Genomic DNA, 211371 nt, shown 5'->3' on the forward strand with positions numbered 1-211371 from the left:
CCCCAATCGGAGGACACCCGCAGTGCTTGCACCCCGCTAGCAAGTGGTGAAGACTGTCACCAGACAAATGTGGTGACAGCATTCACCACTTCGGCTCAATGAGGAGTTCGAATGACACAACCGCTTCCCGACCCGGTGATTTTCACCGAGTTTCCGCTGAATGTTGGCATCAAGCTTTTTGCGCCCGGTGACATCCGCCCGACACCGCAGCAACGCGCGGCGTACCTGCGTTTCACGAAGCGGGGAGATCCTCTCGCCGATGGGGTTGTCGCGATGTTCCGGCGCCTCCCCACGGGTGAAGGCCGCCGCATGTTCGAAGCCGCCGTGGAGCACGGCATCGACAGTGTGCCCGATGCGCCGCAAGAGCTAGTCGATTTCTTCGCTCAGGTCGACGCTGTGCCGTATTGGCTCGACCACCACAAACTCGACATCGCCGCTCGCGCCACGGGCCGCACCGGATTCTGGGGAATGAACCTCGCGCTGCCCGCGCTCGCCCTGATGGGCGGCTACCTGGCGTCACGCGCCGACAAGACCCTCGTCGGCACCGGCGATCTCGACTACATGGCACCCCGGCGATTGACCGAGACCGCGGGCTGGTGGGTGGACGTCACCACTCTGGGCGCGCTCGGCCGCTTCGAGCGCGGCTTTAAGGGCATACTGCGCGTCCGGCTGATGCATGCGCTTGTCCGTGCTGGCATGAAGCGCCGCGACGATTGGGATTATGACGAGTGGGATGAGCCCGTCAACCAGTCGCTCACAGCCGGGACGCTGATCCTTTTCTCGATGGCGAATGTGCTGGGCTGCCAAACACTGGGACTGCACTTCTCGGCGCGCGAGAAGGACGCCATCTATCACTTCTGGCGCTACGTCGGATACCTGATGGGCGTCGACGCCGAGCTTCTGCCTGCGACGGAGGAAGACACGTGGCGGCTCTTCTGGCTCCAGGCGGACTATGAGTTCCGCCCGGATGCCGATTCCCAGCGGCTCGCGCAGGCGCTCATTCGCGCGATCGGCCCCGTGTACTCGTTCGACGAGACAACCCGTGCGGGCCGGGCAACGGTGTGGGCGCTTACTCGTTACATCACGGCGTACAGCCGGATTCTGCTGGGCGACAGCAACGCTGACTTCCTGGGACTGCCGAAGAGCCGCGCCTTCCAGGCCGCCGTCCTCGCGACCGCAGCGGGCAACACGCTGCTCGAACTCCCCCGCCGCGCCATACCCGGCGCTACGCGGATACAGGAGGCACTCGGGCACCGAGTGCGCAAGACAATGAACAATCATTCGATGGCGCAGCTGCAGGGCGACCGCACGTTCCAGCGTCACGACCGGTTGGTGCGCTCAGCCTGACCCCGCCACGGAAACTCATACACGTACCGCCACATGGCTTCGAATGGCCCCTGCTGAAAGTAGCGCAGCCACAGCGTGCTCAGCCCGGCGAGGCCAGCGCACATCGCGGCGTAAATGCCGAACACCGGCCAGGGGCCATACGGCTGCAGCGTGGACGCAAGCCCGAAGCCCCAGCCATAGAACAAGATTGAGCCGAGGACGTTCTGCAAGATGTAGCAGGACAGCGCTGTGCGCCCGACGTTCGATACGCCAGCCAGCAACCGTGACCCCGCGCGCAGCCGGTCGACCACGATTGCGGTGAGTGCGATGTACAACAGGGCCACGAACGGCGGCAGGAGGTAGCGATCCACGAGAAGGAGTGCCGGCTCGCCCGAGAGCCCTATCACCATGTTGATGGGTAGCGCGATTCCGCCGGCTATCAGCATCCGGCGGCGGAGCTGCCGGCCACGGTCATCCGCCCCGAACGCCCCCGCGCGATACAGTGCTGCGCCGAGCAGAAACAGCATGACGCCGTACGGGAGGATGAACACCGCTTCGGCCCGAAGCGCGGCCGCGTTGTCGAGACGAAAGAGCACCTGGTCCCACCAGGTCCCCTCGGCGTAAAGCCGGGTACCTTCCGCGAGCGCGTCCGGGTTTGCGGCCCCGAGCGGTTCGGCGAAAAGTATCAGCGTCACGAGCGTGACAAGGACGACGTGCAGGGCGCCCATTGCGATAGTCCAGCGCCGCTGCGCCCGTTCACTGGTGAGGACGAGGTAGGCCACGATCATCGACGTGACGGCGTACCCCATCAGGATGTCGAACTCGACGACCAGGATGAAGTGCAGAATTCCGTCTGCCAGGAGAATGGCCGCCCGCCAGAGGTAACGGCCGGGCCAGCGCTGGCCGCGTTTTTCCGCCGAACGCCGCTGCAGCTCGATACCGACGCCAAAAAGAATCGTGAGGAGCGCGAGGAACTTACCATTCGCGAGTACCCGGAAAATTCCTTCCGCCCAGGTCGAGACGTCGTGCGGCGTGATCATCGGCTGTTCGAGGAAACCGATGATCCCTGCCGGGTTGGCGAAGATCCAGATGTTCGTGGCCAGCGTGCCCAGAATGGCAACACCGCGCACAACGTCAAGCAGTGGATTCCGCTGTGTGGCCGGCTGAAGTGTCGAAGCCCCCGCCGAACGGCCCGCGCGCGTCATAATTCCCCCATACGACTGTATTGGTCGACCCGATGCCTACCATACAGTCGTATGGGCTAGGCTGGCAATGGTGGACAGGCGCACACAGCTTGCGGATGTGGTCATGCAGATTGCCGCTGAACGGGGGCTCGACCACGTCAGTGTTCGTGAGGTCGCCGCGGCTGCCGGCGTCTCAATCGGGGCTGTCCAGCACTACTTCCGCAGCAAAGACGCCCTGCTCCTCGCTGCGTTCCAGCGGTACGCGGACACCCTCGGCGCACGTATCCGTGCGATGGATCAGTCGGGCACGCCTCGTGACATTATCCGCAGGCTTATCCTCGAGCTGCTCCCCCTCGACGGCCTGCGCAGCACCGAGACGCGCATGTTCATCGCGTTCGCCGCACGCGCGATCGTCACCCCCGAACTCGCACGCGTCTACCACTACGGGCTCGCGCAGTTGCGTTCGATCCTGACGCAGCTGATTGAACTCGCACAACAATCCGGCGACGCCATCACGCACGTCCCCGCGGACACACTTGCGCGCACCCTCCTCTCCGTCGCAGACGGCGCAACCCTCCAAACGGTCACCAGCCGGGAACCAGACGCGAGCACCCACGCCATCGCCGAACTCGATGCGGCACTCACCCTGGTGTTTCCGGGCAGTTAGCCGAAAAATCGGTGGCGCCGCGTAGTCGGCGCGTCCTACCGTGATACCGCATTACCGACGACGAGAATGAAAAGGCTTGTAACGATGGCGGATACGTCTCACGGGCTGAGTGACGCACAGATCGAACAGTTCATCACCGACGGTTACCTTCGCATCGACAACGCCTTCCCGAGGCGGCTGGCAACGCAAGCGCGGGCACGCATGTGGCGCGACATCGATGCTGACCCGCGCCACCCAGCCACCTGGACCGACCCAGTGGTGCGCCTGTGGGTGTACTGGCAGAAGCCTTTCCGTGAGGCCGCGAACACACCGATTTTGCACCGGGCGTATGACCAGCTTGTGGGGGCGGGCCGGTGGGCGCGCCGCGACGCGCTGGGCACCTTTGTGGTGCGGTTTCCGTCGGCTGAGGACCCCGGTGACACCGGATGGCATGTTGATGCCAGCTTCCCGGGGCCCAACTCTGGCCCCGAGGATTTCTCAGACTGGCGGGTGAACGTGACCTCCCGCGGCCGCGCGCTACTCATGCTGTTCCTGTTCTCTGATGTGAGCGAGGACGACGCTCCGACACGAATCCGGGCGGGTTCGCATCTGGATATCGCGCGTTTGCTCGCACCTGCAGGTGACGAGGGGCTCGGTTTCGGCCTCGATGTCAGCGTCAGCGACGGCCGGCCCGAGGTTGCGGCGACGGGTCCCGCAGGGACCGTGTATCTCTGCCACCCGTTCGTGGTGCACGCGGGGCAGCAGCATCGTGGTTCGACGCCGCGCTTCCTCGCTCAGCCTGGTCTCGAACCGACGGTGCCGTTTTCGCTTGACCGCCCGGACGGGGCGTACATCCCGGTGGAGATGGCGATTCGCAGGGCGCTGCGCGACTGAGGGTGATGCCCGTTTCATCCCCGCGGTGACGTACGCTGTTCGCGTGGCGGCGCCCGACAGCTTTGTGTGTGCGGTGCGGGCAATCGTGCTCGCGTCGGTCACCGTCGTGCTGTCACTGGTACTTCACAGCGCAGCTGGGGGACATTCGTCCAGTCTGCTCGCGGTCACACTCCTCGTCGTTCTTACCGCGGCCGGCGCGTACGGGCTGTCGCGTGCGCAGCTGACGTTTGGCCGCGCGGCGATGCTGTTCGGCACCGCACAAGCGGGTTTCCACGGCTTTTTCGAGTTGACCGCGGCGCCCGGTCACGAACTGGCACACGCCGCTACGGCGACTGTCTCGCCAGCCATGATCGCCGCCCACGCGCTCGCGACCGTGCTGTGCGCGGCCATCGTTGCGCATGGCGATCGGCTCGTGAGCGCCTTGTGGTCGTGGCTGACTCGGCTGTGGCTGTTCTGCCTCGTATTGCCCGCGCCGCATTCGGGACCGGCGGCGCCCGATGTTGTGTACCGCCCGCTGGACCTGCGCCAGCTCACTGAGCAAGTCAGTCGCGCGACCCGGCGGGGTCCACCACTCGTGTTCGCCTGACACGTCACGTCCGCTGCTTTTCGCAACGGGCGTCTCTGCGCGCTTCGTGAACATTCACGCAGCGCATCCTTGCATCCCGAAAGGCAACACCTGTGAAATCCTCTGCCCTTGCCCGCGTCGCTGCCGCTGGCACCGCTGCCGCAGCTCTCGCGTTCGCCGCACCGGCAACCGCTGCCGCGCACGTCACCGTTTCCGCGAACACCACCGAGGCTGGCCGGTACGCCGTCCTCACGGTTGGGGTTCCGCACGGCTGCGATGGCTCAGCGACGACGTCCGTTGCGATCCAGATCCCTGAGGTCTTCAGCAACGTGACGCCCACCGTCAATCCCAACTGGGACGTCGAGAAGGTCATGGAGCCTCTCGATCCGCCCGTCGATGACGGCCACGGCGGCCAGCGCACCGAACGTGTCGCTGAGGTCGTGTACACCGCGAACACGCCGCTCCCCGACGATCTGCGTGACACGTTCGAACTGTCCGTGCGGCTTCCTGACGCCCCCGGCGACACCCTGTATTTCCCATCGATCCAGACGTGCGAGGAAGGCGAGACTGCGTGGACGCAGATTGCCGCCGACGGCCAGGACGCCGACGATTTCGACTACCCCGCACCGCAGGTGACGCTGACCGCCGCTGCGGCTGATGACGACTCCGATGTCACCGCCGCGGCCGACGACGCGTCAGGTGTGTCCGGGGTCTCGATCGCGGCACTGGGGCTTTCTGTGGTCGCGGTCGTCCTCGGCGGCGCAGCACTCGCCCGCACCCGCCGCACCTAAGGTGGTGCCCGTGATGCAGTCCCGTTCGCGGGCCGTGTCCGGGGTTGTGAAGGCCGCCGCCGGGGTACTGCTGCTGACTGTCGCAGCACTGTTGTTCGCAGCGCCCCCGGCTGTGGCGCACGCAGTCTTACTTGGTACCGATCCTGGTGACGGCGACATACTCGACTCGACGCCGGAGATAGTGACACTCACGTTCAACGAGAACATCACCCTCCCCGCTGAGGGGGTGAATGTTCTGGATGCCGCTGGCGCACCCGTCCCCAGTGACGCCCGGTCGGTCGACGCGACGGTACAGGTCACGTTCGACGGCGACCTCGACGACGGCACGTACATCGTCAACTGGCGTGTCATCTCGGCGGATAGCCACCCCGTCAGCGGCGCGTTCACATTCAGCGTCGGCGCACCGAGCGACACCGTGGCTGACGTGGCGCCGCCAGCCGCGGCACCCGGCACCGAAGCGCTCACGGTGGGTACGCAAGCTGTGGTGTACCTCGGGGGTCTCACGACGGCTGGGCTCGTGTTCTTTCATTTTCTGGTGACCGCGCTGACGCGGGGCGGGGTGCGGATCATGCGCTGGTCGGCTGTCGCAGCGATGCTCGGCATGCTCGCCTATGTGCCTGCCGTGTACGTGTGGCAGAACGGGCTGGCGCTCTCTTCAGTCGTCACCTGGGACGCGGTGCGGGACAGCTTCTACGCAGGTGGCTCGTTCTCCGCGGCCGCGTTGGGGGCCATGCTGGGGATCGCCGGTCTCGCGGCAGCGGTCACGGCAACGAGCAAGGGCTCCGGCAGGGCGCCCGCGGCAGTGGCGTGCGGCGGCGCCGGTCTTGCGCTCGGTTCGCTGTTGCTCACCGGGCATACGCGGACATTCGGGCCGCCACTGGTGTTGCTGACGAGCGACGCGGTGCACGTCACGGCTGCCGCACTGTGGCTGGGCGGAGTTATCGGTCTTGTGTTCGTGCTGCGGACAGCTGAGGGCGGTGCTGCTGCGGCTGTGGTGCGCTTCTCCAGCATCGCGGCGCTTGTTCTGGCGGCTTCAGCCGTGACGGGAATTGTCATGGCATGGCTGATCCTGGATTCGCTGCAGGGGCTGACCGGCACGCGGTACGGCCTCACGTTACTGCTGAAGGTCGGCGCGGTCGCTGTCGTGGTCCTGCTTGCCGCGTGGAATCGCTGGAAACTCGTGCCGATAGTGGGTTCGGAGCCGGGCTCTCTGCGGCAGTTGCGCCGGATCGTGGGGGCTGAAGCGGTGGTGCTGCTTGTCGCCGCGTCGATCACCGCGTTTCTCGTCTCGCAAAGCCCCACGGCGGTGCCGCGTGACGAGACGGGGCAGTATTCGGTGGAAATCGGTGCGGCCACACTTGACGCCCACGTGTCGCCGCTGCGTGTGGGAACCAACGCGCTCGAGTTCACACTCCGCGACGTGGACGGGAACCCTATCGATGCGGTCAGCGAACCCGATCTGCGAGTGTTCATGCCTGATCCGGGTATCGGGCCGCTCTCCCCTGCCGTAACGCAGACGGGGCCGGGACGCTACGAGGCTGCGCTCGACCTGCCGCTGCCCGGTGAATGGGAGATTTCGGTGAGTGCCCGCCTATCCCGCTTCGACAATCCCGTTGCGACGCTCAGCGTGGAGGTGACGGAATGACGCGATCGATCCGGCGCGGCGCCACCGTGGCGGCCATCGTTGCGATCAGTGGCTCAGTCGCGGCAGCACCAGCGGCCGCACATGTGCTTGTTGACCGGGTGGAACCCGCAGGAGGCAGTGAGACGTCTGTGGTGTTGGCGTTCGAGCACGGGTGCGAGGGCGACCCGACGGTGGAGCTCGAACTGACGGTGCCGCCCGGCGTCGAAGCCCGTGCGACGGAAGAACCTGACGGTTGGCGCGCGCACATTCACGGCGATGTCATCAGCTGGACCGGCCCGCCCATCGCGGACGGTGACCGTGCCGAGTTTGTGCTCACCGCGCACATCACCGGCCAGCCTGGTGATGTTTTCCTGTTTCCCACGCATCAGCGGTGTGAGGGCGGTTCGAGCTACCACTGGGCTGAGGCGGACCCGTCCGCGCCCGAGCCGGCACCGTCGTTCATTGGGACGAGCGCTACGGTGACACCGCCGCCTGCGGCGGGCAACGCGGGCGCGAGTCGTAGCCAAGCCGTCACCGCGGCAATTGTTCTGGCCGTCGCGACGGCGGCGATCGGTGCTTGTGCACGGCCGGTACGGCGTTAGTTTGCGGGAAGCAGCGATATGACGAACGACACAACGTTTACTGATATGTGATTGACCTTACGTTCCTTTGTTTCAGGTTGTCGCATTAGGCTTCCCGTAGGCCCCGCCGTTCGAAGCAATGCGGCCTGGACGGCGGGGCCGCTTCACATCCCCAGTTGCCGGAACTTTCAGGTCGTGCGCTGAGTCAAACGCTCGTACCGCTGACGCGCCGCCTGTGCACTGCCCAGGCCGAGGCCGTACGCGATTCGCTGCCACGTCATATCGCGTTGCCGCCCCGCCAGAAGCAGCATTGCCTCCAGTTGATCGAGATCCGCGCGCACTTTCGGCATGAGCGTGAGCGCAGCCATGACGTCTTCTTCATCAACATCCGGCTCGTCGCCATCTGGCACTAGCGAACCTCCGGCAAGACCAGCCACGAGTCGCACCGCCTCATGTGGTTCAACCAGGTGCTGGTTGCTGCTCCGCGCGCGGCGGCTTTCCGAATCCGCATGCCGCTCAGCAATCCTGAACAAGCACGTGTACTCGCGTTCCGCGCGCGCCCGGCCAGCGTCAGGTGTGTTCAGGTCGTCGCGTTCCATAACTGCCATCGTCAATTAGGAACGACATGTTGTCAACGAAGTGTTTTCAACCAAACGTTCACTGGGGGTTGTTTTTTCTCAACAGGAACGTGCGTGCACCCAGGCGCGTCTAGCTCAGCGGGGCAAGACTGCCGAAGTCGAGGCAGAGGAATCCGGTGCAGCCCGGGTCAACCGGAGGCACCTCCGGTGCGCTGTAGACGATCGTGATGCTGGGTGTGTCACTAGCCGACGCGAGGCCCGTGATGTCTCCCAGCGACGAGCCGCCGACGCCGGAACTTGCCCCATTGAGCCCGCCCGCACCGTCCGAGCCGTTGCCAGCAACCAGGACATAAAGGGTGCCGGTGACCCACTGAGGGCGCTTTCCGACGATCTCGCCGAGGCTGGAGAACGCATTGATGGTTCTTCGGCCGCGCCCGCCGATCACGGTGCCCTCGAGGGTGTCGACCCGTCGGGGATCACGAACGCGTACTGTCCGGCGGTGCCGTACACGCATGTCACCTGGCCACCGGCTTGCGTGCACTCTGGAGGCAACTACACGGACGCTGCGGCAGGGAACGCGACCGCCGCAGCCCCGAGGACCCGCATGGCTCGGCGCAGCAGAGAGAAGAGTGATGAATGCCGTGCCGTACCTGGGTTCGCGGTGCTGATTTGACGGTTGTTCCACACTCAGAAAATCGAAGAATGCGATGAGGCTAGCAACGTTTTCCCTGCACGACCGGGCGAACGGCGAGAATAGTCGATTTAGGTTGCGCGCCTATAGTCATGGATGCCGGTCGCTTGCAGAATTGCGGTAAATCGTTACCATGTCGACGCGAAAACTTCCGAAAGCAGACATTTTCGGGCAATATTTGGGAAACCAAAGTATGCATTTCGCGAGGTCGCAGAGCGAATCATGCATCGTTTGCAATTGTCGCAATATTAGCACCGTCAGGTAACGACGTGATCAAAGTTATGAGGATGCCCTCACGCTTTAGCCGTGTGTTCGGTAATTCAATTACAGGGCGCGAACTGCGCGCGCCTACCAAACGCACCACAAGGAGTGGAACCATGCTTTTATCAATACTGGAAGCGCTCGTCGGCGACCTCGACGACTGGGAGGCTTTGGGCACCCTCTCTTCGAGTACGGGCGATCTTTTGTCTGGACTTGGGGACTATAACGTCGGCCAAGCGGCGTTGCTTGAGGTACTGCAGGGCACTTACGATCTCAACCAGGAATGGAACGACGAACTCGGGATGTGGGAGAACGTCGACCAGCAGTACTACCAGCCGATCTTCCCCTGGGATCCAGCGAAGCGCCCCGGCGGCCCCGGTAACGACCCACTGGCCGACCTCCTCGCTCAACTGATGCCGCCGGCCTGATTCGTCTACCGCACGAATCAGCCTTTGTTTGACGGGATGGATATTTCGTGGCCATCCCGTAACACAATCCATACCTACCATAATCGAATACAAATCCGGGGAACCGTTGTACGGCTCCCCGGATTTGCGCGTGTGTGTTCAGCTCTTGCGGTTGTATAGCCTCATCGACAACGGCCCGAAAATGACGATGAAGATCGCGCACCAAATTCCGACGGCCGCGAGGTCACCGAGCTCGAATGAGCCCGCCATCAAACCGCGAATCGCTGTCACGAGGTGACTGATCGGGTTGACATTCACGAATGCCTGCAGCCAGCCTGGCATTGTTTCTGGATCGACGAAAATGTTGCTCACGAATGTCAGCGGGAACAGGATGAACATGGAAACACCCATTACTGCCTGTTCGGTGCGCATCATCATGGCGAGCATTGTCCAGATCCAGGACAGGCTGAACGAGAACACAAGCAGCACCACAATGGAGAGCACGACTCCGATCAGTCCCCCGCTGGGCCTGAATCCGATGAGCAATCCGACGATCATCACGATGATTGACGCGAGGGTGTATCGCACGACGTCGCCGAGCAGCGCACCGACCAGCGGTGAGGGTCGCCAGATCGGCAGTGACCGGAACCGGTCGAACACCCCTTTCTCGATGTCTTTGTTCATCGTCAGCCCGGTGTACATGGTGATCATGACGACGGTTTGCACGAGGATGCCTGGCAGCAGGAACTGTACATATTCGCGCGGTGAGCCTGCGAGCGCACCACCGAACAGGTACGTGAACATCAGGATGAACATGATCGGGAACATCGTCACGTCGAACAACTGTTCCGGCACATGCTTGATTTTGAGCAGTGCCCGGTGCCCGAATGTCAGCGATGTGGTGACGGCTCCCGCGCGGGCGGGCCGCGGCCCCGGGGCGTGCAGTACGTCGGCAATCGCTTTGGGTGTTGCCGGTGCCGAATAGTCGGTGCTGGTGGTCATCGGAGTGCCTCCTCGGCAGTGCTGGTCTCGCTGCTGCCGTTCGTTTCCGGCTCGGCGTGTTTACCGGTGAGCGCGAGGAAAACTTCGTCCAGACTGGGCTGTCCGAGCGCGAACGTCGTCACGGATATTCCCGCGTCGTGCAGCGCTGGGAGTGCCGCGCCGACGGTGGCGGGGTCGTTCACGCGAGCTGTCAGCGCTGCGGGGTCAGATTCGAGCACGATCTCGACGCCGAGTACCCGGTCGAGCAGTTGCGCCGCGTCCGCGCGTTGTGCTGGCTCGGAGACCCGAACGTGCAGTGCGCCTGAGCCGACCGACGCCTTCAATTGCCCGGTGGTGCCTTCGGCGATCACTTTTCCGTGGTCGATCACTGCGATGCGGTCGGCGAGCTGGTCGGCTTCGTCGAGGTACTGGGTGGTGAGCAGCACTGTGGTGCCGCCGGCGACGAGCGCCCGCACGATCTCCCACACGTGGTTGCGGCTGCGCGGGTCAAGCCCGGTTGTCGGCTCGTCCAGGAAGATCAGTTCGGGGGTGACGATGATGCTCGCCGCGATGTCGAGCCTGCGCCGCATGCCACCCGAGAAGTGCTTGACCTGGCGTTTCGCGGCGTCTGTCAAGCCGAACGCGTCGAGTAGCTGCATGGCTCTGGCTCGCGCCGCCGACCGTGAGTAACCGTAGAGCCTGGCGAGCAGGTTCAGGTTTTCCATCCCGGTGAGGTCTTCGTCGAGGGACGCGAACTGCCCGGTCATCGCGACTTTTTGCCGCACCATTTCAGGTTCGGAGGCCACGTCATGCCCGAGCACTGACGCGCTGCCCCCGTCGATGGGAAGCAGGGTTGCCAGCATGCGGATCGTTGTTGTCTTTCCTGCCCCGTTTGGTCCTAGCACCCCGTAGACACCGCCGCGCGGAACCACGAGATCGACGCCGTTGACCGCGACCGTGTCCCCGAACCGTTTGATCAGCCCGCGGGTTTCGATCGCCGGCGCAGGTGGTGACAGTTCTGACCCTGTCATTGCGTTCCCCTATTCATGCCCGCCCGTGTGGCGCGCTCAGTTTTATATGACTGTGCTACCCGATAAAACTCATCGCGTGAAGCGAATATTTCACATGTCGCGGCACCTCGGCTTGTCCGAAAATGCTCAATGCGATTCGACGCGTGCCCGCCCCCGCAGCAGCCCCACACCGAGCGTCAATAGTCCCGCCGTCAGCAGCACGGCACCCACGTACGCAAGGTTGATCAGCGCGTTCGGCGTGGTGTCTCCGGGCCCGGGGACGGAGAGGAAGAATGCCACCGGCAGGAGAATCGCCGATGCGGGAATCGCATGGCGGGCAAATGCTTTCGCCTTCGGGGAGAGTGCGGCTTCGTCGACGTACCGGAGCGTGACGAGCGACAAGATCAGCAGTACACCCGCGTGCGCGTGACCCGCCCGCCACAGATCTTGACGCAGCGGGTTCGCCATGTAATCCGAATCCCCCACAAGCATGGTGAGGATACTTGCGCCGCCGAAGACAACTGTCGGCAGCAATATGAGAAGAATACCGGCGATGCGGCGAGATTCCGGACTCATCGCGCCTCCCCTCAATTGTCGAACTTACGGGCAACTTTACGATTCGCACGCCTTGCCGTCTAACGATTTTCTGCGGTCCCCGCAATGGCTGCATGCGCCCGCGCACTGGGCGTGCACCGCCCGACAATGGCCGGCGCTTCGTGGATGAGCGTGTCGTCGGCGAGGGCCGCAACCATGAACAGCGCGAAATCGACGCGTCGGGTCAGATTGCTGCCGAGTATGGGGTCACCGACGTGGCGGCTCCAGACGGGCAGCCCCTGCGATTCGCCTTCTTCGAGATCGCTGCCCCGCACAACGGTCCATTTGCGGTCGCTGGCGAATATCCGGCGGCATGCCTCGACCTGATCGTCAATCTCGACGGCACGCACGAGGCGGGCCAGAACAGTGACGACGCGGACAGCGGCCCGGAACTTCCAGGAGTACTGATCCTGCCCGTCGCGGCTGATGTGCCAGCCACACGAGAAGACTAGCCGCGCATCAGGTTCTGCGAAGTCGAGGACCGCTTGTGCGGTTCCGGATGAGTACTGCCGCACACCCCAGGGAACAAGGACGGCGAGGACACCGTCGCAGCCGTCGACTGCTTTCCGGATGACTTCTCTGTCATTGGTGGCACCGGGGATGATTGTGATGCGGTCAGCGAACTCAGCGAGCTTGGGGACGCTGCGTTCGCGGCATACCCCAACAACCTCGTAGCCGCGTTCTAGGGCATGCCGCACCATGTAGCGGCCTAGTTTGCCGGACGCACCGACTATGCAGACTTTCTTGATACTCATGACGCGCCTTTCCTCTTACTTACGTTGTAAGTCACGCTACACTTACAACGTAAGTACCGCAATGGACGTGAGGAGACGCGGTGATGCCGAAGCGTGACACCAGCGCTCAGCAGAGGGACCGGCAGCCGCTCAGCCGGGAACGGATAGTCACCACTGCCGTAGCGCTCGCCGACGAAAAAGGTGCGCCGGGTGTGACTATGCGTGCCGTCGCGAATCAGCTTGGTGTCGAGGCGATGTCGCTGTACAACCACGTGAAGAACCGGGACGACCTTCTCGATGGGATGGTCGACACGGTCTTCAGCGAAATCGAACTCCCAGCCCTCGGCGCGAACTGGGAAACGGCGATGCGCGCCCGAGCCGAATCAGCTCGCGCCGCGCTCTTACGTCACCCCTGGGCCGTGAGCCTCATGGACTCCCGCAGCCAGCCTGGCCCAGCCACACTGCGCCACCACGACGCAGTCCTCGGCGCTCTGCGCGGCGGCGGGTTCTCGGTCGCGATGGCCGTTCACGCGATGTCTGTGATGGATAGCTACCTCTACGGATTTGTGATTCAGGAACTCAGCCTGCCGTTCACGGATCGGTCCGAACTCGAAGACGTCGCCAGCGATATACTGGAGGGCCTGCCCGGCGGGACGTACCCGCACCTCGCCGAAGCCATCACCGAGCAAGCCCTGCAGCCGGGATACAACCCGTCGGACGAGTTCGAGTTCGGCCTGTCCCTGATCCTCGGCGCCCTGCCTGCCCCTGCTGCCCCTGGTTCCCCAGGTTCCCTGCCCTCGGATCCATCTACGGAAGTCAGTTAAAACGGCCCGAAATCGGACGTTATGACTGACCTCCGTAGTCGGATTTGGTGGTTGGGCGACGGCAGGTCAGCGTCTGGTGCCGAGTACGATCAGGTACCCCCGGGGCTGGTGGATCCCCTCGGGTGTGCGGTATCCCTCGAAGAAGCCGGCGAAATCGCTGTGCAGCTGCTCCCGCCGCTCGTCGTCGAGCGCGGCAGCGAGCGTCCGCGTCGGGCCGTATACGGTCGAAAAGAGTTCCCACACCTCTTCACCCGAGGTACCGGTCTGCGGAGCATCCCCCTCCTCGAATCGCAAGTCGAACGCGTCACCGAGCATCTTCTCGGCGTAGTTACGCGCACCCCACGCGAATGCAGATCCCGCACCCGCAGGTGGCGGCGGCATGTATTTCGCCATCACTTTGAACATGTCGACGACGCCACCGTCGGGGCTCCAGTTGCCCATGCCTAAACGTCCACCGCTGCGGGTGACACGCGCAAGCTCCCGGGCGACAGCCTCATGGTCCGGCGCGAAGATTGCCCCCACATTGGACACGACGACATCGAACGAGCCGTCCGGGTACGGGAGGTTCTCTGCATCGCCAACCTCATACTCGATGGTGAGGTCCTCTTCGTCCGCCAGGCGTTTCGCGGTGTCTATGAGCGCAGGCGCTAGATCGATACCGGTGACCTTCGCGCCCCGGCGTGCCAGCCGTGAGGCCAGTGCGCCGGTGCCGGTGGCGACGTCGAGCACTCGCTCACCGGGCTGCACGGAGATCGCGTCAGCGAGGTGATCAAGCAGTGGTTCGTAGTGCTGGGGCAGCCTTTCATATGGCCCAGTGCCCCACATGACGCTTTGTTTTTTCTTGAGTTCATCGAATGCCATGGGCACAAGAATGTGCCCGTCGTCACGTCAGTGCTACCCACCCTAGGGTTGTTTTCGCCTTCCCCGAATCCATCTACAGGCGTCAACGAGAACGGGCCAAATGGGCCAGTTTTGGCTGACGTCCGTAGATAAATTCGGCAGGTGGGGGCGCGGCAGGTTATCCACAGGTTGGAGTTATCAACAGGGCGCGCGAAGAAGAATTTCGCAAACAGGGCGCGGGTCACCAAGCTGTCTCCACATGGCACGCCCTCGAAGGACCCAGCTTCCACAGTCAATCCAAGCGGCAATCTCAGCGGGCAACGGTTTAGTCAGCGCTGACGGGCCGCATGCGCGTCAGCAGCTGCACGTTCTGCACCGGGAGGGCCTGCTCCTCAAGCTCGCGCACGGCCAGTACACCGCCCCTGGTTTCTGGGCAGAACTCGGCGAGTGGGATCAATACGCGCTAGCGTCGCACGCCTACCAATTATCTTGTGGCAGCGGCACTTACCTCGCGGGCTGGTCAGCAGCCACGCTCAACGGGCTGCCGTTACTCGGCCGGCCACCACAATTGCCTGAGGCAGTTCACCCGAAACCGAAGCCACGCGGCGCGCAGCGCGGGCGCTTCGGGCGCACGCGCCGCGAACGTGTCCCCGACCGGCATTTGCGTGACTACAACGGAATCCCCGCTACCGGGGCCGGATACACGACAAGCACAATCGCGCTCACCGCTTCATTGCCGATCGCGCTTGCCGTTGGGGATAACGCGCTGCGGCGGGGCGCGAACGTGCGCACTACGCTGCCAGATTTCAAGGGGCGCACCGGGGTTGCGCGCGCCCGCTTTGTTGGCGACTACGCGACGCCACTCGCGGAATCGCCACTCGAATCGCTCGGCCGTTTCGCTGCGTACGCGGGCGGCCTCCCGCTGCCAATCCCCAACGCCTGGGTCGGTGACGGCAGGCCGTTGTTCCGGGTCGATGGCCTCTGGCCGTGGCATTGGGCCGGGTTTGAGGCGGACGGTGCGGTCAAGTACAACAGTCGCGCCGATGCGGCGCTCATTGTGGCTAATCAGCAAGAGCGGGAATGGGTACTGCGGCGTCTCGGCCTCGACTTGTGCCGCTACGGCTGGGCCCGTGCGTTCAACAATATCGACGAGCTGACTAAGAGGTTCGCGCGGTTGCTTGCGGACAACCCGGTCCGGGATGAGCCGATTCGCTGGTGGAAGCATGATCCGGTGCTGGGGCCGGTGGAACCCGAGGCGGCGGATTGGCCAAGCGCAGACCCGTCGGGCATCATTCTGCCGCCACGCTGGTGGGTGGACCACCGCTACCACGAATCCACCTACGGAGGTCAACGGAAACCCGCGTAAAACGGGGGTTGTGGTTGACTCCTGTAGGTGGATTCTGGAGGTTTCCTAGTCGAGGAAAATGTCCGGCATCAGCGGCCCATCGCCAGGTGTCACACGGTACTTCTCAAGGTCGGTGATGCCGTTGTCGGCGAGCACCTCATCATCGATGTAGAAGTTACCGGATGCGCCCGTCGATGTGAGGACGTAATACGCCGAGTCCGAGACGATCTCAGGGGTTCGCGAGTTGTCCACCATCTCGGAACCACCGAGAATGTTCTTCACCGCGGCCGTCGCGATGGTGGTGCGCGGCCACAGCGAATTCACCGCGATACCATCGTTTTTCAGTTCTTCGGCAAGCCCGAGCGTCGTCAGCGACATCCCGTACTTCGCGATCGTGTAACCCAGGTGGGCACCCGCCCACTTGGGGTCGAGGTTCAGCGGCGGCGACAGTGTCAGGATGTGCGGGTTCCGACCCGCTTTCGCCGATTCCCGCAGGTGCGGCAGTGACATCTTCGACAGCAGAAATGATCCGCGGCAGTTGATGTCCTGCATCAGGTCGTACTTCTTCATCGCCAGGTCAGTCGTGTTGGACAAATCGATCGCACTGGCATTGTTGACCACGATGTCGATGCCGCCGAATGTGTCGACGGTCTTCTGCACCGCCTCAGCGACTGACTCATCAGAGCGCACATCCCCGAGAATCGGCAGTGCCTTGCCGCCAGCCGCCTCGATCTCCTCGGCAGCCGTGTGGATCGTGCCGGGGAGTCTGGGATGCGGCTGATCGGTCTTCGCGACGATCGCCACGTTCGCGCCGTCCCGCGCAGCACGGACAGCGATAGCTAGCCCGATGCCGCGCGAGCCGCCCGACATGATGATCGTCTTCGATTCGAGAGATGCCACGTTGCAACCTTTCTTGGTAATGCCGCGAGTTCACGCTCCGCCCATCCTTCACTGGATGCGGAGACCTGACAACCTCGTCACCGGTTCGCGGCGTGCAGGAGATCCGCTGCCTTCTCGCCGATCACGACGCACGGAGCGTGCGTGTGGCCGCGAATGATCGTCGGCATCACCGATGCGTCCGCCACGCGGAGTCCCTCGACGCCACGCACTTTCAGTTCGGGGGTGACGACGCTTTCCTTACCGGTGCCCATCCGGCACGTTGAGGTCGGGTGATACAGGGTGTGGCTGTACCAGGTGAGAGCTTCCTCGAGGGTTTCCTCGATCGTGTCTTTCTCACGCTTGGGCTGCAGGAACTTCCCAATTTTCCCGCCGAGCGGCTGCGCTGTCGCGATCCGGTGCGCTATGCGCAGGCCTTCCATGATCGCTGCCCGGTCGGCGCCATCAGCGTCGGAAAGGTATTTCGGGTCGACGACAGCTTTCGCGGTCGGATCAGCGGAACGCAACGTCACGGTGCCTGTACTCCGTGGCTTGAGCAGGATAGGTCCGAGGCCAATGCCGTGGCCCGCTGGGACACCGATGCCTTCATCGTAGAACGGGGCGGCTCCGAAGATGATCTCGATGTCCGGGAGTTCGAGATCGGGGTTGCTGCGGACGAACCCGTACGCTTCACCCACGTTGGATGTGAGCATGCCGCGGCGCCGCGCAAGGTAATTGATGAGCTGCAGCGGTTTCTCCGCGTCGAAAAGGGTGCCTGTGTCGACCGCGAAGCCGATCAGCGAAACAAGATGGTCGAGGAGATTCTGGCCCACACCGGGAAGGTGATGCACCACCGGAATGCCGTGCTCCCGCAGCTGTTGCTCGTCACCGATCCCCGACAGCATCAGCAACTGCGGGGTGTTGATCGCTCCGCCCGACAGGATGACTTCCTTGCTGGCGGTGATGACGTGGGTGGCGCCGTCTTTCTGGTATTCGACGCCGGTCGCGCGGGTGCCGTCAAAAACGACGCGAGTGGCGTGGGCGCCGGTGATCACGCTGAGGTTCGAACGCTTGCGCGCGGGCTTCAGATACGCGTCCGCGGTGCTGAAACGCGCGCCGCGCCACTGGTTGACCATCGTCTCAGTGAAGCCCTCAGGCTGCGGTGTGTTGGCCCGTTCGCGTTTGAAGCCAGCGTTCTCGGCGGACCGCAAGAAATCGGTCGTCCAGCGGCTTACGTTTCGCTGCCGCGACACGTGCAACGGACCGTCGCGGCCTTCGTCAGCCTCGCGCGCACCTTCCACGGATTCGATCCTGGCGAAGTACTTAGCGACGCTGGCGAACGACCATTCGGCACCGGCGGCCTGCGCCCAATCGTCGTAGTCGGCTGCGTATCCGCGCACCCACATCATCGCGTTCATCGACGACGAGCCACCGAGCATTTTGCCGCGCGGATAGAATACCTGACGGTCCCCAAGCTCGGGTTGCGGAGTGGTCAGATAGTTCCAGTCGAGCTCGGTCTGGAACAGTTTCGAGAACGCGGCGGGGATGTGTGCGTACTGGTTTTTGTCGACAGGGCCAGCTTCGAGCGCGATCACCGTGTTGCCGGACTTTTCGCTGAGCCGTGCCGCCAGTGCGGCGCCGGACGACCCCGTTCCGACAACCACGTAGTCGGCGTTGTGCTTGTGCATGTGTGTTTCTCCGAATCGTGGGTCAGCCGCGCAGGGCGGACGCGAAAATCTGGGGCAGACGGGTCCAGCGCGGATCCGCGGCAAAGCCAGTGAGCAGCTTCCCGGTTTCCGCTGCCGTTTTGTTGCCGACGAACCATGGCGGTTTCGGTGAGATCGCCCATTCGCGGTGGAGCACTGAGCGCGGTGACGGCCGGAATGGTCCGCGGACGACGGTCCGCTCGACGCGGTCGATGAGCCAGGCGTTGTGGACGACGCCGATTCCGCTTTGCACATCGTCAACGGTGTGGCCGGGGAACGCGCCCCAGCTTGCGGTGGGTGTCAGGAAACCGACACCGGTCCAGGCATTGACCGCCACCGTGCCGTAGCGCAGATCTTCGATGAGCTGGTCGAAGTCTTCACCGAGCTCCTTGATGGTCGACGGGTGGGCGACGATGTTCGCGCCGAGCGTCCCGGCGAGATGCTCGTTCGCGGTCTTGGCGGCGAGCTGAGCGAATTCTTTTCCAGTGCCGGGGATTTCAAGGACACCAAGCACCGGAGCGAAGTACTCAGTGGACAGCAGCGCCTCAGATTCTCCGGGCACGAGATTGCGGACGAGCAGCCGCCCCTGGCCTGGTCCGAGCCCCACTGCGTCGGGGTAGCTTTCCCGCGCCTTGGCGATTCGATCGTCGCTGCCCGGGTAGTACGGGGGGCGGGCCGGAGCGTTGCCCATCGCGTTCTGCAGCGCGGTGAGGAATTCGGCTTTCTGGTCCCAGTCAGCGGACACGATGATGGCCTGCGCGGCCACACAGTTGTAGCCACCGTTATGGAGACGCTGCGTGGCGATGTGCTCGGCCTGGAACTCCATGTCGGCGCGGTCCCATTGTCCGGGCATGACGATGGTGGGTGATACCCCACCGAGCTCACTGGTTATGGGCTTGTCGAGCTTCGGGTTCCCGTCACGCTTACGCTCGGCAGCTTCGTCACCCGTCCCCCACACGATCGCGTCGTGCGTCGCGGCGCTGCCCGTCATGTGCACGTGGGCGACGTCAGCGTGGTGAACAAGCTCAGTTCCCACATCCGCTCCGCCGGTGAGGATGCGCAAAGCGCCGACCTCAATCAGCGGGGCGAATATCTTCTTAAAGACCGGGAGCAGCGGATCTGTGACGGGGTTCAGTTTGAGCGCGACGACCCGGTTATGCGCGAACAGCTCATACAGCACGTCGAGCGGCGCAATGGACGTGATATTGCCCGCGCCGAGAACAACTCCGATGCCGTTGGTCTTCTCGGGCGTCAATTGGGTGAGCCCAGCGTTGGTGCGGGCAGCTGCGGGGCTGACACCGCGCTGCAGCCACACCTCCGCGCTGAAGCCGTTGAGTAGCAAAGCGTCAAAGAGGTTCGCTGGCAGCGCCCGGACGGTGACGTGTTCGCCAGCCGCTCCGAAAACCGCGTCGGCGAGGGGGCTCTTTCCTGCCGCGAGTTTCTCAAGCGTCTCCGCAAGCGCGCCCAGGCTGGCAGCGAGGACGTACGGACCGGAGATCCATTCCTCCCCGCGCAGCGCCGAATCGGGTTCGAGGCCTTTGTACCCCGCTGCCGCCTCTACCCACTCAGCCGCGTGCTTGGCGGTCAGTGATCGGACCTGGTTTAACAGGTCACGCCGGCGGGTGAGAGACAGGCCCGCCCATTTTTTCTCTCCGGCCGCGAGGTCTGACAGTGCGGCATCAACGGTTTGGGTCGCCACAGGTGCATCTCCGATATCCGTACGAAAGGGAACATGTCCATTGTGTCTGTGCCAGGGCACTATCTGAATGTGCCCAAGACGCCGATTTGTCCAGCGTTCCTTGTGCGCAAGCACAAGATGCGTGTGACTCAGATCATGGCTTGCGGTTACACTACCGGTATGGCGCGCATTATTTCGGGTTTATCGTCACGCCTCGCTGCCGAACTTCTCACTTCAGTGGATTCGATGGCTGGCGAGCTCGCATCCCGCATCGTCGCCGCCGACCGGTACTACTCAGACGCCCCCCTGCTGACTCCCGAACAGCTCCGTGAAGCGTGCGAGGGCAACCTCCGAGCGATCGTCGACGTGCTGGCTGGCGCACCCGCGAATCTCGATGCGGCGCGATCCGCGGGCCGCGTGAAGGCTGAGCAGGGCGTGCCGATCGCAGCGCTGCTCCACGCATACCGCCTTGGTGGCCGGCTGATTTGGGAGGAACTCACCGCCCGTGCGGCTGGGCCCGGCGACCCTGAGTTGCACGACCTCGCGGCACGGCTTTGGGAAGCCGTCGATGTCTACTCAGACGCCGCCGTCGAGGCGTATCAAGAAACCGAGATCTTGCTCGCGCACGCCGACGCGCAAACACAGAACCGTTGGGTGCGCTCACTTTTCGACGATCATCGGGAGAATCCTGCTCGGGTGCTCGAAGCGCTGCGGACTCTGGGGCTGCCGGAAGGCGGGCCGTTCGCCGTTACGGTAATCGAAACCAATGGCGACCCCATATTGCCAAGCACGCTGGCACACACGATCAAAGCTGCTGGAACCGAGTCGGTATGGGATGTTCAGACGGACTCGTGCATCGGGCTTCTGGCAGGTCCACCCGGCGCGATCGAACGCGCAGTGGATAAGCTTGCGCCGCTGGGCCGCACCGGTCTGAGCGCACCATTCACGAGCCCACACCGGATCTTCGCCGCGGTGTCGGATGCGCGCACTGCCTGCCGATCCGCCGCGCCGGGCTGCCCCGAGCCAGTCAGATTCGGAGATGCGCCGCTCGCCCATCTCGTCGTGACGCTGCCCGACGCAAGCCGGCGAGCCGCCGCACAGATCCTCGGACCGGTGCTCAGCCTTCCGCAACCTGAGCGCGATGACCTCATCGACGTGCTGCATGCCTGGTTCCGTTGTGGCGGATCCGCCGCCGCGGTTGCTGACGCTTTGCATTGTCACCGCAATACGGTGCGGTACCGGTTGCGCAAGATCCGTGATGTCACTGGCCGTGACACCACGGATCCCGCTCAGTCCGCTGAATTGTATTTAGCGCTCCAGGCTGTGCTTTTGCTATGAAGGCCTGTCACGCGTCGTAGTCGACGTCAACTTGGTGCGTGGTCGGCCGCGACTGGCACGTCAGCACGTAGCCCGCGTCGAGTTCGTCGTCGGTGAGGGCATAGTTCATGTCCATTTCGACATGGCCGGTGATCAGTTTGGCGCGACAGGTACCGCAAGCTCCGCCCATGCACGCGTATGGCGCGTTAGCGCCCGCCTGCAGCATCGTTTCCAGCACGGTCTCTTCACCCGATGACACGTTGGAGTAGGTCTTGCCGTCAACTTTTGCGGTAATCGAGGCGGCGACGCTATGCATCTCCCCCGCGGGCGCGGGCGCGTCAGCATGGAAGAGTTCGAGGTGAACCCGATCGGCTGGCACTCCGCTCGTCGTGAGCTGTGCACGAACGTCGTCGATGAGCGCCTGCGGCCCGCACAGGTACCACGCGGTCACGTCCGCGTTGCCCAGCTCGGCCACTGCATCCGCGGTGATGCGTCCGTCTTCGAAGCGCTCGTACGAACTGCCGTCAGCACTGGGGCTTTCCGCACTGCGGAAGTGAACGATGCGCAGGCGGCCTTCGAACTGCCGCGCCAGCATGGAAAGCTCATCGGAGAACATCGTGGTCTCCGCGCTCCGGTTGCCGTAGAGGAGCGTGAAGCGGGCGTCTTCGTCGAGGCTGAGCGTGGTGGCAAGCATCGAGATAACGGGCGTGATGCCGCTGCCTGCCGCAACGCCCACATAGTGAGTCCGTTTGCCGGTCTTGTGGTCAAGCGTGAATCGGCCCGACGGCGGCATGACGTCAAGCGTCATCCCTGCTCTCAATTCATCGTTGAGATAGTTCGAGACGACACCATCCGGGATCCGCTTCACCGCGATCCGCAGCAGATCCGACGTCGCTGACGTGCAGATCGAGTACGTGCGCCGATGGCGGGCGCCGTTGACCGTCAGTTCAAGGGTGAGATGCTGGCCGGGCCGGAAGCGGAACGCGTCGCGCAGATCGTCCGGAACATCGAACGAGATCGAAACCGCGTCGGGCGTCAAGCGCCGCACTTCGCTGACGGTGAGTTGATAGAACGTCGACGCGTTTGTCGCACCGTCGTCGGCCCGCAGCGAATCCGTGAGCCTGCGCCACGCGCGATACTCCGAGGTGGTGAGTTCACGCCCCCACGCGCTCGCGATCGGAACGTCCTGCTCGAGGTACGCCTGCTCGTTGTTCTTCCACGCCGAGATGTACCGGTAGAACGGGATCGCCGGGTGCAAGTGGTGCACGAGGTGATAGTTCTGATACAGCATGACGGGGGTGAGCAGCCACTCCATGCCGACGCGCACACGGGTCGCTTTGTAGCGGTTCTCCGCGGCGGTCTCGGGGAGGCCGTGGTGCGGCAGCCAGTCGAACCACCACGCAAGGACAGTGAGGCCTATGCGCTGCGGAATGAGGTAAATCACCAGCAGGTACCAGCCGAACCCCGCGGCAATGAGCCAGCCGAACACGGCGAGTGAACCGAACAGAAGGGCGAACGATTCGGCGACTTCGCGGTGCGGCCGCCGCACGATCTGCCCATCTCGCTGCCGGAAGCCAGTGCCGGCCCAGTGGCCCAGCGCCCGCCAGTCGATGGCTTTACGCAGGTAAAAGACCATGTACCAGAGGTCGATCGTGGCCCAGCGAAACGGCAGTTGCAGCGCGGGGCCGTGGCTCGTCCAGGCGTCCGGGTCGCGCGTGACCTCTTCGTTGGTGTTGCGGTGGTGCTCGATGTGGATGTAGCGGATCAGCGGAAAGGCCCCATACACAGCGACGAATGGCACGGACAGCCGCCCGAGGGCTTCGTTCACCCAGGTTTTGCGGCCCGCCGCGTGATGCGTCGTTTCGTGCAGCACAGTGAACATGGTGAACGTGACGATCGCATGCAACGGCACCGTCACCCACGCCGTGACGCCCGCGCCGAGCACGAGCCACGTCGCGAATATCCAGAGGGCCAGCGAACCCACCCACAACGCAAGCGTGGGCAGCGAGACATACGGCATTGTGATGCCGGGATCAGGGACACCCTTCCTGACTGCGCGAGCCTCGGGCTCGCTCAAGATTGGTGCCTGCTTCGTCGATGAAGTGTGCACGGTGTCGGTCACGTCGGCTCCGATCAAACTGTGTGGTGGTAATCATTCGGACCACGAATGATTGCGACACTATCAGAGAAACCGCATACTTTCTAGACACCAGTTGTACTTATGTAAAGGAGTTACTCGTGGCGCAGGTACTAGTTCCAGCAGAGATCGCCGATCACACGACGTGCCTGCTTTCCCGGCTCGGCCAAGCCATGTACCGCCTGACGGAAGACGTGTTCGCGCCGTTTGCGCTGCGCACCCGCCACTACACCGTCCTCACACTGCTTGCGGCCTCCGGTCCCACCGGTCAGCACGCGCTCAGCGCCGCGCTGCGTATCGACCCCGCGACAATGGTGTCCGTCATCGACGACCTTGAAGCGCTCTCCTGCGCCGAACGCCACCGCGACATCCTCGACCGGCGGCGCATACTCGTCGCGATCACTGACAAGGGTCAGGACACGCTGACGCAGATGGACGCGGCGCTCACCGAGATGAACGACCACCTCCTCGCCGATCTCGACAGCGCGCAGCGCGACACCTTGCATCAGCTGCTCCGCACTCTCAGCGACGGCCCGACCGTACCGGCCGCGCTAGACCGGGCACGGAGCTAGCTACCGAATTGCGGCTTCCGCTTCTCCAGGAACGCGGCGACGCCCTCCCTGCCATCCGTTGAGGCAGCGGCACGCTCGATCGCGTCAGTCTCCGCAGTCAGTTGAACGGCGAGTGAGTTGTGGGTGGACTCGTTGAGCAGCCGTTTGATAGCGCCCAGAGCGGTGCGGGAGTTTGCCGCCAGCCGCTGCGCGAGCGCACGAGCCTCGGGCACGACTTCCTCATCTGTGGCCGCACGCTGCGTGATCAGCCCGAGCGCGAACGCATCGTCGCTGGAGACCTTCCGGTTGGCGAGGAGGATGTCGGCGGCGCGTCTGCGGCCCACGATCCGGGGCAGCGTCCAGCTGAGGCCACCGTCGGTCGAGTAACCGATTGCGGGATACGCCGGAACGAATGTCGTCGACGGACCGCCTACCGCGATGTCCGCCGCACACGCCAGGCTCATGCCACCGCCAGCGGCATAGCCGCGCACCGCGGCGATCACGGGAACCTCCGTGTCGATAATGGCCTGGACGAACTCGTGGAACCCCTCCGCCAGACCGCGCACATACTGTCCCGGGTCATCGGCAGAACCGAACGCTTTGACGTCCCCACCGTTGCAGAAGTTCGGCGCATCTCCGCCGGTCAGCAATATCACGCGAATCGTCGAGTCAAAACGGATTACCGACGCGGCCTCCCGCAGCCCGGGGATGTCGAGACTCTGCCCACGCTGAGCATTCGCGACAATAACCGTCGCGACGCCGGATTCCACTGAAATGGCCACGCCTACCTCCTGATCGCGTCGAGCAATTCTCGCACAGCGGCCCGTCCAGCCCGATTGGCACCGATCGTCGACGCTGAGGGGCCGTACCCAATGAGATGGATCCGCGGATCCTTCGCTACCTGCGTCGCAAGTTGACCGGTCATCTGGATTCCGCCGCCCGGCCCGCGCAGACCCAGCGGCGCGAGGTGGTCAAGCGAGGAGCGAAAGCCCGTGCACCAGAAGATGATGTCCGCAGCTTCAAAGGTGCCGTCAGGGTAGCGAACCCCGTCTGGTTCGATCCGTTCGAACATCGGATGCCGGTTAAGTACGCCGCGCCGCTGCGCCGCGCGCACGTCGGGCGTCACGGGGATGCCCGTCACCGAAACAACCGAACCGGGCGGCAAACCCCGGCGAACCCGGTCTTCCACCAGCGCGACAGCCTTGCGGCCCACGTCCACAGTGAAAGGTTCATCGCGGAAAACCGGCTCAGAGCGGGTCACCCACGTTGTTGTCGTGACCCGGGATATCTCGTCGATCAACTGGACCGCGGAGATGCCGCCCCCGACGACGATGGTATGACGGCCCGCGAACTCCGCTGCCGTGTGGTAGTCACGTGTGTGCAACTGACGGCCCCGGAAGGTGTCCGCGCCCGGATAGAACGGGATGAACGGGCGTTCCCACGTTCCCGTCGCGTTGATGAGACCTTTTACCGACAGCGTCCCCTGTGACGTCTCGACGTTCAGCCGTCCGTCATCGGTGCGGTCACAGACCACCTGTACCTTCACGGGCCGCTGAACCTCGAGACCGAACCTGCGTTCGTACTCGGCGTAATAACGCGGCACCGCATCAGCGGCGCGCACCTCACGGACGTCGCCGTCAAGCGTCTCAGCGAAACGCATACCGGGCAGGTCACTGATCCCGTTGACCGTCATGAGCGTGAGGGACGGCCACCGGAACTGCCACGCGCCCCCAGGGTGTGGCGCGCTATCGAGCACCACGAAATCGTCGACCGGAACGAGACCCGACTTGCGCAGAAAGTAGGCACCGGAGAGACCAGCCTGGCCGGCGCCAATAACGGCAACTTCGGGATCGCGTTTCATTCAGTACCCTGCCGCCGTTACCCCGAGCAGCCCCACCCACACGAGCACTCCCGCAAGCAACAGGAGCGTGGTGAGCCACCCGATGATGATCCCAGCGAGGGCAATGCCGTCGCCCTGTTCCCCGGTCGCCCGGATCTGGCCGCGCGCGACATGTCCCAGAATGGCGCCGACGAACCCCAATGCGCCGCAGCACACAAACGCCGACACCAGCGACACAACGAGTGAACCGATGGCGAGACCGTTCGTGCCTGGCGGCGGCACGTGCGGGTACTGGTAGCCCGGCGGCGGATAGTTCGGCGCCCCGTATGAGGGGGGCAATTGCGGAGGCGGCATACTCGGATCCCAGCCAGCGCCACTGGGTGGTTCCGGCGGTGCACCATACGGGGTGCCCCACTCGAAACCGGGAGGATACGGCTGTCCGTACGGTGGCGGGCCACCCTGGCTAGATGACTCGTCGTTGCTGGATGGATCCCGCGGCGTGCTCACCGCACGAAGATATCGGAAGTTGGTGCGCCCTGCCGGATCACTCCCCCTTCTCGGGCAAACCGGCGTCGTGGACGATGATCGCAACCTGCACGCGATTGTCGCACTGCAGCTTGGCGAGCACCCGAGACATGTATGTCTTTACAGTCGGAATGCTCAGGTGCAGAGCAGTCCCGATTTCGGAGTTCGTTTTGCCCTCCGCCACTGCGAGCGCAACGTCACGCTCACGGTCGGTCAGCAGGTTGAGTGTCTGTCGCGCGTCAGCCTGCCGCTGTTCTTGGGCGGTCACCGGCTCCGATGCGGTGACATGCGCGACGAGCCTGCGCGTTACCGTCGGCGAGAGGACGGGCTGCCCCGCGGCAGCTTTGCGAATCGCGTCGAGGATGTCACGTGGCGGTGTGTCTTTGAGGAGAAATCCATCCGCTCCCAGCCGAAGCGCACGCAGCACGTGGTCATCGGTGTCGAACGTCGTCAGCACAACAACCGCGGGGGCAGGCCCAGCGCGGCGCAGCCGTTCGAGCGCGGTGAGGCCATCCATCACTGGCATTCGGATGTCCATCAGCACGACGTCCGGGTGTAACGCAGAAATCAGCCGAAGCGCATGCGAACCGTCGGGTGACTGTCCTACCACGTCAATCGCAGGGTCAGCACCGAGCAGCAGGGCAAGCCCCGATCGGACCAGTGCGTCATCATCCACGAGCAGCACTTTGATCTGTGGGTTCACTGGCGGCACGGGATCCACACTTCCAGATGGAATTCTGGCTGCCCGTCCGCGCCGCGCCGCACTCCGTGGCGCAGCGTGCCACCCGCGAGCTGCACACGCTCTTCCATGCCGATAAGGCCCTGACGTGCGCCGGGCGCCGCGATCGCGTGCCGCATCAACGTGTTGTAGAGGTGAATGTGTATTTCCTCGGCGCTTTGCTCCACCGACACCGTCACCGGTTCGGTGGGCGCATGTTTGCGCGCGTTAGTGAGCCCCTCCTGCGTCACCCGGTACAGGGTGCGGCCCAACGAATCCGGGATGGCTGCTGGATCGTCTATCGCCTCGGCGTACTGGATGTCCTGTCCGCCCGCCTGGGCGCCCGCGATGAGTTGTGGTAGGTCGGCGACTGACGGCTGGGGCCGCTGCTTATCTCCGGGTTCACTCTCCCCGCCGTCAACACTCCGGAGCACCCCGAGAATTTCGCGAAGATCATCCAGCGCTTCCCGAGCGCTCACACGGATCACGCCGGCCGTACGGGCCACTTCTTCGGGTGTAGCGTCCGGCCGCACTTCCAGCGCGCCGGCGTGCAACGTCACCATGGAGATACGGTGCGCCAGCACGTCATGCATCTCCCGGGCTATCCGCTCTCGTTCGAGACTGCGCAGCCGCTCAGCTTCGCTTTCCGCCAGTGCCGCAGTGCTGCGGGCCTGTTCACGCAGCTCGCTGAGATGCCGGCGCCGATTCTTCGCCCACCGCGCCCATAGCGCGACGATCACGATAACGACGATACTGAACGTGATGTAGGCGATTTGTTCAGCTGCGATGACGCTGGCGCGCAGGTAGTAGGTGACGACCACTGCGATGTGGCCGGCGCACACAAGAAGAGTTGTGCGCAGCGAGCGCCGCACTCCGACCGCGAAGATCGCGAACAATGCCGCCAGACCTGCGAAATCGGTGAACAAGGAAATCACCATCAGCCCCACCGCGATGTGCACCGGCCACTGCCTGCGCCACAGCAGCGCGAGGCACCCCAGCACCGAAACCACCAACGCGGCGACGAAATACACGCCGATCGGCAAACCATTGGTGTAGTGGGCATCGACCGCGGCGGCGACAACAATAAGAAGGGATGATCCGACGGCGAACACGTCGGCGGTGATGTCGCGCAACGAGCGTGCCCTCATGAGCTGACCAGCGGGCGCCAGTACTGCTTCACCCCTGATTCACGGACCGTGTACTCGAGTTTCTCGATCTCGGAACGCAACTCCGCCACGTCGTCGGCGGCCTTTTTTCGCAGCGCCTCCTCTCGGGCTTTCAGCAGCGCATTCACTCCTGGCGGCAGCTCGGGCATCGACGGAATCCATCGCCGGTAGAGGTCGTCATACGGGTCTTTCGCGAACCAGGGATATCCGTGCGTGCGGAAGGCGTCAGCTAGCTCGTCGTCGGTCGACTCGTGGTGGTCGCGGAAGATCTGTCGCGACTCGCGGTCGAGGATCACCAGGCTCCGCCCATCGGTGAAGACCGCGCTAATATCAGCTTTTGGGAGCTGCCGGGACGTGTCTTCCTTTTTGAGACGCACCTCCTCGTTCGTGACCGTGACGGTCAGGCAGCTGAAGACAGCGAACACTGCGAAGGCGAGCCCCAGGATGAATCCGCCGCCCAGAAATATTGCGGCGGACCAGCGCTGGTCAAGCTCCGATACCAATTCGAGGGGGCCACGCATCGGCACCCACGGCAAACCGAGCGCCCATCCAGCGACGCGCGGCAGGCTATAGCCGATCGCCACCCCGGCTAGCGGAGCGCCTGCCAGCCACAATGCTTTCAGCGGCGCGGACAATCCAAGGGTGGTCGCCGACTCACGCGCTGACGCCTTCTTGCTCATGCTCCCACGTTATTTAATGTGGCTCCTGGTGGGCATCGGCCGAAGGTCTTGTCATTCGCTTGCTGGCGATCGACTTTGGTATGACTTTCAGGGCGGTGGACGCCCGGCGAGACCGCCATGCGGCGGCATGGTGACGCGTGTGATGCCGCTGCGACTGCTCCAGAGCACAGCCCCGGCTTCGAGAAGCACGCATGTCCATTCCCGTGCGGTCTTCAGCTGGTGGTGCAGGGGGCACAGGGGCTGCAGGTTGGCCGCGATCGTCCACCCACCGAGCAGGGGGTGCTGGTGGTTGAACGCCACGCGGTGATCCAGCTGACACCGCCGCGATGGCACATTGCATCCTGGGAAGACGCATGTCGGGTAGACCGCGTGCACGACCGCGGTGGTCGCGGCGGACGGCCGGTATGTCAGCGCCCCCTCGGGGGGCGCGAGGTACCCTCCGTGCCCCTGCGGGTCGATGCCGTGCGCCAGCTCCGGGTTCATCGCGATCGCGTCGACGAAGTCGTCGAGCTGGGAACCGACACCCGCTACAGGCTTCGGTGTAACTCGGGCTTCACAGCCGAGGCTTAGTGTGCCCGGGCGGTACCGCTTGCGGCCAGCGGCGACATAATGCCTGCACGACAGCGCTCGCGACGGTGCTTCGGTATTTGGTACGAGGGAACGCATTTCGGTGAGCAGCCCGCGCCACGTCGCATCTTGCGCGAGAGCGCGCACCGCTGCGGGTGTGAGAGGTGTGCCGTCGGGCAGGTGGCCGGGATCATTGGATAAGCCCAGCAACGTTTCGATGCCGACAACGACATTCAGCAGATGCCCACGCCGAGCGGGCTGCTGTGCGGAACGGGCCGATGCGCACTCAGCCCGGCCACACCGGCACGCGAGGACTGTCTCACCGTGCAGCAGCGCCACCAGTGCATCGGCACGCCGGGATCCCCGGGTGCGCGGGTCAGCGGGACAGAGACTATCTGCAAGCTCGTTGATAAGCGTGCTGGCTTCGGCACCCTCGACATCGGTGAGACATGCGGTGAGCCAGGACAGCCCGTCGTCTCCGCCCCGGACATATGCCGTGCGCTCGGCGTCGCGGCGGTGCGCTTGCGCTGCAGCTGCCTCATCGGGTGCCGCGCGCATCCACAGGCGCCACACCTCTTTGCGCAACGGGCCCGGCGTCAAGTGCTGAGCTGCTGCGACAACGTCGGCTTCAATCGCAGAGACAACTTCCGCGCTGGCCTCACGCAGTATCGAGCAGACAGTGCGCACCTTCGCATAGTCGATCTCACCACGCGCGAACGCCTTGTCGACCTCCAGAAGCTGGAACACCAGTACTTGCGCGACTTCGATCATGGTTTGTGCGGTGCGCCGTGAGCACCCGAGAAGCACTGCCGCCTCGCAGGTCGCTGCATTGGAGGCAAGCAGAGGATCACCGTCGCTATCGAACGCTTCGTCTAACCGGCTCTCCCACAGGTCACGCGCGGCGTGGATTTTTCGGCGTGCGGCGACATTTTCCTGGTAGCTGTACGAAGCGACATTAGCCAGCTGTGCTGCCACGTCGTCAGCACAAGTGACTAGCGGCAGGACGTCCAGGGTGTCGAACACATGTTCGATTCTAGCCGGAAATGTCTCGTTCCACAAGAGCGTTTCGCGGCTGTAGCGAGCTACCGTGTCCGCAACCAGTCGGCCACCGCGTGCCCGGTGCCAAAACCCCAGGGTTTCAGCTGGGCGGGCGGTACCCGTTTGATCTCGTCGAGTTCCTCGTTGAGGGCGATGGCGCCTTCCGCTTCCACGTGGTACGCGATGATGATCTGGTTCATCTGCTCGAACGGGTAATGCCCGACCAGCGAGACAGCAAGCGGATCGAGTGAAAGTTCTTCTTTGACTTCGCGTTGCACACCGGTTTCCGGCGTCTCCCCCGATTCGAGAAACCCCGTGATGAGCCCGAACCACGTTGGTGGCCAGGTTTTGTTGTGAGCGAGAATGATGTCCCCTTGATGTTCGACGATCGCGGCGACGACGGGAACCGGGTTCGACCAGTGGATAAATCCGCACTGTGGGCAGCTGCGGCGCACGACCCCGTCGATCGCTGCATCCTGCAGTGGCGCAGCACAGCGCGGACAGTAGCGGAATTCGTTCATTTCGCCTCCTCAGCGGGATGTCAATGCCTCCCGAATCGCCGCGATTTCACCTCGTGATCGCTCGGTGCCATCGGGGGCGCCATCCAGAATCGCGGCCCACATCTCCGTCGCCTCCGGTCCGTACGTGTGACCGTGTCCGCTTGGCACATCCGTGGAGAACACCATATCGAGCGTCACCTGCCAGAACGTCACAAACGGGATCCAGCGGACGCCTGGCTCCAGACGCGGTGACAGGGGCTCCTCAAGCCAGTCCGGCCGGCTCAGCAACAAGTCGAAACTCCACCAGACGATGGGGTCAGAAGCGTGCTGCCAGTAGACGATGCGCGGTGCCGGCCAATCGTTTGTCAGGCCGGGACCATCCAGGTCTTCTGGGTCAGACGCAAACCGGATGTGCGCGCCGTTCGCGATCACGGGCAGCACTTCCGGAGATCCCCGGTCCCGGCTTGCGGTAAGCATGCTCCACTGTTCGGAGAAGTTGGGCGTCCCCACCCACAGCGCCCCATCGGTGCGGGCCATCATGTCGTAACCGCCCGAGAAGGCTGACTGACCACCGAAGGACCCCAGGCTTTCACCAAACACCAGCAACTTCGGCCGGTCATCCTCCGGCAGGTCGCGCCAGCGCTCGTACACAGCGTCGAACAACGCACGTCCTGCCTCCTGTGGGGTCAGGCGGTCCGCGACGAACGACAGCGCACTCGGTAGGAACGAGTACTGCATCGACGCGATCGCACTGTCGCCGTCACTGAGGTATTCCAGCGACGCGGCGACGTTTGCGTTCACCCATCCCCGCCCCGTGGTGGTGGCGATCGCGAGCACGGATCGATCGAAACCGCCGGTGCGTTCGAGCTCATCAACCACGAGCCGTGCGGTTTCTTCGACGTCGTCGGCGGCCAGTCGTCCTGCGTACACGCGGATCGGCGTGACGGCGGGGCGGCCCGTCACCGCGGATATGTCATCCGCGCGGGGCCCACCGGCGACGAAGGTCCGGCCTTCCCGGCCCAGCGTGTCCCAGTCTTGCAGTGAATCAGGCGATCCGGAGCGCTCCGGTTCGACCGGCTGCACCACATCGGGCGCGGTCGATTCGTCCGCGATCGCCGCGGATTGTTCCGCGATGCCGACCACGCCGCGCTGCACCGCTCCGTCGATGACGAAAACCGCGAGAACTATAACGACGACGAGCGAGGCGAGGCGGGCTGTTGGCAAAGGCACAAATCGGTCCAGAAAGTGGGCCAGGGAGCGCGTGCCGAGACGGATCAAGCGCCCAGCCAGGACGAGGAGCACCGCGACGCTCACCGCTATCAGGATGAGCGGGATATACATCGGACGGCCTTCGCTTGGCGCGCCGACGATCTCACGGATGTTCTCTTGCCACCACGACCCGAGCACAGCGAATATCGGAATGACGATGACGGCGGTCAGCCCCAGCACAGTCCAACCAACCTGACGCACCCGGGGATGGAACGTGAAACTGTAGCCACACTTTCGCACCGCCCAGGCCGCTAAGCAACCCAGTCCATAGCCGATGGCCATGCTGATCGCGGAAGCTACGCCCTGGAACACCCACCACCGCGGCAGCAGCGATGGACTCATCGACCAGGTGTAAAAAAGCACCGCGAACGCCAGCCCCAACGGATGAAATGACTCGCCGAACGCACGCAGTCTTCGCATAGCCACCGACTCTATGCCGACCACCGCCGTCCCACGACTTGGTGTAGGAAGTCGGTCGACGGTGCACAGGTGCATGGTTGCCAAGGAGGTAACTTGGTTTCGACAGGGTCCTTGCAGACAGGCGGAACATGCACATAACTCGCGCGACGCGCCTGAGGTTCGTTCCGTTCGCGGCGCTCGGGCTGACGGCGTCAACAGTGATCGCAGGGTGCGGCAACGACGAGATGGGGGCGGCGATGGACGAACTGACTGGCAGGACGTTTCTCTCCACCGAGATCGCCGGGGCGGCAATTCCGGGAGGCGGTCCGCTTCGCCTCGAATTCGGTGAGGATTCCCGCATTATCGCGAACGCAGGCTGCAATACCGCATCCGGAACGGCACGACTGGAGAGCGGCCGGATCATCACCGGCGAGCTCGCCATGACCCTGATCGGTTGTCCCCCTGAGACGGCCGGTGCGGACGAGTGGCTCGGGGCGCTATTCGCCGCTGAACCAGAATGGACGCTGGAGGATGCGACGCTCACGCTGCGCACGGACAACGGGCAGGTGACGCTCGTTGACCGCACTGTCATGGATCCTGACCGGGCGCTCATCGGAACGGAGTGGGTCGTGGATTCACTCATCGAGCGGGACGCAATCAGCACATCCACTGATCTTGAGGAAGCGCGACCGACGCTGACCATCGATGAATACGGGCGCGCAACGGGAAACACCGGGTGCAACAACTTTAATGCCACCGCTGAAATCGAAGAGGACCGAATTATCTTCGGCCCGCTCGCGACCACGCGGATGGCGTGCCTGCCCGGACGTGACGAGATCGAGCGCGCGGTCCTTCAGACGCTGTCGTCTACCACGGTGTCGGTGTCCATCGAGGCCGCGACGCTGACACTCATGACCGATGCTGGGCATGGTCTGCGGTTTTACGCCGCACAGTGAACTGGCCCTGCCATCGGGTGATGACAGGGCCAGTTGCGGGCTCAACTCAGCGGATTACAGCCCCCCGAGCAGCAGGTGAAGCAGATCGCCAACGATTGCGATTAGACCAGCTACCAGACCCATGTTTGGCAGTCCTTTCATTCTGTTGCCGGAACTACATGTCACCCTTGCAAGGCACCGACCACGCTATGGACCACCAGTTTCACGAATGTTGGTAACGAGTTTCAGGAAGATCACTAGTTCGCGTATCAGCGTGTGAGTTTCTAACACGATCGTTACGACGGTCGATTACTATCTGCCGCTCGTCCGGTCATTATCTGTATGCGCTATAACCTTACTCCGCCTGCCCACGAAATCGTACGGCTGCTCCGCTCGGTGCGTGACGCCGACTTGCGCTCCCCCAGTCCATGCGAGGAATACACAGTGGCTACCCTGCTTGCCCATATCGCAGGGCTGGCGCACGCGTTTCGTCTCGCCGCGCCAACCACTCCCCGTGACGCCACATCGGAAGCGCTACTGCACAATCCGCCAGCGCCCTCCGCGGACGACATGCCGGAAAACTGGCGCACAGTGATACCCCAGCGGCTCCGCGCCCTCGCGGACACGTGGCGGAACCCCGAAGCATGGAGTGGCGAGACCACCATCGGGGGTGTGACTATGCCGTCGGAAATGGCTGGCCTGGTCGCGCTGGACGAACTCGTCCTGCACGGCTGGGATCTCGCGCGCGCCACCGGCCAGGAGTTCCGATGTGACGACGAGAGCGCGGCCGCGTGCCTTACTTTCACACGTCTGTCCGCGGCCCCCGATGAGGAAGCGGCGCGCGAAGGCCTGTTTGGGCCGGTCGTGGCGGTTCCTGCGAATGCGAACGTGCTGGAACAGGCGCTCGGCCTTTCAGGGCGCGACCCGGCCTGGTCGCGGCGCGCCGATTAGGTGCCGTGCTGCCCGGCCAAGGCGTCTACCAGTTGCGGCGCGGCGAGCGCAGCAGGGAGCGGCGAACACGGCCCCCCGAGCGACTACGCTTACGATCATGGTGCAGCAGGGGACCTACCGTATGGGCACACCAGAGGGGCGCCTCACGGCGCGAACCAGCAGGAGTGGCCTTGGCGCCAGAGCAGGCCATGATCTGGTACTCGAAGCCGGAGAATGGGTTGCCGTGGTGAGCGTGGACCATGAAGGCTCGGCAACAATCGAGGTGACGGTTGACGCATCGTCCCTGACGATCCGCGAGGCACTTGGCGGACTCAAGCCGATGACCTCCGCGGACCGGAAAACCACCGAAAAAAATATGCGCAAAGTCTTACAGCCGGACAAGTACCCGCGCGTCATCTTCACCGCCGCCACACCTACCACCCAGGGCAGTGCCGTGACAGCCGAAGGCGAGCTCACCCTCCTTGACGTCACACAGCCCCTCACCGTCAGCGGCACAGTCAGCACCGACGGGCAGGTCCAGGCGGAGGCGACGGTAACCCAAAGCCGCTGGGGAATCACCCCGTTCTCCGCCTTTTTCGGCGCACTTCGGCTAGCCGACGACGTCGTCATCACGGTCGAGGCGCCGCTTCAGCCAGAAGGCTGACCACCCCCACCGGTGTGACGCTGAACACAGCCGGAATACCTCCTGCTAGTTGAAAGTTGTATCATATAGTTGCCTGAGCAACTAACACTCGATCAACTCAGCAAGGAGCTCACCATGACTGCAGCCGCCACCACGGTTCTTCCCGGGCTGACCGCCGGAACATGGGTAATCGACCCCGTCCATTCCGCCGTCACCTTCAGCGTCCGCCATCTCATGGTCAGCAAGGTTCGCGGTGAATTCACCGAGTTCTCCGGCCAGATCATCGTCGACAACGACGGGTCCGCCGCGGTGTCTGCCGACATCGCAGTCGGCTCGGTGACCACCAAAAACAAGCAGCGAGACGAGCACCTTCACAGCACCGATTTCTTCGACGCCGCGAACTTCCCGACCGCTACGTTCCGCTCGACAGGGCTGCGCGCCGAGGGCTCTCACCTCGTTGTCGATGGCGACTTCACACTCCGCGGCGTCAGCAAGCCGATCAGTCTCACCCTCGAATTCAATGGCGTAAACCCGGGCATGGGCCAGGGTGAGGTAGCCGGATTCGAGGCCACCACAGTCATCAACCGCAAGGAATTCGGCGTCAACTTCGACGCCCCGCTCGAAAACGGTGGCGCGGTAGTCGGCGACAAAGTCACCATCACGCTCGAAATCGAAGCGATTAAGCAATAGCCGTACATCGTCGGCGGGCGGGCAGTCGCGGGACCGGCCCGCCCCCAAAACTCCACCGGGTAGCATCGCGGAGAAGGGACTTCGCTACGCAAACTCGGGGGGTATTGTCGTGGCTCGATCTGAAGCCGCCATCATCAGCTGCGCCTTGCTGGCATTCGGAGCCGCGCTAGCCGCGGGATGCGCAAACAACGATGAGGACGCCACGCCAGCCACGCCCACGCCCACGCCCGCGCCCGCCACCGAGCCCGCGGATGCGCACGCACCGCCACCCATCCGCCTCCACGCCGGCGAGACCGAGCATGAACTTCATTCGTGGAGCTACTGCTGGATCGACCGTTGCGTTGACGGCACCGAGCCAGAGGATCCGATTGCGGTGGGCAACCCCGAGAGTGTGCGGGTCGAGTTCCCCCACCCGGTCAACGAGTTCGTCGCAAGTTTCCGGGAAGCCGATGCTGGCGAATGCGGACGCACCTATGAAGCCGAACTCACCCACAACGAGGACGGCACATTCACTCTGCAACCGATGGGCGCAGCCGGCTCTTACGACGTGTTGTTAATCGCCCGCGCCACTGAAGGCGACGCCGCTGTGATGTTCCAGTGGGAAACACCCACCGATGGGCCCGTGCCCGCACCACAAGCGGCTCTCGCGATTGCGTCCGACTACGTTCCGCTCTCCCAAACCGCGCCCGATCTCACAATTACTGATCTGCGCACTGACCCAGAGCGCGCCAGCGTTTCCGTCACCATCACCCCCGAGGGCGGCGAGGCACAGACGCTGGAGTCAGCGGTGACGCCAACCGGGTGCCCCGCCGGCTCGCTGCGGTTCTTCACCGACCATGATCAAGACCTGCAAGATGCCCCGCCACCCTATCGGTACGACGTCGTACTTCAGCTCGATGACGAGACGTATGAAGCAAGCGCGGTGTGGCCCGGGGACCAGCTCGGCGAGGGTCAGCCTTATGTCCGTCTCGAATTCACGCCGCCGCTCCCAGCGCTGCGCTAACGCTTTTTCCGAAGCCCCAAAAGGGACATGCATCACAATTCACACCACCCTTGAGTGGTGACTCACACCGCTATGGGCGCCCTATGCTGACGCCCATAGTATGTGTATCGTTTTGACACAGACATCGGATTCGTCTGGATGGCGCAACGTTGCGTCTAGTCACCAGCGTGTCCGCAGAACTGTGAGAGGGCATCCCGACAATGTTTGTCGCACAGCCACCAGACGTCGTCGCCCCCGTCGGCGGTGCAGACGTCCGCGATATCGTCATCGCACTGATAATCACTGGCGTGGTATCAGCGCCGGTCGCGTGGTTCATGCTCCGGGAACGGGCCGGAAAATCATCAGTTATCGGGCGGTTCGCCGATTGGCTCGCAGCAAAAGATGGCATGCCGCGCTGGTTCAGCCTCCCCGCGTATCTCACCATTGTCAGCATTCTCGCCGCCGGTTTCGGCGTGTGGTGGGACGTGGCGCTGCATATGCAGGACGGACGCGATGAGGGTGCGCTGTCGAACCCGTCGCACTGGCCCATATTCTTTGGCATTCTGGGCTTCTTCAGCGCCGGTGTTCTGAGCATCATCCTCGGCCATCGCAGCAAGCTGCCCGGCCGGAACATCAGGATCGCGCCCGGCTGGCGGAGCCCGCTCGGGGCATTCATCATGACCGGGGCCGGTCTTATCGCCCTGGTCGGCTTCCCGGCGGACGACATCTGGCACCGCATCTTCGGCCCAGACGTCACCGAGTGGGGCCCCACCCACATCATGATGATCGGCGGAGCAGTCACCTGCATCCTCGGTGTCGTCCTGCTTCATGCGGAGGCGAAGCAGATTGGCGCGCCTGGCGCGAACTCCGGCTTTGGACGGCTGCGCGAAGCAGTCCTCCTCAGCCTCTGCATCGTCCCATTCGCGTTCCTCATGGAATTCGACCTCGGCGTGCCGCAGTTCCCCGCCGCAACGCAATTCATCATCGCGGCGTTCTTAGTCGGCTGGGTCTTCACCGCGGTTCGTATGCGGTTCGGTCCTGGCGGTGCCGTGTTCGCGTGGGCGGTCTACATCGTGGCGCACCTCTTCCTCATGGGTACCGTTGCGTTACTGCCCGGTGTGCTGATCGCAGGCTTCCTCCTGTTCCTGCCCGCCGCCCTCATCATCGAAGCGGTCGCGCTCGTCGTCAGTCCGGCGAACAAGGTGCGCTTCGGCGTCATCGCAGGCCTGCTCGCGGGATCGCTGGGAATGTACGCAGAGTGGGGCTGGAGCCATCTCTTCATGCCGTTGCCGCAGCCGCTGCCCGCGTCAGCCCTGCCGCTCATGCTCACCGTCGGCACAATCGCTGGTGTCGGTGGCGGTCTGCTCGCCGCCTGGCACACGCAGAAACTCGACCTCGTCGAAGCGCGCAGCAGCTTCACCCGTGAAGACGCCGCACGGGTTATCGGGCTTTCTCCGCGCACCCCGGCCTTCTGGAAAGCGCACGTCGCGGGCCTCACCGGAATTCTCACCTTTATCGGGCTCATGGCGATTTACGCGCCGCCGTCCGACCGGGAAGGCATCGAGGCAACCGCAAGCTTCACCGACGTCACCTACTACAACGAACAGGGAGAACCCCTGCCCGTGAACCCGGGCGACACCGAGTGCGACGGCGAAAGGCGCTGTGAAGCGATCATGACGGTGCGCTTCAGCGACCCGACGGACGTCGACGATGCGATCTGGCTTTACGCGCTTGGCTGGCAGGGCCGGGCCGACCGCGACCAGCCCAACATTCCGCGTGACCCAGAATTCGGCGGCGCCGAGGGTGTGGTCCGGGTTGTCATGTCTCCGACGGGGACTCCCGGCGAGTTCGTTTCCGAACGTCCGCTGCCGCTGTACGGCTCATGGAAGACGCTGATCCGCGTGCATCTTCCACCGACCGTGCACGTCGCATTCCCGGTCTACGCACCAGACGACCCGGCAATCTTGAGCGACAAGGGACGTCAGGTGACCACCGCGGCCGGTGAAACCAAGGAACTCATCACCGAGCAAGAGTTCCTGCAGCGCGAAGTCCGGGACGATGCCCCCGCCTGGCTCTGGACTGTCGCCTACATCATCGTCCAGATCTTCTGGTACGGCCTGATCGCCTTTTACGGCTGGTGCTACGCGACGGCAGCGCACGGCAAGAACAAGCGCCCGAGCAGCACGACGGCCAAGCCCCAGGCGGCCACGACGTAGCGGGTCCCACACAGCCGGGTGTGGCTGCGGAATCCGCATGCCACACCCGGTTTCGTGCTCGCTTGGCGCGTCAGCCTGGGTAGCCCAGCGCGGTGACGGCAAGCACAGGTTCACTGATCGGATCAACACCGAGAATCTGCTCGATCACCGCGTCGCACAACGCAGTGGCGGTGACGGAGCCTAGCCCCATCGCCGTCGCAGTGAGCAGCACAGTCTGACTCACATGTCCTGCCTCGAGGAGGATGTCCCGGTAGGCACGCCGCGATTCGAATCGCCACCGGCTCCGCTCGAGTACCGCTGTGTAAATCAGCAGCACCGGCGCCTGCGCCAGCCAGGGCTGGTCCCCTACCGCGCGGCGCAGCGTTGCCGGCCGGGCCGGCGGGCGAATACGTTCCAGACCGCCACGCGCGGAAGCGTAGTGATACACCGCCGGCTGCAACCCGTGGACCCGATTGACATGCGCATACAGTTCCAGCGGACTGCGGGCGCCCGCAGACGGACTGGTTTTGCGCACGACCGATCCGGTCTCTTCGTTCTCGATCACGTCGATCGGCCCCGCGGCGATATCGACCAGCGTGCCCAGAATGTCCAGCGGCAGCGGAGCAGTGCTGTACCGCCGCACCGAACGACGCGCAAACAGCGCGTCAACAAGTCCGGGCCGGGACCAGTGCGAAAGATCCCGGATGTCGGGCACGGTAACGGTGATGGGACGCTGCGGAAATGTCTTGACTGGCACCGGCGGCGGCTCGATCTTGGCCTTATCCGCGAAGGCCACGTGATCGGACGCCGGGTCCAGGTACGTCACACTCTCGTCAGTACGGGAAGCGAAGTGGTGATAGCGCGTCCCCGCCCCCCATGCTCCCCACTCGTTGAGCAGCCGCGTTTCTTCGTAGTGTTCAGCGGAACCTTCACGAATGAGCACCTTTTCGTCCAGCAGGCGGTCAGCAATCGCCCGGTGCAACTGCCCTGGTTCGCCGATACTGGATAATTCTCGCCACAACGAAAACCACCGCAGAATGCTTTCGCTTTCTGCGGTGAGTGCAAACTGGCGGTGGTGAAGATAGTCGTCCCAGATGAGGTCGCCACCCTTCCAGAACATCGCGGCGTATTCAGCGACCTTGACCCGCTCCATCCCATGGCCTCCCAGCATCTACCACGCGTGCTTCTGTGATAGTACGGGTGCTGAGTTCCGGGAATCAGCTCAGCGGACGTGGCCGACTTTCGATGTAATCGCTCTTGTGGGCGCGAAAAGCAGCTGCCTCCACTGAGAAAGCGGTAAGCACAACGTCGTCCGCTGCAACAGTGTCGAACAGTCCGCGTGCCATTTCCTCAATGTTCATCTTCTGCTTAACCCTTCCCCTATTCCCGAACGTCTCCGGCTGCGCTGCCGACGCACACGCTCAAGCCATCTGTCATGTACATCGCTGCGGCGCCGTAGTTGTTACACCCCGTTGGGAAACTTCATCACCCCAGAAACCGCACGCGGCCTCGGCGAAATTTCCTGGCGGGGCCGGGATGTGAGAGAGAGCACGCTCATACCGGCGGTAGCGGCGTGCAAAGCCTCACTATTTCCGCGAAACGGATGTTGAGTGAGACCGTGCGTTCGATACAGTTTCGACGCTGGACTTCCCCGACGATCGTGGATCAAGGAGCCAAAGATGTCTTCCTCGGTACTGGCACCGCGTTGCCGCTCCGCATTCGCAGCCGCTGCGGCGGCGTCCGCGCTGTCACTTCTCCTTGCCGGATGTGGTGACGAGCCCGCCGCGCCTGGCCCCTACGGTGGAGCACGCGACGCGACAGCTACCGCCAGCCCTCTCGAGAACGAAGACGCCGCACCCGGTACTGACCACTTCTCCTTCGTCGCAGAAGACGGCCGCCGAGTGGACGGTGACGCACGCATCACCACACAGGCCGGTCGCACGGTAATTCTCGAAGTCACCTCCAACACTCCCGAAGAACTCCACGTGCACGGCTATGACTTGTACGCGGACATCGAGCCCGGCGGGACAGTCCAGCTCGAGTTTGTCGCCGACCTGCCGGGCATTTTCGAGGTTGAGTTGCATCACGCACACGTGGTCTTGACGCAACTCCGGGTTGACGGATGATCCTTGCGCACGGCCTCCACGGCCGTTCGGACCTGCCAGTCCCCTTGTGGCTCGCGCTGTATACCGGCGCAGCGGCTGTGTTGGTGTCGTTTGTCGTGCTGGCGTTTCTCTGGACGGAGCCACGCCTGCGCGGCGCACGGGCCGGGCGGCCGCTGCCCGAGGTTGTCCAGCGCACCGCTGACAGCACCTTGGTCTCCACCGTCGCCAGAACTGCCGGTCTGGCTGCGCTTTTGGTTTTGCTGATCACTGCTTGGGCCGGTACGGACAATTCCTTCACGAATCCCGCAAGTACCTGGTTCTACGTGTGGTTCTGGCTCGGCTTCGTCGCCTTGTCGCTGCTCCTGGGCCGCGTGTACCGATTAGTGAATCCCCTGCGCCTGCTCGCCCGCGGACTCCAGCCCGTGCTGTATCGGCCGGGACGCGACGCTGCCCTGGACAAACTCGCGTACTGGCCCGCAATAGTGAGTCTCGCCGCGTTCTTGTGGCTCGAATTGGTATACCCAGCCTCGGATTCGCCGCGCGCAATCGCGATGTTCGTCACCCTGTACACGGTTGTGATGACCTTCGCCGGAGCATATTTCGGGCCTCGCTGGTTCGAACGCGGCGATGGTTTCGAAGTCTATTTCACACTCATCGCGCGCCTCAGTCCGTTCGGTCGCCGCGACGATCACCGGCTTGTACTGCGAAGTCCGCTCGATGGCCTGCTGGCTGGCCCCTCCCGAGGACTGACGCCGGTGCTCTTGCTGATCCTTGGCTCCACAACCTTCGACGGTGTCACCCGCATCCCGGGCTGGTCCGAGTTCACGGACCGGCTATCGCCGGTGTGGACAGCTGTCGCAGGCACCGTTGCGCTGGCAGCGACGATCGGGGCGTTATCGCTGATGTATGTCGGCGCGATGTGGCTCACCCGGCCCTACCTGCGGCGCCCCCGGCCTGGCGATCAGCCAATTGACCTGTATGGCGCCTTCGCGCATTCCCTCATTCCCCTCGCACTGGGATACACGATCGCTCACTATTTTTCGTTCGCGGTGTTCCAGGGCCAAGCCGGCTATTTACTGGCTTCAGATCCGCTGGGCCGGGGCTGGGATCTCTTCAGCACCGCAGGTGCGGGCATTGATTACACGGTGCTCTCCACCGCGCTCATCGCCCTTGTTCAAGTCGCTGCGATCATCATCGGCCACATCATCGCAGTGGTGTCCGCGCACGATCGTGCCTTGCAGATTATCCGGCGCGACTACAAAAAGACTGGACAATATCCGGCACTTGCGCTCATGGTGGGTTATACCGTCATCGGGATCGTGCTGGTATCAAGTGTCTGACGTCGAGATCGTTCTCATGCACCAGGGCGGCTGGGACGAAGCGCTCATGCTGCTCGGTCCGCTTGCGATTATCGCTGCCCTCATTTACACGGCGCGCAAGAAACGTCCACCTGACGGTGAGGAGTGGGAGGACGACTGGGAAGAGGAAGACTGGGAGAAACAAGCCGACGATTAGCGGCTGACTTTATGCGCGACCACGCGCGCGAAAGCCCGGCCCACCATGTGGGCGGTCGCCACGATTTCGGGTTCCCGGTCCTGGTACGCCCGCAGGAAACCACTTGGACTCATCGACTCCTGCGTCGCGGCGTCGGTGGCCCACGCACGGAACGTGCCGAACGATGCCTCCGGATGGCACTGCACGCCCCAGGCGCTACTGCCCACGCGAAAGATCTGGTTCGGATACATCGCCGACGAGGCGAGAAGCGTCGAATACGGCGGCAGGGCGCCAATCGCATCGAAGTGCATACTGGGTGACCGCATTGGATTGCAGCAGTGAGCCAGGCGACCGAACAAAGCGTCCACGCTCGCTTCGGGCAGCCACGTGAGCTCGGTGACGCCTCCCTCCAGGCCCGCGTCCGCATCGATATCGACAGCCCCGCCGCAGGCGAGCGCGAGCATTTGCGCCCCCAGACAGATCCCCAGCGTGGGCACGGCCCCGTCGACGCAGTCACGCAGCAGGGAACGCGCCTTCGGCAGCCACGGACAGTCATCATCGGAAATCGCGCTTTGGTAACCGCCAAGTACGATGAGGCCGTCGCCGACGTCGTCAAGGGCAGGCAGCGCATCGCCTTCGTAAGGCCGGACAACGTCGAGGCCGACCTCGCTGAGCGGATACTCGAGAAGGTCCAGCGGGCAGCTTGGATGGTTCTCGATCACCGTCACTCGTCGCACCAGGAAACTGTAGGCACTCGGTAACGAAAATTGCATGTTGAGAGGCGTTCATGTGTGCTCAGTCACAGCACTCCCGTGTCGGAGCACGAAGTTGTCGGTGCTGGCTGGTAGAAGAAGGGCATGCGACAAGAGCAAGACAGGCCAGACGAAGGCCCGCGGTGCGGCGAATGCATGGCGCAGCTCGACCACTGCCACGGGACCCTCATCATCCATGCTGAAGGTTCGGCGGAGTGCACCAGCAGCGAGTGCACGATGCCGTTCGCAGACCGGCACCTGTGGGTCCTCGACTGCGCTGCGCTGCTTCCGGAGTGCGCGTGCGCCGCGGAGTACCAGGGTGCACTCACGGCGTGAGCCCCTCTTTCGGTCTGGCGCCGCGTGTAGTAACGATGGGGACATGACACCGGCGCGGGGACGCAGCGTTCCGCGGGATCGCGATGACGAGGGCCGGGCGCTAAACGCCCGTCCGCGTGACGCGCTTGGCCGGCCGCTCCCCTACGGCGCGAAGGGTGTTGCGCGGCTAGAGGAAGGTGCGGTCCGGGAGCCGCAGGAAACAATTACCATGGCCGCCGACTTGTTCGGGCAGAAGCTGCCGTTTCATGCGCATGAGGTTTTCGAGGACGCCTGGAAATCTGCACCGCGCGAGTGGCGTGATCTGTGGAAGGGGCTCGCGCAACTCGCAGTTGGTATCACACACGCAGCGCGGGGAAACCGGACTGGCGCGGCTCGGCTGCTTATTCGCGCAGCCGAGCACCTAGAGATGTTCGCTGGCACGCAGCCGTACACAATCGACGTCGACGCGGTGCGCGCGTGGGCGGTGCGCACCGCCGGCGAACTCAATGAGTCGCGCGATTCTGGTCCCCGCTGGCTCGAGCCACCGGCGTTGACGCGAAACCTACGCTAGGAGCAGGACCGCCCTGGCTGCCCGCTCTAGCTCGCGACCGTAGTGGGCTCCCTGACCGGCAGCATGGACCGCAAGCGGGTGCAACTGGTGCAGCGGCAGTCGCTGCAGCCAGTCATTTTCGAGCTCACACACCGACCGGTATCCGTGCACAATGTCATCGAGGTACGGGCAGCCAAAGAGTTCCAGCATCGCCAGATCTGTTTCACGGTGCCCACCGTGCGCGGCTGGGTCGATCGCAATTCCCCCCGCAGATGTCCACATCACATTTCCGGCCCACAGGTCACCGTGAATGCGTGCAGGCGGCGCATCGTCATCGAACGTTCCCGCAGCGATGAGCTCACAGGCCCGCTCCACGACGGCCACTGTCGCGGCCGTGACCATGCCCAGCTTCCGGGCTCTCGGAAGAAATGGGAGCACGCGTTCCAGGGCATAGAATTCTCCCCACGCGTCATGCACCGCATCCGGGCCGGATGGCATTGGCTGGGTGCCGATAAACAGCTGTCCCTTGTAGCCATCCGGTGCTGCGCCGAATCCGGCAGCGCCCGCGCCGTGCGCCTTCGCGAGCTGCTGTCCGAATCGGCGCGCCGCTTCGGCACTTGGCGCGACGCTGTCAAGCCGCTCGAGTTCGATGAAGTCTGTGCCGCAATCAATCACCTGGGCCACTGGCAGCCCGGCGTCACGCAGCCACTCCAGGCCCGCACGCTCGGCGAAATAGAAGTCAGGATGCTTCGGGTCGTGTTTCCGGAAAGTGCGCATCTCATCCGTCAGGTAAGGCGTGTGATCAGTTGCTCGGCATCAATTCGCCGGTTGCGCGGTTTGGCGTCGGACGGATCGATGCCACCGACATACAGCCAGCCTAATAGCTTCTCGTTCTCGGCGAGGCCGTGCACCTCAGCGACTTCCGGCATGGTGGTGAACGGCCCGGTGCGCCAGACCACGCCCCAGCCGCGCTCGAACAGGGCGAGGGAGAGCAGATGGCCGAGACCGGCGGCGCTCGCTAACTGCTCCCACTCTGGGACGGTGAAGTGTTGCACGCGACGCAGCACAATCGCGATGAGGAGCGGCGCTCGCAAGGGCTTGCCAGCAAGCTTGTGGGCGTCCTCGATGTCGTCGGCATCGTCGAGTTCGGCCGGATCGCCGTAGACGTGCTTGACGATCGCGGCGCCGAAGCGCTCGCGCGCCGCCGCGCGCAGCGTGATGACGCGCCACGGGCGCAGCGCTTTGTGGTCCGCCACGGAGGTGCACGCCTGAACGAGTTCCGTGATCTCAGCGTCACTCGGAGAATCGTCGGTCAGCGTCAGGTATGACCTGCGCGCGGCGATTGCCTCGACGGCACTGTGCGGCCGCCGGGGCTCGGCAGCGGTGTGCGAGGCAGAATGTTCAGCATCCATCGCGAATAACGGTAGCGCGTTACCGGGAGCTGCGGCCCGGCACCTCACCAGACCGCAGCTCGGTAGCCCGACGCGTGTCAGCTGCGAACGTCGATCCGCCGTACAGACTCGGGCGCGGGCGCCGCTTTCGGCAGCGTGACCGTCAGCACGCCGTCGGTGAGGGCGGCGTCGATCCGTTCAAGATCGACTTCACCGGGCAGACTTACCCGGTAGCTGAACCGTCCGGTGCGGCGGGTCTTGCGGTGAATCACGCCGGACCGTGCGGTCTCCTTTGATTCCCCCGCGATCTGCAGCACGCCATCGCGGTACTCGACGGTGATGTCGCCTTTCTTCACTCCCGGCAGTTCTGCTTCGACGGTGTAGGCCTGATCGGTTTCCTCAATGTCAGCCGAGGGAATCCAGGCACTGGTTCCGACTTCGTTCTCAGGCGCTTCGAACCATCGGCCCACCCGGTCGTACAGTTCTTCGACCTCGCGGAACGGGTCGCGGCCGAATAGCGAGTGACCAAACACAGGGGAAACAGGACGCCGGCGGACTGGCACTGCCATTTCTCTCTCCTTGCTCGTTGATGTGCCTTTTGGGCGGGCTCTCCGCCACACCCTTGCGATTGACATAACCAATCGATAATTGAGTCTATTCCGCTCAATCTACAGTCCAGGTGTGAAACTTGATTTGCTAATGTCAAGCTCTAATGCTTGCTTGAAGGTTCCCGTATTCTCAAAGCAGCGCCACATCGATCAAGGGAGATCAATGAGCATCGCGACGACCGTCTTTGTGAAGACCCTGCAGGCACACCAGGCGCTGTACCAACGTTCGGGCGGCCGATTGGGCCACAAACTTCTCGGTATCCCCACACTGCTGCTCACCACGACGGGGCGCAAAACCGGGAAGAAGCGTGTCAGCGCGCTCACGTATGCCACCGTGCCCACCGGTTACGCCGTCGTAGCGTCGAATGGCGGTGCACGCACGAACCCCGGCTGGCTTCACAACGTCACTGCCAATCCTGGCGTCACGGTACAGATCGGCCGTGAGACTTTCCCCGCAACCGCACACGTTTTGTATCCGGGCGACGAAGGATACGGCGACGCGTGGGCGGCGGCGAACGCTGTGAACAAGAACCGCTACCACGCGTATCAGAAGATGACGCCGCGACCTATTCCGGTTGTGGTGCTGTCACGCGTGTGACCGCGGCGGAAGCGGAAAAAAGAAGCTCACTCTCTGCTGATACTCAGCGTAGCCGGGACGGTCTTGCATGTACTTCTCCAGCAGCTTCCCGCCGGTCGCGAACGCAAGGAAGTACGTCATGAGGACAGGCGATAGCACCGTCAGCACGCCAGGCCACGCGTCAGCGGCAATGAGGAAGATGCCCCACCAGACGCACGCATCCCCAAAGTAGTTCGGATGACGCGTCCATGCCCACAACCCGCGATCCATGACCTTGCCGCGATGTGCCGGTGACTCCTTGAAGCGCCGCAACTGGTAGTCACCGACCGCCTCGAAGGCGATGCCAGTCATCCACAACACAATCCCTGCGAAGGCGATCCACCCCAGTACGCCGCTGGAGACCGCAGCAACCTGGATCGGCAGCGAGACAAACCATGCGGCGGCAGCCTGAGTCAGGTAGATCTTGCGGACCGCCGCCCACACCGGATTACCCCCAGTGCGCGCGAGCATTTCCGCGTAGCGCGGGTCCTCCCCATGCCCGCTCGTCCGCCGGAACATATGCCACGCGAGCCGGGCACCCCAGACGCTGACGAGCGCTAACAGAACCAGCCGCCGCGCGAACTCCCCGTCCCCGGCGAGAAAGGCGGATGCAGCTACCGCGACGAACGCAAGCCCCCACGAGACGTCGACCACGTTATGACGCCCCAATCGAAACCCCGCCACCGCCGTCACAGCCATCACGACACAGACAGCAACAAGCGACGCGAGGGTGACGGCGGTGAAACTACCCATCTGCGGCTCCGCTCTTCATGCGCACCGCGGGAAGGCCGGATCGGCCCACGCTTCCTGGCCGAACGAAGAGCATCTGATCAACTCCCATGCGGCCATCCCGAAACGCCCGCCCCCCGCCAGTCAGATACAGCCGCCACACCCGCGCCGTCTCCACACTGGTCACGTCAACCAATTTCGCCCAGTTGGATTCCAGGCGTTCATTCCATGCCGCCACAGTGCGTACGTAGTGCTCACGCAGCGCATGGACATCGCGCAATTCGAGCCCTGGGTATTCGAGCATGGCTATCGTCTCGCCAACAGGGCGCATATCCATATCGGGGGCGATGAACGACTCGATGAACGGGCCGCCGCCCGGGTGACGGCCCTGACGCGACATTTGCTGAACCAAAACGCCTCCGCCGGGTTTGACGTTGTCATAGAGCGCGCGCGCATACCGCGGGTAGTTGCCCCGGCCTACGTGCTCGCCCATCTCAATCGACACGACCGCGTCAAACGGACCATCGGAGATGCGGCGGTAGTCCTGAAGCCGGATGTCCACGCGGCCATCGAGACCTTCGGCCAAGATTCGCTTGTCCGCGAAGGCTTTCTGTTCCTTCGAAAGGGTGACACCCACGACGTCGACGTCGTAGTTCCGGGCTGCATGGACCGCGAAACCTCCCCACCCGCAACCCACATCCAGCACCCGCATTCCAGGCTGCAAGCCGAGCTTCCGGCACACGAGGTCAAATTTATCGCGCTGCGCATCCGCCAGCGTGTAAGTGGGCTCATCGGAGGTCCAGTAGGCGCAGGAGTACACCATCGCACCGTCGAGGATGAGCCCGTAGAACTCGTTCGACATATCGTAGTGGTGGCTGATTGCCTGGCGATCGCGGCGCAGACTGTGCAGACGTCCGCCGATGCGGGCTTGTGATAGCGGGGGCGGCGGCGGTCGCCGGATTGCGCCGAGTTGCCGGGCCGCACGCGCGGTCCGCAGCAGCAGGCGCACGGTGGGCAGGACCGGGCCGAGGCCGCGCTCGCGTACCGTAGCCCAAACATGATCGAGCGCGTCCCCCAGATCACCCTCAACCTCGAGCTCCCCGGTCACGTAGGCTTGCGCGGCACCGAGTTCCCCTGGCCGCCAGAGTAGTCGGCGCAGCACGTTCGTGCTATTGATACTGATAACCGGCGCACCCGCTGGGCCCGCGCAGCTGCCGTCCCAAGCCTGAAGACGCACGGGCAGCGGGGATCCCGTCACGGGCGCAAGGATGTCAGCGAGTAGCGCAGCGACAGAGGGTTCGTTTGGCGAGCGTCGCAGGGCCGTTCCGTTGCGCGTGTGGTCTGACACTATGCCGCCTCCGAATCGTTTCTGTGAAACACAAGTTGTTCGACATCGAGGTAGCCCGAGGCGAAACCCGCTTCCGAATAGGCAAGATAAAATTTCCACATCCGCCGGAACACGTCGTCGAACCCCAGTCGGCGTGCCTCGCCAAACCGGGCACTGAAGCGCTCCTCCCACAATCGAAGCGTCCGCGCGTAGTGGGCACCCATCTGGAAACGGTCGCGAAGGCGTAATGCCGTGTGGTGCTCCGCAGTTCGCGACAGCGCCGTCACCGACGGAATCAGCCCGCCAGGGAAGATGTACTTGTGAATCCAGGTATATGTGTTGCGCGTTGCGCGCATCCGCTGGTGCGGCATGGTGATGGCCTGGATTGCCACCGCACCGCCAGGTGCAAGAAGTTCGTCAAGTTTACGGAAGTACGCTGGCCAATACTGGTAACCGACCGCCTCGATCATTTCGACTGACACTATTGCGTCGAACTGGCCTTCCACGAGGCGATAGTCAAGCATCTGAACTTGAATTCGATTAGTTAAGTCTAGAGACTTGACGCGCGCCTCGGCGAGCTGCTTCTGCGCCGCCGATAGCGTCACCGTCGTGACGCTGGCGCCACGCTGCGCAGCCCGAATCGCCAACTCGCCCCAGCCCGTACCGATTTCGAGAAGCCGAGTGCCCGGACCGACCCCCGTCACATCAAGCAGACGATCTATCTTTCGCCGCTGCGCGGCCGCGAGATCAGCCCACTCCGCGGTGGCGGGATCATCGAACAGTGCGGACGAGTAGGTCATCGTCTCGTCCAGGAACAGCGCGAAGAACTCATTCGACAGGTCATAGTGGCGGGACACATTTGACCGGGTATTGCGGACGCTGTTGCGTTCCGCGCTGGGCTGACGGCGCACGGCTATCGGCCGCAACAGCTGCAACGGCGCTGGTACAAGATCCGCCACGCGGTCCGCAAACGCGGTGAGCACACCGTGGACGTCGCTGGTGTCCCACTCCCCCGCCATGTATGACTCACCGAAACCAATCAGCCCGCCAGTGCCGAGTCGCGCGAAGAACGCGTCCTCGTCATGAATCACCATGCACGGCGCGCCTGAACCATTCCCGGCGACGCCCGGACCTGCCACCGGGCCGCAGTCGGAGGCCTCAACTCGGATTGGCAAGCGCGACACCGCATGGCGAAACAGCGTGCGCGCAATCCGCGCACGCAGCCCAGCGGCCTGCGGAACATGCGCGATGTCCGGCCAGCGAACCGGGTCGACTCCGGATCTAGGAGCACGGCGAATATCTGCTGTCTGAACGGTCACTGATTAACCTTTCTGCGGGCACTGCGCTCTTGCCGGTCATCTGTCAGGGCAGTATCTGCGCGGTCTGTGCGCACAACAGGAAGGCCGCGCAGCCACAGGCCGACGCCCTGCCAGCGAATCTGGAAAAACACGCGCAATGGTGGGACGGGGAGTTCGCGCTGTGCTCGCAGCACCGAGCGCGTACAGATGTCTTGCCGGAAACCAGATACCGATGCGATGAAGGCCGCTTCACCTGCCCGGTGGAGTTCGACACTCGCGGTCAGAGTCTCCCGCGGAAATGGCAGCCTGATTCGGTACCGTCCGTCGATTCCGTTGAACGGCGACACGCGAAACACCTTGTCTGTCAGCGTCCCCCCTGGTTCCGCGGCCGCAGCGTCCAACAGGTAGCAATGCCGCTCACCGTAGGTGTTGTGCACCTCGGCGATCACGGCGCGCAGTCTGCCATCAGCCCCGAAACACCAGAACACTGAGAGCGGATTGAAGTTCACGCCCAGCACCCGCGCGTTCGCGAGCATCCACACCTCACCGCCGCCCAGATCGATGTCATTCTCGGCGAGGAACGAATCAGCGCCGGCACGAATAGTCGGCTGGCGGCCATCGAAGTGATCGCGGGCGGTGAACCGCGCGAACGGGCGCAGCCATAGAGGCAGCACCGGCAGCCGATCGACGTTCACCAGCCACCAGACGCTTCGGTAAGTGAACTCGTTGTGCAGCGGAGATTTCCGTACGTGCCGAATTTCGGTGCGGTACAGCGCACCTGGGTAGGAGCGGGTCACCAGGCACCGCCAAGATGCTGCGCTGCCCTCAGGCCCGCTGCCGCGCCGTCCTCGTGGAAACCCCATCCGTGATATGCACCGGCGAACGCAACCCGATCAGTGTTCAGTTCAGGCAGCCGCTGTTGCGCGGCAAGCGACGACGGCGTGTACTGCGGGTGCTCGTACTCCATACGGTCGATCACCGCGTCTGAGGCCACAACCCCGGCCCCGCCAAGCGTCACCAGGTAGCGGCGGCCCTCGCGCGAATCAAGACGCTGCAGCCGCGTCATGTCATAGCTGACGAGAACGCTTTCGGGGCGCGCATCGCACGCGGGAAGACGGTAGTTCCACGACGCGCGCGCACGCGGGAGCCTCGGCAGAACAGCCTCGTCCGTGTGCAACAGCGCATTGTTGGGTGTGTACGGCATCGCGCCGAGTACGTCACGGTGCGCATCTGTCGGTTCCTTGAGTAGCGCGAGCGCCTGTGCGGGGTGTGTTGCCACCACGACCGCGGCGTAATAGCGGACCTCCCCTTGCGTGTCGATTACCTCGACACCGTCCGCTCGCTCGAGAACCGAGGACACCGCGCAGTTCGAGCGGACTTCAGAGAGCGCGGCAGCGACCCGCCGCACGTATTCGCGAGATCCTCCAACCACTGTCCGCCAGGGCGGCGAACCCGTAACGCTGAGCATGCCATGATGCTCAAGAAAGGCGAACAAGTACCGTGCTGGGTACTGGAGCGCCGTATCGGGACTGCACGACCACACAGCCGATACAAGCGGTGTCATGAAGTGGCTGCTGAAGTAGTCGCTGAAGCCGCCGCGCTGCAGGAACTCACCGAGGGTCTCGCCCTCGTTCTCGTCTCCAGAGCTCTCCAGCAACGACTGCGCCGCCTCGTGAAAACGTTTGACCTCCAGCAACATCCGCCAGTAGCGCCCCCGCGCGGCCGTGCGCCACGAGGGAAACAATCCGCCAGCTTTCTTGCCGCCGGCATACTCCAGTCCGCAACCTTCGCAGCGGACTGACATGCTCATGTCCGTGCGTTGCGTGCGGACGCCGAGTTCAGCGAACAAGCGCTGCAACGTCGGATACGTGCGGTCGTTGTGGACAATGAAACCGGTGTCCACCGCCAGCGGGCCGCCGCTCGTGCTCACCTCATGCGTGTCAGCATGCCCACCCAGCCGGCCGTCCTTTTCATACAGCGTGACGAAAGCATTGCGCTGCAGAACCCAGGCCGCGGTGAGGCCCGCCACGCCGCTTCCAATGACCGCGACTCGTCGCGGCGCCGCAAGATCCGGCATCTGCTCACCGTCCTGAAAGAAGTACTGCGTCGAATAATGAAGAGTCACCTTGATGTGGGAGATTCGGAGTCCATCCGCTCACGGATTGCCCTCACTCCTGCTCAGCAATGCGCACGACTTGTTCGCAGGCCCACTGATGCCAGAACGCCGGCTTCCGCAGCATGAAGTGGCCGGCCCCCTCGACTGGAGTCCAGGAGGCATGCACTCCGCGCCGCGCGGCCGCGACTACTTCACGGCGCGACGCATCCGGGCTTGTCCACCGGTCCGCCGTGCCATGCAGGACGCAGAGCTGCTGTCCCGGGCGGAACTGATAGCCCTCACCACCTGGCCACCACGGCGCCAGCGCAACCACTCCCATGACATCGGCCTGACCAGCCAAGCAGGCTGCGACGCGGCCCCCCATCGAGTGGCCGAGCAGGATGAACGACCCCCCTGGCCGCCGCACTCGTTCGTTCTCGAGCACAGCGAGAGCGTCCGAGATTGCCCGTGCGCCACGACCGTTCCAGCCGCGCAGTCCGTACTGGATCTGGATCGCCGGCAGGCCTGCAGCCCTGATCGCTGTGGTGAATGGGCGCATGCGCAATGCGGACAGATGCCACGCGCGTGCGGGCCGAACGCTTTCAGGCTTGCCTCCCGGCAGCACGAGCACCGTCGTGTTCATATCCTGCGTTCGGCCCAGCGGCGCCGCCGGTTTGGTAGGCCAGAAACAATATGGCGCGTTTCACATCGGCTCTCGTGCCCCGATCCGCACCACATTGACCGGATATTTCACGGGGAATGAGGGAAATTTGAGGGTGAGGGAATCTGCGAGAGGCGGGGTCCGGTTGGCTTTAGGGGTCCGGTGCTCACTACTCTTGGAAGGTCCGAAGTGCGATTGAAGGAGCCAGCAATGGGTAACCAGCCCGATACTTCTCAGCGGCACCGCGTCGTCGTCATCGGTTCCGGCTTTGGCGGCTTGTTCGCGACCCAGACGCTGAAGCGGGCCGATGTCGAGGTGACGCTCATTGCCCGTACCACTCACCACCTGTTCCAGCCGCTGCTGTACCAAGTGGCCACTGGCATCCTTTCGGTCGGGGAAATCGCGGCGCCCACCCGGGTGGTGCTGCGTAAGCAGCGCAACGCGCAGGTCCTGATGGGTGAGGTGATTGACATCGATGTGAAGAACCGCACCGTGACTTCGGAGCAGTTCGGGCACATCACCGTTACCGGCTATGATTCCCTCATCGTCGCCGCCGGTGCGGAGCAGTCGTACTTCGGTAATGACCACTTCGCGAAGTTCGCGCCGGGCATGAAGACGGTCGACCACGCGCTCGAACTGCGCGGAAAGATCCTCAGCGCGTTCGAACTCGCCGAGCTGTCGACCGACCCCGCCGAGCAGCGGAAGCTTCTGACGTTCGTGGTGGTAGGCGCCGGACCGACAGGTGTCGAAATGGCCGGTCAGATCGCCGAACTCTCACGTGACACCCTCGTCGGCACGTTCCGTCACATCGATCCGGGGCAGGCCCGAATCATCCTGCTCGACGCAGCTCCCCAGGTGCTGCCGCCGTTCGGCGAAAAGCTCGGCGGCAAGGCGCACCGCCGCCTCGAGAAGCTGGGCGTCGAGATCATGCTGAACACCTTCGTCACCGACGTCGATGAAAACGGCCTCGTTGTGAAGGACGCCGACGGCAACGAACAGCGCATCACCTCGTACTGCAAAATGTGGGCCGCTGGTGTGGCCGCCAGCCCACTCGGCAAGATCCTCGCCGATCAGACCGGTACCGAGCTTGACCGTGCCGGCCGCGTGATGGTCAACCCCGATCTGACGATCAAGGGCAACCCCAACATCTTCGTCCTTGGTGACATGATGTCGCTCGACAAGCTGCCCGGTGTGGCGCAGGTGGCGATCCAGGGTGGCCGCTACGCCGGCCGGACCGTCAAACGTGAAGTGAAAGCGGCCGCCAAGGGCGAGCCGCTGCCCGAGCGCAAGCCGTTCAAGTACTTCAACAAGGGCAACATGGCCGCTGTCTCGAAGTACAGCGCTGTCGCTCAAATTGGAAAGATCAACATCAGTGGTTTTATCGGCTGGCTGATGTGGCTCGCCGTACACCTGGTGTACATCGTCGGTTTCAAGAGCCGGGTTGCCACCCTGTTCTCGTGGCTGGTGACCTTCCTGACCAACTCCCGCGCCCAGCTCACCGTGACCGAGCAGTGGATGACCGCGCGGCTGGCGATCGACCACCTCGAGGAGATCGAGTCGAAGCGCAACGCCAGCGAGAAGGACACCGCGGACAAGCGCGCAGCTAGCTGACAGAAGGGGCCAGTTCGATGCGAACTGGCCCCCTTAGTCTCGTTACTGAGAACCGGAGAATTTCAGCCGGAACCGAGCCGTCCCGGGTCGGTGATGTTTTGCAGGCGCACATGCCCGCGAGCCACAAGTTTGTGCTGGTCGTCCGTGATATTCACGAGCCAGAGCTGTTGCAGCCTGCCGCGGTGCATGGGGATGCCATGAGCGTGGAGCGTCCCCTCACGGACGGCCCGGAGAAAATCCGTGTTGTTGTTGACGCCAACCACATGGCCGCGATCACCAAGCCACACGCTTCCGGCGAGCGACGCAACAGTTTCGACCACCGCGCAGTACACGCCGCCATGCACGAGCCCTGCGGGCTGATGCATGTCCGCACGGATGTGCCAGTGCGCGCGCACCGAGTCCGGCGTGATCTCGGTGAAGCGGAGACCGAGGTACTCCCCCATCCCCCGATTCATCAACTCTTCGAGTTGCTCGTAGTAGTCCGGATCTGTCACGGCTGTGGTGGTGCTCTCGTCGCCAGAAGACGTCATCGAGTTTCCCTTTCTGGACGCGGCGCTTGCGGGTCTGCCCTCACCCTAAGACGCATCGTGTCACAAAGCTTCAACGAAAGGCCGACGATGACAGAACGATGGGCCCTGCACGTCTAGCGCGCAGGGCCCATCCTGGCATGGACCGGGTGTAACTGCAGCCCTCAGTACACCGCTCGGTCCCGTTATTGGCCTGTTTCGGCTCGGACACCGTCTCCATAGAGAATAGGTGAGCCTCACCTAAATCACAACGGGTTGACTCTACTCCTGGAAGTGATACCCATCACATTTAAGCCGAGGCGGGAATAATGGCAGGAGCTACGACCGGAGAGCGCCACTCTTGCCGCCACCGAAGCCGAATATGTGAGGCGCGGCCACGCACGGGCAGCCCGGCCTGAGCGAACGCATCGAGCAGTCCCCGCCCTCTGCGCAACGCCGCGGTGTCATCGCAACCCGCAAGCTGCGGCACGTAAGCGGCAGTACCGAGCACGGACTCACCGACCATGGCCCACATCCGCTCCGGCGAAACGCCAGTGAAGTCCGCGATTCGCTCAAAGACAGGTTCCAGTGTGCGCTGGCAACGGTGCGCCGTCCACACGATCAGAGCCTGCTCACATGGCAGCACGACCGTCCTTGGCGCCCTCGCCGCGGGGTCCCCGTGCAGCACGCGGAGAGCGGGATCGACCACGCCAGCCCAATCGATGCCGCCATCGGAGTCGTAATGCAGCCAGAGGTTGTCCATGCCGGGATCCCACGCGCGGCCCTCAAGCGCAATAAGTGCTGCTACCCGACCCACAACCGCGTGAACGACCATTATCACTACCTGCGCAGCTGCGAGATCTCCCGACCCCAACTCGCCAGTCATCCGGTGATGCATCTGTTCGAGCCGCTCCTCCGAAAGGACAGCCGCGAGTGGCCACCACCGGCGACGGGGCTCCCTGGCCATCCATGCGACCGCATAGATGCGCGGATAGTCAGGATCGAGCGCCCGCAATCGCTCACAACTAGACAGCAGTGGCACACGCAGCGCTTCAGGCGCCGCCCCGGGGGCCTCAAGACGTTCAGGGTCCCCGGCGTATCCCTCCGCGTGCACCACAATTCTCCCTCCAGTTGCGCCCCACAGTTTGAAGCAAGGTAAGCCTATACTTACTACGTCTTCCTGTGTAAGGATAGGGTGAATCACGTGTGATCTCACACACCTCCCACGAGGGCCAGAGGTCGGCCGGGTTTCCCAAACAACTTAGGCACGCGTAACCTTACTTCCCGTGACATCGACCCGTCCCCTGGCTCGCCTGCGCGAGGTACGACGCAGCCAGCGCGCTGGAAACGGCCTGGCTGGGCCCCCGAGACTCGCCGCGCCCGAACACCGCGGGCACAAGGAGATACCGGCCGGCCCGGCGCCGCTGCCACGACGTGTCGTCGCGGGCATCCTCGACCTGGCGGTGTGTGCGGCTCCGCTCGCCGTCGGCGGACTCATCGTGAGCGCGCTCGGTGATGATGCAGGCGGCGGACAGGCCGATCGTGCCGTGTTCGGTGCCTTCGCCCTCGTCATCACGGTCGTCGTCACAGTGTGGAATGTGGGCCACAAGGAAGGCCGCACCGGTCAGAGTGCCGGCAAAAAATGGACCGGCCTCGTCGTGCGAGATACAGACACCGGCCAGGCGATTGGGTCACGGCACGCACTTCGGCGGCGCAGCTACTCAGCGCTAGCGTTCGTCTCAATTGCTGGGCTGCTGCCGTCAGCTGCCCGCCCGGCCGGTACGACGTGGGCCGATGCTCGCACGAAAACGGAAGTCGTGCGCGAATCGACGGCCACCGCGGACGGTTTCATCGCCCGCGAGCGCGACATCAGCGTGCGGGCGCTCCGCCGCGCACGTCTAGTGGGGCTGCTCACGCTGGTGCTCATTCTGGTCGCCGTGGCCCTCGCGAGCGTCGCGATCGGCGCCCGGCCCCTCACACTGGCTGAGGTTCATCACGCGCTCGTCACACCCTCCGGGCTCGACACCGACATCGTGGTACGCACCCTGCGAGTGCCGCGCACGCTCCTCGCGATCGCAGTCGGAATCGCCATCGGCGTCGCTGGTGCGCTCATCCAGGGCCACACCCGAAACCCGCTGGCCGACCCCGGCCTTCTCGGCGTCAACGCCGGCGCCGCATTCGCGGTGGTGCTGTCGGTGTATCTGCTCGGGTTGTCGTCACCACTGCAATTCATCTGGTTCGCGTTTCTCGGCGCTCTCGTCGCGAGTGTCGCTGTCTTCTCTTTCGCGTCGATCGGCCGGGGCGGTGCCAGCCCGTTGACGCTGCCGCTTGCGGGTGTCGCAGTCGGCGCTTTCCTGATGGCCATGACCAACGCGATCGTGCTGCTTGACCGCGCCTCGCTCGACGCCTACCGGTTCTGGAATGTCGGTTCTGTCGCAGGCCGCGGTTTCGATGTGCTCATCCAGGTGCTCCCGTTCCTCGCACTCGGCGTCGTGCTCGCCCTCGCGAGCACGCCAGCGCTGAACCTGCTCAGCCTTGGGGAGGATGTCGCCCGCTCACTCGGCACGAACATCGCACTCAACCGCACCATCGGCATTCTCGCGATCACCCTCCTCACCGGTGCCGCCACAGCTGCGTGCGGCATGATCGCCTTTCTCGGCCTCGTCGTCCCGCACATAGCGCGGGCAATCACCGGACCCGATTACCGCTGGCTTGTTCCATTCTCTGGCCTGTGCGGCGCCATCATGCTCCTCACCGCCGACGTGGTGGGACGGGTGGTCGTGCGTCCGGGCGAACTCCAGATCGGAATCGTCCTCGCTCTCATTGGCGGCCCGTTCTTTATCGCGCTGGTGCGGCGGCGGAAGCTGGTGACCCTGTGACCACAACACCCACATTGATCAGCGATTACGCTCCGGACGCCCCGGCCACCGTGCCCTCACGCCCCGGACTGCGCCTGGGCCCGCTGTCGTTCGTCTGGCGGCCGCGCATGACAGCCATCACTGTGGCGCTCGCGGTCCTCGTCTTTCTGCTGATGTGTGTCAACATCGGCCGGGGCGACTATCCCATCGCGCTCGGTCAAGTGGTGGAGGTTCTCGGAGGCGGAGGTACGAGCGCCGAGCGCTTCATCATCGTCGACTTGCGGCTGCCGCGCTCACTAGTTGGGATCCTCGTCGGCATCGCGCTCGGTGTCGCGGGCGCGATTACGCAGTCCCTCACCCGCAATCCGCTCGCAAGTCCTGACATCCTCGGCATCAGCACCGGCGCGAGCGTGTTCGCGGTCGCGCTCATTGTTCTCACGGGCGGTTCCATTGCCGCGTTCCTCGGCATGTTCGGCCTGTCCGCCGCTGCCCTTATGGGGGCACTGATCACCGCTGTGCTGCTGTTCCTGTTGTCCTGGAAAGGCGGAGTCGACGGCTTCCGCCTCATTCTCATCGGTATCGCGGTCACCGCCGTCGGCCAGGCGCTGATCTATTGGATGCTGATCATTTCTGACATCCACGATGTGGCGCGCGCGCAGGCCTGGCTGGTCGGATCCCTCAATGGCCGAGACTGGCGCAACGTCTACCCCATGCTCACGGTAGTGCTCATTGTCGGGACGATTGCAGTCGTCGCGGCGTTCTATCTGGCAGTGCTGCGTCTTGGCGAGGATTCCGCGCAGGCGCTCGGTGTCCGGCTGCAGACCAGCCAGGCTGTGCTGCTGCTGTGTGCCGTGGGCCTCACCGCAGCGAGTGTCGCCGCCGCAGGCCCAATCGGCTTCGTCGGTCTCATGGCCCCTCAGATCGCGCTGCGACTGGTCCGCTCTGCCGGTCCGCCCATCATCGCGTCCGGGCTGACCGGCGCAGCCCTGGTTTTGCTTGCCGACATCGTCGCGCGCACGGTTCTTCCGGTCGAACTGCCCGCCGGGATCGTCACCGCCGCTCTCGGTGGCCCGTTCCTCCTTTACCTCCTGGTCCGCACGAATCGAAAGGTGTCAGCATGAGTGCCGCAGCACCGCAACCGCACGGGGACAGTGCGGCCACGAAAAGCCGGCTCCGCGCGGACAACGTCACGCTGAGCTACGGTGACAGGATCGTCATCGAAGACCTCAGCCTCGACATCCCGACTGGGGGCATCACCACCATCATCGGACCTAATGGCTGCGGCAAGTCCACCCTGCTGCGAGCGCTCGGGCGGCTTCTCAAACCACGGGCCGGCACCGTGACGCTCGACGGAAAACTCATCACGTCGATGCGCACCAAGGAAGTGGCACGTGTGCTCGGGATGCTCCCACAAGCACCCATCGCGCCAGAGGGGCTCACCGTGGCCGACCTTGTGTCGCGTGGCCGGCACCCGCACCAGTCCTGGGTGCGTCAGTGGTCCTCTGATGACGAAAAAGAGGTCTCGGCCGCACTCGAACTCACCGGCATCTCTGATCTCGCCGACCGCCCTATCAACGAACTTTCCGGGGGTCAGCGTCAGCGCGTGTGGATCTCCATGGCACTCGCGCAGGGCACCGACATTCTGCTGCTCGACGAGCCCACCACGTACCTCGACCTCTCCCATGCCATCGACGTTCTCGACCTCATCGACCAATTGCACGACGGGATGGGGCGCACAGTGGTGATGGTTTTGCACGACCTCAATCTGGCGGTGCGGTACAGCGATCACCTCGTTGTCATGAAGGACGGGCGCATCATCGCGCAGGGCAGGCCGCGTGATGTCATCACCGCGCAATTGCTTGCGACCGCGTTCGGTTTGCGTGCGACCGTCATCGACGATCCAGCGTCTGATGCCCCGCTGATCGTCCCGATTGGAACCCGGCACGTGCACAGCGAACTGGCCAGAGTGACTGAAATCACCCGATGAGTCCCTCGCTACGACTACCCGTAGTACGCATCTGCGTCGAAGACTCCGTAAAATAGTAAAAATGGCAGGTCTTGGAGAACTCGAGCGGGCGGTGATGGATCACTTGTGGTCCACCGCTGAGCCGCAGACCGTGCGCCAGGTGCACGAGGCCCTCGCAGAGCATCGCACGCTCGCGTACACGACGGTGATGACGGTTCTGCAGCGTCTCGCGAAAAAGAAGCTCGTCGCACAGGAGCGAGGTGAGCGCGCCTACCGCTACACCCCGGTTAGCGCACGCGAGGAACTCGTCGCCGAGCTCATGATGGATGCGCTCAAGCAAGCCGAAGAGTCCGGTGGGCGCGCCGCCGCACTCGTCCACTTCATCGAACGCGTCGATCCTACGGAAGTCGCCGCGCTGCGTGACGCGCTTGCGGCTCTCGACCTGCCGGAGACCTCCTCTGGTGACAGCCGCAAGCGCGAACGCTGACGGTGATTGGCGTAACGGGACTCGATTAATCGCGCCATCACCAGGCACACTAGAAGCGGACGAATAACCGCCGCCGGTGCCGGGCATCAGGGAGCAGTATGAGTGGAACGACCGCCGCAGCATTCGGCGCGCTTGCCGTGCTGCTCGCAGGACCCGTTCCAGCGCTGCTCAGCCGTGCAAAATGGCCGCTGCGCGCGCCCCGTGCCGCGCTCGTCCTGTGGCAGGCAATCGCACTGGCTGCCGTTCTCTCGGCCTTCAGCAGCGGCCTTGCCATCGCAAGCATGCTGCTCGTTCCGGGCCCGGATGGCCGCCCAACCACCTCCCCTACCGACGAGATCGCAGCGCTCGGCCTGCCGCTGTGGGTGCTCTCCGTCAGTGTGTTCGCCATCACCGTGCTTATCGGCGCGCGCCTGATGTACAGCACCGCACGCGTCGCGATCCGGACCCGGCGCCGCCGCTCGCATCACCGAATGCTGGTCGATCTGCTTGATCAGCGGGATCCGCGGCTCGCCGAGTACAGCACTGCGGATTTGCGCGTCCTTCAGCACGACGAACCCATGGCGTACTGCCTGCCTGGCCTGCGGCAGCGGGTGGTCGTGAGTGCAGGCACCCTCGACCAGCTCGCCCCCGCCGAACTCAGCGCGATCCTCGCGCACGAGCGTGCCCATCTGCGTGCCCGGCACGATCTCGTACTCGAGGCCTTCACCGCGGTTCATGAGGCGTTTCCCCGATTCGTTCGCAGTAAGTCCGCCCTCGGTTCCGTCCGCCTGCTCATCGAACTGCTCGCCGACGATGCCGCACTCCGCTCTACTGGCCCGCGCCCGCTCGCTCAGGCACTCGTCACCTGCGCAGCAAGCAAGACTCCTGAGGGAGCGATGGCGGCCGGCGGCCCCTCGACGCTAGTACGTATCCGGCGGCTCGCCGACGGCACCTACGACGCACGCGTCTCGGCCGCGGCTTACACCACAGCCATTCTGATCCTCGTCGGACCCACGATAGCGGTCGCGGTGCCGTGGCTGGTCGAGCTATCCCGACTTTTCGGGTTCACACACCGCTAGCGTTTCCGGCTGATCTTTAGCCGATACTCTGGACGTGTCATCGTGACATAAACAACACACGTTTACCGTCTAGGAACCCAAATGACCTCACCTGCTTCCTCCCGTCCGCTCGCGGATATCGGTGTGACCGGCCTCGCTGTGATGGGTGCCAATATCGCGCGGAATCTCGCCAGGCACGGGCACACTGTGGCGCTGCACAATCGCAGTGCCGGGCGCCTCGACGAGCTTCTCGACAAGCACGGCAGCGAAGGCACGTTTATCGGAGCGCGCAGCATCGAAGACTTCGTGGCTGCCCTCAAACGGCCCCGCCGTGCGCTCATCATGGTGCAAGCAGGTGCAGCGACCGATGCGGTCATCGATCAGCTCGCGGCGGCAATGGAGCCGGGTGACATCATCATCGACGGCGGCAATGCCCTCTACACCGATACGCAGCGCCGGGAAAAGACGCTCCGCGAACGCGGCATACACTTCGTGGGCGCCGGAATCTCGGGTGGTGAAGAGGGCGCGCTCAACGGCCCTTCCATCATGCCGGGCGGCTCGCGGGAGTCCTATGAATCTGTAGGTCCATTGCTCGAGTCGATCGCCGCTATTGTCGACGACACCCCCTGCTGCACCTACATCGGACCTGACGGTGCCGGGCACTACGTGAAGATGGTGCACAACGGCATCGAGTACGCCGACATGCAGCTTATCGGTGAGGCGTATCAGCTGATGTCCGGTGCCGCAGGTCTCTCCGCGAAGGACTCCGCCGCCGTGTTCGCCGAATGGAACAAGGGCGTGCTCGAAAGCTATCTCATCGAGATCACGGCGGACGTGCTCGCGCACACCGACGCGGCGACGGGCCAGCCACTCGTCGACGTTGTCGTTGACGCTGCCGGCCAGAAGGGCACCGGCCGCTGGACAGTGAAGTCCGCGCTCGATCTGGGTATTCCCGTCACGGGTATCGCCGAAGCCGTGTTCGCGCGCGCGGTCTCTGGCGCGCGTGAATTGCGGACCGCGGCGAAAGAGCTTGCGGGTTCCCCACTCGCCGCGACGGTCGCCGAGGTGTTCCCAGGCCTCACTATCGAAACGTTCGTCGATGATATCCATGCCGCGCTCTACGCATCCAAGGTCGTGGCGTATGCGCAGGGCTTCGATCAGCTTGCCGCGGGCAGCCGCGAGTATGGCTGGGACTTGACGCTCGGCGATCTCGCGACGATCTGGCGGGGCGGGTGCATCATCCGCGCCCAGTTCCTGGGCCGCATCCGCGACGCGTACGCGGCGAATCCTGAGCTGCCGAGCCTATTGCTCGACCCGTACTTCCGCGATGCCGTCGAGTCAGCGGCAGCTAGCTGGCGGCGAGTCGTCACCGTGGCCGCCCAACTCGGTGTGCCGGTTCCTGGTTTCAGCTCCGCGCTGGCCTACTACGACAGTGTGCGCGCGGACCGGTTGCCCGCAGCGCTCATCCAGGGTTTGCGCGACTACTTCGGTGCACATACGTACGAGCGGATCGACAAACCCGGCCACTTCCATACTTTGTGGAGCGGTGACCGCAGCGAAATCACCATCTGAGAGGACACCACGTGCGCTTCCTCGAATCGGCGGGCCCGCTGCAGGGCACCCAGTTCGACCTCACCTATGACGACGTCTTTCTCGTGCCGCGCCGCACATCAGTACCGTCACGGTTCGACGTTGACCTCGGTACATGCGATGGGTCGGGCGCGACGATCCCGATCGTCGTCGCGAATATGACAGCCGTTGCAGGACGCCGCATGGCGGAAACCGTCGCCCGGCGCGGTGGACTTGTCGTCCTGCCCCAGGATCTGCCGGAGGACGCCGCAGCGGAAACAATCGCGTTCGTCAAGAACCGGCACCTCATCGCCGACACGCCGGTCACACTGACACCCGATCGCGCCGTGTACGAGGGGCTGACGTTGATGAATCGGCGCGCTCACGAAGCAGCGGTCATCGTGGAGGCGCAGCGCCCCCTCGGCTTGCTCACCGCAGCGGCGTGCGATGGCATCGACCGGTACACCCGCGTGCACGACGTGATGGTGACCGATTTCGTGTGCGTCGGCGCGGATACTGATCCGCGCAAGGTATTCGACCTTCTCGAGGCGCATCACGAGAAGGTCGCCGTCCTCACCCATGACGACGGTACACTCGCGGGCGTTTTGACCAAACTCGGTGCGCTGCGCACCGGGCTTTACCAGCCGAATCTCGACTCGAACGGAGCGCTCCGTGTGGCGGCTGCCGTGGGCATCAACGGTGACGTCGGCGCGAAAGCCGCCGCGCTCGCCGATGCGGGGGCTGATCTGCTCGTCGTCGATACCGCCCACGGGCATCAAGAGCGGATGATCGAAGCCGTTGCCGCGGTCCGCAGCCGGGATCTCAGGGTGCCCATCGCGGCCGGCAACGTCGTCACCCCGGAGGGGACGCTGGACCTTATCGACGCTGGCGCCGACATCGTCAAGGTCGGAGTCGGTCCTGGCGCGATGTGCACCACCCGGATGATGACGGGTGTCGGGCGTCCCCAGTTGTCAGCGGTCGTGGAATGTGCGGCAGCAGCACGCTCTCGCGATGCGCACGTGTGGGCGGACGGCGGTGTTCGGCATCCGCGTGACGTCGCACTGGCGCTGGCGGCGGGCGCGTCTAATGTGATGATCGGGTCGTGGTTCGCTGGCACCTACGAGTCGCCTGGTGACCTTAGATTCGACGAATCTGGAACGGCATACAAGGAGAGCTTCGGTATGGCGTCCAAGCGTGCGGTCGCCGCGCGCACCTCGGGGGACGAACCGTACGACCGTGCCCGAAAGGCACTGTTCGAAGAAGGCATTTCTTCGTCCCGGATGCGCATTGATCCGGAGCGGCCGGGTGTGGAAGACCTCATTGACCAGATTTGCTCCGGGGTGCGCAGCGCGTGCACCTATGCCGGTGCGCGAACGCTTGAGGAGTTCACGGAACGCGCAGTGCTTGGTGTGCAATCTCCGGCCGGCTTTGCGGAAGGACGCCCGCGGCCCGGCGGATGGTGAAAATGCGGAAAAGGTCACACCGGCGGAATTGATCTCGAAAACTGTCCGATTACCCTAATTGACTGTTTAAGGTGTGGGTCATGAAGGGTTTGCTCGTGGGTGTCATCGCGGCGGTAGTCGCTGTCGTTATCGGTGCTGTTCTCTTCTTCTTTTTTATCGATCGGACGGCAACGACGGAACACCCACAGGAAAACCGGACCTACGCAATTGAGGGCCGCCAGCAGACATGTGCGGAGTTCTTCGGCGAAACCTGTGACTTTGAAACGCAAGACGGCTTCAACCGCTGGGGTGATCAACTCGATGAGTTCATCGTTGACGAGCGGCGTATGGGCTCGTTCGCGCGTGACATCGGATTCACCGAGACCGGAAAAATCGCACTGCGTGCCTGCGTGCTGACGCAGTCTTCCGGCAACACCGTCGACGACCTTGTCGAGTACACACGCCGGGACCACCCGGAGGCCACCACCGCGCAGGTCTTCCCGATCTGGAACGCCGCGCGCTGGCATCTGTGCCCGCTGCCGCGCTAATTCCCCGCACCGACTGTGCGTTGGCTCTCAGCGCCGTGCTGCGGATCCCCCATTCACGCCCATTCGGCGGTAGAGTAGTCGCTCTGCAACTCGATTTCCCATATCCACGCTCCGCATCGCGTGCGGGCGTGTCCGAAAGAAAGGAAGACGGTGCCCGAGGCACCCGCTCAGCCGCTCGTCAGCGCCGAAATTGGCGCCGCCAGCGAAGATGGCTCAGCAGACGATTCCGCTCCGGGATCCTCTAGCTGGCCGGGATCCAAACCCGGCCTTACCTCCCACTCTCGTGACGTACGCCTTGCAGGTGACGCCTGATGGACGTCGTCATTTCCCTCCTCAGCTTGCTGGGGTTCATCGCGCTGACCGCCGGAACCGCGATGTTCGTCGCCGCCGAGTTCTCCCTCACTGCCCTCGAACGAACCGTCGTCGACGCGCACGCTCGCGATGGAGATCTTCGGGCCCGTCAGGTGCAGCATGCGCACCGGACGCTGTCGTTCCAGCTCTCCGGCGCACAACTCGGCATCACACTCACCACCCTCATAACCGGATACCTCGCCGAGCCGGTGCTCGCCCGATTCCTGCTGCCTCTCTTCGATGCCATTGGAGTGCCCGATGCCAGCGCGGGTGGGCTCTCACTCGCCGTCGCGCTTATCCTCGCAACCTCGTTGTCCATGGTGTACGGCGAACTAGTCCCGAAGAACCTCGCTATCGCTCGCCCACTCCCCACCGCACGCGCTGCAGCAGGCTTCCAGGCAGGGTTCTCTTTTCTGTTCAAACCAGCTATCACCGGCCTCAATGGTGCTGCAAATAAAATGGTCCGGAGGCTGGGCATCGAACCTGCCGATGAATTGCGCTCCGCGCGGTCACCGGAGGAACTCATCGCTCTCGTGCGCAACTCCGCAGTGCACGGTTCGCTCGATGAAGCTACCGCGACTCTTGTCGACCGGTCCCTGAAGTTCGGTGAACTCACCGCGGAAGACCTCATGACACCCCGTGTGAAGATTGAGTCGCTCGCGGAAAGTGACACCGCTGCAAGCCTGCTGGCTGCGGCGCACCGCACCGGACATTCACGCTTCCCCGTCACTGGCGGTGATCTCGATGACACGCTCGGTGTGGTCCACGTGAAAGATGCCTTCATCATCGCGCCCGCCGACCGCACAACCACTCCTGTCACGCAGCTGCTGCAGCAGGTGCCCGTCGTGCCGTCGTCGCTTGACGGAGACGCGGTACTCGACCGAATCCGCTCGCACGGATTGCAGATCGCTCTCGTGGTCGACGAGTACGGAGGCACTGCAGGCGTGGTCACAATGGAAGATCTCATCGAAGAAATCTTCGGTGACGTGCGCGACGAACATGACGACACCGAAGCCGAAGTCGCGGAGACCAGCGCGGGCTGGGAGCTCTCCGGATTGCTTCGCGTCGATGAGGTTGACGCCGCCACCGGCTACGTCGCCCCCGAGGGCGAATACGAGACACTGGGCGGTCTCGTACTCAGCGCCCTCGGACGGCTGCCCGTCGAGGGGGAACGCGTAATCCTGCCCCCCTCGAATGCCCGGCGCACCGGCGACGGTTTCGAAGACACACCAGAGTTGTGGGAGGCCGCGGTTCTCCGCATGGACGGCCGCCGGATCGACCGTGTAACTATCGCACCGATCGCGGCGCACGAGACACAGAAGGCCGCGAGCGAGGAGGTGAGCCATGACGGGTGACCTGCTTGCCATCGGTCTTATGATCGTGCTCTTGCTAGGCAACGGCTTCTTCGTCGGTGCCGAGTTCGCACTGATCTCCGCGCGACGGGACCGCCTCGAAGCGCTCGAGGAGCAGGGACACAAACGCGCTCGCAGCGTGATTCACGCCGGTGAGCAACTGTCACGCATGCTCGCTGGAGCGCAGCTCGGTATCACGATCTGTTCGATCCTGCTCGGACGCGTCGCAGAGCCCGCGATCGCGCACCTCATCGAGGTACCGCTGGAAGCAATCGGAATTCCGTCGGCCCTGTTGCACCCGATCGCGTTCACGATCGCACTTGCGATCGTCGTGGTGCTGCACATCCTGGTTGGCGAAATGGTCCCGAAGAACATCGCGATTGCCGGTCCGGAGCGCACCGCGATGCTACTCGTCCCCGCGCACGTTTTCGTGACCCGTCTGATGAGCCCGCTGATTTCCCTGTATAACTTTCTCGCGAACCTCACGCTGCGTCTGTTCCGCGTCCAGCCGCGAGACGAACTCGACTCAGCGGTCTCAGTCCGTGAACTCGCGGACATGCTGCGAGAATCGCGCTCCGAGGGCCTGATCGATGAAGACGAGCACCGCCGTCTGGTCCGGACGCTGCGTACCGCCGGACGCACCGTCGCGGACGTCCTGATCCCCGTGACCCGGGTACGCAGTCTCCCTCTCGCGGCGGGCGGCCCGACGTTGTCGGCCATCGAGAACGCTGTCGCAGAGACAGGTTTCTCCCGTTACCCGGTCGCGGACGTCAGCGGCGAGTACGTCGGTTACCTGCATCTCAAAGACGCACTTGACGCGGTGATCGACGACGCCGCGGGCCCGGCCACCGTGCTCCCCGCGGACCTGATACGCCCGCTGCCGGCGATAGCTGGCAGCACCCCACTCGACGAGGCGCTCGCCGCGCTGCGGCTGGAGTCGAGCCATCTGGGCAAAGTGGTGTCGTCGACGGGCCGCACGGTAGGTATCGTGGCGCTCGAGGATCTTGTCGAGGAGTTCATCGGACGTGTCCGGGACAGCACGCACCGCAGGCGATAGGGATTTCGGGGTGAGGAGAGCGCTGCCGCACGTGCTGAGCGAGTCAGAATGGCAGGCGCGCGCAGCAGCCCATCACGCCCGCGCGGACGCTCATCTCAGCCCGCACCTGCGGCGGCAGGCACGAGGTGAACGCCATCCAGTGCTGGATTTCCTTTTTACCTACTACAGCCTGCGGCCCGCGCAACTGCGCCGCTGGCATCCCGGTTACGGCGTGCTTCTGCACAACGCCCCGGAATACGCGCGGCTGCGGGGCTACCGCGCCGAAGGCGACCTGAGCACCGCGTCGCAGAGCTACGCAGCGCGCCGTGCTGAATCGCTCACCTTCGTCGCCAGCCTGCTGGAAAACACCGAAGCGAAACCGCCACAGCTGGGCTGTTTCGGCCTGCATGAGTGGGCGATGGTCTACGGCAGCGACCCGGTGGATGTGCGTCACGCTGGGGTGCCGCTGCGCCTCGGGCATCGCGGCACGGATGAGGTGGTGGAATCATTGCAGCTGCGGTGCACGCATTACGACGCGTTCCGGTTCTTCACCACACCGGCTGCGCCGCGAAACACGCTGCAGTTAACGCGTGCCGACCAACTCGACCGGGAACAGCCAGGCTGTGTCCACGCGTCAATGGATCTCTACAAGTGGTGCTACAAGCTGCTGCCGCTCACGGACTCAGAGCTGCTCTTGGATTGCTTTGAGCTTGCAATTCGTGCCCGCGAACTGGACATGCGCGCGAGCCCCTACGACCTCAGCGAGTTCGGCTACCCGCCGGTGCGGATCGAAACACCCGCCGGCCGTGCGGAGTACGTCCGGGGCCAGCAAGAACTGCGCCTGGCGGCCGGGCCACTCCGTGCGCGTCTGCTGCAACGCTGCCGGGAGGTTCTCGCTGACCTGGCGTGATGCGTCAGCCGGTAGCCGGAGGAGGAAGTACGACCTGTCCGATCGGGCCCGGATTCCAGGCAATTTCCCAGCGAAAGCCGTCAGGGTCGGCGAAGTAGCCGGTGTACCCGCCCCACGCACGTTCCTGACCGTCGTGGACGGGATCCGCTCCGGCGCGCCGGGCCGTTGCGAGCACCGCATCGACTTCGGGCCGAGTGGCTACGTTGTGGGCAAGCGTGAACGGGGCCACTCCCTCGCCATGGACAATAGGCCCCACTTCCGCCTCGAATTGACGCTTATCCCACAGTGACAGCACGACATGCGCGCCGACCTGGAACATCAGAACCTCACCGGGCACCTCCATGGCGGGTTCCCAGCCCAGGCCGTCGACGTAAAACCGCCGGGACGCGGCTAGGTTCCGAACAGCGAGAGTGACAAAGCTGACGCGCATTTCCATGACTTCACACTCGCACGCACCGGCGGGCGCGCACAGCCGTCACGCACACCTTTATGATCAGAGACAAGTTCGGATACCCTCCCGTACCTTTTAAGACCCAGATAGCCGCGCGGAATATGTGCGGGGGCATTACTGCTGAGTAGAAAACAGCTCGACAATCCAGTCCAGAAGCTACCTGACACCGACAGCCCAGACATGCCCGAGAAGGCTCACAGGTTGGCCGGTGATGCCGCCGGGTACCCTTGGTGGAGCTTCGGGCAGCCTTGCACGCTCGTGATACCGCCGATGCGGGCGGGTGTGTGGAACGAAATTCATAGAAGTGAGGCGATGAATGACTGAGCGCGTGACCGTTGGCAGCCTGCAGGTTGCCAAGGTTCTGTACGACTTCGTGGTTAACGAGGCAATCCCTGGTACCGGTGTTGACGCCGACGCGTTCTGGGCCGGCGCCGAGTCCGTAATCACTGACCTCGCTCCCAAGAACAAAGAACTGCTGGCGAAGCGGGACGAACTCCAGAGCAAGATCGATGCGTGGCATGGCGAGAACCGCGGTTCTTTCAGCGCAGGCGAGTACAAGTCTTTCCTCACCGAGATCGGTTACCTGGAGCCTGAACCCGCTGACTTCTCCGTCACCACCGCAGGTGTGGATGCTGAGATCGCGGAAACCGCAGGGCCGCAGCTCGTCGTCCCGATCCTCAACGCCCGGTTCGCGATCAACGCGGCTAACGCTCGCTGGGGCTCGCTGTACGACGCGCTTTATGGCACCGACGTCATCCCAGAGGACGGCGGTGCCGAGAAGGGCAGCAGCTACAACAAGGTCCGTGGCGACAAGGTGATCGCCTACGCGCGCAAGGTCCTCGACGATGCCGCACCGCTCGCCCAGGGCTCCCACGCCGACAGCACCAAATACGCGATCACCAACGGGCATCTGCAGGTAACCCTCGCTGACGGGTCGACAACCAGCCTTGCCAGCGGCGCCACACTCGCTGGCTACACCGGTGACATCAATTCGCCGTCGGCGCTGCTCATCAAGCACAATGGCCTGCACGCGGAGATTCAGATCGACCCGGAAAGCCCGGTTGGCCAGACCGACCCGGCGGGTGTCAAAGATGTCGTGCTCGAGTCCGCGATCACCACGATCATGGACTTCGAAGACTCGGTTGCGGCCGTCGACGCCGACGACAAGGTGCTCGGCTACACGAACTGGCTCGGCCTCATGAAGGGCGACCTCTCTGAGGAAGTCAGTAAGGGCGGTAAGACCTTCACTCGCACGATGAACCCGGACCGGGAATACACCACACCGGACGGCCGCACTCTGGCCCTGCCCGGCCGGTCACTGCTGTTCGTCCGCAACGTTGGTCATCTGATGACGTCAGATGCGATCCTCGACGCCGACGGCAACGAGATTCCCGAAGGTATCCTCGACGGGCTGATCACGTCGCTGATCGGTCTGCACAGCCTGCGTGGCGACTACCCGTTGAAGAACAGCCGCACGGGTTCGCTTTACATCGTGAAGCCGAAGATGCATGGCCCCGAAGAAGTCGGCTTCACCGTCGAACTGTTCCGCCGTGTCGAGCAAATCCTCGATTTGCCCGAGAACACGCTGAAGGTCGGCATCATGGATGAAGAGCGCCGTACTTCGGTCAACCTCAAAGCGTGCATCGAGGTGGCGAAGGAACGCGTGGTCTTCATCAACACCGGGTTCCTCGACCGGACCGGCGACGAGATCCACACGTCAATGGAGGCCGGTCCGTTCGTGCCGAAGGCGGAGCAGAAGGCACAGCGCTGGTTCAACACCTACGAGGACGCCAACGTCGACGCCGGTCTGGCCACTGGGCTGCCCGGTCACGCGCAAATCGGTAAGGGCATGTGGGCGATGACCGACCTCATGGCCGCGATGGTGGAACAGAAGATCGGGCAGCCGAAATCAGGTGCGAGCACGGCCTGGGTGCCCTCGCCCACCGCTGCCACGCTGCACGCGATGCATTACCACCAGGTTGACGTGTTCTCCGTCCAGGAAGAACTGAAAAGCCGGACCCCAGCCAACATCGAGGATCTGCTCACCATCCCCCTCGCGGCCGATGCCGCCGAGTGGGACCCGCAGACCGTCCAGCGGGAGGTCGACAACAACTGCCAGTCGATCCTCGGCTACGTTGTGCGCTGGATCGACCATGGCGTTGGATGCTCGAAGGTGCCTGACATCAACGATGTCGCACTTATGGAGGACCGCGCCACACTCCGGATCTCCAGCCAAACCCTGGCGAACTGGCTGTGCCACGGCATCATCAACAAAGATCAGGTGATGGATAGCCTCAAGCGCATGGCGGAGGTCGTGGACCGGCAGAACGCCGGCGACCCCACGTACAAGCCGATGGCACCGAACTTCGACGGCAACATCGCCTTCGAAGCAGCTGCCGAACTGATCATCGAGGGTGGCAAGCAGCCCAGCGGCTACACCGAGCCGATCCTGCACCGCCGCCGCCGCGAGTTCAAAGCCGCGAACAAGTAAGCCGGAAACAATCGAGACGACAAGGGTGGGTGCGCATGCGCACCCACCCTTGTGTATTGCGGGAGTGTGGGTGCGAGCGTGCTGATCTTTCTCCTCGTGGTGGGCGCGTTCCTGGGCGCCGTGCACTATTGGCTGTACCGGCGGTTCGCGCGAGCGGCGGAACTACCGCGCGGCGGACGCATAGCCGTTGCCGCCGTGCTCAGTGCTGGCTGGCTCCTCGCGGTTATTGGGTTCGGCAGCGGAACGTATTTCGCGACGTCATGGGCGCGGCCACCGGGCTATGTCGGAATGGTGTGGCTCTCCGTTGTGTTCTATCTGTGGCTCGGTGCCGTCCTTATTGCGCTGCTCCTGCTGGCCGGGCGACTCCTGCGCTTTGCCGCGGCGCGCCCTGGCGACCGTAGGCGCCGAGTTTTCGTTCGCGCAACCAGTATCCTGACCGCGACCGTCGCGGTCGGAGCTTCCATTTACGGGGCTATCGTCGCACAGCACCCCCGTGCCACACACACCGTGGTGGAACTGCCCGGACTGCCTGCGGAATTCGACGGGACACGTGTGGCCGTGATTGCTGACCTGCACGTCGGGCCCGCGCTCGGCGCCAGCTTCACGCAGAAAGTCGTCGACCTCGTTACCGCCCAAGAGCCTGACATGATCGTGCTGCCCGGTGACCTGATCGACGGCACCGTCGCGAAAGTCGGTGCCGATATCGAGCCCCTCAGCGCGCTCGACGCCCCACTTGGTGTTTACGCAGTCAGCGGTAACCACGAGTACTACGCGGACGACGTGAACGCCTGGCTGGACTACTGGGAAACGCTGGGGCTCACTGTGCTGCGCAACGAGCACCAGACCGTGTTTCGTGACGGCGCAGCGCTCGATGTCGCCGGTGTGCATGATTACGATGCGCCCGAGCCGGACCCCGCCGATATGGCCGCTGCACTTGAAGGCCGGAACCCGGAGAACGCCGTCATGCTCGTTGCGCACCAGCCGCTACACAGCAGCGAAGCCGCCGCCAACGGCGTCGACCTGCAGATTTCGGGTCACACGCACGGTGGCCAGATGTGGCCGTTCCATTTCGCGGTGAAACTGGTGCATGACACGGCGCTGGTCGGCCTTGACCAGGTCGGACCCACCACGCTGTACACGACGAGTGGTGTCGGTGCGTGGGGGCCACCTGTGCGTGTCGGCGCGCCGCCGGAGGTGCCTATTCTCGAGCTGCGCTCACGCTAAGCAGCGAGCATAAGGGGCAGACTCAGCTGTACGCCTCAATCGGCGGGCACGAGCACACCAGGTTACGGTCGCCGAACGCGCCGTCAATGCGCCGCACCGCGGGCCACACCTTGGGCCGCGCACCGATGCCCGCGGGGTACGCCGCAATCTCCCGCGAGTAAGGATGATTCCACTCACCTACCAGGCACTCCGCGGTGTGCGGGGCGCCGCGCAGCGGATTGTCGTCCACCGGCCATTCACCCGAGCCGACACGATCGATCTCCTTGCGGATCGCGATCATCGCCTCACAGAACGCGTCGAGTTCCTCGAGGCTTTCACTTTCCGTCGGCTCGACCATGAGTGTTCCCGGCACCGGGAAGCTCATCGTGGGCGCATGGAATCCATAGTCAGCGAGCCGTTTCGCCACATCGTCGACGGTTACCCCGGTCGCTTTACTTATCGGGCGCAGGTCGAGGATGCACTCATGCGCCACCATGCCGTTGTCCCCGGTGTACAGGACGGGAAAATACTCATCGAGGCGGCGTGCCAGATAGTTGGCTGACGCGATCGCTGTGAGTGTCGCGCGGCGCAAACCAGCCGTACCCATCATTCGGATGTACGCCCAGGTGATCGGCAGGATCGACGCGGAACCATACGGGGCTGCGGAAATCACTGGCCCGGAACCTAGTTCGGGCGCTAGTGGGTGTCCCGGCAAGAACTCCGCGAGATGCTCACGCACCGCTACCGGTCCGACACCCGGACCGCCGCCTCCGTGCGGGATACAGAATGTCTTGTGCAGGTTGAGGTGGCTGACGTCACCGCCGAAACTGCCGGGCCGGGCAACTCCGACCAGCGCATTGAGGTTCGCCCCGTCGACGTACACCTGACCGCCGGCCGCATGAACAGCATCACACAGCTCGACAATGTCGTGTTCGTACACGCCGTGCGTCGAAGGATAGGTGATCATGATCGCGGCGAGCCGATCGGCGTGCACCGCGATTTTCGAACGCAGGTCATCAAGGTCGACGTCACCGTTGTCCCGGCACGCCACGACCACCACCCGCATGCCCGCCATGACCGCCGATGCGGCGTTGGTTCCGTGTGCACTCGACGGAATCAGACAGACGTCGCGCTGCGTTTCCCCGCGGCTGTGGTGATATCCACGAATCGCGAGCAGGCCCGCAAGTTCGCCCTGACTGCCCGCGTTCGGCTGCAGACTGACCCGGTCGTAGCCCGTCATTCCCGCAAGCCACGATTCAAGGTCGCTGATCAGCGCGCGTATACCGGCGGTGTCTTCAGCGGGCGCGAACGGGTGCAGACCGGCGAACTCTGGCCACGTAATGGGCTCCATTTCCGCGGTGGCGTTCAGCTTCATCGTGCAGGAGCCGAGCGGGATCATGCTCCGGTCGAGCGCAACGTCCTTGTCTGCGAGGGAGCGCAGGTACCGCAGCATCGCGGTTTCGGTGCGGTACCGGTGAAACGCCGGATGCGTCAGATATTCGCTGCTGCGGCGCAACTGCGCCGGTGCTCGCCACGGCGTGCCGAGATCGCCCGGTATACGAACGCCGAAGGCGTCGAAGAGTGCGGCAATATCCTCCCCAGTTGTCGCCTCGTCACACGACATACTGACATGGTCGCTGTCCACCACCCATATCGTGATGCCCCGTGTCCGCGCGCTCTCCCACACTTCCTGCGCGCGGCCCGGGACACGGGCACGGACAGTGTCGAAAATGTCGGTGTGAACGATGTCGATACCGCCGGCGGCGAGGCCTGCGGCGAGGTCCTTCGCATGCCCAGCAACTCGTGCCGCAATCGCTTTGAGGCCTTCCGCGCCGTGGTACGAGGCATACATCGCCGCCATGACGGCCAGAAGAACCTGGGCGGTACAAATATTTGACGTCGCCTTTTCGCGGCGGATGTGCTGTTCCCGGGTCTGCAATGCCAGGCGGTAGGCGAGGCGGCCGTCCGCGTCTTTCGATACGCCAACGAGCCGGCCCGGCAGTTGACGCGCGAACGAGGACCGCGCCGCGATGTAGCCCGCGTGTGGCCCCCCGAAGCCCATGGGGACACCGAAACGCTGCGTGGTGCCGAAAACGACGTCCGCACCCATTTCGCCGGGCGGGGTGATGACTGTGGTGGCCAGCAGGTCGGCACCAGCAGCAACGAGCGCGCCACGGTCGTGCGCGGCGCGGAATACGGCTGACCAGTCAGTGATGCGGCCACTCGCCGCCGGATGCTGGACGAGCAGGCCGTAGAACTCGCCATCCGGGAGGCCGTCTGTCAGGTCGTGGCGAAGCAGTTCGATCCCCAGGGGCTCCGCCCGAGTTTGCAGGATGGCGACCGTCTGTGGGAAGACGTCGGAGTCCACGATGAAACGCGGTGATGCCGACTTGGATGCGCGGCGCAGCATCGTCATGGCTTCACCTGCGGCAGTTGCCTCATCGAGCAGGGACGCGTTGGCGATATCCATGCCGGTGAGGTCAGCGACCATCGTCTGGAAGTTCAGCAGCGCTTCAAGGCGGCCCTGGCTGATTTCCGGCTGGTAGGGAGTGTAGGCGGTGTACCAGGCGGGGTTCTCGAGAATGTTGCGGACCAGCACCGGCGGAGTCAGGGTGTTGTAGTACCCGAGGCCTATCATCGACGTGGTCACCGTGTTTCGCTGCGCGAGTTCGCGCAGTTCCCGGTGTACGCCGTGTTCGCTAACGGGTGCCAGGCTCAGCGCGGCAGCCGCGATTGTGTCCCCCGCAGGCTGGTCAAGGATCGCGGCAGGAACCGCTCGGGTCGCGAGTTCGTCAAGTGACTCCACACCAATGACATGCAGCAAACGGGCTAACGCCGTCTCATCGATCCCGATGTGACGGTCAGCGAAGCCTTGTGCTGTCGAGTCGAGCATCCACATCCCTCAGGCCGGGCGGATAGTACGGCACACGGGCGCACTTCCGCTATCGGTCCTCCCCCTCTGTCGCTACCACAGTGGGCGCCTGAGAGATTCAGCAGCGAGGCCCCCTCACGTGCTTTTCCCCGTGGGCGGGTGGCGTGCCACCACTTTCCAGAGGCGCCGCAGCACGTGCGGTCCTTGTGCCTGAGAGATTGTCGGAGAGGTGTTGCTCCTTCGGCGCCTACCACAACCACTGGTAGGTCTCTCCCGCACGGCATCGGCGCATCCCGAGTCTAGCCCGGAGCGTGCGGCCACGCGAAGTTGTGTGACGCAACTAGCCGATCTTGCGTGCGCGGTTGCGCCGGCGGTTCGCCAGTTCGTCGTGAACGGGGATCTCCTCAGCTTCGTCAGCGCGTTCAGCAGGGAACTCGGCGATCTTGCCAGTGAGTTCCCGCATCGCACCGCTCACCGCGATGCCGAAGACGCCCTGGCCGCCCTGCAGTAAATCAACAACTTCCTCAGGCGAGGCGCATTCGTAAACCGTGGTTCCGTCGGAAAACAGCGTGATGTTGGCCAGATCTTCGACACCGCGCTTACGGAGATGATCAACCGCGACACGAATGTTTTGCAGCGAAATCCCGGTGTCGAGGAGACGCTTGACGATCTTCAGGACCAGTATGTCTTTGAATGAGTACAGACGCTGACTCCCAGAGCCGGCGGCATTCCGGATGGTCGGCCGAACCAGCCCAGTTCGCGCCCAGTAGTCGAGTTGCCGATACGTGATGCCGGCCACCTGACATGCGATCGGCACGCGGTAACCTTCGAGTTCGTCAGGAACAGAATCGTCTGGAAAAAGCCCAGGCTGAATGACGCCCGGCGACACGTCGACAGTGCCGGGACGACCTACTGAGGAAGCATCCTTGCTGCCCTGCCCCTGCTGTTCTTCGGCCACGGAAATCTCCCTTTCGCCCGTTCTGCGCGAACGACTCGCCGCTGTGTGACGGCGCCCGTCGTGCAGAAACCGTGAAACCCGTCTGGGTTCCATCAGGGTGGTCTTGTTAAGGATACCGCCCTGAGGCGCGACGCACGTCCACGCCTCGCCACAACGCACGCTATGAGTAGACACACAATTTCGTCACGCAACACTCCGATATTTATGAAGCTCTGCGTCAGGCTGAGATTGTTTCGTGACGAAACAGCGAGAAGGCGCCCACCAGGCGGACGTACTGGAATGGTCCAGCTAGCCTTCTGTGGACTTAAAGTCGTCGGGCGAAACCGAGTCCAGGAACTCTTTGAACTTCTCGACCTCGTCTTCGCGCTCGTCCGGAATGACAAGGCCCGCTTCTTCGAGAACGGACTCTTCCGCGTAAATCGGCACACCGATACGGATCGCAATAGCCACGGAATCAGAAGGGCGCGCGGACACCCGAATATCTCCGTCGAAGAGCATTTCCGCGTAGAAGGTGCCCTCCTGCAGGTCGACGATGCGCACTTCTTTGAGCGTGTGACCAAGTGCCGCAAGAACGTCGCGGAACAAATCATGCGTCAGCGGACGCGCCGGGACGACCCCCTGCTGCTCTAGCGCGATCGACGTGGCCTCAGCCTGCCCAATCCAGATTGGCAGGTAACGGTCCCCCTCAACCTCGCGGAGAAGTAGCACTGGCTGGTTCTGCGGTTGTTCCACGCGTATCCCGACCACGCGAACCTCACCCATGGTGACCGCCTCTCGACTGCAACCGCTCAAAGGTACCGAGTGTGCACTTCCAGTTTATGGGAAGCACCGCGAACACCGCTCGCCCCAACATTGTGCCCGCACCTACGTTCCAAGCTCTTCTCGTACCGATGCTTTAAGCAGCGCGCTGTGGGCGGTCACCATGAGAGAACCCAACTCCCGCACCATCTCCTCGGCCCGGTCACGAGCCCCGGCCTCACGGCCCTTGGCCACTGGCCCGGCGATCTGCGCCAGCAACGCTGCCTGCCGGTCCGCAGCCATCCGCAGTGAGCGAAGATGCCGCATGTCGAGTCCGAACTCGGCCAGCTCCCATGCGGTCCGCACCAGCAGGACAGCCTCCGCGTCGAAGTAACCCGCGTTGCCGGGGACAACAAACCCTGCCGCGACCAGGTCACTGAGAAACATCTCGTCGACGCCGCTGCGCTCACATAGCGTTTCCCGGCTGATCCGCCCACCGGTCTCAGACACGAACGCGTCGGTTGTCGACGTGAACGAACGAGGCAACTTGACGACGGGCCCCTCCGGCGTGGAGCCATGGTCAATCGCGTCGAGCTGCTCACGAATCACCTTGAGCGGCAGATAATGATCACGCTGAGCCGTTAACACGAAACGCAGCCGATCACAGTCCGCCGCGGTGAACCGCCGGTAACCCGACGGCGTCCGCTGCGGACTGACCAAGCCTTCAGCTTCGAGGAAACGGATCTTGGAAATAGTTACATCAGGGAAATCCGGGCGCAGCTGATCGAGAACTGTCCCAATCGACATGCCTGCACCCGACAGCGGCTGCCCTGCTGCTGTCACTGGCTACCTGCACCTGCCGCTTGCTCGTCCTGGCCCACTGCTTTAGGCCCGGAAAGAAACACCAAACGGAACTTGCCGATCTGCACCTCGTCACCATTCGCGAGGACAGCCGAATCAACCGGCTCGCGATTGACGTAAGTGCCGTTCAAACTGCCGACATCCACTACCTGGAATACGCCGTTCTCGCGGCGAAACTCAGCGTGACGACGGCTCACCGTCACGTCATCAAGGAAAATATCGCTATCTGGGTGACGGCCAGCTGACGTGGTCGCCTCATCCAGGAGGAAGCGCGAACCCGCGTTGGGCCCACGCTTGACGACGAGCAGCGCGGAACCCGCAGGCAGGCTTTCAATGCCCGAAACCTGAGGCTCGGGCGCCTGGCTCGCCGCATCGAGTTCGCGCAGAAAATCTGCGCGGAACACCGATGTGGTTTCCGCCGACGCCCCTTCGAACGCCGGATTGTTCTGGTTCTCGCTCACCGTATCTCCTCTTTCTTTCTGCGCCGCGACGCCGGTCGTGCTCGGCGGTCGCGGTCGCAATCTATCCCCGACCGTTGGCCTTATCAGCCCACCCGGAATTGATGTCCTTTTTGCGATCCACCAACGCTACATCCGACCGTACCCTCTCGGGTTACGCCGGCCGGCGTGGTTGGCGCATCTTGCGCAACTGGAGCAGCAACTCACCACCAACAATACTGGCGCGGCTGGCTAGTCCGTGATGATCTCGCGGTATCCGGCCGCGTCGAGCGTTTCGCTGAGCGCTGACTCCAGATGACTGGTGTCAGCGACCTCCAGTTCGACTAGCCAGCCGTCCTTGTACGGAGACGCATTCACCAACTCTGGACGGCTCCCCAGCTGGTCATTCACAGCGATGACACGGCCGCTGATCGGCGAGAAAATATCGGAAACACTCTTGGTTGACTCGACCTCACCAAAAGGCTCCCCCGCAGTCACCGCAGCACCCGAGTCAGGCAGCTGAACGAAGACGACGTCATCGAGTTGCTTCTGCGCATAGTCGGTGATACCGATCCGCACGCGCGTGTCCCCGGTCCGCTGTACCCACTCGTGTTCGCGGGTGTAGCGCAGGTCCTCAGGGATTGCCGCCTCAGTCACTGAGCTTTCCTTCCATCCACGGCCTTGATCTTGCACCACTTCCACCACATTGTGTCAGGCGTCTGGAGAGATCGTCTCGGTCTGAGCGATTCTTCCCCTGGGACCTACCCACCCGGCTGAGCGTATTGAGGATCGCGCAGTTCGCGCAAGGCATCGACTACGACCTGATCCTGCTTCTGCACCGACAGCCTTCCACCACTGCGGGCAACCGTATCAATCGCTCCCCCAGGAATGTTCAGCGCAGTCTCCAGGGTCGCCGGATCACCGATCGCGGTGATGACGTACGGACCCACGAGGGTTTCGCCGTCAACCACAATCCCGCCATCCTGGCTGCCGAACCAGGAATCTACACCGATCCGCACGGGACCGCCCGGCGACTCCCCGCTTCCGGCCATTTGTATCGCCTCCGCACCGGCCGCTCGCAGTTCCTGGATCTGGTCGAGCAGCACCTCCGGCCCGACCGCACGATTGGGGTCGCGAATCGTCAGCACCACACCTGGTCCTTGCGCCGCCACCGTTCCGGTCTGGACTGCCAGCACATCGAGCTGGGCCCGCGCCTCCGCGAGAACCGCCTCATTGTCAGTGCCCGACGCCACGATGCCGTCGAGTGTCTCTTCAAGCGCTTCGATCTCACCGCGCATTGCGGCCTCCCGCGCGTTGAGTTGTTCGAGCAGCGCGAGCAGTTCCGGCGCACGCAACCCATCCAGCACGTCACCCGATGTGGTGGTCCGGACCTGCGTCGAGATGGCCAGACCGAGCACTCCGCAGAGCACTGCAACGAGCACTGTGAACAGCACGCGCCGGGAACCGCGTTTCGGTCGTTCCCCAACCGCCGCGGACTCGCCGTTCACCCCGTCAGGCACCGAACACCCCCCGGCGGATCGCGGCCGCATTACCGAAGATGCGGATGCCTAGCACAACAAGCACAGCCGTAGAAAGCTGCGTCCCCACGCCGAGAAGATCACCGAGGAACACCAGCAGCGACGCGACGGTGACGTTGAAGACAAACGACACCACAAATACTTTTGAGTCGAAAATGCCCTCGAAGTACGCGCGAAGACCGCCGAAGAGCGCGTCGAGCGCGGCCACGACGGCGATAGGCAGGTAAGGCTGAACCGCCACCGGGACGTCCGGACTGAGATACACCCCCAGAACCACACCTGCGAGTAGCGCGATAAGCCCGATCACGGCTCCCCCTCTTCTGGTCCCGCAAAGCCGCTGGCACGGTGTGCTGCGACTCGAATTTCCCGCACCGGTGCCGCCGGTACGGTGATCGACGTTTCTTCACGTACGGTGAAACCTGCACCGTAAAGCTGACTAATGCCCGACATCCGGATGTATGCGCTGCTCGCGATGAAACTCGACTGCATTGCGCGGGGATCACCCACAGCTGCAATGACATAGCTCACCGCGCCGCCCGCACCACCGGCAGCCTCCGCCGCGACCCGATTGTCGACCAGAATCGCGCTCCCGGCCTGCCTGATCGCTACGTTCGGACCGATCCGGACGCCGCCCACGGAGATCGCCTCAGCTCCCGCGCTCCACAAGGCGTTGACGACAATCTGCAGATCCCGGTCGAGAATCGTGTTCCGCGTACCTGCGCCACGGTAGCCGCCGGAGAGGTCCCGCTGCCCTGGCGGCTCCGAGACCGTGATCAAAAGCCCTGGCCCGGTGGCGGGAACAGTTCCGGCTGCCAGTTCGGCGCGGCGCAACTCAGCGAGCGCCGCGCGTCCCGGTTCATCAAGCAGCAGGGCCCGGGCGCGCGCCGACGCCGCCTCTTCAGCGAGTACGTCCCGGCGTGCACCGAGTTCCGCGGCACGCTCCTGCGCCGACCGGATCTCAGATTGCAGGCTCGCCCGTAACTGATCGGCATCTGGGGCGCGCTCCTCCGCCCAGCCGCGGGTAAGTCCGAGTGCGAGCCCAGCGAGCAACGTTCCTATCACGAGCCACACTTTCGCGACCAGCATGGTACGCGGCGATGGCGGACCTGCGGCCCGCGCGCGTTTGCGGGCTGCCGCAGCGTAACCGGGATCGAGGTGGTCATGAAGCAACGAGCGCAGCAGCGAGGGGACCCGGTAGCCGCGCGGCGGCGTCACCGCAGTCTCCCGTTGTGCAACGCGCCCGCGTCACACCTTCGGCATATCCCGGACAACGAGTCCTACTTGCACGAGGTACAGCACCATAGTCCACAAATACAGGAACATCCCCCAGATCAGGAGCGCTACACCGATCGGCTCCAGTACCTGGGAGAGTGCCCAGTCGCCCCGAGCCGCGAGAATCACGGGAAACGCGTACATGAGCGCAAAGGTCGCCGCCTTGCCAAGGTATGTGACAGGCAGCGCCTCAACTCCCCGGGTGCGGACCAGCACGAGCGCCAGAGTCAGCACGAGATCACGTCCCACCAGCAAGAGCACGACCCACCAGGGGATGAACTCGCGCATCGCAAAAGCAACCGGGATGACCACCATGAAAAGCCGGTCAGCGATCGGGTCGAGCAGGGCTCCATACCGGGAGACCTGGTTGAGCAGCCGGGCGAGCTTCCCATCAAGCCAGTCACTGATTCCGCTGACAACGAGAACGATCAGTGCCCACCCGTCCATCTCGTAGACGAGCAGAAGGACGAGAAACAGCGGAACCGCGGCGAGGCGCAGCAGGCTAAGCATGTTCGGCACGGTGAGGAACCGATCCGTGTTCACAGGTGGTTCAGCCGCGAACTTGTCCATCTCACGTGCCCGTTCGAGGCTGCGGGTGCGCCACTCGGCGAACCGATCGCTGCCCTCGGGCGGTTCTGCGCTCTCACCGCCACCAGAAGCTGGCGGACGCGAACCAGATTCCGGCGTCCTCATGCACGCAACTCTGGCACACCTGGCCCCAGATATCATCCGTTGGCTGCCGCGGCAGCCATTTCGTGTCCGTGCTGCGCCGCAACCGCGCCGAGACTCTGCCCCCGCAGCCGCTGCGAGACCACAGCGGTAATGCCGTCACCGCGCATGCTCACGCCATACAACGCATCGGCCACTTCCATTGTGGGCTTCTGGTGCGTGATCACGATGAGTTGTGATGTTGCTCTCAGCTCTTCAAACAGTGTGATCAGCCGGCGCAGGTTCGTGTCGTCGAGTGCCGCTTCCACCTCGTCCATGACATAGAAGGGCGAGGGACGGGCGCGGAATATCGCAACCAGCATTGCCACCGCGGTCAATGATTTCTCACCGCCAGAAAGGAGTGACAGCCGCTTCACTTTCTTGCCGGGCGGGCGGGCTTCGACTTCGATCCCCGTCGCGAGCATGTCCTCCGGCTCAGTAAGGACCAGTCGTCCGTCGCCGCCGGGAAACAGCGTCGAGAACACCGTGCCGAATTCGCGCTCCACGTCGTAGTACGCGTCGGTGAACAGCTGCAGGATGCGCTTGTCCACATCGGCCACAACGCCAAGGAGATCTTTCCGGGCGGAACGCACATCTTCGAGCTGTGTGGACAGGAAGTTGTAGCGCTCTTCGAGAGCCGCGAACTCTTCTAGCGCGAGTGGATTGACCTTACCCAGTGTCGCGAGGTCTCGCTCCGCGGCCTTCAGACGGCGCTCTTGGGCCGCCCGGTCAAACGGCATGGGCTGCGGGGCACTGACGAGTTCGCCACGCTCGCGCGCCTGCTCATACTCGTGCAACTCCAGCGGTGATGGCGGCAACGGCACCTGCGGACCGTACTCGGCGATCAACTCCTCCGCGGCGACACCCAGCTGTTCTAGGGCGGTTTCTTCGAGCTGCCGCATCCGCAGGGCAGCTTCAGCGCGGGCGACCTCATCCCGATGCACCGCGTCCGTGAGCCGGGCCAAATCTGCAGAAAGTGACTGCGCGCGTGTTCGTACCGTCTGCAACGCCGCGACACTCTCATCGCGTCCGCGGGCCAGCTCATCCCGTTTGTTCGCTGCGGCGGCAACCGCCTGCGTGAGCCGCTGCGCAAGCTGGCTCCCCGAATCTGCGACGGCGTTCGCCACGCTCGCTGCGGCTGTCCGCGCACGCTGGGCGCGTTCCGCGCGAAGCCGGGCTTCCCGCTCAGCCCGCGCCGCACGGCGCAGACCGTCAGCTTTGCCGCGCACCGCACCGGCACGTTCCTCCGCGGTGCGGACCGCAAGTCGTGCCTCGACCTCTGCCGAACGGGCGGACGCAAGTGCACGCGCAGCCGATTCACGCCGCTCGCTGGTGCCGTCTTCGGGAGGCTGCTCATCACCGTCGTGCTGCGCGCGCCGCAGCCGCTCCTCGTGCTCAGTCAGTGACGCAAGCAGCGCGGCGTGCTCCGATTCGGTCCGGATGCGCTGCTGCATGAGATTCTCATGCTTCGCGGCCATGACGCGGAGCTCATGGCCATGGCGCGCGAGTTCCTCATGCACCTGCGCGATCTCAGTGTCTGACGTGGTGAGCGCAGAGAATGTTTCCGAGGCGGCACTGCGGCGAGCGTCGTGTTCGTCGATCGCGCCAGACAGCGCCGCGCTTAGTTCGTCCGCCCGCTGACGCGCCGCGCCTAGCTGCTCGGACAGGCTGTCGATCTCAGCCTGCACCTCGAGTGCTGACGGCTCACGCCCGGTGCCCCCCTCGATCCAGCCAGTCCCCGCGACGTCGCCCTCTAGGGTGACCACTCGCACCCCCGGGACGGCCTGCAGCACGATTCGCGCCGTGGCGAGATCACGCGCGATCGCGATTCCACTCAGCCGGTTCCGCACCGCGCCTGCAATCTCGCTATCCGACGTCACACAGTCCACGGCCCACACTGCCCCATCCGGCAGTTCGGGCGACTCCCCCGCGCAGTCCGGCGCCCCGGTCACCAGAACTACCGCCCGAGCCGCACCATCGGCTCGCAGCTGCGCAATCGCTCTGTGCGCGGCGCCATCAGAGCTGGCGACGACGCCGTCAGCGGCGCGCCCCAGCGCTGTCGCCACTGCGGCCTCGTAGCCCTGAGCTGGACGGATGAGACCGGCTGCGCGACGATCCACGCCCGGCTGTTCGAGCAGGACTTCTGGACCGTCTCCCCGGCGCAGGCCCGCTGCAAGCGTCTCGATTCGCGTCTGCAGGGAAACTACTTCGTGACCGGCGGCGCGTTCTGCCTCGCGAAGCTCAGTTACCCGCCGATTCGCTTTGTCGAGGGCGGCCGCGGCCCGCTCATACTGCTGATCGAGTTGTGCTTCAGTCTGCTCGAGGCCGGCGAGCCGCTGTTCCCCTGATTGGTGCGCGGTTTCGAGTTCCTGCTGCCGTTCCACCGCAGCTGCGATCCGGTCATCGAGACGAGTGATCTCGCTGTCGAAAGACTCCGCCCGGGTCCGGAGATTCTCGACCTTCCCGGCCAGTCGTGCGAGCCCCTCACGCCGGTCAGCCACAGCACGCACGGCAGCGATGTGTTCACGTTCGGCGTCCGCCGCCTCCGCCTCGCAACGGTCGAGTTCATCGCGAACAGTGTCGAGTGCCGCCATCGCCATCTCAACTGCCTCACGCAGTTGTGCTTCCTCGACAGCGACTCGCTCCGCTTGCGCCTCCAGCGCCTCTGGATCCTGTCCGCGCTGTTGCACCTGTGTGCTCTCGAGGTGGCGCGCTCGCTCGCGCGCAACCTGAATTGTCGCGCTCACCCGCTCAGCAATCGCGGATAGGCGAAACCACACTTGCGACGCCTCTTCCGCCTGTGGGGCCAGCGCGCCGGCGCGCACCGAGAGCGCACGTTCCTCTTCGCGAACCGTGTCGAGTTCGCAGCGTACACGCTCAGCTTCAGCCCGTGCGCGCTCTTCGTTGCGCTGCTGGTCGTTCAGCTCGGCGCGGCGGCGGACGAGGTCGTCCGCCGCGAGCCGCAGCTTCGCGTCGCGAAGTTCCGCTTGAATGACCTGCGCGCGACGCGCCACATCAGCTTGCCTCGCGAGCGGCTTCAACTGTCTGCGCAGTTCCGTCGTCAAGTCACTCAGCCGGGCCAGATTGGCCTGCATCGCGTCGAGCTTTCGCAGAGCCTTCTCTTTGCGCCGCCGGTGTTTCAGCACCCCGGCTGCCTCTTCGATATAAGCCCGAAGATCCTCTGGCCGCGACTCCAGGATTTGGGCGAGCTGCCCCTGCCCTACGATGACGTGCATCTCGCGGCCGATGCCCGAATCGCTCAGCAGCTCCTGGACGTCCATGAGCCGGCACTTCGAACCGTTGATTTCGTACTCGCTGGCACCGTCACGGAACACGCGCCGCGTGACCGAAACTTCGGTGTAGTCGATCGGCAGCGCACCATCGGAGTTGTCGATCGTCAGCGTGACTTCAGCCCGGCCGAGAGCGGGACGCCCGACGGTGCCCGCGAAGATGACGTCGTCCATCTTTCCGCCGCGCAGCGCCTTCGCGCCCTGTTCCCCCATGACCCACGCAAGCGCATCCACGACGTTCGATTTGCCCGAACCGTTCGGACCAACGACACAGTTGATGCCAGGTTCGAACTTCAGGGTGGTTGCAGACGCGAATGATTTGAAGCCCTTGAGGGTGAGCGACTTGAGGTGCACGCGCGTTACCGCTCCTCGAAACCGGTCAAGTCACCGCGCGCTTCGTCCCAGCTCTCGACTACCAGCGTCACTTTCCCCGGCGTATCACCGGAGTTCAGCATTGCCAGAAGCTTCTCGCATTGCGCGCGGGGGCCTTCGGCGGTGACGAGGACGCGACCGTCGCGCTGGTTAGCCGCGTGCCCGGAGAGCCCCAGTTCAAGCGCGCGCGCCCGGGTCCACCAACGAAAACCGACGCCCTGCACCCTGCCGTGCACCCATGCTGTCAGTCGAACCACGTCTTCAGTATCACGCTCCGTGCCGCTGATTTCAGCGTGATATCCGCGCGTGTTGCCCAGGTCCGTGCTCGCGATCCGCGCCACGCTGCGTTTTGGCCGGCCCGGCGGTCGGCATCCAGAACGCAAGGACCAGAACTACCGCGGCAAGCGTCACGGGGAGAAGCATGGCGCTCTGGATGCCTGCGGCACTGATCAGCGAACCGATTATCGCGGGGCCAATGAGGAACGCGGTGTATCCGAAACCGACCACTACCGCAAGCGTGCGCCCCCCGCCGAGGTGCCCAGCGACGGCATAAATCTGTGGATTGATGATGCCGACACCGAGCCCGACGACAACCCACGCCGCGAGCACCACCGGCAGGTCGTCACTCATCACCGTGACGACAAACCCACTGCCGGCAACGAGCGCGCCCGCGTGCACGATCGTCTGGCGCCCGAAGCGCGCGCATAACGGGTCACCGAGGAGACGGATCACGATCATCGCGGCGGACACACACACCACGCCGAGGGCCCCGACACCGGGTGACACTCCCGTCACATCGGTCACGTGAATCGAAGACCAGTCCATCGCGGTGCCCTCAGTCATCCCGAAACACAAGGCGATGATTCCGAGCAGCCATGCCGCGGCGGGGATACGCCCGCCCGTCCCCTCGCCGCCGGTCGCTGGACGGGTCTGAGGGAGCCGGGACGACACGGCGACTGTCGCTGAAACCCCAAGCAGGACGCCCACCAGGCAGGCTCCTGTGATCACCGCCCCGAGGCTCTCAGTCAACAGGGCGACCAATAGGACCACACCTGCCCCGAGGAGCGCGCCGATCGAGAAGAACGCGTGGAAGAGGCTCATGGTCGGCTTTTGCCGGTGCGCCTCAACATGAACCCCTACCGCGTTCATCGCGACGTCCATCATCCCGTTGCCCACACCGAACACGGCAGCCGCTGCGATGACCGCTGGGAACGACGGGGCAAACGCGACCACCCCGAGACCGACCGCCATGACGGGGACCGCCGCGAGCGTGATGCGTTTCGCGCCGCGCCGATCGGCCCAGCGTCCCGCCACCTGCATCGCGACGACCGCACAGATGCCCGCCACCATCAACAGGATGGCGATGCCGCGCGCATCCGTACCGAACGCATCGCGGATAGACGGCAGCAATCCCGCCCACACCCCGATGAAGAGCCCGTTCACAGCGAAAATCGTGCATACGGGCAGCCTCGCCAGTACGGACGGGTGAATCGCGCTAGCCATCTTTATCGAAGCGGATTCGGGGCAAGCGCAGCGGCGATACTCCGCCCGCACGGATGGTCACCCCAGGCAGGCGCAGCTTCCCCGGCAGGGTAATCGGCGGAATGTGAACCTCATCAAAACGTACCGTCCCCAGCCGGATCGGACCAATGCCGATCGCGGGGCCCACACGGACACCCGAAACGCGGAAGCCGGACGCGTCCGATGCCGAACGCTCAGCATCGTCCTCGGGCGGCTCGTGCGCGCTGAGCACGGGGGCCGCTGCTGGGACGGGCGCGTCCTGCCGGGGCAGCAGACGGCGGAACGGCTCCGCGAGCCGCGGTGGCGGCACAGCGGCCGGGCGGGGCACGCGCCGCACCCGGAATAGGCTGCCCCGATTACCGAGGTCACCTATTGGAGGGCGCAGTGATTGCGGCCGGAACGCATCGGCACGGCGCGAACGCGGTTTCCGGGTGCGCCCAACTGGTGCGTGCCAACGTTCCGGTTTCCCCGGACCTCTCACGATTCCCCCTCAATAACAAGTCTTACTTTGGTTCCCGCTTTGAGCGTACGGCCGACGGTGCACGTGCGGTCAATGGCGCGTTCAACGACCGCGAGAAGGCGCTGCTGAGCATCGCCATCGAGCTCACTCAAGTCCAGTTCGAGTACCTCATCGAGAAGTGGATACACTTCGTTCTCCCGATCCGGCGCGCCGGTGACGCGGATCGTTGCATCGTAATTCTCGCCGAGCCGCCGCGATAACGGGAAATCCGAAGCAAGGCCGCTGCATGCCGCGAGCGCGATCTTCAGCAGCTCCCCCGGGGTGAAAGCACCATCATCCGTGACCGAGCCGATCAGCACCTCGGCACCGCGTGAACTCCGCCCCGTGTACCGGCGCACACCCGTACGTTCAACCCACAGCCTCGTGTCGGCAGGGTTGGGGTTGGTCAGTTCAGTCTCGTGGCGGGTGTCATCTGTCTGCTCGAACGTCATAGCGGTAATAATCGCACCGGGGACGTGAACTATTCCGCTGCGGGTGCACCCAGCCGCTCACTGCTTGCGGGCGTGCTGAAGCTCGGGTGCGGTCGGATCCCAGCACTCCACGCCCTTCAAATCGGGCATGTCGTCACGAGTGAAGACCGGGTTGAAGCCTTCGCGCCGCTGGGCGAGGTAGTGCTTCAGCAAGCGCATCGCGATCGCAGAGAGCGGGATGACCGCGGCGAGGTTCAACAGCGCCATGACTCCCATCGTCATGTCGGCCAAGTCCCAGACCAGGCTGAGCGAGCCGATGGATCCCAGGAAGACGCACAGCACCACTGCAAGCCGGAAGCTCTGCAGCACCGTTTTCGACTGGGTGAGGAACTCGACGTTAGCTTCGCCGTAATAGTAGTTACCCAGCACGGAACTGAACGCGAGGATGAAGATCACCACCGCCAGGTACTGCACCGCCCACTCGCCGAACTGAAGCGAGAGAGCGTTTTGCGTGAGAGCGGCTCCTTCCCGCTCCCCGAACGCAGGATCGGCAAGCAGGATGATGAATGCGGTCATGCTGCAGATGATTAGCGTGTCGAAGTAGACGCCGAGCGCCTGGACAAGCCCCTGCTTGACCGGGTGCGATACGGCAGCTGTCGACGCCGCGTTCGGGACCGAACCCATGCCCGCTTCGTTGGAGAACAGGCCGCGGCGAATACCCCACATGATGGCGGCGCCGACCGTCCCGCCTGCGGCTTCACGAAGGCCGAACGCGCTTTCGAACACCAGCCGGAACATGGCCGGCACCTCAGAAATGTTCATCACGACCACGAGCAAGCCGAGCCCGATGTACGACAATGCCATGGCTGGCACAAGCACCTGGGTCACCGCGCCGATCCGGCGGATACCGCCGAAAATGACCAGTGCCGTCAGCACGGCTACGACGACCCCCACCGTGATAAAGACGGTGTCGGAGTCATTGTCGAGCGCCGTCGACACCGAATCGGCGATCGAGTTCGCTTGCACCGAGTTGAAAACCAGGCCGTAGGTCACCGTAATGATTACCGCAAAAAGGACACCCATCCATTTGGCGTTAAGTCCCTGGGTCATGTAGTAAGCGGGACCGCCGCGGTAACTGTCCTTGTCTTGCACTTTGTAGAGCTGCCCAAGGGTTGATTCCACGAAAGCCGTCGCGGAGCCCACAATCGCCATCAGCCACATCCAGAAAATGGCGCCCGGCCCGCCAAGCGTGATCGCGATAGCGACACCCGCGATATTTCCGGTTCCGACTCGCGAGGCCGCCGAGATCGTGAACGCCTTGAAGGACGAAATGCCCTTTTTGCCGTTCTCCATGATGAGCGGCTTTTCCGTGATCACCCGGAACATCTCGCCGATAAGCCGGAGCTGGACGAATTTGGACCAGCCCGTCAGCAGCAGACCGGCAAAAACGAGAACCCCGATTACGAGGTACCACAAATACTCGTTGATGAAATCGACGATCTCGTGCACCGCATCCATCGGGACCTCCGCGGTTCGATTGTCAGGCCACTCCCGTCGGCGCGGCGTATGAAAACGTATCGTAGTTCTCGATATCGAATTCGCTCAGCGCTTTCCGCATCAGAATCGGCGGGGCCCTCGTTATCTCATTTGATTCGCGGGGTGACAGGTGCAAGAACGCCGCGCCTGCCCGTAAACCGTGGGCGCGGTTGGCAGCGGGGACACGAATAGGACGACCGGTTCATGAATGCTTCGCGCTGGATCGGCGCCCCGCAGCGATGACACGGCTGGTTTTCGCGGCCGTACACGGCTAAGGAACGACTGAAGTACCCAGACTGACCATTCACGTTGACGTAGAGCGAATCGAATGACGTTCCGCCCTGCGCGAGCGCCGCTGTCATCACGTCGTGCGCGGCAGCAATAATCGACGCCAGCTTGGGCCGCGACAGCGCGCTCGCGAGCCGATTGCCATGCACCTGGGCGCGCCAGAGCGCCTCGTCGGCATAGATGTTTCCCACGCCCGAGATCACAGACTGATCGAGCAGGACCCGCTTGATTTCACTCGGCTTGCGTTTCATCTTTTCGACCACAGCGCGCGAATCGAAACGTGGATCGAGCGGATCCCGGGCAATGTGTACCACGGGATCCGGCAGGTACTCGCCTGCGGAGACCGCGCTCACAGGAGCGACCAGCCAGCCGCCGAAGGTGCGCTGGTCAACGAAGCGCAACTGCTCCCCACTCGACAGTGACACCACGATGCGGGCGTGAACTTCACGTGGGGCGCTTGCGGGCTGCACGAGCATCTGACCACTCATCCCGAGATGCACGAGCAACGATTCCGAAGCCTCGCAAGCGAGCGGGGTTGCCTGCCCGTCGTTAAGCAACAGCCAGAGATACTTGCCCCGGCGGAACGCGCCGCTGAACGTTTGCCCGTGCAGCCGCGCGGCAAGGTCGGCGGGGCCTGCGGCATGCCGGCGCACCGCACGGGGATGCAGCACTTCCACCGATTCGATAGCCCTGCCGACCACATGCGATTCCAGACCGCGGCGAACGACTTCGACCTCAGGAAGCTCAGGCATCTCGACCGGCCGTCAGGAAGGGCTACGCATCAGCGGACAGAAAACGCCACGCTGCACCGGCAGCTTTCTGCTCCGCTTCCTTCTTCGTTCGCCCGGTACCGGTGCCGAGTTGATCACCGGCGACAATAACCGTCGCGGTGAACTCTTTGTCATGGTCCGGCCCTTTCGCAGCAACCTCGTAGGCGGGTACGCCGAGACCGCGTTCCGCGGTGAGTTCCTGCAGACTCGTCTTCCAGTCGAGACCTGCACCCAGCCGTGGGCCCCGCTCGAGGAGGTCCTTGAACAGCGTCAGCACGACCGTGCGCGCGACATCGAGTCCATGCTCGAGGTACACAGCCCCGAGCAGCGACTCCATGCCGTCGGCCAGGATGCTCGCTTTATCACGCCCGCCGGTCATTTCCTCGCCCTTGCCGAGCAGGAAATGCACACCGAGTCCGCCTTCTCCGAGGCTGCGCGCCACCTCAGCAAGCGCATGCATATTCACCACGCTTGAGCGGATCTTCGCGAGTTCACCCTCAGGCTTGTCCGGGTGGGTGCGATACAAATGCTCAGTGATCGTCAGACCGAGAACCGAGTCACCGAGGAACTCGAGACGCTCGTTTGTCGGGAGCCCGCCGTTCTCGTAGGCATAGGAGCGGTGCGTTAACGCGAGAGTCAAAACGTCATCGCTGAGCTCCACACCGAGCGCGGCTAGCAGCGACTCGCGGCGCTCGCCCGCCAAAGCTGCGCCATCAGCCACGGTCAGACCGTTGCAGCCGTAACCTGACGTCCCCGGTACGTGCCACATGAAGGGCATGCGGTGTGCGGCAGGGTCTTCTGCCCGCAAGCGCGGTTAGGGCAGGTGATGAGTGCGGGCGCAGTGGTCTTCCACTGGCTGCGGCGCGACCTCGTGTTGGCACGCGACATCCGGCGCTTGGGAACGGCCACGACTTACTCTCCTTGGCAATCGATTGGTAGCTGCTTAGGCGCTGGCAGAAACAGGCAATCCCGCGTGGAACTATGCTTCCGGGCGCTCATTGGACGGTAACTTATCCGCGAGCGCAGCCCAGCGAGGATCCAGTATCTCATGACTGTGGCCAGATTCCGCAATCGCCAGGCGAACGCCGCATTCTGAGCACAAGCCTGGGCAATCGTCAGCACACATCGGCTGCAACGGGAGTGCGAGCCCAAAGGCGTCAGTGATGACCGGCTCCAGGTCGATCAGTTCATCCTCGATTCGGTGAACTTCATCCTCGTCGGTTGTCTCGGACGTCGCGCTGCCCGGATAAGCGAACAGTTCCGTCACAGAAATTTCCACCTCATCACGGAAATCTTCGAGACAGCGCACACATTCGCCCGTCGCTTCACTGTGCACGGACCCGGTGACTAAGACACCTTCGGACACGGCTTCCAGGCGCAAATCCATGTCGAGGACTTCGCCAGCGGGGATTCCGATCATGTCCAGTCCGATCCGGGCGGGAAGCGCGACGCTGCGGCGCTCCTCGCGCATCGTGCCAGGACTCCGGCCGAGCGACCGAACGTCCAGCACAAACGGCGAGTCCCGCAGCGGGCGCGCCGAACCATGCCGGGAAGTCTTCACGAGATCACACTCCGATTGAGGCGGTTAAGTCACCCCTGACGGGGCCAGTTCAACCTACTAGTGTACCGCCCGTGTGGCGTGCATCAGCGCCTGCGCGCAGCCCGCTCCTCCGCGGCAAATTGGGGCGCCGGCCCCGCGTCCCGGAGCCGCTGGCGGCCCCGGTGCACCGAACGCAGCGTACCGTTCAGGAATTCCTCGAACTCCGCGAGCTTCGCGTCAACGTATTGATCGCACTCGTTTCGCAGCCGCTCCGACTCGGCATGCGCACCATCAATGACGCGGTTTGCCTCCGCCTGCGCAGCATGCACAACTTCGGATTGCGAGACGAGCCGCTGCTGTTCCTCTACACCCTCGCTGACGGCGCGCTCGTATGCTGCGTTGCCCGACTCGATAAGCCGGTTCGCTTCGGTCCGCGCCCGCGCCGTCATGGCCTCGAACTCACGCTGGCCGTTTTGGACCGTGCGATCCGCTTCGGCTTGCGCATCACCGACAAGTTGTTCCGCGTGCGCCTTCGCCTCCGCGACCATTCGGTCAGCTTGGGCCTTAGCGTCGCGCAGCATGCGGTCAGCATCCTCGCGCGCGTTTGTGATGGTTGACTCTGCTTCAGCTGACGCAGCGCTCACCGTTTGTTCCGCGCTGTCACGCGCGTCATTCACTAGCTTGTCGCGATGGTCGAGCACGTCCTGCGCGTCATCAAGTTCGCTCGGGATTGCTTCCCGAACATCGTCGAGCAGATCCAGCACGTCGCCGCGCGGCACGATGCAACCCGCCGTCATCGGCACACCGCGCGCCTCTTCGACGATCGCTACTAGCTCATCAAGAGCGCCGAATACCCGGTACACCGCTAACCCCACATCCTCAAAGACTGTCTCGGAGCCAGTCTGCCTGGCTTCTCACCCATGACGTATCAACCCGCACGGTGTGTCGCCGCGCCACCCACGCGCGCGGGGTCAGGAAGCGTCCTTCTCACGTTTGCGTTCCGCGATGCGCTCAGTCAGCCTGCTGTAGACGACTGGCGGCAGCAGATGCGAGACGTCACCCCCGTACGTCGCTACTTCTTTTGCGAGCGAACTCGACAGGAAGCTGTAGAGCGGATTCGTCGCGGTGAAGAAAGTGTCGACGCCAGATAATTCCTTGTTCATCTGCGCCATCTGCAACTCGTACTCGAAGTCACTGACGGCACGCAACCCCTTGACGATCGCGGTCAGACCATTCTGCAGCGCATAGTCGACGAGCAGGCCCTGCCACGAATCGACCGTGACGTTGGGGAGGTGTGATGTGACTTCGCTAAGCATGTCGAGGCGTTCGCTGACGTCAAACATGCCCTTTTTGTTGGGGTTCACGAGTACCGCGACGACGACACGATCGAACTGTGCCGAAGCCCGCTCGATAACGTCGAGATGACCGTTGGTGACCGGGTCGAAGGAACCCGGGCAGATCGCTCCGCTCATGGTCTCAGACGTTAACAGGCCGCCCGCGCTCGTGCGCGGGCGGAACACCTCCGGGCTAATCGCCATCCCTGCTGGGTACGCGCGGCAGGTACTCAGCGATATCGATGCGAGTTTCGCCGTAGCGCCGCGAATCCACACCCGAGAAGGATGTCGGCCAGGTTGTCTCGGGTGAGCGCGCCGACCGTTCAACGACTACGAGAGCGTGGTCGGCGAGCCACCCATGCTGCACGAGGCGTTCCAGGACGGTGCGCACCGCGGGCTCTCCGACGGTGTAGGGCGGGTCTGCAAGCACAAGCGTGTACGTCTGACGCGCCGGCTTGCCCACGAAAGCGGCAACATCACTGCGAACGACATCCGCGCCATGCAAGCGTGCGGTGCGAACGTTGTCCTTCACAACAGCGAGTGCCCGGGCATCCGATTCCACGAATACCGCGGTGTCCGCTCCGCGTGACAGTGCCTCGAGGCCGAGCGCACCCGATCCCGCGTAGAGATCGAGTACGCGTTCGCCATCGAAGTCCAGCCGGGACGCGAGAAGACTGAACAGCGCTTCCCGCACCCGGTCTGTGGTTGGTCGCGTCCCTTTCGGGGGTACGCGTAACCGGATGCCTCCGGCCTTTCCAGCGATTATCCGTGTCACTCGGATTCGGTGGATTCGATAACAGCGATGAGGTCGCCGCCTTCGACTTGCTGCACTGGGCTGATCGCGATGCGTGCGATCGTGCCGGTCTTGTGGGCGGTGATCGCGGCCTCCATCTTCATTGCTTCGATCGTGGCGATGGTGTCTCCGGCCTTAATGCTGTCACCCGCGCTGGCCTGGATGGTGACCACGCCAGCGAATGGTGCTGGCAGGTGTGCGGGGTTGTTCTTATCGGCCTTCTCCGACGAGGGGACCTCGCTTGCGACGGAGCGGTCGCGCACCCGCACAGGCCGTAACTGGCCGTTGATGGTGCACATGACGTTGCGCAGGCCGCGCTCATCGGGTTCGGAGATCGCTTCCAGACCGAACAGCAAGGTCACCCCCGGTTCGAGGTTGACTTGGTGTTCCTCGCCGTGGCGCAGCCCATAGAAGAACTGCCCGCTGGATAGCAGCGACGTGTCACCATACTGATCGCGATGGTCGCGGAATTCGCGCGCGGGGCCGGGGAACAGGAGCCGGTTGAGCGTGTCCTGACGTTTCTTCGGGTCATCACCATCGAGAATTGCCTGATCTTCGATGCTCAGATCCGGCGCGGGCTTTGCTGGAGCTCGCCCCTCGAGCGCTTTGGTGCGGAACGGTTCTGGCCAGCCGCCCGCCGGGTCGCCCAGCTCGCCACGCAAGAATCCGATCACCGAATCCGGCACGTCGAACGAGCCGGGGTCATCTTTGAATTGCTCCACCGACACCCCCGCACCGACAAGGTGCAGCGCGAGATCGCCGACGACCTTGGACGACGGCGTGACCTTCACGAGCCGGCCAAGCAACCTGTCCGCCGCAGCGTAGGCCTCTTCGATTTCCTCGAATCGCTCACCAAGCCCGAGCGCGATGGCCTGCTGGCGCAGGTTCGACAGCTGCCCGCCCGGAATCTCGTGCTTATACACACGCCCGGTCGGCGAGGGCAGTCCCGATTCGAACGGCTTGTAAATCTTGCGGACGCCCTCCCAGTACGGTTCGAGGTCACATACCGCATCGAGGTCAAGCCCGGTATCACGGTCGGTGTTGCGCGCCGCCGCCACGATCGCGGAGAGCGCGGGCTGACTCGTCGTTCCCGCCAGCGACGCGGCAGCACCATCAACCGCATCGGCGCCAGCTTCCCACGCGGCGAGGTACGTCGCGAGCTGACCCCCGGGGGTGTCGTGGGTGTGCACATGCACCGGCAAGTCGAAGTTGCTGCGCAGCGCGGAAACCAGCCGCACCGCAGATGGGGCGCGAAGCAGCCCCGCCATGTCTTTGATCGCGAGGATATGCGCACCCGCCTCGACCGCCTGCTCAGCGAGACGCAGATAGTAGTCCAGCGTGTATAGCCGCTCATTCGGGTCGGCGAGGTCACCGGTATAGCTCAGCGCGACTTCGGCAACCGAAGTGCCGGTCTCACGGACCGCGTCGATCGCGGGACGCATCTGGTCGACGTTGTTCAGTGCATCGAAGATCCGGAAAATGTCGATACCTGAACGGGTTGCTTCTTCCACGAACGCGCGGGTCACCGTCTCCGGGTACGGCGTGTATCCAACGGTGTTCCGGCCGCGCAGCAGCATCTGCAAACAGATGTTCGGGATCGCTTCACGCAGCTTTTCCAGCCGCTCCCACGGGTCTTCATGCAAGAAACGCAGCGCCACATCGTATGTCGCCCCGCCCCACGCCTCGATGCTGAACAGCTGCGGCGTCAGCCGTGCTACATGTTCGGCGATTCCCAGCAGGTCCCGGGTGCGGAGCCGCGTCGCCAGCAGCGATTGATGCGCGTCGCGGAACGTCGTCTCTGTGACCGCGAGCGCTTTTTGCTCCCGCAGCGCGGCGGCGAATCCCTCTGGACCGAGTTGCAGCAGCTTCTGCCGGGTGCCATCCGGGATCGGTGCGTCACCATCAATCGCCGGCAGCTTCGTGCGCGGATCCAGGCGCACCGGCCGCTCGCCATGCGGCTTGTTCACCGTCACGTCAGCGAGATACCGCAACATGCGGGTACCACGGTCGGCGGAGGTGTGCAGCGTCAGCAGGTGCGGGCGCTCATCAATAAACGACGTCGTGACCCGGCCTTCCCGGAAGTCCGGGTCGTCGAGCAGCCCTTGGAGGAAGGGAATATTGGTCGCGACACCGCGGATCCGGAACTCCGCTAGGGCTCGGCGTGCGCGGCGTACCGCGGTACCGAAGTCGCGGCCCCGGCACGTCAGCTTCACCAGCATCGAGTCGAAGTACGCGCCCAGTTCCGCACCCAGCATGGTGCCGCCATCGAGACGCACCCCTGCACCACCCGGAGTGCGATAGGCAGTGATGCGGCCTGTGTCCGGGCGGAACCCGTTCGCCGGGTCTTCCGTGGTGATTCGGCACTGCATGGCCGCACCGCGCAGCGTTATCGACTCCTGCGCCAGCCCCAGGTCTGAGAGCGTCTCCCCGCTTGCGATCCGCAGCTGCGACTGGACGAGGTCGACATCGGTCACTTCCTCTGTGACTGTGTGTTCCACCTGAATACGCGGATTCATTTCGATGAACACATGCTGGCCCCGCTCATCAAGCAGGAATTCGACCGTCCCGGCGCACGAGTATCCAATTTCGCGCGCGAACGCCACCGCATCCGAACAAATACGGTCCCGCAACTCGGGGTCGAGGTTCGGCGCCGGGGCAAGCTCCACCACTTTTTGGTGACGGCGCTGCACCGAACAATCTCGCTCGAACAAATGAATCACATTGCCTTGCTGATCGGCGAGGATCTGCACCTCAATATGCCGTGGATTCACCACCGCCTGCTCAAGGAACACGGTCGCGTCTCCGAATGCAGATTCAGCCTCACGCTGCGCGGCCTCGATCGCGTCACGCAACGACTCACGTGAATCAACGCGCCGCATACCGCGACCGCCACCACCAGCTACGGCCTTCACGAACACCGGGAACTGCATGTCGTCTGCCGCGCTGAGCAGCGCGTTAACGTCCGTGCTCGGCTCCGAGGACGCGAGTACCGGCAGGCCAGCCGCCCGCGCAGCCGCAATCGCGCGGGCCTTATTACCGGCGAGCTCGAGCACCTCGACTGATGGGCCCACAAACGTAATACCAGCCTCCGCGCACGCCGAGGCGAGATCCGGGTTCTCCGACAGGAACCCATAACCGGGATACACAGCGTCAGCGCCGGCCTTTTTCGCCGCACTGATGATCTCGTCGACCGAGAGATACGCGCGCACCGGATGCCCGCGCTCACCAATCTCGTAACTCTCGTCCGCCTTCAGTCGATGCGTCGAATTACGATCCTCGAACGGAAAGACAGCAACCGTGCCCGCGCCCAGCTCGTAAGCAGCCCGGAAAGCCCGGATCGCGATTTCGCCGCGATTCGCGACCAGCACCTTCGAAAACATTATTTGCCTCTCTCCGTAACGGGGCCGCAGGGCTTGTGGCCCAGGCGGGCGTGATTGCCTATCGGCGCACCCACTGCACTATTTACGATTGTGGACCTTCCCGCACGATACTAAGGCGTTCGCGTCACACCGCGGGAGGCCACTCACGTCATATCTAGATAATCGATTCCGCTGCCCGCACCGAGACTGCCCACAAGCGCGGCAAGTTCGGGCGCATCGGAAAGATCCGGGTCCTCAGCGACCATTTTTTCCGCGACATTGCGAGCTTGCTCGATCACATCTCCGTGGTCGAGCAGGGAAAGCAGCTTGAGGCTGCTCCGTGCCCCAGACTGGGCGGCCCCGAGCACGTCGCCTTCACGGCGCTGTTGGAGATCAAGTTCAGCGAGACGGAAGCCGTCAGTGGTTTCCGCGACCGCTGCAAGCCGGGCAAGCGCCGGCGATGCTTCAGCGGCCTCGCTAAGCAGGATGCACAGCCCCGCGTGCGCCCCACGACCGACCCGGCCGCGCAGCTGGTGGAGCTGGCTCACCCCGAAGCGGTCCGCGTCCACAATAACCATCACTGTGGCGTTCGGCACATCCACCCCTACCTCGATTACGGTGGTGCATACGAGCACGTCGGTTTGACCGTCGGAGAAGCCACGCATTACCCGATCCTTCTCGTCTGCGGGTAAGCGCCCGTGCAACAGCTCCACACGCAGCTGCGCCAGCGGTCCCGTGGTCAGATACTCGTACATGTCGACCACCGCCGTCGCGGGGCGCGGCTCTTCGGAACCCTGCTTCTTGGCGGCTTTCGATTTGTTTTTGGCAGCGGGTGAGTTCTTGGCCCCTGCACCGTCCGGCTCCTCGTCCCCAATGCGCGCACACACGACGTACGCTTGGCGGCCCTGCGCGACGTCCTCCACAATTCGTTCCCACACGCGCGGCAGCCACTTCCGCGACGCCGACAGCGCGAGGACCTTGCTCGCAATCGGGCTGCGGCCGCGCGGCAGTTCACGCAACGTGACCACCTCCAGCGCACCGAAGACCGTCATCGCAATGGTCCGGGGAATCGGAGTCGCAGTCATCACAAGCATGTGTGGTGTGATGCCCTCACGCGCCTTGCCGCGCAGGTGATCGCGCTGTTCCACCCCGAAACGGTGCTGTTCGTCCACCACCACCAGGCCGAGGTTGAAGAAATCAACACCGTCTTGAATAAGGGCGTGCGTTCCGATCACGATCCCAGCGTCACCGGTGACGATGCTGAGCAGCGCCCGTTTGCGCTGGGCTGCGGTCATCGAACCGGTCAGGAGCACGACACCCGTGGCATGATCATCCGCCCCCAGCTCGCCACCCTGGCCCAGGGGCCCAAGCATCGTCTGGAGCGAACGGTAATGTTGTGTCGCTAGTACCTCGGTTGGAGCGAGCAGCGCGCACTGGAATCCGGCGTCGATCGCTTGCAGCATCGCCCGCAGGGCCACGATGGTTTTGCCGGACCCGACCTCGCCTTGCAGCAGGACGTTCATCGGGGCGGGCGCGCTGAGCCGATCCGCGATCGTCTCGCCCGCGGCACGCTGACCGTCGGTCAGCGTGAACGGCAGCCGCTCTTCGAATCGCGCGGCAATCCCGTCACGGGCGGGCGCCATCTTCGGTGCTGACCGCCGTGCCTCAGTAGCCCGCTGTTGAGCAAGGAACAGCTGCATCAGCAGCGCCTCGTCGAAACGCAGCCGATCTTGAGCATTTCGATAGTCCGCTTCGGTCTCGGGGAGATGAATCCCGCGAATCGCCTGATCATAGGAGCACAGCGCATTGCGTTCGATAACCTCCGCGGGGAGATTTTCGGCGAGGGCGGGGAGCTGATCGAGAACAATGCGGATGCAGCTCCAGATCTCCCAGCTCTGAATGTTCTTCGTCGACGGATAGATTGGAATCAACTCGCGTGAGAGGTCCGCTTCGAGCGCCGCGTCGGACTGCTGCGCGGCTCGTGCCAGCTCGGCGAGCTGGCCGCTGCCACGTACCGACCCGTCCTCTCCAGGCCCGCGCAACTCCAGGTAACTGGGGTGCGTGAGCTGCATAGTGCCACGGAAATAAGAGACCGTGCCCGAAAACATCATGCGCTTGCCGGTCTTCATGACGTGCCGCAGCCGCTTCGGGTTGAAGAACGTTGCTTCGAGGGGCTGCGTACCGGCACGCAGACTGAGCTTGATGAAGGTGCCCTTCTTCGGCGCACGCATCGGGATCTCGTCTGCGCGCGCAATCGTCGCGACAACCGTGATGTGATCCCCCGGTTCGGCCTGCTCGTCACCGAGTGGCATGCCGCTGTGAGCGTAGCGGCGGGGGTAATGCTGAAGCAGGTGCGCCACCGTGCTGATACCGAACTCGTCGCGGAGCCGCGCCGAAACAGCAGCGCCGAGTACGCCGTCCAGTGCATCAGTAAGCGAAAGCGCGCTCCGCGCGGTCTTGTGCACGATTACTCACTCCACGCCGATCTGCAAGATGTCGTCGCCCTGCCCGCCTGGGTACACCATGATGTCAATGCCGGGATGCGCATGCTGAAGATGCTGCTCCAGCGATTCAGCCAGGTAACGCCCCGCACCGTCCTGACCGGCGAGCACCGTCACAAGTTCTCCGCCCGCGGCCAGCATGAGGTCTGCGAGCTTGGCAGCGGCGCCCGTGAGGTCTTCATCAATCACTAGCACTTCACGGCCCACAAGCCCGAGACAGTCACCTGGTTCGCAGACGCCAGCCATGGTCAGCGCCCGGCTGCGTGCACGCTGCACCGAACCCCACCGGGTAGCAGCCGCAGCCGCAGCCATCGCGTAGGAATCATCAGAACCAGCGCGCGACGGGTCGTGGACAGCGAGGGCAGCGAGCCCCTGGACCATGCTGGAGGTCGGCAGCAGCACCGCGGGGTGGCCCAGATGACGGGCCTGACGGCTGACTGCGACCAGTTCCTCCGGTTTGATAAGTCCATTCGGCAGTACGAACACTTCATCCGCGCGCAGGGAGAGAACCGCGTCGAGAAGCTCCTGCGGCGATGCCATGCAACCCGTCTTCAGCACCGTCGCGCCCTCACTCTCGAACAGTTCAGCCGCTGCCGTGCCACACACGAGCGCTAACACCCGGCGCACCAGCGGCCGCGCTGGGGTCGCCGCGAATGACACTTGCTGATCCGGCGCGAAGGCCGTGATGCGGATGCTCCGCGGCACTCCAGCAGCGATACCTGCCTCAACTGCACCGCCAGGGTCGGTGCTGTGCACGTGCACCGACCACACTCCCGATCCGTCGCTCACGACGACTACTGAATCACCGAGGTCTGACAATTTTTCTCGAAGCGTATCTGCAGCATCGTCCGAGCAGCGGTCAAGCAGATACATGATTTCGTACTCGGCGTCGCCCGTCTCGTACTCGTGAATGTGTTCAAGCCGCGAGGCGGGCGCCGCAGGCTGCTGCGCCGGTGCCGCCGCCGAATCACCCACAGTGGCACGGACTGTGAAACGAGGCCGCTCCGGAAGCGCCCCGGTCGCCACTTCAACGAGGGCATCGAGGATGACGACCAGGCCAAGCCCGCCCGCGTCGACGACCCCGGCCTGGCTGAGCACGGCGAGCTGTTCTGGCGTCTGTTCGAGCGCGGCGACCGCACCCTCCGCGGCCGCGCGCGACGTCCGGCAGCGAGCACGTTGGGGCACTCCGGGCCGCTTTCGCTGCGCCGCGCAGAACCGTCACCACGGTCCCCTCAACCACCGTTGAGAGGGATTTGCTCACCAGGTCGAGGGCGGTTTCCAGGGCGTTCTGCATCACTCCGCCATCGATCGGCCGATCCGCAGCGGCGTCCGCAACCCCACGCAGCACCTGAGACAGGATTACTCCCGAGTTGCCCCGCGCCCCGGCGACTGCGCCGCGCGCCAGTGCGACCGCGACCGTGCGCGCAGGCGGCTCGCTCCCGACTTCGCACGCTTCCGCGGCCTGTAATGCCGCCGCCATCGTGAAATGCAGGTTCGTGCCGGTGTCAGAATCAGCGATCGGGAAGACGTTGAGGACATTGATCTCGTCACGGTGGCGTTCGAGTCCGCGCACACAGGCCCTCGCCCAGCGCAGCAGTGCTTGCGCATCGAGAGTGGTGAGATCCCCTGTCACTGCGTCCGCCCTCCTTCACAGTGATCTTCGCCGATTCCGCCGATCGCGCCGCCCAACAGCAGCGGCCTCAGGCGGTCTGCTCAGAGAGTAGCGCGCACCGCGGCCCTCAGCAGATAATGAGAAGCCGTGCCGGTTTGGTCAATGCGCGAGAAACCCGGTACGCTTGCACGGTTGCCTGCGCACGGTGCGGATACTTCGTGCGCACGGTACTTCGAGTACAAGACATGTATCACCACTATCGAGGAGTTCGACGACAATGGCTGCCGTTTGCGATGTCTGTGGAAAGGGACCTGGCTTCGGTAAGTCGGTCTCGCACTCGCACGTGCGTACCAGCCGTCGCTGGGACCCGAACATCCAGACTGTTCGTGCCGAGGTTGCCCCTGGCACCCGGAAGCGCATCAACGCCTGCACGTCCTGCATCAAAGCAGGCAAGGTGGTTCGCGCCTGACGCTGACAACACAAATCCCCGGGGATCGGCACACAGCCGGTCTTCCGGGGATTTGTTGTTATGGGAGCCGCCAGTCGACCGGCTCCCCGCCCAAGTCCAGCAACTCCTCATTGGCCCGGCTAAACGGCTTCGACCCGAAGAACCCACGCGACGCGGACAGCGGCGACGGGTGCGCCGACTCAATCGTTGGCACGTCCTCGAGCATCGGCTTCAAACTCATCGCGTCGCGGCCCCACAAGATCGCCACCATCGGATCGTCGCGCTCTACCAGGGCGCGGATCGCCTGTTCAGTAACAGCCTCCCAGCCCTTCCCGCGATGTGACGCAGGTTCACCCGGGCGCACCGTCAGCACGCGGTTGAGCAGCAGCACCCCGTTCTTGGACCACGGCGTGAGATCGCCTGACGTTGGCGGCGGAAAGCCAAGATCAGCGCAGTACTCCTTATATATGTTGATGAGACTCTTCGGCAGCGGGCGCACGTCCGGCGCTACCGAGAAGCTCAGCCCGATCGGGTGCCCTGGCGTCGGGTAAGGATCCTGACCCACAATCAATACCCGCACCTCAGCGAACGGCTGCTGGAACGCGCGCAGCACATTCTGGCCGCTTGGCAGATACCCGCGTCCAGCAGTGTTTTCCGCCCGCAAGAACTCCCCCATGTCCGCGATGTTCTGCGCGACGGGGGCCAATGCGCCCGCCCAACCCTCTTCTACTACTTCGTTTAACGGTCGCGGCGCCATTGGGCTGTGAGACTCCTCGTTCCGGCTGATGAGTGCGTCCCGATATTACGCTGACCGACACCACGTGTCGCTCAGGCTGACCTGTCTATATCAAGCACAACTTTGCCGAACTTCCCTCGCTCGGCGAGCCGTTGATACGCATGCGCGTATTTGCTGAGCGCGAAGACGGAGTCTATGGGGACACCGATCTCTCCTGCGGCGAGTCTGGGGACGAGGTGCCTATCGACAGACCGCGCGACAAGGGTCTTTTCTGCTATGCTTCGCGCGCGGATCGTCGTGCCGAGTATCCGCGCCCGCCGGGTCATCATATCGATAAGCCGGATCGGTACCGGTTCCCAGTCGCTCAGACCGATGACGAGAATCCGCCCATACGGGTGCACCCAATGCACCTTTGCTCCGAGGCCGCTTCCCGCCGCGAGTTCCACGATCACGTCGTAGGGCCCGTGCGCTTCCTCTGACTCCGGTGTGACAACTGTGAGACCCGGGACCAGGGCCCGTACCTTATCGTGCAGCGATCGATCACGAACGCTTGCTACCACGCACGCACCTTGCCCAACCGCGACCTGTATAAGGGCGGTTCCGACGCCGCCTGCTGCCCCAGTGATCAGTACTCGCTCACCTGCGCCGATCCTCGCCTGGTTGACAAGGCCATCCCACGCAGTGGAGAAGGCTTCGACGAAGCCCGCGGCCGTAAGATCATCGACATTTTCAGGGATTGGGATCAAATGTGTTGCTGGCACGGCCACGTACTCGGCATGAGCGCCTCCCCCAACGAGAGCCATCACGCGTTCACCCACGGCGCCGCTAACGCCGCTGCCTGCGCGCACCACCCTGCCGGCACACTCGAGACCTGGGATGTCGGCCGGCACGCCAGGCGGTGCTGGGTACGCGCCCTGCGCTTGCGCTAAGTCAGCTGCGTTGAGCCCGGCAGCCGCGACTCGTACGAGCACGTCCTGCGGCCCCACCGTGGGCAGTGGGCGTTGCTCAAGTGTAAAAGTGCCGCCGTCGATGACGACGGCACTCATCGTTTCGGGTAACCTCAGCATGATCAGCTGAGAGCCTTTACCACGGCCTCGGCGACCGGTATCGAACTTGCCGGATTCTGCCCGGTGATCAAGGTTCCATCAGTTACTGTAAATGGCTCGAATGGCTGAGCTGCAATCTGGTAGTTCGCGCCGCGTTTCTTCAGTTCGGTTTCGAGGTTGAATGGCACGGCGTCTGCTCGCTGAGCGAGATCCTCTTCGGGCCAGGAGAATCCTGTAATCGTCTTCCCTTCGATGAGGTGCTTCCCATCGCTGAGAACCACGTTGAGCAGACCGGCGGCACCGTGGCAAACCGACGCGACAACCTTTCCGGACTCGTAGAACTCCGCAATAAGAGTGGCAAGCTCCCAGCTTTCCGGGAAGTCGTACATCACTCCGTGGCCCCCGGTCAGGTAGATCGCGTCAAAATTCCGCGCGCTGACCTCCGCAACAGACTTGGTACCGTGCAGCAAATTCATGAATTGCCGGTCCCGGTACCGCGCACCCGTGCCATGGTCAGCGAGGAAATCGTGGGCGAGACTCTCCGGATCAATCGGAACGGCTCCGCCTGCGATACTCGCAATCTCTAGGTCGATGCCAGCGGACTCGGCGATGTCCCAAAAATGGGTGAGCTCACCGAGCCATAATCCAGTCCGAAACCCGAATTTTTGGTACTCCCCGACACTGGTGACGATGACGAGGACTTTTCTCGTGCTCATGTCAATGCTCCCGCGATGATCGATCTTTGGGGCTTCAGCGCCCAAATATGAAGTTACGGAAGTGGAGTTCACCCACGCTCGTCGGCAAGCGCCAAAGTTGTTGTGACACAGTGACAAGTCTAAGTTGTGCTTCGGTCACGATGTCACCGTGGACCGGACACGATAATGCTAGGGACACTTGCCGAACAAGCAGGATGGATGAGAGATTTCGAGCTACCGTAGTTCGCAGAATCGATGCTGAGGATCCACACTGTGACGGATGACGTCTCCTCGAATCACAAACAGCGCCTGGCCGATCTGATCCAGGAATCAGTCCAAGAGATCGCCAATAAATCGGCGGATCGGGTAATCAAGGAAGTGGCGAGCTACCGTGATAACCCAGCTCCCTCACTCCGTGCGGAAGTCTCCGCGCATTGCCGAGCAGTTTTCGAGATCTTTATTGAGAATCTGCGGAGCAGCGTCACACCCGACACAGCTGACTATTCAGTCACCTCGATGTACGCGATGAACCGGGTTGCCCAGTCGATCCCGCTTGCAGATTTTCTCCGGGCTTTCCGCATCTCGCAAATCACGCTATGGGAGTCGGTGCAAGCTATCGCCGACACGGAACCCGCCCTCAAGGACGCGTCGGCGAAAGCAGTCGTCGGCATGCTGCAGGTCCTTGAGACGGGCGCAACAACCGCTGCTACTGCTTACGCCGAGGCCGAGCGGTACATAATCGCGGATGCTACCCGCGCAACCCGCGACGTGGTTGAGGCGCTGCTCGGCGGCAACCCGCCCACGCGGGGACCGCACCTAGCTGCCCTGCACACAGCCGGGCTGTCATCGGGTTCGCCCTTCGTTGTGATGTCGGGTCTCGCCCTTGCAACTCCCTCTGCACCACGCGACCTCACACAAGCACTCGGCCGATTATCTTCGGCAAATCGGGGCTTGCTGACGATGAGGCAAGACGAAATCATCGGAATTCTGCCTGTCTCAGGTCCCAACATCGACAGCATGGAGGGAACAATGCAGCGAATGGTCACCGTGCTTCGCGAGCGCGGTATCGCTCTAACGGCTGGGCTGAGTATGGTTAACAGCAAATTGGAGGCAGCGCCAGAGGCATACCGAGAAGCACAGGTCGCACGAGTAGCGCGGCGCGGCAAACCAGGCGTGCAGTACCTCGACCGGCTTTCCCCGTTTGACTATCTGCTCGCAGCGCCTGATCCCACTGCACAGCGGCTCGTTTCACCACGCGTCCGTCGCTTTGTCGAGGAAGATGCCGCCTCCGGAGGCGTCTACATCGAAACACTCCTCGCCTATATCGCGGCTAACCTCAATGCAAAGGCGGCGGCCGAAGTCCTCTACGTGCACAGCAATACGGTCTATTACCGTATTGAGCGAATTGCTGAGCGCACAGGCGAAGACATCCGGAACTTCCTGTCGGTGCTCGACCTCCTCGTCGCGGTCAAGTTGCTCACGCCAAAAATGCTCGCTCAAACTCCGCTATGTGGACCGGCGGTATCCAGTAGCGTGTCGCCCCAGGAGGTTCGTAGGGATGAGTAGTGGCGACGCACCTGGTGAATCATTCGATTTCATCATCGTAGGGTCCGGCGCCGGCGGAGGTCCGCTAGCCGCGAATCTCGCTCTAGCCGGTCATCACGTATTACTGCTGGAAGCGGGCGACGACCACCAGTGCGTCTACTACGACGCCCCGATCTTCCATTCCCAGGCCAGCGAAGACGCTGACATGCGCTGGGATTATTTTGTGCGTCACTACAGCGATAGAGAGCAGCAGGCGCGCGACCCAAAGTTCACGGCTGAGCGAGACGGTGTCCTCTACCCACGCGGCGGCACTCTCGGGGGCAGCACCGCAATTTCCGCGATGATCACGGTATATCCGCATAACAGTGATTGGGATGAAATTGCAGAACTCACCGGTGACGAGTCCTGGCGGGCCGCGCGGATGCGGCCTCTCTTTGAAAGGCTCGAGAGCTGGCGGGACCCTCAGCGCGGCTATGCCGAGACGCCACCGGAAGTGCCCGATCCCGCACGGCATGGATACCACGGCTGGCTCGGCGTAACGCGCGCGAACCCGGCAGTGGGTGGGCGTGAGCAGATGTTCCTGGACATCATCGACACTATGGAACAGTCCTCGCGGAAAGCCGTTGACCACAGCGGGAGGGGACTGGAGCCACCTTATGACCCGAATGACTGGCGCTTCGTTCAAGCGACTGGAGATGGCATGGTGTTCATCCCAGTGGCTGTTCGCGAAGGCACACGAAATGGGGCCCGCGAACGTGTGCTGAGCGCCGCCGCTCAGTCCTCAGGCCGGTTAGTGGTTCGTCTCAATTCGCTTGTCAGCAAGGTGCTGATCGAGGATGGACGTGCGACGGGTGTCGAATACTTGACCGGGACAAGCCTGTACCGGGCGGACCCCCGCGCGCTGCAGGGCGATCTCCCACCGCTAAAGATCGCTAGGGCGCGACATGAAGTTGTGCTCAGTGCCGGAGCATTCAATACCCCACAGCTGCTTATGCTTTCGGGGATCGGGCCACGTGAGGAACTGGAGCGCCACGGTCTCGAGGTCCTCATCGATTCGCCTGGCGTCGGTAAGAATCTGCAGGACAGGTACGAAGTGACCGTTGTCAACCGCCTGTACCGCGAGTATCCGATATTCGCTGGATCGCAGCTCGATGCACCTCAGCCGGGCGAAGAGCCAGATGCGCTTTTTACCGAGTGGCGAGATCAGCGCGATGGGCCTTTCACCACCAATGGAACGCTCGCCGCATACATTAAGCGGTCCTCAGTCGCACAGTCTGATCCTGACCTCTTTGTTTTCTCTCTTCCCGTTTTCTTTCGCGGCTACTACCCAAATTACTCCGAGGACTTCCGTAGGGATCACAATGTGGTTAGCTGGGTGATCCTGAAAGCTCACACAGCAAACACAGCCGGCGAGGTTCGCTTGCGGTCAACCGATCCACGCGACACTCCACTCATCGACTTTCATTATTTCGACGAGGGTAACGACCCCACTGGCGAGGATCTCGATGCTGTGGTCGAAGGAATCCAGTTCGCCCGTTCGCTAGCGGAGCGACTTGGCGCCACAGTTCAAACAGAGATTCTTCCGGGTGACGACGTCACGTTCGTCGACGACCTCCGCCGCTACGTTCGGGACCAAGCGTGGGGTCATCACGCGTCATGCACCGCACGAATTGGCCCGGACGACGACCCAATGGCGGTTCTGGATTCCCGATTCCGCGTCCGTGGCGTAGCAAATCTGAGAGTTGTCGATGCGTGTGCATTCCCGCGCATACCCGGATTTTTCATCGCAACGAGCGTCTACATGATCGCTGAAAAGGCTTCGGATCAGCTACTCAGCGAGTACCCGCCAACGAAGGCCGTGGGTGGTTCGGCTAACTAGTTGTGATCGTCGCACGCCCACAGGGTCGTGTTTATGATCGCGCAACAGAAGCCGCGCTAGACCTTGTGGACCACCACATACCCAAGGCGTGTGCATTCCATCACACTGGGCCGATGTAAGCGCGATTCCATCACTGCGAGTTCCCGGTAGCACCACGTTCTCCAAACGGCTGATCCGCGTCCTCGGAAGCCCCTGAACCCATGAGTGGGAAATTCAACTGCTCTCACCGGAAACAGTGCTTCGCGCTCGCGTTATTCGTCATGCCAAAAAATCGTCGAGAGGCCCTCTATGCGAACGTCTTACCTTCTCAAGCGGAAGGAAGGCCAGGAACAGCCCTACTGGAGTCTGGGGTACTTCAAAATCCGGCTTCCCCTTGTCCATTATCCTCTTGAACTTGCGGAAGCTATTCAAGCGCTGGTCATGTTTGTCGTTGGTCTAGCGATGATCCCCTTGTTGCAGCAGTACCTGGGTCTTTCATTTGAGGTTGCGCTGACCATATGCATTCTCTTTATGGGTACGTTTCTGTTGCCGACCCTGCTCGGAGTTCCGCTCGCTGCAGGGTGGATCACGCCCGCCATCCCGCTCGTTCTGATCTATTTGAGCGCTTACGAGCCAGGTCCTGAGGCGATCAAGGCACTCGTTGCCTTGCACATCGTGGTGACGGTCATCTTCCTGTTTCTCGGTATCTCCCGACTCGCAGGCAAACTTGTGCGATGTATCCCAGCCTCCGTGAAAGGCGGCATCCTTCTAGGCGCAGGTATTGCCGCCATCGCGGGCGAGATCGAAGAGGGTGGACGCTTTATGGCGACACCGCTTTCGATCGGCGTGGGGGCCCTCGTCGTCACGATTACGATGTTCTCTCTCTTCTTCAGGAGGCTGTGTGCTCACAGCAGATTCGCCATGCTCATTGCAACTTATGGACTCGTACCCGGACTGCTCGCTGCGATAGGTGTCGGCTGGGTGGTTGGCGAGTACCCGCTGCCTTCGATCGAGTGGGGCATCACTCAGCCTGCCTTCTCTGAGCTTTGGCAGATTCTGCCATTCACAATTGGGTGGCCAACACTCGACATGTTCATCGCTGCGATCCCCATCGCAGTAATTTCGTACATCATCGCCTACGGCGACCTCATTGTGGGTGCAGCAGTTCTCGAACGTGCTGACAAGGCGCGCCCTGACGAGCACATCGAGATCGACGCAGACCGTGTCCATGTTGTCACCGGCATTCGCAACCTTCTGCACGCTGCCTTCATTCCGTTGCCTGGCCAGGCTGGTCCGATCTTCACCGCACTTGCCGCAAGTGTCGCCACCCGCTATGAGTTCGGACGCAAAGCGATGGAGTCTGTGTACGGCGGCGTCGGCACGTTCTACATAGTTGGTTTCGCAGCGATGTTCACTCTTCCGCTCGTGACACTCTTCCAGCCGGTGCTTCCGATTGCACTGTCGCTGACCCTGCTGATCACAGGATACTTGTGCCTGGTCGTCGGCATGCAGCAGATCAGCAATGCTGAGCAGTACGCGGTGGCAGGAATTACCGGTGTTGTCCTCGCCGCGCAAGGAGCGGCCTGGGGAATCGCTATCGGCCTTCTTCTCCACGTCGTGCTCGAGCGGACGAGCCTCGTACGCCGAGAGCCGCCTTCAGCGCGGACGCCAGCCGAAGCGACCGAACAGCACAGCTAGGTATGACACCTTGAAGCCGTGGTCCGGAGTGAACCGGGATGATGCAGTGGCCACACGAAGCGTGCCAGCCCCAACGAAGGAATGAAGGCGCAGATGGTGGTAAATAGCACCAGTGCATCAAGCAAGAATCCAACTGCAGACCCGGCTGAGGAGAACGCCTTCTTCCCGTCGTCATGGTCGTTGGGCCAGTACACGTCCGCCAAGACGGACTTCGACGGCACCACAATTGATGCGCCAACGTACGACGGTAGTCGCTGGAAGGTGCCGGTAATCGCGACCGAAGAACGCTAAATGCTCATGAAGAACGGGAAGATGTTTTCCACCGGAAACCGCTTGGCGGCCTACAAGGTCCCCTGCGAAATCCAGTTCCGCGACGATCTTCCGAGGACGGAGAGGGGCAAGATCCGCAGAACCGCATTGAGGGATCGGCGCGCTCGTCAACTCGAGTGGGAGGCACTCCCCCGGGCATCGTCTTCCGGACGCGTCGACGGTGGCATCCCCCGGCCGTCACTTGACCTAGATGGTCCGCTTCCGGCCACCTGATGGGCACGTTTGTCCACGTTATTGGGCACAAATGTTCATCATCTGCGACCGGCGTCACGTCTAGCGTCGTACGTACTCCGAGCGAGCACCTAGCTGGCTTCGCAACTCTGGCTTCGCCACAGCCGACCGGACACCCGAGACCACGGAGCGCCGCTGCGCCGCCGGTCTCGCCGCTCAATGCAAAGGACTCTTCATGGGTATCACACCGTCGCCCTCGACCGACCTCGACGCCGTCGTGGTCGGTGCGGGATTCTCCGGCCTTTACATGCTGAAGCAACTCACCGACCAAGGGTTCTCGGTGCGCGTCTTCGAGGCCGGCGACGGCGTCGGCGGCGCCTGGCACTGGAATCGATACCCAGGCGCGCGAACTGACTCCGACAGCATGATTTACGCCTTCTCGGAATGGTTCGACCCTGACCTGATCGGTCAGTGGCGCTGGCGCGAGCGGTACTCGACGCAAGCAGAGATCGAGCATTACTTCAACTGGGTCACTGAGAAGCTCGACCTTCGGCAGCACATCGACTTCAACACCCGTCTCGCATCGGCTGTCTTCGACGAAAGCGGCGGCCGCTGGGTTCTCACGACCGAGTCCGGAACCACCACGACTGCCCGCTTCTTCATCCCGGCTGTTGGCGCTCTGTCAGAGCCAAATATCCCCTCGCTGGATGGTTTGGACGAGTTCACGGGCATGTGGTGCCATTCCGCGAGATTTCCGCGCGAGGGAATCGATTTCAACGGGAAGAGGGTGGTTGTGGTCGGCAACGGAGCCACCGGAGTCCAGATCGTCCCGGAAGTTGCGAGACGAGCAGCTTCGGTGACGCATCTCATCCGAAGCCCCTATCACATCGTGCCCGGACGGAACCACGTTCTCACCAACACGGATATCGACGGCGGCAAGCGAGACATCGTCGACATCCTTCGGTACGCACGAGAAACGTTTGGATCCTTTCCTTACGACTTCAAGGGCACGGCGCTCGAAACCGACCCGGAAACCCGTCAGGCCGTGTTGGAGAAGGCGTGGGCGCGGGGCGGCTTTGGATTCCTGTTTGTCTTCGCCGACGTCCTAGCCAGCACCGACGCGAATGAGACCGTGATGCAGTTCCTGCGAGAGAAGATCAAGAGTCTCGTCAAGGACCCGGAGACCGCGGCGACAGTGACGCCGACTGACCCCTGGCTCACTAAGCGTCCGCCTCTGGACCACGGCTATTACGCCTCCCTCAACCGGGAGAACGTCAGCGTCATCAATATCAAGGATCATCCCATCGACCGCATCACCGAGACCTCAATCCATCTTGACGGCGGTCAGGAAATCGAGGTCGATGTCATCGTCTTCGCAACCGGATTCGAGTCCTACACCGGGGCCCTGAATGCAATCGACATCCGTGGCAGGGACGGCGTGGCACTCCGGGAGCGGTGGAGGGACCGTCCCAGGAACTACCTCGGGCTCATGAGCGCACGCTTCCCCAACATGTTCACGTTGTACTGCGGTGCCTATAACCCTGCGCCCTTCACCAACGGACCGTCGCTGATCGAGCAGCAAGCAGAGTGGATTCGCAAATGGATTGTCTTCTTGAGCGCGGAAGGTTACGAGACCATCGAGCCCAGCGAGGCCGCAGAGGAAGAGTTCTTCTCCACCCACGCGGCGATAGCGAACTCAACGCTCATCCCACGCACGGCGTCGTGGTGGACACGAGACACCCCCGGCCATCGCGGCGAAAGTCGCTTGGTCATGTCGTGGACTGGCGGGTTCCCCGCGTACCGGCGCCTATGCGACGAGTCGACTCCCGAGGTAAACGGCACCTCTTTGCTCCAGCTCTGCCGATGACTCGATCCAGAACATCATCCTGCCTACCAAAAGGAACACCCACATGAGCCTCGATCCGCGAGTTCACCAGTGGCTGCGCAGCCTCTCGGAGACTGGCTTGCCCGCCCTCAACGAACTCCCCGTCACTGCGGCCCGAGAAGCCTTCGCCGCGGCGGTCAGTGCCCACGGCCTCTCTCGTCGCCCGGCGGTGCAAGTGGAAGACCGGACCGTGCAGCTGGTTACGGGCGAAGTGCCGCTGCGCATCTATACCCCGAGCGGTTCCGGCCCATTTCCGGCACTTCTGTACTTCCACGGTGGCGGCTGGACGCTCGGCAGTCTGGACAGCAGTGACGGCACATGTTCCTATCTCGCCGAGAGCAGTCATGCCGTTGTTGTCTCCGTTGGCTACTCGTTGGCCCCCGAGGCGGGATACCCCGTAGCCGTCGACCAAGGTGTCGCCACTCGGCTCTGGGTCGACGCTAACGCAGCATCGTTGAACATCGATCCCGAACGATTGGCGATCGGAGGTGACAGCGCGGGAGGCAATCTCGCTGCCGTCGTTGCTCTCGCTTCACGTGAGCTTCCTGGCCCTCCACTCATTCACCAGTTGCTTATGTATCCGGTCGTCACCCAGCGAACCGATGCACAGTCCTACAGAGACTTCGCATCTGACTACTTCCTCACCGCCGACATGATGACGTGGTTCTTCGGTCATTACCTCGACGGCCACGACCATCGGGACAACTGGCGCGTTTCTCCCTTGGCAGCGCCCGACCTCAGCGGGCTGCCCCCTGCCCACGTCATCCTCGCGGAGTGTGACCCGACGAGAGACGACGCACTGGCGTACGCCGGCAAGCTTGCCGCTTTGGGGGTCCAGGTGACAATCAAAGTGTACGAAGGCCAGATCCACGCCTTCGTCGCGCTGGCCGAAGCCATGCCGGTAGGAAAAAAAGCCCTGGATGACGCTGCCGCAAATCTGCGAGCAGCCTTTCGATCCGGGTGGGAGCCTCGCGCCTGGCTGGGTCACTAGAGTCGCTTGACGCCGTTCAACTCGGTGGTCGCCGCTTCTCAACCATCTCCGAACGAAAGAAGGTTTTATTCCTGCGATGGCCTACGTTGAAGGCGCGGGAAAGCGCCGTGTTCTCGTACTGCACGGATGGGCGCTCGACAGTGCGGTCTGGTCAATGACGCGATCTGTGACCGACCTGACCGACTTCACCTACGCATACGTGGACTTCCCTGGATACGGGGCCAACTCCGCCATGCCCCCGGCACAATCCATCAACGAGATGGCGCAGTTCGGCGTTGCTGCCGCGGACGAGCTCGGGTGGGATGTGTTCTGTGTCCTCGGACACTCGATGGGCGGAGCGACCGCGCTCCGCATGGGCGCGATGATCCCGGACCGCGTCGAGAGCGTGGTGGCCCTCACACCGGTCGCTGCCGAAGGCACACCCCTGCCCGAGAAGACCTACGACGCGTTCGACGCCGGGTTCGCCGACCCCGAACCGCTTCTGGGGCCCCTTGCGCCGAACCTGTCCCGACGACAGCTCGCCAACATCGTTGCTCGGTGCCACCAGTCGGCGGGACAGCAAACCTGGTCTGCTTACCTGAGGAACTGGACGGCGGCGGATGTCGCCAGGGGACTTGAGGACTACGAGGGGCCGACGCACCTCTTCATCGGCGAGCACGACGGTCTCGTGACCGCTGAGTACCTCGGTGTCACAGACCGACATCTGGTGAACTCGTCGATCGGGGTCATCTCGGGCGCTGGGCACTACCCGATGCTCGAGCAGCCTGAGCAGTCGGTAAGCGCGTGGGAACATGCCTTCAACCGTTCATGACCACGTTCTGGCTTCCAGCCCCCGGCGCGTCCAGTACGGTGCCGGGTCGAGGAGAGGGGTATCGCGGCGTGATCGACGTGGATGACGTTCCCAACTGGGTGAGGGGCGCTCTCACCCTTCGCGAGCCGGCCGAGCAGTGGACGGGTCCTGCCTTGCGTGCGTACTCCTATCCCGCACACGTCGTCGACGTGCCAGCGATCAAGGATCATGTCGTCATCACTTATCGTCGCGGTTCGACGCTGATGCGTCGGCGCTCTACCGGAGCGTGGACCGAGGAAACCCTTCGCCCCGGAGCGGTCTCACTTCTGACGGCGGGTGAGTTCACGCAGTGGGAGTGGCCCAGCCACATCGATGTCGTGCACGCCTATGTCCAGGCGCCCGCTCTGGAACAGACGGCCCGGGACGCCTTTGATCGGGAGATCGCCGGCGTCGAACTCGCGGATTCGGTCGCTGCCAACGACCCCGTGTTGTTCAATCTAGTCGCTGCTCTCGAGCAGGAGGCTCGCGATCTGCGGACCGGGACCCGTCTGGTCGTTGACGCGCTCACCCTGCAGCTCCACGTCCAACTGCTTCGGTACCACGCAGGCATCACCTTCGCCCCCGCGCACAGTCATCGCGGACTCTCGCCTCACCAACTCGCGACTGTGCAGGACTACGTGGCCGCACACCTGGACCGGAACGTCGGCATTGACGAACTCGCGCGGACAGTGATGCTGAGCAGGTACCACTTCTCGAGACAGTTCAGGATCTCGACAGGAACCTCCGTGCACGAGTGGGTGCTTCGTCAGCGTGTCACCCGGGCGGCGCAGATGCTGCGTCGTACCGCACTGACAGTCACTGAGATCGCGCACCAGAGCGGCTTCGCCGATCAAAGCCATCTGACCCGCGTGTTCAAGAAGCGGCTGGGAGTTGCTCCCACTGAGTACCGCGCAAAGGAGCGCATCTCCTGACGCGTCTCCGACGAGCGGTAGAATGACCGAGCCCGCCGTCGACGTCCCGTGCACCGTCGACGAGGCGATCGAGGTCCACGACGAGAGCGACGGCCACTGCTCGCCATCGATCAGCCCCGCTCACCGTCGATCGACTGGCTCAGAGCGATGTGGGAGTTCGCTTGATCGATGACGTCCTCAACCTTGAACCTCAGCGCCTGGAGCGCGTCGGTCCCCAGGTACAGTCGTGAAGGAGGATCCGGCATCCGGGTGAGCTGCACGAACGCCTCAGCCACCAGTCTCGGATCTCCGCCTTGGTTGTGGTTGAGGCGGCCGTAACCAGCCATGGCCCTGCGGACCTGAGGATAGGCAGACCGCGTTGCCTCCTCGGCACCCTGTGAGGAACTGGGATCGAGGAAGTCGGTGCGCACTCCTCCTGGACACACCGCGGTGGCATGGACCCCGAAAACGGCAAGCTCAGCGGCCAACGCCTCAGTCAGCATCAACACCGCCGCCTTCGTCGCGGAGTAGATGCCGGTGGCGGGCCCCGTGACCGAGGCCGAGATCGATGCGAGATTGATGACGTGACCCTTGCGTTGTTCACGCATGACAGGAAGGACCGCGCGCTGGACGGCGAGCACGCCCATCACGTTGACGTCGAAGTTGCGGCGCACCGCTTCGTCGCTGAGTTCCTCGACCGATCCCAACAGCGAGTAGCCGGCGTTGTTCACGAGGACGTCGATCCGCCCGAACCGGTCCAGTGCCTGATCAACGGCATGCCGGATGGAGACGCTTTCAGGGATGGTCATCTCCACTGCCAGGAAGTCATCCGTCTTCTGGATCTTGCCCGCGAAGTCGCCAGGCCGTCGCGACGTGGCGACGACCCGGTCGCCGACTTCGAGCGCGGCGCGGACAGTCTCCAGGCCGATGCCTTTGGACGCTCCGGTGACGAACCAGACCCGCCGTTCCCCGCTCACCGCAATGACCCTGCCGCGGCCTCAGCGAGAACGTCGACAGCGAGCTTGCCGAGAGCGTTGGCTGCAAGAGGGCTGTCCCCCGTCACCACCAGTCGGTCCCGATGGACTCCGCCCGTCATGTCATCGTTCACCACGGTGATCCCGCGTTCGCGCAGGGTCTTCGAGAGCAACCAGGTCATGCGCGCGGGCAGATAGCCGATGTCCACATTAGCGCCCTCGTCGAGCGCATCGGGGAAGGCACAGACGCTGTACCCGGCAAACCGGTTGTTTCCATCGCGGTCGCGGGCTGCGAGGAACGCGGCGGGACCGTGACACAGCGAAATTACTACCCGGTCACTGTCGAGCGCCCATGTCAGCACTGCCCCGATGTCGGGGTCGTCAGCCATGTTGATCATGGCGCCGTGTCCACCCGGCACGAACACCGCTGCGTAGTCAGAGTCCGGGCCGAGTTCGTTCGCGATGACTGTGGAGAGCTTCTTGGGATTCTCGGTCTTGGGTCGCAGACGTTCGTAGATTCCCCGAACCGCTTCATCCTCGGCGGGAAAGGCCCAGAACTCATACTTCACCGGGTTGCCTGACGACGTGGCAACCTCGACGTCATAACCTGCGGCCTCCAGGTGCAGAACGGGGAGCAGGGTCTCGACCGGGTGGTTGCCGGTCGAGAACAGACGGCCGTCCTGAACGGGCAGGTACCGCTCGTCGGCGCCGATCAGCAGGACCTTGCGCCGGGCAGCGCTCGTCCGCTCGTGCTCGGCTCCGTCGTAGTCAGTGCGCGGCGGCACGTACTCGCCGAGCGAGTAAGCCGAGGGGAAGTAGGCGTTCTTCTCAGCGCGGTCCGGGGTCGGTTCCTTCGATGCCATCTCAACAGTCCTCCGTATGTCTCGGCAATGGGCGTCCCCTATTTCACTGGTCGTCGGCGATCTACCCAAGTGGTTCGCTCACAAACCGTTCGGCGGAGCTTTGTGGCCGAGTCACCCCACCATGGGGTGGGAGCGAAGACACCAGCTGACGGCTAGAACCGTTCACGCCGGCTACGGCGCGCACTTTCGGCGTTACAGTGCCCTGGCGAAGATCGGCCTCGAGGTCCGGCGTGACTGTCGAGGGCTCGAGGTATCGGGAGCCAAGGGCAGCAACGTGCCTTGCGGCACCAGTCGGCGCGTGGATCCTCATCGGCCCAGGCCGTGCGGAGACGAGGACCCTGCGTCTGGATCTGCCAGGGATCGCTGGAAAGAGAGACGCCCAAATCCGCGGCCCTCGGTGTTCCTCGGCGGGCTGAAGGTCGCCGTCCACTGCCCCAGAAGGGTCACCTCGTAAGTAAACGCCTCTCGTGCGAGCCAGCCTGTGTTCGATGACCCGAACATGTTGTCGGACAACGAAACAGCGCGTGACAGGATGGCGAGATCTCTCCAGCATGGCGAAGCCTACTGCGCCACAGGGAGAGCGGATGCTGGACGCTTTCCTGCGAGCCTATCCGGTGTAGGGCCGTTCGCGGCGCAGCTCCTCACGTGCGATTGACCGCCGGTGAACTGCGTCCGGCCCGTCGACGATCCGAAGAACACGCGCCCAGCTGTAGAAATACGCGAGCGGGAAGTCGTCGCTGACCCCTGCGCCACCGAACACCTCGATCGCCCTATCGATGACTTTCGTCGCCATGCTGGGCGCGGCCACCTTGATTGCCGCGATTTCGGTCGCCGCGCCCTTTGCCCCGTACTCGTCGATCAACCACGCCGTGTGCAGGACAAGCAGGCGTGCCTGGTTGATCTCGATGCGTGACTGAGCGATCAGGTCGCGGACAACACCTTGCTCGGCAAGCAGTCCGCCGAAAGCTTCGCGGTTCTGCGCACGATCGATCATCAGCGACAACGCGCGCTCTGCCATGCCGATAGCGCGCATGGCATGGTGAATGCGCCCCGGCCCTAGGCGGGCCTGGGCGATCATGAATCCGTCGCCCTCCGCTGCAAGGATATTCGCTGCGGGTACCCGAACGTTCTCGAGCACGATCTCCGAGTGACCATGCTGGTCCTGGTATCCGAAGATCGGCAGATGACGGACGATCTGCACCCCTGGGGTGTCACGCGGCACAAGGACCATGGACTGTTGCCGATGCGGCGCCGCGGCAGGGTCCGTCTTTCCCATCACGATGAAAACCTTGCAGCCGTCGTCAGCTACCCCAGTGATCCACCATTTACGGCCGTTAATAATGTATTCGTCCCCGTCACGGACGATTGATGTGGTGATATTACGTGCATCCGAACTCGCAACCGCCGGTTCTGTCATCGCAAACGCGGAGCGGATCTCCCCGGCGAGAAGAGGCTCGAGCCACTGAGCCTTCTGTTCGTCGGTGCCGAACATGTGCAGAGTCTCCATGTTCCCGGTATCCGGCGCGGCACAGTTGATGGCTTCCGGCGCGATGACCGGGGACCACCCAGAGATCTCAGCGATTGCGGCATATTCCGTGTTGGACAGGCCTGAGACGTCGGGAAGAAACAGGTTCCAGAGCCCGCGCCGCTGCGCTTCTTCCTTGAGGCGGTCAAGGACCGGCGGCCGTTCGTGCGCCCCATGTTCCGAGCGCCATTGCTGGTACTCAGCTTCTGCCGGAAATATGTGTTCACGCATGAACTCCCACATGCGCGCGGATAGTTCCTCGGTACGAGGCGACTTGGCAAAATCCATTACAAGTTCTCCGATCTACATGGTTTAGTGACCCGACACGCCGCCGTCGACAGCTAGTGTTGTGCCGGTCACGTACGAGGAGGCATCCGAGGCGAAGAACACGACCGCTGCGTCGAGTTCATGCTGCTGGCCAAGCCGCTTCAGTGTTGAGTGCTGATCGATGAAGGCGGCCAGCACATCGTTTGGTATCTCTGCTGTCATTTCGCTGGCGAAGTAGCCTGGGGCAATCGCGTTCACGCGAATTCCCCGGCGGCCGGACCATTGCTGGGACAGATCCCGTGTCAACCCGATAACGCCAGCTTTGCTGGCCGCGTACGCCGCCTGGGGCGCGTAGGACTTGATGAGGCCAAGGATGCTGGCGATGTTGACGATGCTTGCACCTGGCTGCATACGCTTCGCACACGCTTGCGCCATCCAGTAGGCGCCCAGGAGGTTAACATCGATTACCTTAAGGAACTCCCCGGGCTCCTCACGCAGTGCGGGCACTGCGGTACCGACACCCGCGTTGTTGACCAACACATCGAGACGCCCGAACTGCTCGATGGCAGCTGCCGCCAGGTCGTCACACTCGTTCGGATCAGTGACGTCGACCCGGCGGTATGCCACCTTGCCGCCAGCCTCGCCGATTTCACTTGCGAGCGAGGCCAGCGCGTCTTCGCGTCGCGCCCCGAGGACGACTGATGCGCCGGCACCGGCGAGCGCGCGGGCGAACCCCGCACCGAGTCCAGAACTCGCCCCGGTGATGACAGCAACTTTTCCATCGAGCCGGAACCGGTCAATGATCGACCTCATCGCAGTTCCTCCAGTTTGGTTAGGCCTTCTTTGGCGAGACGGACGACATCAGCGTCGAAGTTGCCGAAATGCTGGCCGCCCATCGTCCCGGCTTCCGAACGAGCTGTGACGCCCTGAATGATCACCGCAAATTTGAAGCGCGCGAAGGCTTCATAAAACGGCACGGCGCTGACGTCGGCGCCCGTCGCGGCCGCATAACGGTCGAGGAGATATGACCGTGGCGGGAACCCGTTCTGCGACGAGACGGTCGGTACGAGCGGGATTTGCGCTTCGCCGCGGTGCGGCCAGTAGAAGAGTAGGAGTCCAAGGTCCGCGAGCGGATCACCGAGGGTCGACAGCTCCCAATCGAGCACCGCAGCAACCCTCCCCGGATCATGCGGGTGCATCAGGCAGTTGTCGAGCCGGTAGTCACCATGAACAATCGCCGCAGTCGAACTCTCGGGGAGCCCAGCCGCAAGTGCCGCTGCGAGCGCGTCGAGTTCCGGCTGATCGATTCTCCGGGTCTTTTCGGACTGCGCAGTCCAGCGGCGCACCTGGCGGGCGAGGAAGCGATCCGCCCTGCCAAACTTCTCCAGCCCAACCCTCGATGGCTCGATGGTGTGAAGCTCAGCGAGAACGTCGACGAGCGCGTCGGCCATCTTGTGTCGGTCATCCGCTCCGTCCGCGTAGCCCGCAGGCACTGAATCACGGATGACATGTCCGTCAACCCTCTCCATCACATAGAAGGGGACGCCCAGCGTTTCGCCACCGAGGTCTGCAAAAAGAATGCGTGCGACCGGCACTTTCGTGCCCACGAGAGCCCGTTGTACACGCACTTCGCGTTCCATGTCGTGCGCGCTTGGAAGCAGATCGCCCTCGGGTGGTCTGCGCAGCACAAGATGACCGGCGTTTGAAGCGAGCGCGAATGTCAGATTCGACTTCCCTCCGGCAATCAATTCGGCGCTAAAGGACCGCCATTCGTCGTCTCCTGTCGCTTGGGATAAGACTCTGGCGAGCCGGTCGGGCTGGAGCAATCTAGTCATAGCGTGATCCACGAGTGTCCTCTCGAGTCCATGGCTGCGGCCCGCAGCGGCTAACGGTACGACCGATCGATCGATCGGTCTTTGGTCTCGAGGACGATGATTCGGCTAGCTGTATATCCAGGTCAATACAGTGAAGCAATCTCTGTGAGTCAACAACAATTCGTTTTGCTGAGCCGAACAAAGATTAGAGAACAGTACAACTGTCGACGGGGATCGGAAGATCAACCTGGAGAAGCCCTAGATTGTTTGATGTGCCTGAACACAATGCACGTATCACACCGATTGGAGCACAGATCGCGACGGTCCGGCGGCGTGCAGGAATCTCGCTGCGTCAACTCGCACGCCAAATCGGGATAAGTCCGGCTGCGCTCAGCGCCATCGAGAACGACAAATCCAGAGTCACTGTCGCGCGCCTGCACGACATAGCCGAGGCCTTAGCCACAACCGCGCCCGCCATTCTCCAAGAACAAGCAGGAAGAGAGGTCGATTCAGGAAGCTCGAGAGGCGTCATTCCACGCGCCAGATCACGTGCCTGGCGACAGTTCGCACCTCTTGAGTTCGATCCCGTCCTCGCAGGGGCGACCTCGGCGTTCGTTCGTTTGGGCTATCACGGCGCGACTGTTCGCAAAATCGCCGATGCCGCGGGCATGAGCGTACCTGGCGTCTACCACCACTACCCCAGCAAACAAGCCTTGCTCGTCACGATCCTCGACCTGACTATGGAGGACCTTCAATGGCGGGTTGACGCGGCACGTGCTGAGGCAGGGGTGAAGCCGTCGGACCGATTCGCGAGGATTGTTGAGGCCCTCGCGCTCTTTCACGCAGAACGGAGAGACCTCGCGTTCATCGGTGCGAGCGAGATGCGCAGCCTGCACCCGCCCGATCTCGGCCGCATCACGCAGATGCGTGCATACATCCAGCACCTTCTAGAGGAGGAAGCGCTGACCGCGATCGCCGCAGGAGAGTTCTGGTCCCGGAATCCGCAAAACGCCACCAGGGCGATCTCAACGATGTGCACCTCACTGGCACAGTGGTATCGCTCGGATGGGCCAATGCCAGCAGGCCAGATCGCAGCGCAGTACGCTGCATATGCGGTCGCGATAATGCGCACTCCATGAGAGTTCGCGATGCGGACGTCTCACATGGCGGCGCTTGTGCGCACCGCAGATCAGGCTTACCGAAACTGCTTCCGTAACGCACACCGGTGTTTCGTGGCCCCGGCGAACCCGGGGAGGCGGTAATTCAGTGCCGCTGCGCACCGCTCGAAAACCAGTACTTCGCTTGAGTACCCAAGGAATCAGCGAAAGCGCCAGGGACTCCGTGCGCGATCGTGGCCCAAACGGATCCTCGGCTGCGCGCTATGGATCGGTGTGCATCCACTGACCGGCCGCGCCTCACGTGGGCAAAGCTGTTTATCAGGTCTTGCGTCACCGCTGGCCCGCCCGTAGTACCGATGGTTCGCCCTGTATAAGTCTGCAACTGGCCGGTGAAACGATCTTCGTTAGGTCTCCGATCTTTCAGCACGTCAACTCGGTGCTACCCGAGATTAGGACATCGTCTGCTTCAGTGGTGGGGCTCCGCCAACCCCAACAATGGGGGCCGTTCACCCTGCATACGTCAGGACTGCGCAATCCGCAGCTTGATAGCAACGAGCAAATCAAGGACAGTGCGGAAGCCGCGCAGGTCTAGTCCAGTCCGTTCCGATATCCGGTCCAACCGGTGGTATGCGGTGTTGCTGTGCACGAAAAGCGCTTCCGCAGCAGCCTTCGCATTGAGATCCGCCGCAACGTATGCGTTGAGCGTGTCGATATACACTCGGTCACCCGCTAAGTCCTCGTCAATGAATCGGCGCACGCGCTCCGGAATCAGCCCCCACGCCACCTCGTCACCGCGCGAAATCAGGTAGTCGAAAGCGGTCAGATGCTCAAGCGCCTGCATTCCCGGCCTTCCACGCAAGTACCGCAGCGCCAGCTTCGCTTCCTCGTAGCCCTGAGGTGCTGCGCCAAGCCCAGACTGCGCAGTGCTGAGCCCCAAAGATAACTCCACGCAGTGTGAGCGCAATTCTTCGATCACGATAGACAGTTGAGAGAGAACATCCTTTGTCCCGCGGGACAACTGAAGAGGCAATACCCCGATAATCTCGTTGCGGCGCATAGTGAGTAGTCCACCCGGGTAGTTGGCCGCGGCGCGACCCATGACCCGCACCAACGTGTTCCGCTCGCCGGTGAAATTCACGACCCGACCAACCAGTATCGCGAACCCCCCGCTGGCGGAGAGTCCAGCCGTCTTTAGCGCGGCCCGGCGCGGCCCCGTCTTCGGCTGATTGCCGGCGAGCAGGTCTTCAACCAGATCGCGAGTGGCGCGCGCAGCATCCGCGATGAGAAACCGTTCAGCCTCCAAATACGCTTCCGCTGCCGCGGTCGTACCTATTTCGATGACGTCCATCATGTGCCCCATCGCATCGAATGCCGCGAGTCTGAGGCTCACGTCGTGCTCAAGCAGATCCCTGATCGATTCCCACAACGTAATTTGGGCGACTCGAAAGGCGCGCAAGAAGTCCGGCAGCGAAATTGCTTGGGTGACACGGCGCATCGCCTGATCCACTGTAAAGCCAAACTCATCTTGCTGCGGCTTTCGGTTCTCAGCGAGCGAACTGGTGAAGAGCCTGAACACATGCATGCAGTGCGCTGTGATATCACCACGCAGTTCGTCCTTCGCCGGGCTCGCGCCGTAACTCGGGACTTCCTCAAATACACGGTTCGCAGCGGCGCGCGCAATGTCCGGCGATGCTTCGTCGATAGTACGGGCAAGGCGCTCCCCTTCCCTCTCATCCGGCATGAGCAGTGTCCTCCCTGTACGTGGTGTTACCGAGTAACACCAACATTGTTTTTCCTCCTCTATGGCGTGTGTCGCATTTCGGCCAACATTGTGCGCTGTCAGATTCCGCAAGAATGGAGCCCGCGCACATGAGCAACCTCGCAACATCTTTCCTTGCTGCCGCAAACGCCACACCGGGGGCCACGGCTATCCGGCTTGACGACGAGACACTGACTTACTCGAAGCTCGAAGCCGCGGCCCGGCGCGTAGCGGGTCTGCTAGTTCAGCGTGGTATCAAGCCAGGCGACACCGTGGGGATCATGGTTCCCAACGTTGCGGCCTTCCCTGCGCTCTATTACGGAGTTCTCCTTGCTGGCGGGGTCGCCGTTCCGATGAACCCGCTGCTGAAGAACCGTGAAATCGCATATTATCTGGGTGATTCCGGTGCGAAGCTGGTGTTCGCATGGCACGCCGTTGCAGCGGAAGCCGAGGCTGGGGCTCTCGAGGCCCACGCCGGTGTTGTAAAGGTTGATGAGTCTTTCCTTTCGGATATTTCGGCCCCGCCGCTCGCCGGCGTTGCTGACCGCGCCGAGGACGACACGGCCGTCATCCTCTACACCTCCGGCACGACCGGGCATCCTAAAGGCGCGGAACTCACGCACTTCAACCTGCGCCGCAACGCTGATCGATTCGCGCGGGACTGGCTGAAACTTTCCGCGAACGACGTGGTTCTCGGATGCCTGCCGCTCTTCCACACGTTCGGTCAGACCGTATCGATGAACTGCACGCTGTTCAGCGGTGCGACACTCGTGCTGCTCCCCCGCTTCACTGGCGATCTCGCACTTCAGTCGATCCAGAAGGAGAAGGTGACGGTGTTCGCTGGCGTGCCGACGATGTACTCGGCGATGATCGAGGCGCCAGGCAGTGCGGATGCCGACGCGTCGACACTGCGTCTGTGCTGCTCTGGCGGTGCAGCCCTCCCTCTCGACACGCTCACGTCGTTCGAAGGCAAGTTCCGCGCGGTGATCATCGAAGGATACGGACTTTCCGAAACGTCACCGGTGTGCTGCTTCAACCCACCGGAGGGAGAGCGGAAGATCGGCTCCGTCGGACTCCCGCTCGACGGTGTGGAAATGCGCGTTATCAATGACGACGGTGCGACGCTCCCGCCCGGCGAACTCGGTGAGATCTGCGTACGAGGCGAAAACGTGATGAAAGGCTACCTCGGCCGCCCCACGGCGACCGCCGAGGCATTCATCGACGGCTGGTTCCGCACCGGCGACATCGGCAAGCAAGACGATGATGGGTACTTCTACATCGTCGACCGCAAGAAGTCGCTCATCATCCGCGGCGGCTACAACGTCTACCCGCGCGAGGTCGAAGAGGTGCTGTACGAGCACCCTGATGTCGTCGAGGCGGCTGTGATCGGAATTCCGCATGCAGCGCTCGGGGAAGAGGTCGGTGCCGCAATCGCCGTACGCCCAGGGGCAACAGTCGACACCGCGGAAATTAGCGAATTTGTGAAAGCCCGTCTCGCCGCGTACAAGTATCCGCGCCAGGTGTGGGTGCTCGACGAACTGCCCAAGGGGCCTACCGGGAAAATCTTGCGCCGCGAGGTGCAGCCGCCCGCCAGCGCACGCTGAAACATATCGGGACATTCAGAGACTTCCAAGGATCCACACATGGTCACCATCAGCACACAAAGAATTGACGAGACCCTCGCCGAGGCCTCAGCTCCCATTGACATGCTGCTCACGAGCGCGGCCCGTGGGCAATGGCGGCGCTTTATCCCCGGCGCTTCCACCGTGAAACTCGGTGCGGCGATCGTCGAGAAGCCCAGCGTCATCGCGGATGAAGCGGTAAGCCTCGTCCGGGAACTCGCCCGCGCCGGCACCGGGAGGTCCGGTATCACCCCCGACAAGCGCGACCGCCGATTCAGCGATCCGGCCTGGTCATCGAACCCCTGGCTCCGAGCCATCCTCCAGGGATACCTCGCGGTTGACAAATCCGCACGCAGCGTTGTCAGCGAACTCGAACTGGACTGGCGTGATCGCGAACGAATCGAGTTCGCTCTCGAGAACCTCCTCGATGCCGCCGCACCGAGCAACCTACCCGGCATCAACCCCCTGTCGCTCAAAGCGCTGATCGACACGGGCGGACTGAGCGCGCTTCGTGGCGTGCGGAACTTTCTGCGGGATTTCGCGAAAGCACCGCGCGTGCCAGCGATGGTAGATACGTCAGGCTTCACGGTCGGCGTCAACATCGCAGCCACCGACGGCAGTGTTGTTTTGACAACACCCAGCTTCGAGTTGATCCAGTACCGTCCAGTCACCGACGAGGTGGGCACACTGCCGCTGTTGATCGTGCCGCCACTTATCAACAAGTACTACGTCGTCGACCTTGCGCCGGGCCGCAGTCTCGTCGAATACCTTGTCTCGCAGGGACAGCAGGTCTTCATCCTGTCATGGTTTAATCCCACCGCGGAACAGCGCGACTGGGGCATCGACGAGTACGCCAAGGCTGTGCTCCAGGCGCTCGCCGCCGTCCATGAGATCACGGGCACGGAAAAGGCACACACATTGGGGCTCTGCTCTGGAGGCGCGCTCCTCTCGATGGTTGCCGCGCATTTGGCCGCGACCGGGCAAGGCGACCGCATCGCCAGCCTGAGCCTCGGGGTCAATGTGCTCGATCAGTCTCGAGCGGGCCTGCAGGCAGCATTAACCAGTAAAGCGTCCGCGAAGGCGGCCATCAAGTACTCCGAGTCCAAGGGCTACCTCGACGGCGGTGCGCTGGCGGAAATGTTCGCGTGGATGCGCCCGAATGACCTGGTCTGGAGCTACTGGGTCAACAACTACCTCCAGGGCAAGGATCCAGCGGCGTTTGACGTGCTGTTCTGGAACGCAGACACCACCCGGATGACCGCCGCACTGCACCGCGACTTCATTGAACTATTTCTCGACAACAGACTGACTAAGCCAGGTGCCGCATCGCTGCTGGGCACTGGCATCGACCTGTCCGCAGTGAAGGCGGACTCGTACGTTGTCGCAGGGGTCGCCGACCACATCAGCCCGTGGCAGGCGTCGTACCGCAGCGCACGACTGCTTGGTGGTGACACCCGCTTCATCCTGTCCACTAGTGGACATATCGCCTGTATGGTCAATCCGCCCAGCAACCCCAAGGCGTCCTTCCGCGTCAACTCCGAGATGCGTGCGACGGCAGAGGATTGGCTCGACGGCAGCGAAAAGGTACGCGGCTCATGGTGGCCGGACTACGCCACGTGGCTCGCCGACCGCAGCGAGGGGACCGTGCCCGCTCCACGCGTCCTCGGATCGGACCAGTACCCGGCAACGGTCCGTGCACCCGGCCAATACGTCTTCGAGTCATGAGCGTACGCGGCAACTGGGTAACCGTGTGCGGGCAGCAAATCCGAGTCGAGGTCCGTTCAGCTGACGATGCGCACCAAGACCCGCCGCTCGTGCTGTGCAACGGCATCGGTGCAAGCTTGGAGACCTTCGACCCACTGGTAGCAGGGCTCGATTCGCGGCGCACGGTAGTCAGTTTCGACGTGCCCGGGGCGGGGCTCTCGCCCGCCCCCCGCCTCCCGTACACGTTTCCCATCCTCGCGCTCACTATTGCGCGGATGCTCACCCGACTGGGGTATCCCCGTTTTGATGTCCTCGGATACTCATGGGGCGGCGCGCTCGCACAGCAGTTGGCGTTTCAGTTTCCGCACCGCTGTGCTCGGGTGATACTGATGTGCACGGCAACTGGCATGCTGATGGTTCCCGCGAGACCAAAAGTGCTGTGGCACATGTCAACTCCGCGCCGCTACCGCGACCCTGACTATGCGGCGCAGGTTGCGCCGGTGATTTACGGCGGAGCAGCCCGGCGGGACCTCGACGGGGTGCGCGAAGTGTTCGGCACGGTCGAAACCCGTGCGAGCCGCCGCGGCTACGCCTATCAGCTTCTCGCTGGTGCCGGCTGGACCAGCCTCCCGTTCTTGCCCTTGATTCGGCAGCCGGTCCTCGTCCTTGCCGGGGATGACGACCCCATCATTCCACTCGTCAACGCACGGACAATGCGGCGCTTGCTGCCGCACGCAGAACTCTCCGTGTTTCCCGGAGGACACATCGATCCCCTCCTGCGCAGCGACGACATCGGTTCGCGCATAGAGACCTTCCTTAATCACGAAAGGCACTGACCATGGCAGGCGACCTCAACTTTGACCTCTTCACGCTCCGCGAAGAACACGACGAGCTCCGCTCCGCGATCCGTTCACTCTGCGAGAAGGAAATTGCCCCGTATGCGGGAGATGTTGACGAGCACGAGCGGTACCCCGAAGAAGCGCTCAAGGCCTTGACGGCATCGGGCTTTAACGCGGTGCATGTGCCAGACGAGTATGACGGGCAAGGCGCCGATTCAGTCGCAGCATGCATCGTCGTCGAAGAGGTGGCGCGCGTGTGCGCATCATCATCGCTGATACCCGGCGTGAACAAGCTGGGCACCATGGGGCTGATCCTCAACGGAAGCGAAGAATTGAAGAAACAGGTGCTGCCATCAATCGCGTCCGGTGAAGCGATGGCGTCGTATGCGCTATCCGAGCGCGAAGCCGGCTCAGATCCAGCGTCCATGCGCACCCGCGCCAAGGCTGACGGTGATGACTGGATTCTGAATGGTTCGAAGTGCTGGATCACTAACGGCGGCAAATCCAGCTGGTACACCGTGATGGCGGTGACGGATGCGGACAAAGGTGCCAACGGAATCTCGGCGTTTATGGTGCACAAAGACGATGACGGGTTCATCGTCGGTCCGAAGGAAAAGAAGCTCGGCATCAAGGGCTCGCCGACCGCGGAACTGTACTTTGAGAACTGCCGCATCCCCGGCGACCGGATCATCGGCGAACCGGGTACCGGTTTCAAAACCGCGCTGGAAACCCTCGACCACACGCGCCCGACGATTGGTGCGCAGGCGGTGGGAATTGCTCAGGGCGCGCTGGACGCGGCGCTCGCATATGTGAAGGATCGTAAGCAGTTTGGGACGCCGATCAGCGGTTTCCAGGGTGTGCAGTTCATGCTCGCCGACATGGCGATGAAGCTCGAAGCCGCCCGTTTGATGGTGTACCACTCGGCTGCCCGTGCCGAACGGGGCGAGAAAGGGCTGGCTTTCATCGCGAGTGCGGCGAAATGCTTCGCATCCGACGTAGCGATGGACGTGACAACCGACGCGGTGCAATTGTTCGGCGGCGCTGGCTACACCCGGGACTTCCCCGTCGAACGGATGATGCGCGACGCCAAGATCACCCAAATCTACGAAGGCACCAACCAGATCCAGCGCGTCGTCATGGCACGCTCGCTCCTGCGCTAGGCGGCTTCGTCGCCCCCACCCGCGAATCCATCTACGGAGGTCAACGGAAACGGCCGATTTTTGGCAGTTGCAGATGACTTCCGCAGATGGATTTGGGGCGACGGGGGTATTGCTCCGGGACCGATCGCGACCTATCGTTAAAGTATCGCGATTGGTTGAGTATCTGGTCGAGGTGATGGCGATGCATGGTCGGCATTGTGGACCGCAAGGTTTCGGACCGTGGTTTATGTTCGGCGGTGGGCACCGCTCGTGGGGCGAGCCGGGCCGGGGCCACGGATCGTGGGGAGCCCCGCCATGGGCTCGCGGGCCAAAGGCACGGCGCGGCGATGTTCGGGCCGCGATTCTCGCTGTCCTGGCTGATCAGCCGTTGAACGGCTATCAAATCATTCAGGAGATTGCCGACCGTAGCGGCGGCATGTGGAAACCCAGTCCCGGCTCGGTGTACCCAACACTTCAGCAACTCGAGGACGAAGGGCTGGTCGTCGCCAAGGAGGACGGTGGCCGAAAAGTGTATCGACTGACTGCAGAAGGTGAGGAGTATGTCGAGACTAACTCCAGCGAGGTCGGTGCGCCGTTTGAGGCGATGTCATCGTCTGCTGCCGGAGGTGACGATCTCAAGTTGCAGCCGCTGATCGGCCAGACAGCCGCGGCGCTTTGGCAGGTGCTGGCTACGGGGACGCCGGACCAGCAGGCTCGTGCGCGCCAAGTGCTGGCCGACACGAGGCGGAAGCTTTACGGCATCCTCGCCGACGGAGATGATGCGACCGGGGAGGCGTGACGATGACCGAGGTTGCGCTGCGGGTCGGTGACGCTGAACGGGAATCCGCAGTTTCTGCGCTTGGGGTGCATCTTGCGGCCGGGCGCATTTCGCTCGAGGAATTCGACGAACGGGCAGGGCGCGCGTGGGCGGCACAATACAGCGCTGATCTTGCGGACCTCTTCAGCGATTTGCCCCCGCCGCAGGGGTTGGCCGCCGCTCCCCGCTCCCAGTCGCGAGGACGGCAACGGCCGAGACGCTCACTCTTCCCGGCCGTGCCGATTGCCATCGCACTCGTTGTCATTCTCGCGAACGCGGCGCCGTGGCTTCTGCTCGCGCTTCTTATGCTGTGGCTTCTCGGTTCGTTCCACACAGGGCACCCGCTGCGCAGGCAGCGGCGTGCCTCACCGACGCTTCGTGGCCTGCCGACAGGAGCGCACCACCTGGGCTTATGCAGATTCAGCCAATATGGGCGCGTTTAGTACCTCCTCCAGGCCAGGGAGCGCATCGGCGAGTGGGGCGGCAAACTCGCGGACTTGCTGAGTAGTGAGGCGCGCTCGTTCACACAGCACGGCCGTCAAGCAGCACAGCAGATCGTTGATTGGCTCCGCCATGACTGGTCCGGAAGCTGCGAGTGTAGCCAGGTACGAGTCTTCCACTAGCAGGTGCGGGGGCGGGCACGCGCGACGACCGGTCACGGCGAGGCCCCTGAGCAGTGCGACCGTCGCGGACTCACACTGACTGTCCCAGGCCTTCAGCAGAAGGTGCGCAGATTCGGCATCGATGCGCTCAACGAGATCCCTCACCACGCTGATCACATGTGCTGGGGCACGCCATCGGTCGTCTGTGATGAATAAGGGCCTCCCCGCCGCCGCATTCCACGGGCCAAACGCCGCGAGCGTCGTATCGTCGTCAAGCCGATCGGCCACGGTTGCTGCGACCAACATGGCTGAGATAGCTTGCGTCAGCTGCCTCGATGCCCCGTGCCATGTCGTTGGGTCATCGAACAGGCCGGCTCGCTTGAGAGTTCGCTGCCACAAACGCGGGCGTTCGTGGAGTGCGCCCACTAATTGATTCGCCAGGTGCTCGGCGTTCCACGCGGCGGGCATCCGGCTCACCAACCGCGCTTGTGTGTAGGACACCCCCAGCACCAGCTTCGGCCCAAAGCAGGTGTCCGCGTCGATGCTTGCGATGAGCAGTGCAGCCAGTTCTTCCGGCGAGGCCTTGGCTACGGCATAGGCGTAGGCGCGAACCAGGGGCGTCATTGGCCCGAATTCACCAGTGTGCGAGAACGAGTCGCGCTTTTCCGGCCTGCGAACGCTCATGATGCTGCGGCGGTTCGGGGGCACCGCCGACAGTACGCACGCCACTTCGCCGCGCCACCGTGGCAATTCGCTTCGTGGGAGATCCGCAAGCGGAGACGGAGCAGCGCTGACAAGGGTCGCCTCGAACGGGATGACCCAGCTTCCGGGATCGACGCCATACGCCTCGACCTCGTACGGGTCTACCGGCGCGCCGGGCGTGAACACCACTGTGGTTGCACCCGCGTCGAAACTCTCGCTGATGGGTTGGCCTACAACGAGTTTGCCCTCGATCAAGCTCCGCGCGAAGCGGTTGAGCTGTGCCGTACAGTCCCTCGCACTGAAATACCATGGCGCTTCGCATGGCTCCTGTTCTGGAGCCGCGCGCATAAACAGTTCAGGATGCCCAGACTGTGCCAGCCCGACCGTATACGCGAATGCCCCGTCATGGCGGTCGGGGTCATACACATACTGCACAGCCCAGCAAACTTCATTCTCAACGCCCCCACAACCCGAATCTTCGAACATGTGTTCCCCTCCTCGTTGTATGCCGAAGAGTAGCGGAACCGTACGACAATTGCCGAGGCCCGGACGAAACCGACTATGGGGGTCAACGAAAACCTGGTTTTCACCGGTGTTTCCGTTGACCCCCATAGATGGATTTGGGGAAGGAAGGTGGCCGCTTAGGCGCTTCGCACAGCCCTCCGGTGCGGCCGCCCCGGGCGCTTCGAAGAACCGGCTGTACGGCTCCGGGAGGCACTGGCGCGAGGTGCGCGAGCCCCGTTTCCACGGCTGTTAAGACCCGCGCGTTCCTGCTGGGGCGCAGGCGCGACGTGCGGGGCGACCTCACCGACGAGTTCGGCGACCGACGCGTCGCGCGCGGAGTTGAGCTTCTGCGGGACCGCTGAAATATCTGCTGCGCGAAGCACCTTCGTGAGATCCCGGCGCTGATCGGGCAGCACGATTGTGACTACGTCACCAGCGCGCCCGGCGCGCGCGGTGCGTCCCGAACGGTGCAGGTAGGCTTTGTGCTCCGTCGGAGGATCCACGTGCACCACGAGTTCAACGTGGTCGACGTGCACGCCGCGCGCGGCTACGTCCGTCGCTACGAGGACCCGAACGCTGCCTTCGCCGAAGGCAGCGAGGTTGCGGTCACGCTGCGCCTGAGAAAGGTTGCCGTGCAGATCAACCGCCGGGATACCCTCAACAGTGAGTTGCTTTGCGAGTCGCTTAGCGTGGTGCTTGGTGCGCATGAAAAGGATGCGGCGCCCGGTCCCCGACGCGAGCGTGCGCACGAGTTCCTTCTTATGGTCGGGCGTCGAGACTTCCAGGATGTGGTGCGACATCGCGGGAACCGGGGATGTCGCTTCGTCAATCGAGTGCCGCGTCGGGTTATTCAGGAAGCGAGTGACGAGCTTATCCACGCCATTGTCTAGGGTCGCAGAGAACAGTAACCGCTGACCGCCCCGGGGCGTCGCGGCGAGCAACCTGGTAACCGCGGGCAAGAAGCCGAGGTCGGCCATGTGGTCGGCTTCGTCGAGTACCGCGATTTCGATGTCATCGAGAGTAACGAAGCCTTGCTTGATGAGGTCTTCGAGGCGTCCGGGGCAGGCCACGACGATGTCCGCGCCAGCCTTCAGTGCGGCCACCTGGGAATTCTGCCGGACACCGCCGAAGATGGTCGTTGTCGTGAGACCACATGCCCGGGCAATCGGCGCGAGGACGGCAGCGATTTGGGTAGCGAGTTCACGCGTGGGGGCGAGCACAAGGCCACGCGGGCGGCCTGGACGGCGCGTACTGCGACCGCCTGTCGCGGCAAGTCGGGCGACAAGCGGGATCGAAAAAGCCAATGTCTTGCCGGAGCCGGTCTTACCACGGCCGAGCAAGTCACGTCCCGCAAGTGAATCGGGCAGCGTCTCCGCCTGGATCGGGAAGGCTGTGCTTTTGCCGTCGCGGGCGAGCGCGCCGACGATCGGTGCGGGCACGCCAAGGTCTGAAAATTTCGGTGGAACGGGTGTGGTGGTCACGTGGTGCCTTTCAATGGCATCGGTCGCCCCGCGCATGCCGATACTAGAGCTATGCAACGCTAGCGGGAGCGGTGAGTGGCGAACACGCCTGTCAGCGCATCCGTTCGCCGCATGAGAGTCGTCAACCGGGCCACACTGCGAAGGTCACCTGGACGAGAGGAAGCAATCTACGACGCATGCGGCACTCACACTGAGCACCGCTTTCGCACAGAACCCTACCTGATCACGGATCAGTTTGCCGTTCCGCACGTCACACCGCAGCTGCCGTTATCTCAACAGCACAGTTCAGCGCCGCTTTTTCGGTTTCAGCTCGGCCAGCGCGGTCCGCAGTCCGCGACGGCGGCCGGTCTCTGGGTCGACTGCAACCCAGCCAAGTGCCTTCGCAGCTTTGAACCGCAGCTCAGATGCCGTTTCGGGTGCGTCATCAGATGTTGCGCGCAGCATGCGGTCGGGCAGTGCGAGTTTCAGGATGGTGCGTTGAGTCAGCAGGAACTGCGTGAGAAGTGGAGCTGTTGTGTATGGCAGGTCATATTTGTCGCAGAGCTCTCGCACACGGACCGATATCTCCGCACACCTGTTGCTCGGAAGATCGGGGAACAAGTGATGCTCGATCTGATAGCACAGATTGCCGCTCAGGAACGCCATCGCGGGCCCAGCGTTGAAGTTTGCGGTACCGAGCATCTGACGCAGATACCAATGCCCGGGTGACTCGTTCTCTAAGTCGTCCAAGGCGAACTTCTCGGCACCATCCGGGAAGTGCCCACAAGAAATCACGAGATGCGCCCAAATGTTCCGCACCAGGTTGGCAGTGGCATTCGCCGCCAGGGTGCGGCGCCACCGGCGCCCGCTCAGAACCGGAAAGAGTACGTAGTCTTTGGCGAGTTGACGCAGCACCTTACGCCGGAAAACGGCGACCTCCGCGCGATCTGGGTGCTTCGCCGTCTTATCGAAGTACAAGTCATGTAGCGCGATACCCCACTCGAATCCAGCCGCGAGCAAGAGATTCTGAAGCGGCTGAATCAGATGGATGGGCTTCCACGGCTGGTCGCGCGTCACCCGCATCACGCCGAACCCCACGTCATCATCGAGGTCGACCACATTCGTGTACTTGTGGTGGGTGACGTTGTGCGCACGCTTCCAATGTGAAGCCGGGCCAGCGATATCCCATTCCCACGAAGCCGAGTGAATCTCGGGATCGTTCATCCAGTCCCACTGACCATGCAGGACGTTGTGACCGATCTCCATATTCTCGATGATCTTCGCGAGCGCCAGTGCCGCCGTCCCCGCCAGCCAGCCCCCGCGGCCGGAGCTAGCGATCAGCCAGGCCCGAGCGGACGCGTCGAGGATACGCTGCAATCGGATTGTGCGGATGATGTAGTTCGCATCCGCACCACCAAGAGAATCTTCGACATCGCGACGGATCGCATCGAGTTCGTGTCCGAGCGCTTCGATATCAGAATCGCTGAGATGCGCGTACTCAGCAATGTCCGAAATAGCCATGTGGGTCCTTCATCCTAACGGGGTCGCTGCTGTGGGCGAGCCGCAAGGCACCGATGCAATGCGCGAGTGTGCAGACAACGGGGCCGGGACCCCAATGCCGCCGGCCCAGGTTAAACCCTACGCCGCTGTCGGCCCGAGCGCGAGCCTGCGGCAGTGCTGGGTCACGGTGCTTTCCAGCTCGTCCAGCCGCCAGGGCGGCGCGGTTCGCCGTCGACGACCACGCCTGGCCCGGTGTCCGCCGCAGTGTCCACGTGGCCTATCAGGCGCCAGCCCACTGGCAGTTGCTCACCTGGCGGGAACGTGCCCGCGAAAGCGTGGTCCTCACCACCGTCGAGCACCCAATCAGCAGCGCTTGCGCCGCACAGCGCAGCTACTTCCTGCACGGGCTCCGGGCTGCCGAGGGCGCGAGAATCAATGCTGATCCGGACGCCTGAGGCGGCAGCGATGTGACCGAGGTCGGACACCAGCCCATCGGACGTGTCGATCATCGCGGTCGCGAGACTTGCCGCCGCAAGCCCGACGCTGTAAGGCGGGCGCGGCGCGCGATGGACCGACAGACATTCGGCCGCGGCGGCGGTCCGCGCCGTGACGCCGCGGCTCAGCAGCGTGTAGCCGGCCACCGAGTACCCGGTCGCACCGGCGAGGGCAACGACGTCACCGGGCCGTGCCCCGCTGCGCAGCACAGCGCGGCGACCATGCAGATCGCCCAGCGCTGTCACGGAAAGCGTGACGCCCGGCGCCTGGACGAGGTCGCCGCCGCTAATTCCGGCACCGACACAGGCTGCCTCCTCCCAGAGCCCCTCGTTCAGCGCGTCAGTGAAGGCGATTCCGGTATTGGGCGGGCAGCCCAGTGCGACGAGGAAGGTCACAGGACTCGCGCCCATCGCAACGAGATCCGCGGCATTCTGTGCGACCGCTTTTCGTCCGATGTCGTGCGGCGAAGACCAGTCAATACGGAAGTGACGCCCCTCAATGAGCATGTCGACCGATGCGACCACGACACCACCGCTGACGGCTACGAGCGCAGCGTCGTCTCCGGGGCCGAGCAGCGTCGAATCCGGCTGCCTCCGGCCCGCGGTGATCCGGCTGATGACGCCGAACTCCCCCGTATCCTGCACAGTGGCCGCGTGCGCAGCGTGCGGATGGTCTTCGCTTGAGGCTGTGCTCACCCGACTAGAGTACGGTGACGGCCGGTTCCACAACGACGAGCTACCGATAATGAGGTGTTGTGAGCGAAACACAGCCCGAACGCCGTTCCCCGGCGTTGATCGCCACTGCGATCGCCCTGCCCCTCGCACTGATCACAGGGCTGATCGTGGCTGCGGTCGTGATGCAGCGCAATCTCGATGCCGAACCTGTCATCCTCGCGGAGGTTCCTGCCCCCGCTGCCAATTCGGACGAATGCACAACGCTGCTTGCGGCGCTGCCTGAGGAACTTGGTGATCTCGAACGTGCGGACATCGTCGACCCTGCCCCCGCTGGTGCAGCGGCATGGCGGACGGCGGGAACGCTCGATGATCCCGTCGTGCTGCGGTGCGGCCTCGAACGCCCGCTCGATTTCGATCAGGCAGCCGCGCTGCAACTAGTAAATGACGTGCAGTGGTTCCAGGTCTCAGGTGAAGCGATGGGCCTCGATTCGAGCACCTGGTACGTGGTCGATCGCAGTGTGTACCTCGCGCTGACACTGCCGGACGGCACCGGTCCGACTCCGTTGCAGGTCATTTCTGACACGATCACCGAGAATCTTCCGCAGCAGGCGATCGATCCGGCACCGATCAACTGAGACGTCAGCGCAGGCCCGTGCCACGGGCAAGGGCGGTGTCGATCAGTGTGGAGATGAGCTGCTGATACTCGACACCCGTCGCTGCCCACACCCTGGGGTACAACGAGATCGACGTGAAGCCGGGCATCGTATTGACCTCGTTGATCACCGGCCCGTCGTCTGTGACGAAGAAGTCAACGCGAGCAAGCCCCTGACAGTCGAGTGCGGCGAACGCCGCGACGCTCAGGCGCTGAATCTCCTTGGTGACTGCTTCGTCGAGTTGCGCGGGGACATCGAATTCCGTGATGTCGTTGATGTATTTGGTTTCGAAGTCATAGAAACCGTTGCTGTCGCTGTCAGGCAGCCGGATTTCCGCGACAACGCTCGCTTCTACCCGGCCGTCGGGGAACTCGAGCACGCCGCACTCGACTTCCCGTCCTTTGACGCCGGCTTCGACGATGACCTTGGGATCGAACCGGCGGGCTTCGGCAATGGCCGCATCGAGCTCATCCCACGAGGTGATCCGCGAGATTCCAATGGACGAGCCGCCGCGGGCGGGCTTCACGAAGGCTGGCAAGTCAAGGTAGTCGCGCTGCGCCTCGGTGAGGGTCGCCATCCGCGGGCGCAATACGATTTGCCGTCCCACCGGCAGGCCTTCCGCGGCGAGCAGTTTCTTGGTGAATTCTTTGTCCATCCCGCCAGCGCTGGCGAGGACCCCGGCACCAACGTACGGTACGCCTGCGAGCTCGAGCAGACCCTGGATTGTGCCATCCTCACCGTACGGACCATGCAGGATTGGGAAGGCGACGTCTACCGAGGCGAGTTCACGCCCCGCCTCGTCACCTTCCATCGCGATGAGCGACCCGCGGCGGGCCGGTGACGCAGAGAAGGCGAGTTCGTCACCGTCCTGAGCTACCTCTGGCAGCGGCTCACCAGCCGTGATGACGAGCTTGGCTGGGTCGGTGACACCTTTCACCCAGGCCCCGTCCGGAGTGATCCCGATCGGAACAACGTCGAACCGTTCCTTGTCGATATGCCGGAGCACGCTTCCCGCAGAGACGCAGGAGACAGCATGCTCGCTGCTGCGGCCTCCGAACACGACAGCTACCCGAATTCGTTCACTCGTCACCCCAGAGACGCTACCTGTCCGCACGCTGGCTCCGTACTCGTGTGCCGGTTGTGTTACTCAGGTTTCATTCTGCGGCCCAGGAGCTGCTGCACCGCATCGAGCACTTCCTGACCTTCGTGGCACACCTGATGCACTGCATTGGTAAGCGGCATTTCAACGCCATAGCTGTTGGCGAGCGCCCGAACAGAGGTGCAGGACTTGACGCCTTCCGCAACTTGACCATGCGTGGCGGCCTGGGCCTCTGCGATGGATCCGCCGCGGCCGAGCGCCTCGCCAAAACTGCGGTTTCGCGACAGCGGTGAGGTGCATGTGGCGACGAGATCACCAACGCCCGCCAGTCCAGCCAGGGTCGCAGGGTTGGCGCCCAGCGCGACGCCCAGCCGGGTGATCTCAGCGAGACCGCGCGTGATGATCGACGCGATCGTGTTGATGCCAAGGCCAACCCCGGCTGCCATTCCGCACGCGAGCGCAATAACGTTCTTGCACGCTCCGCCGATTTCACAGCCAATCACGTCGGCGTTCGTGTAAGGCCGGAAATACATTGTGTGACAAGCTTTTTGCAAAGCGATCGCGCGTGCCGAATCCGGACACGCGATGACGGTTGCGGCGGGCTGACTTTCAGCGATCTCGCGCGCAAGATTGGGGCCGGACAGCACCGCTACCCGCGACGCATCGGCTTTCGTCACTTGTGTGACCACCTGGCTCATCCGGAGCAGCGAGTCGACCTCAATTCCTTTGGCGAGGCTCATCAGCGTCGCGTCGGACGGAAGCATGGTTTTCCAGGCTTCCAGGTTCGAGCGAAGCGATTGTGAGGGAACAGCCAGCACGACGATATCGGCGTCGCGCAGCGCTTCGGCTGGATCAGCGGTCGCGTGCAGCCGCTCCGGCAGGATGATGCCGCGCAGATAGTCCCGGTTCTCATTGCGCTGCTCAATGCATTCGGCGAGTTCCGCACGCCGTGCCCACATCATCACGTCTGTGCCCGCATCGGCCAGCACCTTGGCATACGCAGTACCCCACGACCCCGAACCCATCACTGCCGCTTTTGTCAAGGTGATCTACCTCCGATGTTCGTGGCCGGCCGGCTGACGTCACTCTGCTCCGCATTCTGCCAGTCCCCCGCGCCCGCGGCAGGGCAACGCGGTGCCGATACGTTCAGTCTCGGCTTATTGTGGTGCAGTGAGAGCCGCACGGATCCTGATACCGGTGAAGCCTTTCGCCACCGCGAAATCGCGGCTCAGTCCTGCGTTCAGTCCGGCGACACGAACCCAGCTTGCGATCTCCATGCTGCGGGACACGCTCACCGCGGTGAAAGCCTGCACGGACGTCGCGGCTGTGACGCTTGTCGGAGACCCTGCGGAATTGGGCGACATCGCCGCCGAACATGGGGCGGCGCTCGTTGATGAATCGGCGCTGTCCCTGCCGGACCTCGCGAGTCCGCGACCGGCATCCCACGGCGCTGCCGGGCCCGCCACGCTGGCGGATGCGCGGCTCAACGCGGTGCTGCGCGCCGCCGCAGCAGAACTTCACACGCACGAACCACACACCCCCGTTGGGGTTGTGCACGCGGATTTGCCGGCTCTGACGCCGTCCGCTCTCCACGATGCTCTCGCGATCATGTTCGACGCGCACGCTCTCACGTTTGTCGCCGACCGGCACGGCGATGGCACGACGGCGCTTTTCGCGCCAGACGTGACGACATTGCGCCCTCAGTTCGGTGCGGGGTCAGCGCGCAGGCACCGCGACGCGGGCGCATTCGCTGCCGAACATGACAACCTCGCCGGACTTCGCCTTGACGTCGACACCCCCGCCGACCTTGCCGATGTGCTTGAGTACGGCGCCGGGGCCTGGACACGGGCGGCCGCGGATGAGTTGTCGCACGCGGCAGCCTTTACCAGCAATACACGCAATGTTTAAAGCTCTGATGCCACACCGGCTTGCCGTCTCGCCACAATTTGGAATGATCGAAGTGTGAACGACCGCGAAAGTCTCAGCGAGCCCAGCGGCGGCTCCGTGACGGTAACGAACAATGAGCAGATCGTTGAAGGCAGTGATGCCGGACTCAACGGCAGTTCCGCCGACGGGCCCGTACACGTGATTCCGTCCGCGCCTCCCGCCGCGACCCAGGAGGTGCCCGCGGCTGAAGCACTTCCCGAAGATCGTTACCTCAACCGGGAACTGAGCTGGCTGGATTTCAATTCACGCGTGCTGAGTTTGGCTGAGGACAGTTCGATCCCTTTGCTTGAGCGTGCGAAGTTCCTCGCTATCTTCGCGTCGAACCTCGACGAGTTCTACATGGTTCGCGTCGCCGGACTCAAGCGGCGCGATGAGACTGGCCTTTCCGTTCGTTCCGCGGATGGGCTTTCGCCGCGCGAGCAGCTCTCGCTGGTCGCCAAACGGACGCAAGAACTCGCTGAGAAGCACGCTCGCGTCTTTCTTGATCAGGTGCGTCCCGGGCTCGCGGCGGAGGGCATTTCGATCATCTCGTGGTCCGAATTGGCGGAGGCCGACCGTACCGAACAATCACGGTACTTCCACGAGCAAGTCTTTCCCGTGCTCACGCCCCTGGCGGTCGATCCTGCACACCCGTTCCCCTACATCAGCGGACTGAGCCTCAATCTTGCTGTCACGGTTCGTGACCGCGCCGGCGGAACCCACTTCGCACGCGTCAAGGTTCCGGACAATGTCGCGCGGTTCGTGCGGGTTCCTCAGGGCGAAGGCAACGGCGTCGGCTTCCTCCCCATGGAGGAACTCATCGCCGCGCACCTCGACGTGCTGTTCCATGGCATGGATGTCGTCGAACATCACGCATTCCGGGTCACTCGCAACGCGGACTTCGAAGTGGAAGAAGACCGGGACGAGGACTTGCTACAGGCGCTTGAGCGTGAGCTTGCACGCCGCCGCTTCGGTTCACCGGTGCGGCTCGAAGTCTCTGACGACATGACCGAGCACATGCTCGACTTGCTGTTGCGTGAGCTTGATGTCAATCCCGCTGATGTCGTGCACGTTCCCGGTTTGCTCGATCTATCGAGCCTTTGGCAGGTGTACAGCGTTGACCGGGCCGGACTGAAGGACAAGCCGTTTGTGCCCGCGACACATCCGGCGTTCGGCGAGCGTGAGACGCCCAAGAGCGTGTTCTCAACCCTCCGTGATGGGGACGTTCTTGTGCACCACCCCTACGACTCGTTTTCAACGAGCGTGCAGCGCTTCGTCGAACAGGCCGCCGCCGACCCCAATGTGCTCGCGATCAAACAGACTCTGTACCGCACCTCTGGTGACTCCCCGATCATCAACGCACTGATCGATGCGGCGGAGGCCGGCAAACAAGTAGTCGCCCTGGTTGAAATCAAAGCCCGGTTCGATGAGCAGGCGAACATCAAATGGGCACGCAAGCTCGAGCAGGCAGGCGTGCATGTGGTGTACGGCCTCGTCGGCCTCAAAACACACTGCAAAACGTGTCTTGTGGTGCGGCGCGAAGGCTCCACGATTCGCCGCTATTGTCACATCGGCACTGGCAACTACAACCCGAAGACAGCGCGCCTGTACGAAGATGTCGGGTTGCTCACCGCTGCGCCAGATATCGGCGCGGATCTCACCGACCTGTTCAACTCGCTGACGGGCTACTCTCGAGTTGAGCAGTACCGGACGCTGCTCGTCGCGCCGACCGGAATCCGTTCGGGGATTCTGCAGCGCATCGACGACGAGATCGCCCACCATCGGGCGGGGCGCACCGCGCGCATCCGGCTCAAGGCCAACGCACTGGTGGACGAGCAGATCATCGACGGGCTCTACAAGGCCTCGCAAGCGGGCGTGCCCGTTGAGATTGTGGTGCGAGGTATCTGCGCACTGAAACCCGGCGTCCCGGGGCTCAGTGAAACGATTCACGTTCGTTCCATTCTCGGCAGGTTCCTGGAGCACTCCCGGATCTTCCATTTCGCGGGGTGCAACGAATTCTGGTTCGGCAGCGCTGACATGATGCACCGCAATCTTGATCGGCGCGTGGAAGTTCTGGTGCGCGTGCGTGACCCCAAGGTCACCAACCAGCTGAACGACCTTTTCGAATCGGCGCTCGACCCCACAACGCGGTGCTGGATTCTGCAGCCCGACGGAAACTGGATCGCTGCGCCCGCGGACGGTGAACAGGTCCGCGACCACCAGACCGAGCTGATCCGCCGTCATCAGGCGCAGTGAGGGCGTCGGACTGATGAGTTCGGTGTCGACAAAACAGAGCAACTCCAGCGTCCTCGCCGCGGGCGCGGTGCTCTGGCGCCACAACCCCGATGTTCGCGGCGGCCTCGAAGTTGCCGTCATTCACCGGCCACGCTACGACGACTGGTCGCTGCCGAAAGGAAAGCTCGACGCCGGTGAAACGCCAGTCGTTGCAGCGGCACGCGAGATAACCGAAGAGACAGGCTTCTCGTGCAGGCTGGGCCGCCACCTCATCCGTGTGTCGTATCCACTAACGGACGGGCGGCGCAAGGAGGTCGACTACTGGGCCGCTGAGGCTCTCACCGGTACATTCATTCCTAACCACGAAGTTGACGAATTGGTGTGGGCGCCGCTGCACAAAGCATCATCGAAGGTGACCTACGACCTCGACCGCCGGGTACTGAAGAAGTTCGCTGAATTCGCCGCCGCGGACGTGACGACGCTGCTCGTCGTCCGTCACGGCAAGGCCGGCCGCCGGGGAGACTACCCGGAGGATGACAACCTGCGCCCGTTGGACGCACAGGGGCGGGCACAGGCCGAAGCGCTGGTTCCGCATCTCCTCGCCTACGGCGTCACAGATTTGCACGCCACAGACCGCACTCGCTGTGTTGAAACCCTAGTTCCCACGGCCGATGAGGTCGGAACCGATGTTGTGCGCGAGCCAGCCTTCTCCGAGGAGGAGTACACACGTGATCCCAAGGCTGCGCACAAACGGCTGCTAGAGATATCCCGCCAGCCGGGCGTGCATGCAATCTGCAGCCAAGGCGGCGTCATTCCAGGGCTGCTTGATTGGCTCGCACGTCGCAGCGCTGTCGCACTGCCTCCGGCCAAGAACCGTAAGGGCAGCCTGTGGGCGCTCACCATGCTCGACGGCCGATTATTGACCGCCGACTATCTGGAATCCCCGCTGGCCTAGGCCGCACCGCAGATACAACATTGGTACCCCTGCGGGATCAGAGGTACCAATGAGGGACTATTTGGCCAGTCCGGCAGCAATCATGCCCGTGACGCAAGGCAGATCGCTAGCCCGATAGATTGTTCTGCGTCAGTGGCGTGCAGCTATGACTCGGACCCGCTGGACGCGTCTGAGCCTGAAGCACCGCGCCGCGTTCGCGTCGACTTGGCAGCGGTCGTCTTCTTCGCAGCGCTCGACTTCGCGGCCGTGGTCTTCTTCGCCGCCGTGGTCTTCTTCGCCGCCGTGGTCTTCTTCGCTGCGGTGGTCTTCGCGGCAGTTGACTTCGCGGCAGTCGATTTGGCGGCGGTGGACTTCTTGGCCGCCGTGGTCTTCTTCGCGGCCGTGCTCTTCGCCGGTGACGCGGCAGTCTTCTTCGCAGCAGTCGACTTCGCAGCCGTCGACTTCGCAGCCGTCGACTTCGCAGCCGTCGACTTCGCGGCAGTCGACTTCGCGGCAGTCGACTTCGCGGCGGTCGACTTCTTCGCGGCAGTGGTTCTTGCGGCCGGAGCCTTCTTTGCTGCCGTGGTCTTTGCCGCAGTCTTCTTCGCAGCCGTCGACTTCGCAGCCGTCGACTTGGCCGCAGTCGTCTTCTTCGCGGCTGACTTGGCTGGCGCTTTCGCTGCGCCGGTTCCGGATTCGGCCGCGGCGGCCACCGCCTTGGACGCCCGGCGCGGGGCCTTGGCGACAGTCGAGCGTGCCGCACGCGGAGGCGCCTTCTCCTCCGCGGCAGTCGCACCAGCACCGCGCTTGACCGCGGGTCCTTCCGCCGGCAGTTCCGACGCGCCCGCGATGAGGGCCTTGAACTGTGCACCGGGCCGGAAGGACGGCACCTTGGTGGGTTCCACCCGGACGGTGTCACCGGTGCGGGGGTTCCGCGCCACCCGCGCTGCGCGCGCTCGCTGCTCGAAAACCCCAAATCCGGTGATAGTCACGCTTTTTCCAGCGTGTACCGCACGCACAATCAGGTCGACGATCGTTTCAACCGCCTGTGAAGCACTCCGCCGATCCGTCCCCAGCTTCTGGGTGAGGGCATCGACGAGATCCGCTTTGTTCATGGATAGCCTCCGCACAATGTGGGCCCCAGTCGGACCGGCCAAAAGTCACACGGCAAACCCGTGATTACCAAGAGTGTATGTGCCACGGCAAATCTCGTGTGCCCACTTGGCAGAATTTAGTCCCTAATGTGGAAATTAATTCTGCGCTGGCACCGGAAGCGTTTTAGGTTTCCATGCCGGACGCCGCCGCTCGAAATCAGCGATCTCATCCGCGTGGCGCAGGGTTAGGCCAATATCATCGAGACCTTCGAGCAACCGCCAGCGCGTGTAGTCATCAATTGTGAAGGGCACCACAAGAGTTCCGGCACTGACCGTCTTCGTCTCGAGATCGACGGTCACGTCCAGGCCCGGTTGCTCCTCTAGCGCTTTCCACAGCAACTCGACATTAGACTGCTCAACCTCAGCTGCTAGCAGGCCTTGCTTGCCCGCATTGCCCCGGAAGATGTCAGCAAATCTCGATGAGATCACAGCCCGGAAGCCGTAATCAGACAGCGCCCAAACGGCATGTTCCCGGGAGGAGCCAGTCCCGAAATCTGGACCAGCCACGAGAACGGACCCGCGGTCATACGGCGGCACATTCAAAATGAAGTTCGCATCATTTCGCCACGCAGCAAACAGACCGTCCTCGAAGCCGGTCCTCGTTACCCGCTTGAGATAGACCGCGGGAATGATCTGATCGGTGTCGACATTAGATCGGCGCAGCGGTACGCCGATACCGGTGTGAGTAGAAAAGGCTTCCATGGTTTCGTCCTCAGGTCTCGGTGCGAAGGGTCAGTCGAGGTCGGCGGGCGCGGCAAATGTCCCTTTGACCGCGGTGGCAGCTGCGACGAGCGGTGACACAAGGTGGGTACGGCCACCTTTTCCCTGGCGCCCTTCGAAGTTGCGGTTCGATGTGGACGCACACCGCTCACCCGGAGCGAGCTGGTCTGGGTTCATGCCCAGGCACATTGAACAGCCTGCGCTTCGCCATTCCGCACCGGCTTCCTCGAAGATCGCCCCAAGCCCTTCGGCTTCAGCCTGCGCGCGTACCCGCATCGATCCGGGCACAACGAGCATCCTCACTCCCTGCGCTACCTTGCGGCCCTTCAGAACGCTTGCTGCGGCTCGCAAGTCCTCGATCCGCCCATTGGTGCATGAACCTATGAAAACTGCGTCCACGGCGATGTCACGGACGGGTGTGCCCGGCGTGAGGTCCATGTACTCGAGCGCCTTGTGCGCTGCTTGCTTGGCGGCTTCGTCACCGAACATTTCGGGGTCCGGGATCGAGTCGCCGAGCGGAATGCCCTGCCCCGGGTTCGTCCCCCATGTCACGAACGGCGTGAGAGCCGACGCGTCGATGTACACCTCGTGGTCGAAGACCGCGCCCTCATCAGTCTTGAGTCCCTCCCATGAGGCGAGCGCCGCCTCCCAGTCAGCACCCTGGGGTGCATGCGGGCGGCCCTTGATGAAGTCGTAGGTGGTCTGGTCGGGCGCGATCATGCCAGCGCGTGCGCCTGCTTCGATCGACATGTTGCAGATCGTCATCCGGGCTTCCATGGAGAGCGCACGGATGGCCTCGCCGCGGTATTCGAGCACGTACCCCTGACCGCCACCAGTACCGATCTTCGCGATCACGGCGAGGATGATGTCCTTGCTCGTCACGCCAGCCGGGAGCTTTCCGTCGACGTTGATCGCCATTGTTTTGAAGGGACGCAACGGCAACGTTTGCGTCGCGAGCACATGCTCGACTTCAGATGTGCCGATTCCCATCGCGATCGATCCGAACGCGCCGTGGGTGGAGGTATGACTGTCGCCACAGACCACAGTCATTCCAGGCTGCGTCAGTCCGAGTTGAGGGCCGACGACATGGACGATGCCCTGCTCGATGTCACCCATAGGGTGCAGGCGGACACCGAAGTCTTCGCAGTTGCGGCGCAGGGTCTCGACCTGAGTGCGCGACACAACGTCAGCAATGGGCTTGTCGATGCCCACCGTCGGCACATTGTGGTCTTCCGTCGCGATCGTGAGATCTGGGCGGCGCACCTTACGCCCGGCCAGTCGCAGACCATCAAAAGCCTGGGGGCTCGTCACCTCGTGCACGAGGTGGAGATCGATGTAAATCAGGTCGGGCTCACGTGCGGCACCCTCACCTGATCCGCGCACGACGACGTGCTGTTCCCACACCTTTTCAGCCAGGGTGCGGGGACGCTGCTCCGTTGCCGCACCACTTACCGGAGATTCGCTTGCCATTCTCATCCTCATTCCAGAGGATCCGCGGCCGGAATTTGATGGGCTGGCCGGTCCGCCGATCCACCGATCTCATTCTCGCTGGAGGCGGTTGTTTGTCGCCACCACTAGAATCTCAGCATTCGGAACGTTAATATCGTCTTGTGAGACAGTCTAGCGGTATTGGCGTCCTGGACAAAGCGGTGGCCGTTCTTCATGCGGTTGCAGCGGATCCTTGCACACTGAGCGCCCTATGTGAACGCACCGGCCTGCCCCGCGCTACCGCGCACCGGCTCGCCGTCGGCCTGGAAGTGCACCGGCTCCTCGCCCGCGATACCAAAGGCCAGTGGGTGCCGGGGCCCGCTCTCGGTGAACTCGCCGCCTCAGCGGGCGACACACTCATCGACGCAGCGTCGTTCGTGCTCCCGCGGCTGCGCGAAATCACCGGCGAAAGTGTGCAGATCTATCGCCGCGAGGGCATCGAGCGCGTGTGCGTGGCCGCTATGGAGCCGCCGACCGGCCTGCGCGATACCGTACTCGTCGGCGCACGACTGCCTATGACCGCAGGCTCCGGCGCCAAGGTCCTGCTCGCCTGGGCCGACATCGCTACACAGCGCGCTGTCCTGCCCGAAGCGTCGTTCAGTGAGCGAGTGCTGATCGAGGTGCGCCGGCGCGGCTGGGCGCAGAGCATCGCGGAACGCGAATCCGGTGTCGCAAGCGTGGCCGCCCCGATTCGCGACGCGACTGGAACGGTCATTGCCGCAATCTCCGTGTCCGGCCCAATCGACCGAATGGGGCGCAAACCCGGCGCCCGCTGGGCGGCCGACCTCCTCGCCGCCGCGGACGCGATCCAGAAACGCCTCTGAGAGGTGCCTATACGAACGGCCCCCACCTCAGCGAGGTGGGGGCCGTTCGTTGTAGCCCCGACGGGATTTGAACCCGCGCTACCGCCTTGAGAGGGCGGCGTCCTAGGCCGCTAGACGACGGGGCCAGGATTGGCTGAAGCCAGTGGCTTCCACCATGAGCCCGGAGGCTCAGCCAGCTTAGCTGGCCAGGGCGATCCTGCAAAATCGCGTACTCACCCTGCTGCTGGGGTACCAGGACTCGAACCTAGAATGGCTGAACCAGAATCAGCTGTGTTGCCAATTACACCATACCCCACTGCCCTGGCACCGATTCTCCGCGAACGGAGCACCAGCGCCTCAGGCCGGAGAACAGGTTAGCAAACCCACTCCCGATATTTCCAAACGTAGAGGTCAGGCGAGATTCTCACGAGCCGCGCGGAGGCGCGCAAGCGTTCGTTCCCGGCCAAGCAACTCCAGCGACTCGAACAGCGGCGGGCTGATATGAGAGCCCGTCACAGCCACCCGTACCGGGCCAAACGCCAGGCGCGGCTTCAAGCCCATCCCGTCGATAAGCGCCGCTTTAAGCGTCTCCTCGATGCCCCCTGCGGCCCACTCCGCCAGTTCGCCGAGCGCGCCGATAGCAGCGTCAAGCACGGCAGCGGATTCGGGTTTGAGATTCTTCGCGGCCGCGGCCGGGTCGACTGCGAATTCCGCGTCAGGCACGTACAGGAACTTCAGCAAACCCCACGCGTCTCCAAGCACCACGATCCGCGTTTGCACGAGTTCCGCAGCCACCGCGAAGTCAGCGTCGCGGATATCCCGCGGCAAGTCATGGTGCGACTCGAGATACGTCCGCAAGCGCGCCGCGAAGTCCGCGGGCTCGAGGAGCCGAATATGCTCCGCGTTGATCGCATCCGCTTTCTTCTGATCGAAGCGGGCGGGGTTCGCTGAGACATCGGAGATCTCAAACGCAGCAACCATCTCGCCGAGCGTGAAGATATCTCGGTCGCCGGAGATGCCCCAGCCGAGCAGCGCGAGATAGTTGAGCAGGCCTTCCGGTATGAATCCACGGTCGCGGTGCAGGAAGAGATTCGACTGAGGATCGCGCTTGGAAAGCTTCTTATTGCCGTCCCCCATCACGTACGGCAGGTGGCCGAATTGCGGCACCGTGTCGGCGACACCGATCCGGATCAGTGCCTCATACAGCGCGATCTGACGAGGCGTCGACGAAAGCAAATCCTCGCCGCGCAGCACGTGTGTGATTTTCATCGCCGCATCGTCAACCGGATTCACGAGTGTGTAGAGGGGATCACCGCTCCCCCGCGTGAGCGCGAAGTCGGGCACAGTGCCTGCCTTGAACGAGATCTCACCGCGAACGAGGTCGTGCCACGTGAGATCGTGATCGGGCATGCGCAGGCGAATAACAGGCCGGCGGCCATCCGCGCGAAAGGTGGCGCGCTGCTCTTCTGTGAGACTGCGATCGAAGTTGTCGTAACCGAGTTTGGGGTCACGCCCAGCGGCCCGATGGCGCGCCTCAACCTCGTCGGGAGTCGAGTAGGACTCGTACGCTTCCCCTGCCGCGAGCAGCTTCTCGACCACTTCGAGGTGGAAGTCACGACGTTGCGACTGCCGATAAGGGCCAAAAGGTCCCCCGACTTCGGGTCCTTCATCCCAATTCAGCCCAAGCCAGCCCAGCGCGTCGAGCAGTGCGTTGTAGGACTCTTCGCTGTCGCGCGCCGCATCAGTGTCCTCGATGCGAAAGACGAATGTGCCTCCGTGGTGCCGCGCGAAGACCCAGTTGAAAAGGGCCGTCCGGATCAGCCCGACATGTGGGGTGCCGGTCGGTGACGGACAGAAGCGGACGCGGACAGGGTTTTCTGCTGTGCTCATTACTCACTTCATGTTCTGCGACGAAAGTTCAGGATTCACGGTCGACTGCCGGATTGGACAGCGTACCGATGCCCTCGACAGTTACGGAAACAGTCTGACCGGCCTGCACCTGACCAACTCCCTCAGGGGTGCCAGTCAGGATGACGTCGCCGGGCAGCAGCGTCATGACGCGCGACACCCACTCGACAAGATCGGGGATCGAGTGAATCAGCATTGACGTGCGGCTATCCTGCACGACAGTGCCGTTGATTTCAGTGGTAAGCCGCACATCACTGGGATCGATCTGTGTATCGATCCATGGGCCAAGCGGGCAGAAGGTGTCGAAGCCCTTCGCTCGGGTCCACTGGCCGTCTGCACGCTGAAGGTCCCGTGCAGTGACGTCGTTCGCGATGGTATAGCCGAGAATCACATCCCGAGCGCGGGCGGCGGGAACGTCTTTGCAAGGCCGCCCGATCACGACCGCAAGTTCACCTTCGTAGTGGACTTCTTGCGAGGAGCGGGGCAGTTGTATGGGCACGCCGGGGCCGATTATCGAGGTCGATGGTTTCATGAAGATCACCGGCTGAGCGGGCGCTTCACCGCCCATTTCGGCCGCATGGGCCGCGTAATTCTTGCCGACGCAAACCACTTTGCTCGACAAGATCGGAGCGAGCAGCCGCACGTCAGAAAGTTTCCATGATCTTCCAGTGAAAGTTGGGGTGCCGAAGGGGTGCTCGGCTATCTCTCGCACGGTCGCATCTGGGGAGTCTGGCGTATCGCCATCTACCGCCACGAATGCAACTCCATCAGGGCTCGCAACTCGACCAAGACGCATGGTGACGAGCCTAGCGGGTGCAGTTACTTTCCCCACTCCCGCACTCGCACCGCCCCTGTCAGGCCGCCTGTCGGCTAGAGTAGTGACCACTATGCAAGACAGTTCTCTTATTATGTGAGATGCACTCGGGGAGGTGCTATGGCCCCACTGGCTCAACCGCAAACACAGCGCCATCGGCGCGCGCGGCCGTGGCTGATCCTGCTGATCAGCACCCTTGCCCAATCCGCATCCGCAGTCGCGATCGCGAGCGGCGCATTCCTCATCCCGGCGCTCAGCGATCCAGCGGGCGAATACCGTCTGTCCCTCGCAGCCGCAGGCACCATCGCCGCGATGACAACAGCCGGGCTCATGCTCACACTCGTACTCTGGGGCACCCTGGTTGACCGTGCCGGCGAGCGCATCACTCTGCTGCTTGGGCTCGGCACCGGTTGCGTCACGATGTTCCTGCCCCTGACATATCGAGCGATAACCGGTGACGGGATAGAACACGCGGGGCCCACAGTGCTTGCGGCCATCCTGCTGGCAGGTGGTATGGCAGCCGGAAGCTCGAACGCCGCCAGCGGTCGCCTGGTCATCGGCTGGTTCCCGGCGAACCGGCGCGGGACCGCAATGGGGTTCCGGCAGATGGCACAACCACTCGGCGTCGCCGCCGCTGCTGTGTCCATACCTGTGATCGCCCAGCACCAAGGAGTCGCTGCGGCGCTGGCTGTCCCAGCGACTTTCGCCCTGCTCGCCGTCATCGCCACCGCGCTGTTTGTCATCGACCCACCACGACCGGCGGTCACCGCACCTGAGTTCACCACGCTGCGTCAGCACCCGTACTCACGCAGCACCGGCCTGCTGCGAGTGCACCTCGTCGCTGTTTTGCTCGTTATCCCCCAGTTCACGATATGGAGCTTCTCTTTGGTGTGGCTGATGTCAGAGCGCCACTGGACAGCGTTCGCCGCCGGGATGTTCGTCGGGTGCATCCAGGTACTGGGCGCCGCCGGCCGTCTCGCCGCCGGAGCATTGTCGGACCGCATCGGCAGCCGCACAAAACCGATCCGGATCATCGCCGTCCTCGCCGCTATCACCATGGGAGGCCTTGCTCTCGCTGACCTTCACGACCTCACCCTCGCTATCGTGCTGCTCGCAGCGGCTGGGGTCATCACAGTGGCGGATAACGGAGTCGCTTTCACCGCGGCCGCCGAGATCGCGGGACCGTTCTGGGGCGGCCGGGTCCTGAGCATCCACAACACAGCACAAAACGCGGTGGCTGCGGCGGTGCCGCCCGTTTTCGGAGCCGCGATCACCGGACTCGGTTTTCCTGCCACCTTCGCGATCGCCGCAGCTTTCGCTGTCCTCGCGGCTCCCGTTGTGCCGCCGTCGATTGGAACGCGGTCCTGACCACTGAAGACGCGCACCCAGCCGCACGAGAAACGGGACAGGCTCACGGTTAATTGTCGTGAACCTGTCCCGTTTCTCGTGCTTGTGGCGCTAGCTCAGAGCCCCCGCGATCCGGTCGCCGATTTCGCTCGTCTTGACCGTGGCACCCGGCTCGCGTGCCGCCAGATCGGCGGCGACAGCCGCATCAATCCGCTCAGCCGCCGCCGCGTCACCGGCGTGCGCCATAAGCAGCCCCACCGAAAGAATGGCTGCAGTGGGGTCTGCTTTCTGCTGTCCCGCAATGTCTGGTGCACTGCCATGTACAGGCTCGAACATGCTCGGATTAGCCCGGCTCGCATCGATATTGCCGCTCGCTGCCAGCCCGATGCCGCCCGTGACCGCCGCGGCGAGATCGGTGATGATATCGCCGAACAGGTTGTCCGTGACGATCACATCGAACCGCTCGGGGTCGGTGACCAGGTGGATCGTTGTCGCGTCCACGTGCTGGTAAGCGACCTCGACCTCCGGGTACTCCGCGGCTACCGCGTCGACTGTGCGCGACCACAGTGCGCCCGCGAACGACAGCACGTTGGTCTTGTGCACCAGAGTCAAATGCTTGCGGCGCGTCATCGCCAGGTCGAATGCGTAGCGCACCACCCGTTCGATGCCGAAGCGGGTGTTCACGCTCACCTCTGTCGCGACTTCCTGAGCTGAGCCTTGGCGCAGCACACCGCCGTTTCCGATGTAAGGCCCCTCCGTGCCCTCGCGAACAACGACGACGTCGATCGGCTTGCCCCCAGCGAGCGGCCCCGCGACTCCCGTGTACAGCTTCGAGGGGCGCAAGTTGACGTGGTGGTCAAGTGCGAAACGCAGTTTCAGCAGCAGCCCCCGCTCAAGCAGGCCCGGCTGCACGGACGGATCACCGATCGCCCCGAGGAGAATCGCATCGTGCGCGCGCACTTCTTCGAGTACTGATTCCGGCAGAATTTCACCGGTCGCGTTGTAGCGCCGCGCACCCAGATCGAACTCAGTGGCTTCAGCGCCCGGCGCAACCACACGGAGCACCTTCAATGCTTCCGCGATAACTTCCTGGCCGATTCCGTCGCCAGGGATGACTGCGAGTTTCATTACGTCCTTTCCGGACGTGCCGCCCACACGAGAGCGGCACGCGTCGCTGAAGTGTCGTCAGTCGAGGATGACAACGTCGATGCTCGACGCAGCCACACCCGTCGCGATCGAGTCGAGCACTTCTTGCGGGACAGCGCGATCGATACGAAGGATGATCGTCGCGCGGTCGCCTTCGGTGTCCTGGCTCAACTGGGCCGCGAGGATGTTGATCCCGGCCTCGCCAAGACGCATACCGATCTTGCCGAGCGCGCCCGGCTGATCCTGGTAGTGGATCAGCAGGTTGATGCCTTCGGCACGCATATCGAAGTTGCGGCCGTTGATGTTCACGATCTTCTCGACCTGCGCAGGACCGGTCAGCGTGCCAGCCACGTTCACGACCTCACCGCTCGCGAGCACCACGCGGACGTCGACCATGCTCCGGTGGTTAGGGCTTTCCGCGCTTGTCGACACCTCGGCCTGGACGCCACGCTCTTCAGCAATCGCGGGTGCGTTGACGAAAGTGACTGAATCGTCGATCACAGCGGAGAACAGGCCGCGCATCGCAGCGAGTTCAAGAACGCCCACTTCCTCGCTGGCAAGCTCACCGCGGACATCGACGACTATGCTCGCCGGCCGCTCCGGCGACAGGATTCCAGCGAGCACACCGAGCTTGCGCACGATCTCGAGCCACGGCGCGACCTCTTCACCGACAGCACCGCCCGCGACGTTCACCGCGTCAGGTACGAACTCCCCGGCGAGGGCGAGCCGCACACTCTTGGCGACATCGGTGCCAGCACGGTCCTGAGCTTCCGACGTCGACGCGCCCAAGTGCGGCGTGACCACGACCTGAGGGAGATCGAAAAGCGGGCTATCGGTGCATGGCTCAGTCGCGAAGACGTCGAGGCCTGCCGCGCCGACCTGACCGCTCCGCACCGCGTCAGCGAGCGCGTTCTCATCAATGAGACCGCCGCGGGCGGCGTTGACAATGATCACGCCCTTTTTGGTGCGGGCGAGTTCTGCAGCGCCGATGAGGCCCTTTGTTTCCGGCGTTTTCGGCAGGTGAATCGAGATGATTTCGGCGCGCTCAAGCAGCTCGTCGAGGGTTACGAGCTCGATCCCGAGCTGTCCCGCGCGGGCCGGCGAAACGTAGGGGTCGTACGCAATGACGTTCGTCTCGAAGGCAGCGATTCGCTGCGCGAACAGCTGGCCGATGCGACCGAGGCCGACGACGCCGACAGTCTTGTCGAAAATCTCGGTCCCGTTGAAGCTGCTGCGTTTCCACTCACGGCCGCGGAGCGTGAGATCCGCTGCCGGAACCTGCCGCGCAGTCGCCATGAGCAGCGCAAGCGCATGCTCGGCAGCGCTGTGGATGTTGGAGGTCGGTGCGTTGACGACCATGACACCACGCGCGGTAGCTGCCGGAACGTTGACGTTGTCCAGCCCCACACCGGCGCGGGCAACAATCTTGAGTTTCGGCGCTGCTGCGAGTACTTCCTCATCAACCGTCGTCGCCGAGCGCACGAGCAGCGCATCCGCGTCAGCGACAGCTTCGAGTAGTGCCGGCTTGTTCGGGCCATCTACCCAGCGGACCTCGACGTCGCCGCCAAGCGCATCGACGGTGGACGGCGCGAGCTTGTCCGCGATAAGAACTACCGGACGGCCTGATGGTGTCACGTGCGAACTCTCCTCATTCCGATGCTCTAAAAGTCTCGATATTCTGGCGCGTGCTGACCGCGTGGGCGGTCGCGGAGTGCGCGCTGACCGCAGATAGCCTAGTCTGCGCCCCTAACACATTCCACACCGCGGCCTCCGATCTCACATTCCGGAAGCCGCGAAAACTACTTAGCCAACCAATCACAACTGCATATCGATCCGGTCACGTACGCTCAGCCTGTGACAGTTGACACGCCGCTCGCAAACGGACGCACAGTCCCGGCGGCCAGGCAGGAAATGAGGGGTGGCTGGATGAAACGGTTTCTCATTGTGAGTATCGCCGTAATAGCCGCGCTGTTCGCAGGTCTTCCGGCCGCACAAGCTCAGCAGGTTCGTGCCGATCTCGGGGGCGGGTCCGGAATCGTCGTCGGCGGCGACTTTTTGTGCACGCTGACGACCATTGGCTATGACAACGCCGGCCGCCTGGTCGGGTTTACCGCGGCGCACTGCGGCGGCCCTGGCTCCACTGTCACCGCAGAAGCGAACCCAGCAGCAGGTGTCGTGGGGACAATCGCCCGTACCAATGGTGCCCTCGACTACGCGGTGATCCAGTTCGATCCGGCGCGCGTGAACCCGGTCCGCAGTGTTGGGCCGACCACCATCACCGGCACTGGAGCTCCCGCGCAGTTCTCCGAGTGGGTATGCAAGCAAGGACGTTCCACCGGCCACACTTGTGGATTTTCGGTCTACGTCGACCCGGTATTCAACGAGACGTGGGGGCTGGTCTGTGTGTCGGAAGGCGATTCCGGCGGACCGGTGACGCGTGGCACCACACTTGTCGGCATGGTGAGCGCGTACTTCCTCGTGCCGTGTATCGGACCGAAGATCTCCATCAACATGGAAGCTGTCGTTGCCGACGCATCTGCCGCGGGCGGCCCCGGCGCCGGGTTCCGTCCGGTCTGATCGCAGTCTCACCGCAAACGGGGCGCCTCTCCGCTGAGAGGCGCCCCGTTTCAGGTCTGATCAGGCAGTTTCGGTGATCGGGCGATCAACCCAGCTCATCAGTCCGCGCAGCTTCGCGCCCACAACTTCGATCGGGTGCTCGGCGTTCTCCTTGCGCAGTCCCTCGAGTTCCTTGTTGCCGTTTTCGACGTTGGCGACGAGGCGTTCGACGAACTTGCCGGACGTGATGTCAGCAAGGATCTCCTGCATGCGCACCTTGGTGTCAGCGTCAATCACGCGCGGCCCCGACAAGTAGCCACCGAACTCCGCGGTGTCCGAGACCGAGTAGTTCATCCGGCCGATTCCGCCCTCGTACATGAGGTCGACGATCAGCTTGAGTTCATGCAAGCACTCGAAGTACGCGATCTCCGGGGCGTAGCCTGCTTCGATCAGCACTTCGAAGCCGGTTTGCACGAGTTTCTCGGTGCCGCCGCACAGCACGGCCTGCTCACCGAAAAGGTCCGTTTCGGTTTCTTCCGCAAACGTGGTCTTGATGACGCCGGCGCGGGTGCCGCCGATCGCCTTCGCGTAGGAGAGACCGAGCGCGAGGCCCTCACCCTTCGGGTCCTGCTCCACGGCAACGAGGCACGGCACGCCCTTGCCGTCTTCGAACTGCCGGCGGACGAGGTGACCTGGGCCCTTCGGCGCCACCATGGCAACGGTCACGCTGGCCGGCGGCTTGATCAGGCCGAAGCGGATGTTGAGCCCATGCCCGAAGAAGAGCGCGTCACCGTCTTTGAGGTTCGGCTCGACGTCGTTCTTGTAGATCGATGCCTGTGCCGTGTCGGGCGCCAGGATCATAATCACGTCAGCCCAGGCGGCTGCCTCGGCGGGTGTCAGAACCTCAAGGCCCTGTTCCTCAGCCTTCGCCCGAGACTTCGACCCTTCTTTGAGGCCGACACGCACGTCGACACCCGAGTCCCGCAGGCTCAGCGAATGTGCGTGTCCCTGGCTGCCGTATCCGATAACGGCCACCTTGCGGCCCTGGATGATCGACAAGTCGGCATCGTCGTCATAAAAAATCTCGACGGCCACGTGTGGTTTCCCTTCTGCACTAGTGAGGTACGGGGCGATCGCGCCGCACACGGTGTAACGATCTGCACCCCGAGTGTGGCGGGCTTTCGCCGCAACCACACCGGGGTTGAGGCTAGCGGGTCGCGGTGATCGACTTGGGACCGCGCCCCAAAGCGACGACTCCGGACTGGACGAGTTCACGGATCCCGAACGGTTCGAGCACCTTCAGCAGCGCCTCCAATTTGGACGGAGTGCCCGTTGCTTCGATCGTCAGCGCCTCAGGTGAGACGTCGACGATCTTCGCGCGGAAAAGGTTTGCAGCCTCGATGACCTGGGCTCGTGACGACGCGTCCGCGCGCACCTTGATAAGCACCAATTCCCTGGCGACGGAATTTTCCGGATCCTGCTCAACGATCTTCAGCACGTTGATCAGCTTGTTAAGCTGCTTCGTCACCTGCTCAAGCGGTTGCTCATCGACGATCACCACAATCGTCATGCGAGACATGCCTTTGACTTCGGTCGGCCCGACGGCGAGAGACTCAATGTTGAACCCGCGCCGCGAAAACAGGGACGCTACGCGTGCCAGCACGCCGGGCTTGTCCTCGACGAGAACACTGAGCGTGTGCGTTGTCCTCACTTGCTGTCGTCCCCTTCTGAACTCTGCTGCGCCCGGTGTGCGACAGCCTGATCTTCGGTCTGCATGACGCTCTGGATCCTCGCGGGCGAGTCATCTGCGGACTCGTCCTCATCGAAGAGCGGCCGAATGCCGCGGGCTGCCATGATCTCCGTGTTACTGGTGCCGGCCGCGACCATTGGCCACACCTGAGCATCGGCCCCAACGATGAAGTCGATGACGACTGGGCGGTCGTTGATCTCCTGCGCCTTCTTGATGGCCGGGATCACATCTTCTTCCTTGTCGACGCGAATACCGACGCATCCGAGGGCCTCGGACAGCTTCACGAAGTCCGGGATGCGCAGCGAGTGCGTGGAGAGGTCCGTGTTCGAGTAGCGCTCCTCGTAGAACAGGTTCTGCCATTGCCGGACCATGCCGAGGTTGCCGTTGTTGATGAGGGCCACCTTGATCGGGACGCCTTCGATCGCGCAAGTAGCAAGTTCTTGGTTGGTCATCTGGAAGCAGCCGTCACCGTCGATCGCCCAGACCTCGGTGTCGGGGACACCCATCTTCGCGCCCATCGCGGCGGGAACCGAATACCCCATCGTTCCAAGTCCACCGGAGTTCAGCCAGGTCCGCGGCTTTTCGTACTTGATGAACTGGGCAGCCCACATCTGGTGCTGACCCACGCCTGCCACATAGACCGCGTCGGGCCCAGCGAGCCGGCCAAGCTGCTCGATAACGTACTCAGGCGAGAGCGACCCATCGCTTTGCGGCCCGTAGCTCAGCGGATACGTGTTGCGGACACCGTTGAGGTAGCTCCACCACTCGGCGATGTCCGGAATACGCCCGGTCTCACGGTCCGTGCCGATCGCCTCAGTCAGTTCGATGATCACTTCACGGCAGTCACCGACGATCGGCACATCCGCGTGCCGGTTCTTGCCGATCTCCGCCGGGTCGATGTCGGCGTGGATGATCTTGGCTTCCGGCGCGAACGTGTCGAGCTTGCCAGTCACCCGGTCATCGAATCGGGCGCCAAGGGTGATGAGGAGGTCACTGCGCTGCAGCGCCGCAACCGCGGCAACTGTCCCGTGCATACCGGGCATGCCGAGGTTGAGTTCGTGACTATCAGGGAACGCGCCACGTGCCATCAGTGTGGTGACCACCGGGATTCCGGTGAGCTCGGCAAGCCGCAGCAACTGCTCGGACGCCTCTGCTTTGAGCACGCCGCCGCCGACGTACAGGACGGGGCGCCGCGACGCAGCGATCAGCCGGGCCGCCTCACGGACCTGCTTGCCGTGCGGTTTCGTAACGGGACGGTAGCCCGGCAAACGCATTTCCGGGGGCCACACGAAGTGCATCTCGCCCTGGAGGACATCTTTGGGAATGTCGACGAGGACCGGGCCGGGACGCCCGGTAGAGGCGAGATAGAACGCTTCCGCAATGGCTCGCGGGATGTCGTCACCCTCGGTGACGAGGAAGTTGTGCTTGGTGATCGGCATGGTGATGCCAGAAATATCGGCTTCCTGGAAGCCGTCGGTGCCGATCAGCGGTCGTCCAACCTGACCGGTAATCGCCACCATGGGCACTGAGTCCATATACGCATCCGCCAGAGGCGTCACGAGGTTCGTCGCACCAGGCCCGGAGGTGGCGATACACACACCGACCTTTCCGGTGGCTTGCGCGTAACCGGTGGCTGCGTGACCCGCACCTTGCTCATGGCGGACGAGGACGTGACGGACCTTCCGCGAATCGAGCATCGGGTCGTAAACGGGCAGGATCGCGCCGCCAGGAATGCCGAATACGACATCAGCGTGGAGTTCCTCAAGCGACCGTACGACCGCCTGCGCGCCGGTCATGCGTTCTGGGGCGCCCGGGCGGGTCGTCGGCAAACTAGCCGGCGTCGCTCCTGCTCCGGTCTCGGTGCGCTGCCCACTCTGCTGGGCACCGCTAGCCTCGTGATGCCGTGCGGACCCATGTCCGGCGGCGTGTCCTGGCTGCGGGCCTGGCGTTGGCCGTGCTGTCGGTGCACTCACTGCAAGTTCCTCTTGTCGATTCCGGCGATCCTCGGTTCGTGCCGTGGTCTGGATCACTCCATATGCTACTGCGGGCACGAAAAAACCCCCGCTCGCAGGTTTCTGCGGAACGAGGGTGCGCGTCGTGCTGGCGGATACGTTGAAACCGGCTCAGGCGACGACGCGCTGACCGATTACGAGTACCGCGGTTATGTTCACGCGACCGACGCTAATGAAAACCTGCTCCTGGCGTCAATCTGATACATCCGCGGATCCCACATTTCGGGATACCTGGACGGGGGTGTTTGAGCCGGGATGCAAGTATGGAGAGGTGTCCGAAGCAAACTCAGTACAGCCAGCGCAACCCGACGGCCAACTCCCACGGCAGAAACCGGATGAGGTGACCATTCGCATCTCACGGCTGACGTTGCTCGGTGTTCTCCTTCTTGCCGTCTGTGTCGCTGTCCCGGCCGTTGCCCAGCCCATCCTGTTCGGATGGCTCGGCGCAGTCCCGATTGCGCTCGCAGTATGGATCTTGCGAGTCCGTACCAGGGTATCCGAGTCCGGCCTCGAAGTGCGAAACATGCGCGGTTCACGCCACATTTCGTGGAATGACATCAAGGGACTAACTTTCCCCAAACACCGGTCAGCGCGCGCCGAACTCCGCGACGGCGGTGCAGTCACCCTGCCTGCCGTCGCGATCACAGATATCCATAAAATCAGCCCGCTGAGCGGTGGGCGCATTCCCGACCTGAGTGCCGCCGCGCACGAATAGTCGCGGGAACCGCCCAGCCACCACCCATTCCCATTGTTTCTGAACGAGGTATCCGCAGCCCATGCCGCCCTTGAGATCCCGCACCACCACCGTCGGCCGGAATGCCGCCGGTGCACGCGCCCTGTGGCGCGCCACCGGTATGACCGACTCCGACTTCGGAAAGCCGATCGTGGCGATCGCCAACTCCTACACCCAGTTCGTCCCCGGACATGTGCATCTGAAGAACCTCGGCGAAATCGTCGCTGAGGCTGTCCGAGAGGCCGGGGGCGTGCCGCGCGAATTCCACACCATCGCTGTCGATGACGGCATCGCGATGGGCCACGGCGGAATGCTCTACTCGCTTCCAAGCCGTGAAATCATCGCCGACTCGGTCGAATACATGGCCAACGCGCACACTGCGGATGCGCTCGTCTGCATCTCCAACTGCGACAAGATCACGCCCGGGATGCTGAACGCCGCGATGCGGCTGAACATCCCGGCCGTTTTCGTTTCGGGCGGCCCGATGGAGGCAGGCAAGGCGGTCGTCGTCGACGGCGTCGCACATGCCCCGACCGATCTGGTGACCGCCATCTCCGCGAGCGCCAACTTCGCGGTGGATGACAGCGGTCTCGACGAGGTCGAACGTTCCGCGTGCCCGACCTGTGGCTCTTGTTCTGGCATGTTCACCGCAAACTCCATGAACTGCCTGACTGAGGCACTCGGTCTTGCCCTCCCCGGCAACGGCTCGACGCTCGCGACCCACGCGTTCCGCCGCGACCTCTTCAGCCGCGCCGGGAAAATCATCGTGGAAGCCGCGACCCGCTACTACCGCGACGATGACGACTCGGTGCTTCCGCGCAACATCGCCACCAAGACAGCATTCGAAAACGCGATGGCGCTCGACGTCGCAATGGGCGGCTCGACGAACACCGTGCTGCACATTCTCGCGGCCGCGCAGGAAGGCGAGATCGAGTTCACCCTCGACGACATCGACGCCATCAGCAGGCGCGTGCCCTGCCTGGCCAAGGTCTCCCCCAACTCGGACTATCACATGGAAGATGTGCACCGGGCCGGCGGGATTCCTGCGATCCTCGGTGAACTGCGCCGCGGCGGACTCCTCGATGACACGGTCACCACCGTCCACACCCCGACGATGGCGCAGTGCCTGGACAGCTGGGACATTCGTTCGCCCGAGGCCACCGCGGAAGCGAAGCACCTCTTCCTCGCGGCACCAGGTGGTGTCCGCACGACCCAACCGTTCTCCACGTCAAATGTCTGGGCGTCCGCCGACCTCGACGCAGCAAACGGTTGCATCCGCGACGTGAGCCACGCCTACACGAAAGATGGCGGTCTTGCCGTGCTGCGCGGCAATCTCGCGCCAGATGGCGCTGTGATCAAAACCGCCGGTATCGACGAGTCCCTCTGGCACTTTCAGGGCCCGGCGCGCGTAGTCGAGAGCCAGGAAGAAGCTGTGAGCGTGATCCTGCAGCGCCAGATCCAGCCGGGGGACGTCCTCGTTGTCCGCTACGAAGGCCCCGCTGGCGGACCAGGCATGCAGGAGATGCTGCACCCCACCGCCTTCCTTAAAGGTGCGGGTCTTGGGGCGAAGTGTGCGCTCATCACCGATGGGCGATTCTCCGGCGGCACATCGGGACTCTCCGTCGGCCACATGTCCCCGGAAGCCGCGGCAGGCGGCGCCATCGGGCTCGTGGAAGACGGCGATCAGATTCTCATCGACGTGCCGAACCGCGCGCTGACCGTGCTCGTCGACGACGAGGTGCTTGCCGAGCGGCGCGCGAAAATGGACGCGTCCGAACGCCCATGGCAGCCGCGTGAGCGGCAGCGCTCAGTGACAACGGCGCTTCGCGCGTACGCTGCGCTCGCAACGTCGGCCGACCGTGGCGCGGTTCGAGAAGTCAGGTAGCCGCGCCCAGAATCACGAGAAAAGGGACAAACGCACGAGTAAAACCCGTGCGTTTGTCCCTTTTCGTGTGAACGTCAGATCAGATTTGGCCTGACAGGAAAACCCATGCGCACACACCGCCGGCGATACCCAGCACAAGTAGCACGCTTGAACCCCAGCGCGGGCGCGTCGACCAGCCAGCGCTGCGCTCGAAACTGATGCGCCCCGGGCCCGTGAGCGCAAGCACCGCGGCGGCTACCGCGAGGACGAACGCCACTTCAAGCTCCGGCGTGCCCAGCCCCTGCAGCCCCGGATCGGCAGACTGCTGTGCCAGCCAGACGTTGATAAGGGCGGCAACAGCGACTGCGGCACCGACTGGTGTTGCCAGGCCGAGGAGCAGGAGCAGCCCGCCGCCAATCTGCGCGCTGATCACCGCGATCGCGACGATGCCTGGCGACTGATAACCAGCATCAGCAAATAGTGTTTCCAGTCCCTGTATGCCGAGCCCATCCGCGAGCCCCAGAAGGTGACGGAGGCCATCAGCAATCAGGGCGCCACCCACAAGCAGCCGCAGAACGAGAAGCCCGAACTCGAGCGTGCCGCGCCCCTCCCGCACCGGTTGCGCCGGCGCAACCGCCATGGGCTCACGCTGCATATCGTCTTGTGCAGCGTAGGCCGGTGCGGCGGGAGCACCCCACTGATCACTCTCACCGAACGCCTGCTGGGCGGAGTATGAGCCCGTGCCCGAACTGTACGAACCGAAGCTCATCTCCTCTGGCCTTTCGAGTATTTCGGTTTGGCTGCTGTATGCCTGGGGCGCGGCTGTGCTCTGAGTGTCCTGCACGGGGATCTGCTCGGTTGCCTCAGACTCGCGCAGCCGCAGATCGTCATCATCGACGAGCGGGGTGTACCCCTCCGTTGCCGATGGCCGGGGCGGGCGGCCGCGTGTGACTTGAGAGCTGTACTGCGCTTGCCACGGGACCGGCTGCGTGGATGCATCCACATCAGAGCTGCCCCCCGTGCCGCTGACTGACCAGGCCAGCCCAGGCGATGTCGTGTCATCACGCTCGCCCCCGGCATCAGAGATAGTGGGCATCGCTTCGGTAGCGGGGCCCGAATCAGCGCCCGGGTCTGAACTGGCACCGCTGGCAGGAATCTCCTCGGTGTTTTGGTCAAAGGGACTAGGCGCGCTCGCCGCCCCCTCATGCGGCTGCGCGCCGCTGACGTCATCACGCTTGTCGGTCATGGTCACAAGGGTAGGTCCGCAAGGGGTCCAGATGCCGGTAAGCAAGACGCGCGCCACGGAAGGCCGGCGTGTTTTCGGTTACGTTGGGTGTCATGTCAGTTGCACGGCCGGGCTCAGCACGCTCGGCGGCTCCGCCCGCCTCCCGCAGAACTGGGGTACGTCTTGCACGTCTCACCGCGGCAGGACTGCTGAGCACCGTCATCCTCACCGGATGCGCGCGCTTCGATGATTCTCTCGCCTCTCCGTTCGAACCAGAACCCACGGCCGGGAACTTCGCGGAACTGAATCCGCCCGAAGGACGCGAAACCCCAACCCGCCAAGAGGACGAGCCACCGCCAGAGGGACCCTGTGTGGACCCTGACCCCGCCGTAGTCGCAACCTGCCTCGAACCCACGTCAGGTCTGGCCGTGCTGCCCGCCGGGGGTGCGGCCCTCGTGGCAGAACGTCCCACGGGCCGGATTTTCACGGTCGCACCGGAAACGGAGCCCCAAGAGTTCGCGCAGATCGACGTCGACGGCAGTGGCGATGGCGGTCTGCTGGACATCGCCTTATCCCCCACCTATTTCGAAGACCGGCTGATCTTCGCCTACATCTCGACGCCCACTGACAACCGCATCGTGCGGCTCGCACCGGGCGACACGCCGCGCCCCGTCCTGACCGGGATCCCCAAAGGCGCAAGCGGAAACGGCGCTTCGATTACATTCGACGCCGCAGGTGCGCTACTCATACGCACCGGGGACGCGGGTGACCCGGCTGCCGCGACAGATCCCGCTTCCCTCGCAGGCAAGATTCTCCGCCTCGCCAACCCCTCACCTGCCGCCCTCGGACAGCCAGAAGTCGCCGCTTCGGGACTCACCGGCGGCGGTGGTGTTTGCATCGACCCGGTCACGGGCACCCTTTACACGACGGATCGCACTCCCGGGGGCGACCGCCTGGTACGGGTTGCTGAAGATGGAACTCTCGAGCCACTGTGGGTCTGGAGTGATTCACCTGGCACCGCGCACTGCGCAGCGCTCGACAATGAAGTCGCGGTTGCTCTGGTAGGTGGCGAAGCCATCAGCTTTGTCGAAATCAGCGGGGAGACCCGAGCGGTTACGGGGGACCCCGTGTTCGCCGTCGAAGGCCGCTATGGGCAGGTTTACGGTGCCGCCCGCGGCCCGGAAGGCGAAGTGTGGGCCGGGACCGTCAACAGGGCGACTGGCGAACCGGTAGACAGCGACGACCGCGTATTTATCATTCCGCCGGATGGTGGCGGCGGCATCAGTCCCGACTAAGGAGGTCGGACATGAAACTCCCTGAACTCACTCAGGTACCTGGTATTCCCGAGTCAGCCATTACCGATCAGCTCATCACCACCCTGCCGGCCTTGGCGGCTGGTGCACCCTGGACGTGCCGGGCGCGCGCCGTCCTGTGGCTGGGGCGGGGCGGCAAAGCCGCCACCGCCGCGTTGGCCCCGGCAGTCGCCAAGCAGGCAACCGCACTGAGCGTCGTCGGCGGCATGGTGCACTATGAGCACACGCCGGTGGGGCCGTATGACGAGGTTTTCGGCGCCGTAGCGTTCCGCCAGGGCCGTCGACTCTCTGCCAGCGTGCCCTTTATCGCAGTCAATTCCGCAGTGAGCCTGGTCGGTGGCCGAAGCAACTGGTCACTGCCCAAGACGCTCGCGCAGTTCGAGGGGGAACCCGCGCCCGGGCGCACTATGACCGCTTCGCGTGACGACTGGAGTGTGCGCGCAGCAACCCGTGCGACAGGCCCGGCCGTGCCGATCACCATCAGCCGTCCGATCACCCAAGAGTGGCCCGGTGGCGCGGTGCGAATGGCCACTCTGCGGGCACGAGGACGCGGCCGTCCCGCACTGGTGACCGTCGACGTGGATGCGGAACCAACCCTGTCAAGCTGGCTCCGCTCTGGCCGTCATCTCGGCATCGCGTTTGACACAATTAGATTCACGCTTGCCGCTCCCCTGTAGGAACTATTGTCCGCACGCTTCGAGGACAAGCTCTTTCACACGCGCAGGATCGGCCTGGCCCTTGGTGGCCTTCATCACTGCGCCGACAAGAGCCCCAGCGGCCTGGACTTTGCCACCCTTGATTTTCTCCACGACACCCGGGTTCGCGGCGATCGCGTCGGCGACTGCCTGCTGCAGCACGGAGTCGTCCCTGACGATTTCCAGTCCGCGAGCGGTCATCACGGTTTCCGGATCGCCCTCGCCAGCGAGCACCCCATCGATGACCTCACGTGCCAGCTTGTTCGTGAGTTTGCCGCTGCTCACAAGGTCCGCAACCTTCGCGACGTGCTCGGGTGTGATAGCGAGCTGAGCAAGAGTCACACCCTCCGCGTTGGCCTTCTGCGTCAGATACGACACCCACCATGATCGTGCAGCGTCAGACGGCGCACCTGCCTCGATCGTCGCTGTGATCAATTCGAGCGCGCCCGCGTTGATAATGTCGCGCATCACCTCGTCAGAGACGCCCCACTCAGCCTGGATACGTGCACGGCGCAGCCACGGGAGTTCTGGCAGCGTCGCACGCAACTCCTCAATCCATTGCGCATCCGGCTCCACTGGTTGCAAGTCTGGGTCTGGGAAGTACCGGTAGTCCTCCGCGGTTTCCTTGCGCCGTCCGGGGCTCGTGGTGCCGTCGGTTTCCTGGAAGTGCCGCGTCTCCTGGACAATTTCAGCACCAGCGAGGAGCACCGCGGCTTGTCGCCGCATCTCGTAACGCACCGCAGTCTCGACACTCTTCAGCGAGTTCACGTTTTTGGTTTCGGTTCGGGTACCGAATTCACTCGCCCCAATCGGCATGAGCGAAACGTTCGCGTCGCAGCGCAGCGAACCCTGATCCATACGCACGTCAGACACGTCGAGCGCCTTGAGCAGATCCCGCAGCGCGCCGACGTAGGCACGTGCTACTTCCGGCGCCTGCGAACCTGCACCTTCGATCGGTTTGCTCACGATCTCAATGAGCGGCACACCAGCCCGGTTGTAGTCCAGCAATGAATGCGTTGCACCCTCGATACGGCCGGTGCTACTGCCGACGTGGAGTAGCTTCCCCGTGTCTTCCTCCATGTGAGCACGTTCGATTCCCACGCGGAACGTCTCACCGTCGTCGAGGACGACGTCGAGGTAACCATCGAACGCGATCGGCTCTTCGTACTGCGAGATCTGGTAGTTCTTCGGCTGGTCGGGATAGAAATAGTTCTTCCGCGCGAATTGACTCCACGGCGCGATTGAGCAGTTTAGCGCGAGCCCAATCCGTATCGCGGATTCGACGGCTGCCTTGTTAACCACTGGCAGCGCACCGGGAAGGCCCAGGCACACCGGGCAGACTTGTGTGTTGGGTTCCGCGCCGAACGTTGTGGGGCACGGGCAAAACATCTTCGTCGCGGTGTGCAATTCAACGTGGACCTCCATACCGAGCACTGGCTCGAAGTGCTCGAGGACCTCGTCGTAGTCAAGCGGTTCCACAGTCTGTCCGTTTCGGGAAGCGTCGATCCGGGGGCTGGCAGTCATGGTTGGAAAGTCTATGCGAGTTTCAGCCGAAGAACGCCGCTGCCTCCTCGTACCGGTTTTGCGGGACGACCTTGAGATGATCGACAGCGTCCGCGAGTGATACGAGCTCGATCTCGCTGCCGCGCAGCGCCACCATTTTCCCGTGCGCCCCCGCGTGCGCCGCGACACTCGCGTTGATACCGAAACGGGTGGCGAGCACCCGGTCGTACGCGGTTGGCGTGCCGCCGCGCTGGACGTGACCAAGTACCGTGGTGCGCACCTCTTTGCCGATCCGCTGTTCGATCTCGACGGCAAGTTGTTGCGCGACACCGGTGAACCGTTTGTGACCGAACTCGTCCACACCACCTTCGCGCAGTGTCATCGAATCGGGCTTCGGTTCAGCACCTTCCGCGACGACACAGATGAAATGGCTGTCCCCGCGCTGAAAGCGGCGCTTCATCATCGCGCACACTTCCTCGACGTCGAACGGCTGCTCGGGAATCAGGGTGAGGTGCGCGCCAGCAGCCAGCCCGGCATGCAGCGCGATCCAGCCCGCGTGGCGCCCCATGACTTCGACGAGCATGACACGCTGATGCGACTCGGCTGTGGTGTGCAACCGGTCAATCGCCTCGGTCGCGATCGCGAGTGCCGTGTTGAACCCGAAGGTGTAGTCGGTGCACGCGATGTCGTTGTCGATGGTTTTAGGAACCCCCACGATGGGGACCTCGGATTCGGACAGCCAATGGGCCGCGGTCAGCGTCCCTTCGCCCCCGATTGGTATCAACACATCGATGCCGTTGTTGTCGAGCGTCCGCTTGATTTGATCAAGGCCAGCGCGCAGGACCTCCGGGTTCACCCGCGCAGTACCGAGTATCGTTCCGCCGCGAGCAAGTATGGAGTCGACACGGTCGTCGTACCGCAACTGCTCCTTGCGGTCTTCCAGCAAGCCACGCCAGCCGTCACGAAACCCCACCACTGTGCTGCCATACCGAATTTCACTGGTGCGCACGACCGCACGAATCACCGCGTTAAGGCCGGGGCAGTCACCGCCGCCCGTCAAAACTCCTATCCGCATGCCACCCTCCGGCTACCGCTACTAGCAAGAAATCAGCCACAACAGCTACTGACCTTACGGGAATTCCGGGCGCGCCGAGCGCTGCGGTGCCGACAAGATGCACCAAACCTCTCTCACATTTGTGATCGCGACCATTAAGACCACAACAGCGACAGCGCCCCGTGATGGCTGACACATTCAAAACACTACGTAAGCGACGTCACGTTTCGGAGGTGTCGATAATGACCGCAACGCTGAAGCAGGCCGAGGCGAAAGCCACGGCTTCGGCGGGACAACGACCAGGGGCTGATGAGTCCCTCTTACCCCAGGGGCGGCTGTGGTTTGGCCGCATCTTGGGCCCCGCGCTAGGCCTCGCCGCGTTCCTGCTGATTCCGGCTGACGATGCGCTGTCGAGCAGCGCCCGCATCACTGCCGCGGTCGCAATCACTGTAGCGGTCTGGTGGATGACCGAAGCGCTGCCACTCCCAGTTACTTCCCTGGTACCGATCGTCGCTTTCCCCACCCTCGGTGTGCTCCAGCTATCGGAAGCCACCGCTCCGTACGCGTCGCCCACGGTGTTCCTTTTCATGGGCGGTTTCATCATCGCGCTGGCGATGCAGAAATGGAACTTGCACAAACGCATCGCGCTGATCGTGATGCGCATGGTGGGCACAAAGCCCCGTCAGCTCATCCTTGGCGTGATGATCGCGACCGCATTCTTGTCAATGTGGGTGAGCAACACCGCGACCACGTTGATGATGCTTCCGATCGGTATCAGTGTGCTCGCGCTCGTCGCTGCAAAGAAGGGCGCTGGCGCGGACGACTCTGCCGACGGGCCCGTGTCGAACATGTTCGCAGACAAAGACACCAAGAACTTCGCCACCTGCCTCATGCTTTCCATCGCATTCGCGGCGACGATCGGCGGTCTGGCCACACTCATCGGCAGCCCGCCGAACCTGATTCTCGCCGGCTTCATCGAAGAGACCTATGAAGGCATCTCCATCAGCTTCGCGGACTGGATGAAGGTGGGCGTACCGCTCGCGGTCGTTTTCCTTTTTATCGCATGGGTTCTGCTCACCCGCGTCATCTACCCCACGAGACTGTCGAACATTGTGGGCGGTGACGACATCCTCCAGCGCGAACTCGACAAACTCGGCCCGATTTCGCGTGCCGAACTGATCGTTCTCGCTGTGTTCGCCTCCGCAGCCACTCTGTGGGTCTTCCGCACTCCGCTGACCGAATGGGAGGCGCTGACAAGCCGGGCACCGTTCGTCGAGAATCTCGACGACGCCACCATCGCTATCGCCGCAGCGATCGCTTTGTTCGTCATCCCCGCTTCCGTCAAGGACGGCCGCGCCATGATGACGATGGACTGGAAGACCGCCCAGACCGGCATCCCGTGGGGTGTGCTTCTCCTGTTCGGTGGCGGCCTGAGCCTCGCGAAGGCTGTGCAGGACACCGGGCTGAGCACCTACATCGGCACCCAGGTCAGCGGCTTCGGGGTGCTCCCCACCGTGCTGATGATCGCCGCGGTGTGCTTGCTGATCCTCGCCCTCACTGAACTCACCAGCAACACGGCCACTGCCGCTACGTTCCTGCCCGTCCTCGGCGGTGTGGCGCTCGGTATCGGTATCGACCCGATGCTCCTGCTGGTGCCCGCAGCGTTCGCCGCGACATGCAGCTTCATGCTCCCCGTCGGTACCCCGCCGAACGCGATCGTCTTCGGATCGGGCTACGTGACAATGGGGCAGATGGTGCGGGCCGGGGTGTGGCTCAACCTCATCGGTGTCGTCCTGATCACCGGCGCGGTACTGCTGCTCGGCGGCTGGGGCATGGGTATCACCCTCTAAGCACCGCTCACGGCCAACGTGATCTGGAAGACTTGCAGAATGCGACGACCGCTCAGCCTGGCACAGCAATTATTTGCTCTGCAGCTGGCGGTCGTCGTACTGCTGATTGCCGGGGCAGGCGTCCTGGCCTACTTCGACGCTCGGCGGATCAGCGAGGCCGCCGCCGAGCGGCGCGTCCTCACGCTCGCATCGGCACTCGCTGAACTTCCCGACGTCCACAATGCTCTGCAGGCAGCTGACCCCGCGGCGGAGTTGCAGCCGCTAGCGCAGTCGGTCGCGAACGCCACCGCGAGCGACTTCATTGTTTTCATGGCAACCGACAGGACCCGGTATTCACATCCAAATGCGAGCCTCATCGGTCAGCCGTATATCGGGACCATTGACGGCGCTCTCGAGGGGGGTGTCGTGACGGAAACCTACGAGGGCACGCTGGGGCCGTCCGTGCGTGCTGTTGTTCCGATCCGGGACGCGGACGACAACGTCACCGCGCTCGTGTCGATCGGGGTACTGCAGTACCACGTGGGTCGTGAGGTTCGTGAACGACTCACTCTTCTCGCGGTGGCAGCGGCCGGTGCGCTCCTCATCTCCGCCGGAGGTACCCTCCTCATCAGTCGTCGTTTGAGCCGCCAAACGCTGGGACTCGGGCCGGCTGAAATCACCCGCATGTACGAGCAGCACGACGCGGTGCTGCGCGCAGTGCGTGAAGGTCTGCTGATCGTCGATACGCAGGGGTGCCTCGTTCTCGCCAACGACGAAGCGCGCAGATTGCTGGAACTTCCTGCGGCTGCGGTAGACCAGAATGTCCGCGGTCTCAACGTCGAAGAGCCACTGCGCTCCTGGCTCGCTACCGGAGAAACACTTGTGGACCGCCTTGTCGTGTACCGCGATCGGGTGTTGGTGGTCAACAGCGAACCCGCAGTAAAGGACGCTCGCGTGCTCGGCACCGTCACCACGCTGCGTGACCACACCGAGCTCGAGACACTCACCGGTGAACTCGACTCTGCTCGCGGCTTCGCCGAAGCGCTGCGCGCTCAGGCACATGAAGCAGCGAACCGTTTGCACACCGTCGTCACCATGATCGAACTGGGTCAGCCTGACAAAGCAGTGGAGTTTGCCACCGTCGAACTGCAGGCGGCACAGCAACTCACGGATCGCGTCGTCGGCGCCGTCGAGGAACCCGCCCTTGCCGCCCTGCTGCTCAGCAAAGCCGCACAGGCACATGAAAAGGGTGTCGAGCTGGTTATCACCGAGGAAACCGAGGTAACCGCACTGTCTGACATCGGCACTGGCATGTCGCCGCGTGAGATCGTCACGGTGGTAGGCAATCTCGTCGACAATGCCATCGACGCGGCGGTCGCCGCCCCACCTCCCCGGCAAGTCGTCTTAGCCGCTTACACGGACCACACTGGTTTCTGGCTTTCCGTGACGGACACCGGCAGTGGACTGCCGCCTGGCGACAGCGAGAATATCTTTGTGCGCGGCTGGTCAACAAAAACCACGGATGCTCCCCATGGACGCGGGCTCGGTCTCGCCCTCGTCAAACAGATAGTGACACGGCATCATGGCACGATCGACGCCTACCCAGGCGACAGCGCTGTGAGTTCCGACGGCCCCAGCCCTGGGGCAACGTTCCAGATACATATTCCGCTGCGGAGTGAGGCATGATCAGGACTCTCATCGTCGAAGACGATGCGCTCATCGCAGAAGCCCACGCACAGTACCTCGCCAGAGTTCCCGGCTTTGTAGTCGCGGGAGTCGTGGAGAGCGGCGCAAAGGCATGGGAATTCCTCAAGAACAACGAGACGGACCTCGTGCTGCTGGACTTTTATCTGCCGGACATGACTGGTGTCGACGTCTGCCGCGGCATCCGCGCCCGCGGACACCTCGTCGACATCATCGCGATCACCTCCGCCCGCGACGCTCACATTGTCCGGTCAGTCGTCGCCTACGGGGTCATCCACTACCTGCTGAAACCATTCACTTTCGCGAGCTTCAAAGCGAAACTCGAAAGCTACCGCGAGTTCCGGGACCACCTCCCCCACGCTGGAAGGGATGCCGCCCAGCAGGACGTCGACCGCGCGCTCGGCGCACTGCGCGGCGGGCTTACCATCCCGCCTCCGAAGGGCCTGAGCGAATCCACGCTGACCACCGTGGTCGACGCGCTTCGCACCCATTCCGGGGCCGGTATCTCGGCGAGCGAACTTGCCGACGAACTCGGCATGGCGCGAGTCACCACGCGCCGCTACCTCGAGCATTTAGTGGAACAGAACGTCGCGGAGCGCACTCCACGCTATGGAACGCAGGGGCGCCCCGAGATGATCTACAGTTGGCGCCCCCGCAAATAGCCTAAAGCGCGGTCGGCAGGTCGCCGCGTGCCGCCTCGTACGCCGCGCCGACCCGATAAAGCCGCTCGTCCGCGAGAGCTGGCGCCATGATTTGAAGTCCTACCGGCAGCTCGTCATCGGGTGACAGCCCCGCTGGCACGGACATGGCGCAGTGACCCGCGAGATTTGTTGGCAGCGTGCACAAGTCGGAGAGATACATCGCAAGCGGATCGTCAACCTTCTCGCCCAGCTTCCACGCGGTAAATGGACTGGTCGGTGCGACGAGCACGTCCACCTTCTCGTATGCCGCCTCGAAATCACGCGCGATCAGTGTGCGGACTTTCAGTGCCTGACCGTAGTAGGCGTCGTAGTATCCGGCCGACAGAGCGTAGGTGCCGATCATGATGCGGCGCTTCACTTCCTTGCCGAAGCCTGCGGCACGCGTTTCGGCCATCACCTGTTCGGCGCTGCGCGTGCCGTCATGACCGGTGCGCAGTCCATAGCGCATCGCGTCGAACCGCGCGAGGTTCGATGACACCTCGCTGGGCAAGATCAGGTAGTAAGCGGCGAGGGCATAGCTGAAATGCGGGCACGACACTTCGACGATCTCGGCACCGAGACCACGCAGGGTTTCCACAGCCTTGTCGAACGTGCTCAGTACACCAGACTGGTACGAATCGGAGTGCAATTCCTTGACCACGCCAATGCGTACGCCGGCAAGTCCACCTTCTGCACCCTCCTTCGCAGCTTGCACGACGGGGCGCACAGCCGCGTCTATCGAGGTCGAATCGCGCGGATCGTGCCCAGCAATCACCTCGTGCAGCAGCGCCGTGTCGAGGACGGTACGTGCACAGGGGCCGCCCTGGTCCAGTGAGGACGCGCACGCCACGAGGCCATACCTCGAGACGGTGCCATAGGTGGGTTTCACGCCTACGGTGGACGTCATCGCGGCGGGCTGCCTGATCGAGCCACCAGTATCGGTACCGATGGCCAGCGGAGCTTCGAATGCGGCGAGCGCAGCTGCCGAGCCACCGCCGGAGCCGCCGGGGATGCGCTGTTCACCCCAAGGGTTCAATGTTGGCCCGTACGCGGAGTTCTCCGTCGACGAGCCCATCGCGAACTCATCCATGTTCGTTTTTCCCAGGATGGGAATGCCCGCAGCCCGCAATCGGCCAGTCAAGGTTGCGTCGTAGGGCGGCACCCAGCCTTCGAGAATTTTCGATGCGCACGTCGTCGGCATGTCCGACGTGGTGAAAACGTCCTTCAGCGCGATCGGGACGCCAGCCAGCGGAGATGCTGGCGCGTCACCGCGAGCGACCGCGGCGTCGACCTCCCGTGCCGCCGTCAGCGCGGCCTCGTCAGCAACATGCAGGAACGCGTTGTACTTCTCGTCAACGTCACGAATCCGGTCGAGGTGAGCTTGCGTGATTTCTGTCGCAGACACTTCGCGTGTCCGGATCTTGCCGGCGAGCGTGGCAGCCGACAGCCTGATCAGTTCTTCGCTCACTGCTCTTCTCCCAGGATCTGCGGCACCGCGAAACGGTTATCGTCGACCTCTGGCGCGCCCGACAGCGCCTGTTCCTGCGTCAGGCCCGGTTCTATAACGTCGTCGCGCCACGTGTTCGCGGTGGCCGCGGGATGCGCTGTCGCCGGGACATCGTTCGCCGCCACCTCAGCAACAGCTTTGACGTGGTTGAGGATCGAGTCGAGCTGGCCGGCGAACTCGTCGAGTTCCGCGTCGGTCAGCGCGAGCCGAGACAACCGGGCGAGGTGTGCAACCTCATCGCGGGAGATGGCAGGCACTGCTACAGGCCCCTTTCGAAGGGAATTCGCGAAGTTGACCCGCTAAGCCTAGCCCGAGCGCCGTCACGCTCTCATCCCCCGCCTATTCCTCAGGAGCCATCATCGACTGCCACAGTTGCACTGCCACGTTCACCAGGGCATCAGGCTCCGCATCCAAGTCGTCCCCAAGCCAGTCGGTGATCAGCTGGTGGAGACCACCCACGAAGGCTGTCGCTGCCATACGGGTTTCCGCCCTGCTGCGCTCACTCAACGCAACGACTGCCTGCGATTCCCGCTCAGCGAGTAACACGAACTGCTGCATGAGCTGACTGCGGCGCTCACGTGTGGCTGGGAAAGAGTACGCCTCGATCATCGCGACCACGCCCTTGCGCGGATCGTCGACCAGCAGCTGCACATACGCCGTCAAAGCAGCGTGGATCCGTTCGCGCGCTGTCCCCTCAGACACTTCGAGGGCCGTGGTGGACGCCGCCGCGATCTCGAATGCGATCGAGTCAACGAGAGCAGTCAAGGCGTCATCAAGGCAGGTGAAATGCTCGTAGAAGTACCGCTCAGAAAGCCCCGCGCGAGTGCAGATCTTGGTCATGGTCACCGCAGGGTCCTCTGACCACACCTCGAGAGCGGCGGCGAGCAGCCGCGCACGCCGTTCTGCCCGCCGTTCCGCAGCGCTTTGACCGCGGTAGGTGCCGTTCTTCACCGCCATGCGTTGATTCTGACAGAAGAGCCTTTCAAAGCATATTGACAGAGCATCCTTCTTGAATGACGATGACAGCTGTGACCCGAATTACGTCGCCGTCCGTCGCTAACGCCGGCACTCCGGCGCCCTACCAGACCGGACTGCCCTGGATCGGCCAGACGCTTCGATACGCGCACGACCCACTGAGGTTCATGCAGCGCACGCTCGATCGGCATGGACCGGTCAGCGAAATGACCTTCCTGGGCAAACGCTGGACAACGCTGATCGGTCCCGACGCCTGCGAGGCAGCATTCCGCAACGCGGACAAAGCACTCGCCAGCGGGCCTGGCTGGGGTGAACTCGTCGGCCCGTTCTTCAACCGGGGACTCATGCTGCTCGACTTCGCGGAGCACCACCAGCACCGCCGCATCATGCAAGGCGCCTTCACCCGCGATCGCCTGGGCGGATACACCCGCGCGCTGCAAGCACCAATACGAAGCGCAGTTGATTCCTGGCCGGTCCACCGACAGTTCGAGGCTTATCCCGCTATCAAGACCGCAACCCTGGACATCGCGACACAGGTGTTCATGGGCGCCGCAACACACGCAAACCAGCCAGGAGAACTCGATCGGTTGAACCGGGCGTTCATCGACTGTGTTCAGGCCGCCACCGCACTCGTGCGGCGGGACCTGCCCCGCACACGGTGGCGCCGCGCCGTTCGGGGCCGTCGAGAACTTGAGATCTTTCTGAGCCGCGCCGTCGATGGGAGGCGGCAGGCCGAAGGCGACGACCTGCTCTCAGTGCTTTGTCAGCTCCGCGACGACGACGGACGGAGCTTCAGTGACGACGCCATCGTCAACCATATGATCTTCCTGCTCATGGCGGCGCATGACACCTCGACGAGTACCGCGACCACGATGATCCAGTTACTTGGGCAGCATCCCGAGTGGCAGGAACGTTGCCGAGCCGAAGCGATGCGCTTGCCCGAGCACATCACACTCGACGACCTGGATACCACCGTCGACCTCGACCTCGCCATGCGCGAGGCGCTGCGGATCGTTCCGCCCGTGCCGGTCGTCGCGAGGTACACCGTCAAGGAAACCAGCATTCTTGGCGTACGAATCCCCGCTGACCGCCTTGTTGTTGTGATGCTGCACCTCAACCATCACCTTCCCGATCTCTGGACCGAGCCGCACCGTTTCGACCCAGAACGGTTCGGGAAGGACCGCCGCGAGGATGCGCGTCACCGTCACGCGTGGGACCCATTCGGCGGCGGTGTCCATAAATGCCTCGGAATGTTCTTCGCCAAAGCTGAGGTGCTGTCACTGATGGTTCAGTTGCTGCGCGCCCGGCGCTGGTCCATCGACCCGGCCTACAAGGCGCCCCTGTCCTACGTCTCGCTGCCCTTCCCAAAGGACGGAATGCCGATAGTTCTCGAGCCTGTGCGCCGGTAACGGCGACATCGTGTGAACGGCATGTGACAACTTGCGAGCGCGCGCGACGGGCAGGTTTCGTCACGGTGCACGCAGCCGGACAGACGCACCCAAAGGTGCGAGGATAGCTGCAGGGTATGTGTGGTTGAAAGGGGCGTCGTTAAATGTCGTATCTGCTGCGGGTCCAGCTTCCGGATCGCCCGGGAAGTCTGGGTGCCCTGGCACTCGCGCTTGGTTCCGTGGGGGCGGACATCATTTCGCTCGACGTAGTGGAACGCACGCCCGACCATGCCGTCGACGACCTGGTAGTCGAGATGGCACCGGGTTCGCTGCCGGACACGCTGATCACAGCTGCGGAGAAACTCGAGGGTGTGCGTGTCGACTCGATCCGGCCGTACGCGGACATCCTGGACACACATCGTGAACTCGAACTCATCGACCAGGTCGCCATGGCGAGCAGCGACCGGATCCAGGTTCTCGTTGACGGCGCACCGAGCGTGCTTCGGGTGGGCTGGGCGAGTGTCGTCGCGGCAGGCCCACACGGGCCGTACCTCGTCGCGGCGAGTTCGGGCGCACCTGAAACGCGGCCGGGACAGCTGCCGTGGATGCCGCTGAAGAAACCCTTGCTGCTCGACACAGAGGCGGATTGGGTACCAGAGCCGTGGCGGGACATGGCGATTTCCCTAGCCGCAGCGCCGCTGGGCCAGAAGGACATGGCTCTCGTACTCGGGCGACCGGGCGGCCCGGAGTTCCGGCCCTCAGAAGTCGCGCGCCTCGGCTACCTGGCCGGAATCATCGGCACCATCCTGTTGTGATTTCAGTGGGAGTGTGAGGACACTGATGACCCGGTGCCACCGCCGCGCCGGGTCTTCCGAGAAACCGAGCCGCTCGTACATGCGTCTGGCCTCGACCATCACATCCATTGTCGAAAGAACCACTCGCTGCAGGCCGCGCTTGCGTGCCTCCGCGATTCCGTAGTTGACGAGGGCGGTGCCTACGCCCAGCCGTCGCGCATTGGCACTGACGGCGATCATGCGAAACTCCAATTCCCCCGGTCGCGCAATATCTGCGTAGGGTGTGCCATGTTCGACCATCGTGAGGGAGCCGAGCACCTTCCCGTCGCGTTCGGCAAGCACGATAGTCGCGGCGCTCGCGCGGTGTTCGGTATCCGCGAGAATCGCGAAATAGTCATCGTCCGGACGGATGTACGGCCGGTACGACTCGACAGTGATCAGCGACACTGCTGCGTAATCGGCCGGTGTGATCTCTCGGATGACAACTGGACCGGCCACCTACTCACTCCCGCCCCGCGCGGCATCCGGGCCGTGCTCCAGTAGAACCCTGAAGCCATCCTCGTCGAGCACCGGGACACCGAGGTCGATTGCTTTATCGTACTTAGATCCAGGAGAGTCTCCGACCACCACGAATGCCGTCTTTTTAGACACGGATCCTGCGGCCTTCCCGCCGCGCATGAGAATTGCTTCCTTCGCTTCGTCCCGCGAGAATTCCTGCAGTGACCCTGTGACCACGATCGATAGCCCTTCGAGATTCCGCTCGATCGATGCATCGCGCTCATCGGCCATGCGCACGCCTGCTTCAGCCCACTTTCGCACGATTTCCCGGTGCCAGTCGACGGTGAACCATTCCGTCACTGCCTGCGCGATCGTCGGTCCGACACCATCGACAGCCGCGAGTTTCTCCTGCGAAGCAGTCGCGATGGTGTCGAGACTCCCGAATTCCGTTGCGAGTGCTCGCGCGGCGGTGGGACCGACATGCCGGATCGACAGGCTAACCAGTACGCGCCAAAGCGGCTGGCTCTTGGCCTGCGCAAGGTTGGCGAGCAGTCGCTTGCCGTTAGCTGAGAGAGCACCGGCCTTCGTGCGGAACAGGCTAGTCTTCAGCAGGTCGTCCGCGGTGAGTGTGAACAAGTCGCCTTCATCGGTGATCACTGTGTGCGTGAGCAGGGCTGTCGCCGCCTCATAGCCCAGGCCTTCAATGTCCAGGGCGCCGCGGCCCGCGATGTAAAAGACCCGTTCACGCAGCTGAGCAGGGCACGTGCGCTGATTAGGGCACCGAATATCCACGTCACCCTCTTTGGAGGGTGCGAGCGCCGACCCGCATTCCGGACAGACAGACGGCATCACGAATTCGCGTTCAGTGCCGTCGCGCAGATCGACGACCGGGCCCAGTACCTCGGGGATAACTTCTCCCGCTTTTCGGATGACGACCGTGTCGCCGATGAGGACACCCTTCCGTTTCACCTCGTCGGCGTTGTGCAAGGTGGCAAGTGAGACTGTGGAGCCAGCGACCGTGACGGGCTCCATGTAGGCGAACGGTGTGACTCGTCCCGTCCGGCCGACGTTCACCCGAATATCAAGCAACTTCGTGGTGGCCTCTTCCGGCGGGTATTTGTAAGCAGTGGCCCAGCGCGGTGCCCGGGACGTCGAGCCTAATCGTCGCTGCAGCGCAACTTCGTCGACCTTGACGACAAGACCATCGACTTCATGCTCAATCTCATGCCGGCGCTCATCCCACAACCGCACCTGCTCGGCTACCGCGTCGATGCCCTTGACGCGCAATGTGTGTTCAGAAACTGGCAACCCCCACGCCTTCAGCGCTTTGTACGCCTCGTACTGGGAGTCCGGAGTGAAGCCTTCGCGCTTTCCCATCCCGTGGCAGATCATGCGCAATCTCCGGCGGGCCGTCACCGCCGGATTCTTCTGCCGCAACGATCCAGCCGCAGAGTTGCGCGGATTCGCGAACGGCGCCTTGCCCTCGGCAGTCAGCGCGGCATTAAGCGCGGCGAAATCCTCAAGCCGGAAGAAAGCCTCGCCGCGGACTTCGATCAAGTCCGGGACCGGGAACTCGTCCGATTGCACAAGACGCTCCGGGACATCGTCAATCGTGCGCGCGTTGAGCGTCACTTCCTCGCCCGTACGGCCATCACCGCGCGTAGCAGCACGAACGAGACGACCGCGCTCATATACGAGGCTCAGCGCCACCCCGTCGATCTTCAGTTCACACAAATAGTGAAGACTCGTGCCCACTTCGGCCTCGACGCGGCGTGACCACTCCCGCAGCTCCTCTTCGTTAAACACGTTGTCGAGGCTGAGCATGCGCTCAAGGTGATCGATCGCCGCGAATTCAGTCGCAAAGCCGCCGCCCACAAGTTGCGTCGGGGAATCAGGTGACCGGAGATCGGTGTACTCCTCTTCCAGGGCTTGGAGGCGCTGAAAAAGCTCATCGAACTCCCCGTCGCTAATAATCGGCGCGTCTTTGACGTAGTAGCGGAATTGGTGCCCCCGCACCTCCTCCGCGAGACGCTGCCATTCTTCCCGTGCCGCGCCCGGCGCTACGCCCTCACTCGCTGTCAAATCAGCCACCACGGCAGATTAGCGCAGCACACCGACAGAAAACACGAGAGACAGCGGCTAAAGGACCGACACGACCGCGACCACGAGAGTGACAAGCAACGGAAGCCCGAAAAGGAGCGCAAAAACGACCAGTAGACGCCGGTTGCGCGCCGTGCCCGTCGGCATGGGATACAGCTTCCCAACTGGCCCGAGATCCGGATACCGCTCGCCCAGCACCCCCTCGTTAGCGTTCAGCGGTTCACCCGCGGCACGACCGGGGAGAACATCAGGGAATCGCGGGTCGGACTCGCTGTGAGCAGACATGAGCGCCCCTCAGCGTGCTTCCTGCAGTTGCTCCGCTACCTCACGCGTGAGACGCGTCACGTGCTGAGCAGCACGCACAGATACACCGGCCAGCCCGCATTCCGGCGAGATTCCCGCACGCTGAACCAGCCCTGCCGGAGCAAATCCTGCCGCCGAACCGAGCGCGAGCACTCGCTCGGCTAACTGCGCCGCCGAAGTCCCAGCGCGTTCCCCGCCGACCGGGACAACACCGAACACCACCGTGCGCCCGCTGTCCAGAAATTCCGCACATCCCTCGATGAACTCTCGGTCAACTGCCCGGCCCGCATCGGCCAAGGGAACGTTCACGGCGCTTACTGGCAGCGCTGAAAGCAGGCTCCAGGGAATGGAGTGTGAACATACATGCACCATTGCCGACGCGCATGCCCCTGCGACGACACTGAGGAGGCCCTCAGCCTCCGCGGCTGGGGGCGTGCGCGCCGGCTGCAGCACACTAACCCCCCGGATTTCACCGTGCAGCGCGGCAGAAAGCCGAGGCTCATCTATCTGGACCACGATCGGAACGCCGAGCCGCCGGGTCAGTTCGGCGACAGCGCGCGTCACGCCTTCGGCAAGCGACTCCGCGACGTCGCGCGTTGCACCCTTGTCATCGAGCGCAGGGTGCCCGTTGACGAGTTCCAGGCTAGCCGCCAGCGTCACTGGTCCCGTGATCTGGATTTTCACGGCCCGCACATGTGCCCGGTGGTTCCCGCGTTCCCAATGTTCCTCGAACGCGTCGATGTCGCGCTGCATGAGCTCTCTCGCACGCCGCCACAACGCTCCGGGCCTAGTACTCAACCGGTAGCCTGATGGCGAAACGTCCACCGGTAGGTCGACCAGCATTGCCGCGGTGCGCCCGATCATGTCCGCGCCGGCGCCGCGTGCTGGGAGTTCCGGCAGATACGGCAGCCCGCCTGCGCCGCCTAGCTCGCCGAGCACCACCGCAGCCGGAACGAGCGGATCAACGCCTGGCCAGGAGCCGACTCCCGTGGCAGTCAGGGCAAACACGCTCACCGCGCGTCCGCGCTCGCCGGCTCGTCTTGCAGTGCAGCACCCGGCGCCGCGCTGGTGTCAGCGATGGCACCACTGCCCAACACGATGTCTCCGCAGGGGTCTTCTCGGTAGAGCACGGCGGCCTGTCCCCTTGCTACACCGGTCAGCGGCCGCAACAGCCTGATCCACATGCCATCGCCATGGGGTTCGGCAACCGCAGGGGCGAGACCCCCGTGCGCGCGGACCTGAACAACGCACTCGACCGGGCCGTCCGGAACCTTGCCCGATGTCCACACCGCATTACTGGTGAAGATTCCCCACACTTCGAGGTCCGCCGCAGAACCTACGGTGACTGTGGACGTTTCGGGGTCAATGCTTGTGACGTAACGCGGTTTCCCATCCGCGGCCGGCCCGGGCAGCCCGAGCCCCTTGCGCTGGCCAATCGTGAAGCCGTGAACGCCATCGTGCTGCGCGAGTTCCGCGCCCGTCGCGGCGTCGACAACCTTCCCGGGCAGCACGCCGATACGAGCGCCAAGAAACGCCTGCGTATTACCCGACGGGATGAAGCAAATGTCATGGCTGTCCGGCTTAGCTGCCACAGCAAGGCCGAGCCGCGCCGCCTCCTCACGTATCTTGGGCTTCGGTGTGTCACCGACCGGAAACATCGCCCGAGATAACTGTTCGGCGGTCAGCACCGCGAGCACATATGACTGGTCCTTGTCGGCATCCACAGCCCGCCGCAGCACACCGTCGTCTAATTGCGCGTAGTGCCCCGTCACCACCGCATCAAACCCCAGTGCATAAGCTCGCTCAGCGAGCGCGGAGAACTTGATCTTCTCGTTGCACCGGAGGCACGGGTTCGGGGTTTCGCCCGCAGCGTAAGACGCGACGAAATCGTCGATGACGTCCTCTTTGAACTTGTCCGCGAAATCCCACACGTAGAACGGGATGCCGAGCACATCAGCAGCACGGCGCGCATCTCCTGCGTCCTCACGCGAACAGCACCCGCGCGACCCTGTCCGCAAGGCGCCAGGCGCAGTCGACAGCGCAAGGTGCACCCCCACCACGTCGTGACCCGCGGCGACAGCGCGCGCCGCGGCAACCGCTGAATCCACTCCGCCACTCATCGCGGCCAGAACACGCACTTTTACCCCCTCTCCGAGACCCCAGCGCTGGCTAATCCCGCCGCGCGAGCCCGGTCAATAACACTCGGCAACGCCTCTAGTACACGATCAACGTCCGCGTCCGATGAGGTATGCCCGAAAGAAAACCGTAGTGAGCCCCGCGCGATGGCTGGATCCATGCCCATAGCGACCAGCACGTGGCTCGCCCGCGCCACGCCTGCTGTGCATGCCGATCCGGTGGAACACTCGATGCCCTGCGCATCGAGAAGCATCAGCAGCGAATCACCCTCGCAACCGGGGAAAGTCACATTGAGCAAACCGGGCAGCCGGGCCCCGGCCACCGGCCCATTGACCTGCGCATCCGGCGCCAGGCCAAGGATGCCAGCAACGAGCCGGTCTCTCAGACGCTCGAGGTGCGCGACCATCTCCCCCCGCTCCCGCCCCACCGCACGCAACGCCGCCGCTAAGCCTGCGGCGGCGGGCGCGTCCGGGGTACCCGAGCGCACGTCTCGCTCATGGCCGCCGCCGTGCAGCAGCGGCGAGCACGCAACGTCGCGACCAAGGAGCAGCGCGCCGATTCCGTGCGGTCCCCCGAGCTTGTGCGCAGCGATACTCAGCGCGGACAGCCCACTCGTACCGAAATCCACCGCGAGCGGTCCCGCTGCTTGCACCCCGTCGCTGTGCATGGGCACCCCCGCCGCGCGGCAGATTTGCGCCAGCTCGGCAATGGGGTTTACCGCACCGACCTCGTTATTCGCCCACATCACAGTTACCAGGGCGACGTCGAGTGGGCTTTCCGCCAGAGCTTCGCGCAGGTCGCCGGGATCGACAGCACCGTCCCGTGTGACAGGAAGCCACGTGATCTGAGCGCCCTGTTCCCTGGCGAGCCACTCAACGGCATCCAATACTGCATGATGCTCAACGCTGCTCACGATCACCCGCGTCCGCCGCGGATCGGCCGCTCGCCGAGCCCAAAAGATGCCTTTGACGGCCAGGTTGTCGCTCTCTGTGCCCCCAGAAGTGAAGATGACCTCTGACGGCCGGGCGCCCAGTGACTCGGCTATCGATTCTCGCGATTCTTCTACGAGCCGGCGCGCGGCACGGCCGGAACCATGCAGCGAGGCAGCGTTTCCCGTGTGGCCGTACGCAGCAGTCATCGCCTCGAGCGCGGTCGGCAGCAGCGGTGTCGCAGCGGCGTGATCGAGGTATACCGGGTGTGGTCGCGAAGTCATGGCGTTAGCCAGGATAGTCGCGCACCCCACCCAATACCGAATGCCGGAAGTCAGCTCGCGGCCCACTGCCGCCCAAGCGGTCGAAGTCTCACGCGACGACGGGATCGGGAGAGAAGAAGCCGCTCCAGTTCAGTGCCGTGGAATCAGCATGTCGCAGCCGGGCTTCACACCTGGCCGCGAGCGTTTTGCGATCGCCAAGCGGTGGCTCGTATGGGAGCAATGTCACCTCGACGCTCGCGTCGCGCATCCGCAGTATCCGCATAAGCGAGTCCCCAAGCCCGTCCTCTCCGACGAAGCACGGTGCGGTACTGATCTCACCGTCGGCGTCGCGGTACCGGATGTGCACAGGTGAGACCACGGCGCCGGAATCGAACGCGGCCTGAAAGAAGGCCGGCCGCATCTTTCCCCATGAGCGGCCGCACCAGGTCGTCCCCTCAGGGAACACCGCGATGCGCTTGCCCAGGGACAGCAGCTCAGCAACCTGCTCGACCGCCGCAGGGAGGCTGCGCAGTTGCTCACGCGCAACCGGAACCGTGCGTCCCCACTTCGCGAGCCAGCCCACCCCGGGCCAGGTCAGCAGATCGGCCCGGGCCACAAACGAACTCGGCGCTACCGCAGATATCGCGAACGGGTCGAGCCAGGAGATGTGGTTCGCCACCACCAGCACGCCGCGATTGTCGTGCGGAACCTCACCGCGATTGTCCTTCACGACGACCCGGATTCCGAGACTCGACAACAGCATTCGCGCGAACGCACGCTGAAGCAGCTCGCGCCGCGCGGGGGGCAGTGTCTGCTGCAGGGAGAACAGCACCGGCGCGGCGGCGAGCACGCCGGCCGCGCGGGTCATTCGCGAGGCGCGCCTGACGCGACTCAGTCCGGTGCTGGACGCGGGTATACACCCGCTTCCGCACGGACTGACCGGCATCCACGCGTGGTGAGGAGAGACCAGGAAGTGATAGTGATCTTGGTTTACCACGGTGTCACCCTGCGAGCACTGGTACGTGCAGCGTGGCGGCGCGCAGTCTTTCCAGATAGCGCGCGTTCGCCTGCCGTACCCCTAGTACAGCGACAAAATCCGCCACACCGAAGTCCGGATCGTAGGCCGGTTCGCCGCACACCCGAGCGCCGAGCCTCAGGTAACCGCGCAGCAGGGGTGGAATGTCTGCGCGCTGCGGCGGCTCGATCTCATCGAGCGACTTTCCGTCGAGAATTACCGGGCGCAGCGGTCGCGCGTCCATCGGCGCTGGGCAACGGTAGCGAGCATGCAGAGCGTCTCGCACGCCGCGCGCGTTGGCGCCGGGAGTCTCATCAGGATGTGTCCGGATCGGGACTGACACGCAACCGAGCACCCATTCGTTGCCTGTGAGTGTCAGATAGTGCAGGATGCCGGACCACATCAGGCTCAGCACAGCCCCGTTCCGATGGTCGGGGTGCACACACGCCCGGCCCATTTCCACTGTCGAGGAGAGAATGGTGCCGAACCCCGACAGGGCGAACTCCGTGGCCGTGTAATAGCCGCCGGCGGCGGCTGCAGCTGTGGGTGGAAGCATGCGGTAACAGCCGATGATGGCCCCGCTCGCGTCCTCACGGACGAGAAGGTGGTCGCAGTAGTCGTCGAAGCGATCGGCATCTCGGCCGTCCTCGCCGATCGAGTCGCTGAACCCGGGTTCGGAACGGAAGACGTCGTACCGGAGTTCCTGCACTGCCCGAACGTCCGAGCGATCGGTGGACAGCAGCAGCGAGTAGCGCGGCGCAGCCAGGGAAGCATCCGCCTTGTCGACTGGTACGGCCGGAGCCGGTATCAGCACCGAAGAAGTCGTCATGTCTGGGTGTCTACCGAGCCTGATCGGCGATCTGGCGTCTCGGAAGTGACGGTGCTGTGCCAGATCGGTGAACGTTTAGTCCCCGATGACACAGCGCCGATCAGCACCCAAAAACAGCCCTACAAGAACATGAACACCGGGCGAACTGGCTGCCGATACACCAACGGGGCCCCGGCAGATAGCCGGAGCCCCGTCTGACTGAGTGAGCCGGGCCGAATGCAGCGCATTCAGCCGTGCTTTCAGCCCTTGTGCTTTTTGATCGCTTCCGTGAGCTGCGGAGCGACATTGAAGAGGTCGCCGACGATGCCGTAATCCGCGATTTCGAAGATCGGAGCCTCTTCGTCCTTGTTCACGGCGATGATCGTCTTCGACGTCTGCATGCCGGCCCGGTGCTGGATAGCGCCAGAAATGCCGAGCGCAACGTACAGATTCGGAGAGACCGTCTTACCCGTCTGACCGACCTGGAACTGCCCCGGGTAGTAGCCCGAGTCCACCGCGGCGCGGGAAGCACCGACAGCTGCTCCGAGCGAGTCGGCGAGTTCTTCGACGACCGAGAACTTCTCGGCGCTGCCGACACCACGTCCGCCGGAGACCACGATGGTGGCTTCCGTCAGTTCCGGACGGTCACCCGCGACGACCGGGTCGCGCTTGGTGATGCGGGCGACAGCTTCTTCCTGAGCGGGAACCTCAACGGTGACCTGCTCGCCCGCGCCGGCCTGCGCCTCGGCTTCGACCGCACCGGGCCGCACGCTGATGACGGGCAACCGCCCTTCCGCAGCCTTGGCGTCGACATTCCACGCACCACCGAAGACTGAATGCAAGGCGGTGCCATCTGCCTGGACGTCCGTGACGTCGGCGAGCAGCGCGCCGTCAAGCTGAGCAGCGAGCCGGCCGGATACTTCCTTGCCTTCAATCGTCGCGGCGGTGATGACGGCAGCCGGCGACGCCTGCTCGACGAGGGCAGCGAGAACGTCGACCTTCGGGGTGATGAGGACGCTTTCGATGTCATCGGATTCCGCGACGTAGATCTTTTCGGCACCAGCGGCCTTGAGATCGTCGATAAGCGCGGCCGCACCGCCAGGCGCAGCGGTGACGACGGCGGACGGCTCGCCGAGACGGCGAGCAGCGGTGAGGAGCTCGCTGGTGACCTTCTTCAGTGCACCCTCAGCGTGCTCTACCAGCACAAGTACTTCTGCCATTGGTTACAACTCCTTATTGGTGCTGTCTGGTGATTGAGGGTCAGAGATCAGACGATCTTCTGCGCGATGAGGTACTTGGCGATCGCATTGCCGCCGTCGCCTTCGTCGGCAACCTTCTCACCAGCGGTACGCGGCGGTTTCGGTGTCGCACCTGTCACCGTGGTCGCTGCGTTCGAGACACCCGCGACGTCGGCCTCAACACCCAGATCCGCCAGGGTGAGGGTTTCGATCGGCTTCTTCTTCGCGGCCATGATGCCCTTGAAGGACGGGAAGCGTGGCTCGTTGATCTTCTCGTTGACGCTCACGATGGCCGGGAGCGGCGCCTCGAGGGTGAACACACCTTCGTCGGTCTCACGCTCAGCGGTGGCCTTATCGCCCTCGATTTCGAGCTTGCGCACATGCGTCAGCTGCGGAATTCCGAGGTAGTAGGAGATCATCGCGGGGACTGCGCCCACGCGGCCGTCTGTGGCCTCATTGCCGGTGATCACGAGCTCGGTGCCCTCAACGGTGCCGAGCGCCGCAGCGAGGATGTACGCAGTCTGTACTGCGTCGGAGCCATGCAGCGCGGGATCGTTGATGTGAATGGCCTTGTCCGCACCCATAGAGAGAGCCTTGCGGATCGCGTCGGTTGCCCGATCCGGACCTGCACAGACCACGGTGACCTCACCGCCGTGCTTCTCCTTGATGAGCAGCGCCTCTTCAACCGCGCGCTCGTTGATCTCGTCGAGTACGGGATCTGCGGAATCGCGGTCGAGGGTGAAATCATCTTCCCTCAATTTGCGCTCTGACCAGGTGTCAGGGACCTGCTTGATCAAGACGACTACATTTGTCATGGGTCTTACTTGACCTCCTGCGAGTGGTGGATATTCCGGTTCCGGTAACTCTTCGGCCTTCGCGTCAAACGAGGACCACTACCCACACCTATGTTACCGGCGAGTAACTTATGTGCAAGTATCAAGGTGAACATACTCTATTGCTTACGAACATGGCAGTACCGGCTTCGCGAAGATGCCCCAGAATTCTGGAGTTCGCCCACTATGGTCGTAGGCTGCCTTGGTGACTGAATTCACCGGCACAGCAACTGGCACGCATGTAAGCGGCTTTGAAACCAGTTCTACTGACGGGCATCTGCCACTCACTGGCGAGCGGACGGTCCCCGGAATCGCGGAGGAGAACTACTGGTTCCGCCGTCACGAAATCGTCTATCTCGATATGCTCGCACGCTGCACCGGCAAGGTAGTCGTCGACGCGGGTTTCGGGGAAGGTTACGGCGCCGCACTTCTCGCGAGCACCGCGAGCGCTGTGATCGGTCTCGACTACGACCAGCAAGCAGCCGAACATGCCAGTCGCCGATACCCGGAGATCACTACCGTGCGGTCGAACCTCGCCGCACTCCCACTCGCTGACGCATCCGTTGATGTCGTCGTGAATTTCCAGGTGATCGAACATCTTTGGGACCAGTTGCAGTTCATCAAGGAGTGCCACCGAGTGCTTCGCCCTGGCGGCCAACTACTGATCTCGACACCAAATCGGATCACGTTCTCGCCTGGTCGTGACACTCCGCTGAACCCCTTCCATACCCGCGAACTCAACGCCGCCGAACTCACCGAACTTCTCACCGATGGGGCCCTCCGCGTCGACGTGATGACAGGGGTCCACCACGGACACCGGCTCAAGGAACTCGACGCCCGGTACGGTGGCTCACTCATCGACGAGCAACTCAAACATGCGCTCGCCGGTGACCCGTGGCCGCCAGAGCTGAGCGCCGACGTCGCAGGCGTCACGGCGCACGATTTCATCATCGACGAAGCCGGCATTGATGCGAGTCTTGATCTCGTTGCCATTGCCGTCAAAGCGTGAATCAGCGAGGCATTGTGAATTCGCTCACGGTGACCGCACGACATACTGACTCGGCACCTGGAATGTTCTGTCTCGTCCTCCACAGCCACCTGCCGTGGCTTGCCCACCATGGCCGCTGGCCGGTCGGTGAAGAGTGGCTGTATCAGTCGTGGGCCGCGACTTACCAGCCGGTCTTGCGTGTGCTGCGCCGCCTCGCGGAGGAAGGGCGCGAAAACCTCCTAACACTCGGCGTAACCCCCGTACTCGCCGCGCAACTCGATGATCCCTACACGGTGGCAGGGATGCACGACTGGCTCGGTAATTGGCAGTTGCGCAGCCATGAAGCAGCGCTCACACCGCGCCGAGGCCAGTCCGGCAGCGCTGCGACCGCACCCGCAGCGCTGCGCGAGCTGGGCGCCCGTGAACACCGTGCCTCTGCGGCGGCGCTGGCGGACTTCGAACAACATTGGCGGCACGGGGGCGCGGGCCTCATCAGAGCGCTCAGCGATTCCGGCGCGGTCGAACTGCTCGGCGGCCCGCTCACGCACCCCTTTCAACCGCTCCTCGATCCCAACCTGCGGGCATTCGCGCTGCAACAGGGACTCGCCGACGCGAAGCAGCGGTTTGGCCAGCGTCCCACCGGAATCTGGGCACCGGAGTGCGCGTACACACCCGGGCTGGAAACGCTCTACCAGCAAAGCGGCGTCACGCATTTTCTCGTCGACGGCCCCAGCCTCCGCGGCGATACGAGCCTCGGACGCCCCGTTGGCGCGTCCAATGTGGTCGCATTCGGGCGTGACCTCAGTGTCAGCTATCGCGTGTGGTCACCCAAGTCGGGCTACCCCGGGCACCGTGACTATCGCGACTTTCACAGTTACCACCACGCAACTGGACTCAAGCCTGCGCGCGTCACCAGCAAGCACACCCCGCCTGAACGCAAGTCCCCCTACGACCCAGATCGAGCCGCTGCCGCGCTCTCCGAACACGCTGACGACTTCATCGCAACCGTGCGCGCCCGGCTTACCGAGGAGGCCGCCCGGATCGGCCGTCCGGCAGTCGTCGTTGCCGCATTTGACACCGAACTATTCGGACACTGGTGGCATGAGGGTCCGGACTGGCTTGAACTCGTGCTGCGCCGGATGCCTGAAGCTGGCATCACCGTAGGTACCCTTCGGGATGCGAAAAACCAGGGATATGTTGGCAGTGCGACGCCGATACCCGACTCCTCGTGGGGATCGGGCAAGGACTGGCGCGTGTGGGCTGGTCATGGTGTGCAGGATCTCGTTCAGCTGAACGCTGAAGTCGCCGACCTGGCCATTACCGCCGTGTGCAAGCGGCGGGAGCAGATCCCCCACTTCGTACGCGACGCGGTGTCCGACCAGATTCTGCGCGAGGCGCTGCTGTGCCTCGCGAGCGATTGGGCGTTCATGGTGACCAAGGATTCGGCAGTCGGCTATGCCCGCGACCGGGCACACAAACATGCCCATGCGGCACGTGAGATCGCGGCCGCCGCGCTGAGCGGAGATGAACGACGCGCACGTGCGCTCGCTCACGGCTGGAACCAGGCGGACAGCGTGTTCCCCGCACTCGACAGCCGGCTGCTCGGAGTGGGAAGCGAGGCTGTTCGGTGAAAGTGCTTATCGTTTCGTGGGAATATCCGCCCGTCATCGTTGGCGGGCTCGGAAGGCACGTCCACAACCTCGCCGTGCACCTCGCCCAAGCGGGCCATGATGTCGTCGTCCTCGCCCGTCAGCCATCAGGCACCGACGCTGCCTCCCACCCCACCACCGACTCCTCGGCCGACGGTGTGCGCGTTGTCGCAGCCGCCGAAGACCCTCCGCACTTGATCTTCGGCGAAGACATGATCGCCTGGACGCTCGCGATGGGGCACGCGATGGTACGAGCCGGGCTGCAACTCAGCGAGGAATGGCGGCCGGATGTCGTGCACGCCCATGACTGGCTCGTCGCGCACCCGGCAATCACCCTCGCCGAACACCTCGGCGTGCCGCTCGTGGCAACCATCCACGCCACCGAGGCTGGGCGCCACAGTGGCTGGGTTTCCGGCCGAATCAACAAACAAGTGCACTCGGTCGAATGGTGGTTAGCTAACGCCGCGGACGCCCTCATCACCTGCTCGCGGTCGATGCGCGACGAGGTGTGCGCCCTATTCGGGCCCGCGCTCTCACCTGTGACGGTAATTCACAATGGCATCGACACCGCAACCTGGGCGTTTCGCCGCAGAGCGCCACGCACTGGGCCGCCGCGCCTGTTCTACGCCGGCCGCCTTGAGTATGAGAAAGGCATCCAGGATGCGGTCAAAGCCCTGCGTGAGGTGCGTAAGACGCATCCCGGGACGACTCTGACCGTCGCGGGTTCAGGGACTCAACTCGAATGGCTGAAGCAGTGTGCCCGCGAGGCGCGCGTGAGCAGGTCAGTCAGATTCATCGGGTCACTTGGCCACGATGACCTGCTGGCGTGGCTATATCAGGCCGACGCGATTCTGCTGCCCAGCCGGTACGAACCGTTCGGCATCGTGGCTCTGGAGGCTGCTGCGGCCGGCGCACCACTTATTGCTTCGACCGCGGGCGGACTCGGAGAGGCCGTTATCGACGGCGTGACAGGCCGCACATTTGCTCCTGGCGATGTGGCCGGTCTGGTCAGCTGTATCCGCAACGCGCTCGATGAACCCGAACTCACTCAGCAGCTCGCGGATGCCGCACGCAAGCGCCTCACCCAGGAGTTCGATTGGGCGACGGTTGCATTTGCGACAGCCGAGGTATACAAAACGACGAGCAAACGTCCACATCGGACATTAGGGCGCCCCACCATAGTCGAGCGCCCCCTGCCAGGACGCTGAGCAACTCCGAACCACCCTCCCGGAGTCACCAACACACTTACTGAGACAAGGGATAGGCTGACCGGTATGGGTTTTTCAGTCAAGGGCAAGACAGTGCTCATCACGGGTGCTGCCATGGGCATGGGACGGCTGTTCGCGGAGAAGGCCGTCAAAGAAGGCGCCAGCTTCGTCATCGTCTGGGACATCAACGGCCCCGAACTAGAGAAGACCGCGGCCGCGCTTGAAGAAGCCGGCGGCAAAGTGCATGCGCAGGTCGTCGACGTTGCTGATCTCGATCAGATCGTCAAAGCTGCCCAGGAAGTCAAGGATCAGTACGGCGCGCCGCACGTACTCATCAACAACGCTGGTGTAGTCCGGGGCAAGAACTTCTGGGAGCACGACAACATTCGGGACACCAAGTTCACGATCGACATCAACGTTCTCGCACCGATGTACATCACGCGCGAGTTCATCAACGAGATGCTCGAGCGTGACGACGATTCCCGGATCATCACTCTTGCGAGCGCGGCCGGTACCGTCGCGAACCCACGCATGTCGGTGTATGCCGGCTCGAAGTGGGCGGCACTCGGGTGGAGCGATTCGGTCCGGCTTGAACTCGAGCAGGCGAACCACAAGCATGTCAAGGTCACGACGGTGTGCCCCAGCTACATCGACACTGGCATGTTCGCAGGCGCGAAGGGCCCGCTGCTGGCCCCAATCCTGAAGCCTCAGGAGGTCGTGGACAAGAGCTGGCAGGCAATGAAGGACGGCACCCCGCTAATCTTCTTGCCGAAGACGGTACTGCTGTCCAAGGGCCTCAAAGGTGTGCTTCCTACCCGGGCGTGGGACTTCCTCGCTGGCCGGGTTCTCGGTGTGTACCACAGCATGGACGAATTCAAGGGTCGCGAGACAAAGTCCTAAGACTCACGAACGTCATCGCGTGTCCTGACTAGGAAAGCCGCACCAGCAGCGTCGGTGAAATTCCGGCGCGGGGGTGCGGCTTTCGCTATACCGGGACCAGCGTCAGCCAGCGTCCCGCACCTTTCCAAGTTTCTTGCGCTCGATGTCGGCGAGGGCAGCTTCGTGCCTGCGCCGCTCGTCTGCAGTCCGCTCCCACGCGTCTTTCCGGTTCTTGACGACCTTGGCGGGCGCTCCGACCGCAATGCTGTAATCCGGGATCATGCCCTTGACCACCGCGTGCGCGCCGAGCACACAACCGCGGCCCACCGCGGTGTTTCGCAGCACCGTGACCTTCGTCGCGATCCAGGTGTCAGCACCGATCCGGGTGGGGCCTTTGACTATGCCCTGGTCTTTGATCGGCACGTTGATGTCGTCGATGACATGGTCAAAATCGCAAATGTAGCACCAGTCGGCGATCAGCGCGGCGTCACCAAACTCGATATCGAGATAGGCGTTCACGACGTTCTGACGGCCGAATACGACTTTGTCGCCGATTCGCAACGAGCCTTCGTGACAGCGGATAGCGTTGCCATCACCGATATGCACCCAGCGGCCGATCTCGAGCCGCCCGAGGCCCGGCGTGGCATGAATCTCGACGTTCTTACCGAGAAACACCATGCCCCGCAGAATGACATGCGGGTTGGCGAGCCTGAATTTCAGCAAACGGTAGTAACGCACCAAATACCACGGCGTGTACGCCTTATTCCGAATCACCCAGCGCAACGACGCCAAAGAGAGAAATCGCACCTGTCCCGAGTCGTCACCGCCCCGGCTCCGCGCAACCCACCGCGATCGGTACGGCGAACCCCACATACTCGTCATGACGGTCTAGCCTACGAGATGACGTCCGCGATCGGTGTATAGGGAAGGCCGTGTGTGCGCGCCACAGGTTCCTCGGTAACCGCACCCGCCGCCACGTTGACGCCGAGAGCCAGCGCACCGTCAGCTTTGATCCCCGCCTCCCAGCCGCTTCGCGCAATCCTGTGGATGTACGGGAGCGTCGCGTGCACGAGCGCTGACGTGGACGTACGCGGCACCGCCGCAGGCATGTTGGTTACTGCGTAGAAGACTGAGCTGTACACCGGATACGTCGGCTTGTCATGGGTAGTGGGCCGTGAATCTTCGAAACAGCCGCCCTGGTCGATCGCGATATCCACGAGCACACTGCCCCGCTTCATCCGGCTCACCTGCTCATTGGTGACCAAGCGGGGGGCCCGGGCACCAGGGACTAGCACTGCGCCAATCACCAGATCAGCCGCGATCACTGCGGCCTCAAGCACCGTCGTCGTAGCCATCAAGGTCCGCACGCGGTTTCCGTATCGCTCGAGCAGATGCCGCAGGCGCGCCGGGTTCTTGTCGAATGCTGTCACTTCAGCGCCCATACCGACCGCGACATCGATGGCGTGCGTTCCTGCATTGCCAGCCCCGATCACAACGACCCGTGCTGGCTCGACACCGGCGATTCCGCCGAACAGCACACCGCGGCCGCCGCTTGCCGCCTGCAGCGCCCACGCACCGACCTGGCTCGCAAGGCGACCTGCGATCTCACTCATGGGTGTGAGCAGCGGCAGCGATCCGTCCGGCAGTTCGACTGTCTCGTATCCGATGGCTGTGACACCGCTCTTCACGAGAGCTTGGGTGCATTCCGGCGACGCGGCGAGATGCAGATAGGTGAACAAGGTCAGATCCTCGCGCAGGAATGCGTACTCCGCTGGCTGCGGTTCTTTGACCTTCACAACGAGTTCACAATCGTTCCACGCCGCTGCTGCATCCACAATGCGTGCACCGACAGCCCGGAAATCTGAATCAGCGAACGACGACCCTGCACCTGCGCCGGCCTCGACGAAAACATCATGCCCGGCGGCTCGAAGGTCATGCACAGCCGACGGTGTCAGCGCGATGCGGTTCTCGCCGCTCTTGATTTCTCGGGGAACCCCAATTCGCATCCGGACCTCCCATCAGCTTCATATCGAGAGTGGCATGCCTTGCCGGCTAGCGCAGAGAGTTCCGGATTTCGTGATCTTCCCGCGCGCTCAGCGCGCGCCTGCGCTTGGCGCATGCGGTAGACAAATGAACGCTGCGGCGCGCTCGCCGATCCGCGTGACAACCATGCTCAATGCGCGGGGGCCGCGAAGCTTCAGCCGCTTCCGGAACGCGTCGGGATCAAGGTTCACACCACGAACCAGAATTTCCAGACTTCCGCATTCCCGGGCCGCAAGCTCCCGCCGGATCTGCTTCTCCCGCAGTGGAGCTGTCGCGAGGATTTCGTGGCCCCGGGTCCCGGGCGGAAGCACATCCCCCGTGAGATAGGCGATGTGCGGGTCGAGCTGCCACAGCCCGTGACGCGCGGCGTAGTGGCGCACCAGTCCGGCGCGCACAACGGCGCCATCGGGGTCGATGATGAACCTGCCTGGCGCCCGCTGCGCAGCGACACAGGGGTCCATGCTGGAGATGCTCCAGGAAGAACCGTCACTGTTGAGCACTGTGGCGCGCGTCTGACTGTGGAGTTCCGTGACCCCGGGCGACCACAATGTGCATTCACGCACTCCCCCGTCAAGGGACACGATTTCCGTCTCGCCCTCCCAGTTGAGCTCACGGTAATCCAGCCCGGGTGCGCATTTGATCACGAAATCGCGGCCCTTGTAAGCGCTGAGCAGGCTGGGCAGCGGCGGCTGCAGCGCCGATGGATCGCTCGTGCGCCGCGCACCGGTGCGCCGCGCCGGGTCCGCGACGAGCACTGCATCCCGTGTGCACGGCCGCAACGCGTCGGCACGGGCCACCGCGGCACCCGGAACATTCGCAGCGGCCATGGCCAGCCTGACTGGGTCGAGGTCGCTGCCCACCGCGACCGACGCAGTCTTCGCGAGCTCATACAGGTCCGCACCGATCGAGCACGTCACGTCATGTATAGCGCGTCCCCTGAGCCGCTGTGCGCGGTGCTTGCCCACCAGGGTTGGTGTGGCCTGCTGCGCAGCGTCGTCAGTGAACAACCAGTCGTGCGCACCGGGCAGCTTTGCCGCCGCTTTGCGGCGCAACCGCACTGTTTCCGCGACCGCAGCCGCGAACTGTGGCCAGCGCCGACGCAGTCCATCGATTTCGCTGATCAGGCTTCGTTCGGTCAACAACAGATCCGAAGCGGCGTCCAGCGCGTCGGCGCCCTCCCCGGATTTCAGAAAAGCGATGTCACCGAGGCTAAATTCGTATGCCACCGCCAGCGTATAAAGCTAGCGGGCCGGCTTCACGCCGGTGATCATCGCGTTGTAGAAGAACTTTTTGGGAACGACCCGGCGCAGCACAGTCTCGTCGAGCCAGCTGAGTTTCTTCCATGCCTGGAACGCGAACAGACGCCACGCCACGGTCAGCTTCTCTTCGGGCACCGCAGCCTCGAACGTGCGAATGGGCCAGCCGAGCAGCGCTGCCGCGAACTCCTCAGTCCGCACGCGGACATCAACTGCGCCGGCGTCGGCCGCCAGCTCCTCCAGCGCGGCAGGATCAAAGGTGTGCAGATCGACGACGGCCTCAAGTGCAGCTGCGCGAGACGACTCGTCCAGTTCCTGTTGCGGGCGGCGCCAGCTCCGCAGGATAGACAGCCGCGTGACGTTCGTCGTCGCAAACCACGTCAGCTGCCCGAGCTTGCGCGCATACAGGTTGCCGATCGTGGTGGGCTCGCCCGCGAAGATGAACCGTCCGCCTGGCTTCAAGACGCGCAGCACCTCCGCCAGCGCCTTCCCCACGTCGGGGATGTGGTGGAGGACTGCGTGGCCCACCACGAGGTCGAAAGTATCGTCCTCGTACGGGATCCCTTCCGCATCAGCAACCCGCCCGTCAACCGTGAGGCCCAGGTTCTCGGCGTTGCGCAGCGCAACCTGCACCATGCCGGGTGACAGGTCGGTCACCGAACCGGTCTTCGCAATTCCCGCCTGCATGAGATTCAGCAGGAAGAAGCCGGTGCCACAACCAAGCTCAAGCGCTCGCTCGTAGGGCAGCGACACATCATCCGCGTCCCCCGCGATGGCATCGAAGCGGCCTCGGGCATAGTCGATGCAGCGCTCGTCGTACGAAATTGACCATTTGTCGTCGTAGGTCTCCGCTTCCCAATCGTGGTATAGGACCTGCGCGAGCTTCGTGTCCTCGAACGCCGCGGCGACCTCCTCGGCCGTTGCGCGCGGCCGGGGTGCCGGATCCCCGGCGGGCCCATTGTTCTGCGGTTCGTTCGCAGGGCTGGTCTGATCTGCGTCGCTTGACATCATCGTCATGAGTTTCTGCTGGTCCTGTCAGTCCGTCGGTCGGGAATACGCTGGCTCACTGGCCGGTGAACTCGGCTTTGCCGGGCCCGTTATCGATGAATGATTTCATACCGATTGTGCGGTCGTCGGTCGCGAAGAGCCCCGCAAACAAGTGGCGCTCTATAGCCAGGCCGGTGTCGAGATCAGTATCGAGCCCCTGATCGATCGCGGCTTTCGCTGCAGCGAGCGCACGCGATGCTCCGCGAGCAAACTGCGACGCCCACGCCAGCGCCGCGTTGTACACCTCATCCGGCGCGACGACCTCGTCGACAAGCCCGATGGACAGGGCTTCCTCTGCGCCGACGAAACGGCCCGTAAACACCATATCCTTCGCGCGCGACGGGCCCACGAGCCGCGCAAGCCGCTGCGTGCCGCCGCCACCGGGGATGACGCCGAGCAAGATTTCTGGCACGCCCAGCTTCGCATTGTCACCAGCGATTCGGCGGTCAGCACCGAGTGCGACCTCTAGGCCACCGCCTAGTGCGTAACCTGTGATCGCCGCGACCGTCGGCTTTGGGATCATAGCGACCGCGCTGAGGCCAGCCTGCAATCCCGCGATCGCCTCAGACATCTCCTGGTACGACATGGCGGCCATTTCCTTGACGTCCGCACCGGCGGCGAAGACCTTCTCACCGCCGAAAACGATCACTGCCTTGACATCAGAACGCCGGGACGCCTCCTGCGCGACCTCGATCAACTCGCTCTGCACTTGCCGGTTCAGCGCATTCATGGGCGGCCGGTTCAGCCGGATTGTTCCGATGCCATCAGCAACGTCAAGCGTGACAAATTCAGCCATGCAGGCAGGCTACCCCGTCGCAGAACCGAAAACGAAGATGACCGCCCAGGTACACACTCAGCCTCGATCGCGGCGCGCGAAGTATCGCCCATCCTCTGCCGCAAGCGCGATCGGCTGTCCAAACGTCGCTGAGAGATTTTCCGCCGTCATAACCTCACCGAGTGGTCCCTGCGCAACCGCCTCGCCCTCGCGCAACATGAGCACATGCGTGAAGCCTTGCGGCACCTCTTCGACGTGGTGGGTGATGAGCACAATGCCGGGCGACATGTCGTCGGCGGCTAATTCTGCTAACCGGGCGACAAGATCCTCGCGGCCGCCGAGATCGAGCCCTGCCGCCGGTTCGTCCAGCAGCAGGAGTTCCGGATCAGTCATGAGGGAACGCGCGATGAGCACTCGTTTCCTCTCCCCTTCGGAAAGGGTTCCGTACTGGCGGTCCACAAGATGGTCAGCACCCACCGCCTTGAGCATTTCACGCGCACGATCATGATCGATCTCGTCGTAGTCTTCGCGCCAGCGGCCAAGCACTGCGTATCCCGCCGATACGACCAGGTCAGCGACCCGCTCACCCGAGGGCACTCGCTGGGCTATCGCTGCGGAAGACAATCCGATGCGCGGGCGCAGCTCGCTCACATCGGTGCGGCCGAGCATCTCACCGAGAATATTCGCGCGTCCAGAGGTGGGATGGAGTTCCGCCGCAGCGATTCGCAGCAGGGAAGTCTTCCCGGCACCGTTCGGCCCGAGGATCACCCACCGCTCGCCAGGCCCCACGCGCCAATTCAGCGGGCCAACCAGGGTGTTGCGGCCGCGCCGGAGAAAAACGTCGTCAAATTCGATTAGCAGATCCGGATTAGGTTCATGCACGCCATCCATCTTTGCGCACTGCACGCCGTCCGTCGCGGCGAGGGTCACGCGTGTCGGACTCGTTCGCTCCCGGGCCGGCGTCGTTGCCGTGTTGCTGGCAAGATTTCCCTATGTGCCACAGCGAGGTGTCCGGTCCCGGAAACTCCGCTGCGCTGCCTGCCTTCGAGCTCGAAAAGCTGCTCACCGGCCGCCACAGCGATCCCCACACGCTCCTCGGTTCGCATCAGACAGCGGAGGGGGTAACGCTCCGTGTGTTGCGCCCCTACGCGTCAGCTGTATCGCTTGAGGGTCCCGGATTCCCCATTGATGGTCTGGCTCTGACGCCAATTGCGGACGGCCTCTTCGGCACTGTGCTCCCCGGAGCGCAGCACGGCGGTCCGGAACTGCGCACCTACACCGTTGTGGCACGTTACGCCGATGGGGAACACCGCTCTCCCGATGGATACCGCACGCCGCCCACCCTGGGTCACGCCGATCTTGCACTTTTCGCCGAAGGCGTTCATCCACGCTTGTGGGAAATCCTCGGCGCACACCCCATGCAACACGGCGAGATGACCGGAGTACGTTTCGCCGTATGGGCGCCACACGCCGAAGGCGTGACTGTGACCGGCGATTTCGATCGCTGGTCTGGCCGCGCATTCCCCATGCGCCTCCTCGACGCTGGTGTGTGGGAGGTGTTCGTCCCTGGCGCCACCCCGGGGCAGCTGTACAAATTCCGCGTCCACAGTGCCAGCGGTCGCGTCACCGACAAAGCTGATCCCATGGCCCGTGCCGCCGAACTGCCGCCAGCTACCGCGTCACGCATCGAACCAGCCGACACAGGAGGAGCCCGCTACACGTGGGCGGACTCGATCTGGATGCAGTCGCGGCGACGGGGCGGAGAACGCGATTCAGCCGCAGGTATTACCGGCGCCGCCGCGCGTCAGCAGCCGCTGAGTATCTATGAGGTGCACGCCGGATCGTGGCGGAAATCCCCCGGCGGCCGCGCCATGGGTTATCGGGATCTCGCTCGGGAACTGATTCCGTATGTGCTCGACGCGGGATTTACCCATATCGAGTTCCTGCCGCTCACTGAGCACCCGTTCGGCGGATCCTGGGGTTACCAAGTGACGTCGTACTACGCGCCCACCGCCCGGTACGGGTCACCCGACGACCTGAAATATCTGATCGACCAGTGCCATCGTGCGGGCATAGGCGTCATTCTTGACTGGGTGCCAGCGCACTTCCCGCGCGACGAGTGGTCGCTTGGCCGCTTTGACGGAAGCTGCCTGTATGAGCATCCCGATCCCCAGCGCGGCGAGCAGCCCGAATGGGGCACCTACATTTTCGACTGGGGCAAGCCCGAAGTCAGAAACTTCCTCGCTGCAAGCGCACTGTACTGGCTCAATGAGTTTCATATTGATGGGCTGCGTGTCGACGCGGTCGCCTCCATGCTGTACCTCGACTATGCGCGGCCGCCTGGCGAGTGGCACCCCAACGAACTCGGCGGTCGGGAGAACCTTGAAGCAGCCGCTTTTCTGCAGCAGTTGACGGCGATGATCGACCAGCATTGCCCGGGCGCGATTACAATCGCCGAGGACTCCACGACGTGGCCGGGAGTGACCAGGGCTGTCGCCCTGGGTGGTCTGGGGTTCACCTTCAAATGGAATCTCCGGTGGATGAATGATGTGTTGCGCTACGCGTCAAGAGATTTTGACGAGCGAAGGCTGCACCATAGCGAACTGACCTACTCCTTGCTCTACGCCTGGAATGAGCACTATGTGCTGCCCATCAGCCATGACGAGGTCGTCCACGGCAAGGGAACGCTGTGGACGCGGATGCCCGGAAACACCGAGCAGCGATGCGCCGGTGTACGCGCGCTGCTGAGCTACATGTGGGCCCATCCCGGCAAGAAGTTACTCTTCATGGGGCAAGAGTTTGGCCAAAGTAGGGAGTGGAGCGAAACCCGTGGTCTCGACTGGTTCGAGACACGCTCGAACACCGCAGCCGGGCACGCCCACGCAGGGATAGCCACCCTAGTTCGGGAACTCAACCGCCTTTGCCGCACCCGCCCCGAACTCTCGGAACTCGACGGCGCACCGGAAGGCTTCTCCTGGGTTTCGTCTAGCGATGCCGCCAACAGCGTCGTCTCGTTTCACCGGATAAGCGGTGCTCACATGCTGGTTTGTGTAGTGAACTTCGCCACGGAGCGGCACACCGCCTATCGGTTGGGACTGCCCCAGCCAGGCCCGTGGCGCGTCCTGCTCAACTCGGACGCTCCGGAATTCGGGGGCCCCGCGCACGTTGGGGAGAGCCTCGTTAGCGTCAGCCGTACTCCCTGGCATGGCCGCCACACGTCAGCCGTCCTTGACCTGCCGCCGCTCACCGCACTGTGGCTCGAGCCCGCATGACGGCCCGGTTGCAGCAGCTGGGTGTGCTGTTTGCCGCCGGAAGCGTGCTACTCACGGGTTGCGCGCCGACTGGCGGTGAGGCGAGCGAGACAATCGCGGGGCTTGAGGTCCGTGACGGCCCCAGCGGCGTGCGGGAAGATGCGCCGCCACCAACGGCCCGCGCATACGGTGGCGCGACGTCCCAGCCGGATACCGTCGCTCTGCACGCGATTAGTGACCTTAATGAGTTCTGGCGGGAGAACATCCGCCTTGTGGCCGATCGGCCGTTCAGTGAGGTCAGTCGTTTACTTTCGTGGGACGCGACCGCAGATGTCCGCGATGCCGGAGTGTTTTGCCACGCGACAACCGCCGGACTTGAGAACGCCGCGTACTGTCCTGAAGACAACTCAATCGGCTGGGACCGCGACATCCTCCTGCCCTACGTCGCTGAGCATTTCGGTGACATCGGGATTGCCACCGTTATGGCGCATGAATTCGGGCACGCGGTCTCTTTCCATACACACGCCTCGCACGACCCGGCCGGCCTCACCGGTGACGCATTGCTGCTGTGGGAACAGCAAGCCGACTGCTATGCGGGCGTATATCTGCGGCACGTTGCTGAGGGCGCGTCGCCCCGCTTCACGCTCAGTACAACGGACGGCATCAGGTCCGTGCTGGCCGCAATGGTGGCCATCCGAGACCACGATGTCACCGCGTTCGCCTCGGGGCACGGTTCCGGACTCGACAGAGTGACAGCGCTACAACTGGGCTTCACCGAAGGCGCGCCGCGCTGCGCAGCCCTTGACGGCACCGAACTGCACGCGCGATCGCCAGTTGTCCAGGATTTCGCCGGACCACACGACACTGGTGAACTCCCCGTGAACCAGGGCACCGTCAGCCTCGTCGCCGAGTCATTCGCTGCAGCATTCGGCACGCAGGCGACGCCCGTGGTGTTAAGTGAGTCCGGAGGGGCCTTTTGCGGCGCGGAGGAGCGCTCTGCTGGCCCGGCTATCCCCGCGAAGTACTGCCGCGACACACGGTCGCTCGCTATTAGCCTGCATGAACTAGCCAGCCGCGGGCGTGTCGAGCGCTCGCCGGGCCCCTTCCCGGCAGCCGTTCGGGGTGATTTCAGCGCGTTCGGCATCGTCGCGTCGCGGCTCGCCCTCGCGTTGCGGGACGACGCAGGACTTCCGCTCGACGGAGCAGAAGCCGCATGGGCTGCCGCGTGCTACACCGGCGCGTGGGCACGGTCCACCGCCCAGACTGACTCGGGCCGTATCTTCCTGTCCCCCGGGGATCTCGACGAAGCACTCAGCGAACTCGTGACAGGGGATCTGATCGCAAGCGACGGTAGCGCTGAGCCGCTACGCAGCGCCTTCGCCCGTGTCGACGCGTACCGCAGCGGGCTCACCGGCGGCCCGGACGCCTGCTGAATGCACTAGTACAGCGCGGCAGCCAAGTTGCGTCGCGCGGACAGGACGAGCGGGTCGGCCGGATCGAACAATTCCAGAAGCGAGAGCAGGCGCTCTCGGGCACGAGCCCGGTCATCACCGGCTGTCGTCTTCACGACGTCGATGAGGCGGGCGAAAGCACGGTCCTGCTGGCGGCTCACCACCTCAAAGTCCGCGGCAGCGAGCTGAGCGTCCACATCGCTGGGATTCGCATCGGCAGTCGCCACCACATCGGGAGTGAGCGACTGAACGCGCGACAGGAATCGGGCGTGATTCACGCCTGCCTTCGCTTCAGCGTTCTTCGGCTCATCATTCAGGATCCGCGCATACGCTTCCTCGGCGGCCGCGAAATCGCCATCCTGCAGTGCATCCTCGGCGGCTACGATGCGCGGGTCACGCGGGGGTTCGACAGGCTCCTGGCCGTCGTCCACTGGCTCACCCGGAAGTTTCCCCTCGACAGCGCCCAGCAACTCATCGAGCCATTGGCGAATCTGCGCCTCCGACTGCACCCCAGCGAACGCGTGCAGGGGCTGGCCCGCCGCGATCGCCACGACGGTAGGAATGGACTGGACTCCGAATGCCTGCGCGATACGCGGATTCTGGTCGACGTCGACTTTTGCCAGCACCCACTTGCCACCGGCCTCACTCGCCAGCTTCTCGAGCACCGGCGAGAGCTGTTTGCAGGGCTCACACCACGTGGCCCACAGATCGACGACAACGAGCACCCTGTTAGAGCGTTCAAGGACGTCGGTTTCGAAGCTCTGTTCGGTCACGTCGACGACAGCCGAACGGCCCGTCTGCGGGGCGGGGCCGCCGGGTCCGCCCTGCGGCGGTGGGGCTGCTTGCGCAGGCGGCTGCGTGGCACGCTCCTTCAGGGCGGAGAGATCGACGGCACCTGCAAGTGAACTTGGGAACGATCCAGCGCGGCCCGCGGGCGACGCTGATTGTGGTCCTGGTCGAGTCACGCCACTAGTTTGGCATGGATTCGCGACGTGTCACGCCCGGCCCGGCTGTACGGCTCAGGCTAGGTCGGCTGCCAGGGCTGCTCGGACTGGTCCGTCAGCAGGGAATCGACACGCTGCACCTTGGCGTGCAGCTGGTTGGTGAAGCCTGGCCGGATGTCGGCCTTGAGAACCAGGCTAGTGCGGGGTGAGCTGCGCGCGACTGCCTCGCAGGCCCGCTTCACCACCGCCATCACCTCATCCCATTCGCCTTCGATCGTGGTGAACATGGATGTCGTCTCATGCGGAAGCCCCGATTCGCGGACGACTCGGATCGCCGCAGCTACCGCTTCGCCCACGCCGCCGGTTTCGTCCCCGGCCATCGGGCTGACGCTGAAAGCAACAAGCATGATGTCCTCCTTCGCCGCTTGGACCGGGAAGTCTGCCGACTACGCCAGCTTATCGGGTAACCGGTACGGCTTCCGGGGTGTCTGGCCGCAGGTAACGCGCTGAAAGCTCCGCGAGGTGTCCCTTGCGAACCGCCCACCACTCGAAAACCACGGTTCCGATCGGCGGAATGCTGGAAAGCAGCGCTAGGGCCGTCACTCCCCATGTCCACTTGAGTTCCCGGGCAGTCGCAAGCGCGACAACGATGAACACCACGAAGGCGATGCCGTGGAGGGGCCCGAAGATCTTGACACCGATCTCGGAGGTTTGAGGGACGTACTTGAAGAACATTCCGATAAGCAAGCCCACCCAGGTGAAGGCTTCAAATACCGCGACGAAGCGGAAACGCTTGGCGGAGGTACTGAGGTCGAGGAAGTCACGCATGGGTGCCATTCTGCCTCATCACCCCCGCCAGTACTACACTCCGTCGTACTAGCGCGTGGGGACGCGGACGATCAGCGCATCACCCTGACCGCCACCACCACACAGACCAGCAGCTCCGGTACCGCCGCCGCGCCGCCGCAGCTCCAGTGCGAGATGCAGCACAATGCGCGCCCCCGACATTCCCAGCGGGTGCCCCAGCGCGATCGCGCCGCCATTCACATTGACCCGGTCCGCACCGATACCGAGTTCGCGTGCCGACACGATGCCGACGGCCGCGAAGGCCTCGTTGATTTCGACAAGGTCGAGTTCAGACGGACTCAGCCCCACCTTTTGACACGCGTTGCGGATGGACATCGAAGGCTGAGACTGCAGCGTCGAATCCGGGCCGGCAGACATCCCATGCGGGCCAATTTCCGCCAGCCAGTCAACGCCGAGCGCCTCCGCCTTTGCGCGGCTCATGACCACAAGCGCCGCCGCACCGTCGGAGATCTGTGAGGCGTTACCGGCCGTCACGGTGCCGCCCTTGCGGAAGGCCGGGCGCAACCGTCCGAGGGATTCCGCCGTCGTATCACCGCGCACACCCTCATCCGCACGGAACTCGACCGGATCGCCCTTCCGCTGCGGGACAGCAACAGGGACCACTTCGTCGTCGTACAGACCGTCTTTCCACGCCCGCGCTGCACGCTGGTGTGACGCTGCGGCAAACTCATCTTGTTCTTCACGGCTGACGGCATCGGTGTCGTTGCGCTTCTCCGTGAGCGCCCCCATAGCCTCCTGTGTGAACACGTCACGGAGACCGTCAAAAGCCATGTGATCCACGAGCGTCGTGTCGCCGTACTTCGTACCCTCGCGGCTATTCAGCAACAGGTGCGGGGCCTGACTCATTGACTCCATACCGCCCGCGATGACGACGTCAGCTTCGCCGGCACGGATCATCTGATCCGCGACCGCGATGGAATTGAGCCCGGACAAGCACACCTTGTTGATGTTCGTCGACGGAACAGTCATCGGAATCCCTGCAGCAGCAGCCGCCTGGCGCGCGGGGATCTGGCCTGCGCCTGCCTGCAGTACATGCCCGAGGATCACATATTGCACTGCCTCCGGCGCGATGCCTGCCTTCTCGATTGCACCTTTGATCGCAATGCCACCAAGATCCGCAGCGGACAGACCTTTCAGCGACCCGAGCAGACGGCCAATTGGCGTGCGGGCTCCCGACACGATGACCGACGACGTCATGTGAACCTCCGTTTGTGCGCCGATCCCAGCACAGCGGACTGGGACTAACAGGACCAGGTTACCTGCACGTCGCACTGCTACATCCGGGCTGACGCACTGTCCTGCCGACTGTCGCTACACGCACGGACGCTACCTTTACTGCTATGACGTCTACCGACATCTCCACATTGATCACGCAGATTGACCACGTCGGCGTGGCGGTCGCGGACCTCGATGCCGCGATCGCCTGGTACAGCACCGCATTCGGGCTGGTGGTCGCGCATCGCGAAACCAACGCGGAACAAGGCGTCGAAGAAGCGATGCTGGTTCCCGCAGGGCAATCAGGCCAGGCGGAGAGCGCGACCACCGCCATCCAGCTGCTCGCCCCCCTGACAGCCGAGTCCACCATTCAGCGTTTCCTCGATCGCAACGGCCCGGGGATGCAGCAACTCGCCTATCGGGTAACTGATCTCGACGCGGCCGCAGCGCACTTCCGCAGCCAGGGTATCCGTCTCCTGTACGACGAGCCGCGCCGCGGCACCGCCGACTCACGAATCAATTTCCTGCACCCTAAGGACGCGGGCGGAATTCTCGTGGAACTTGTAGAGCCTGCTTCCGGCGTGCCGAACCATTAATCTCCCGTTTGGCGTGCACACTGTTGCCATCAGGACAGAGTGGTCAGCCGACCACCACAGCTCACTCGCACGATAAGGCTGATTCAGATGGCGCGATTGACCGACGGGACACCCCAAAGCACGATGTTCAGCATCGCGATGCGCGGTTACGACCGCACGGAAGTGCACGAACAGCTCAGCAGGCTCGACGCGGAAATTCGTGTCACTGCGGCGGATCGTGATGCTATCGCTGCGCAGGCGAACGACCTGGCTGACCAGTTGGATGAGGCACGCTCCGAGATCCAGTCCATGCGTGAGGAGATCGAGCAGCTCTCGTCGACTCCGACGACCGCTGCGGACGTCAGTGACCGTATCGCGCGGATGCTCCGGCTCGCCGCGGATGAGGCGGCCGAAACGCGCGCAGAAGCGCAGGCAGAGGCCGCCGAAATCGTCTCGGTAGCGGAGCAGAACGCACACGAACTCGAAACCCGCCAGAATCGCGAGTACGAAGAGTGGACGCAGCGCCGCGCCCGCCTTGAGGCGGAGCAGAAGGAAACTCTCGCACGAGCACGCAGCGAAGCCGAGCGCATCGTCGAGGGCGCGGAAGCGAAGCGCCGCCAGATCGAGGCGGAGACCAAAGCACAGCAGCGCCAGGAACAAGACGACTTCAACACCGCGATGGCGGAGAAGCGCACTACGGCGCTGCGCGAGATCGAAGAACTTCGCGATCGCGCCCGCAAGGACGCCGAGCGCATCGTGCGTGAAGCCCAAGAAGATGCGGACAACCGGGTGCGGACCGCGAGCCAGAAGGCTAACGACCGTATTTCGTACTCCGCCAAGCTCGCCGAAGATCTGGGCAGCGCGCGCGATCACTTGCTGGACCAGATTCTGAAGGTACGCGCGCAGTTCGACACGTTCCCCAGCCTGCTGAACCAGACCGATGACGAACGCAACCTGCTCGACGACGCCGCGCGCACAATGTCAGCCAACAAGCGTGAGGTCGCGTCACTGCAGAACGGGCGCAATGGCGATGCCCGCAACTACCGCAGCAACGGGAACGAGCACGATTCCGCAACCGATTCCTCGGTGCACGCCACGCCGGATTCGCACTCCTGAACAACACCAAGAAGTAGGTCCAGGCTCAGAAGGACCCGGACTGTGGGGGCCGCTACCAGCGGCGCGTCACAGTACGGGTCCTTCGCGCTTTCCAGCATCCTGAGTGCCAGTGGCGCCGCTCAGACGCACCTCCGGTGCTGATCGGCCACGCAACCACATGCGGAGTGCCGACCGCGATTGTCTGGTCGCACCCAGGACACCGGTACGTCTTTGTGGCCGCGGCCCCCGTTACTGTGCGGACAGCGTAGTCGTCATCAGCCTTTGCGCCGGGGCCGGTCTGCACCGACGTCCCGAACACGCTTGAGTTCGATACGGGACGGTACGCGGCGGACGCATTGCGTCCGCCGCTCTTCCGTGTGTTCCGCCGAGGCACATCATCGATCGTAACGATGTGCCTGGCCGTTAGCCGGCAAGGTGGGTGCGGATCACATCAGTGAGGTTCTCGGGCGTGAAACCGAAGCGCGTTTGCAGTTCCTTGAGCGGCGCGGAGGCGCCGAAGGTGTGCATCCCGATGATGGATCCACCGAAACCGGTGTACCGGTCCCACCCCAGCGTCGACGCCTTCTCAATGGCGACGCGCTCGGTGATGTGCGGCGGCAGCACCGCACGCCGGTACTCCTCGGGCTGCCGGTCGAATAGCTCCTGACACGGCATGCTTACCACCCGGATTCGCGCACCCTCCGCGGTCAGCTGCTCGTACGTTTGCACCGCGATGTGAACTTCGCTGCCCGTCGCAATCACGATCACTTCAGGCTCCGCACCCCCCGGCGGGTCTGCGAGCACATACGCGCCACTGGCGACACCCGCAGCTGAACCGTACTTGTCGCGGTCCAGCGTCGGCAGATTCTGCCGAGTCAGGACGATCGCCGCAGGTTCATGCCGAAGCGGCAGCACAGTACGCCATGTTTCCACGACCTCGTTCGCGTCACACGGACGGAACACGTCTAGCCCAGGAATCGCGCGGAGGGAAGCGAGCTGCTCAACTGGCTGATGTGTTGGGCCGTCTTCCCCCACGCCGATCGAATCGTGCGTGAAAACGTGAATCACAGGGAGTTCCATCAGCGCGGACAGCCGGATAGCACCGCGCGCGAAATCCGAGAAGATCAGAAAGGTCGACCAATATGCCCGGATCTTGGAGAGCGCCAGCCCGTTGGCGACCGCGGCAGACAGGAATTCACGGACGCCGAAGTGGATGTTTCGCCCGGCGTGGTTGTCTGCGCCAAAATCCCCGGCACCCTCGAAGGTCAGACGGGTTTTGGTCGACGGCGCGAGGTCGGCGGAGCCGCCCATCAGCCACGGTACGTTTTTTGCGATCGCATTCAAAACCTCACCGGAAGAGCTACGCGTCGCGACTCCCTTCGCATCCGGGGGATACGCCTGAACCCCGGAGTCCCACCCGGACGGGAGTTGCCTGCGCACCATAGCGTCCAGCTGCGCGGCTAGTTCCGGAAACTCTCCCCGATAGCGTTCGAAAAGCGTTTCCCATTCCGCGCGCAGACGGCGTCCGCGATGACCAACACCATTGGCGAAGTGCTCGTAAACACCATCGGGAACCAGGAAATGCTCGTCTTCGGGCCAGCCGTAGAACCGCTTGGCGGCGGCTGCCTCCGCTTCCCCGAGTGGCTCACCGTGCGCCGACGCGGTGCCCTGCTTGTTCGGTGCACCGTAGCCGATGTGGCTGTCGACAATGATCAGTGTCGGGCGAACAGTCTCTTGCTGAAACTCGCTTAATGCACGGGCGAAAGCAAGCGTGTCATTGGCGTCCTGCACCCGAACTACTTGCCAGCCATGGCCCGCAAAACGTGTCGCGACATCCTCGGTGAACGCGAGCTCAGTACTGCCCTCAATGCTGATTTGGTTGCTGTCGTAAATCCAGCAGAGGTTGGCGAGCTTGAGGTGCCCGGCGAGGGATGCTGCTTCAGCCGCAACGCCTTCCATCAGATCGCCATCGCCGCACAGTACGTATGTGTTGTAGGTGAAAAGCTCAAAGCCTGGGCGATTGAAGTATGCGGCCAGCCACCGCGCGGCCATCGCCATGCCGACTGATGTCGCTGCTCCCGTGCCCAGCGGCCCTGTCGTTGCTTCGACGCCCGCAGTCCAGCGGTATTCAGGATGGCCTGGGCATTTCGAATCGAGCTGACGGAAGTGCCGCAGATCATCAAGGCTGACGGCGGGGTCGCCGAGCACCTCGTAGTCCGGGTTGACTGATCGCACCCCGGTCAGATGCAGTGCTGAGTACAGCAACGTAGACGCATGCCCAACGGAGAGTACGAACCTGTCCCGGTCCGGCCAGATCGGAGCCGTCGGGTCGTACCGCAAGATCTCCTGCCACAGGGTGTACACGACAGGCGCCATCGACATGGGCGTGCCCGGATGCCCTGAATTGGCGGCCTGCACCGCGTCAATGCACAGCGTCCGGATTGTGTTAATGGCGAGTTTGTCTAGCTCTGTATCGGTGTTCGTGGCGACCACAGTCACTCCCAGGTCTTGAGTTGTCAGTTGTTTCTGAATTGCCGCGCACTGTTCGTGACGCGGCCGAGTAGTTCAGACCGTGACGCCTCGACGCAGCACACACTCGCTCCCTCTAGCGTAGGGACACCATCAGTTAAAATTGACACTAAATTCGAACGCGCGGTGATCAGAAAAGCCGCAAGTGTGCCGATTCCGCTCCGCGCAGCGCGTCATAGTCAAGGACAACGCAGCGGATGCCCCGATCCTCTGCAAGAGTGCGGGCCTGCGGTTTGATTTGTTGCGCGGCGAACACACCCTGAACCGGCGCAAGCAGCGGATCGCGGTTGAGTAGTTCGATGTAGCGGGTGAGTTGCTCGACACCGTCGATCTCACCGCGGCGTTTGATTTCAACAGCCACGGACACGCCATGCGCGTCACGACACATAAGGTCTACGGGGCCGATCGCGGTGGGAAACTCCCGGCGGACAAGCGTCCAGCCTTCGCCGAGCGTGGTCACATGCTCGGCCAGGAGTTTTTGCAGATGGGCCTCCACGCCGTCCTTCACGAGCCCTGGATCGATTCCAAGATCGTGCGCGGAGTCATGGAAAGTGTCCTCGATCGTGATGATCAACTCTTCACCGGCTTTGTTTTTAACCACCCACTTACCCGGTTCCTCGGTGAGCCAGCATGGCGGGGACATCCAGTTCAGGGGTTTGTAAGAGCCCCCGTCTGAATGGACAAGGACAGAGCCATCCGCTTTCACCAACAGCAGCCGTTTAGCCATGGGCAGATGCGCAGTCAGTCGTCCCACATAGTCGACCTGGCATTGAGCGATCACTAAACGCACCCGTCCACCATACGGGTGTGGGCACTAATGCCATAACGACCGCGCCGGACCGTCGTGATCGAAGCAGGCGCGAGCCGCCGGATTGCGGCCAACAGCACCAGATGCTCGCCTAGTCTCTGTGTATGCGCCTACTACCGTCGCTTGAATCCCCACTGGGGTCGTGGCTTCTCGGCAGCGAACGCGAGGGGCGTTTTAAGCGGCGCGTGCGGATTCAGTTGTTGCTTACTGTGTTTCTGGTCAGTGCAAACGTGATTGGTGTCGCGATCCTGCTGGTACTCATCGCGTTCGTTGTTCCCGGACCGGACGTCATCCGAGAGCCCCAGTTTCGCTTAGCAAACTTCATCGCAGTGCCGATCTATGTGGCGCTCGCACTCGTGATCGGTATTCTCTGGGGAACAAAACGGGCTCTTAAGGACTTGCGCTGGTCCCGCGAAGGCCAGGTACCGACGCGAAAACAGCAGCGACGAGCACTCGCGACGCCGTGGCGGCTCACCGTGATCCAGTTCTTTCTGTGGGCGGTCGCCGTCGTCTTCTTCACCACGCTGTACGGGATTATCGAACCCGATATCATCGCCAAAGTCGCGTTCACCGTCGGCGCGTCCGGCATCGTCGTCTGCGCGATCTCGTACTTACTCAGCGAGTTCGCTCTCAGACCAATCGCTGCCGAGGCTCTTGCCGCTGGCGGACCGCAGCGACGGCGGGTCGGCACGGTTGGGCGTTCGATAGTCAGCTGGTGCCTTGGCACGGGGGTGCCCGTCGCCGGTTTGATGATCATTGCCATTGCCGCAATCATCCGCGATGATGTCTCAGTCGGTCAGTTGATCACCGCGATCCTCGCGCTCGGAGCGATTGTCTTGTGCTTCGGCCTGCTGATGGAAATCCTCACCGCGATACGTACCGTCACTCCTATCCGGCTCGTGCGCCGCGCAATGCAGCGCGTCGAAGACGGCGATCTCAGCGCCAAGGTCGTTGTTTTCGACGGCACGGAACTCGGTGACTTGCAGGTCGGTTTCAATCGCATGGCTGACGGCCTGCGCGAGCGCGAACGCATGCGGGACCTGTTCGGCCGCCATGTGGGCCGGGCCGTTGCCGAACGTGCTCTCGAAGACAATCCTGAACTCGGCGGCGAGGAACGCAATGTCGCGGTTTTCTTTATTGACGTGATCGGTTCGACCACTCTCGCAGTCAATAACCCACCGAAAGAGGTAGTGGCACTTTTGAACCGCTTCTTCGCTGTCGTGGTCGAAGAGGTCGATGATCACGGTGGCTTCATCAATAAGTTCGAGGGTGACGCGGCGCTGGCAATTTTCGGTGCCCCAACCGAACTGGACGACCCCGCGGGCGCCGCGCTCGCCTCCGCGCGCCGGATCATGACGCGGCTCAAACGCGAGGTCCCTGAGTGCGAGGCCGGAATCGGCGTCGCCTACGGCCGCGCGGTCGCCGGAAATGTCGGGGCACACGAACGATTCGAATTCACCGTGATCGGCGATCCAGTCAATGAAGCCGCACGGCTTTCTGATGTATCCAAGAAGGTGCCGGGCCGCATCGCGGCGTCTCGGCCAACGACAGACGCCGCACGAAAATCTGAATCGAAGAGATGGTGCTCGCACGACCGCGTCACTTTGCGCGGGCGCAACCAGGAAACAGAGATTCTCATCGCCAAGGACTTCTCCGATGAGCGTGAAACCTCCCCTGCCGAGGCAGCGAAATCATCTCAGTACTAATAGCAGTGGATTAGCCAGACTGGGCAGTAGCGCGGATGTGGGCGCGTTCACCTTGTCGGCCCACAAGGCTCAGGTATTCGACTGGGCCACTGCTGGTAGCGCCGAACCAGTGAGGGGTACGGGTGTCGAACTCGGCTGCTTCACCAGCGCGCAAGAGGAAATCCTGGTCCCCAAGTACCAGCCGCAGAGTCCCGTTGAGGACGTATGCCCAATCGAACCCTTCGTGCGAGCGGAGATCAGGGACGGCGTCGTCGCTGCCGGGGGGTAGCACAAACTTGTAAGCCTGGATTCCTCCCGGCCGCCGGGTGAGCGGGATGATTATCGATCCGTCGCTGCATTCAATCGGACGCAGGTCGACACGAGGGTTTGCGGTTCGCGGCGCGCCGACCAGTGAGTCAATGGTGACGCCGTAATACCGAGCGAGTGGCAGGAGTTGTTCCAAAGTCGGCCGTCGCAGCCCGGCTTCAAGACGCGACAGAGTGCTAGTGGAGATTCCGGTCTCATTGGCTAACTCCATGAGGGTTACCTCGCGACGCAACCGCAACTGTTTGAGCCGTGGCCCCACAGTGTCGAGCGTCTTATCTGTCGTATTGCCCATACCGCCATTTTGCCATTCAGCAAGAAACTTTGCGTCCCCGCACGGATGTGCGTCAGCCTGGTCGCACAACAACGAGATGGAGGCAGCGCAATGAATGCAGCGCACAGGTTTGATAGGACCTACTGGGAAAACCACTGGGCTCCCACGGCCAGTAACGACACTCGGCACCTGCCAGTCAATCCCTACCTCTCCGCCGAGATCGGCCACTTGCCGCCGGGAACCGCACTGGACGCCGGATGCGGAGCCGGTACCGAGGCTCTCTGGCTGGCTACACGAGGCTGGCAAGTCACCGGCGCCGACATCTCCGCATCCGCGCTAGCTACAGCGACCGCACGCGCGAGCGCCGCAGGCCTCTCCAGCAGTACCGAGTGGGTTGAGGTGGACCTCACCTGTTGGGAACCGGATCGCAGATGGGATCTCGTTATTACGAACTATGCCCACCCAGAAAGTGGGCAGCTAGCGTTCTACGCGCAGATCGCATCGTGGGTTGCTCCGGCCGGCACGATCCTCATCGTGGGACACGTTCACGATTCCGATCACGGTCACGCCCACCCCGATGGTGCCACCGCTACCCAGGGCGGTATTACGGAACTGTTCACCAGACCAGATTGGCGTGTCGAGTCCCGCTACGAGAATGCTCGCAATGTGCACGGGGGCGGGCGGCAAATGCAGCTGCGCGACGTGATCGTGCGCGCTCGACGAATTTCGTGAAATCGCGTTTCATTCGCGCAGAACTGCCTGTGGTTTTTGTGTGGTGTGACGTAAAAAAGGGGGACCGTGGTGGTCCCCCTTTTTTTTGTGGTTGGTGTCCGGCGGTGTCCTACTCT

The 211371-nt window shown here is 63.4% G+C and carries 194 protein-coding genes, 2 tRNA genes, 2 pseudogenes and 1 riboswitch; of the genes and pseudogenes, 80 read left to right on the forward strand and 118 right to left on the reverse strand.

What is annotated here, in order from left to right; genetic code table 11:
• The first annotated feature begins 111 nt into the window (after window positions 1–111).
• The gene (locus tag ONR57_RS14020; RefSeq protein WP_265124136.1) at window positions 112–1347 is read left to right on the forward strand and encodes an oxygenase MpaB family protein; all 1236 of its coding nucleotides are present in this window, start codon (window positions 112–114) and stop codon (window positions 1345–1347) included.
• Here the strand turns inward: ONR57_RS14020 and ONR57_RS14025 are convergent.
• On the reverse strand, window positions 1320–2531 hold the full coding sequence (locus tag ONR57_RS14025; protein ID WP_265124137.1) for a DUF418 domain-containing protein: 1212 nt from the start codon (window positions 2529–2531) through the stop codon (window positions 1320–1322). The two genes, ONR57_RS14020 and ONR57_RS14025, sit on opposite strands and share 28 nt — an antisense overlap.
• 70 nt (window positions 2532–2601) lie before the next feature.
• Between ONR57_RS14025 and ONR57_RS14030 the strand changes: the two genes are divergently transcribed.
• The 6 genes from ONR57_RS14030 (at window position 2602) to ONR57_RS14055 (ending at window position 7632) form a co-directional block, all read left to right on the forward strand.
• The gene (locus ONR57_RS14030; protein ID WP_265124138.1) at window positions 2602–3177 is read left to right on the forward strand and encodes a TetR/AcrR family transcriptional regulator; all 576 of its coding nucleotides are present in this window, start codon (window positions 2602–2604) and stop codon (window positions 3175–3177) included.
• An 84-nt stretch (window positions 3178–3261) separates the two neighbouring features.
• Window positions 3262–4050 carry a phytanoyl-CoA dioxygenase family protein gene (locus ONR57_RS14035; protein ID WP_265124139.1) on the forward strand — a complete coding sequence of 263 codons (789 nt, stop codon included), beginning with the start codon at window positions 3262–3264 and terminating at the stop codon, window positions 4048–4050.
• Window positions 4051–4093: 43 nt separating this feature from the next.
• The gene (locus ONR57_RS14040; RefSeq protein ID WP_265124140.1) at window positions 4094–4636 is read left to right on the forward strand and encodes a hypothetical protein; all 543 of its coding nucleotides are present in this window, start codon (window positions 4094–4096) and stop codon (window positions 4634–4636) included.
• Window positions 4637–4728: 92 nt separating this feature from the next.
• On the forward strand, window positions 4729–5406 hold the full coding sequence (locus tag ONR57_RS14045) for a YcnI family protein (RefSeq protein ID WP_265124141.1): 678 nt from the start codon (window positions 4729–4731) through the stop codon (window positions 5404–5406).
• A gap of 13 nt (window positions 5407–5419) precedes the next feature.
• Window positions 5420–7051 (forward strand): copper resistance CopC/CopD family protein, encoded by a 1632-nt coding sequence (locus ONR57_RS14050; protein ID WP_265124313.1) that lies wholly within the window; start codon window positions 5420–5422, stop codon window positions 7049–7051.
• Entirely contained in the window at window positions 7048–7632 is a 585-nt protein-coding gene (locus tag ONR57_RS14055; protein ID WP_265124142.1) for a DUF1775 domain-containing protein, read from the forward strand. The genes ONR57_RS14050 and ONR57_RS14055 overlap by 4 nt, the downstream gene beginning before the upstream one ends.
• Window positions 7633–7799: 167 nt before the next feature.
• On the opposite strand, the gene ONR57_RS14060 is transcribed toward ONR57_RS14055, so the two are convergent.
• Window positions 7800–8210 carry a DNA-binding protein gene (locus tag ONR57_RS14060; RefSeq protein WP_265124143.1) on the reverse strand — a complete coding sequence of 137 codons (411 nt, stop codon included), beginning with the start codon at window positions 8208–8210 and terminating at the stop codon, window positions 7800–7802.
• A 109-nt stretch (window positions 8211–8319) separates the two neighbouring features.
• Window positions 8320–8703 (reverse strand): hypothetical protein, encoded by a 384-nt coding sequence (locus ONR57_RS14065; protein ID WP_265124144.1) that lies wholly within the window; start codon window positions 8701–8703, stop codon window positions 8320–8322.
• A 554-nt stretch (window positions 8704–9257) separates the two neighbouring features.
• Between ONR57_RS14065 and ONR57_RS14070 the strand changes: the two genes are divergently transcribed.
• Window positions 9258–9569 (forward strand): hypothetical protein, encoded by a 312-nt coding sequence (locus tag ONR57_RS14070; RefSeq protein WP_265124145.1) that lies wholly within the window; start codon window positions 9258–9260, stop codon window positions 9567–9569.
• 138 nt (window positions 9570–9707) lie between these two features.
• Here the strand turns inward: ONR57_RS14070 and ONR57_RS14075 are convergent, their stop codons facing one another.
• The 4 genes from ONR57_RS14075 to ONR57_RS14090 form a co-directional block, all read right to left on the reverse strand.
• The gene (locus tag ONR57_RS14075) at window positions 9708–10550 is read right to left on the reverse strand and encodes an ABC transporter permease (RefSeq protein WP_265124146.1); all 843 of its coding nucleotides are present in this window, start codon (window positions 10548–10550) and stop codon (window positions 9708–9710) included.
• On the reverse strand, window positions 10547–11560 hold the full coding sequence (locus tag ONR57_RS14080; protein ID WP_265124147.1) for an ATP-binding cassette domain-containing protein: 1014 nt from the start codon (window positions 11558–11560) through the stop codon (window positions 10547–10549). The genes ONR57_RS14075 and ONR57_RS14080 overlap by 4 nt, the downstream gene beginning before the upstream one ends.
• A 126-nt stretch (window positions 11561–11686) precedes the next feature.
• Entirely contained in the window at window positions 11687–12115 is a 429-nt protein-coding gene (locus ONR57_RS14085; protein WP_265124148.1) for a hypothetical protein, read from the reverse strand.
• 59 nt (window positions 12116–12174) lie between these two features.
• Window positions 12175–12888 carry an NAD(P)-dependent oxidoreductase gene (locus tag ONR57_RS14090; RefSeq protein ID WP_265124149.1) on the reverse strand — a complete coding sequence of 238 codons (714 nt, stop codon included), beginning with the start codon at window positions 12886–12888 and terminating at the stop codon, window positions 12175–12177.
• Window positions 12889–12971: 83 nt separating this feature from the next.
• On the opposite strand from ONR57_RS14090, the gene ONR57_RS14095 reads away from it, so the two are divergent.
• Window positions 12972–13691 carry a TetR/AcrR family transcriptional regulator gene (locus ONR57_RS14095; protein ID WP_265124150.1) on the forward strand — a complete coding sequence of 240 codons (720 nt, stop codon included), beginning with the start codon at window positions 12972–12974 and terminating at the stop codon, window positions 13689–13691.
• Between the two features lie 66 nt (window positions 13692–13757).
• Here the strand turns inward: ONR57_RS14095 and ONR57_RS14100 are convergent, their stop codons facing one another.
• Window positions 13758–14552 (reverse strand): class I SAM-dependent methyltransferase, encoded by a 795-nt coding sequence (locus tag ONR57_RS14100; RefSeq protein WP_265124151.1) that lies wholly within the window; start codon window positions 14550–14552, stop codon window positions 13758–13760.
• 238 nt (window positions 14553–14790) lie between these two features.
• On the opposite strand from ONR57_RS14100, the gene ONR57_RS14105 reads away from it, so the two are divergent.
• On the forward strand, window positions 14791–15897 hold the full coding sequence (locus ONR57_RS14105) for a hypothetical protein (RefSeq protein WP_265124152.1): 1107 nt from the start codon (window positions 14791–14793) through the stop codon (window positions 15895–15897).
• A 45-nt stretch (window positions 15898–15942) separates the two neighbouring features.
• Here ONR57_RS14105 and ONR57_RS14110 read toward each other — a convergent pair whose 3' ends face one another.
• The 3 genes from ONR57_RS14110 to ONR57_RS14120 form a co-directional block, all read right to left on the reverse strand.
• On the reverse strand, window positions 15943–16776 hold the full coding sequence (locus tag ONR57_RS14110) for an NAD(P)-dependent oxidoreductase (protein ID WP_265124153.1): 834 nt from the start codon (window positions 16774–16776) through the stop codon (window positions 15943–15945).
• 77 nt (window positions 16777–16853) lie between these two features.
• Window positions 16854–18440 carry a GMC family oxidoreductase gene (locus tag ONR57_RS14115; protein WP_265124154.1) on the reverse strand — a complete coding sequence of 529 codons (1587 nt, stop codon included), beginning with the start codon at window positions 18438–18440 and terminating at the stop codon, window positions 16854–16856.
• Window positions 18441–18462: 22 nt separating this feature from the next.
• On the reverse strand, window positions 18463–20157 hold the full coding sequence (locus tag ONR57_RS14120; protein ID WP_265124155.1) for an aldehyde dehydrogenase family protein: 1695 nt from the start codon (window positions 20155–20157) through the stop codon (window positions 18463–18465).
• Between the two features lie 159 nt (window positions 20158–20316).
• Here ONR57_RS14120 and ONR57_RS14125 point away from each other — a divergent pair, with 159 nt between their 5' ends.
• Window positions 20317–21474: a CdaR family transcriptional regulator gene (locus ONR57_RS14125; protein ID WP_265124156.1), complete on the forward strand. Its 1158-nt coding sequence runs from the start codon at window positions 20317–20319 to the stop codon at window positions 21472–21474.
• Between the two features lie 7 nt (window positions 21475–21481).
• Here the strand turns inward: ONR57_RS14125 and ONR57_RS14130 are convergent, their stop codons facing one another.
• Complete coding sequence (locus tag ONR57_RS14130; RefSeq protein WP_265124157.1) at window positions 21482–23575, reverse strand: fatty acid desaturase; 2094 nt, start codon at window positions 23573–23575, stop codon at window positions 21482–21484.
• A 116-nt stretch (window positions 23576–23691) separates the two neighbouring features.
• Here ONR57_RS14130 and ONR57_RS14135 point away from each other — a divergent pair, with 116 nt between their 5' ends.
• Window positions 23692–24162, forward strand: coding sequence for a MarR family winged helix-turn-helix transcriptional regulator (locus tag ONR57_RS14135; protein WP_265124158.1), 471 nt, complete (start codon window positions 23692–23694; stop codon window positions 24160–24162).
• Here ONR57_RS14135 and ONR57_RS14140 read toward each other — a convergent pair.
• The 9 genes from ONR57_RS14140 to ONR57_RS14180 form a co-directional block, all read right to left on the reverse strand.
• Window positions 24159–24923 carry an enoyl-CoA hydratase/isomerase family protein gene (locus tag ONR57_RS14140; protein ID WP_265124159.1) on the reverse strand — a complete coding sequence of 255 codons (765 nt, stop codon included), beginning with the start codon at window positions 24921–24923 and terminating at the stop codon, window positions 24159–24161. The two genes, ONR57_RS14135 and ONR57_RS14140, sit on opposite strands and share 4 nt — an antisense overlap.
• A 2-nt stretch (window positions 24924–24925) precedes the next feature.
• Window positions 24926–26002, reverse strand: coding sequence for an NAD(P)/FAD-dependent oxidoreductase (locus ONR57_RS14145; RefSeq protein WP_265124160.1), 1077 nt, complete (start codon window positions 26000–26002; stop codon window positions 24926–24928).
• On the reverse strand, window positions 26003–26488 hold the full coding sequence (locus ONR57_RS14150) for a DUF4190 domain-containing protein (RefSeq protein WP_265124161.1): 486 nt from the start codon (window positions 26486–26488) through the stop codon (window positions 26003–26005).
• Between the two features lie 37 nt (window positions 26489–26525).
• The gene (locus tag ONR57_RS14155) at window positions 26526–27209 is read right to left on the reverse strand and encodes a response regulator transcription factor (protein ID WP_265124162.1); all 684 of its coding nucleotides are present in this window, start codon (window positions 27207–27209) and stop codon (window positions 26526–26528) included.
• The gene (locus ONR57_RS14160; RefSeq protein ID WP_265124163.1) at window positions 27206–28372 is read right to left on the reverse strand and encodes a histidine kinase; all 1167 of its coding nucleotides are present in this window, start codon (window positions 28370–28372) and stop codon (window positions 27206–27208) included. The genes ONR57_RS14155 and ONR57_RS14160 overlap by 4 nt, the downstream gene beginning before the upstream one ends.
• Window positions 28369–29070, reverse strand: a complete 702-nt coding sequence (locus tag ONR57_RS14165) for a hypothetical protein (RefSeq protein WP_265124164.1) — start codon at window positions 29068–29070, stop codon at window positions 28369–28371. The genes ONR57_RS14160 and ONR57_RS14165 overlap by 4 nt, the downstream gene beginning before the upstream one ends.
• An 87-nt stretch (window positions 29071–29157) precedes the next feature.
• On the reverse strand, window positions 29158–30660 hold the full coding sequence (locus tag ONR57_RS14170; protein ID WP_265124165.1) for an HNH endonuclease signature motif containing protein: 1503 nt from the start codon (window positions 30658–30660) through the stop codon (window positions 29158–29160).
• A gap of 59 nt (window positions 30661–30719) precedes the next feature.
• Window positions 30720–31196 carry an NUDIX domain-containing protein gene (locus ONR57_RS14175; protein ID WP_265124166.1) on the reverse strand — a complete coding sequence of 159 codons (477 nt, stop codon included), beginning with the start codon at window positions 31194–31196 and terminating at the stop codon, window positions 30720–30722.
• 9 nt (window positions 31197–31205) lie between these two features.
• Window positions 31206–32864, reverse strand: a complete 1659-nt coding sequence (locus ONR57_RS14180) for an alpha/beta-hydrolase family protein (protein ID WP_265124167.1) — start codon at window positions 32862–32864, stop codon at window positions 31206–31208.
• 128 nt (window positions 32865–32992) lie between these two features.
• Here ONR57_RS14180 and ONR57_RS14185 point away from each other — a divergent pair, with 128 nt between their 5' ends.
• The 6 genes from ONR57_RS14185 to ONR57_RS14210 all read left to right on the forward strand — a co-directional run bounded on the left by ONR57_RS14185 (window position 32993) and on the right by ONR57_RS14210 (window position 39239).
• Entirely contained in the window at window positions 32993–33799 is an 807-nt protein-coding gene (locus tag ONR57_RS14185) for an META domain-containing protein (protein ID WP_265124168.1), read from the forward strand.
• 321 nt (window positions 33800–34120) lie between these two features.
• Window positions 34121–34729 (forward strand): TIGR03086 family metal-binding protein, encoded by a 609-nt coding sequence (locus tag ONR57_RS14190; protein ID WP_265124169.1) that lies wholly within the window; start codon window positions 34121–34123, stop codon window positions 34727–34729.
• A gap of 97 nt (window positions 34730–34826) precedes the next feature.
• Entirely contained in the window at window positions 34827–35372 is a 546-nt protein-coding gene (locus tag ONR57_RS14195) for a YceI family protein (RefSeq protein ID WP_265124170.1), read from the forward strand.
• Window positions 35373–35486: 114 nt separating this feature from the next.
• Window positions 35487–36041: a YceI family protein gene (locus ONR57_RS14200; RefSeq protein ID WP_265124171.1), complete on the forward strand. Its 555-nt coding sequence runs from the start codon at window positions 35487–35489 to the stop codon at window positions 36039–36041.
• Window positions 36042–36150: 109 nt separating this feature from the next.
• Window positions 36151–37044 (forward strand): hypothetical protein, encoded by an 894-nt coding sequence (locus tag ONR57_RS14205; protein WP_265124172.1) that lies wholly within the window; start codon window positions 36151–36153, stop codon window positions 37042–37044.
• Between the two features lie 200 nt (window positions 37045–37244).
• Window positions 37245–39239 carry an ABC transporter permease gene (locus ONR57_RS14210; RefSeq protein WP_265124173.1) on the forward strand — a complete coding sequence of 665 codons (1995 nt, stop codon included), beginning with the start codon at window positions 37245–37247 and terminating at the stop codon, window positions 39237–39239.
• Between the two features lie 70 nt (window positions 39240–39309).
• Here the strand turns inward: ONR57_RS14210 and ONR57_RS14215 are convergent, their stop codons facing one another.
• Together ONR57_RS14215 and ONR57_RS14220 are read right to left on the reverse strand one after the other, a co-directional pair.
• Complete coding sequence (locus ONR57_RS14215) at window positions 39310–40371, reverse strand: SagB/ThcOx family dehydrogenase (RefSeq protein WP_265124174.1); 1062 nt, start codon at window positions 40369–40371, stop codon at window positions 39310–39312.
• Window positions 40372–40435: 64 nt separating this feature from the next.
• Window positions 40436–40579, reverse strand: a complete 144-nt coding sequence (locus tag ONR57_RS14220; protein WP_265124175.1) for a hypothetical protein — start codon at window positions 40577–40579, stop codon at window positions 40436–40438.
• Between the two features lie 318 nt (window positions 40580–40897).
• On the opposite strand from ONR57_RS14220, the gene ONR57_RS14225 reads away from it, so the two are divergent.
• From ONR57_RS14225 to ONR57_RS14235, 3 genes are read left to right on the forward strand one after another with little or no spacing between them, the layout of a single operon-like run.
• Window positions 40898–41344 carry a hypothetical protein gene (locus ONR57_RS14225; RefSeq protein ID WP_265124176.1) on the forward strand — a complete coding sequence of 149 codons (447 nt, stop codon included), beginning with the start codon at window positions 40898–40900 and terminating at the stop codon, window positions 41342–41344.
• Window positions 41341–42663, forward strand: a complete 1323-nt coding sequence (locus ONR57_RS14230; RefSeq protein ID WP_265124177.1) for a hypothetical protein — start codon at window positions 41341–41343, stop codon at window positions 42661–42663. The genes ONR57_RS14225 and ONR57_RS14230 overlap by 4 nt, the downstream gene beginning before the upstream one ends.
• Complete coding sequence (locus ONR57_RS14235) at window positions 42656–42838, forward strand: hypothetical protein (protein ID WP_265124178.1); 183 nt, start codon at window positions 42656–42658, stop codon at window positions 42836–42838. Before ONR57_RS14230 ends, ONR57_RS14235 begins: the two co-directional genes overlap by 8 nt.
• Here ONR57_RS14235 and ONR57_RS14240 read toward each other — a convergent pair.
• Window positions 42835–43554 (reverse strand): type 1 glutamine amidotransferase, encoded by a 720-nt coding sequence (locus tag ONR57_RS14240; protein ID WP_265124179.1) that lies wholly within the window; start codon window positions 43552–43554, stop codon window positions 42835–42837. The genes ONR57_RS14235 and ONR57_RS14240 overlap by 4 nt on opposite strands.
• Window positions 43555–43674: 120 nt before the next feature.
• Here ONR57_RS14240 and ONR57_RS14245 point away from each other — a divergent pair, with 120 nt between their 5' ends.
• Both ONR57_RS14245 and ONR57_RS14250 read left to right on the forward strand, forming a co-directional pair.
• Window positions 43675–43905 (forward strand): hypothetical protein, encoded by a 231-nt coding sequence (locus ONR57_RS14245; protein WP_265124180.1) that lies wholly within the window; start codon window positions 43675–43677, stop codon window positions 43903–43905.
• 43 nt (window positions 43906–43948) lie between these two features.
• On the forward strand, window positions 43949–44455 hold the full coding sequence (locus ONR57_RS14250) for a DUF309 domain-containing protein (protein ID WP_265124181.1): 507 nt from the start codon (window positions 43949–43951) through the stop codon (window positions 44453–44455).
• Here the strand turns inward: ONR57_RS14250 and ONR57_RS14255 are convergent.
• The 3 genes from ONR57_RS14255 to ONR57_RS14265 form a co-directional block, all read right to left on the reverse strand.
• Window positions 44447–45211, reverse strand: a complete 765-nt coding sequence (locus tag ONR57_RS14255) for a fructosamine kinase family protein (RefSeq protein WP_265124182.1) — start codon at window positions 45209–45211, stop codon at window positions 44447–44449. The two genes, ONR57_RS14250 and ONR57_RS14255, sit on opposite strands and share 9 nt — an antisense overlap.
• A gap of 8 nt (window positions 45212–45219) precedes the next feature.
• Complete coding sequence (locus ONR57_RS14260; protein WP_265124183.1) at window positions 45220–45846, reverse strand: nitroreductase; 627 nt, start codon at window positions 45844–45846, stop codon at window positions 45220–45222.
• Window positions 45847–45923: 77 nt separating this feature from the next.
• Window positions 45924–46394 (reverse strand): Hsp20/alpha crystallin family protein, encoded by a 471-nt coding sequence (locus ONR57_RS14265; protein WP_265124184.1) that lies wholly within the window; start codon window positions 46392–46394, stop codon window positions 45924–45926.
• Between the two features lie 202 nt (window positions 46395–46596).
• On the opposite strand from ONR57_RS14265, the gene ONR57_RS14270 reads away from it, so the two are divergent.
• Window positions 46597–47031: a nitroreductase family deazaflavin-dependent oxidoreductase gene (locus ONR57_RS14270; protein WP_265124185.1), complete on the forward strand. Its 435-nt coding sequence runs from the start codon at window positions 46597–46599 to the stop codon at window positions 47029–47031.
• On the opposite strand, the gene ONR57_RS14275 is transcribed toward ONR57_RS14270, so the two are convergent.
• The 6 genes from ONR57_RS14275 to ONR57_RS14300 form a co-directional block, all read right to left on the reverse strand.
• Entirely contained in the window at window positions 47020–47802 is a 783-nt protein-coding gene (locus ONR57_RS14275; protein ID WP_265124186.1) for a DUF1295 domain-containing protein, read from the reverse strand. The genes ONR57_RS14270 and ONR57_RS14275 overlap by 12 nt on opposite strands.
• Window positions 47795–49126, reverse strand: coding sequence for a class I SAM-dependent methyltransferase (locus ONR57_RS14280; protein WP_374116446.1), 1332 nt, complete (start codon window positions 49124–49126; stop codon window positions 47795–47797). Before ONR57_RS14280 ends, ONR57_RS14275 begins: the two co-directional genes overlap by 8 nt.
• The gene (locus tag ONR57_RS14285) at window positions 49126–50424 is read right to left on the reverse strand and encodes a cyclopropane-fatty-acyl-phospholipid synthase family protein (protein ID WP_265124187.1); all 1299 of its coding nucleotides are present in this window, start codon (window positions 50422–50424) and stop codon (window positions 49126–49128) included. Before ONR57_RS14285 ends, ONR57_RS14280 begins: the two co-directional genes overlap by 1 nt.
• Window positions 50421–51200 carry a DUF1365 domain-containing protein gene (locus ONR57_RS14290; RefSeq protein ID WP_265124188.1) on the reverse strand — a complete coding sequence of 260 codons (780 nt, stop codon included), beginning with the start codon at window positions 51198–51200 and terminating at the stop codon, window positions 50421–50423. Before ONR57_RS14290 ends, ONR57_RS14285 begins: the two co-directional genes overlap by 4 nt.
• Window positions 51197–52480: an NAD(P)/FAD-dependent oxidoreductase gene (locus ONR57_RS14295; RefSeq protein WP_265124315.1), complete on the reverse strand. Its 1284-nt coding sequence runs from the start codon at window positions 52478–52480 to the stop codon at window positions 51197–51199. Before ONR57_RS14295 ends, ONR57_RS14290 begins: the two co-directional genes overlap by 4 nt.
• A gap of 91 nt (window positions 52481–52571) precedes the next feature.
• Window positions 52572–53141, reverse strand: coding sequence for an alpha/beta hydrolase (locus tag ONR57_RS14300; protein ID WP_265124189.1), 570 nt, complete (start codon window positions 53139–53141; stop codon window positions 52572–52574).
• A 228-nt stretch (window positions 53142–53369) separates the two neighbouring features.
• Here ONR57_RS14300 and ONR57_RS14305 point away from each other — a divergent pair, with 228 nt between their 5' ends.
• Window positions 53370–54770 (forward strand): NAD(P)/FAD-dependent oxidoreductase, encoded by a 1401-nt coding sequence (locus tag ONR57_RS14305; RefSeq protein ID WP_265124190.1) that lies wholly within the window; start codon window positions 53370–53372, stop codon window positions 54768–54770.
• A gap of 62 nt (window positions 54771–54832) precedes the next feature.
• Here the strand turns inward: ONR57_RS14305 and ONR57_RS14310 are convergent, their stop codons facing one another.
• Together ONR57_RS14310 and ONR57_RS14315 are read right to left on the reverse strand one after the other, a co-directional pair.
• Window positions 54833–55225, reverse strand: coding sequence for a PaaI family thioesterase (locus tag ONR57_RS14310; RefSeq protein WP_265124316.1), 393 nt, complete (start codon window positions 55223–55225; stop codon window positions 54833–54835).
• Between the two features lie 361 nt (window positions 55226–55586).
• On the reverse strand, window positions 55587–56393 hold the full coding sequence (locus tag ONR57_RS14315; RefSeq protein ID WP_265124191.1) for a hypothetical protein: 807 nt from the start codon (window positions 56391–56393) through the stop codon (window positions 55587–55589).
• Between the two features lie 235 nt (window positions 56394–56628).
• Here ONR57_RS14315 and ONR57_RS14320 point away from each other — a divergent pair, with 235 nt between their 5' ends.
• The 11 genes from ONR57_RS14320 to ONR57_RS14370 all read left to right on the forward strand — a co-directional run bounded on the left by ONR57_RS14320 (window position 56629) and on the right by ONR57_RS14370 (window position 68832).
• A complete protein-coding gene (locus ONR57_RS14320; protein WP_265124317.1) occupies window positions 56629–58155 on the forward strand; it encodes an iron chelate uptake ABC transporter family permease subunit in 1527 nt (508 codons plus the stop codon).
• 107 nt (window positions 58156–58262) lie between these two features.
• A complete protein-coding gene (locus ONR57_RS14325) occupies window positions 58263–59255 on the forward strand; it encodes an iron chelate uptake ABC transporter family permease subunit (RefSeq protein WP_265124318.1) in 993 nt (330 codons plus the stop codon).
• Window positions 59252–60121 (forward strand): ABC transporter ATP-binding protein, encoded by an 870-nt coding sequence (locus ONR57_RS14330; RefSeq protein WP_265124192.1) that lies wholly within the window; start codon window positions 59252–59254, stop codon window positions 60119–60121. The genes ONR57_RS14325 and ONR57_RS14330 overlap by 4 nt, the downstream gene beginning before the upstream one ends.
• Window positions 60122–60182: 61 nt before the next feature.
• A complete protein-coding gene (locus tag ONR57_RS14335; RefSeq protein ID WP_279347818.1) occupies window positions 60183–60587 on the forward strand; it encodes a BlaI/MecI/CopY family transcriptional regulator in 405 nt (134 codons plus the stop codon).
• A gap of 98 nt (window positions 60588–60685) precedes the next feature.
• Window positions 60686–61645, forward strand: a complete 960-nt coding sequence (locus ONR57_RS14340) for a M56 family metallopeptidase (protein ID WP_265124193.1) — start codon at window positions 60686–60688, stop codon at window positions 61643–61645.
• Between the two features lie 81 nt (window positions 61646–61726).
• Entirely contained in the window at window positions 61727–63196 is a 1470-nt protein-coding gene (gndA, locus tag ONR57_RS14345; RefSeq protein ID WP_265124194.1) for an NADP-dependent phosphogluconate dehydrogenase, read from the forward strand.
• An 11-nt stretch (window positions 63197–63207) separates the two neighbouring features.
• Entirely contained in the window at window positions 63208–64656 is a 1449-nt protein-coding gene (locus ONR57_RS14350; protein WP_265124195.1) for a GuaB1 family IMP dehydrogenase-related protein, read from the forward strand.
• 80 nt (window positions 64657–64736) lie between these two features.
• The gene (locus ONR57_RS14355) at window positions 64737–65183 is read left to right on the forward strand and encodes a hypothetical protein (protein ID WP_265124196.1); all 447 of its coding nucleotides are present in this window, start codon (window positions 64737–64739) and stop codon (window positions 65181–65183) included.
• A gap of 311 nt (window positions 65184–65494) precedes the next feature.
• Entirely contained in the window at window positions 65495–66889 is a 1395-nt protein-coding gene (locus ONR57_RS14360) for a hemolysin family protein (RefSeq protein ID WP_265124197.1), read from the forward strand.
• Window positions 66879–67943, forward strand: coding sequence for a hemolysin family protein (locus ONR57_RS14365; protein WP_265124198.1), 1065 nt, complete (start codon window positions 66879–66881; stop codon window positions 67941–67943). Before ONR57_RS14360 ends, ONR57_RS14365 begins: the two co-directional genes overlap by 11 nt.
• 22 nt (window positions 67944–67965) lie before the next feature.
• The gene (locus ONR57_RS14370; protein ID WP_374116450.1) at window positions 67966–68832 is read left to right on the forward strand and encodes a 3-methyladenine DNA glycosylase; all 867 of its coding nucleotides are present in this window, start codon (window positions 67966–67968) and stop codon (window positions 68830–68832) included.
• A 4-nt stretch (window positions 68833–68836) separates the two neighbouring features.
• On the opposite strand, the gene ONR57_RS14375 is transcribed toward ONR57_RS14370, so the two are convergent.
• A complete protein-coding gene (locus ONR57_RS14375) occupies window positions 68837–69268 on the reverse strand; it encodes a VOC family protein (protein ID WP_265124199.1) in 432 nt (143 codons plus the stop codon).
• Window positions 69269–69599: 331 nt separating this feature from the next.
• Between ONR57_RS14375 and ONR57_RS14380 the strand changes: the two genes are divergently transcribed.
• Window positions 69600–71774: a malate synthase G gene (locus ONR57_RS14380; RefSeq protein WP_265124200.1), complete on the forward strand. Its 2175-nt coding sequence runs from the start codon at window positions 69600–69602 to the stop codon at window positions 71772–71774.
• A gap of 81 nt (window positions 71775–71855) precedes the next feature.
• Entirely contained in the window at window positions 71856–72998 is a 1143-nt protein-coding gene (locus ONR57_RS14385; protein WP_265124321.1) for a metallophosphoesterase, read from the forward strand.
• A gap of 22 nt (window positions 72999–73020) precedes the next feature.
• Here the strand turns inward: ONR57_RS14385 and gcvP are convergent, their stop codons facing one another.
• The 26 genes and pseudogenes from gcvP to ONR57_RS14515 form a co-directional block, all read right to left on the reverse strand.
• Window positions 73021–75870, reverse strand: a complete 2850-nt coding sequence (gcvP, locus tag ONR57_RS14390; protein ID WP_265124201.1) for an aminomethyl-transferring glycine dehydrogenase — start codon at window positions 75868–75870, stop codon at window positions 73021–73023.
• A gap of 167 nt (window positions 75871–76037) precedes the next feature.
• Window positions 76038–76135: riboswitch (glycine riboswitch) on the reverse strand.
• Window positions 76136–76189: 54 nt separating this feature from the next.
• Entirely contained in the window at window positions 76190–76738 is a 549-nt protein-coding gene (locus tag ONR57_RS14395) for a MerR family transcriptional regulator (RefSeq protein ID WP_265124322.1), read from the reverse strand.
• Between the two features lie 357 nt (window positions 76739–77095).
• Complete coding sequence (locus ONR57_RS14400; protein WP_265124202.1) at window positions 77096–77569, reverse strand: bifunctional nuclease family protein; 474 nt, start codon at window positions 77567–77569, stop codon at window positions 77096–77098.
• 102 nt (window positions 77570–77671) lie between these two features.
• Window positions 77672–78388 (reverse strand): MerR family transcriptional regulator, encoded by a 717-nt coding sequence (locus ONR57_RS14405; protein WP_265124203.1) that lies wholly within the window; start codon window positions 78386–78388, stop codon window positions 77672–77674.
• Window positions 78385–78867: an FHA domain-containing protein gene (locus ONR57_RS14410; protein ID WP_265124204.1), complete on the reverse strand. Its 483-nt coding sequence runs from the start codon at window positions 78865–78867 to the stop codon at window positions 78385–78387. The genes ONR57_RS14405 and ONR57_RS14410 overlap by 4 nt, the downstream gene beginning before the upstream one ends.
• Window positions 78868–79095: 228 nt before the next feature.
• Window positions 79096–79500: a glycine cleavage system protein GcvH gene (gcvH, locus tag ONR57_RS14415; RefSeq protein WP_265124205.1), complete on the reverse strand. Its 405-nt coding sequence runs from the start codon at window positions 79498–79500 to the stop codon at window positions 79096–79098.
• A 104-nt stretch (window positions 79501–79604) separates the two neighbouring features.
• Window positions 79605–80393 (reverse strand): DUF881 domain-containing protein, encoded by a 789-nt coding sequence (locus tag ONR57_RS14420; protein WP_374116447.1) that lies wholly within the window; start codon window positions 80391–80393, stop codon window positions 79605–79607.
• Window positions 80356–80688, reverse strand: coding sequence for a small basic family protein (locus tag ONR57_RS14425; protein ID WP_265124207.1), 333 nt, complete (start codon window positions 80686–80688; stop codon window positions 80356–80358). Before ONR57_RS14425 ends, ONR57_RS14420 begins: the two co-directional genes overlap by 38 nt.
• A complete protein-coding gene (locus tag ONR57_RS14430) occupies window positions 80685–81596 on the reverse strand; it encodes a DUF881 domain-containing protein (RefSeq protein ID WP_265124208.1) in 912 nt (303 codons plus the stop codon). The genes ONR57_RS14425 and ONR57_RS14430 overlap by 4 nt, the downstream gene beginning before the upstream one ends.
• Window positions 81597–81626: 30 nt before the next feature.
• Window positions 81627–82223 carry a CDP-alcohol phosphatidyltransferase family protein gene (locus tag ONR57_RS14435; protein WP_265124323.1) on the reverse strand — a complete coding sequence of 199 codons (597 nt, stop codon included), beginning with the start codon at window positions 82221–82223 and terminating at the stop codon, window positions 81627–81629.
• A 155-nt stretch (window positions 82224–82378) separates the two neighbouring features.
• Window positions 82379–86005, reverse strand: a complete 3627-nt coding sequence (gene smc, locus ONR57_RS14440; RefSeq protein ID WP_265124209.1) for a chromosome segregation protein SMC — start codon at window positions 86003–86005, stop codon at window positions 82379–82381.
• Between the two features lie 5 nt (window positions 86006–86010).
• Entirely contained in the window at window positions 86011–86280 is a 270-nt protein-coding gene (locus ONR57_RS14445) for an acylphosphatase (protein WP_265124210.1), read from the reverse strand.
• 31 nt (window positions 86281–86311) lie between these two features.
• Entirely contained in the window at window positions 86312–87526 is a 1215-nt protein-coding gene (locus tag ONR57_RS14450) for an MFS transporter (protein WP_279347820.1), read from the reverse strand.
• Entirely contained in the window at window positions 87519–87881 is a 363-nt protein-coding gene (locus ONR57_RS14455; RefSeq protein ID WP_279347821.1) for a hypothetical protein, read from the reverse strand. Before ONR57_RS14455 ends, ONR57_RS14450 begins: the two co-directional genes overlap by 8 nt.
• 140 nt (window positions 87882–88021) lie before the next feature.
• Window positions 88022–88495, reverse strand: a complete 474-nt coding sequence (locus tag ONR57_RS14460) for an OsmC family protein (protein ID WP_265124213.1) — start codon at window positions 88493–88495, stop codon at window positions 88022–88024.
• A gap of 57 nt (window positions 88496–88552) precedes the next feature.
• The gene (locus ONR57_RS14465; RefSeq protein WP_265124214.1) at window positions 88553–89992 is read right to left on the reverse strand and encodes a sodium:alanine symporter family protein; all 1440 of its coding nucleotides are present in this window, start codon (window positions 89990–89992) and stop codon (window positions 88553–88555) included.
• A gap of 125 nt (window positions 89993–90117) precedes the next feature.
• Window positions 90118–91050: a bifunctional DNA-formamidopyrimidine glycosylase/DNA-(apurinic or apyrimidinic site) lyase gene (gene mutM, locus ONR57_RS14470; RefSeq protein ID WP_265124215.1), complete on the reverse strand. Its 933-nt coding sequence runs from the start codon at window positions 91048–91050 to the stop codon at window positions 90118–90120.
• 22 nt (window positions 91051–91072) lie between these two features.
• The gene (gene rnc, locus ONR57_RS14475) at window positions 91073–91789 is read right to left on the reverse strand and encodes a ribonuclease III (protein WP_265124216.1); all 717 of its coding nucleotides are present in this window, start codon (window positions 91787–91789) and stop codon (window positions 91073–91075) included.
• Window positions 91790–91791: 2 nt separating this feature from the next.
• Window positions 91792–91977: a 50S ribosomal protein L32 gene (gene rpmF, locus ONR57_RS14480; protein ID WP_265124217.1), complete on the reverse strand. Its 186-nt coding sequence runs from the start codon at window positions 91975–91977 to the stop codon at window positions 91792–91794.
• 70 nt (window positions 91978–92047) lie between these two features.
• The gene (locus tag ONR57_RS14485; RefSeq protein ID WP_265124218.1) at window positions 92048–92629 is read right to left on the reverse strand and encodes a DUF177 domain-containing protein; all 582 of its coding nucleotides are present in this window, start codon (window positions 92627–92629) and stop codon (window positions 92048–92050) included.
• Between the two features lie 83 nt (window positions 92630–92712).
• Window positions 92713–93471: a DivIVA domain-containing protein gene (locus ONR57_RS14490; RefSeq protein WP_265124324.1), complete on the reverse strand. Its 759-nt coding sequence runs from the start codon at window positions 93469–93471 to the stop codon at window positions 92713–92715.
• A gap of 108 nt (window positions 93472–93579) precedes the next feature.
• A complete protein-coding gene (gene coaD / locus ONR57_RS14495; RefSeq protein WP_265124219.1) occupies window positions 93580–94080 on the reverse strand; it encodes a pantetheine-phosphate adenylyltransferase in 501 nt (166 codons plus the stop codon).
• 55 nt (window positions 94081–94135) lie between these two features.
• Complete coding sequence (gene rsmD, locus ONR57_RS14500) at window positions 94136–94717, reverse strand: 16S rRNA (guanine(966)-N(2))-methyltransferase RsmD (RefSeq protein ID WP_265124220.1); 582 nt, start codon at window positions 94715–94717, stop codon at window positions 94136–94138.
• Window positions 94714–98115, reverse strand: coding sequence for a pyruvate carboxylase (locus ONR57_RS14505; RefSeq protein ID WP_265124221.1), 3402 nt, complete (start codon window positions 98113–98115; stop codon window positions 94714–94716). The genes rsmD and ONR57_RS14505 overlap by 4 nt, the downstream gene beginning before the upstream one ends.
• A 143-nt stretch (window positions 98116–98258) precedes the next feature.
• Window positions 98259–100559 carry an ATP-dependent DNA helicase RecG gene (recG, locus tag ONR57_RS14510; protein ID WP_265124222.1) on the reverse strand — a complete coding sequence of 767 codons (2301 nt, stop codon included), beginning with the start codon at window positions 100557–100559 and terminating at the stop codon, window positions 98259–98261.
• Between the two features lie 6 nt (window positions 100560–100565).
• Window positions 100566–102228, reverse strand: a pseudogene (locus ONR57_RS14515) (DAK2 domain-containing protein).
• 256 nt (window positions 102229–102484) lie between these two features.
• Between ONR57_RS14515 and rpmB the strand changes: the two are divergent.
• Window positions 102485–102676: a 50S ribosomal protein L28 gene (gene rpmB, locus ONR57_RS14520; RefSeq protein WP_265124223.1), complete on the forward strand. Its 192-nt coding sequence runs from the start codon at window positions 102485–102487 to the stop codon at window positions 102674–102676.
• Between the two features lie 58 nt (window positions 102677–102734).
• Here the strand turns inward: rpmB and ONR57_RS14525 are convergent, their stop codons facing one another.
• The 3 genes from ONR57_RS14525 to ONR57_RS14535 all read right to left on the reverse strand — a co-directional run bounded on the left by ONR57_RS14525 (window position 102735) and on the right by ONR57_RS14535 (window position 105153).
• Window positions 102735–103412: a uracil-DNA glycosylase gene (locus tag ONR57_RS14525; RefSeq protein WP_265124224.1), complete on the reverse strand. Its 678-nt coding sequence runs from the start codon at window positions 103410–103412 to the stop codon at window positions 102735–102737.
• A 71-nt stretch (window positions 103413–103483) separates the two neighbouring features.
• Entirely contained in the window at window positions 103484–104437 is a 954-nt protein-coding gene (locus ONR57_RS14530; protein WP_265124225.1) for an alcohol dehydrogenase catalytic domain-containing protein, read from the reverse strand.
• Between the two features lie 23 nt (window positions 104438–104460).
• Window positions 104461–105153 (reverse strand): type 1 glutamine amidotransferase domain-containing protein, encoded by a 693-nt coding sequence (locus ONR57_RS14535; RefSeq protein ID WP_265124226.1) that lies wholly within the window; start codon window positions 105151–105153, stop codon window positions 104461–104463.
• A 252-nt stretch (window positions 105154–105405) separates the two neighbouring features.
• Between ONR57_RS14535 and ONR57_RS14540 the strand changes: the two genes are divergently transcribed.
• The 8 genes from ONR57_RS14540 (at window position 105406) to ONR57_RS14575 (ending at window position 115371) form a co-directional block, all read left to right on the forward strand.
• Complete coding sequence (locus ONR57_RS14540) at window positions 105406–106698, forward strand: CdaR family transcriptional regulator (protein WP_265124227.1); 1293 nt, start codon at window positions 105406–105408, stop codon at window positions 106696–106698.
• The gene (locus tag ONR57_RS14545) at window positions 106691–108556 is read left to right on the forward strand and encodes a GMC family oxidoreductase (RefSeq protein ID WP_265124228.1); all 1866 of its coding nucleotides are present in this window, start codon (window positions 106691–106693) and stop codon (window positions 108554–108556) included. The genes ONR57_RS14540 and ONR57_RS14545 overlap by 8 nt, the downstream gene beginning before the upstream one ends.
• Window positions 108557–108844: 288 nt before the next feature.
• On the forward strand, window positions 108845–110233 hold the full coding sequence (locus tag ONR57_RS14550; protein ID WP_265124229.1) for a solute carrier family 23 protein: 1389 nt from the start codon (window positions 108845–108847) through the stop codon (window positions 110231–110233).
• Between the two features lie 93 nt (window positions 110234–110326).
• The gene (locus ONR57_RS14555) at window positions 110327–110524 is read left to right on the forward strand and encodes a hypothetical protein (RefSeq protein WP_265124230.1); all 198 of its coding nucleotides are present in this window, start codon (window positions 110327–110329) and stop codon (window positions 110522–110524) included.
• Between the two features lie 445 nt (window positions 110525–110969).
• Entirely contained in the window at window positions 110970–112601 is a 1632-nt protein-coding gene (locus ONR57_RS14560; protein WP_265124231.1) for an NAD(P)/FAD-dependent oxidoreductase, read from the forward strand.
• A 43-nt stretch (window positions 112602–112644) separates the two neighbouring features.
• Complete coding sequence (locus ONR57_RS14565) at window positions 112645–113610, forward strand: alpha/beta hydrolase (RefSeq protein ID WP_265124232.1); 966 nt, start codon at window positions 112645–112647, stop codon at window positions 113608–113610.
• A 76-nt stretch (window positions 113611–113686) separates the two neighbouring features.
• The gene (locus tag ONR57_RS14570; RefSeq protein WP_265124233.1) at window positions 113687–114421 is read left to right on the forward strand and encodes an alpha/beta fold hydrolase; all 735 of its coding nucleotides are present in this window, start codon (window positions 113687–113689) and stop codon (window positions 114419–114421) included.
• Window positions 114422–114489: 68 nt separating this feature from the next.
• Window positions 114490–115371: a helix-turn-helix domain-containing protein gene (locus tag ONR57_RS14575; protein ID WP_265124234.1), complete on the forward strand. Its 882-nt coding sequence runs from the start codon at window positions 114490–114492 to the stop codon at window positions 115369–115371.
• A gap of 110 nt (window positions 115372–115481) precedes the next feature.
• Here ONR57_RS14575 and ONR57_RS14580 read toward each other — a convergent pair whose 3' ends face one another.
• From ONR57_RS14580 to ONR57_RS14600, 5 genes are all read right to left on the reverse strand, one after another.
• On the reverse strand, window positions 115482–116327 hold the full coding sequence (locus ONR57_RS14580; RefSeq protein ID WP_265124235.1) for an SDR family oxidoreductase: 846 nt from the start codon (window positions 116325–116327) through the stop codon (window positions 115482–115484).
• The gene (gene hchA, locus ONR57_RS14585; RefSeq protein WP_265124236.1) at window positions 116324–117187 is read right to left on the reverse strand and encodes a glyoxalase III HchA; all 864 of its coding nucleotides are present in this window, start codon (window positions 117185–117187) and stop codon (window positions 116324–116326) included. The genes ONR57_RS14580 and hchA overlap by 4 nt, the downstream gene beginning before the upstream one ends.
• 607 nt (window positions 117188–117794) lie before the next feature.
• Window positions 117795–119000 (reverse strand): acyl-CoA dehydrogenase family protein, encoded by a 1206-nt coding sequence (locus tag ONR57_RS14590; RefSeq protein WP_265124237.1) that lies wholly within the window; start codon window positions 118998–119000, stop codon window positions 117795–117797.
• Window positions 119001–119024: 24 nt separating this feature from the next.
• Window positions 119025–119792, reverse strand: coding sequence for an SDR family NAD(P)-dependent oxidoreductase (locus ONR57_RS14595; protein ID WP_265124238.1), 768 nt, complete (start codon window positions 119790–119792; stop codon window positions 119025–119027).
• Window positions 119789–120814 (reverse strand): phosphotransferase family protein, encoded by a 1026-nt coding sequence (locus ONR57_RS14600; RefSeq protein WP_265124239.1) that lies wholly within the window; start codon window positions 120812–120814, stop codon window positions 119789–119791. The genes ONR57_RS14595 and ONR57_RS14600 overlap by 4 nt, the downstream gene beginning before the upstream one ends.
• Before the next feature lie 251 nt (window positions 120815–121065).
• Between ONR57_RS14600 and ONR57_RS14605 the strand changes: the two genes are divergently transcribed.
• On the forward strand, window positions 121066–121932 hold the full coding sequence (locus ONR57_RS14605) for a TetR family transcriptional regulator (protein ID WP_265124240.1): 867 nt from the start codon (window positions 121066–121068) through the stop codon (window positions 121930–121932).
• Window positions 121933–122431: 499 nt separating this feature from the next.
• Here ONR57_RS14605 and ONR57_RS14610 read toward each other — a convergent pair whose 3' ends face one another.
• A complete protein-coding gene (locus tag ONR57_RS14610; protein ID WP_265124241.1) occupies window positions 122432–123652 on the reverse strand; it encodes a CdaR family transcriptional regulator in 1221 nt (406 codons plus the stop codon).
• A 128-nt stretch (window positions 123653–123780) separates the two neighbouring features.
• On the opposite strand from ONR57_RS14610, the gene ONR57_RS14615 reads away from it, so the two are divergent.
• The 6 genes from ONR57_RS14615 to ONR57_RS14640 all read left to right on the forward strand — a co-directional run bounded on the left by ONR57_RS14615 (window position 123781) and on the right by ONR57_RS14640 (window position 130234).
• Window positions 123781–125274, forward strand: a complete 1494-nt coding sequence (locus ONR57_RS14615; protein WP_265124242.1) for a long-chain fatty acid--CoA ligase — start codon at window positions 123781–123783, stop codon at window positions 125272–125274.
• A gap of 39 nt (window positions 125275–125313) precedes the next feature.
• On the forward strand, window positions 125314–127017 hold the full coding sequence (locus ONR57_RS14620) for an alpha/beta hydrolase (RefSeq protein ID WP_265124243.1): 1704 nt from the start codon (window positions 125314–125316) through the stop codon (window positions 127015–127017).
• The gene (gene phaZ / locus ONR57_RS14625; RefSeq protein WP_265124244.1) at window positions 127014–127832 is read left to right on the forward strand and encodes a poly(3-hydroxyalkanoate) depolymerase; all 819 of its coding nucleotides are present in this window, start codon (window positions 127014–127016) and stop codon (window positions 127830–127832) included. Before ONR57_RS14620 ends, phaZ begins: the two co-directional genes overlap by 4 nt.
• 2 nt (window positions 127833–127834) lie before the next feature.
• Window positions 127835–128995, forward strand: a complete 1161-nt coding sequence (locus ONR57_RS14630; protein WP_265124245.1) for an acyl-CoA dehydrogenase — start codon at window positions 127835–127837, stop codon at window positions 128993–128995.
• A gap of 151 nt (window positions 128996–129146) precedes the next feature.
• Window positions 129147–129773 (forward strand): PadR family transcriptional regulator, encoded by a 627-nt coding sequence (locus ONR57_RS14635; RefSeq protein ID WP_265124246.1) that lies wholly within the window; start codon window positions 129147–129149, stop codon window positions 129771–129773.
• Window positions 129774–129775: 2 nt separating this feature from the next.
• A complete protein-coding gene (locus tag ONR57_RS14640; RefSeq protein WP_265124325.1) occupies window positions 129776–130234 on the forward strand; it encodes a DUF1707 domain-containing protein in 459 nt (152 codons plus the stop codon).
• Here ONR57_RS14640 and ONR57_RS14645 read toward each other — a convergent pair.
• The 4 genes from ONR57_RS14645 to ONR57_RS14660 form a co-directional block, all read right to left on the reverse strand.
• Window positions 130202–131581, reverse strand: a complete 1380-nt coding sequence (locus tag ONR57_RS14645; protein WP_265124247.1) for a DUF4262 domain-containing protein — start codon at window positions 131579–131581, stop codon at window positions 130202–130204. The genes ONR57_RS14640 and ONR57_RS14645 overlap by 33 nt on opposite strands.
• A 155-nt stretch (window positions 131582–131736) precedes the next feature.
• Entirely contained in the window at window positions 131737–133080 is a 1344-nt protein-coding gene (locus tag ONR57_RS14650; protein WP_374116448.1) for a DEAD/DEAH box helicase, read from the reverse strand.
• 285 nt (window positions 133081–133365) lie between these two features.
• Window positions 133366–134580, reverse strand: coding sequence for an acyl-CoA desaturase (locus ONR57_RS14655; protein WP_265124249.1), 1215 nt, complete (start codon window positions 134578–134580; stop codon window positions 133366–133368).
• A gap of 161 nt (window positions 134581–134741) precedes the next feature.
• Window positions 134742–135749 carry a thiamine-phosphate kinase gene (locus tag ONR57_RS14660; protein WP_265124250.1) on the reverse strand — a complete coding sequence of 336 codons (1008 nt, stop codon included), beginning with the start codon at window positions 135747–135749 and terminating at the stop codon, window positions 134742–134744.
• Window positions 135750–135808: 59 nt separating this feature from the next.
• Between ONR57_RS14660 and ONR57_RS14665 the strand changes: the two genes are divergently transcribed.
• Window positions 135809–136363: a DUF3515 domain-containing protein gene (locus ONR57_RS14665; protein ID WP_265124251.1), complete on the forward strand. Its 555-nt coding sequence runs from the start codon at window positions 135809–135811 to the stop codon at window positions 136361–136363.
• Window positions 136364–136367: 4 nt separating this feature from the next.
• On the opposite strand, the gene ONR57_RS14670 is transcribed toward ONR57_RS14665, so the two are convergent.
• Window positions 136368–137471: a D-alanine--D-alanine ligase family protein gene (locus ONR57_RS14670; protein ID WP_265124252.1), complete on the reverse strand. Its 1104-nt coding sequence runs from the start codon at window positions 137469–137471 to the stop codon at window positions 136368–136370.
• 53 nt (window positions 137472–137524) lie between these two features.
• The gene (locus ONR57_RS14675; protein WP_265124253.1) at window positions 137525–138523 is read right to left on the reverse strand and encodes an NAD(P)H-dependent glycerol-3-phosphate dehydrogenase; all 999 of its coding nucleotides are present in this window, start codon (window positions 138521–138523) and stop codon (window positions 137525–137527) included.
• 127 nt (window positions 138524–138650) lie between these two features.
• Here ONR57_RS14675 and cofC point away from each other — a divergent pair, with 127 nt between their 5' ends.
• The 3 genes from cofC (at window position 138651) to ONR57_RS14690 (ending at window position 142596) form a co-directional block, all read left to right on the forward strand.
• Window positions 138651–139388: a 2-phospho-L-lactate guanylyltransferase gene (gene cofC, locus ONR57_RS14680; protein WP_265124254.1), complete on the forward strand. Its 738-nt coding sequence runs from the start codon at window positions 138651–138653 to the stop codon at window positions 139386–139388.
• Window positions 139389–139565: 177 nt separating this feature from the next.
• Entirely contained in the window at window positions 139566–141662 is a 2097-nt protein-coding gene (locus ONR57_RS14685) for an RNA degradosome polyphosphate kinase (RefSeq protein WP_374116451.1), read from the forward strand.
• Between the two features lie 13 nt (window positions 141663–141675).
• Window positions 141676–142596, forward strand: coding sequence for an NUDIX hydrolase (locus ONR57_RS14690; protein WP_265124255.1), 921 nt, complete (start codon window positions 141676–141678; stop codon window positions 142594–142596).
• Between the two features lie 371 nt (window positions 142597–142967).
• Here ONR57_RS14690 and ONR57_RS14695 read toward each other — a convergent pair.
• The 3 genes and pseudogenes from ONR57_RS14695 to leuC all read right to left on the reverse strand — a co-directional run.
• Window positions 142968–143690 (reverse strand): annotated as a pseudogene (locus ONR57_RS14695) (HU family DNA-binding protein); the annotation flags it as partial.
• A gap of 135 nt (window positions 143691–143825) precedes the next feature.
• Window positions 143826–144431, reverse strand: coding sequence for a 3-isopropylmalate dehydratase small subunit (gene leuD, locus ONR57_RS14700; protein ID WP_265124256.1), 606 nt, complete (start codon window positions 144429–144431; stop codon window positions 143826–143828).
• Between the two features lie 30 nt (window positions 144432–144461).
• Window positions 144462–145919, reverse strand: coding sequence for a 3-isopropylmalate dehydratase large subunit (leuC, locus tag ONR57_RS14705; RefSeq protein WP_265124257.1), 1458 nt, complete (start codon window positions 145917–145919; stop codon window positions 144462–144464).
• Window positions 145920–146059: 140 nt separating this feature from the next.
• Here leuC and ONR57_RS14710 point away from each other — a divergent pair, with 140 nt between their 5' ends.
• Window positions 146060–146761 carry an IclR family transcriptional regulator gene (locus tag ONR57_RS14710; protein ID WP_265124258.1) on the forward strand — a complete coding sequence of 234 codons (702 nt, stop codon included), beginning with the start codon at window positions 146060–146062 and terminating at the stop codon, window positions 146759–146761.
• A gap of 52 nt (window positions 146762–146813) precedes the next feature.
• Here ONR57_RS14710 and ONR57_RS14715 read toward each other — a convergent pair.
• The 4 genes from ONR57_RS14715 to ONR57_RS14730 form a co-directional block, all read right to left on the reverse strand.
• Window positions 146814–146886: transfer RNA gene (locus ONR57_RS14715), tRNA-Glu, on the reverse strand.
• A 98-nt stretch (window positions 146887–146984) separates the two neighbouring features.
• Window positions 146985–147056, reverse strand: a tRNA-Gln gene (locus ONR57_RS14720).
• 95 nt (window positions 147057–147151) lie between these two features.
• A complete protein-coding gene (gene gltX, locus ONR57_RS14725; protein ID WP_265124259.1) occupies window positions 147152–148630 on the reverse strand; it encodes a glutamate--tRNA ligase in 1479 nt (492 codons plus the stop codon).
• A 28-nt stretch (window positions 148631–148658) separates the two neighbouring features.
• The gene (locus tag ONR57_RS14730; RefSeq protein ID WP_265124260.1) at window positions 148659–149444 is read right to left on the reverse strand and encodes a fumarylacetoacetate hydrolase family protein; all 786 of its coding nucleotides are present in this window, start codon (window positions 149442–149444) and stop codon (window positions 148659–148661) included.
• A 138-nt stretch (window positions 149445–149582) separates the two neighbouring features.
• Here ONR57_RS14730 and ONR57_RS14735 point away from each other — a divergent pair, with 138 nt between their 5' ends.
• Window positions 149583–150830, forward strand: a complete 1248-nt coding sequence (locus ONR57_RS14735; RefSeq protein ID WP_265124261.1) for an MFS transporter — start codon at window positions 149583–149585, stop codon at window positions 150828–150830.
• A 90-nt stretch (window positions 150831–150920) separates the two neighbouring features.
• Here ONR57_RS14735 and ONR57_RS14740 read toward each other — a convergent pair whose 3' ends face one another.
• Together ONR57_RS14740 and serA are read right to left on the reverse strand one after the other, a co-directional pair.
• Window positions 150921–151937: a 3-isopropylmalate dehydrogenase gene (locus tag ONR57_RS14740; protein WP_265124262.1), complete on the reverse strand. Its 1017-nt coding sequence runs from the start codon at window positions 151935–151937 to the stop codon at window positions 150921–150923.
• Between the two features lie 57 nt (window positions 151938–151994).
• Complete coding sequence (gene serA / locus ONR57_RS14745; RefSeq protein WP_265124263.1) at window positions 151995–153590, reverse strand: phosphoglycerate dehydrogenase; 1596 nt, start codon at window positions 153588–153590, stop codon at window positions 151995–151997.
• Between the two features lie 276 nt (window positions 153591–153866).
• On the opposite strand from serA, the gene ONR57_RS14750 reads away from it, so the two are divergent.
• Window positions 153867–154532 carry a S1 family peptidase gene (locus ONR57_RS14750; protein WP_265124327.1) on the forward strand — a complete coding sequence of 222 codons (666 nt, stop codon included), beginning with the start codon at window positions 153867–153869 and terminating at the stop codon, window positions 154530–154532.
• Window positions 154533–154592: 60 nt separating this feature from the next.
• On the opposite strand, the gene ilvC is transcribed toward ONR57_RS14750, so the two are convergent.
• The 3 genes from ilvC to ONR57_RS14765 all read right to left on the reverse strand — a co-directional run bounded on the left by ilvC (window position 154593) and on the right by ONR57_RS14765 (window position 158234).
• Window positions 154593–155606 (reverse strand): ketol-acid reductoisomerase, encoded by a 1014-nt coding sequence (gene ilvC / locus ONR57_RS14755; RefSeq protein WP_265124264.1) that lies wholly within the window; start codon window positions 155604–155606, stop codon window positions 154593–154595.
• Between the two features lie 112 nt (window positions 155607–155718).
• Window positions 155719–156222, reverse strand: coding sequence for an acetolactate synthase small subunit (gene ilvN / locus ONR57_RS14760; protein WP_265124265.1), 504 nt, complete (start codon window positions 156220–156222; stop codon window positions 155719–155721).
• Window positions 156219–158234 carry an acetolactate synthase large subunit gene (locus tag ONR57_RS14765; RefSeq protein ID WP_265124266.1) on the reverse strand — a complete coding sequence of 672 codons (2016 nt, stop codon included), beginning with the start codon at window positions 158232–158234 and terminating at the stop codon, window positions 156219–156221. Before ONR57_RS14765 ends, ilvN begins: the two co-directional genes overlap by 4 nt.
• 310 nt (window positions 158235–158544) lie before the next feature.
• Here ONR57_RS14765 and ONR57_RS14770 point away from each other — a divergent pair, with 310 nt between their 5' ends.
• Entirely contained in the window at window positions 158545–158988 is a 444-nt protein-coding gene (locus ONR57_RS14770) for a PH domain-containing protein (protein ID WP_265124267.1), read from the forward strand.
• A gap of 61 nt (window positions 158989–159049) precedes the next feature.
• Window positions 159050–160891 carry a dihydroxy-acid dehydratase gene (ilvD, locus tag ONR57_RS14775; RefSeq protein ID WP_265124268.1) on the forward strand — a complete coding sequence of 614 codons (1842 nt, stop codon included), beginning with the start codon at window positions 159050–159052 and terminating at the stop codon, window positions 160889–160891.
• Window positions 160892–160970: 79 nt separating this feature from the next.
• On the opposite strand, the gene ONR57_RS14780 is transcribed toward ilvD, so the two are convergent.
• Entirely contained in the window at window positions 160971–162116 is a 1146-nt protein-coding gene (locus tag ONR57_RS14780) for a DoxX family membrane protein (protein ID WP_265124269.1), read from the reverse strand.
• A 92-nt stretch (window positions 162117–162208) separates the two neighbouring features.
• Between ONR57_RS14780 and ONR57_RS14785 the strand changes: the two genes are divergently transcribed.
• Together ONR57_RS14785 and ONR57_RS14790 are read left to right on the forward strand one after the other, a co-directional pair.
• Complete coding sequence (locus tag ONR57_RS14785) at window positions 162209–163390, forward strand: sorbosone dehydrogenase family protein (RefSeq protein WP_265124270.1); 1182 nt, start codon at window positions 162209–162211, stop codon at window positions 163388–163390.
• 11 nt (window positions 163391–163401) lie between these two features.
• Window positions 163402–164085: an acetoacetate decarboxylase family protein gene (locus tag ONR57_RS14790; RefSeq protein WP_265124271.1), complete on the forward strand. Its 684-nt coding sequence runs from the start codon at window positions 163402–163404 to the stop codon at window positions 164083–164085.
• A gap of 3 nt (window positions 164086–164088) precedes the next feature.
• Here the strand turns inward: ONR57_RS14790 and gatB are convergent, their stop codons facing one another.
• Window positions 164089–165627 (reverse strand): Asp-tRNA(Asn)/Glu-tRNA(Gln) amidotransferase subunit GatB, encoded by a 1539-nt coding sequence (gene gatB, locus ONR57_RS14795; protein WP_265124272.1) that lies wholly within the window; start codon window positions 165625–165627, stop codon window positions 164089–164091.
• A 22-nt stretch (window positions 165628–165649) separates the two neighbouring features.
• Window positions 165650–166681 (reverse strand): 6-phosphofructokinase, encoded by a 1032-nt coding sequence (locus ONR57_RS14800; protein WP_265124273.1) that lies wholly within the window; start codon window positions 166679–166681, stop codon window positions 165650–165652.
• 221 nt (window positions 166682–166902) lie between these two features.
• On the opposite strand from ONR57_RS14800, the gene ONR57_RS14805 reads away from it, so the two are divergent.
• The 3 genes from ONR57_RS14805 to ONR57_RS14815 are packed head-to-tail and all read left to right on the forward strand — an operon-like array spanning window position 166903 to window position 170855.
• A complete protein-coding gene (locus ONR57_RS14805; protein ID WP_265124274.1) occupies window positions 166903–168510 on the forward strand; it encodes an SLC13 family permease in 1608 nt (535 codons plus the stop codon).
• 39 nt (window positions 168511–168549) lie between these two features.
• Entirely contained in the window at window positions 168550–170175 is a 1626-nt protein-coding gene (locus tag ONR57_RS14810) for a sensor histidine kinase (RefSeq protein WP_265124275.1), read from the forward strand.
• Window positions 170172–170855 carry a response regulator gene (locus ONR57_RS14815; RefSeq protein ID WP_265124276.1) on the forward strand — a complete coding sequence of 228 codons (684 nt, stop codon included), beginning with the start codon at window positions 170172–170174 and terminating at the stop codon, window positions 170853–170855. The genes ONR57_RS14810 and ONR57_RS14815 overlap by 4 nt, the downstream gene beginning before the upstream one ends.
• 1 nt (window position 170856) lies before the next feature.
• Here ONR57_RS14815 and gatA read toward each other — a convergent pair whose 3' ends face one another.
• From gatA to ONR57_RS14830, 3 genes are all read right to left on the reverse strand, one after another.
• Entirely contained in the window at window positions 170857–172341 is a 1485-nt protein-coding gene (gene gatA / locus ONR57_RS14820) for an Asp-tRNA(Asn)/Glu-tRNA(Gln) amidotransferase subunit GatA (protein WP_265124277.1), read from the reverse strand.
• Window positions 172338–172637 (reverse strand): Asp-tRNA(Asn)/Glu-tRNA(Gln) amidotransferase subunit GatC, encoded by a 300-nt coding sequence (gene gatC / locus ONR57_RS14825; RefSeq protein WP_265124278.1) that lies wholly within the window; start codon window positions 172635–172637, stop codon window positions 172338–172340. Before gatC ends, gatA begins: the two co-directional genes overlap by 4 nt.
• A gap of 82 nt (window positions 172638–172719) precedes the next feature.
• Window positions 172720–173337, reverse strand: a complete 618-nt coding sequence (locus tag ONR57_RS14830) for a TetR/AcrR family transcriptional regulator (protein WP_265124279.1) — start codon at window positions 173335–173337, stop codon at window positions 172720–172722.
• Window positions 173338–173393: 56 nt separating this feature from the next.
• On the opposite strand from ONR57_RS14830, the gene ONR57_RS14835 reads away from it, so the two are divergent.
• Entirely contained in the window at window positions 173394–174764 is a 1371-nt protein-coding gene (locus ONR57_RS14835; protein WP_265124280.1) for a cytochrome P450, read from the forward strand.
• A gap of 143 nt (window positions 174765–174907) precedes the next feature.
• Entirely contained in the window at window positions 174908–175558 is a 651-nt protein-coding gene (locus ONR57_RS14840) for an amino acid-binding protein (protein WP_265124281.1), read from the forward strand.
• On the opposite strand, the gene ONR57_RS14845 is transcribed toward ONR57_RS14840, so the two are convergent.
• From ONR57_RS14845 to ONR57_RS14890, 10 genes are all read right to left on the reverse strand, one after another.
• Window positions 175502–176035, reverse strand: coding sequence for a GNAT family N-acetyltransferase (locus ONR57_RS14845; RefSeq protein WP_265124282.1), 534 nt, complete (start codon window positions 176033–176035; stop codon window positions 175502–175504). The genes ONR57_RS14840 and ONR57_RS14845 overlap by 57 nt on opposite strands.
• The gene (gene ligA, locus ONR57_RS14850) at window positions 176036–178126 is read right to left on the reverse strand and encodes an NAD-dependent DNA ligase LigA (RefSeq protein WP_265124283.1); all 2091 of its coding nucleotides are present in this window, start codon (window positions 178124–178126) and stop codon (window positions 176036–176038) included. It lies immediately after the preceding gene.
• Window positions 178127–178174: 48 nt separating this feature from the next.
• Window positions 178175–178420 carry a hypothetical protein gene (locus ONR57_RS14855; protein ID WP_265124284.1) on the reverse strand — a complete coding sequence of 82 codons (246 nt, stop codon included), beginning with the start codon at window positions 178418–178420 and terminating at the stop codon, window positions 178175–178177.
• Between the two features lie 9 nt (window positions 178421–178429).
• The gene (locus tag ONR57_RS14860) at window positions 178430–179452 is read right to left on the reverse strand and encodes a methionine synthase (RefSeq protein WP_265124285.1); all 1023 of its coding nucleotides are present in this window, start codon (window positions 179450–179452) and stop codon (window positions 178430–178432) included.
• Window positions 179449–180576 carry a tRNA 2-thiouridine(34) synthase MnmA gene (mnmA, locus tag ONR57_RS14865; protein ID WP_265124286.1) on the reverse strand — a complete coding sequence of 376 codons (1128 nt, stop codon included), beginning with the start codon at window positions 180574–180576 and terminating at the stop codon, window positions 179449–179451. Before mnmA ends, ONR57_RS14860 begins: the two co-directional genes overlap by 4 nt.
• A 2-nt stretch (window positions 180577–180578) precedes the next feature.
• Window positions 180579–181787, reverse strand: coding sequence for a cysteine desulfurase family protein (locus tag ONR57_RS14870; RefSeq protein ID WP_265124287.1), 1209 nt, complete (start codon window positions 181785–181787; stop codon window positions 180579–180581).
• An 88-nt stretch (window positions 181788–181875) separates the two neighbouring features.
• Window positions 181876–182634, reverse strand: coding sequence for a 1-acyl-sn-glycerol-3-phosphate acyltransferase (locus ONR57_RS14875; protein WP_265124288.1), 759 nt, complete (start codon window positions 182632–182634; stop codon window positions 181876–181878).
• Window positions 182635–182767: 133 nt separating this feature from the next.
• Window positions 182768–183610 (reverse strand): GNAT family N-acetyltransferase, encoded by an 843-nt coding sequence (locus ONR57_RS14880; RefSeq protein ID WP_265124289.1) that lies wholly within the window; start codon window positions 183608–183610, stop codon window positions 182768–182770.
• 239 nt (window positions 183611–183849) lie between these two features.
• Window positions 183850–184809, reverse strand: a complete 960-nt coding sequence (locus ONR57_RS14885) for an electron transfer flavoprotein subunit alpha/FixB family protein (protein ID WP_265124290.1) — start codon at window positions 184807–184809, stop codon at window positions 183850–183852.
• A gap of 47 nt (window positions 184810–184856) precedes the next feature.
• Window positions 184857–185642, reverse strand: coding sequence for an electron transfer flavoprotein subunit beta/FixA family protein (locus ONR57_RS14890; RefSeq protein WP_265124291.1), 786 nt, complete (start codon window positions 185640–185642; stop codon window positions 184857–184859).
• Between the two features lie 223 nt (window positions 185643–185865).
• Between ONR57_RS14890 and ONR57_RS14895 the strand changes: the two genes are divergently transcribed.
• From ONR57_RS14895 to ONR57_RS14910, 4 genes are all read left to right on the forward strand, one after another.
• Window positions 185866–186669: a class I SAM-dependent methyltransferase gene (locus tag ONR57_RS14895; RefSeq protein ID WP_374116449.1), complete on the forward strand. Its 804-nt coding sequence runs from the start codon at window positions 185866–185868 to the stop codon at window positions 186667–186669.
• Window positions 186670–186731: 62 nt separating this feature from the next.
• Window positions 186732–188279: a glycoside hydrolase family 57 protein gene (locus ONR57_RS14900; protein WP_265124329.1), complete on the forward strand. Its 1548-nt coding sequence runs from the start codon at window positions 186732–186734 to the stop codon at window positions 188277–188279.
• On the forward strand, window positions 188276–189505 hold the full coding sequence (locus tag ONR57_RS14905; protein ID WP_265124292.1) for a glycosyltransferase family 4 protein: 1230 nt from the start codon (window positions 188276–188278) through the stop codon (window positions 189503–189505). The genes ONR57_RS14900 and ONR57_RS14905 overlap by 4 nt, the downstream gene beginning before the upstream one ends.
• Before the next feature lie 66 nt (window positions 189506–189571).
• A complete protein-coding gene (locus tag ONR57_RS14910) occupies window positions 189572–190405 on the forward strand; it encodes an SDR family NAD(P)-dependent oxidoreductase (protein WP_265124293.1) in 834 nt (277 codons plus the stop codon).
• A gap of 102 nt (window positions 190406–190507) precedes the next feature.
• Here ONR57_RS14910 and ONR57_RS14915 read toward each other — a convergent pair whose 3' ends face one another.
• From ONR57_RS14915 to ONR57_RS14940, 6 genes are all read right to left on the reverse strand, one after another.
• Window positions 190508–191266 (reverse strand): acyltransferase, encoded by a 759-nt coding sequence (locus ONR57_RS14915; RefSeq protein WP_265124294.1) that lies wholly within the window; start codon window positions 191264–191266, stop codon window positions 190508–190510.
• Window positions 191267–191277: 11 nt separating this feature from the next.
• Window positions 191278–192390, reverse strand: a complete 1113-nt coding sequence (gene ald, locus ONR57_RS14920; RefSeq protein WP_265124295.1) for an alanine dehydrogenase — start codon at window positions 192388–192390, stop codon at window positions 191278–191280.
• Window positions 192391–192477: 87 nt separating this feature from the next.
• Window positions 192478–193653 (reverse strand): class I SAM-dependent methyltransferase, encoded by a 1176-nt coding sequence (locus ONR57_RS14925; protein WP_265124296.1) that lies wholly within the window; start codon window positions 193651–193653, stop codon window positions 192478–192480.
• A gap of 15 nt (window positions 193654–193668) precedes the next feature.
• Entirely contained in the window at window positions 193669–194700 is a 1032-nt protein-coding gene (locus ONR57_RS14930; RefSeq protein ID WP_265124297.1) for a class I SAM-dependent methyltransferase, read from the reverse strand.
• Between the two features lie 46 nt (window positions 194701–194746).
• Window positions 194747–195526 (reverse strand): enoyl-CoA hydratase/isomerase family protein, encoded by a 780-nt coding sequence (locus tag ONR57_RS14935; protein WP_265124298.1) that lies wholly within the window; start codon window positions 195524–195526, stop codon window positions 194747–194749.
• A gap of 57 nt (window positions 195527–195583) precedes the next feature.
• Complete coding sequence (locus ONR57_RS14940; protein WP_265124330.1) at window positions 195584–196396, reverse strand: ABC transporter ATP-binding protein; 813 nt, start codon at window positions 196394–196396, stop codon at window positions 195584–195586.
• A 101-nt stretch (window positions 196397–196497) separates the two neighbouring features.
• On the opposite strand from ONR57_RS14940, the gene glgB reads away from it, so the two are divergent.
• Together glgB and ONR57_RS14950 are read left to right on the forward strand one after the other, a co-directional pair.
• Complete coding sequence (gene glgB / locus ONR57_RS14945; RefSeq protein WP_265124299.1) at window positions 196498–198777, forward strand: 1,4-alpha-glucan branching protein GlgB; 2280 nt, start codon at window positions 196498–196500, stop codon at window positions 198775–198777.
• Window positions 198774–200189 carry a metallopeptidase gene (locus ONR57_RS14950; RefSeq protein WP_265124300.1) on the forward strand — a complete coding sequence of 472 codons (1416 nt, stop codon included), beginning with the start codon at window positions 198774–198776 and terminating at the stop codon, window positions 200187–200189. The genes glgB and ONR57_RS14950 overlap by 4 nt, the downstream gene beginning before the upstream one ends.
• A gap of 5 nt (window positions 200190–200194) precedes the next feature.
• On the opposite strand, the gene trxA is transcribed toward ONR57_RS14950, so the two are convergent.
• From trxA to ONR57_RS14970, 4 genes are read right to left on the reverse strand one after another with little or no spacing between them, the layout of a single operon-like run.
• Window positions 200195–201172, reverse strand: a complete 978-nt coding sequence (gene trxA / locus ONR57_RS14955) for a thioredoxin (RefSeq protein WP_265124301.1) — start codon at window positions 201170–201172, stop codon at window positions 200195–200197.
• A gap of 59 nt (window positions 201173–201231) precedes the next feature.
• Window positions 201232–201558 (reverse strand): thiamine-binding protein, encoded by a 327-nt coding sequence (locus tag ONR57_RS14960; protein WP_265124302.1) that lies wholly within the window; start codon window positions 201556–201558, stop codon window positions 201232–201234.
• A gap of 49 nt (window positions 201559–201607) precedes the next feature.
• Window positions 201608–201988 (reverse strand): DUF3817 domain-containing protein, encoded by a 381-nt coding sequence (locus ONR57_RS14965; RefSeq protein ID WP_265124303.1) that lies wholly within the window; start codon window positions 201986–201988, stop codon window positions 201608–201610.
• 39 nt (window positions 201989–202027) lie between these two features.
• Window positions 202028–203215, reverse strand: coding sequence for an acetyl-CoA C-acetyltransferase (locus tag ONR57_RS14970; RefSeq protein ID WP_265124304.1), 1188 nt, complete (start codon window positions 203213–203215; stop codon window positions 202028–202030).
• 143 nt (window positions 203216–203358) lie between these two features.
• Here ONR57_RS14970 and mce point away from each other — a divergent pair, with 143 nt between their 5' ends.
• Together mce and ONR57_RS14980 are read left to right on the forward strand one after the other, a co-directional pair.
• Entirely contained in the window at window positions 203359–203829 is a 471-nt protein-coding gene (gene mce / locus ONR57_RS14975; protein ID WP_265124305.1) for a methylmalonyl-CoA epimerase, read from the forward strand.
• Window positions 203830–203916: 87 nt separating this feature from the next.
• Window positions 203917–204924 (forward strand): hypothetical protein, encoded by a 1008-nt coding sequence (locus tag ONR57_RS14980; RefSeq protein WP_265124306.1) that lies wholly within the window; start codon window positions 203917–203919, stop codon window positions 204922–204924.
• 402 nt (window positions 204925–205326) lie between these two features.
• On the opposite strand, the gene tkt is transcribed toward ONR57_RS14980, so the two are convergent.
• Together tkt and nucS are read right to left on the reverse strand one after the other, a co-directional pair.
• Entirely contained in the window at window positions 205327–207396 is a 2070-nt protein-coding gene (tkt, locus tag ONR57_RS14990) for a transketolase (RefSeq protein WP_265124308.1), read from the reverse strand.
• Window positions 207397–207562: 166 nt separating this feature from the next.
• Window positions 207563–208222: an endonuclease NucS gene (gene nucS / locus ONR57_RS14995; protein ID WP_265124309.1), complete on the reverse strand. Its 660-nt coding sequence runs from the start codon at window positions 208220–208222 to the stop codon at window positions 207563–207565.
• Between the two features lie 122 nt (window positions 208223–208344).
• Here nucS and ONR57_RS15000 point away from each other — a divergent pair, with 122 nt between their 5' ends.
• Window positions 208345–209946: an adenylate/guanylate cyclase domain-containing protein gene (locus tag ONR57_RS15000; RefSeq protein WP_265124310.1), complete on the forward strand. Its 1602-nt coding sequence runs from the start codon at window positions 208345–208347 to the stop codon at window positions 209944–209946.
• A gap of 10 nt (window positions 209947–209956) precedes the next feature.
• Here ONR57_RS15000 and ONR57_RS15005 read toward each other — a convergent pair whose 3' ends face one another.
• Complete coding sequence (locus tag ONR57_RS15005) at window positions 209957–210544, reverse strand: helix-turn-helix domain-containing protein (protein ID WP_265124311.1); 588 nt, start codon at window positions 210542–210544, stop codon at window positions 209957–209959.
• Window positions 210545–210634: 90 nt separating this feature from the next.
• Between ONR57_RS15005 and ONR57_RS15010 the strand changes: the two genes are divergently transcribed.
• A complete protein-coding gene (locus tag ONR57_RS15010; protein WP_265124312.1) occupies window positions 210635–211255 on the forward strand; it encodes a bifunctional 2-polyprenyl-6-hydroxyphenol methylase/3-demethylubiquinol 3-O-methyltransferase UbiG in 621 nt (206 codons plus the stop codon).
• Window positions 211256–211371: the final 116 nt, after the last annotated feature.

The organism is Hoyosella sp. YIM 151337, from assembly GCF_026041215.1.
GTDB lineage: Bacteria > Actinomycetota > Actinomycetes > Mycobacteriales > Mycobacteriaceae > Hoyosella.

Coding starts and splice junctions, on each gene's coding strand:
- ONR57_RS14020 (WP_265124136.1), top strand. CDS start 112: ATGACACAACCGCTTCCCGACCCGGTGATTTTCACCGAGTTTCCGCTG.
- ONR57_RS14025 (WP_265124137.1), bottom strand. CDS start 2,531: ATGACGCGCGCGGGCCGTTCGGCGGGGGCTTCGACACTTCAGCCGGCC.
- ONR57_RS14035 (WP_265124139.1), top strand. CDS start 3,262: ATGGCGGATACGTCTCACGGGCTGAGTGACGCACAGATCGAACAGTTC.
- ONR57_RS14050 (WP_265124313.1), top strand. CDS start 5,420: ATGCAGTCCCGTTCGCGGGCCGTGTCCGGGGTTGTGAAGGCCGCCGCC.
- ONR57_RS14055 (WP_265124142.1), top strand. CDS start 7,048: ATGACGCGATCGATCCGGCGCGGCGCCACCGTGGCGGCCATCGTTGCG.
- ONR57_RS14060 (WP_265124143.1), bottom strand. CDS start 8,210: ATGGAACGCGACGACCTGAACACACCTGACGCTGGCCGGGCGCGCGCG.
- ONR57_RS14065 (WP_265124144.1), bottom strand. CDS start 8,703: ATGCGTGTACGGCACCGCCGGACAGTACGCGTTCGTGATCCCCGACGG.
- ONR57_RS14070 (WP_265124145.1), top strand. CDS start 9,258: ATGCTTTTATCAATACTGGAAGCGCTCGTCGGCGACCTCGACGACTGG.
- ONR57_RS14075 (WP_265124146.1), bottom strand. CDS start 10,550: ATGACCACCAGCACCGACTATTCGGCACCGGCAACACCCAAAGCGATT.
- ONR57_RS14080 (WP_265124147.1), bottom strand. CDS start 11,560: ATGACAGGGTCAGAACTGTCACCACCTGCGCCGGCGATCGAAACCCGC.
- ONR57_RS14085 (WP_265124148.1), bottom strand. CDS start 12,115: ATGAGTCCGGAATCTCGCCGCATCGCCGGTATTCTTCTCATATTGCTG.
- ONR57_RS14090 (WP_265124149.1), bottom strand. CDS start 12,888: ATGAGTATCAAGAAAGTCTGCATAGTCGGTGCGTCCGGCAAACTAGGC.
- ONR57_RS14095 (WP_265124150.1), top strand. CDS start 12,972: ATGCCGAAGCGTGACACCAGCGCTCAGCAGAGGGACCGGCAGCCGCTC.
- ONR57_RS14100 (WP_265124151.1), bottom strand. CDS start 14,552: ATGGCATTCGATGAACTCAAGAAAAAACAAAGCGTCATGTGGGGCACT.
- ONR57_RS14105 (WP_265124152.1), top strand. CDS start 14,791: ATGGCACGCCCTCGAAGGACCCAGCTTCCACAGTCAATCCAAGCGGCA.
- ONR57_RS14115 (WP_265124154.1), bottom strand. CDS start 18,440: ATGCACAAGCACAACGCCGACTACGTGGTTGTCGGAACGGGGTCGTCC.
- ONR57_RS14125 (WP_265124156.1), top strand. CDS start 20,317: ATGGCGCGCATTATTTCGGGTTTATCGTCACGCCTCGCTGCCGAACTT.
- ONR57_RS14145 (WP_265124160.1), bottom strand. CDS start 26,002: ATGAAACGCGATCCCGAAGTTGCCGTTATTGGCGCCGGCCAGGCTGGT.
- ONR57_RS14160 (WP_265124163.1), bottom strand. CDS start 28,372: ATGAGGGCACGCTCGTTGCGCGACATCACCGCCGACGTGTTCGCCGTC.
- ONR57_RS14165 (WP_265124164.1), bottom strand. CDS start 29,070: ATGAGCAAGAAGGCGTCAGCGCGTGAGTCGGCGACCACCCTTGGATTG.
- ONR57_RS14175 (WP_265124166.1), bottom strand. CDS start 31,196: ATGAACGAATTCCGCTACTGTCCGCGCTGTGCTGCGCCACTGCAGGAT.
- ONR57_RS14180 (WP_265124167.1), bottom strand. CDS start 32,864: ATGCGAAGACTGCGTGCGTTCGGCGAGTCATTTCATCCGTTGGGGCTG.
- ONR57_RS14185 (WP_265124168.1), top strand. CDS start 32,993: ATGCACATAACTCGCGCGACGCGCCTGAGGTTCGTTCCGTTCGCGGCG.
- ONR57_RS14190 (WP_265124169.1), top strand. CDS start 34,121: ATGCGCTATAACCTTACTCCGCCTGCCCACGAAATCGTACGGCTGCTC.
- ONR57_RS14195 (WP_265124170.1), top strand. CDS start 34,827: ATGGTGCAGCAGGGGACCTACCGTATGGGCACACCAGAGGGGCGCCTC.
- ONR57_RS14200 (WP_265124171.1), top strand. CDS start 35,487: ATGACTGCAGCCGCCACCACGGTTCTTCCCGGGCTGACCGCCGGAACA.
- ONR57_RS14210 (WP_265124173.1), top strand. CDS start 37,245: ATGTTTGTCGCACAGCCACCAGACGTCGTCGCCCCCGTCGGCGGTGCA.
- ONR57_RS14215 (WP_265124174.1), bottom strand. CDS start 40,371: ATGGAGCGGGTCAAGGTCGCTGAATACGCCGCGATGTTCTGGAAGGGT.
- ONR57_RS14220 (WP_265124175.1), bottom strand. CDS start 40,579: ATGAACATTGAGGAAATGGCACGCGGACTGTTCGACACTGTTGCAGCG.
- ONR57_RS14225 (WP_265124176.1), top strand. CDS start 40,898: ATGTCTTCCTCGGTACTGGCACCGCGTTGCCGCTCCGCATTCGCAGCC.
- ONR57_RS14230 (WP_265124177.1), top strand. CDS start 41,341: ATGATCCTTGCGCACGGCCTCCACGGCCGTTCGGACCTGCCAGTCCCC.
- ONR57_RS14245 (WP_265124180.1), top strand. CDS start 43,675: ATGCGACAAGAGCAAGACAGGCCAGACGAAGGCCCGCGGTGCGGCGAA.
- ONR57_RS14250 (WP_265124181.1), top strand. CDS start 43,949: ATGACACCGGCGCGGGGACGCAGCGTTCCGCGGGATCGCGATGACGAG.
- ONR57_RS14255 (WP_265124182.1), bottom strand. CDS start 45,211: ATGCGCACTTTCCGGAAACACGACCCGAAGCATCCTGACTTCTATTTC.
- ONR57_RS14260 (WP_265124183.1), bottom strand. CDS start 45,846: ATGGATGCTGAACATTCTGCCTCGCACACCGCTGCCGAGCCCCGGCGG.
- ONR57_RS14265 (WP_265124184.1), bottom strand. CDS start 46,394: ATGGCAGTGCCAGTCCGCCGGCGTCCTGTTTCCCCTGTGTTTGGTCAC.
- ONR57_RS14270 (WP_265124185.1), top strand. CDS start 46,597: ATGAGCATCGCGACGACCGTCTTTGTGAAGACCCTGCAGGCACACCAG.
- ONR57_RS14275 (WP_265124186.1), bottom strand. CDS start 47,802: ATGGGTAGTTTCACCGCCGTCACCCTCGCGTCGCTTGTTGCTGTCTGT.
- ONR57_RS14295 (WP_265124315.1), bottom strand. CDS start 52,480: ATGCCGGATCTTGCGGCGCCGCGACGAGTCGCGGTCATTGGAAGCGGC.
- ONR57_RS14300 (WP_265124189.1), bottom strand. CDS start 53,141: ATGAACACGACGGTGCTCGTGCTGCCGGGAGGCAAGCCTGAAAGCGTT.
- ONR57_RS14305 (WP_265124190.1), top strand. CDS start 53,370: ATGGGTAACCAGCCCGATACTTCTCAGCGGCACCGCGTCGTCGTCATC.
- ONR57_RS14310 (WP_265124316.1), bottom strand. CDS start 55,225: ATGAATCGGGGGATGGGGGAGTACCTCGGTCTCCGCTTCACCGAGATC.
- ONR57_RS14325 (WP_265124318.1), top strand. CDS start 58,263: ATGACAGCCATCACTGTGGCGCTCGCGGTCCTCGTCTTTCTGCTGATG.
- ONR57_RS14330 (WP_265124192.1), top strand. CDS start 59,252: ATGAGTGCCGCAGCACCGCAACCGCACGGGGACAGTGCGGCCACGAAA.
- ONR57_RS14335 (WP_279347818.1), top strand. CDS start 60,183: ATGGCAGGTCTTGGAGAACTCGAGCGGGCGGTGATGGATCACTTGTGG.
- ONR57_RS14340 (WP_265124193.1), top strand. CDS start 60,686: ATGAGTGGAACGACCGCCGCAGCATTCGGCGCGCTTGCCGTGCTGCTC.
- gndA (WP_265124194.1), top strand. CDS start 61,727: ATGACCTCACCTGCTTCCTCCCGTCCGCTCGCGGATATCGGTGTGACC.
- ONR57_RS14355 (WP_265124196.1), top strand. CDS start 64,737: ATGAAGGGTTTGCTCGTGGGTGTCATCGCGGCGGTAGTCGCTGTCGTT.
- ONR57_RS14360 (WP_265124197.1), top strand. CDS start 65,495: ATGGACGTCGTCATTTCCCTCCTCAGCTTGCTGGGGTTCATCGCGCTG.
- ONR57_RS14365 (WP_265124198.1), top strand. CDS start 66,879: ATGACGGGTGACCTGCTTGCCATCGGTCTTATGATCGTGCTCTTGCTA.
- ONR57_RS14375 (WP_265124199.1), bottom strand. CDS start 69,268: ATGGAAATGCGCGTCAGCTTTGTCACTCTCGCTGTTCGGAACCTAGCC.
- ONR57_RS14380 (WP_265124200.1), top strand. CDS start 69,600: ATGACTGAGCGCGTGACCGTTGGCAGCCTGCAGGTTGCCAAGGTTCTG.
- gcvP (WP_265124201.1), bottom strand. CDS start 75,870: ATGCTCGACTCGACAGCACAAGGCTTCGCTGACCGTCACATCGGGATC.
- ONR57_RS14400 (WP_265124202.1), bottom strand. CDS start 77,569: ATGGGTGAGGTTCGCGTGGTCGGGATACGCGTGGAACAACCGCAGAAC.
- ONR57_RS14420 (WP_374116447.1), bottom strand. CDS start 80,393: ATGCGGCCGCGATCCGCCGGGGGGTGTTCGGTGCCTGACGGGGTGAAC.
- ONR57_RS14435 (WP_265124323.1), bottom strand. CDS start 82,223: ATGGACAAGTTCGCGGCTGAACCACCTGTGAACACGGATCGGTTCCTC.
- ONR57_RS14450 (WP_279347820.1), bottom strand. CDS start 87,526: ATGGCTAGCGCGATTCACCCGTCCGTACTGGCGAGGCTGCCCGTATGC.
- ONR57_RS14460 (WP_265124213.1), bottom strand. CDS start 88,495: ATGACGTTCGAGCAGACAGATGACACCCGCCACGAGACTGAACTGACC.
- ONR57_RS14465 (WP_265124214.1), bottom strand. CDS start 89,992: ATGGATGCGGTGCACGAGATCGTCGATTTCATCAACGAGTATTTGTGG.
- mutM (WP_265124215.1), bottom strand. CDS start 91,050: ATGCCTGAGCTTCCTGAGGTCGAAGTCGTTCGCCGCGGTCTGGAATCG.
- coaD (WP_265124219.1), bottom strand. CDS start 94,080: ATGAGCGGAGCGATCTGCCCGGGTTCCTTCGACCCGGTCACCAACGGT.
- ONR57_RS14505 (WP_265124221.1), bottom strand. CDS start 98,115: ATGTTTTCGAAGGTGCTGGTCGCGAATCGCGGCGAAATCGCGATCCGG.
- rpmB (WP_265124223.1), top strand. CDS start 102,485: ATGGCTGCCGTTTGCGATGTCTGTGGAAAGGGACCTGGCTTCGGTAAG.
- ONR57_RS14525 (WP_265124224.1), bottom strand. CDS start 103,412: ATGGCGCCGCGACCGTTAAACGAAGTAGTAGAAGAGGGTTGGGCGGGC.
- ONR57_RS14530 (WP_265124225.1), bottom strand. CDS start 104,437: ATGAGTGCCGTCGTCATCGACGGCGGCACTTTTACACTTGAGCAACGC.
- ONR57_RS14535 (WP_265124226.1), bottom strand. CDS start 105,153: ATGAGCACGAGAAAAGTCCTCGTCATCGTCACCAGTGTCGGGGAGTAC.
- ONR57_RS14545 (WP_265124228.1), top strand. CDS start 106,691: ATGAGTAGTGGCGACGCACCTGGTGAATCATTCGATTTCATCATCGTA.
- ONR57_RS14550 (WP_265124229.1), top strand. CDS start 108,845: ATGCGAACGTCTTACCTTCTCAAGCGGAAGGAAGGCCAGGAACAGCCC.
- ONR57_RS14555 (WP_265124230.1), top strand. CDS start 110,327: ATGGTGGTAAATAGCACCAGTGCATCAAGCAAGAATCCAACTGCAGAC.
- ONR57_RS14560 (WP_265124231.1), top strand. CDS start 110,970: ATGGGTATCACACCGTCGCCCTCGACCGACCTCGACGCCGTCGTGGTC.
- ONR57_RS14565 (WP_265124232.1), top strand. CDS start 112,645: ATGAGCCTCGATCCGCGAGTTCACCAGTGGCTGCGCAGCCTCTCGGAG.
- ONR57_RS14570 (WP_265124233.1), top strand. CDS start 113,687: ATGGCCTACGTTGAAGGCGCGGGAAAGCGCCGTGTTCTCGTACTGCAC.
- hchA (WP_265124236.1), bottom strand. CDS start 117,187: ATGGCATCGAAGGAACCGACCCCGGACCGCGCTGAGAAGAACGCCTAC.
- ONR57_RS14590 (WP_265124237.1), bottom strand. CDS start 119,000: ATGGATTTTGCCAAGTCGCCTCGTACCGAGGAACTATCCGCGCGCATG.
- ONR57_RS14595 (WP_265124238.1), bottom strand. CDS start 119,792: ATGAGGTCGATCATTGACCGGTTCCGGCTCGATGGAAAAGTTGCTGTC.
- ONR57_RS14600 (WP_265124239.1), bottom strand. CDS start 120,814: ATGACTAGATTGCTCCAGCCCGACCGGCTCGCCAGAGTCTTATCCCAA.
- ONR57_RS14610 (WP_265124241.1), bottom strand. CDS start 123,652: ATGCCGGATGAGAGGGAAGGGGAGCGCCTTGCCCGTACTATCGACGAA.
- ONR57_RS14615 (WP_265124242.1), top strand. CDS start 123,781: ATGAGCAACCTCGCAACATCTTTCCTTGCTGCCGCAAACGCCACACCG.
- ONR57_RS14620 (WP_265124243.1), top strand. CDS start 125,314: ATGGTCACCATCAGCACACAAAGAATTGACGAGACCCTCGCCGAGGCC.
- phaZ (WP_265124244.1), top strand. CDS start 127,014: ATGAGCGTACGCGGCAACTGGGTAACCGTGTGCGGGCAGCAAATCCGA.
- ONR57_RS14630 (WP_265124245.1), top strand. CDS start 127,835: ATGGCAGGCGACCTCAACTTTGACCTCTTCACGCTCCGCGAAGAACAC.
- ONR57_RS14640 (WP_265124325.1), top strand. CDS start 129,776: ATGACCGAGGTTGCGCTGCGGGTCGGTGACGCTGAACGGGAATCCGCA.
- ONR57_RS14645 (WP_265124247.1), bottom strand. CDS start 131,581: ATGTTCGAAGATTCGGGTTGTGGGGGCGTTGAGAATGAAGTTTGCTGG.
- ONR57_RS14655 (WP_265124249.1), bottom strand. CDS start 134,580: ATGGCTATTTCGGACATTGCTGAGTACGCGCATCTCAGCGATTCTGAT.
- ONR57_RS14690 (WP_265124255.1), top strand. CDS start 141,676: ATGAGTTCGGTGTCGACAAAACAGAGCAACTCCAGCGTCCTCGCCGCG.
- leuD (WP_265124256.1), bottom strand. CDS start 144,431: ATGGAAGCCTTTTCTACTCACACCGGTATCGGCGTACCGCTGCGCCGA.
- leuC (WP_265124257.1), bottom strand. CDS start 145,919: ATGGCAAGCGAATCTCCGGTAAGTGGTGCGGCAACGGAGCAGCGTCCC.
- gltX (WP_265124259.1), bottom strand. CDS start 148,630: ATGAGCACAGCAGAAAACCCTGTCCGCGTCCGCTTCTGTCCGTCACCG.
- ONR57_RS14730 (WP_265124260.1), bottom strand. CDS start 149,444: ATGCGTCTTGGTCGAGTTGCGAGCCCTGATGGAGTTGCATTCGTGGCG.
- ONR57_RS14735 (WP_265124261.1), top strand. CDS start 149,583: ATGGCCCCACTGGCTCAACCGCAAACACAGCGCCATCGGCGCGCGCGG.
- ONR57_RS14740 (WP_265124262.1), bottom strand. CDS start 151,937: ATGAAACTCGCAGTCATCCCTGGCGACGGAATCGGCCAGGAAGTTATC.
- ONR57_RS14750 (WP_265124327.1), top strand. CDS start 153,867: ATGAGGGGTGGCTGGATGAAACGGTTTCTCATTGTGAGTATCGCCGTA.
- ilvD (WP_265124268.1), top strand. CDS start 159,050: ATGCCGCCCTTGAGATCCCGCACCACCACCGTCGGCCGGAATGCCGCC.
- ONR57_RS14780 (WP_265124269.1), bottom strand. CDS start 162,116: ATGACCGACAAGCGTGATGACGTCAGCGGCGCGCAGCCGCATGAGGGG.
- ONR57_RS14785 (WP_265124270.1), top strand. CDS start 162,209: ATGTCAGTTGCACGGCCGGGCTCAGCACGCTCGGCGGCTCCGCCCGCC.
- ONR57_RS14790 (WP_265124271.1), top strand. CDS start 163,402: ATGAAACTCCCTGAACTCACTCAGGTACCTGGTATTCCCGAGTCAGCC.
- gatB (WP_265124272.1), bottom strand. CDS start 165,627: ATGACTGCCAGCCCCCGGATCGACGCTTCCCGAAACGGACAGACTGTG.
- ONR57_RS14800 (WP_265124273.1), bottom strand. CDS start 166,681: ATGCGGATAGGAGTTTTGACGGGCGGCGGTGACTGCCCCGGCCTTAAC.
- ONR57_RS14805 (WP_265124274.1), top strand. CDS start 166,903: ATGACCGCAACGCTGAAGCAGGCCGAGGCGAAAGCCACGGCTTCGGCG.
- ONR57_RS14810 (WP_265124275.1), top strand. CDS start 168,550: ATGCGACGACCGCTCAGCCTGGCACAGCAATTATTTGCTCTGCAGCTG.
- ONR57_RS14815 (WP_265124276.1), top strand. CDS start 170,172: ATGATCAGGACTCTCATCGTCGAAGACGATGCGCTCATCGCAGAAGCC.
- ONR57_RS14830 (WP_265124279.1), bottom strand. CDS start 173,337: ATGGCGGTGAAGAACGGCACCTACCGCGGTCAAAGCGCTGCGGAACGG.
- ONR57_RS14835 (WP_265124280.1), top strand. CDS start 173,394: ATGACGATGACAGCTGTGACCCGAATTACGTCGCCGTCCGTCGCTAAC.
- ONR57_RS14840 (WP_265124281.1), top strand. CDS start 174,908: ATGTCGTATCTGCTGCGGGTCCAGCTTCCGGATCGCCCGGGAAGTCTG.
- ONR57_RS14855 (WP_265124284.1), bottom strand. CDS start 178,420: ATGTCTGCTCACAGCGAGTCCGACCCGCGATTCCCTGATGTTCTCCCC.
- ONR57_RS14870 (WP_265124287.1), bottom strand. CDS start 181,787: ATGACTTCGCGACCACACCCGGTATACCTCGATCACGCCGCTGCGACA.
- ONR57_RS14875 (WP_265124288.1), bottom strand. CDS start 182,634: ATGACCCGCGCGGCCGGCGTGCTCGCCGCCGCGCCGGTGCTGTTCTCC.
- ONR57_RS14880 (WP_265124289.1), bottom strand. CDS start 183,610: ATGACGACTTCTTCGGTGCTGATACCGGCTCCGGCCGTACCAGTCGAC.
- ONR57_RS14885 (WP_265124290.1), bottom strand. CDS start 184,809: ATGGCAGAAGTACTTGTGCTGGTAGAGCACGCTGAGGGTGCACTGAAG.
- ONR57_RS14890 (WP_265124291.1), bottom strand. CDS start 185,642: ATGACAAATGTAGTCGTCTTGATCAAGCAGGTCCCTGACACCTGGTCA.
- ONR57_RS14900 (WP_265124329.1), top strand. CDS start 186,732: ATGTTCTGTCTCGTCCTCCACAGCCACCTGCCGTGGCTTGCCCACCAT.
- ONR57_RS14910 (WP_265124293.1), top strand. CDS start 189,572: ATGGGTTTTTCAGTCAAGGGCAAGACAGTGCTCATCACGGGTGCTGCC.
- ONR57_RS14915 (WP_265124294.1), bottom strand. CDS start 191,266: ATGACGAGTATGTGGGGTTCGCCGTACCGATCGCGGTGGGTTGCGCGG.
- ald (WP_265124295.1), bottom strand. CDS start 192,390: ATGCGAATTGGGGTTCCCCGAGAAATCAAGAGCGGCGAGAACCGCATC.
- ONR57_RS14930 (WP_265124297.1), bottom strand. CDS start 194,700: ATGACGATGATGTCAAGCGACGCAGATCAGACCAGCCCTGCGAACGAA.
- ONR57_RS14935 (WP_265124298.1), bottom strand. CDS start 195,526: ATGGCTGAATTTGTCACGCTTGACGTTGCTGATGGCATCGGAACAATC.
- ONR57_RS14940 (WP_265124330.1), bottom strand. CDS start 196,396: ATGGATGGCGTGCATGAACCTAATCCGGATCTGCTAATCGAATTTGAC.
- glgB (WP_265124299.1), top strand. CDS start 196,498: ATGTGCCACAGCGAGGTGTCCGGTCCCGGAAACTCCGCTGCGCTGCCT.
- ONR57_RS14950 (WP_265124300.1), top strand. CDS start 198,774: ATGACGGCCCGGTTGCAGCAGCTGGGTGTGCTGTTTGCCGCCGGAAGC.
- ONR57_RS14960 (WP_265124302.1), bottom strand. CDS start 201,558: ATGCTTGTTGCTTTCAGCGTCAGCCCGATGGCCGGGGACGAAACCGGC.
- ONR57_RS14965 (WP_265124303.1), bottom strand. CDS start 201,988: ATGGCACCCATGCGTGACTTCCTCGACCTCAGTACCTCCGCCAAGCGT.
- ONR57_RS14970 (WP_265124304.1), bottom strand. CDS start 203,215: ATGACGTCGTCGGTCATCGTGTCGGGAGCCCGCACGCCAATTGGCCGT.
- mce (WP_265124305.1), top strand. CDS start 203,359: ATGACGTCTACCGACATCTCCACATTGATCACGCAGATTGACCACGTC.
- ONR57_RS14980 (WP_265124306.1), top strand. CDS start 203,917: ATGGCGCGATTGACCGACGGGACACCCCAAAGCACGATGTTCAGCATC.
- ONR57_RS15000 (WP_265124310.1), top strand. CDS start 208,345: ATGCGCCTACTACCGTCGCTTGAATCCCCACTGGGGTCGTGGCTTCTC.
- ONR57_RS15005 (WP_265124311.1), bottom strand. CDS start 210,544: ATGGGCAATACGACAGATAAGACGCTCGACACTGTGGGGCCACGGCTC.
- ONR57_RS15010 (WP_265124312.1), top strand. CDS start 210,635: ATGAATGCAGCGCACAGGTTTGATAGGACCTACTGGGAAAACCACTGG.